Genomic DNA, 229668 nt, shown 5'->3' with positions numbered 1-229668 from the left:
GAAGGTGATGATCGATGCGATCAGCACCGCGACACCGGCACCGATCACCCCGAAATATTGCGGCAGGACCGCCAGAAGCGCCACGAGGATCAGCGTGGAGACGATGCGGACCCTGAGCGCGAGATCGGCGCGGCCCATCGCCGTCAGCGCCGGTTCGAAGCCGACGGCGGCGAAATCCACGGCGGCGGCCGATCCGAGCGCCAGCAGCACGGGATAGGCCGACAGGAATTCCTTGCCGGCGATCAGGCCGATCGCGGGCTTGCCGATGGTGAGCAGCAGCACGAAGACGATGCCGCCGCCGATCGCCGTCATGCGCAGGGTGCGGGCGAGCAGCGCATCGAACGCCTCGTTGCCGGCGGTGGTATGGCTGCGGACCAGTTCCGGGAAGATCGCCCGGCCCAGCAGCTGGGAAAGCTTGGCCAGCCCCTGCGCGAGCTGTTGGGCGAGGCGGAAGCTGCCGGCGGCGGCCGGCGTGATCACCAGGCCGATGATGAGGACGGCGAATTCCTTGCTGCCCAGCCCCAGCATCGAGGTGAGATTGGTGAACATGGCATAGCGGCCGATGCCCGGATTTTCCGCGACGATGTCCCGGATGCGTCCCTGGGGCCAGCGGAACGGCTGGACGCGGTGGGCGGCATACCAGTAAGCGAGCGCCGTCAGCGCCTCCGCCACCGCCCACACCGCCAGATAGGCGATCACGCTGGGCGTGGTGAGCCAGACGATGAGCGCCCCGATGCAGCGTGCCGATGGCGTCACCGCCTCGGCAAAGGTGGCAGCGGCGAAGCGATCGTGCAGGCGGAGCACGCCGATCGGCGTCCAATGCGTCGAAAGGACCAGCACGGCGCTGGTGCCGATCGCCTGCCAGGCGAAACTGTCCGTCCAGCCGAAGCGGCCGGCCAACAGCAGGGTTCCGCCGATGACCAGCGCCACGCCAGCGAAGGCGGCGATGATATCGATGGTGATGGCGAATCGCACCAGACGGGCGAGCGCATCGCTCTGCCCTTCATGGACGTAGCGCATGCCGTAGCGGACAATGATCTGCCAGCTCTGGAACGAAACGATCGTCGCCGATGCCTGGCCGGCGCCCAGCGCCAGCGAGAACTGGCCGAACCCGTCGAGGCCGAGCGAGCGCGTGACGATGGCCAGATAGATGAGGCTGAGCACGGCGCCGAAGCCTTTGCCGCCCAGCATCCAGCCGGTGTTGAGCAGGATGGCGCGGATCGATCCGCGGCGGAGGGGGGCAGGCGTCGACATGGATGGACGCGCAATAGAGCAAGTGGCCCGCGCTTGCGAGATATCCCTTGTCGCTTCTGCCGGTTGCGATACGGCGGCGAAAGGAAAAGGCATGAGCGCCGTTGAACCGCGGGCGCGTTGCGATATCTAGGGGCTTTCCTTTCCAGCACAGGATCCGCCCCTTGCCCGATACCCATCCGGCGATTCACCTCGTCGGCGAAAATGCCACCCGCATCTGGGGCATGACGATAGACGAACGCACTCGCCGGATGGCGAAGGCGGCGAAGCTGCCGCTCGGCGATGCGGCGGAAGGGGCACCGGCGGTGCTGGTGAACCGCGCCTTCGTGTTCGATCCGCCCTGGCTGCGCTATCATGCCGGGCAGCCGGGCGCGGTGCTGACGATCGGCGGCGTGCCGGTGATCGCGCATGTCCGTGACGCGGCGGAGCGCGCGGCGGTGGCGCGGGCGATGGCGGAAGGCCGGCCGCTGGCCGATGCGGGTGCGTTGCGCCTGACGGCCTATGAGGACGGGGCGGCGATCGTGAACGAGGAGCTGCGCAAGCGCGAAACCCCGTTCGCCATGCCGCTGACGCCGGCGACCGTGAAGGCGGCCGAGCGCGCCAGCTATTTCGGCGCCTATAAGGGCGTGACCGACCTGCTGACCAAATATCTCTGGCCGGAATGGGCGCTTGTGGCGACGCGGATTGCGGCGCGGATCGGCATGACGCCCAACATGGTGACGGCGCTGGGCGCCGCGCTGTGCGTGGCGGCGACGATCGCCTTCTGGCACGGCCACTACTGGTCGGGCATGGCGATGGGGCTGGTGTTCATGGTGCTGGACACGGTGGACGGCAAGCTCGCCCGCTGCACCATCACATCCTCATGGTGGGGCAATGTGTTCGATCATGGCATCGATCTCGTCCATCCACCCTTCTGGTGGTGGGCGTGGGGCGTGGGGCTGACGGCCTATGGCCGGCCGATCGGCGCGGATATGCTGTGGACGCTGCTGGCCGTGATCGTCGGCGTCTATGTGCTGCAGCGGCTGGTGGAGGGCGAGTTCATCCGCCGCTTCGGCATGCACATCCATGTATGGCGCAAGGTCGATTCCGATTTCCGCCTGATAACCGCGCGGCGCAACCCGAACATGGTGATCCTGTTCGTCTCCATGCTGTTCCAGCGCCCCGATATCGGCCTGATCGCGGTGGCGTGGTGGACGGTGATCTCGTTCGTCGTCCATCTCGTCCAGCTCGGCCAGGCGATGCTTGCCCAGGCGCGCGGGCGGGAGATACGGTCGTGGCTGGCATGAACGATACCATCCTGCGCTTCGGCTATCCGGCCACCCTGGTCGCCGATTATCGCCATTGGATGGTGTTGCTGCGGCCCGATCAGCCGACATTGGGCAGCCTGGTGCTGGCTGCGCGGGGCGAGGCCAAGGCGTTCGGATCGCTGCCGGCCGCCGCTTATGCCGAGCTTGGCACCGTGAGCGCCGATATCGAGGCGGCACTGAAACGCGCTGTTACCTATGAGAAGATCAATTATCTCATGCTGATGATGGTCGATCCTCATGTCCATTATCATGTCATCCCGCGCTATGCGGGGACACGCTCGGCCGAAGGGCTGACGATCGCCGATGCCGGCTGGCCCAAGGCGCCGGCGCTGGGCGAGGCGGTTTCGCTGGATGCGCGGCAGACGGCGAAGCTGGCGGCCTTCCTCAAGAGGAATTGGCGGCAGCAGCCGTGACGCGGGAACGCCCGCCGGGGATTTCTCCCGCGGCGGGCGCCTTCTCCTCCCCAGGAAAAGCCCGTTGGTGCCTCAGCTAAGCCGGCCGAGGCGATGATAGAGGTTGCTGTATTTCACGGATTCAGGCTTGTCCTGAACCGCCTTGATATAATGGGCCACCGCTTCCTTCAGCAGCTGGAAATCCTCCGTCGAGAAGACGGCACGGCTCCGGGTGGGTTCGGTCATCACGCTTCTCCTTTCATCCTGTGGTGCGATCATTCGGCCGCGACGGCGAACTGATCGGCTTCGGTCGATTCCTTCAGCGCCGTGGTCGATGCCCTGCCGCCCGAGACCGCCTCGGCCACCAGGTCGAAATAGCCGGTGCCCACTTCGCGCTGGTGGCGGGTCGCGGTGTAGCCCTGCGCCTCGCTGGCGAATTCCGCCTGCTGCAGCTCGGAATAGGCGGCCATGCCGCGGTCCTTGTAGCCGCGCGCCAGCTCGAACATGCCGTGGTTCAGGCTGTGGAAGCCCGCCAGCGTGACGAACTGGAACTTGTAGCCCATGGCCCCCAGCTCGCGCTGGAACCGAGCGATGGTGTCCTTGTCCAGCTTCGCCTCCCAGTTGAAGCTGGGCGAGCAGTTGTAGGCCATCATCTTGCCGGGGTGGGCCTTCTGCACGGCCTCGGCAAAGCGCTTGGCATCCTCCAGATTGGGATGGCTGGTTTCCCACCACAGCAGGTCGGCATGTTCGGCGAAGGCGATGCCGCGCTTGATGCAATGATCGACGCCGGTCCCGTCCTTCAGGCGGAAGAAGCCTTCCGGCGTGCGTTCGCCGGTCAGGAATTCATGGTCGCGCTCGTCCACGTCCGAGGTGATGAGCTTCGCGCTTTCCGCGTCGGTGCGCGCCACCAGCACGGTGGGCACGCCGCACACGTCCGCCGCCAGCCGGGCGGCCTGGAGATTGCGGATATGCGCCTGCGTGGGGATCAGCACCTTGCCGCCCAGATGGCCGCACTTCTTTTCCGATGCCAGCTGGTCCTCGAAATGGACGCCGGCGGCGCCCGCCTCGATATAGGCCTTCATGATCTCGAAGCAGTTGAGCGGGCCGCCGAAGCCGGCTTCCGCATCGGCGACGATCGGCACGAACCAGTCGCGCTTGGCGCCGCCCTCGCTATGTTCGATCTGGTCGGCGCGCTGGAGGGTGCGGTTGATCCGGCGGGCAAGTTCCGGCCCGGCATTGGCCGGATAGAGCGACTGATCAGGATACATGGCGCCGGCGGTGTTGGCATCCGCCGCGACCTGCCAGCCGGACAGGTAGATCGCCTTCAGCCCGGCGCGGACCATCTGCATCGCCTGGTTGCCGGTAAGCGCGCCCAGCGCATTGATATAGGGTTCGGACCGGAGCGAGGCCCAGAGCTTCTCCGCGCCGCGCCGCGCCAGCGTATGTTCGATCGCCACCGATCCCCGGAGCCGCGCGACATCGGCGGGCGAATAGGTGCGGCGGATACCGTCGAACCGGCCCTCCGGGGCGGCAACGAGATCGGTGAAATCGACCATTGGTAATTTCCTTTACAATCCGAACTCCGGGGATGACCCGGCGATATCCGTCAATTGGAAGGAATTCCCGTGATCCGCGAGGGTGGGCAGGCCGATTATCGCGTAAAGGGGTGGACGGATAGGTGTCGATAAAGGTAAATCGGTAATATATTTACAAAGCGGGACGGGTGGGGGCGGGCATGGCCGACGGCAAGATCTTCGCGGGGCATGCGGTGCGGCGGCTGCGGCGCACGACCGGCCTTACCCAGCAGGCCATGGCCGAGGCGCTCGACATATCGGCCAGCTACCTGAACCTGATCGAGCGCAACCAGCGGCCGCTGACGGCGGCGCTGATGCTGCGGCTGGGGGATCGGTTCGACCTCGATCCCCGGATGCTGACCGCCGACGAGCCGGGCGGCGGGGCGGATGCGATGCGGCGCAGGCTGGCCGACCCGCTGTTCGCGGACCTCGGCATCGATCGGGCGGAGCTGGCGGAATGGCTGGCGGCGGCCCCCGGCGGCGCGGAAGCCTTCGCCCGCGCCTTCGATCGGCTGCGTGACGCGGGCGCGGGGCTGGCGGAGGAGGAGAATGGCGCGCTTGCGGCGGTGCGCCGCGAGACGGAACGCTGGCGCAACCATTATCCCGATCTGGACGCGGCCGCCGAGGCGCTGGCCGACGAGCTGCGGCTGGGGGCGGGGGACCTTTACGGCGCGATCGTCGATCGGCTGCGCGTGAAGCACCAGCTGGCGATCCGTATATTGCCGGTCGATGCGATGCCCGATCGGTTGCGGCGGCTCGACCTTCATGCCCGGCAGGTGCAGCTGTCGGAGATGCTGGACCCGGCATCGCGCACCTTCCAGGCGGCGTTCCAGCTCGCCCAGCTGGAGGCGCGGGCGGAGATCGAGGCGCTGGTGGCCGGCGCGGCCTTTGGCGACCGGGTCGCCGAACGGCTGTTCCGCCGCACCGTCACCTCCTATTTCGCCGCCGGGCTGATGATGCCTTACGGACGCTTCCTCCGGGCGTGCGAGGCCACCGGTTACGATCTGGAGTTGTTGCAGCGCCGTTTTGGCGCGGGCTTCGAGATGGTGGCGCATCGGCTGACCACCCTGCAGCGCGTCGGCGCGCGCGGGCTGCCCTTCTTCATGATTCGGATCGATCGGGCGGGGCAGGCGTCGAAGCGCTATGCCGGGGCGTCGGCATCGCCGCTCGTGACCGCGCCGGGGCGCTGCCCGTTGTGGAACGTCCATCACGCCTTCGACCGGCCGGGGGAGATCGTGCGCCAGCTCGTCGCGCTGGAGGATGGCGGGCGCTGGTTCACGCTGGCGCGGACGGTGCGGTCGCAAGTGCGCTCGCCGCAGGGCATCCGGGCAGAGTTCGCCATCGGGATCGGCGTCGCCGCCGAACATGCGGCGGCGGTGGTCCATGCGCGCGGAGTGGATCTTGCCGGGGCGGCGGTGCCAGTCGGGATGGGGTGCCGCCGCTGCACCCGGCTGGATTGCCCGCAGCGGGCAGAACCGCCGATCGGCCGCGCCCTGCTGCTCAACGATCGGGAAAGGGGGCTGACACCCTTCGTGTTCGCGGGCGATTGAGGGGGGCTACGGCGGCGACTCAGTTCCAGTGCGGCTGCATCACCACCATCATCAGCACGAACGCGAGATAGGCCAGGCCCGGCAGCGCCGGCAGCAGGAGCAGTGCGGCGCCGATCCGGTCATGCGCCCGGCGCTTGAGCGCGAGGCCGCCCAGCAGAAAGGCCGCCGCCACGCCAAGAAGCAGCAGCCACAGGCCGATATTCGATGCCGAAACGGATCGATCTGCGATGCCGATGGTAAAGAAGAACAGCAATACCGCCGTCATCACCGCGTCGAAGGCAAAGAGCAGCCAGAAGATCATCGCGGAAATCTACCATTTCATCGACGCTTATCAAAGCGCCTAAGACTGACAATGGCTGGCTGGATTGAGCCGATGGCGTTCGAGGCAATGGAGTAGCCGCGCGAGTGTGCGGCTCCCGTCTTCGCGGGAAGGACGAGGGAGGGTGGCTAAGCGCTCGTTTTCCCCCGCCTGGCGCGGCACATCGAAATCCGGCAATCGTTCCGGCAGGAAAATTCTAGCGTTTGCGGTCCAGCGTTATGTGGCCGGTGCGCTTGAGCTCGTCGACGATGCGGCGGACGTCCTGGCTTGCGCCGCGCGGGAGGATGAGCACCGCATCGTCCGTCGCCACCACGATCAGGTCGCTGACGCCCACCGCGGCCACCAGCGGGCCATCGGTGCGGAACAGGCAATTATTGGTATCGAGCGCGATCACCTCGCCATGGTGGCAATTGCCGGCATCGTCGCGGCTGGTGATGGCATGGAGCGCATCCCAGCTTCCCACGTCGGACCAGCCCATGTTGACCGGTGCCACTGCGACGCGATCGGCCTTCTCCATCACGGCATAGTCGATCGAGTCGGAAGGCGAGGCGCGGAACGCCTCCACCGCCGGATGGATGCGCGGGCCGGCCCTGGTGGCGCCGGCCATGGCGGCTTTGGTGGCCTCTGCGATCGCGGGCGCGTGTTCGGCGAGGGCGGCCAGATAGGCGTCGGCCCGGAACAGGAAGATGCCGCCGTTCCAGGCATAGCTGCCTTCCGTGAGATAGGCCTCGGCGGTAGCCCGGTCCGGCTTTTCGACGAAGCTGTCCACCTTGCGGATGCCGGGGGCGAGCTCCGCGCCCGCCTTGATATAGCCGTAGCCGGTTTCCGGCCCATCGGGCGCGATGCCGAAGGTGGCGAGCCAGCCCTGCTCGACCAGCGGCAGGGCATCGGTGATCGCGGCGTGGAAGGCCTGAACATCGCCGATCACATGATCGCTGGGCATCACCAGCAGGACGGCATCGGGTGCCACCGAGAGCGCCGCCAGCGCGATCGCGGGGGCGGTATTGCGCGCAACCGGCTCCAGGATCAGCGATTGCGGGCGGATGCCGACATCCGCGAGCTGGCGTTCGATCTCGTCGGCATGGGCTTCGTTGGCGACGATGATCGGCGGATCGAACCGGCTGTCATCCTCGGCGCGGGCGGCCGTGAGCTGGAGCATCGAGCGATCCGCCGTCAGGTTCAGCAACTGCTTGGGCCGGATGGAGCGGGACAGGGGCCAGAGCCGCGTGCCGGACCCTCCGGAGAGGATGACCGGTGTGATCTTGTGCGGCGCGCTCATAAACCTCCTGCTGCTACACGACTTCACCGGCCTTCGCGGGCGATGTCCCTCCCAGGAACAACTGGGGCGACACTCCCGTTCCGATGAGCGATAGCATGGTTCAGGATTTATTTGTCAATTTCGGCGATAGCGGATCACCGAACTTTTCCGGCCGCTGATCTTGCGAATTGTGGCCGCGCATCGAAGGCCGGCGGCCATGGGATGATCGGGCTCCTTGCTATGGGCTTTTCCTTCGCGCGGCATTTCTTGCTATTCATCGGGCCTGAGGTTCGGGCACATATGCCCGGAGAGGAGCTGGGTGGGGATGATTGACGCTGTCGGCGTCTGGGGCCACGGCATTGCCGCGGCGTTGTTCATGGCGCTTGCGCTATGGCAGGTCTGGCGGCCGCGCGGCGGGATGCAGCGGCGGGCGCTGATGGCCGCTTTTGCGCTGACGTCGGTATGGGCGGCGGCCGTCGCGCTGATGGGGCCGGGTTCGCAGGCGGCAAGCATTGGCGAAACGGCGCGCAACCTGGCTTGGCTCGGCTTCATGTTCGGGCTGCTGCGCCTGGGCACCGGCCTGGCGATGCGGTCCGCGATCATCGGCCTCTATGGGGTGCTGGTGGGGGTCGGCTGCGCGCAGATCCTGGTCGATCTTCTGGTCGGGCACCTCGTTCCCTCGTCGCCGACGACGGCGGCCGCCCTGTTCTTCGCGGTCCTGCTGTTGCGGATGAGCTTCGCGGTGGGCGCGTTGGTGCTCGTCCACAACCTCTACACCGCCGCCACGCCAGACGCGCGCTGGGGCATCCGCCTGCCGATGATCGCGCTGGCGGCGATGTGGATCTACGATCTCAACCTCTACACCGTCGCCTATCTGGGCCAGAGCTGGCCGATTCCGCTCTACGAGGGGCGGGGCATCATCATGCCGCTGCTCACGCCGCTCTTCGCACTGGCCAGCCGACGGAACACGCGCTGGCGGATGCGGATATCGCGCGCTGTGACCTTCCAGTCGCTGTCGCTGATGGCGATCGGTTTCTACCTGATCGCGATGGTGATCGTCGCCCGCCTGATCGAGCTGATCGGCGGGGATTATGCGCAGCTCGCGCAGGTGACGGTCGTGTTCGGCATGTCGGTGGCGGCGATCGTGTTCCTGCCGATCGGGCGTATCCGGGCCTGGCTGAAGGTGAAGATCGCCAAGCACCTGTTCCAGCATCGCTACGATTATCGCGTGGAATGGATGCGCTTCACCGATACGATCGGCCGGCCCGAGGAAGGGGCCGATCCGCTGGACGTGCGGGTGATCCAGGCGATCGCGGACATCATGGAGGCGCCGGCGGGCATGCTGCTGGGGCCAGACGGCAGCGGCGGGCTGATGCTGGTCGCGCAATGGAACTGGCCGACCACGGACGTGCCCAGCGTCGCCGCCGATGCCGCCTTCGTCCGCCTGGTGGAAGCGAGCGGCCGCATCCTCGATTTCGAGGACGTCCGCGCCCACCCCGACGGCGAGGAAGCGGCGACGATGCCGGAATGGATATTGGCGGAACAGCGCGCCTGGGCAGGCGTGCCGCTGATCCATTACGACCAGCTCGTCGGGATCGTCCTGCTGGCCCGTCCGCGCGTGGAGCGGGGGCTGGACTGGGAGGATTTCGATCTGCTGCGCGTCGCCGGCCGGCAGGTCGCAAGCTATCTGGCGGAGGCGCGGGGGCAGGAGGCGCTGAACGAGGTGCGCCGGTTCGACGAGTTCAACCGCCGCTTCGCCTTCATCATGCACGATATCAAGAATTTGGTGAGCCAGCTCAGCCTGCTGACGCGCAATGCGGAGCGGCATGCCGACAATCCCGATTTCCGGGCGGACATGATCGCGACGCTGCGCAGCTCCACCGCGAAGATGAACGATCTGCTCGCCCGGCTTTCCCAGCACAATACCGGCCGGCCGGCGGAACCCCGCCCGGTGGCGCTGCGGGCGCTGGCCGAAGGCGTGGTGGCATCGCGCGCGCACCAGCATCCGGTGCGGGTGGAAGGTAGCGAGGAGATCGTGGCCGCGGCCGATCCGCCCCGGCTGGAACAGGCGCTGGGCCACATCGTGCAGAATGCGATCGACGTCAGCCAGCCGGGCGAGCCGGTCTGGCTCCATATCGAGCGGCGCGGCCTGGAGGCAGTGATCTCCGTGGTCGACAGGGGGCAGGGCATGTCGGCGGAATTCGTGCGGACGCGGCTCTACAAGCCCTTCGCCTCGACCAAGCCCGGCGGCTTCGGCATCGGGGCGTTCGAGGCGCGGAGCCTGATCGCCGCCATGGGCGGGCGGCTGGAGGTGGAAAGCCGGGAGGGCGCCGGCACCCGTTTTTCCATCGTGCTGCCAGTGATGCAGATCACCGCGCGGCCCGACCGATTCGTTAATGCCTTGGAACCATCATGAGCCAGATGACCGACAAACCACGCCTGCTGATCGTCGAGGACGACGAGGGGCTCCAGCGGCAGCTCCGTTGGGCCTATGAGGATTATGACGTCATCGTCGCGGGCGATCGCACCGCCGCGATCGATGCCCTGCGCGCGATGGAGCCGGCGGTGGTGACGCTGGACCTGGGCCTGCCGCCCGATCCCGACGGCGTGAGCGAAGGCTTCGCCACGCTGGAGGAAATCCTGCGGCTGAAGCCCGACACCAAGGTGATCGTCGCATCCGGCCACGGCGCGCGGGCGAGCGCGCTGCGGGCGATCGCATCGGGCGCCTATGATTTCTACCAGAAGCCGGTGGACATCGACACGCTGGGGCTGATCGTGGCCCGCGCCTTCCACCTGCACGCGATCGAGCAGGAGAATGCCCGGCTGGCCGCGTCCGGTGCCGGCGGGCAGACCGTGCTCGGCAGCATCGTGACCGCGGCGCCGGAGATGCTGAAGGTCGCCCGCACGATCGAGCGCGTCGCCAACGCCAATGTCTCGGTGATGCTGCTGGGGGCGAGCGGCACCGGCAAGGAATTGCTGGCGCGCGGCCTGCACAATGCCAGCGATCGCGCCAAGGGCACCTTCGTGGCGATCAACTGCGCGGCGATCCCGGAAAATCTGCTGGAAGCCGAGCTGTTCGGCTACGAGAAGGGCGCCTTCACCGGCGCGGTCAAGACCACCGAGGGCAAGATCGAGCTGGCCGAGGGCGGCACCCTGTTCCTCGACGAGGTGGGCGACATTCCGCTGCCGCTCCAGGTGAAGCTGCTGCGTTTCCTGCAGGAGCGGGTGATCGAGCGGATCGGCAGCCGGCGGACCATCCCGGTGGATACGCGAATCGTCTGCGCGACGCATCAGGACCTGGAAGCGATGATCGCCGCCGGCAGCTTCCGCGAGGATCTTTACTACCGGCTGGCCGAGATCGTGGTCCGCATCCCCACGCTGGCGGAGCGGCATGGCGATGCCACGCTGCTGGCCAAGCATTTCCTGACCCGCTTCGCCAAGGAGATGAACCCTGCGGTGCGCGGCTTCGCGCCGGACGCGCTGGCGGCGCTCAACGACTGGACCTGGCCCGGCAATGTCCGCGAGCTGGAGAACCGGATGAAGCGGGCCGTGATCATGGCCGAGGGCAAGCTGCTGACGGCCGCCGACCTCGATCTCGACATGGCCGACAATGCGGAGCTGATAAACCTGAAGGCCGCGCGCGAGATGGCCGATCGCCGGGCGATCCGGCAGGCGCTGGCGCGGACGGAGGGCAATGTTTCCAACGCCGCCAAGCTGCTCGGCATCAGCCGGCCGACGCTCTACGACCTGTTCAAGCAATATGATCTGCAAGCATGAAGGGGCGGCCGCTTGCGTGGCCGCCCCTTCATCTCTGATCGGATATCGATCCCTTTAGCGGACGCGCGGGCCGCCATAGGGCATGGGCGGCGGCGGACGGCGATCGCGGCGCGGAAGCTGCGCCTGATAGGCCACCGAGCAATGATCCAGGCAATAAGGGAAGCCCGGATTGATCGGCTCACCGCAGAAATGGAAATCCGGCTCGCCCGGATGGCCGATCGGCCATTTGCAGATCTTGTCGTTGAGGTCGAGCAGGCTCGTCTTGCCGGCAACCTCGGCCGAAGGCTTGGCAGGCACCAGCCGGCGGGGCGGGGCGGGCGTGGAGGGGGCCTGCTGCTCGCCGGGGGACTGGCGCTGGAAGCCGCCCGGACCGATCGAGCGGAACACCGTCTGCGGGGCGGCCGGAGCGGCAGGCGCGGCGGCTGCGGGCGCCGGCGTGGGTGCCGGAGCGGGCGGAGCGGCCTTGGTGACCGGCGGGGGAGCCGGCTGCGCCGCCGGTGGCGGAGGCGGGGGCGCGGCCGCCGCTGGCTCGGCCTTCGGCGCGGCGGCCTTGGGCGTGGCATCGGCCGCGCTGGAATCCCCGCCGCGCACCGGCGACGGGCGCGATTGCAGGCCGAGGCGATGGGCTTTGCCGATCACCGCATTGCGGCTGACCCCGCCCAGTTCCTCGGCGATCTGGCTCGCGGTGTTGCCCGCCTCCCAGAGGCGCTTCAGCTGATCGATCCGTTCGTCCGTCCAGGCCATTCGTCGTCCTTAACTCTCGCCCCGCTTGCGGTGGGGCTCGCCAGTCGATAGGCGCATGTCCCATGATCGACCAGCCCGAAAACTTGGTGCGCTCCGCCCCCGGCGTGCCGGTGATCCCGTTCGTCAACTGGGGAGGATTGCGCGCCCTCTATATCAAGGAGGTGCGGCGTTTCTTCAAGGTCCAGCTCCAGACGATCTGGGCGCCGGCCGTGACGACGCTTCTCTACCTGGTGATTTTCACGGTCGCGCTGGGCGGCGGCGGCCGTTCGGTGATGGGCGAACCCTTCGCCAATTTCATCGCGCCCGGCCTGATCGTGATGGGCATGATGAACAATGCCTTCGCCAATTCCAGCTTCTCGCTGCTGGTGGGCAAGATGCAGGGCACGATCATCGATTATCTGATGCCGCCGCTGTCGCCGGGCGAAGTGCTGTTCGGCCTGGTTTCCGCGGCGATGACGCGCGCGGTGCTAGTGGGCCTGGCGGTGTGGCTCGCCATGTGCTTCTGGCCGGGCGTCGAGGTGCTGCCCCAGCATTTCTGGGCGGTGGTGTGGTTCGGCCTGATGGGATCGGCGCTGCTTTCCTTCCTGGGCGTGCTGACGTCGATCTGGGCGGAGAAGTTCGATCATGCGGCCGCCGTCACCAATTTCGTGGTGCAGCCGCTGTCGCTGCTTTCGGGCACCTTCTATTCGGTCGAGGCGCTCGCCCCGGCTTTCCAGAAGATCAGCCATGCCAACCCCTTCTTCTACGTGATCTCGGGCTTCCGCTACGGCTTTATCGGCATCGCCGATTCGCCGATCCTGATCGGCGCGGCGGCGCTGCTGGCGGTGAACGCCGCGCTGGGCGCCATCTGCTATGTGCTGCTGGCCCGTGGCTGGAAGCTGAAGAACTAGCCCAAGCCGTTCCGCGAACGGCGAATCGACAAGGGGTTGTCGCGGCCGCGAGGCGGCGATAAAAGCCCGTTCCGAACAAGGCGGCCGGACAGGGCCGCCTTTTTGCGTTTCCGGAGTTTTCCCGACCTTTTTCTCGCGAAAGGAGCAGTTTCGATGGCCATCACCCCGCTCATGCCCGTTTACCCGCGGTGCGGCGTGCGGCCGGTGCGAGGCGAGGGCTGCTACCTGATCGGCGAGAAAGGCGAACGCTATCTGGATTTCGCGGCCGGCATCGCCGTCAATGCGCTCGGCCATGGCCATCCGCATCTGACCAGGGCGATTCAGGATCAGGCGGCGACGCTGATGCACGTCTCCAACCTCTATGGCAGCCCGCAAGGCGAGGCGCTGGCGCAGCGCATCGTCGACAACAGCTTTGCCGACACGGTGTTCTTCACCAATTCGGGCGTCGAGGCGATCGAATGCGCGATCAAGACGGCGCGCCGTTATCATTATGCCAACGGCAACCCCCAGCGGCACAAGCTGATAACCTTCAAGAACGCCTTTCACGGCCGCTCGCTGGGCGCGATCAGCGCGACCGACCAGCCCAAGATGCGCGACGGCTTCGAACCGCTGCTGCCCGGCTTCACCTATGTGAAGTTCAACGATCTCGAAGCGGCGCTTGCCGCGATCGACGAGGAGACGGCCGGCTTCCTCGTGGAGACGGTGCAGGGCGAAGGCGGCATGACGGCGGGCACGCCCGAATTCATCCGGGGGCTGCGCAAGGCGTGCGACGAGCATGGCCTGCTGCTGATCCTCGACGAAATCCAGTGCGGCTATGGCCGCACCGGCAAGATGTGGGCCTATGAGCATTACGGCATCACCCCCGATATCCTGACCGCGGCCAAGGGCATAGGCGGCGGCTTCCCGCTGGGCGCCTGCCTCGCCACGGAAGAGGCGGCCAAGGGCATGGTGATCGGCACCCATGGCTCCACCTATGGCGGCAATCCGCTGGCGATGGCGGCCGGGCAGGCGATCCTCGATGTGATGCTGGAACCCGGCTTCCTGGATCATGTCGCCAGGATGGGCGAACGGCTGCGCCAGGCGTTCGAGCAGCTGATGCCCAACCACGATCACCTGTTCGAGGAGATTCGCGGCAAGGGGCTGATGCTCGGCATCAAGATGAAGGAGCCGGCGGTATCGCGCGATTTCGTCGCCCATCTGCGCGATAATCATGGCCTGTTGACGGTGGCGGCGGGCGAAAACGTGTTCCGCGTGCTGCCGCCGCTGGTGATCGACGACAGCCATATCGAGGAATGCATCCAGAAGCTTTCGGAAGGCGCGCGGAGCTACACTCCGCCGGCCGCCGCGTGAGCCGGCATTTCCTGGACCTCGCCGATGCCGGCGGGGATGCGATCGCGGCGATGCTGAACGACGCGATCGACCGCAAGGCGGCGCGCGCCGGCTGGCCGAAGGGCAAGGCGGATGCGGATGCGCCGCTGGCCGGTCGCACGCTGGCGATGATCTTCGAGAAGAATTCGACGCGGACCCGCGTGTCCTTCGACATGGCGATGCGCCAGCTGGGCGGCACCACCATCGTGATGGACGCGGGATCGATGCAGCTGGGCCGGGGCGAGACGATCGCCGATACGGCGCGGGTGCTTTCGCGCTTCGTCGATGCGATCATGATCCGCACGGACGATCACGCCAAGATCATCGAGATGGCGGAACATGCCACCGTGCCGGTGATCAACGGCCTGACCGATCACAGCCATCCCTGCCAGATCATGGCGGACATGCTGACCGTGATCGAGCATCGCAAGGCGCTGGCCGGCACGCGCTGGGCGTGGCTGGGCGACGGCAACAATGTGCTCCATTCGATCATCGAGGCAGGAAGCCTGATGGGCTTCGAGGTGCGTGCCGGCTGCCCGACGGGCTATGAGCCGTCGATGGAGGTGCTGGACGCGGCGCTGAAGCGCGGGCTGACCGTGCCGATCCTCCGCGATCCGATGGCGGCGGTGGACGGCGCCGACGTGGTCGTCACCGATACCTGGATATCGATGGGCCAGGCGCATGCCGAGCAGAAGCTGGCGGCGATGGCGCCCTATCAGGTGAACGCCGCGCTGATGGCGGGCGCCAAGCCCGATGCGGTATTCCTCCACTGCCTGCCCGCGCATCGCGGCGAGGAAGCGACCGACGAGGTGCTCGACGGCCCCAATTCCGCCATCTGGGACGAGGCGGAAAACCGCCTGCACGCGCAGAAATCCGTGCTTCTGTGGTGCTTCGGCCTGCTGGGCTGAAGCCGGGCCTGTCCCAAACGTTCCGGCAGGGGCTGGAATCCAGGCGCCTCCATACCGACATGGGGGCCTGGAAATTCCGGCCCCTGCCGGAACCGCAAGGAATTGATCTTGAAGACCAACGGTAACGGCAAGAGCGAAATCAACGTTGGCGGCCATGTCGATCATGCGCTGGCCTTCACCATCCCTTCGCGCCACGCGCGCGGCCGCATCGTTCGCCTGGGGCCGGTGCTGGATGGCGTGCTTTCCGCCCATGGCTATCCGCCCGCGATCGGCCGCCTCCTGGCGGAAGCGCTGACGCTGACGGCGCTGCTGGGATCGACGCTGAAGGATGCCGGCGGCCAGCTCACCGTCCAGGCGCAGACGGAGGGCGGCGTCGTCGACCTGCTCGTCTGCGATTATCGCGGCGGCGAGATGCGCGGCTATGTGCGCCACGATGCCGACCGGCTGGCCGAGATGCCGGCTGATCCTTCGCTGTTCGCCCTGTTCGGGCGCGGTTATCTGGCGATCACCTTCGATCAGGCGGCCACGGGCGAGCGCTATCAGGGCATCGTGCCGCTGGAAGGCGGTTCGCTGGCGGCGGCGGCGGAGAGCTATTTCAACCAGTCGGATCAGTTGCCGAGCCTGGTTCGCCTGGCGACCGGCGGCAATGATCGCGACGGCCATGTCGCCGGCGGCATCCTGATCCAGCATCTGCCGGAAGGCGAGGAGGGGCGCGAGCGCCTGCACGTCCGCCAGAACCACGAGGAATGGGATCATGTGGTGGCGCTGGCCGGCACGATCACCGATGCCGAGCTGATCGACGGCGGGCTGCCGCTGGACGGGATCGCCTGGCGGCTGTTCCACGAGGAGGATGAGGTGCGGGTGCTGCCCCTCATCGCGCTCAGCCAGAATTGCCGCTGCAATGCCGACCATATCCGTTCGGTCATCGCCCGCTTCCCGGCGGACGAACGCGCCGAGATGGCCGATTCGGACGGCATGATCCATGTCGACTGCGAATTCTGTTCGCGCCGTTACAGCTTCGCACTCGCCGATTTCACGGACTGACGAAAGCGACCGATCAGCCGATGAAGTGACGAAGCTCACAGACCTTTCGACGAAAATGCCGGATGCGGGGCGGCGGCGCGGTCGCCCGACATCGGTGGCTGTTGTATAAGATTTAACGTGACCACGTCAGAAGACGACGCTGCCGGACCGGCTTGTTGATGGTCGAACGCAGCGGGAATTCGGGGTTGATGTCATGTTACGTCATTCGTTCTTGTTGCGTATGCTTACCATCGCTTCGCCATTCATCGCCGTTCCAGCGGCTTATGCCGCGCCGCAGCCGCTGGTCGCGGGCGGCATGCTGGAACCCGGCCTTTGGCGGCTGCAGCCGGAGGGCGAGGCGCCGCGCAACGTCTGCGTTGCCGATGCCGGCACCCTCGTCCAGCTTCGCCATCCGGGCGCGCCGTGCAGCCGGCTGGTGATCGACAACCGGCGGACCAGCGCCACCGTGCATTATAGCTGCCCCGGCAGCGGCTGGGGCCGGACCACGCTGAAGCTGCTGACCCCGCGTTCGGCGACGATCGATACGCAGGGCATCGCCGGCAACGCGCCCTTCTCCTTCACCGCCGACGCGCAGCGGATGGGCGATTGCCCGACCAAGAGCGCCAGCCTGGACCCTGGCCTTAACCGGCGCATAACCCGCCGTTAAGCGCGGGTTTAGGCGCGCCGGTGTAGAAGAAATCATGTGTCGGCGTTTGGCACATTCCCTCCCTAACCAGCCCTGATCGGGCTAACTGGGCCGTCCCCTTGGGCGGCCCTTCTTTTATCGCCGCCCATCCGTTCACGAGGCCTTTCCGCTCGGCGCCGGCCGCCTGCTTCCGCGGCCGCACAAAATCGGCTAGAGCGGCGGCGAGCCTGGCGGGAAGGCACCGAAGGATCGGGGCTGCACGCCGGCATTTGTCATCAGCCAAAGGGCAGGCGGCAATTCCGCGACGACGGATGCCCGTCTGGAGCGCCGCCTCCGCCGATGCCGGCGGACCCGAGGGAAAGCGAAGAGGTAACAGAGATGAGCCAGGACAGGCCCGGAGCCGTAGTGCTGTTGTCGGGCGGGCTCGATTCCATGGTGGCGGGCGGCATTGCGCGCGAGCAGGGCTTCGCCATCAACGCGCTGACCGTCAACTATAACCAGCGGCATAGCGTGGAGCTGGCCGCGGCCGCGCGGATCGCGGCGATGCTGGGCGCGGCGCGCCACATCACCATGCCGCTCGACCTCTCCCTGTTCGGCGGATCGGCGCTGACCGATGCGATCGACGTGCCGAAGACGGGCGTGGAGGAAGATGCCATCCCGGTCACCTACGTTCCGGCCCGCAACACCATCTTCCTTTCGCTCGCGCTCGGTTGGGCGGAGGCCTGTGGCGCGCGGGACATCTTCCTGGGCGTGAACGCGCTCGATTATTCCGGCTACCCGGATTGCCGCCCCGATTTCATCCAGGCGTTCCAGAATCTGGCGGACATCGCCACCAAGGCGGGCGTCGAGGGGCGCGGCTTCACGATCCACAGCCCGCTTCTCCACATGACCAAGGCCGATATCGCCACCGAGGCGGTGCGGCTGGGGCTGGATGCGGGGCAGAGCTGGTCCTGCTACGATCCGACGCCGGAGGGGCTGCATTGCGGCCTGTGCGACAGTTGCCGCCTGCGCCAGCGCGGATATGAGGATGCGGGCATCCCCGATCCGACGATCTACGCCGCCCGGCCATGAGCTACGCGGTCAAGGAGATATTCCTGACCCTGCAGGGGGAGGGCAGGCAGGCCGGGCGCCGCGCCGTCTTCCTCCGCTTTTCGGGCTGCAACCTCTGGTCCGGGCGGGAACAGGATCGCGCGACCGCCGACTGCCGCTTCTGCGACACGGATTTCGTGGGCATGGATGGCGACAATGGCGGGCGCTACGCGGATGCGCGGGCGCTGGCCGCCAGAGTCGGCGAGCTATGGGAGACCGGGCTCGATCGCGCGGAAGGGGGTATGCCCTTCGTGGTGATGACGGGCGNTGAGCCGCTGCTGCAGGTGGACGACGCGCTGATCGCGGCGCTCCATGATCGCGGTTTCGAGATCGCGGTGGAGACCAACGGCACCATCGCCGCGCCCGCGGGGATCGACTGGATCTGCGTGAGCCCCAAGGCCGGGACGGAGATCGTCCAGCGGCGCGGCAACGAGCTGAAGATCGTCTGGCCCCAGCCGGGCAACGATCATCGCGCGATGGAGGAATGGGATTTCGACCATTTCCTGGTTTCGCCGATGGACGGCGAGGATCGCGTTGAAACCACCGCCGCCGCGATCGCCTTCGTCCTCGCCAATCCCCGCTGGCGGCTGTCCGCGCAGGTGCACAAGCTGATCGGCGTGCGATAGGCGCCGGCGGCCGCGTCCCGACGCGGCCGGGGCGTCAGCTCAGCCGCACTTGCGCTCGACGTAGCGGCCCTTCTTGTCCCAGCATTGCGGGGCAAGAGACACGAGCTGGCGCGGCGCGAGGACCTGCCGGGTCGCGAAGATGCCGTCATTCTGCGGCACCAGGCTGTTGCGGAATTCGCGCATCCGGTTTTCCGCGGTCAGATGGAGCTTGCCCTTGGGCTGGCCGATCGCGTCGCGGCCGATGGCAGCCGCCGTTTCGCAGAAGCCGATCTGGGCGTGCATGGTGGAAAAGCCGTTATAGGTCTTCGTCGTATATTGATCGAAGGCCTTCTGCCACGTCTTGCTGGTGGTGCGTTTGAAATAGGCGTTCAGCGTATTGTATGCGTCGTTCAGCTCGCCAGCATGGTGGCGCAGCAGATCGTTATAATTGCGCACCGTCATCAACGAAGGCGAGAACTGGCATTGGAGCGCCGCCACGTTCAGGCCGGCGCGCATGTTCCAGAGCAGGTGGGCCTGCAATTCCTTGGGCGTCGCCTTGGGAAGCGCGATGCCGATGCCCGGTTCGTCGCCGCGCACGGGTTCGCCCGTGAAGCTGGGCTTCACCCAGAAAAGATAGGAGGCGCCCGCTGGGGCCGCCTGCGCCGTGACCACCGTTGCCAGCGCCGCCAAGGCAAACCGCCCTATACGTGAAACCATTGCACCCTCCACTGATGGCGGCTGTTAAGCATGAAGCGGGGGCGGAGATAAAGGGTGAACATCAAAATTGCGCCGGATTGTGGCCGTTGGGACTCACCCAGCCCCCGGCGGAGACGGCAAAAGGGCCGCCCGCTGCCGGACGGCCCCCGCCTCAAGTAGCTTTGGACGAGCGCTTATTGGGCGTTCGTCGCGGCCTCCGCCCCGTTGGTTTCGGCGGCGTTGTCGGCCGGAACCGCGCTGTCGTCCATCACCATGTTGTCGCTGGCACCGGCCGCGTCGACGGCCGTCACGTCGTTCACCGAACCTTCCATCGAGGATTCGGCGGTGTTGGTGTCGACGACCGTGCTGGTGGTTTCCTTGCTGCCGCCGCAGGCGGAAACGAGAAGCGCGCCGGCAACGGCCGCCCCGATGGTCAGCTTGGAAAGAATATCGCGCATCAATGGCTCCTGGATGGTCGGGCTGGTTGTGGGATGGTGGTGGAGTAACGGGTCGCGGCCGGTGCCTCAAGCGTCGCGGCAGGGCTGGCAGAGCGAATCCAGGAAGGGATCGAGCCGGGCGGCGAGCGCTGCGTCGAATTCGGCCATGGGCACGGCACGGCCGAGGGCGGCCATGCTGGTGACAGGGAATTCGGCGATCCCGCAGGGCACGATCCCGCCGAAATGGGAGAGATCGGGCGCGATGTTGACGGCGAAGCCATGATAGGTGACCCAGCGCGTCACCCGCACGCCGATGGCGCCGATCTTGGCCTCCCGGCCATCGGGATCGTCCACCCAGATGCCGATGCGGCCTTCGGCGCGGCGCGCGGCGACGCCGAAATCGCCCAGCGTATCGATCAGCCAGCCTTCGAGCTGGTGGACGAAGCGGCGCACGTCCCTGCCGCGCGCGGCGAGGTTTATCATCGCATAGCCGACCCGCTGGCCCGGCCCGTGATAGGTGTAGCGCCCGCCGCGACCGGCGCGGAACACCGGGAACTGATCGCCGGCCAGAAGCTCGGCCGGATCGGCGCTGGTGCCGGCCGTATAGAGCGGCGGATGTTCCACCAGCCAGATCTGCTCGCCCGCATCGCCGGCGGCGATCGCGGCGACGCGCGCCTCCATCGCCGCCAGCGCGACGGGATAGGGGGTGAGGCCGGCGGATACGTTCCATTCGATGGTGGCAGGCAATTCGACGGCGGGCGTGGCGTGGTTCATCCGCCCCAATTGGGATGCGTGCAATAAAGGATCAAGGCCCGATTGCATGGCCGTGCCCCCGCCCTGTAGAGGGTGCTGGCCGGCATAGTCGCTATCGCCATCGCCGGTCGTGGAGCATGCATGGCCTTATCGATTACCGCAGCCTGGGATGATGCCCGCCGCTTCGTTGCGCGGGAGGCTGGGCTGCTGGTGCCCGTGGCGCTGACGCTGCTGGTGGTGCCCGGCGCGCTGGTGGAACTGGCGATGCCCGCGCGGGTGGAAGGCGGGACGCCGGCCGGCCCCTGGGTGCTGGCGCTGCCGATCCTCTTCCTGTCGACGCTGCTCGCCTCGCTCACGATATCGCGGCTGGCGCTTGGCGGCGGCGTTTCGGTGGGGGAGGCGCTGGGCCATGCGGCGCGGCGGTTGCCGGTGGCGATCGGGGCCAGCCTGATCCTGGCGTTCGCGGCGATGCTGGCCTTCATGCCGGTCGCCCCGCTGCTGCCCGGCCAGGGCGGGCCGCCGCAGATGGGCGGCGGCGCCGCGCTGCTGCTGATGCTTTATATGCTGGCGCTGCTGGCGGCCGTGTTCTTCGTCGGCATCCGCCTGCTGCTGGTGAACGTGGTGATCGTGGCGGAGCCGGTGGGCGTGCTGCCGGCGCTGCGGCGCAGCTTCGCCTTGACCAAAGGGCATTTCCCCAAGCTGGCGGGCGTGATGCTGCTGTTCGCCATCGGCAGCCTGCTGATCGGTGGTGCGGCATCGCTGGCGGGCGGGGCGGTGCTGATCGGGCTGGGCAAGCTGCTGGGGCTGGAGGCGATCGGGCGCCTGCTGCTGGCGCTGCTTTCCGGCTGCGTCAGCGCGGTGCTTTCCGTCTATTTCGTCACGACGCTGACGATGATCTATCGCCGGCTGACGGGGCCGGACCTGGCGCGGCTGTTCGATTAAGCGGGATCGGGCGCGATCAGGGGCACATGCGGCGCCGCGTCGCGCGGCAGCAGCCCGGCGATGCGGGGATCGGCGAAGGTTTCGACCGCCAGCGCATAGGGCGTGAAGCCGGACCTGCGATAGAAAGCCAGCGCGCCGGGATGATCGAGCGTGCAGGTGTGCACCCACATCCGCTCCACCCCCGCGCGCCATCCCATCGCCAGCGCGTTGGCCATCAGCCAGCTGCCATGCCCCTGGCCGGCAAGATCGGGCACGAGGCCGAGAAAGGCGATCTCGCATTCGCCGGGCCTGCGGAAGTCCAGTTCCAGCATGCCCACCTCGATCCCGCGGGGATCGGCGACGGCGAACAGCTCCACGGCCGGATCGGCGAGGATCGTGGCCAGTTCCTCCTCGGCCATGGCCAGCCGCGAAAACCACAGCCATGGCGATCCCACCCGGCGGAACAGCGTCCGATAGGCGTCGTTGGTCGGGGCCGTCCAGCGGACGAGACGGAGAGGCGAGGCCGGCATCGGCGCGGGCCGGGGCCGGGCACGCATCTCCAGCGACGTGACGACGGCTGCGAGCTGACCCGCCGGCACCGGATCGAGCGGCATCGCGCTCAGGCCCAGGTGGCGACGGGCGGCAGGCTCATCAGGATCGCGTCAATATTGCCGCCGGTCTTGAGCCCGAACAGGGTGCCGCGATCATAGACCAGGTTGAATTCGGCATAGCGGCCCCGATAGGCGAGCAGCCGTTCGCGATCCTCGGCGCTGGCCGGATCGTGCATCCGGCGGCGGGCGATGCGGGGGAAGATATCGAGAAATGCCTCGCCCACGTCGCGGGTGAAGGCGAAGTTCGCTTCGAAATCGTCTTCGAGATGATCGTAGAAGATGCCGCCCACGCCGCGATGCACCTTGCGGTGGGGAATATAGAAATAATCGTCCGCCCACTGCTTGAAGCGGGGATAATAATCCGCGTCATGCGCATCGCAGGCGGCTTTCAGCCGGGCGTGGAAATCGGCGGTATCGGCATCGTTGGGGATGGGCGGATTGAGATCCGCGCCGCCGCCGAACCAGCGCCTGGTCGTCACCAGGAAGCGGGTGTTCATGTGGACGGCGGGCACATGCGGATTGGCCATGTGCGCGACGAGGCTGATGCCGGTCGCGAAAAAACCGGGATTTTCGGCGGCGCCGTGGATGGTCCTGGCGAATTCGGGCGCGAATTCGCCGCCGACGGTGGAGACGTTCACGCCCACCTTTTCGAAAACTCGCCCCTTCATCACGCCCTGGACGCCGCCGCCGCCTTTGGCCTCGGGATCGCCATCGCGATTCCAGGGGGTGTATTGGAAGGCGGCATCGCTGCCGGCCTCGCGCTCGATGGCTTCGAATTCGGCGCAGATGCGGTCACGCAGCGATTCGAACCAGGCGCGCGCGGCCGCCTGTTCGGCATCGAGTTCGATCATTCCGGAAAGCTCCCGTTCTGGCGAATGGCTTCGGCGAGCGCGATGCCAGCCGAGACCGCGACATTCAAGGACCGGAATCCCGGCCGCATCGGAATCCTGACGGCCAGGCCCGCCGCTTCGTGGACATGATCGGGAACGCCGACGCTTTCAGACCCCATCAGCAGGATATCGTCCGGCAGGAATCGCGCCTCGGGCAGGCGGACGGCGGCTTTGGTGGTCAGCAGCACGATGCGGCCCGCGGTGGCGGCCCGGAACGCATCCCAGTCCGCATGGCGGGCGATATCGGCGCTGGCGGCATAATCCATGCCCGCGCGCCTGAGGCCGCGTTCGGAAAAGGGAAAACCGCAGGGCTCGATGATGTCCACGGGCACGCCGAAACAAGCGCCCAGGCGCAGAATGGTGCCGACATTGCCCGCGATGTCGGGCTGGAACAGGGCGATCCGCATGCGCCCCGCTAGGCGAATATGTCCCGGCCGGGCAAGAGTGCGCAAAATGCTGTTGGCAAAGAGTGCTATGCGACGCTATCAGCGCCCGAACCGCTGGGGGATAATAACAGGCGGTCGCGTCTAAGGGGTGGTCGCCAACGGTGGTTGCCTTGCGGGCGCTTATTTCGTGGCAGCGCAAGGGTTCCGGAATGGCGACGCTCGAACAAGTACAACCAACAGACGTGCCTGAAGGCGAAGGCGTTCGGCGTCGCGACTTCATAAACGTCGCCGCCGTCAGCTTCGCTGGCGTGGGCGCGGTCGCGGTGGCTTTGCCGCTGATCAATCAGATGAATCCGTCGGCGGACGTGCTGGCGCTGGCCTCCATCGAGGTCGACGTGTCCAAGATCGCCGAAGGACAGGCGATCAAGACGATCTTCCGCAAGCAGCCGCTCTTCATCCGTCACCTGACGGCCAAGGAGATCGCGGAGGCCAATGCCGTTCCCGTCGACAGCCTGCGCGATCCGCAGACGCTGGCGGAACGAACCAAGGCGGGCAAGGAGCAGTGGCTCATCACCATGGGCGTCTGCACCCATCTCGGCTGCGTGCCGCTGGGCGCGGGCGAGGGTGAGAATCGCGGCGAGTTCGGCGGTTATTTCTGCCCCTGCCACGGTTCGCACTACGACACCGCCGCCCGTATTCGGAAAGGCCCCGCGCCCAAGAACCTCCAGGTTCCCGAATATGCGTTCAAGTCCGACACCGTCGTGCAGATCGGCTGAGGTGATTTGAAATGAGTTTTCCCTGGGCAAATCATTACGCGCCGAAGCATCCGGTGATGCAGTGGATCGACGATCGCCTGCCGCTGCCGCGCCTCGTCTATAACGCGGTGGGCGCCGGCTATCCGGTGCCGCGCAACCTCAATTATTTCTGGAACTTCGGCGTGCTCGCGGGTGCGGCGCTCGCCATCCAGATCATCACCGGCGTCGTGCTCGCCATGCACTATGCGGCGAACGGCGACATCGCCTTCGCGTCGGTCGAACATATCATGCGCGACGTGAATTCGGGCTGGATGCTGCGCTATGCGCACGCCAACGGCGCCAGCTTCTTCTTCATCGTCGTCTATCTCCACATCTTCCGCGGCCTTTTCTACGGGTCCTACAAGGCCCCGCGCGAGATGGTGTGGCTGCTCGGCCTCGTCATCTTCCTGCTGATGATGGCCACCGCCTTCATGGGCTATGTGCTCCCCTGGGGGCAGATGAGCTTCTGGGGTGCCAAGGTGATCACCGGCTTGTTCGGTGCGATCCCGCTGGTGGGCGAGCCGATCCAGACGTGGCTGCTCGGCGGCTTCGCGCCGGATAACGCCGCGCTCAACCGCTTCTTCTCGCTGCACTATCTGCTGCCGTTCGTGATCGCCGCCGTGGTGATCCTCCACATCTGGGCGCTGCACATTCCGGGTTCCTCGAACCCGACCGGCATCGATGTGAAGGGGCCGCAGGATACCGTGCCGTTCCACCCTTATTACACGGCCAAGGACGGCTTCGGGCTGGGCGTGTTCCTGATCATCTTCGCGATCATGCTGTTCTTCGCGCCGAATTATCTCGGCCACCCGGACAATTATATCGCGGCGAACCCGCTTTCGACGCCCGCGCACATCGTGCCCGAATGGTATTTCTGGCCGTTCTACGCGATCCTGCGCGCCTTCACGGTGGATTTCATCCTGCCGGCGAAGCTGTGGGGCGTGCTGGCGATGTTCAGCGCCATCCTGCTGCTGTTCTTCCTGCCGTGGCTGGATAAGTCGCCGGTCCGTTCGGGCAATTACCGCCCGACGTTCAAGATGTTCTTCTGGATCCTCGTGCTGGACGTCCTCGTCCTCGGCTATTGCGGCGGCGCGCCGGCGGAAGAACCCTATGTGATGATCTCGCAGCTCGCGGCGGCTTATTATTTCGCCCACTTCCTGATCATCCTGCCGATCATCTCGCGCATCGAGCGGCCGCTGCCGCTGCCGGGTTCGATCACCGAGGCGGTGCTCGCGAAGCATGGCGAAGTCGCCGGCGACGCGCAGGCCGTGGCCGCGGAATAAGGGGTAACGATAATGGTCCGTCCCATCGGTGCCCTCGTCGGGCTGGGTTTTGCATTCGTCCTGCTCTTCTCGCTGGTCGTCGGCGCGGTGAACTTCATCAAGGAGCCGCCCGCCGCCACCGCCGAGCATGAGTTCCACCTCCATCCCAAGCCGCTGGCGCTGGCGAGCAACGGTCCGCTGGGCCGGTTCGATCGCCAGCAGCTCCAGCGCGGCTTCCAAGTCTACAAGGAAGTCTGCGCTGCCTGCCACTCGCTGAAATATGTGTCGTTCCGCGACCTGCACGAAATCGGCTTCACCGAAGCCGAGGTGAAGGCGATCGCCAAGCAGTGGGCCATCGAAGTGCCTTCGGTGAACCCGGACACGGGTGAGCCCGCCACGCGCAAGGCCGAGGCGGCCGACAAGTTCCCCACGCCCTATCCCAACGAGGTTGCGGCGCGTGCGGCGAACAACAACGCGCTGCCGCCGGATCTGTCGCTGATGACCAAGGCCCGCCATGACGGCGCCGCCTATGTCCATTCGCTGCTGACCGGGTATCAGGACCAGCCGGCGGAACTGCTGAAGAAGTTCCCCGATTCCAAGACCGGCACGGGGCTGCACTACAACCCCTATTTCGCGAACCTGAACATCGCGATGCCGCCGCCGCTGGTGGCGGACGGCCAGGTCACCTATGCCGATGGCACTCCGGCGACCGTGGACCAGATGGCGCAGGACGTTTCGGCCTTCCTCGTCTGGACGGCGGAGCCGAAGCTGGAGAGCCGCCACCGCACAGGCGTTGCCGTGGTGATCTTCCTGCTGATCGCCACCGGGCTGGCCTTCATGGCCTACCGGAACGTCTGGTCGGGCATCAAGCACTGAGGATGAGCGGGCGGCCGGGTTCCGGTCGCCCGCCATTCGGGCCGGTTTCGGCCGGATCGAGATTGTCGGCGGGGGCGGCCTGGAGGCTGCTCCCGCCGATTTCGTTTGGGCAAAGATGACCGTAGCGGGGCTATGCCATAAGCGGTCGCTGCCTTATCAACCGTGATGCCAACCACGGGAACCGCTGCATGACCGATACCGCCAATGCCGATCTGGCCGCGCTGATCCGCACCATTCCCGATTTCCCGAAGCCCGGTATCCAGTTCCGCGACATCACCACGCTGCTGCTGAATGCCGAAGGGCTGGCCGCGACCATCGACCGGCTGGCGACGATGCATGACGGGCCGTTCGATCTGGTCGCGGGCATCGAGGCGCGCGGCTTCATCTTCGGCGCGGCGGTGGCGCAGAGATTGGGAACGGGGCTGCTGCTGATCCGCAAGAACGGCAAGCTGCCGGGGCGGACGGTGGGTGTCGACTATGCGCTGGAATATGGCGAGGATCGCATCGAGATGCATGCCGACGCGGTGGTGCCGGGATGCCGGGTGCTGCTGGTCGACGATCTGATCGCGACGGGCGGGACGGCGCTGGCGGCGATCCGGCTGCTCCGCAAGGCGGGCGCGATGGTGGGCGGCGCGGGCTTCGTGATCGACCTGCCCGATCTGGGCGGCGTGTCGAAGATCGAGGCCGAGGGCGTGCCGGTCGGAGCGCTGGTGGCGTTCGACGGCGATTGACGGGGTTTCCGCCGAGGGCGGGTTGCGCACGGCCGTCCGCAAAGGAAAGGCGCGCGCTCCTCTCGGAACGCGCGCCTAAGCCTTTCGGGAAAGATCAGAACTTTACGCTGGCGCCCAGCGAGAAGCTGCGGCCGATGTCGTAGCGGTTGAGGTAGATGCGCGCCGCATCCGACTGCTGATATTCCTGATATTTGGTGGCGGTGAGGTTGCGCGCCTCGGCCTTGATCTCCACGGTGGAGCCTAGGAAGTTCACTTCCTCGCGCGCGACCAGATCGAAGCGCAGGCCGGGCTTTTCCACGATATCGGGCTGGCGTGCCTCGCCCTGGATCGGGCCGCGATTGGTGACGCGCTTGCTGGCATAGGTGATCATCAGCGTCTGCTGCGAGATCTTGTCCGTGCTTTCGAAGCCGATCTGCAGGTTGGCGATGTGATCGGACTGGCCGGTAAGCGGGGCGCCATCCCGGAACAGCAGGTTGGCCGCGATCTGATCCTGCTGCGGGCCATAGACGATCTGGTCGCCGACCTTCAGCTTGGAATGGGTATAGGTGTAGTTGGCCGCGACCAGCAGGCGCCGCGAGGCCCAGAAATCCGCGCTGCCGAACACGGGCTCGAGCGGGAAATATTTTTGAAGCTCGATCTCGCCGCCATAGAGCTGCGCTTCGGGCGCGTTGGCGAAGCCGGTGCGGAGCGCGCCGCCGCCAGCGAAGAAGGCCACGGTTTCGATCGGATTGTCGATCTTCTTGTAGAAGCCGGCCACCGTCACCCGCTCGCCACGGCCGAAATAATATTCGTAGCGGGCCTCGGCATTGGTGAGCTTGCTGTCCACCAGGCGCGGGTTGCCGGTGAACTGGCGATCGGATTCATAATCCTGATAGAGTTGCTCGGCGAGCTCGCGGAACTGGGGCCGGGCGATCGTCTTCGATCCCGCGATGCGGAGCTGCATGTCCTCCGCGAAGTTCCAGGTGATCGTGGCCGCCGGCAGGAAATAATCCTTCTTGAGGTTGGTCTGCACCAGCCCTTCGCCGATCGGCCGCACGGTTTCCTTGGCATCTTCGTAGCGCACGCCGGCGGTTGCCGACAGGCCGGGGAGGAATTCCGCCTCCGCCTGCAGATAGCCGGCGTTGATCTCCAGCCCGGCATCATAAGCGGCCGCGCCCTGCGAGGAGGAGACGTCGCGCAGTTGGATGTTGTAGGTGTAGATATTATAGTCCGACACCAGATAGTCGGGCCGTTCCTGCGCCACCGCCAGGGGCAGAGCGCCATCCGGCCGGAAATATTGATATTGGTAGCGCGAGGAGCTGCGGTCCGTCTTGGTATAGGCGTAGCCGGCCGAGACCTTCGCCTTCAGCGCGGTCGGCAGCTGATAGGTGACGTCGCCCGCGGCGGCATAGACATTCTCGTTGAGGTCGCTGAAGGCGATGTCCGCGCTCTGCCCGCCCGAGGCGAGGTTGTTGATATAATCGTGCGCGGTATTGTTGTAGGTGTAGCTGAAGCCGCGCTCATAGGGCGACTTGCGCTTGGAGTTGGCATAGGTGCCGCGCAGGTCGACATCGAAATTGCCGAACTTGAATTCGCCGACGAGCTGGGTGTCGATGAGTTGGCGTTCGAACCAGTAGGTGTTCTGCTTGATCAGCGGATCGGGTTGGCCCGCGACCGGATCGGAGACGTTGCGGTCGAAGCCGGACGACAGGCGGCCCTGCTTCAGCACGTCGCGGATGTAGAGGTTGGTCCAGCGGATCGCCTGGCCGTCGCCGAATTCGTAGCCAAGGCCGAGCAGGCCGTTCAGCAGCACGCGGTTTTCGGTGATGACGGTGTTGAAATTGGTTTGCGGCGTGCCGGCAAGCTCCGGATCGAGCGAGCTCTGCTGCAGCACGTCGCGCGTGCGCCAGCTGTTGCTGTAGGAGGCCGCGGCGATCAGGCCGAGTTGCCCGCCGGCCGTATCCCAGGACTTGCCGCCCGACAGATCGAACGAGAAGTTGGAGGGAATATCGCCGTTGCGCTGCAGGAGCGTGGTGGGCGCATTGATGAGGCTGGAGGCGAAGCCCTGCAGCTCCGCCGTGGTGTAGTTGCCGCCGTTGATCGGCTTGCCGCTCTTGATCGCCTGCTTGATGCCGTCGGGCACGTCGCGATTGCCGCTGTCGAAGCCGATCCAGTCGGTGCTCGATCCGTAATAGGTGTAGCCGAGCTTGCCGGTGGTCTCGGTATTCGCGCCGACGCTGGCGCCGAATTCCAGGAAGGGCTTGGTGGGCACGGCCTTGGTGGTGAGGTTGATCACGCCGCCGCCGAATTCGCCCGGATAGTTCACCGAATAGCTTTTCTGGACGAGCGCCGAGGAAAGCACGTTGGTCGGGAAGATATCGAGCGGAACCACGCGCTTCAGCGGCTCGGGCGAGGGCAGGGGGGAGCCGTTGAGAAGGGCGGCCGAATAACGATCGCCGAGGCCGCGCACATAGACGTAACCGTTGCCGACGACGCTGAGGCCGGTCACGCGCTGGAGCGCGCCGGCGATGTCGCCTTCGCCGGTGCGGGCGATTTCAGCCGTCGAGAGGACGGAAACGACCTCGGGCGTGGCGCGGATCGGTTCCGGGATGTTGCGGCCGGTGACGACGATATCGCCCCCGCTGCCGCCGGGGATCGAGACTTCGACCTTCTCCTCCTGCGGATCGGCCGCGCCCGTTGTCTGCGCCAGCGCGGAGGGCGCCACCAGCGCGGTGGTGAGCAGGAGCAGGCTGCCCATGGTGAGAGGTTTCGTCATATGTCCCCCGGAATCCCTGATAACGAGTGCGGGGCGGCGCCCATGCGGCCGCCGCCCCCGGTTCAGAAGGCGCGCCGGATCAGAGCGCGGTGCAGTTGCGGCTGCTGCTGCCGAACGAGACGTAGCTCGCGTTGCAGGTCCAGCCGGCATACCAGGTGTCGTTCGCGTCGCGGACGGCGCCGATATAGTTGGTGCGCTGGAAGAAGCTGCCGAGCGTGCTCGCGTCGAACGCGGTCACCGCCGCTTCGTTGGCGCCGTTGATGAAGACGTTCGTCAACGTCGGCGTGTAATTGGCATTGTTGTTGGTGCCGCTGTTGAAGATCGTCTGGATTTCCGCCGCGGGCGTATCCGTCTCGTCACGGAACGGCGTGGGGCAGGACATCACGATCGAATGGAAGACCGGCGGGCCGGCTTCGTCCCTGGCCGGATCGGCGGGCTGGGTGGTCGATCCGCCCTGGCCGTCGATGTCGAGGCAGTTCCTGGTGCCGATGACGATGCCGTTCACCATCGTATAGTCGGTGCCGCCGCGCAGCAGGATGGTGTTTTCCCCCTGCACTTCGGAACGCTGGATGAAGGTGAAGTTGGCGAGGCGCGTATTCTGGCGCGGCGTGGCGTTTTCGTTGCCGTTCGAGTCCGCCTCGATCATCGAGTCGCCGTTATTGGCGTCGCGCTGCACGGCGATCACGAACTGGATGAAGCCCTTGTAGCCGAGGTCGGTATCGAGGCCGTCATCGTCCGCGCCGGTGATGACCAGATATTTCAGGTTCGGGCGGCCGCCGAAGATTTCGATGCCGTCGTCCGAGCTGTTGTGGATCTGGATGTGATCCAGCACCGTGCCCGAACCGACGCCGCCGAGGGTGAGGCCCTGAAGCTCGTTGCCCGGCGCGATCGCGAAGCCCGAATAGCGGATCTGAACATAGCGGAGCGTGCCGCTGTTGTCGTTCGCCGTGGCGCCGCCGTAGAGCGCATTGGTGGTGCCTTCGACCACGTTCTGGCAGTCGACCGCGCCGCCGGTGGTGTTGGTGTTGCAATCGCTGATCGGCGCGCGGCCGAGCAGGACGACGCCGCCCCACAGGCCCTGGCTGCTGTCGGTCGCCGTGCCCTCGACGTTGGACCGCGAGGTGAAGATGATCGGATCGGTGGCCGATCCTTCGGCAAAGAGCTGGGAGCCGCGGTTCACCACGAGGAAGTCGTTGCCCGACGATCCGAAGATGGTCACGCCCGGTTCGACCGTGAGCACGGCGCTCTGGCCGCCGGTGCCCGCGCCGCCGACATCGGTGCCGACGTCGACGCGGCCCGAAAGCGAATAGACGAGGCCGTCGATCTTCCGAAGCAGCAGGTTCGAAGAGATGCGGCCCTGGAGCACGCAGTTGCGGAAACCGCTGATGATGCCGCCGTTGGTGGTGCCGGTGGGGCAATCGGTGGGCGTCGGGGTCGGCGTCGGCGTGGGAGTCGGCGTCGGGGTGGGCGTGGGGGTCGGAGTCGGCGTGGGCGTGGGCGTGGGCGTCACGATGACGCCGTCGCCCGGCGAGGCGACGTCGTCAGCGCCGCACGCGACCAGCGAAAGCGCGCTCCCCATGAGGAGGATGTTACGAAGATAGCTCATATTTGCCCCTCTGTGTTTGGCAGGCCGCCGGCTTTCCCCGAATCCGCCCCGTGGGATTCGACAGTGCCGATGCGATGGCCGCCCTAGAGGGGTAAAATGATAGTAATATTACAGGGGGTGAATGAGACGACCGAGAATATACATGAAATATATTTGGAATATCATCGCAATACGACGGTCATATTGTTGTCATGAAACTGCAATGAACCGAATGTTCACGGGTTGGTCGTTTCCAGCCTTGCCTCCATGGTCCGGTTGTTGCGCCGATATTCGAACGTCACCATCGGCGAGATTGCGATTTCGTTGGCGAGCTTGTTCACCTCATCCTCGCTCGCGAAGGCGCGGCCGTTGACGCCGACGATGACGTCACCGGGCCGGAGGCCGGCCCTGGCGAAGGCGGGCATGTCTACCCCTTCGCGGATGGTGAAGCCGGTGACGCGGCCGTCTGCCTTTTTGACGGGGCTCAGGCCGGTGCGGAAGGCGTTGGCCTGGGATGCGAGATCGGGCGGGGCGGCGGGCCTGGCCGGGCCGCCGAGCGAGGCGATGTCCGCGCCGGGCAGGGCGAGGCGGCTTTCCGTGCCGTTGGCGGAAAGCAAGATGGATTGCGGTTCGATCGCCTTCACGACCACGCCGGGCAGGATTTCCCGTCCGACGACGAAGCGTCCCTGCCTACCGCCGGGAAATTCGATGATCGCGGCACCCGTGGCGCTCGGCCCCATGACGCCGCGCAGGATCAGCCCTGATATATTGGCCGATGGCGCGGCGGGCGCGGGCTGGGGCTCCGGCATTGCGGGCAGGGGCGGGGGCGGCGCCTGGGGCTCGGCGGTGATCGGCGATGGCGCGGAGACGGCGGCCTCGCCGGAGTCGCCTTCCGGCGGCGCGGGACGGAGCAGCGCCACCAGCCCGGCCGACAGCAGCAGGCCCGCGCCGATCGCGATCATCCATTCGCGCGCGGAACCCTGGGCTTTCGCGCCGGCCGTGGACGGTAGGAAACGTGTCGTCATGACGGGGCTTTATGGCGCCGATATTGCAGCGCCATGACATGGCGATGTCCGCGATCGCGGCTTATGATGGCGGCATGCGTGATATCGAAACCATCCTGGTCCTGACGGGGGCCGGCATTTCGGCGGAGAGCGGGCTGGCCACGTTCCGGGGACCGGACGGGCTTTGGGAGGGGCATCGCGTCGAGGAAATCTGCACGCCCCAGGCGCTGGCGCGCAACCCGGCGCTTGTCCAGAATTTCTACGACATGCGGCGCGCGGCGCTGGCGAGGGTCGTGCCAAATGCCGCGCATCATGCGCTGGCGCGGCTCGATGCCGAATGGCCGGGCGAACTGCTGATCGTGACCCAGAATGTCGACGACCTGCACGAGCGGGCAGGGGCACGGCGGATGCTGCACATGCATGGCGAGCTGAAATCCGCGCTCTGCCGGGAATGCGGCGGGCGTGTGCGGTGGGAGGGGACGCTGGCCGACGGCCCGGCCTGTCCGTTATGCGGAGGCAAGGGTGGGCTGCGGCCCGACATCGTGTTCTTCGGGGAGATGCCATACCAGATGGAGCGTATCGAGGAAGCGCTGGCGGGGGCCGACCTTTTCGTTTCGATCGGCACGTCGGGCGCGGTCTATCCGGCGGCCGGTTTCGTCCAGACCGCGCGCTATCACGGGGCGCAGACGCTGGAGCTCAATCTCGATCCCTCGGCGGGAAGCCATTTCTTCCATGAAAGCCGAGTCGGGCCGGCGGGGCTGCTGGTGCCGGAGTGGGTGGGGGACATGCTGGGGGACAGGGTGACGGACGCCGGCTGACCGGTGCCTTCGATCAGCGGAGGCAGCGATCGAAGCCGCTCCGCTGGACCACGCCGATACGGGTGGCGATGCGGTTGCCGTGGCGGCGGGTGAAGCCGGTGGGGGCGACGGCCTCGCGCTTCTTGGGCAGCGGCAGCACCGCGGCGATGCGGGCGGCCTCCGTCGCGGTCAGATGCGAGGCATCGTGCCGGAAATAGCGCTGGGCGCCGGCATTGGCGCCATAGGTGCCGATGCCCGTTTCGGCGATGTTGAGATAGACCTCCATGATCCGTTTCTTGCCCCAGATCGTTTCGATCAGGACGGTGAACCAGGCTTCCAGCCCTTTTCGGAAATAGCCGCCGCCCTGCCACAGGAAGGCGTTTTTCGCAGTCTGCTGGCTGATCGTCGATCCGCCGCGGATACGGCCGCCATCGGCATTCTCCTTCATCGCCTGCTGGATGGCCTTGAAGTCGAAACCGTTGTGCGAGCAGAAATTCCAGTCCTCCCCGCCGATGGCGGCGCGCGCCATGTTCGGGTCCATCCGCGAAAGGCTCATCCAGTCCTTGTGGATGCCGCGCCCGTCCACCGCATTGCCGATCATCGTGAAGGTGACGGGGGGCGGCACGAACTTGTAGATGAGCACCCAAATCAGCGATCCGGCGACGAAGGCGATCGCCCCGCGGATGCTCCAGCGCAGGATGCGCCGGGGCCACGATGTCGTCGCCGGTTTCCGCTTGCGGCCTGTTCGTTTCGCCTTCGCCATCGCCGCCGCTTAGCGCCTCCGCCCGGAACGGAAAAGGCCCGGACGATGCCGGGCCTTTCCTTCATGGTACCGCTTGGTCGCGCCGTGGATCAGCGCACGATGGCGGGGTGCGGAATGCGCGGCGCGCCGAGCATCTCGCGATAGGAGGGCGGCGTCTTGCCATTATCCTGGATGCCGTAGATTTCGGCCTGCTCGGCGCCGATCACCGTCTGGCCGGAAAGCTCCATCCGCTTCGGATCGCGATGGATCGCAGCGATCACCCGGCCGGTGAATTCCGGCGTCTCGCCGATCTTGAGGAATTCGGTATATTGATCCGGCCGCTCATCGGCGGCGCGGCGGGTGCGTTCGGTGACGAGCGGACCCATCCACACCGCGACCGCGGCGACATCATGATCCTTCAGGTCGACGCCCATGTCGGCCGCGAACTTGTCCACGCCCGCCTTCTGCGCGCCATAGGCCGGGCCGTGCATGTAGCAGACGCTGCCGAAGGAGGAGGTGAAGGCGATCAGCGCGCCGCCGGTGCGGATCATCAGCGGCGTGGCATAGAAGCTGGCGACATATTGCGAGCGCAGGCCGACGTTCAGGATATCCACCAGCCCGAGCGGGCGTTCCCAGAAGCCGCCGGGGGTGATGAGCTGATCGTGGATATGGGCGACGTTGTTGACCAGGACGTCCAGCCGGCCATCCTCGGCCTCGATCCGCTTGAACAGCGCTTCGACCTGATCGTCCTTCGCGTGATCGACGGCGACGGCCACGGCTTCGCCGCCGGCATCCTGGATTTCCTTGACGACGCTGTGGATGGTGCCGGGGAGATCGGCCGATCCCTCCTTGGTGGTGCGGCCGGTGACGTAGACCTTATATCCTTCCGCGCCCAGCGCCCGGGCGATGCCCGCGCCCGCGCCGCGACTCGCACCCGTGACGACCGCCACCTTGTCAGCCATATCCTGCCTCCTTCATTCGATGCCTTTTCGATCGGCCATCCAACATAGGAAATGCGTAACGTAAAGGCCAAATTGTTGCGCATATCTGTTTGTGGCTCGATTCGGCATGGGCGGCGCTCGCCCGCATTGCTCTTCGCGACCGCGCGAATCATATCATGTTGTGTTGACGACTTGCGTAGGCGGATGCTAGTTTCGCTACGAATAAGGTGAACCTGCCGGCGGGGGCAGTCGCCAGGCGGCGACACTGCCAAGGCGGGNTTCTTTTGGAGAGTTGGATGGCAACTGCATTGAATTCGAAAGGCTCCCAGGTGATTCCATCGGCTGAGGAGCTGATCGAGCGCGCCCGTGCGATGGTGCCGGCGCTGAAGGCCCGCGCGGCGCAGGCCACGGCCGAGTGCAAGGTGCCCGACGAGACCATCGCCGAGATGCAGGCGGCCGGCTTCTTCCGCATCCTCCAGCCCAAGCGCTGGGGCGGTTACGAGATGCATCCTAACGTCTTCTTCGAGGTGCAGAAGCTGCTGGCGCAGGGCTGCATGTCGACGGGCTGGGTCTATGGCGTCGTCGGCGGCCATCCTTATGAGCTGGCGCTGTTCCACAACCAGGCGCAGGTGGACGTGTGGGGCGAGGATGACAGCATCCTCGTATCCTCGTCCTACCAGCCGGTCGGTAAGGTGGAGCGGGCGGAAGGCGGCTTCTACCTGTCGGGTCGCTGGGGCTTTTCCTCGGGCAGCGAGCATTGCCAGTGGGTGCTGCTGGGCGCGATGATCCCGCCGCTCAACGCCGGCGATCCGCCGGACATGCGAACCTTCCTGGTCCCCCGTAGCGATTATGCGATCGATCGCACCTGGGACGTGTTCGGCCTGCAGGGCACTGGTAGCCACGACATCATTGTCGAGCGCGCCTTCGTGCCCGATTATCGCACGCACAAATCGTCCGACGGCTTCCTCTGCACCAATCCGGGACAGAAGGAAAATGACGCGCCGCTGTTCCGCCTGCCCTGGGCGCAGGTGTTCCTGCGGCTGGTCTCGTCCTCCGCGCTGGGCGGCACCCGCGCGGCGATCGATGCGGCGCTGCAGATCACCAAGGATCGCGTTTCGACCAACACGGGCAAGGCTTCCAAGAGCGATCCCGTGCTGCTGAACGCCATCGCCAAGGCCTATGCGCAGCTCGACGAGATGGAGCTGACCCTCCGCCGCAACTTCGACGATCTGATCGCGATCGCGGAGACGGGCGAGCCGATCCCGATGGACAAGCGCACGCTCTACCGCTTCCAGTCGGCCAGCGTGGTGCGGCGTTGCGCGGATCTGGTCGACGATCTGATGCCGCTGCTGGGCGGACGGGCGATCTACAATAGCAGCCCGATCGTGCAGCCCTGGCTGGACCTCAACGCCGCGCGCGCGCACGTCGCCAACGATCCGAACAATATGGGGCCGGACCTGACGAACGGCCTGATGGGCGAGGGGCCGTCCTTCTTCTTCCTGTAAGGATGGAGAAGGGCGTGGCCACGAGACCGATCGGGAGGATCAGGCTTTGAGCAAGGCGGAACTTTACGGGCAGGAACTCTATCAGGCCCTACGCGAGCGGCGGACGGTGCCCCCGCTCATCGCGCGCGATGCGGCGCTCACCATCGACGATGCCTATGCCATCTCGCTGGATGCGCTGGCGCGGCGGCAGGCCGATGGCGAGAAGGTGGTCGGCAAGAAGATCGGCGTCACCAGCAAGGCCGTGCAGGACATGCTGGGCGTGCACCAGCCCGATTTCGGCTTCCTCACCGATCGCATGTGGGTGGAAGGCAATATCGACATCGCCGCGACGGGGCTGATCCAGCCGCGCGCGGAGGCCGAGATCGCCTTCATCCTGAAATCGGACCTGAACGGCCCCGGCGTGACGGCCGAGGACGTGCTGGCCGCGACCGAAAGCATCGCGCCCTGCTTCGAAATCGTCGACAGCCGCATCCAGGACTGGAAGATCGGCATCGTCGATACCGTGGCGGACAACGCCTCCTGCGGGGTGTTCGTGCTGGGCGAGGCGCGCGTCGATCCGCGCGGGCTGGACCTGCCGGGCCTTCATGTGACCGTGACCAAGAATGGCGAGCCGCTTTCCGAAGGCTATGGATCGGCGGTGCAGGGTTCGCCGCTGCAGGCGGTGGCGTGGCTGGCCAATACGCTGGGCGCTTACGGCGTGACGCTGAATGCCGGCGACGTCATCCTTTCCGGCAGCCTGGTGCCGCTGGCGCCGGCGGTTGCGGGCGATGTTTTCGAGATGGAACTGCATGGGATCGGGCGCTGCGTCGCCCGGTTCGTCTGAGGAGCAGCGACGTGGGTAAGGTGAAGGCGGCGATCATCGGTTCGGGCAATATCGGCACCGACCTGATGATCAAGATGATCAAATATCCCCAGAATATGGAGCTGGTGGCTGTCGTCGGCATCGACGAGAAGTCCGAAGGGCTGGCGATGGCGCGCGAGCGCGGCGTCGCCACCACGCATGAGGGGCTCGACGGCCTGAAGGCGATGGACGTCTATCCCGAGATCGGGATCGTCTTCGACGCGACGTCCGCTTATGCCCACAAGGTGCACGATGCGGCGCTGCGCGCCGACGGCAAGCTGGTGGTGGACCTGACGCCGGCGGCGATCGGCCCTTTCACCATTCCGCCCGTGAACATGGAAGAGCATCTGGCCGAGGGCAACGTCAACATGGTGACGTGCGGCGGCCAGGCGACCATCCCGATGGTGGCGGCAGTGAGCCAGGTGGCTAAGGTCCATTATGCCGAGATCGTGGCTTCCGTCTCGTCGCGGTCGGCCGGCCCCGGCACCCGCGCCAATATCGACGAGTTCACCCGCACGACGGCCAGCGCGATCGAGAAGGTGGGCGGCGCCGAAAAGGGCAAGGCGATCATCATCCTCAACCCCGCCGAGCCGCCGATGATCATGCGCGACACGGTGTTCACGCTTTCCGAAGGGGCCGATGAGGAGACGATCCGCGCATCGGTGAAGGCGATGGTGGCCAAGGTTCAGGAATATGTGCCGGGATATCGGCTGAAGCAGGAAGTGCAGTTCGAGCGCTTCGGCGACAACAACAAGCTGAAGATCCCCGGCCGCGGCGAATTCACCGGCATCAAGACCTCGATCTTCCTCGAGGTGGAGGGCGCCGGCGATTACCTGCCGAGCTATTCGGGCAATCTCGACATCATGACCGCCGCCGCCAAGGCGACTGGCGAGCTGATGGCGCGCCGCCTGCTGGACCAGAAGGCCGCGGCTTGAGCGGCACTCCCCCCTCCCGTCGTCCCCGCGAAAGCGGGGATCCACGGAGGTGGAACGGCTGATTTGGAAACGTCCCGCGTCCATGGATTCCCGCTTTCGCGGGAATGACGGGAGGGGACGGGAGAAAGTGACGATGACCTTCGATCCCACCACCACCAAGCTCTACATCCAGGACGTGACGCTGCGTGATGGCATGCACGCGATCCGCCACATGTATGGCCTCGATCATGTCCGGGCGATTGCCAAGGCGCTGGACGAGGCCGGCGTCGACGCCATCGAGGTCGCGCATGGCGACGGGCTTTCGGGCGCGAGCTTCAACTACGGCTTCGGCGCCCATACCGACTGGGAATGGCTGGAGGCCGTGGCCGACGTGCTGACCCGTTCGGTGCTGACCACCCTGATCCTGCCGGGCGTCGGCACCGTCGAGGAGCTTCGCCGCGCTTATGACCTGGGCGTGCGTTCGGTGCGCGTGGCGACCCACTGCACCGAGGCGGACGTTTCCAGGCAGCATATCGGCATTGCCCGCGATCTGGGCATGGACGTGTCCGGTTTCCTGATGATGAGCCACATGATCGAGCCCGAGCAGCTCGCCCAGCAGGCCCTGCTGATGGAAAGCTATGGCGCGCAGTGCGTCTATGTGACGGACAGCGGCGGCGCGCTGGACATGGACGGCGTTCGTGCCCGCTTCCAGGCCTATGACCGGGTGCTGAAGCCCGAGACGCAGCGCGGCATGCACGCGCACCACAATCTCTCGCTCGGCGTCGCCAATTCGATCGTCGCGGTGCAGGAAGGCGGCATCCGCATCGACGCCAGCCTTGCCGGCATGGGCGCGGGCGCGGGCAATGCGCCGCTGGAGGTGTTCATCGCCGCCGTCGACCGCAAGGGCTGGAACCATGGCTGCGACGTGATGAAGCTGATGGACGCGGCCGAGGATCTCGTGCGGCCCTTGCAGGATCGGCCGGTCCGCGTCGATCGCGAGACGCTCGCGCTCGGCTATGCCGGCGTCTATTCGTCGTTCCTTCGCCATGCCGAGAAGGCGGCGGCGGATTACGGCCTCGACACCCGCGCGATCCTGGTCGAGCTCGGCCGGCGCAAGATGGTCGGCGGGCAGGAGGACATGATCGTCGACGTCGCGCTGGACATGATCAAGGCCCGCGACGCGGCCTGAAGGGCGAACGCCAGCCAAAAGGCGGAGCCGGAGAGGATAGGGCATGACCGATTTCACCACCGCGCGGCCTTTCGCGCACGAGGATGTGGCGCACTGGGACATCGAGACCGAGGTCGCGATCGTCGGCTTCGGCGCGAGCGGCGCGAGCGCCGCGATCGAGGCGGCACAGGCCGGCGCGCGGACCACCATCTTCGAGATGGGATCGGGCAGCGGCGGCGCCTCCGCGCTTTCGGGCGGCGAGATCTATGTCGGCGGCGGCACGGACGTGCAGCAGGCGGCCGGGTTCGACGATAGCGTCGAGGCGCTGGAAGCCTATCTGATGATGGCGGGCGGCCCCGATGCCGACGCCGCCAAGGTCACGCTCTATGCGCGGGAAAGCCTGGCGCACTTCCAGTGGCTCAAGGATCAGGGCGTGCCCTATAAGGGCACCTTCGTGCCGGGCAAGATCATCGAGCCCGAGACCGACGATACCCTGATCTGGTCGGGCAGCGAGGAAGCCTGGCCGTTCAGCGAAAAGTCCAGGCCCGCGCCGCGCGGCCATGTGATCCAGCATATGGGCTGGGGCGGCGGGCGCCGGCTGGTCGACGTGCTGGAAGCCAAGGCGCGCGAGCTGGGCGTGGAGGTGCGGTGCGACGCGCGCGTGCTCTCGCTGGTGGCCGATCGCGACGGCGCCGTCACCGGCCTGATCGTGAAGATCGACAACAAGCCACAGTTCGTGCGGGCCAGCCGCGGGGTCGTGCTCTGCACCGGCGGCTTCTGCATGAACCAGGATATGCTGCGTCGCTACGCGCCCGAGGCGCTGCGCCTGTCCGACCCGATCGGCGAGAATGACAATGGTTCCGGCATCCTGATGGGGATGGGCGCGGGCGGCGATGCCATCCACATGGACCAGTTCTTCACCACCTGCCCGTGGATCATGCCGCCGTCGCTGGTCTACGGCATCATCGTCAACGAACGCGGCCAGCGCTTTATCAACGAGGATTGCTATCACGGCCGCGTCAGCCGCACGATGATCGACCAGCCGGGCGGACGCGTGTTCCTGCTGGCGGACAATGCGATCTTCGAGCGTCCGTTCGAGCTTTCGCGGATCGAGATCGCCGCCGTGGGCGAGACCTGGGAAGAGGTGGAGCAGGAACTGGGCATGGCGGAAGGCACGCTGGCCGCCACCGTCCACACCTTCAACCGCTATGCCGCCGAAGGCCACGACCCGGTCTACCGCAAGCATCCGCAATGGCTGAAGGTGCTGAACGAGGGGCCGTTCGTGGCGCTGGAGCTGAACTTCAGCGAGAGCTTCTTCTCCTTCTTCACGCTGGGCGGGCTGAATACCCTGCCGACCGGCGAGGTGCTGGACAGCGCCGGCCGGGCGGTCCGTGGCCTCTACGCTGCCGGCCGCGCGACATCGGGCCTGCCGCGTTGGGGGCATGGCTACAGCTCGGGCATGAGCCTTGCCGATTGCACCTTCTTCGGCCGCCAGGCCGGGAAGCAGGCGGCGACGGCCGGCACCGCGACGCTGGTGGAGGCCGCGGAATGAGCGCATCGCCGCTGTTCCGGCCGTTCGATCACCCCAAGCTGAAGCTGCGCAACCGCATCGTGATGGCGCCAATGACGCGCAAGCGATCGCCGGGCGGCGTGCCCGGCGCGGACGTGGCGGCTTATTACCGGCGGCGCGGCGAAGGCGGGGTCGGGCTGATCCTGTCCGAAGGCGCCGGCATCCGGCGCAACGGATCGCGCTCCGACCCGGCGGTGCCCAACCTGTTCGGCGATGATGCGCTGGCGGGGTGGCAGGCCGTGGTGGATGGGGTGAAGGCCACCGGCGCGAAATTCGCCCCGCAGCTATGGCATGTCGGCGCCCGGCCGGACGAGGCCACCAAGGCCCTGCCCGAAGCGCCGATCGACAGCCCCTCCGGCCTGCCCTGGCCGGGCAAGACGGTGGCCGAGCCGATGAGCGACGAGGCGATCGCCGATACCATCGCGGCTTATGCCGAGGCCGCGGCCAATGCCGCGAAGCTGGGCTGCGACGCGGTGGAGATCCACGGGGCGCACGGTTATCTGATCGACCAGTTCCTCTGGGACGGGACCAACCTGCGCAGCGACGGCTGGAACGGGCCGACGCTGAAGGAACGGGCGCGGTTCGCGGCCGAGGTGGTGCGGGCGATGCGCCAGGCGGCGGGGCCGGATTTCCCGATCCTGATCCGCATATCGCAGGACAAATCGCCTGACGGGTCGGTGCGGCTGGCGAACGATCCGGGCGAGCTGGCGCTGCTGGTGGAGGTGCTGGCCGAGGCCGGCGTCGACATATTCCACTGTTCGGGGGCACGGTTCAGCCGGCGGGAATTTGCCGGGTCCGACCTGAGCTTCGCCGGATGGGTGAAGAAGATCAGCGGCCTGCCGACGATCGCGGTGGGCACGGTCGGGCTGGACGTGCCGCCGGCGACGCCGCTGTTCGCGACGATCGCGCCGGGACCGATTGACGAGGTGGAGAGGCGGCTGGACGCGGGCGAGTTCGATCTCGTCGCCGTGGGCCGCGCGCTGCTGGCCGATCCCGACTGGGCGGAGAAGGTGCGCGCGGGGCGGACCGACGAGCTAATCGGCTTTGAAGCCCGCTATGTCGCGGAGCTCCATTGACAGAAAAATGAATCGCATTCACCTGAAACCCGAAAGGTAGGAGGAATGCGATGCTGAATGTCGGGGGGCGGACGGCCTATACGGCGGACCACGAACAGTTCCGGGAGACGGTGCGCAAGCTCTTCGAGCGCGAGCTGGTCCCGAACCTGGACCGCTGGGAGCATGAGGGGATCGTCGATCGCGACTTCTGGCTGAAGTGCGGCGAGGCGGGGCTGCTCTGCCCGCAGGTTCCCGAGCAATATGGCGGCCTGGGCCTGGATTTCGGCTATGCCGCGATCGTGGACGAGGAGCTGTGGTATTCCGGCTCCACCGCCGGCCTGCCGCTCCATACCGATATCGCCGCCGATTATCTGGTGGACTATGCGTCCGAGGAGCTGAAGCAGGCCTGGCTGCCGAAGATGGTGTCGGGCGAGGCGATCGCGGCCATCGCGATGACCGAGCCGGGCGCCGGATCGGACCTGCAGGGCGTGCGCACCTCCGCCCGGCGCGACGGCAATCATTATGTGATCAACGGCAGCAAGACCTACATCACCAACGGCCAGAACGCCGATATCGTGATCGTCGTGGCCAAGACCGATCCGACGCTGGGCGCCAAGGGGATCAGCCTGATCCTGGTGGAGGCCGACCGCGAAGGCTTCAAGCGCGGGCGCAACCTGGACAAGATCGGCCAGCATTCGGCCGACACGTCGGAGCTGTTCTTCGAGGATGTCCGCGTGCCGATCACCAACTGCATCGGCGCCGAGGGGCAGGGCTTCGCCTATCTGATGAACCAGCTGCCGCAGGAGCGGCTTTCGGTGGCGATCGGCGCGCAGGCGGCGGCGCAGCGCGCCTTCGACGAGGCGGTGAAGTTCGTGAAGGAACGGCAGGCCTTCGGCAAGACCATCTTCGACCAGCAGAACACCAAGTTCGTGCTGGCGGATATCAAGACCAGGCTGCAGGTGGGCTGGGCGCATCTGGATTGGGCGCTGGCCCGCCATATCGCCGGCGAGCTGGACCAGTTCGAGGGCGCGGCCACCAAGCTGTGGCACACCGAGATGCAGTGGGAGGTGGTGGACGCCTGTCTGCAGCTGCATGGCGGCGCCGGCTACATGAACGAATATCCTATCGCCCGGCTGTGGCGCGACGCCCGCGTGCAGCGCATCTACGGCGGGACGAGCGAGATCATGAAGCTGGTGGTATCGAGGTCGATCTGATGGATTTCACGGGCAAGACGGCATTGGTGACGGGCGGTGCCAGCGGGATCGGCCTGGCCTGTCTGGAGCAGTTCGCCGCCGCCGGCGCCAATGTGGTGGTGGCGGATATCTCGGGCGAGGCCGCCGGGCGCGTTGCGGCGCGGCTGGGTGACAAGGGCTTGGCCTTCGGCGGCGACCTGGCCGATCCCGAAACGGTGGCCGAGCTGTTCGACATTGCCGTCGCCCGATTCGGTCGGATCGACTGCGCGGTGAACGCGGCCGGGATCAGCGGCAATTGGGGCGCGTTCGAGGATTTTCCGCTGGACGAATGGCACCGCGTGATCGCGGTGAACCTGACCGCCGTGTTCCTGTGCATGCAGCATGAGGCGCGGGTCATGCTGCGGCAGGGTGGCGGCGCGATCTGCAACATCTCCTCGGGCGCGGGCTTCATCGCGGCGCCGGGCATGCCGCATTATACGGCGGCCAAGCATGGCGTGCTGGGGCTGACCAAGGTGGCGGCCAAGGAATATGCGGCGCGCGGCATCCGGGTGAACGCCGTCTGCCCCGGCACCACCGACACGCCGATGATGGCGAAATCGATCGGTGGCGATTCCGAACGCCAGAAACTGATGGATTCGACCGTGCCGATGGGCCGCATGGGCCGCCCGGAGGAGATCGCCGCGGCGGCCGTGTGGTTATGTTCCGATGCCGCCAGCTTCGTGAGTGGCGAGAGCATGGCCGTGGATGGGGCGTCCGTCTGCCGATAGGCTGAGGGCATCGGTTCTATGCTCGGCTGCTATCGGACTTCGGTTGAACCTCCATGCGGCATGAAAAGCGGGGCGGGCCTTCCAGGCAGCGTCAGCGCGGGCTGCTGGCGATGGTGATAAGTCGTGATTAAGCAACTAAATTAATTCGGATTTATTCGGCGGGGTTGGCGGCTTCCCTTGCTGGGTGGTGTGCATGCGCCAGCCTCGGCCCGATGCCAGCCTGCGCTGGCATGACGTCGTAGAAAGCGGCGTGGTGCGCGCGGGCATGGCGTTGGATGGGGCGGCGCGATGCTGGGCCGGCTGGATGGCCTTAGCGGCAAGGTTGCGGCGGGCCGGCATGAACGGGATACATGAGGCGAAGTGGCCGATCCGATGGGTTCGGATCGGCCGCTCCTCGAAGATCGGGACGTATCGTTCAGGCGGCTGCGTCGAGCGGCTGGCCGGTGCCGATCGCGGTGAGATCGAACGGCGTCGTCTGGTAGATCTGGTTGATCCAGTTGGCGAACAGCAGATGGGCAAGACCGCGCCAGCGGTTTTCCGGCGGGCGGGCGGGATCGCCTTCGGGGAAATAATTGGCCGGCAGCGGCACCGGCGCGCCGCCGGCGGCATCGCGGAAATATTCGTTCGCCAGCGTCTGCGTGTCATATTCCAGATGGTTGAACATATGCAGCATTCGGTGCCGGGGATCGTTCAGCAGGCAGAGGCCGGTCTCATCGCTGTCGAGCAGGATCTCAAGGCCGCTTTCCGCCGGGATGTCATCATGCCGGACTTCCGACCAGCGCGAGACGGGGACGGGAATGTCGTCCGGGAAACCGCGCAGATAGGGCGAACCCGGCGCGCGATTGTCATGCCGGAACACGCCGAACGCCTTGGCGGGAAGATCATGCTTGGGCATGCCATGGAGATGGTGCAGCGCGGCCTGGGCCGCCCAGCAGATGGTGAGGCTGTGGTGGACGTGCGTCTGCGTCCAGTCCAATATGTCGCGCAGTTCATCCCAATAGCTGACCTCGGCGAAGGGCAGATGCTCCACCGGGGCGCCGGTGACGATGAAGCCGTCGAAGCGTTCGGAACGCACATCCTCCCACGCGCGGTAGAAGGTGGCCATGTGATCGGCGGCCGTGTTGCGCGGGGTATGGCCGGTGATGCGCACCAGCGTGAGCTCGACCTGAAGGGGTGTGGCGCCGATCAGCCGGGCGATCTGGGTTTCGGTGCGGATCTTGTCCGGCATCAGGTTGAGCAGCCCGATGCGAAGCGGCCGGATATCCTGCCGCACGGCATCCGCCTCGCGCATCACCACCACGCCTTCGGCCTCGAGCGTGCGGGCGGCGGGGAGCTGATCGGGAATCCTGATGGGCACTCTGACGTCCTTCTTCCTGAAGACGAACGCCCGTGGCTTGATCCGTTTCGTTGCCGGCTCGGCCACATCCTCCCCCGAAGGGGAGTGCCACCTTGCCCGGAACGGCAGGTTGGCGTTGGGCGTCGCCCCAACTCTTGATGTGGCGTCGCTTCTATGCGGATGGAGCGGCGCTGGCAAGGATTTCGACGAAGGCGGCCGCATCGGCGGCGCGGGAGGACCATGACCGATCATCTCCACATCATCACCGGCGGGCCGGGTTCGGGAAAGAGCAGCCTTGTCGCCGCGCTGGCGGCTGAAGGCTTCGCCCACATGCCGGAGGCGGGCAGGGCGATCATCCAAGATCAGCAGGCGATCGGCGGCCATGCCCTGCCATGGGATGACCGCGCCGCCTTTGCCGAATTGATGCTGGGCTGGGAATTGCGATCGCATCGCGAAGCGCGGGCCATGGCCGGGCCGGTGATCTTCGATCGCGGGGTGCCGGATGTGATCGGCTATCTGCGGCTCTGCGATCTGCCGGTGCCGGATCATGTGCGCCGGGCGGGCGAGCTGTTCCGTTACAATCCCACGGTGTTCATCGCGCCTTATTGGGCCGAAATCTTCACCCAGGATGCGGAACGCCGGCAGGAACCGGCCGAGGCGGAGGCGACCTGCCATGCGATGCGGCAAGTCTATGCGGAGCTGGGCTATGATCTGATCGAGCTACCGCGCGGCCCGCTGGCGATGCGGGTGGATTTCGTCCGCCGGCATGTCGGCTGAACGGCCGGGGGCTGCCAATCTCCGCCCGGCAGTCTATCCCCGGTGCGATGATCATGAGGATAAGACGATCCCGGCCGGCCGACGTGGCGCGGCTGCATGCCATCTGGCGCGAGGCGGTGCTCGCGACGCATGATTTCCTGAGCGCGGAGGACTTTGCCGCGATCGACGCGACGGTGCACGATGCCTATCTGCCCCGGGCCGCGCTATGGGTGGCGGTGGACGGGGAGGATCGGCCGGTCGCCTTCATGGGCCTTTCGGAGGCGCATGTGGATTCGCTGTTCGTCGATCCCGCGATGCACGGGCGCGGGATAGGGGCGGCGATGATCGATCATGCCCGGGGCGCGGCAGGCCTTGGCGGGACGGCCCTTTCCGTGGACGTGAACGAGCAGAATGACAAGGCGGTGGGCTTCTACGCGCATTTGGGCTTCCGGGTTGCCGGGCGATCGGAGCGGGACGACGAGGGGCGGCCCTATCCCTTGCTCCATATGACGATGGCCTGAGTGTGGATGTCGTCATTTTGCGGAACGATATGTTTCATGGGCTACGCATAGCGACGATGGATTTGACAAGAAGCGAGCCTTGCCGCATCGCCATGGCAAAATGACTGCGGCCTTTTGAGGGGATATGATGGCGGCTTCGCTGGCGGAATTCCGGGACGAGACGCGGACTTGGCTGGAAGAACGGCTGAACGGGCCGTTCAAGGCATTGCGCGGCCTCAACAACCATGTCGACATGATCGAGGAACGGCGCGCCTGGGAGCAGGAACTGGGCCAGGCGCGGCTTTCCTGCATCGGCTGGCCTTCCGAGCATGGCGGGCGCGACGCCAGCATCGCCGAGCAGGTGGTGTTCGCCGAGGAATATGCCCGCGCCCATGCCCCGTCGCGGATCGGCCATATCGGCATCGAACTCGCCGGGCCGACCATCATCGCCTACGGCACCGAGGAGCAGAAGGCGCGGCACCTGCCGGGGATCGCGCGGGGCGAGGCGATCTGGTGCCAGGGCTATTCGGAGCCGAACGCCGGGTCCGACCTCGCCAATGTCCGCACCCGCGCGCGGCTGGACGGCGACACATGGATCGTCGACGGGCAGAAGATCTGGACCTCGATGGGATCGATCGCCGACTGGATCTTCGTGGTCGCGCGCAGCGAGGAAGGGAGCAAGGGGCCCAAGGGCCTGTCCTTCCTGCTGATGCCGATGGACCAGCCGGGCATCACCGTGCGGCCGATTCGCCAGATGACCGGCGAGAGCGAGTTCGCCGAGGTGTTCTTCGACGGGGCGGTGGCGCAGGCGGCCGATCTCGTCGGCCGGCCGGGTGACGGCTGGGCGGTGGCGATGGGGTTGCTGGGCTTCGAGCGCGGCGTCTCCACACTGGTCCAGCAGATGCATTTCCAGACGGAGATGAACCAGCTTATCGCCGCCGCGAAGGCGAACGGCCGGGCGCGGGACCCGCTGATCCGCCAGCGTATCGCCGATGCCTGGACGGGGCTTTCTATCATGCGCTTCAACGCGCTGCGCATGCTGAACGACGCCGGCAGCCCGGAGCTGGACGAGGCGGCGCTGACCTCCAAGCTATACTGGTCGCGCTGGCACCGCGATCTCGGCGATCTGGCCATGGACGTGCTGGGCGTGGCGGGCGAGATAGGCGGCGGGGATTATCGCTATGACGGGCTGGTCCATGCCCATCTGATGAGCCGTTCGGACACGATCTATGCGGGATCGAGCCAGATCCAGCGCAACATCATCGCCGAACGCGGGCTGGGCCTGCCCAGGGAGCCGCGCGGCGACCTGTGAGGGCGGAGGGGATGATAAAAAGGCGCCATCAATCCCCTTGACCCGGCCGCTGCCGCGCCTAGACTGAATCACGTTCATTTTGTGGCGGAGAGGGCCGGAATGGCGGCGAGACAGTATAAGGCGGGAATGAAGCTGAAAAGCGCGGTCTGCGATACGCAGATCATGGTGCTGCGGGTGCCCGCCGAGCCGCTGGACCTGCGCATCGGCGGCGCGCCGGCGCTGGCGGGCGACGAGGCCGGCGACGGCGCCACGATCGATCCGGCGCTGGCCGGTGGATCGCTGACCGGCAAGCGTTATACCGACGCGGAGGAGTCGATGGAGTTCCTCTGCACCAAGGGCGGCGAGGGCACGATCACCGTGGCCGGCCGGGAAATCGGCATCAAGCAGGCCAAGGCGCTGCCTTCATCCGACTGAGGAGGCGGCGATGAACATCTTCATGCTGCTGGAAATGGCGGCGGACGCCATGCCGGACCGTGTGGCGCTGGTGTGCGACGGCGAGAGCCTGACCTATGGCGAGCTGCTGACGGCGGCGAAGGGTGCTGCCGCGCTGGCGATCGCGCGCGGGGCGGAGCGGCTGGCCTTCCTCGACATCAACGGGCCGGCGGCGCCGGTTGCGCTGTTCGGCGCGGCGCTGGCGGGCATACCCTATGTGCCGATCAACTACCGCCTGACCGAGCCCGAGATCGCGGCCCTGCTGGAACGGGTTTCGCCTGCTTTGCTGGTGAGCGGGCGGAGCGCGGTGCCGGCCGGCATCAGCGCGATCGCCGCTGGCGAGCTCCTGGCGCTGGCGAAGGCGGGCGGCGGCGAGGATCTGGTGGCGCCGGACGAGGAACGCGGCATCGCCGTGGAGCTGTTCACCAGCGGCACGACCGGCGTGCCCAAGGCCGCGATCCTGCGGCACGATAATCTGCTGGCCTATATCCTCGGCACGGTGGAGTTCATGGGCGCGGATGAGGGCGATGCCGCCATCGTGACGGTGCCGCCATACCACATCGCCGGCATTTCGGCGGTGCTGAGCTCGATCTATGCCGGGCGGCGGATGGTGCAGCTTCCTAATTTCGAGGCGGGCGGCTGGCTGGCGCTGGCGCGGGCGCACGGCATTTCTAACGCCTTCCTGGTGCCGACCATGCTGCAACGGATCGTCGAGCATCTCGACGCGACCGGCGCGCAGGCGGACCTGCCGGCGCTCAGGGCGCTGGCCTATGGCGGCGGCAAGATGCCACTGCCGGTGATCGAGCGGGCGATGGCGCTGTTCCCCGGCGTGGACTTCACCAACGCCTATGGCCTGACGGAAACGAGCAGCACCATCTGCCTGCTGGACCCAGAGGCGCACCGCGCGGCCGCGCAGTCCGACGATCCGGTGGTGCGACGCCGGCTGGGATCGGTGGGGCGGCCGCTGCCGACGGTGGAACTGGCCATCCGCGACGAGGACGGGCGGCTGCTCGGCCCCGGCGAGGCGGGGCTGGTGTTCGTGCGCGGCGATCAGGTGGCGGGCGAATATCATGGCCTTGGGCGCCAGACCGACGATGACGGCTGGTTCCCGACCCGAGATCGCGGCTGGGTGGATGAGGAGGGCTTCCTGTTCCTCGACGGGCGCGCGGACGACGTGATCGTGCGCGGCGGTGAGAATATCTCCCCCGGCGAGATCGAGGAGGTGCTCGTCTCGCATCCGGCGGTGGCTGAGTGCGCGGTGGTGGCGATGCCCGACCCGGAATGGGGCGAGGGCGTGGCCGCTGCGATCGTGCTGGCCAGCGGGGCGCAGGCGGCGGAGGAGGAATTGCAGGCGCTGGTGCGGGGCCGGCTGCGTTCCAGCCGCGTGCCGCAGGCGATCCGCTTCGTTGATGAGCTGCCCTATAACGAGACGGGCAAGCTGCTGCGGCGGGTGATCAGGGAGCAGTTCGCTGCCTGATATGGGCTGTCAGGAATGGCGCGTTTCTACCTGATATAAAATGACAATCAGGTTGGCGGCGTGCCATTTGCGGCCAGCACGCTGCCGGCGAGATAGAGCGAGCCCGCGATCAGGACCACGGGCGGGCGGGCGCGATCGGCGTGGCGGGCGATCCAGGCGATGGCGTCGATCGGGTCCGCCGCCGTCATGGCGCCGAGCCCCGTCGAACGGGCGGCGGCCGCCAATGCGGCGGGAAGATGATGGGCGTGGCCGGGGACGGGCACGGTGTGGACCGTGGCGGTGCGCCCGGCAAAGGGCTTGAGAAAGCCGAGCGGGTCCTTGTTCTCGAGTAGCCCGAGGATGATGTGGAAAGGCCGCCCCGCGGGCACCTTGCCGCGGAAGAAATCGGCGATCACGCGCGCGGCCGCGGGATTATGCCCGCCGTCGAGCCAGAGATCGGAACCGGGCGGCAGGCGATCCACGAGCGTGCCGGTGGCCAGATGCTGGAGCCGCGCGGGCCATTCGGCCCATCCCATTGCCGCGCGTAACGCCGATACGGGCACGGGAACGGCCTGCTGGTGGCGGAGCATCGCGATCGCCAGCGCCGCATTCTGCGTCTGATGCTGGCCGGGCAGGCGGGGAAGCGGCAGATCGAGCTTTCCCGCCTCGTCGCGATAATGGATGCGCCCCTGATAGGCGACCGAATCCCATTGCCCGCCCTTGGCGAGCCAGGGCGCGCCGGCCGCGCGGACGACCTCGCCGATCCGGTTGGCGACGGGGGCGGGATAATGCTGCGTCACGATCGGGACGCCCGGCTTGGCTATCCCGGCCTTTTCGGCGGCGATATCCTCGATCCGATCGCCCAGGAATGCCTGATGATCGATGCCGAGCTGGGCAATGCCGCAGATCGCCGGCCGGGCAATGATATTGGTGGCATCCAGCCGGCCGCCGAGGCCCACCTCGATGATGCAGGCATCGGCCGGCGCGCGGGCGAAGGCCAGGAAAGCGGCAGCCGTGGTGACTTCGAAGAAACTGGGCGAAATATCGCCTGCGATATCCAGCACCTCGGCCAGCAAGGCGGCAAGGGTTGCATCGTCAATGAGTTGCCCGGCAATCCTGATACGTTCATTGAAGCGAACGAGGTGCGGACTGGTATAGACATGGACGCTATGGCCGGCCGCTTCCAGTGCGGCGCGCAGATAGGCGCAGGTCGATCCCTTGCCGTTGGTTCCGGCGACGTGGAAGACGGGAGGGAGGCTGCGTTCGGGATTGCCGAGGCGATCGAGCAGCGCGCGGATGCGTTCGAGCCCCAGGATATCGCGGCCGGGAGAGAGTGCTGCCAGCCGATCGAGCTGGGCCTGGACGGCGGGGTCGCTGGAAACGGCGTGATCGGCCATGGACGGTTACTTTCGGTGCGGCGCGCGGACCGAAGCGCCGCGCCCGCCAGTTCCGCCGCCCGGACCTCTCCCGCCGGCCTCCATCGGAAATGGCGGGCCGGCATCGCATCCGCGCGGCGACATTGCCTTCAGGCCGGTTCCGGCACCAGATAATCGACGAGGGTGGCCAGCGTCTCGCGCAGCTTGTGGCGATGCGTGACCATATCGACCATGCCATGTTCCAGCAGATATTCGGCGCGCTGGAAGCCCGGCGGCAGCTTTTCGCGGATCGTCTGTTCGATCACCCGCTGACCGGCGAAGCCGATCAGGGCGCCCGGCTCGGCGATCTGGATGTCGCCCAGCATCGCATAGGATGCGGTGACGCCGCCGGTGGTGGGATCGGTGAGGACGACGATATAGGGCAGGCCGGCCTCGCGCAGCATCTCGATCGCCACGGTCGTCTTGGGCATCTGCATCAGCGAAAGGATGCCTTCCTGCATCCGCGCGCCGCCGGCCGCCGTGAAGATCACATAGGCGCAGCGTTCCGCGATCGCGGCTTCGGCCCCGGCCACGAAGGCGGCGCCCACGCCCATGCCCATCGATCCGCCCATGAAGGCGAAATCCTGCACGCCGACGACGGCCTTCTTGCCTTCGATCAGGCCCTTGGCATTGATCAGCGCATCCTGCTCGCCCGTCGCCGCGCGGGCGGCCTTGATGCGATCGGTATAACGCTTGGAATCGCGGAATTTGAGGGGGTCTTCGCGCACCGCCGGCATCGGCAGCAGCGTATAGACGCCGCCGTCGAAAAGCTGGTTGAAGCGCGCGTCGGGGCCGATGCGACCATGATGATCGCAGCGCGGGCAGACCGACTGGTTTTCCTCATATTCCTTGACGAACACCATCTGCCCGCAGCCGGGGCATTTATGCCAGAGATTGTCCGGCGTCTCCCGCTTGGCGATGAAGGGGATGGATTTGCGGACCCTGTCGATCCAGCTCATGCTGCCTGCTCCTGTCGGGCGGTGCGAACAGCGTCGCTCAACCCTTTGACGATATTGAATACATCCGACGAAGGATCGCGACCTTCGGTGGCTGCGGCGCCGATCGCCTCCACGATCGCGGAGCCGACGACGACGCCGTCGGCGACCCTGGCGATGGCAGCCGCCTGGGCCGGCGTGCGGACGCCGAAGCCAACCGCGACCGGCAGATCGGTGGTCGCCTTCAGCCCCGCCACCGCCGCCTCGATGCTGGCCTGCGCGGCCTGCTGAAGCCCGGTGATGCCGGCGACCGAGACATAGTAAAGAAAACCGGAGGCGCCAGCGAGCACGGCGGGCAGGCGGGCCTTGTCCGTCGTGGGGGTGGCGAGCCGGATGATGTCGATGCCGGCATCCCGGAGCGTCGGCCCCAGCGCGTCATCCTCCTCGACCGGGATATCGACGCAGATCACGCCGTCGACGCCCGCTTCGGCCGCGGCCCCGGCGAACCATTGCGGGCCACGGCGCACCATCGGGTTGGCATAGCCCATCAGCACCAGCGGCACATGCGGGTGGCGTTGCCGGAAATTCCTGGCGATATCCAATATGATGGCGGTGGTTGTTCCAGCGCCCAGCGAACGGAGATTCGCCCGCTGGATGGCAGGGCCATCGGCCATCGGATCGGTGAACGGCATGCCCAGTTCGATCACGTCGGCGCCGCCCGCGACCAGCGCATCGAGGATATCGGCCGTGGCCGCGGGCGTGGGATCGCCGCCGGTGACGAAGGTGACGAGCGCGGCGCGGCCCTCGGCGGCGCAGGCCGCGAAGGTGGCGGCAAGGCGGCTCACAGTTCCACCCCCAGTTCCTTTGCCACGGTGAAGATATCCTTATCCCCCCGGCCGCTGACATTGACGACGAGGATCTCGTCCTTGCCCATGGTGGGCGCGATCCGTTCGGCCACGGCGAGCGCGTGGGCGGATTCGAGCGCGGGGATGATGCCTTCCAGCCGGCACAGCGTCTGGAACGCGGCCAGCGCCTCGGCATCGGTGCAGGGTTCGTAGCGGACCCGGCCGATATCGTGCAGCCAGCTATGTTCCGGCCCGATGCCCGGATAATCGAGTCCGGCGGAAATCGAATGGGCCTCCGCGATCTGACCGTCCTCGTCCTGGAGCAGATAGGTGCGGTTGCCGTGGAGCACGCCGGGCGAGCCGCCGGCGATGCTGGCGGCATGGCGCGGCGTATCGAGCCCGTCGCCCGCCGCCTCCACGCCGATCAGCGCGACATCGGGATCGTCGAGGAAGGGGTGGAAGATGCCGATCGCGTTCGATCCGCCGCCGACGGGGGCGATGATCGTATCGGGAAGGCGGCCCTCCGCCTCCATGATCTGGGCGCGGGTTTCATCCCCGATCACCGACTGGAAATCGCGCACCAGCTCCGGATAGGGGTGCGGGCCGGCGGCGGTGCCGATGATGTAGAAGGTGTCGTGGACGTTGGCGACCCAGTGGCGCAGCGCCTCGTTCATCGCATCCTTCAGCGTCTGCGCGCCGGACTGGACGGCTTCGACCTCGGCGCCGAGCAGCTTCATGCGGAAGACGTTGGGCTGCTGGCGCGCCACGTCCACCGCGCCCATGAAGATGGTGCAGGGGAGGCCGAAGCGCGCGGCGACGGTGGCGGTGGCGACGCCGTGCTGGCCGGCGCCGGTTTCGGCGATGATCCGCGTCTTGCCCATGCGGCGGGCGAGCAGGATCTGGCCGATGCAGTTGTTGATCTTGTGCGCGCCGGTGTGGTTCAGTTCCTCGCGCTTCAGGTAGATCTTCGCGCCGCCCAGATGCTCCGTCAGCCGGGGCGCGAAATAAAGCGGGCTGGGGCGGCCGACATAATGCTTCATCAGATCGTCGAATTCGGCCTTGAAGGCGGGGTCCGCCTTGGCCGCGCGATATTCGCGCTCGAGATCGAGGATCAGCGGCATCAGCGTCTCGGCGACGTAGCGGCCGCCGAACTGGCCGAAATGGCCGCGCGCATCGGGCTGCGTGCGAAGCGAATTGGGTATGGCTGGAGCTGGGGTCATAGCTGTGACGCCGATTGGAGGAAGGCGGCGATCTTGTCCACATCCTTCACGCCGGGGCTGGTTTCCACCCCGGAGGACGTATCCACCAGATCCGCGCCGGTGACGCCGACGGCTTCGGCGAGGTTGCGGGCATCGAGCCCGCCCGAAAGCGCCCAGGGCAGCGGGTGCCGGAAGCCTTCGAGCAGATGCCAGTCGAAGCGCAGGCCCATGCCGCCGGGCAGATCGGCCTCGTCCGGCGTCTTGGCGTCATAAAGGATGTGATCGGCGGCGTCGCGATAGCGGGCGGCGGCGGCGAGATCGGCGCGGGCCTTGACCGGAATGGCCTTCCAGATGCCGATGCCGTGGCGGCGGGCGAGGACGGCGGCGCGCTCGGGCGGTTCGGCGCCGTGAAGTTGCAGGATATCGAGGCCGGCGGCCGCCACCGCCCGATCGACGAAGGCGTCATCGGGGTTCACGAGCACGCCCACCTTGCGGACATGGCCGGGAATGAGGGCCGCGAGCGCGGCGGCGCGATCGAAATCGAGGTTGCGCGGGCTTTTCGCGAAGAAGACGAAGCCGACATAAGCGGCGCCATGGGCGACGGCCGCACCCAGCGTTTCGGGCGTGGAAAGGCCGCAAATCTTGGTCTGAACAGGCAAGCGCTGGTCCTTCTCGGAAGGCCCGGAGCCCTAGTGCATGCGAGGCGCGAAGCCAAGCCGCGAGGGGGAAGCTATTGAGGGCCGGGGCCCAGCACCGCCATGTCGCCGACATGGGCGCGGTTGTGCTTGATCCGTTCGGCGATGCGCCAGCCGGCGGGGGTGCGGACCCAGCGATCCCGATAATCGCCCAGGGTGCGGAAGGTGAGGTGGGCGCGATCGCCAAGGCCGACATGCATGTCCGCCACATAGGCGCTGCTCGTCGCGGCATCGCCGTCCACATCGATCACGACATTGGCGAGAAGATGCTGGGTGGGGCCGCAACCATCGAGGAAGCTGCGCATTTCCGTGACGATCGCCGCCCGGCCGAAGCGACGGCCGATGCCGTAATCGGCCTCCGCATCCTCCAGCAGCACATCATCGAGGCGGTGCCATTCGCGCCGGTCCATCGCCTCCGCGAAGCGGCAGAGCTGGCGGTAGATGGCGCGTTCGTCGAGGAGAAGCTGGAGAATAATGGATTCGGACATGGGGTGAGCGTCCATCGCCATCGCCTGCGCGTCCAGCCCGGCGAGGACGGGAGCGCGGCCCTAAAGCGGCGGGAAGGCCACGATCTTCAGATCAGCTCGCTTAGACCGAGGAAGTCCAGCAGCGCCGCGCGCGCGGCCTCGGCCTGAACCCAGAGATCGGGCGAGGCGAGGTCCTGCGGGGCGATCGCCTCCGGCCAGTGGTGTTCGACCAGGGCGGCGATGGCATCGAGCCGCGCGGGATCGACCAGGAAGCGCGGGTCGATCGTCGCCGGGTCGGCCGCGACGCGCAGGCGCAGGCAGGCGGGGCCGCCGCCGTTGGACATGGATTCGCGCACGTCCACCAGCTCCAGCCGCCGGATCGGGCCGTTGCCGGCGACCATATCGTTGAGCCAGGCCCAGACGGCGGGCGTATCCCGCGCCTCGGTGGGCAGGATCAGCGCGCTTTCGCCGGTTGGCAGGGTGACGAGCTGGGCGTTGAACAGGTAGGAGCGGATCGCATCGGCAAGGCTGACGCGGGCGGCGGGGACCTCGACGATCTCGACATCGGGCATCAGCCGGCGAAGGTCCGCGTAGAAGCGGTCCTTGTCCGCGAATGCCTGTTCGTGGGCGAAGAGGACGCGGCCGTCGGCGACCGCGACGACATCGTTGTGGAAGGCCCCGGCGGCGATCGCTTCTTCCGACTGGGCGGCGAAGAGGGTGCGGGACGGATCGAGGCCGTGGAGGCGGGCCACCGCCCGGCTGGCTTCGATATGCTGGCGGGCGGGGAAGGGGCCGCCTTTCTCGCCATAGACGAAAATCTCGACGCCGGGCGATCCGTGGCTGGGGGCGATCCGCATGTGATTGGCGGCGCCTTCATCGCCGAAGGGCGGCGGCACGGGGCCGTGGACGGCGAAATGCGCGGCATCGGCGAAGGCCAGCCGCAACTGGGCGAGCGTCCCCTGCCATTCATGGCTGCGATGCGGCATGGTGACGAGATTGGCGACGGTCAGGTGGCAGCGGCTGTCCGCCGTGTCGGGCGCGGGCGATACCGTGGCGGCATTCGCGGCCCACATCGGCGAGGCGGAAAGGGCGTTGGCGAGGAGGCCGGGATCGGCATCCTCCGCCGTGGTGCCCAGCGAAGCCAGCCAGGCGCGATCGGGCCGGCGATGGGGCGGCAATATCCCCTGCGGCAGCCCCAAGGCGAGGTTGGCGCGCATCTTGGCGATGCCCTGGAGCGCGGCCGCGCGGGGATGCGAGGTGCGGCCGGCATTGGCGGTGGCGGCGAGATTGCCGAGGCTGAGCCCGGCATAATTGTGGGTGGGGCCGACGATGCCGTCGAAATTGATCTCGGTGATCGCCNTGGTTCAGCGCGCCACGAAGGCGATGGCATCGCCGGCCGCGACGCCGAGCAGATCGGCGGCCCGGCGATCGATGGTGGCGCGGCCGTCCGCCTCCACATCAACCTGGGCGTAGCAGGCGCGGAAATCGGCGAGGTGGCCGGTTGCGGCGAGCACGTTTATCCCCTCCTCGGCATCGATGCTGCGCAGATTGGCGTCGGCCGCGTCGCGGATCGAGCGGATATCGTCGATCGAGGCGGCCATGGTGGGGCCGCCATCGAAGATGTCGACATAGCCTTCGTAGCGGAAGCCTTCATTCTCCAGCATCCGCATGGCGGCGCGGCCGCTGGGATGCGGCAGGCCGATCACCGATCGCGCGCTTTCCGGCAGCATGGCGGTGTAGATCGGGTGCTTGGGCATCAGATCGGCGATGAACTGGTTGCCGTGGACGGCGTTGAAGGCATCCGCCTCCTGGAAGTTCATGCCGAAGAATTTGCCGGCCAGCCCGTCCCAGAAGGGCGAGCCGCCGGCCTCGTCGATCACGCCGCGCAGCTCCGCCAGCACCCGCTTGCCGAAGCGTGCGCGATGCTGGCGGATGAAGAGGTAGCGGCTGCGGGCCAGCAGCAGGCCCAGCCCGCCGGCGCGTTCGCGCGGGTGGAGGAAGAGGCCGCCCACTTCCGAATAGCCTTCATAATCGGTGGTGAGCGTGAGCATTTCCGCGCGAAAGGTGCGGTTCAGCTCCTGCGAGGTCTGGGTGAGCGTGCCGAGCCGGTAGCTGTAGAAGGGCCAGTGCTGGCCGACCTTGGCGAAGATCTGCGCGGTGCCGGCGACCTTGCCGGTCAGCGTATCTTCCAGGATCAGCACATAGAGATCGTCCCCCTCGACATCCTCCGCCTTGGCGAAGGCGGCGGCCGAACGTTCGAGCTTGGCGGCAAGCGACGGGCGATCCGCGGGCAGGTTGGTGAAGCCGCCGCCGGTGAGCTTGGCCATGTCGTAGAGCGAATCGAGATCCGACGGGCGGGACGGGCGGATGACGAAGCTCATGCGTGGCGCCCCGCGGCAAGGCGAAGCAGGACGAGGGCGGACAGGCGGGCGCGTTCGCCCAGCGAATCGACGATCAGATATTCCTCCCCGGAATGTATCGCGCCGCCGCGGACGCCCATGGTATCGACCACGGGCACGCCGCAGGCGGCGATGTTGTTGCCGTCACATACCCCGCCGGTGGGCTTCCAGCCAAGCTTCAGGCCCAGATCGGCGCCGCAATCGCGGACCAGCGCGTAAAGCCGCTCGGCAGCGGCATCCATCGGCTTGGGCGGACGGCCGAAGCCGCCGTGGAGATGGATGGAGACGCCATGCTCGGCCGCGACCTCGGCGATGACGGCATCGATGATCGCCCTCGCCTGGGCTTCGTCCTGTGGCGTGGCGGGGCGCAGGTTGAAGCGCAGGATTGCGTGATCCGGCACGACATTGTTGGGGCCGCCGCCATCGATCCTGGCCGGATTGACGGAAAGGCCGGCACGCGCGGCGCGGGCGAGGCGGAGCGCGCAATCGGCGGCGGCGACGATGGCGTTGCGCCCGTCTTCCGGGTTGCGGCCGGCATGGGCGGCCCGGCCGGTGATCACGGCCGAGAAGTTGCCGCTGCCGGGCCGCGCGCCGGCCAGCGTGCCATCGGGCAGGGCGGAAGGTTCATAGGTGAGTGCCGCCGCCTTGCCCCGCGCGGCGCGGGCGATCAGCGGGGCGGAGCCGGCCGATCCCACTTCCTCGTCGCTGTTGATGACCACCTCATAGCCGATACGCGGCGCAAGCGGGCTGGCTTCGATGGCGGACAGGGCCGCGAGCATTACGGCGATGCCGCCCTTCATGTCGGCCACGCCGGGGCCGTTCAGCGTGCCATCCGGCAGCCAGCGCAGCGCCTGGAAGGGATGATCGGCGGCGAATACCGTATCCATATGGCCGGTGAGCAGGATCTGGACGGGCGCATCGGGGCGGACGGCAAGGTGGAGGTTGCGGCCGTGGGCGATGGCGACGCGGGCGCCGTCGGCCGCCACGGCATCCGCCGGCGCCGCTTCGAGGAGCCCGACATCGCCCGGCAGGGCGGCGAAGGCCGAGGCCAGTTCCTCCGCCATCAGGGCAAGGCCCGCAAGGTTGCGCGATCCGCTGTTGATGGCGGCCCAGCGTTCCACCTGGGCCAGCATGGGCGCGGCCGCCGCGCGTTCGAGGATATGGGCTTCCTCGCGATCGAAGGGGGCGGGGTGGTTCATGCCCGCGATCCTAGCGATCAGGGGAGACTTGCGTCACCCCCGACTTCCGTGCAGGATTTGATCCGCCGATGAGAGCGCAAACGCCAGCGGCTGCCGGGAGAGGATGACGAAATGCGCATTTATGCCGTGGCGGGGCTGTTGCTCTGCTCTGTTTCCATGATGATCTCGGGGCCGGCCATGGCCCAGAATAGCGGCTATCAGCTGCTGGTGGAAAACGGCGTCGATGCGATAGCGGTGCGGCACGTGATCGCCGACCGCCTGGGCGAGCCGGCGGCAACCGGTTCGATCTCAAGGCAAATCCTGAACGACCCGCAGAGCATGGCGCGGCTGCGCGCCGATGCGGCGGGCCGGCAGACGATCGTCGTCGGCGCGCCGGACCTGATCCGGGCAATGGGCGGAGGCGCCGGCGGCGTTCGCCGGATCAGCACCGATCTGGCCCGCGTGCTGCCGGCCGAAACGCTGGCCGTCGCGCGAATCGACTGATTCGCGGCGGCGCGGGGTTGCATGCCCCGCGTGGATTGCCGATATAGGCGGAGCCTGCTCCTCCCCAGAAAAGGCGTTCGATGGCGTGCCGCTTGAGGCGGCATGATCGCGCGTGGTTTTCATTGGGAGTCGAGATCGCATGCCAGCCTATGTCCAGCGCGCCGGACTGCGCATAGCCGAGCCGTTGAGCCATTTCATCGAGACCAGGGCCTTGCCCGGCACGGGAATGGAGGCCGCCGCCTTCTGGGCGGAGGTGGCCGGGCTGTTCGCGCGATTCGCCCCGGAAAACCGCGCCCTGCTGGCGAAGCGGGACAGGATGCAGGCCGAGATCGATCGCTGGCACGAATTGCGGGCGGGCAAGCCGATCGATGCCGGGGAATATCGCGCCTTCCTGCGATCGATCGGCTATCTGGCCGACGAGCCCGCTCCGTTCGAGATCGGCACCCGGCAGGTCGACGAGGAGGTGGCCCGGATGGCGGGGCCGCAGCTCGTCGTCCCGGTGCTCAACGCGCGCTTCCTGCTGAATGCGGCCAATGCCCGCTGGGGAAGCCTGTATGACGCGCTCTACGGCACCGATGCGCTGCCCGGCGCGGCGAAGCCCGGTGGCTATGATGCCGAACGCGGCGCCGCCGTGATTGCGCGGGCCAAGGCGTTCCTGGACGAGGCCGTGCCGCTGGCTTCCGGGCAATGGGCCGATTTCGCGGGCGGCGAGCCCGTCCTCGCCGATCCGGCGCAATTGGTGGGCCGCAAGCCGGGCGGGCTGCTGTTCCGGCATAACGGCCTGCACATCGAGCTTCGCATCGATCCCGAAAGCCCGATCGGCGCGACCGATCCGGCCGGCATTGCCGATGTCGTCCTGGAAGCGGCGCTGACCACGATCGTGGATCTGGAGGATTCGGTCGCCGCCGTGGATGCCGAGGACAAGGTGGCGGCCTATGCCAACTGGCTGGGGCTGATGCAGGGCGATCTTGCCGCCAGCTTCGACAAGGGCGGCCGGACGATGACCCGCGCGCTGGAGGAGGACCGAGCCTGGACCGCGCCCGGCGGCACCGATTTCACCCTGCCGGGCCGCAGCCTGCTGTTCGTGCGCAATGTCGGCCATCTGATGACGACATCGGCGGTGCTGCTGCCGGACGGCACGGAGGCGCCGGAGGGCATATTGGACGGCATCGTCACCAGCCTGATCGCGATGCACGACCTGGCCGGGCACGGCCGTTTCCGCAACAGCCGGGCGGGATCGGTCTATATCGTCAAGCCCAAGATGCACGGGCCGGAGGAGGCGGGCTTCACCGATCGGCTGTTCGACGCGATCGAGGATATGCTGGGCCTCGCCCGCCACACGCTGAAAGTGGGGGTGATGGACGAGGAGCGGCGGACCTCCGCCAACCTCGCGGCCTGCATCCACGCGGTGCGCGATCGGATCGCCTTCATCAACACTGGCTTCCTCGATCGCACGGGCGACGAGATCCATACGTCGATGCAGGCGGGGCCGATGATCCGCAAGAGCGAGATGAAGGGCGCGGCCTGGATATCCGCCTATGAGGATCGCAATGTCCGCATCGGCCTGGCCTGCGGCCTTTCGGGCCGGGCGCAGATCGGCAAGGGCATGTGGGCCGCGCCGGACCGGATGGCTGACATGCTGGCCCAGAAGATCGCCCATCCGCGCGCCGGGGCCAGCACGGCCTGGGTGCCGAGCCCGACGGCCGCGACGCTGCATGCGATGCATTACCATATGGTCGACGTGTTCGCCCGGCAGGCGGAGATCGCCCGCGAGGCAGTGCCGCCGCTGGACGGGCTGCTCACCATCCCGCTGGCGGAAGGGCGCAACTGGACGGCGGAGGAGATCGCCGAGGAGCTGGACAATAACGCCCAGGGCATATTGGGATATGTCGTCCGCTGGATCGACCAGGGGGTCGGTTGCTCCAAGGTGCCCGATATCCACGACATCGGCCTGATGGAGGATCGGGCGACGTTGCGCATATCCTCCCAGCATATCGCCAACTGGCTGCTGCATGGGGTGTGCACCGCCGAGGAGGTGGAGGCTGCGCTTCGGCGGATGGCGGCGAAGGTGGATGCCCAGAATGCCGGCGATCCGCTCTACCGCCCGATGGCGACCGAACCGGAGGAGAGCATCGCCTTCCAGGCGGCGCGCGCGCTGGTGTTCGAAGGGACGGGGCAGCCCAACGGCTATACCGAGCCGCTGCTCCATCGTTTTCGCATCGCCCGCAAGCTGGCGGACGCGGCCGAGCAGGCGGAGGCGGCCTGATCCTCCATCCGGCCGGGGCCGGCGGGCCAGTTCGCGTCTTCATCGGGGATTTTGGCCGATCCGCCGGCCCGACCATGCTTGGCAAGCCTGCCTCCGATGGCTAGGCGCTTTCATCAAGGGCATGTTCAATGATGAAGGACGGCCGGATGAGGATGGGAGCCGCCATGGGCGAGATGATGGAAACCCCCGCGAAGATCGCGGTGCCGGAAGACGTCGAGGAGGCGATCCGCACCCTGCTGCGCTGGGCGGGGGACGATCCCACGCGCGAAGGCCTGCTGGATACGCCCAAGCGCGTCGCGCGCGCGTGGAAGGAATATTGCAAGGGCTATGGCGACGATCCGGCCCGCCATCTGAGCCGCACCTTCGAGGAAGTGGGCGGTTATGACGAGATCGTGCTGCTGAAGGACATCCCCTTCCAGTCGCATTGCGAGCATCATATGGCGCCGATCATCGGCAAGGCGGCGATCGCCTATCTGCCGCGCGAGCGGGTGGTGGGCATTTCCAAGCTCGCCCGCGTGCTGCACGGCTTCGCCCGCCGGCTGCAGGTGCAGGAACGGCTGACGGCCGAGGTGGCGGACTGCATCTGGGACAATCTCGCCCCCCATGGCGTGGCGGTGGTGATCGAGGCGACGCATGCCTGCATGACCGCGCGCGGCGTGCAGACGCCGGGCGTGGTGATGACGACCAGCCGGATGATGGGCGTGTTCCGCGACGACGAACGATCGCGCGCGGAAGTGCTGAAGCTGATGGGTTATTGAGCGCGGGCGCGGCCCCCGGCCGCGCTCACGCCACCAGCGCCGGCGCGCCGCAGCGCACGCCGTTCACCCGGACGTCGGCCTGGCCGAGGTGCAGGCCAAGCAGGTCGGTAAGCGCGTTGAGCAACCCGTCGAGCGCCGGCGCGACCGGCGCCAGCGTGTTGCCGATCAACTGGCCCACCGGCCCGGTGCCGATCCCCAGGCCGATGATGTTCACGTTCAGGTTCAACCCGGAAATCAGCGAGAGCACGAGCCCCTGGACGAGGCTGTCCGACGAGACCGACTTCACGGTGCGGGCCGAAATCTCGGCGGGCGAGAAGGAGACCGTCTTCCACACCGGCGCGGTGAGATCGACCCGGGCCTGGCCGGTGACGGTGACGAGCGGCACGCTGACCAGCGGGGCTGGCCCTTCCACCAGCGGCTGCTTGTGGTTCGAGATATCCGCCGGATAGAGGTTGGCGATCGCGGCGTGGCCGATCGACGGGCGAACCAGCAGGGTGGCGCCGCCGGCGCGGCGGTTGGAACAATCGATCGCGGACAATTTGGCCTCGGCGGCGGCAAGCTCGATGAACAAGGGCAGGCGGACATTGGCGATGCCGAGCAGCGATCCGGCGGGCAGCACCTCCACCTCGATATAGACGCGGGTCTGGGCGGTGCGGATCACCGGCTCCCCCTTGGCGGTGACGGCGAGCCAGGGGGAATCGGCCGGGCGATCGCCGATGGCGAGCTTCACCGTCGTCTTGGTGATCCCGGGGATCGAGGCGCCGAGATCGAGCGCCACCTGGCGGTTGCCGTTGGCGAGCTCCAGCAGCGCGCGGGTCATATCGAAGGTGTTGACCTTCACATATTGGCCGGGGACGGCATGGTCCTGCGCGCCGATCGGACCGAGATCGATCAGCTTGTCGAGCGCGGCGGGCTTGGCGGCGGCGACGGTGGAGAGCAGCTTGCGGACGGCGGCGGCGGCATCGGTCGATCCCTGATCCTGAAGCGCATGCGCGATCGCTTCCAGCGCCTGCCCGGTGGTGAGATCGGCCGACAGCGTCTGATCGTAGGATGCGGCCGTGAGGTCGAGACTGGCGCGCAGCGCATCGGAGAAAGCGAGCAGATCGACATCGGCCTGGGCCAGCGCATTATAATCCATCACCGACAGGTTCACCTGCGATCCGGCCAGCGCGGAGAGCAGCGCATTGGCGATGCCGCCCTGCAGGCCGGCAAGGCGTGACCCGATCGAGAAGCTGGCGAGGTTGGAGCGGGCCGCGATCGCCTTGCGCTGGATCGGCGTGTGGCGCCGGCCGAGCGAGACGATGCCGAAATAGAGCCGGGCATCGGTGCCGAGCGTGACGCGCGCCGCCGAGCGATCGGAGGGGGACGGCGTGAAGCGCTGGGCCAGCGGCACCGCCGGATCGGCGCGCCAGGAGCCAAGCTCCACCTTCTGGGTGACCGGCTCCGGCAGCCGGTTCGCCTGCACCGTGGCGCGGACGGCGGCGTCCGCGTGGACGACATCGGCGACGGCGGCGATCGCCGCGGCATCCGCCACGCCCTGAAGCCTGCGGCTTTCGAAATAGATCGAGCCGAGATCGACGGCCAGCGCGAGGCAGCCGAGACAGGCCATCATCGATGCGGCGGCAAGGATGGTGACGCCGCCGCCGGCATCCCGGCGCAGCGCGGCCAGAGGGGAGGGGAAGGGGCGCATCGTCAAAGCCCCGTCAGGCGGATGGCGGCGGTGCGGCGGATGCGGCGATCGGGCAGGGGCACCAGGCCGAAGCGCAGGAAGGGATCGTCCGACGCATCATAATCCAGCGTTACCGTCATGGCGTCGCCCACCTCGTGGATCGACACCGAGGCGCGGCCGGGATCGAGGCCGGCGAGCGGGCCGATCTCCTCCGCTACGCTGGCGTGGACGAGGCTGGCGCGTTCGGCCGCGTCGAGGCCGCCGATCGCCACGCGCGCGGCGTCGTTGGCGACCTGCTGAAGCGAATGCGCCCGCCAGAAATAGCCGCCATAGGCGACGACGCCGAGCAGGATCAGCAGGAAGAGCGGTGCCACCAGCGCGAATTCCACCGCCGCCGCGCCGCGATCGCCGCGAATCGCTCCCCCGATCTTCACCTTTTTCGCCGTTGCGCCGATCATCCGATCCCTCCCGTTGCCGGTTGCGGACCAAGATAAGGCAGCGTGCTTAGAAGGCGGTTGGCGGCATTCCGCCGGGCCATGCACAATATACCGATCCATTATGGAGCAAAAGATCGGCGGATATCCGTCGCCCAGGTCCGGAATGGATATGACCGGGGCATGGCCGGAAAGTTTTCGTAAACCAAATTTTCCCAGTCATTGCGTGTTCTTTTGGTTAACTGGGGTATGGCCAATGACACATGCGATAGATCGTCTCAGCGTTACTTCGGCGGAACTGGTCCGAAAGTTCGGCCGCTGGCAGGATAGGGTGGCGACAGGGCCGTTGTTCATCACGCATCACGGCCGCGAACGGCTGGTGATGCTTTCCACCGCCAATTATCGGGCGCTGGTGGAAGGCGCGGGCGCCAGCAACGACAGCGGCCCGGACGGGGTGGATGCGGACCAGCGGCTGGAGGCGGTGGTCGATCTGATCGCGCAGGGCTTCATCGCCTTCGACGCCGATCTGGCCGTGACCCGGATGAACCCGGTGGCCGCCTGCTATCTGCGCGGGCATCGCCATCTGCTGATGGGGCGGAAGCTGGGCGAGATATACCCCGGCGTGTCCCATTCGCTGCTGGAAACCTATCTGGCGCGCGCGGTGCGATCGGGCGAGACGGGGGCGTTCGACGCGCCCTCCTTCGCTTCGCCCGATGACTGGCTGCACCTGCAGACCTTCCCGTTCGGGCGCGGTGCCGCCGTGCTTTTCCGCAATGCCGGGGACGAGGTGGAGATGCGGCGGCAGAATGTCGCGATATCGGCCGCGACGGCCGCCGCCGCCGCCCATGGCGGCATCGGCCATGGCTGGCTGAGCCCGCGCGGCACCTTCACCCGCGTGGACGATCAGCTTGCGGCGATGGCGGGCTTCACGCCGCAGACGCTGGCGGGCGTGCGCCTGACCGACATCCTGCCGCTCAAGCGCCGCGTGGAGGCGGGCGAGCGGGTGGAGGCGGTGCTGAGCGGCGCCGGCCCCGCGGCGTTCGATACCGAACTGCTCGTCAATCGCGGCGGGGAACTGCCGGTGCGCATCGGCCTGGCCGACCTGAAGGGCGAATATTCGAGCAGCGGTGCCGTGCTGGTGGTGACGCCGCTGGCGTGAGCGCGCGACGGCAGGCAGGAAAAAGGCCGCCCGGATCGCTCCGGACGGCCTTTTTCTTTCCCGCATGTGGGAGAAACGGGGGATCAGCCCTCCGCTTCTTCCTCGGCCGGGGCTTCCTCGGCGGCGATCTCGCCGGGTTCGGCGTTGGGATCGTAATCCTCGGTGAAGCCGGCGGCGTCGCGTTCGAACATCGAGGCCATGACGTCGACGCCCTGTTCCTGCAGCTCGGCTTCTTCCGGGCTGCGGGCGACGTTCACCTTGATCGTCACCGACACTTCCGGGTGAAGCGCGATCTTCACTTCGTGCAGGCCGATCGTCTTGATCGGGCGATCGAGCACGATCTGGCTCTTGGCGATCTTGATCGCTTCGGCTTCGAGCGCTTCCGAAAGGTCGCGGGCCGAGACCGAGCCGTAAAGGTGGCCGACGTTCGACGCCTGACGGATGAGCGTGACGGTCTTGCCGTCGATGCCCTGCGAATCGGCGACGGCGGCTTCACGACGCTGCGCGTTTTCGGCGATCAGGCGCTCGCGGTTCGCCTCGAACACCTTCTTGTTGGCTTCGTTGGCGCGGAGCGCCTTCTTGCGCGGAAGCAGGAAATTGCGGGCGTAGCCGTTCTTCACGGTCACGACATCGCCGATGGCGCCCAGCTTCTCGACGCGTTCGAGCAGGATGACTTCCATTGCGGTAAGCTCCTTACTTCACGATGTAGGGGAGAAGCCCGATGTGACGGGCGCGCTTGATCGCCTTGGCGAGTTCGCGCTGCTTCTTGGCGGAAACCGCGGTGATGCGGCTGGGAACGATCTTGCCGCGCTCGGACACGAAGCCCTGGAGCAGACGGACATCCTTATAGTCGATCCGGGGAGCGTCCTTCGCGGAGAAGGGGCAGCTCTTGCGGCGACGGAAAAACGGGCGTGCCATGTTTATGTTCTCCCTCAGGCCGCGTCACGCTCGTCGCGGTCGCGACGGGGACGATCGCCACCGCGGTCGCCGCGGCGGCTGTCACGCTCATTGCGCTCGTTACGGCGCATCATGGCGGACGGACCCTGCTCATGCGCATCGACCTTGATGGTCATGTAGCGGATGACGTCTTCGTTGATCGCGGTCTGGCGCTCCAGCTCGGCGACGACGCCCGCGGGGGCCTCGAACTCGAGCATGACATAGTGCGCCTTGCGATTCTTCGCGATGCGATAGGCGAGGCCGCGCAGGCCCCAGGTCTCGGTCTTCACGACCTTGCCCTGGCCTTCTTCGATGATCTTGGTGGCGGTTTCCGCCAGCGCGTCGACCTGGGCCTGAGCCAGATCCTGACGCGCGAGAAACACATGCTCGTACAGAGGCATGTCGCGTGTCCTTCATGTTCCGCCGATCGCTGACGACCGCGCCCATCGCGATCGCCCCTCCGGCCTTCTTCAAGACGACAAGGGCGGAAGGCGCGTGGCCTCCGCCCATGACGTGGGTGCGCCTATGCCGGAAGGCGCGGCAAAAGACAAGCGGTGAGCGGCGATCCGTCGCCATCGCCGTCCCGCCGCTCCAGTTCCGCGATCGGGGCGGCCGTGCGCTGGGCCAGCATATGTTCGCCCATATCCTCCAGCAGGCGCCGGGCGGCGATGAGGTGGCGGCGCGCGCGGGCGATCTTGCTGGGGCGCGGCGGGCAGGCGGACGGATCGCCCTCCCTCCTCATGCCGCCGAGCATGGAACGGCCGATATGGTCGAACGCTTCCAGCAGGCCCGCGCCGTCGGCCCCCGCCGTGGCGATATGTTTCTGCTGAAGGCGATTTTCCTCCCGCGACCAAAGAAATAGGCGGTAGCTGGTCATACGCTTGAACTCCACTTCCCCACTCCGCGCAGGCATATTAGTGCGGACGAGTGGCATTTGCATGTCAGCGCTGAAAAATGATGAGCGGGATGCGACGAACGGCGCGGATATGTCGTCCGATCTTGCCATCGGGCGGGCCAGTTTCTAACGCGGCGCCTTCTCAGGGACATTCAGGACGGATTCTCCAGCCATGCGCGCATTCATCTTTCCGGGGCAGGGCAGCCAGGCGGTCGGCATGGGCAAGGCGCTGGCCGACGCGAGCGCGGCTGCGCGCGAGGTGTTCCAGGAGGTGGACGAGGCGCTGGGCCAGCATCTCTTCCGCCTGATGACCGAAGGCCCCGAGGCGGACCTGACGCTGACCGAGAACGCCCAGCCGGCGATCATGGCCAATGCCATCGCCACGCTGCGCGTGCTGGAAAAGGAAGGCGGCATCCGCCTGGCCGACAAGGCCGATTATGTCGCCGGCCATTCGCTGGGCGAATATAGCGCGCTGTGCGCGGCTGGCGCGCTCGATCTCGCGACCACCGCCCGGCTGCTGAAGCGGCGGGGGCAGGCGATGCAGGCGGCCGTGCCGGTGGGCGAGGGCGCGATGGCGGCGCTGCTGGGCGCGGACCTCGACAAGGCGCGCGCGCTGGCCGAGGCGGCGGCCGAGGGCGAGGTGTGCACCGTGGCCAACGACAATGATCCCGGCCAGGTCGTGATTTCCGGCCAGCGCGGCGCGATCGAGCGGGCCGTGGCAATGGTGAAGGATCACGGCATCAAGCGCGGCGTGCTGCTGCCGGTCTCCGCCCCCTTCCATTGCCCGCTGATGCAGCCGGCGGCCGATGCCATGGCCGAGGCGCTGGCCGATGTCGATCTCCGCGCGCCGCTGGTGCCGCTCTACGCCAATGTGACGGCGGCGCCCGTCGCCGATCCGGATACGATCCGCCGGCTGCTGGTGGAGCAGGTGACGGGCACGGTGCGCTGGCGCGAGAGCATCGCGGCGATGTTCGCGGCCGGCGTGCACGATTTCGTCGAGTTCGGTGGCAAGGTGGTGGGGCCGATGGTGAAGCGCACCGCCGCCGACGCGAACGCGACCAGCGTGATCGCGATGGACGACATCGAGGCGCTGCTGAAGACTCTTTGACCGGTCCGGGCGGATGCCCGGATGCGAAGCTCGTCGGGATGACGGAAAGGAAAGCAGAATGTTCGACCTGACAGGCATGACCGCGCTGGTGACCGGCGCATCGGGCGGAATCGGATCGGCGATCGCCAAGGCGCTGGCCGGGCAGGGCGCGCGGCTGGCGGTGTCCGGCTCCAATGTCGAGAAGCTGGAGGCGTTCCGCGCCGAGCTTGGCGGCGATCATGTTGCGCTGCCGTGCAACCTGGGCGATGCGGCCGCCGTCGACGGGCTGGTGCCTGCGGCGGTGGAGGCGCTGGGCGGCAAGATCGACATCCTCGTCAACAATGCCGGCGTGACCCGCGACAACCTTGCCATGCGGATGAAGGACGAGGAATGGGATCAGGTGATCCGCATCAACCTCGAAGCCGCCTTCCGCCTGATCCGCGCGGCGGCCAAGCCGATGATGAAGGCGCGGTTCGGCCGCGTCGTCTCCATCACCTCGGTGGTGGGGCAGACGGGCAATCCGGGGCAGGCCAATTATGCCGCGTCCAAGGCAGGCCTCGTCGGCATGTCCAAGGCGCTGGCGCAGGAACTGGCCAGCCGCAACATCACCGTGAACTGCGTCGCGCCGGGTTTCATCGCATCCGCCATGACGGACGTGCTGCCGGACGCGCAGAAGGAAGCGCTGCTGGGCAAGATCCCCGCCGGCAAGCTGGGCGAAGGGGCGGATGTGGCCGCCGCCGTCGTCTATCTCGCCAGCCGCGAGGCCGGTTATGTCACCGGCCAGACGCTGCATGTGAACGGCGGCATGGCGATGATCTGAACGTGATGCGGCGCCGTTGTGCGTCGCATTGCCGCAGTGCGGGGAAGACTCCCCGCAAACCGGGCTTGTAAGTTCGAAGGAACAAACCAAGCTTGCACAGTTGAGGCCGCCCCGTTAGGCAGCGGCAAACAGACCCTAAGGAAGGTTGGGAATATGAGCGAGACCGCCGAGCGCGTGAAGAAGATCGTTGTCGAGCACCTCGGCGTCGAGGCCGACAAGGTGAACGAGGATGCGAGCTTCATCGACGATCTGGGCGCCGACAGCCTCGACATCGTCGAACTGGTGATGGCCTTCGAGGAAGAGTTCGGCGTGGAGATCCCCGACGACGCGGCCGAGAAGATCGCCACCGTGAAGGACGCGATCAGCTATATCGACGCGAACAAGGGCTGAAGGCCCGGCTGGGCTGAGCCAGCGGACCCGGCCGGATCATCCGGTCGGGCCGGGAAAAACAGCGGCNCCCCGACCCCGGCATATATTGGGGGCGCGGAGCCGCTTCGTTTTTGCCACATTGTTTTTTGAACGCATTTTTCTGATCGATTCTTGGAGGATGCCATGCGCCGCGTGGTCGTGACCGGACTGGGGCTCGTGACGCCGCTTGGGGCGGACGTCGAGACCGCCTGGGCGAATATCATCGCGTCCAAATCGGGCGCGGGCCAGATCACCCGCTTCGATGCGAGCGATTATGCCTGCACCATCGCCTGCGAAGTGAAGCGCGGCGACGGCACCAATGGAACCTTCGACGCCAACAGGCGCGTCGATCACAAGGTGCAGCGGCAGGTCGATCCGTTCATCGTCTACGGCATCGACGCCGCGAGCCAGGCGCTCGAGGATGCGGGCCTGACGGAGATGAGCGAGGCCGAGCGCCTGCGCGCCGGCTGCTCGATCGGTTCGGGCATCGGCGGCCTGCCGGGCATAGAGAGCGAATCGCTGGTGCTGGAGCATAAAGGCCCGCGCCGGGTTTCCCCGCACTTCGTGCACGGCCGGCTCATCAACCTGATTTCCGGCCAGGTTTCGATCAAATATGGCCTGATGGGGCCGAACCATGCGGTCGTCACCGCCTGCTCCACCGGCGCCCATTCCATCGGCGACGCCGCGCGGATGATCGCGATGGACGATGCCGACGTGATGCTGGCCGGCGGCGCGGAAGGTGCGATCTGCCCGATCGGTATCGCCGGCTTCGCGCAGGCGCGGGCGCTGTCCACCGCCTTCAACGCCACGCCCGAAAAGGCATCGCGCCCCTATGACCGGGATCGCGACGGCTTCGTCATGGGCGAAGGCGCGGGCGTGGTGGTGCTCGAGGAATATGAGCGCGCCAAGGCGCGCGGCGCCAAGATCTACGCGGAAGTGATCGGCTATGGCCTTTCGGGCGACGCCTATCACGTCACCGCGCCGCACCCGGAAGGATCGGGCGCCTATCGTTCGATGGAGATGGCGATCCGCAAGTCGGGGCTGTCGCTGGACGACATCGATTATATCAACGCCCACGGCACATCGACCCCGCTGGGCGACGAGCTGGAGCTGGGCGCGGTGCGCCGCCTGTTCGGCGATGCGATCGGCGGGCTTTCCATGTCCTCCACCAAATCGGCGATCGGCCACCTGCTGGGCGGCGCCGGCGCGGTCGAATCGATCTTCTGCATCCTGGCGATGCGCGACCAGATCGTGCCCCCGACCTTGAACCTCGACAATCCGAGCGAGGGCTGCGCGGGCGTCGACCTGGTGCCGCATGTCGCCAAGAAGCGGAAGGTGAAGGCCGTGCTGAACAATTCGTTCGGCTTCGGCGGCACCAACGCCTCGCTGGTGATGCGCGCGATCTGATCGGCTCCTATCGGAGGAACGGGATATGGCCCGCAAGCGCAGGCGCAAGCGTTCCTCCGGTGGCCGCATCGGCTGCCTCCTGCTGATCGTGATCGCCGTCGCGATCGGGACGGCGGGCTATTTCTGGTATGACTGGGGGATCAGCGGACCGGCGGAAAAGCCGATATCCGTTACGATCTCCGAAGGTTCCAGCCTGACGTCCGCCGCCAGGGTGCTGGAGGAGGAAGGCGCGATCCGATCGGCGCAGACCTTCTTGCGCTTCGCCCGATTCTTCGGATCGGACGCCCCGATCCGCACCGGCGAATATGAAGTGCCGGCCCATGCCAGCGGCGCGCAGATCCTGGAGATGCTGCAAAGCGGCAAGGTGAAGCAGCGTTTCGTCACCGTGCCGGAAGGCATGCCATCGATATTGGTGCGCGAGCGGCTGATGAAGGAACCGCTGCTGACCGGCGAGGTGGCGGTGCCGGCCGAGGGATCGGTGCTGCCCGACAGCTACAGCTTCGAACGCGGCGAGGCGCGTTCGGCCGTGCTGAAGCGGATGCAGGCGGCGATGGACAGGGCGCTGGCCCAGGCGTGGAAGGCGCGCAAGCCGACGACGGTGGTGAAAAGCCCGCGCGAGGCGCTGATCCTCGCTTCGATCGTCGAGAAGGAGACCGCCGTGCCGTCCGAGCGGCGCACGGTCGCCGCCGTCTATTCCAACCGGCTGCGCATCGGCATGCGCCTGCAGGCGGACCCGACCACCATCTATCCGATCACCCAGGGCAAGCCGCTGGGCCGCCGCATCCGCCAATCCGAGCTGCGGGCGGTGAACGGATATAATACCTATGCGATCGAGGGCCTGCCCGAAGGGCCGATCGCCAATCCCGGCCTGGCCTCGATCGAGGCGGTGCTCGATCCGGCGCCCAGCAAGGCGCTCTATTTCGTGGCCGACGGCAAGGGCGGCCATGTGTTCGCGGACACGCTGGAACAGCACAATGCGAATGTGCAGAAATGGTACAAGATCCGCCGCGAACGCGGTGAGATGTAGGGCGGCACCCGGCCTTCGCTACCGGTGGCCGAACCGCCACCGCATCACCGCCGATGAAGGATGATGATGCGGCGGCGTCCGGGCCGGAGCTGTTGGCGGCCCGCGCCTACGGATAGCGGACCTTGGCCTCAGGCTCCGGCGGCAGGGGGATGAATTCGGTCTCGCCCGGCACGTCGGGGAAGCGGCGTTCGCGCCAGTCCGTCTTGGCCTGTTCCAGCCGATCGGGACTGGAGGAGACGAAGTTCCAGTAGATGTAGCGCTTTTCGGGGAAAGGCTCGCCACCGACGATCATCAGGCGGGTGGGGCCGTGGGCGGTGACGACGATCTCCGCGCCGGGGCGGAAGATCACCAGTTCCGCCTCGCCGAAGCGGCCTTCCTGCCCGGCGATCGAGACGCTGCCGGAGACGACGTAGATGGCGCGTTCGACATGTTCGCGCGGGAAGGAATAGCGCGCGCCGTCAAGAAGCTGGAGATCGCCATAGACCATGTCGGACACGGTGGGGACGGGCGAGCGGGCGCCCGCGGTCGCGCCCGCGATCAGCTTCAGGGTAAGGCCCTCGCCCTCGATCTGGGGAATGGTGGCGTCGGGATGGTGGGAGAAAGCGGGCGCGGTCTCCTCCAGCGCGGTCGGCAGCGCCACCCAGGTCTGGATGCCGTAGAGCGGGCCGCCGGACGCGCGCACCTCGTCGCCGGTCCGTTCGGAATGGACGATGCCGCTGCCGGCCGTCATCCAGTTCACCGCGCCCGGACGGATCGGCTGGACCGAGCCCAGGCTGTCGCGGTGCAGGATCTCGCCTTCGAACAGATAAGTGACGGTGGCGAGGCCGATATGGGGGTGAGGACGCACGTCCAGCCCCTCGCCCGAATGGAAGGTCGCCGGCCCCATCTGGTCGAAGAAGATCATCGGGCCGACCATCCGCTTCTTGGCCGAAGGCAGCGCGCGGCGGACCTTGAAGCCATCGCCCAGATCGCGCACCGGCGGCAGGATGACATGTTCGATATCGGGAAGTTCGGACATGGGCGCTCTCTCCGTTCGGTTCAGGGGCGATCGAGGGCGGCGATCGCGCTCACCTGATTGCGGCTATAGCCGAGCGCAATCAACTCCTGACCCAGCTTTTCCACATCCTCGCCGCTACGGCGGAGCCGGCAGACGAAGCGGCGCAACGCTTCCAGCCGGGGATCGGCCAGGGGGCGGACGGCTTCCGCGCCGGTCAATGTCGTCCACAGGCGGCGGAAGCGGGAGGGCGGCTCGATGCTGCCGCAGCCGCAGCCATCCACTTCGCGCAGGCCGATCGCGACGGCCTGCCATTCGAGCTTGCTGAGCGTGGGGGCATCGGCGGGAAGGGTGGCCATGGCATCCTCCATGATCGGGTATCGGAGAAAAAGGGGGCGGGCCTTCGTGGGNGGGGGAGGGAGTGAAGGCCCGCCGGGGTGCCGGCTTTCTCAGCCGAACAGCTTGTTGGCGATTTCCGCGACGTGGCGGCCCTGGAAGCGGGCGCCGGCCAGCTCGTTCTCGCTCGGCTGGCGGGAGCCGTCGCCATTGGCGATGGTGGTGGCGCCGTAGGGCGCGCCGCCGGTTACCTCGTCATTCTTCATCTGGCCCTGGAAGCTGTAGGGCAGTCCGACGATCACCAGCCCGAAATGGAGGAGATTGGTGATGATCGAGAAGAGCGTGGTTTCCTGGCCGCCATGCTGGCTGCCGGTGGAGGTGAAGGCCGCGCCGACCTTGCCGTTGAGCTTGCCCGAGGCCCAGAGCCCGCCGGCCTGATCGAGGAAGGCGGCCATCTGGGATGAGATGCGGCCGAAGCGCGTGCCGGTGCCGACGATGATCGCGTCATAATCGGCCAGGTCGGAAACCTGCGCGATCGGGGCATCCTGATCATATTTGAAATGGTTGGCGCGGGCGAATTCCTCCGGCACGGTTTCCGGCACCCGCTTCACATCGACATGGGCGCCGGTTTCGCGCGCGCCTTCGGCGATGGCGTGCGCCATGGTTTCGACGTGCCCGTAGGTGGAATAATAGAGAACCAGAACCTTGGCCATGAATGCCTCCCTCGCTGGGAACCGCGGGTCCGCCCGGTGCGGCCCTGTTGGCGATGAGAATAGGGCTTTTCATCGTTGCGAAAATGGCCATGATCGAAACGCATCGTTTCGGATTCTTGGCATGGCATATCTCCCCGATTTCGAAGCCTGGGCGATCTTCGCCAAGGTGGCGGATCTTGGTTCCTTCTCGGCCGCGGCGGCGGACCTCAACCTTTCCAAGGCGACCATATCCAAGGCGGTGCAGCGGCTGGAGCAGCGGCTGGGCACGCCGCTTTTCCATCGCACCTCCCGCCGGCTTTCGCTGACGGAGAGCGGGCGCGCGTCGCTGGAGCGGGCGACCCGCATCCTGGCGGAAGGCGAAGCGATCGAGGAGGAGATTTCCGAACGGTCGGCCGCGCCGCGCGGGCAGGTGAAGCTGGCGGCGCCGATGTCGTTCGGGATCAAGCATCTTGGATCGATCCTGCCGGAATTCCTTGAGAAATATCCCGAGGTTTCCGTGGATGTGCGGCTGAGCGACGATTATATCGACCTGGTGGCCCAGGGGATCGACGTGGCGCTCCGCATCGGCGTGCTGGCCGATTCCTCGCTGCGCGCGCGGCGGCTTTGCGCGGTGCGGCGGCCGCTGGTGGCATCGCCCGCTTATATCCAGCGCTATGGCGCGCCGGAGCATCCCCGCGATATCGAGAGGCATCATGCCATCCTCTATTCCCACCTTGCCAATCCGACGCTGTGGCATTTCGAACATCCGCTGGAAGGCGAGGTGACGGTGCGCGCGCACGGCCAGCTTACCGTCAATAACGGCGATATCGTCGTGCCGGCGCTGCTGGAGGGGCTGGGCCTTGCGATCCAGCCGGAATTCCTGATCTGGAACGAGCTTCGATCCGGCAGGCTGATCGAACTGCTGCCGGGCTGGTCCAGCAAGCCGGCCGCGCTTCATGTGGTGACGCCGCCGGGCACGGTGCGGCCGGCGCGGGTTACGGCGCTGATCGATTTCCTGGCGCGCCGCTTCGTGCGGGCGCCATGGGCGCACGGCGTTGACGAAGAGGGAAAATGACGATGGCGTCGACGATGCGTGGGTCGGACGGGCCCACTTCCGTTTCAAGGCTGAAACATCCGGGCAAGAATCGGTTATCAATGGCTGATCTATGACAATCGCACCCACCCTGCGGCCGATCGGCGCGACGGCGTTGCTGGCCTTGCTTTCGGCCTGCGCCGTGGGGCCGGACTATCGGGCGCCGGCGCCATCGGACCTGAAGGTGCCCGAGCGTTTCCTGGCCGAGCGCCCCGGCGCCGAGATCGATCTGGCGCGCTGGTGGACCAGCTTCGACGATCCGGTGCTGACCCAGCTTGTTGATAAGTCGCTGGCCGCGAACCTTGACGTTGCGGTGGCCGGCGCGCGGCTGCGGCAGGCGCGGGCATCGCTGCGGCAGGCACAGGGCGGGGCGCTGCCCAGCCTCAGCGCCAGCGGATCGGTTTCCCGCAGCATCGGCAATGACGGGAACACCTATGTGGACCCGAGCACCGGGCAGACCATATCGCGCGGCGGCGACACCACCATCTTCCGGGCGGGCTTCGACGCATCGTGGGAGGCCGACATATTCGGCGGCATCCGCCGGTCGATCGAGGCGGCGCGGGCGAATGCGCAAAGCTCCGAGGCGAACCTGCATTTCACGCAGGTCAGCGTGGCATCCGAAGTCGGGCTCAATTACCTCGCCGCCCGGCTGGCGCAGGTGCGGCTGGATATCGCCCGCCGCAACCTCGCGACGCAGGACGAGACGGTGGAGATCGTCGGCTGGCGGGTGCAGGCGGGGCTGGTGAGCTCGCTGGACCTGGAGCAGGCCCGCCAGCTTCGCGCGAACACGGCCGCGACGATCCCCAATCTGGAGACCAGCTACAATAATGCGGTGAACCGGATCGCGGTGCTGCTGGGCGAGGCGCCGGGGGCGGTGAACGGGCTGCTGCGCGAGCCGCAGGCGGTGCCGCTGCCGCCGGAGGCGATAGGGGCGGCCATCCCGGCCGAGATCGTCCAGCGCCGGCCGGATATCGCGGCGGCCGAACGCACGCTCGCCGCCGAGACCGCGCGCATCGGCGTCGCCACCGCGCAGCTCTACCCCGCACTGCGCCTCAGCGGATCGTTCAGCGGTTCGGATACCTCGCTGGGCGACCTGCCGAGCGCGATGATCGGCAATCTGGTGGCCGGGATCACGGCGCCGATCTTCAACGGCGGCCAGATCCGCGCCCAGATCGAAGGGCAGCGGGCCAGCGCCGATGCCGCGCTGGCGACCTACCGCCAGACGGTGCTGACCGCGCTGGAGGAGGTGGAGAATGCGTTGACCGCGCTCACCAATGCCGAGCGGCGCGAGCGCGAGGTGATCGCGGCGGCGGAAGCGGCGGAGAATGCCGTGATCTATGCGCGCAGCCAGTATCGCGCCGGCCTCATCGACTTCCAGGCGCTGCTGGAATCCGAACGCAGCCTGCTTTCCGCGCAGGACAGCCGGGCATCGGCCCGCGCCGACCGCGCCAATGCGACCGTGCAGCTATACAAGGCGTTGGGGGGCGGCTGGGAGGCCGCGCCGATACCCGCGACCGCCCTTTCGACGAGGCCATGATGGACCAGCCGACCGCCAACAACAAATCCGATATCGACGCCTTTCTGGGCGTCGAGGCCGCGTCCAAGCCGCTCACCTACCTGAAATGGGCGGCGGTGGGCGTGGCCGTGCTGCTGATCGCCTGGATCCTCTGGCGCATGATCGTGGGGAGCGCGCCGCAGGTGGCCTATGCCACCCAGACGGTTCGGCGCGGCGACCTGACGGTGACGGTCTCGGCCACGGGCAACCTCCTGCCGACCAACCAGGTGGACGTGGGCTCGGAGCTTTCGGGCATGGTGACCGAGGTGTTCGTCGACAATAATGATCGGGTGACCAAGGGCCAGGTGCTGGCCAAGCTCGATACCTCCCGGCTGCAGGATTCGATCAACCAGAGCAAGGCGGCGCTCGCTTCCGCGCAGGCCAATGTGATGCAGGCCCAGGCGACGGCGGACCAGAGCCGCGCGAACCTGAACCGCCTGTTGGAGGTCTATCGCCTGTCCAAGGGCAAGGTGCCTTCCGCCACCGAGCTGGATACGGCACGGGCGGACAATGCCCGCGCGCTTGCCGGGGTGAAGACGGCCGAAGCGCAGGTGGAGCAGGCGCGCGCGCAGCTTTCGTCCGACCAGACGCAATATTCGAAGGCGCTGATCGTATCGCCGGTCAACGGCGTCGTCCTTTCCCGCCAGATCGAGCCGGGGCAGACGGTGGCGGCATCGTTCAATGCGCCGGTGCTGTTCCAGATTGCCGAGGATCTGCGCCGGATGCGGCTGGAGGTGAAGGTGGACGAGGCGGATGTGGGCCAGGTCCGCAAGGGCCAGCGCGCGACCTTCCAGGTGGATGCCTTCCCCGGCCGGACCTTCCCGGCGGTGATCGAGCGGGTCGACCTGGGCGCCAATGCCAGCAGCACATCTTCCTCCTCGACCACCACGGCAACGTCATCCAGCGTGGTCGCCTATGTCGCGCGGCTGACGGTGGCCAATGACGACGAGCTGCTCCGCCCCGGCATGACGGCGACCGCCGACATCGTGACGACGGAGAAGACCGGCGTTCTGCTGGTTCCGAACGCGGCGCTGCGCTTCACGCCCGATCGGGCCGGCGCGGGATCGCAGGGCGGCGGACTGACCAGCGTGCTGAGCCCGCGTCCGCCCCGGCGCGGCAACCGCGCAACGCGCGAGGTGAGCATCGGCCGGGGCAGCCAGCAGACCATCTACATATTGGGCCAGGACGGGAAGCCCAGGCCGATCAAGGTGACGGTGGGCGATTCCAACGGCAGCGAAACCGAGGTGACCGGCCCCGACATCAAACAGGGCATGGACGTGATCACCGGGCAGCTCGCCGCCGGGCAGGTCAGCGAGAAGCGGGGCGGATCACGCGGAAGCGGCGGCGAGGGCGGCAATGGCCAGGCCCCTGCCGTCCCCGCCTCTGCGGGCGGCGCCGACGACCAGAATGGCGGCAGGCCGGCATCCGGCGGCGCAAACCGCCCGGCAGGGCGGCAGGCGGGCGGGGCCGATGGCGAGTGAGCCGCTGATCCGTCTGCGCAGCGTCGTCAAGACGTTCGGCAGCGGCGCCACCGCCTTCCAGGCGCTGCGGGGGATCGACCTGGATATAGAGGAGGGCGATTTCGTCGCGATCATGGGGCCGTCCGGTTCCGGCAAGTCGACGATGATGAACATCCTCGGCTGCCTCGACGTGCCGACCGAAGGCGAGTTCCTGTTCCGCGGCCACCATGTCGAATCTCTGGATCGCGACCAGCGGGCGCTGCTGCGGCGGCGCTATCTGGGTTTCGTGTTCCAGGGCTTCAACCTGCTGGCCCGCACCAGCGCGCTCGAGAATGTGGAGCTGCCGCTGCTCTATCGCGGGGAGGACGGGAAGACGCGGCGGGAAATGGGCATGGCGGCGCTGGACAAGGTGGGCCTAGCCGACTGGTGGGATCACACCCCGGCCGAGCTTTCCGGCGGGCAGCAGCAGCGCGTGGCCATCGCCCGCGCGATCGTCACCCATCCGCAGGTTCTGCTGGCCGACGAGCCGACCGGCAATCTGGACAGCGCGCGATCGGTGGAGATCATGGAGTTGCTGACGGGCCTGAACCGTTCCAGCGGCATCACCGTGCTGATGGTGACGCATGAGCCCGACATGGCGGCCTATGCCCACACCATCGTCCATTTCAAGGACGGGCTGATCGAGCGGATCGACCACGGGGCGCTGACATCATGAACCTCCACACCCCCGAGCTTGCGAATGCCGCGGCCGAGATCCGCGCGCGATCCAGCGGGCCGCTGCGGCTGCTGGGCACCACCGTCGCGCTGGCGATCCGCGAGATCCGGCGGCATCTGCTGCGATCCTTCCTGACGATCCTCGGCATCGTGATCGGCGTCATGTCCGTCGTGACGATGGTGACGCTGGGCAATGGCGCGACCGCCGCCGTGCAGGAAAGCATTTCCAGCCTGGGCGCCAACATCCTGCAGATCCGGCCCGGCCAGGGTTTCGGCCGGGGCGGCGGCGGGCCGCAGCCGCCCGATTTCAAGGAACGCGACGTGGAGGCGATCCGTACCCAGATAGCGGGGGTGCGGGCGGTGGCGCCGCAGGCGCAATCCACCGGCGTGGCGATCCGCAACGCGGCCAACTGGTCCACGACGATCAACGGCACGACCGACGATTATTTCACCGCGCAGCAGTGGAACCTGAGCGAGGGGCGCATCTTCACGCCCGCCGAGGAGCAGGCCGGCAAGGCGGTGTGCATCCTGGGCAGCACCGTGGTGCAGAACCTGTTTCGCCGCGAGGACCCGATCGGCCAGCGCTTCCGCGTGAAGGACGTATCCTGCGAGGTGATCGGCACGCTGACGACGCGCGGGCAGGGCGGCTTCGGCAACGATCAGGACGACGTGATCATCATGCCGATCAAGACGGTGCAGCGCCGCTTCACCGGCAATCGCGATATCCGCAACATCATGGTTTCGGTGGACGAGGCCTATGATTCCACCACCGTGCAGGAAAGCATTTCCAAGCTGCTGCGCGAGCGGCGGAACATCACCGGCGCCAAGGAAGACGATTTCAACATCTTCGACACCAAGCAGATATCGGAGACGCTTTCCGGCACCACCCAGATATTGACCGCGCTGCTGGGCGCGGTGGCGGCGGTGAGCCTGCTGGTGGGCGGCATCGGCATCATGAACATCATGCTGGTTTCGGTGACGGAACGGACCCGCGAGATCGGCATCCGGCTGGCGATCGGCGCGGTGGGGCGCGAGGTGCTGCTGCAATTCCTGGTGGAATCGGTGGCGCTGGCCTGCCTTGGCGGCATCATCGGGCTGATATTGGCGCTGATCGCATCGATGGCGCTGGCGCCGGTGCTGAAGGTGCCCTTCATCTTCGATCCGCAGATCAACCTTTTGGCCTTTGCCTTTTCGGCGGGGATCGGCGTGATCTTCGGCTATTTCCCGGCGCGGCGGGCGGCCTCGCTCAATCCGATCGAGGCTTTGAGGCACGAATGATGCGCTGGTCCCCGCTGGTCCTGCTGGCGATGGCGGCCGCCATGCCGGCCGCCGCCAAGCCGAAGCTGCCGCCATGCCCGCCCAAGGGGCCGCAGCTCTTCATCGCGCCCATGGGCGAGCCGTTCCGCGCCGGGCCGGTCGATCCCTATCCGGTGGGGCTCTGGTTCGCCAAGGCGGACGGGGACGGCGACGGGCGGCTGACGCGGGCCGAGTTCCTGGCCGATGCCGATCGCTTCTTCGCGGTGCTGGATGCCGACAGGGATGGCGAGATCATCCCGGACGAGGTGATCCGTTACGAACGCGATATCGCCCCCGAAATCCGGCTTTACGCGCGGGGCCCAGGAACGGGGATGGGCAACCGCAAGATCAAGAAGAAGGACATCCCGGCCTATGGCGCGCCGCTGGGAGCGGGGCGCTGGTCGCTCATCAACATCCCCCAGCCGGTGATATCGGCGGATGAGGATTTCAACCGGGCGATCACGCTGGCCGAGTTCCGATCGGCGGCGCAGCAGCGCTTCACGGGCCTCGATACCGCCAATGCCGGCGCGCTGACACTGGCGGGATTGCCGATGACGCCGGCGCAGGCGGCGGCCACCAACTGCATGCCGGCCGATCCGGCGCCGGAGGCCCCGGCACGGGGGAAAGGGCGATGACCGAAGCGGCACCGCGCATCATCGTCGTCGATGACGATGCCGAGCTGAGATCGCTGGTGGCGGATTTCCTGACCGCCAACGGCATGGAGGTGGCGAGCGCCGCCAACGGGCAGGAGATGGACGCGCTGATGGCGGAGCGGCGCTTCGACCTCGTCGTGCTCGACCTGATGATGCCGGGCGAGGACGGGCTTTCGATCCTGCGCCGGCTGCACAAGCCCGGCGGCCCCGGCGTTATCATGCTTTCCGCCATGGGCGAGGATACCGACCGGATCATCGGGCTGGAGGTGGGCGCGGACGATTATCTGCCCAAGCCCTGCAATCCCCGTGNGCTGCTGGCCCGCGTCCGTGCCGTGCTGCGGCGACGGGCGGAGCAATCGGGGGCGTCGACGGGGCCGGTGCGCCGGTTCGGCGACTGGACGCTCGATATCGTCGACCGCAGCGTATCCCGGCGCGGGCAGCCGCCGGCGCCGCTGACCGACGCCGAATTCCGCACGCTCAACGCCTTTCTGGATCGGCCGCAGCGCGTGCTGACCCGAGACATGCTGATCGAGCATGGCAAGGGGCTGGACAGCGACGTGTTCGATCGCGCCATCGACGTGACGATCAGCCGCCTGCGCAAGAAGCTGGGCCATGACGATCCGATCCGCACCATCCGCAACGAAGGCTATATGTTCACGCTGAAGGTGGTGGACGAGTGAGGCTGCCGCGCCCTCGCGGGCTGCCGATATTCTGGCAGACCCTGCTGCTGGTGCTGGCAAGCCTGGCGGCATCGCAGATCGTGACGCTGGCGATGTTCGTCGTGCTCGATCCGCCCCGGCCCGATTTCAACCGGCTGGGCGACGTCGCCGATGCGCTGGCGGGCGGACGGCGGGAGCGCGGCGACCGCGAAAGGGTGCTGATCGTGCAGGATCGCCGCCCCATGCCCGTGCAGGCGCCAGGGATGACGAGCGATCCGGCCTTCACCCGCAGGCTGGCCGATCGGCTCGGCCGGCCGGAAGCGCAAGTGCGGCTGTTCTTCGAGCCGGATCAGCGCGCTTCCTTCGGTAACGATCGCCACCGGCATGGCGACCGGCTGGTGCCGATGCGGCGCGGCGAGCCGTTGTTCTTCGGGACGGTGACGGCGGCAGTGGAGCGCGCGGACGGCTGGCGGGTCGTCAACACGCCGCCGCGCCCGCTGATCGCGGCATGGCAGCGGCGCATCCTGCTATGGTTCGCGCTTTCGGCGATCGCCCTGCTGCCGCTGGCTTGGTGGTTCGCGCGGCGGTTGACCCGGCCGATCCGCCGCTTCGCCGATGCCGCCGAACGGATGGGGCACGATCCCCTGGCGCCGCGCGTGGCGGAGGAGGGGCCGGCCGAACTGCGCCAGACCGCCCACGCGCTCAACCTGATGCAGGAACGGATCGCCGCCTATGTGGCGGAGCGGACGGCGATGATCGGCGCGATCGCGCACGACCTGCGCACCCCGCTCGCCCGCATCGCCTTCCGCATCGAGGCGGCGCCGGACGACGTGCGCGACAAGGTGCAGGCGGATATCGAGCAGATGCGCGCCATGATCGCGGCCACCATCGGCTTCGTCCGCGGATCGACCAGCAGCAACGAGATCGCCGATGTCGAGCTGGGATCGCTGCTGGAAGGGCTGGCGCATGACGAGGCGGACATGGGTCGCCCGGTTTCGGTGGGGCGGATCGATCCGGTGCAGGTGCGCGGCGACCGGCTGGCGCTGGCCCGCCTGTTCCAGAACCTGATCGACAATGGCGTGACCTATGGCGAACGGGTGGAGCTTTCCCTGGTCCGCGAGGGGCAGGAGGCGGTGGCTATCGTCGCCGATCGCGGGGCCGGCATCGACGAATCCCAGATCGACCGGCTGTTCCAGCCCTTCGAGCGCGGCGATCCATCGCGCAACCGCCAGACGGGCGGCATCGGCCTGGGGCTGACCATCGCCCGATCGATCGCGCGCGAGCATGGCGGCACGCTGATCCTCCGCAATCGCGCGGGCGGGGGGCTGGAGGCGGTGTGCCGGCTGCCGGTCCGCAACGCGGGCGCCTGACCGGCGGACGGAAAAAGGGGCCGCGGATATTTCCACGGCCCCTCCCGAATGAATTGCCCCTGAGCGTCGGGCGGTCCGGTCCGCCCTTCCGCGCCTAGCTGAAGGAAAGGACCTGGCGGCGCCGGCGCATGCTGGTGCCGACCACCCCGAAGCCGACCAGCAGCATCGCCCAGGTCGTGGGTTCCGGCACGGCGTTGGCGGCGGTTTCCACCGTCACATTGTCCAGCAACCAGTCCGACGGGTTGTTGAGGAACGAGAAGGCCAGGTTGAGTGTGTCAGACGTGGCGAGCGCCTCGATCGTGAACGTGCCGTAATCGAACGCGACGAAATTGTCCGGCAGGCTGAAGGTTTCATCCCCCAGCGTCACGCTGAAGGCGTTGTTGCCGCTGGCATTCGTATTGCCGGGGGCATTGGCCAGAACGAAGGTCAGGGTATAGGTCTGGCCGGCGACCACGTTCAGGACCTGGCTGAGCGTGCTGCCCGTCAGGGTGCCGAGCGCGGCCGAATAGGTGCCGTCATAGACATGGCCCGGTGCCGTGAACACATTGTCGGTGGCGAAATCCCCACCCTGGGTCCAGCCGGAGAAGTCGCCGGTTTCGAAATCCCCGTTGGTGACGAGGGCTGCCTGCGCCGGCGCCGTGCCGATCCCTAAAGCCAGCAGAGCCGGAAGCGCGAGTTTTCTTAAAGTCCCCATATTCCTGATCCTTTTTTCACAGGCGGGCCCCCTCGCTCGAAGGGAGTGCTACTCTTGTGATCTATTGCGACGCAACATCCGGCGGGGCGATTTCGGGGATTTTGCGCCGTCCGGTGGGAAAGGGCGGATGGGTGGATGTAATCTGCCTGTCATTTATCCCATAAATTCAGTCGGATAAATGACACGCTTTGCCGCTTTCGAACGATGGAGGCGTCCGGCGTCCGTTCGGTAAATCGTTGCAGGGCAACAAAAGTCGGTTCCCGGGCGTCTTCCTCTTTTGGAGGGAAGATCGGCCTCCGAAGGCCGATTATCGCCGTTGAAACAATGTTGCGTCACTGTATAATATTCGACAAAGCGACACCTCCCGACTTTCGGGAGTGGCAGGCGCTGTGCGGCCGGAATGGCCGGTAAGTGACGGGAGAGATTGGACGGTGCCAAACGACTCGGACAGGCGCAACCTGCGCCCCTTGAGCCTGCATGTGCCGGAGCCGCGATTCCGGCCCGGCGATGTCGTGGATTTCAACGATTTCGAGATTCCGGCGGCGGGATCGGTGGACCGCCCGGCCATCGATGCCGATCCGTCGGCGATGACGGGCCATGCCTATACGCTGGTCCGCGTGCTGGACGATGAGGGCCGCGCGATCGGCCCATGGGACCCGAAGCTTTCGCCAGAGCGGCTGATCCGCATGCTCCGCCACATGGCGCTGACGCGGGCCTATGACGATCGCATGTATCGCGCCCAGCGCCAGGGCAAGACCAGCTTCTACATGAAGTGCACCGGCGAGGAGGCGACCGCGATCGGCGCCGCTTATGCGCTGGCTGGCGACGACATGGTTTTCCCCAGCTACCGCCAGCAGGGCATATTGATCGCGCGCGATTGGCCGCTGATCGACATGATGTATCAGGTCTATTCGAACAAGGGCGATCGGCTGAAGGGCCGGCAGATGCCGATCATGTATTCGGCGCGCGATGCCAGCTTCTTTTCGATATCGGGCAATCTCGCCACCCAATATCCGCAGGCGGTGGGCTTCGCGATGGCCAGCGCGGCGAAGGGCGATACCCGCATCGCCGCCGCCTGGTGCGGCGAGGGATCGACGGCGGAGGGCGACTTCCATTCGGCGATGACCTTCGCCTCCGTCTATCGCGCGCCGGTGATCCTGAACGTGATCAACAACCAGTGGGCGATCTCCTCCTTCTCCGGCTTCGCGGGCGCCGAGGCGACCACCTTCGCGGCGCGCGCGGTGGGCTATGGCATTGCCGGCCTGCGCGTGGACGGGAATGACGCGCTGGCCGTCTATGCCGCCACCGAATGGGCGGCGGAGCGGGCGCGCAACAATTACGGCCCCACCCTGATCGAACATTTCACCTATCGCTCGGAAGGGCATTCCACCTCGGACGATCCGACCAAATACCGGTCGGCCGAGGAAAAGGTGAAATGGCCGCTGGGCGATCCCATCGCCCGCCTGAAGCAGCATCTGATCCTGATCGGCGCCTGGGACGAGGATCGCCAGGCGGCGATGGATGTCGAGGTGGCCGAGGAAGTGCGCGCCGCCCAGAAGGAGGCCGAGAAGCTCGGCATCCTCGCCGATGGGCTGAAGCAGCCGTTCGACAGCATGTTCGAGGATGTGTTCGAGGAAATGCCCTGGCACCTGAAGGAGCAGCGCGACCAGATGACCGCGGAACGCGAGGCGGCCGGCATATGAGCGATACGTCCACCAAGACCATGAACATGATTCAGGCGATCAATTCCGCGCTGGACGTGATGATGGCCCGCGATTCCGATATCGTGGTGATGGGCGAGGATGTCGGCTATTTCGGCGGCGTCTTCAAGGCGACCGAAGGCTTGCAGGCGAAGCACGGCAAGACCCGCGTGTTCGATACGCCGATCACCGAATGCGGCATCATCGGCGTCGCCGTCGGCATGTGCACCTACGGCCTGCGGCCGGTGCCGGAGATCCAGTTCGCCGATTATATCTATCCGGCGCTGGATCAGATCGTCTCCGAAGCGGCGCGGCTGCGCTATCGTTCGGCGGGCGAGTTCACCGCGCCGATCACGGTGCGATCGCCCTTCGGCGGCGGCATCTTCGGCGGGCAGACCCATTCGCAGTCGCCCGAGGGCATCTTCACCCACGTCGCCGGGCTGAAGACGGTGATCCCGTCCAACCCCTATGACGCCAAGGGCCTGCTGATCGCCGCGATCGAGGATAATGATCCGGTGATCTTCTTCGAGCCGAAGCGCATCTATAACGGTCCGTTCGACGGCAATTATGATCGCCCCGTCACGCCCTGGTCGAAGCATCCGACCAGCGCGGTGCCGGAAGGCTATTACAAGGTGCCGCTGGGCAAGGCGGCGGTGGTGCGGCCGGGCAATGACGTGACCGTGTTGGCTTATGGCACGATGGTGCATGTCGCCGCCGCGGTGATCGAGGAAAAGGGCATCGATGCCGAACTGATCGACCTGCGCACGCTGGTGCCGCTGGATATCGAGACGATCACGGAATCGGTGAAGAAGACCGGGCGCTGCGTGGTGGTGCATGAAGCGACCAAGACCTCCGGCTTTGGCGCGGAGCTTTCGGCCCTCGTGCAGGAGCATTGCTTCCACCATCTGGAAGCGCCGGTGCAGCGCGTGACCGGATGGGACACGCCTTACCCCCATTCGCTGGAATGGGCCTATTTCCCGGGGCCGGTGCGGCTCGGCGAAGCGCTGAAGCGCGTGATGCAGGATTGAGGATGATGGCAAGGTTCACGTTCAAGCTGCCGGATATCGGCGAAGGCATCGCCGAGGCGGAGATCGTCGCCTGGCACGTCGCGGTGGGCGATGTGGTGGAGGAAGACCAGCCTCTGGCCGACATGATGACCGACAAGGCGACGGTGGAAATGACCGCGCCCGTCGCCGGTAAGGTGGTGGAGATTGGTGGCGGGGTGGGCGACATGCTCGCCATCGGTTCCGCGCTCGCCATATTCGAGGTGGAAGGCGAGGTGGCCGAAACCGCCGAGGCAGTGGCCAGCGCGCCGCAGCCCGCCTTCGAGGCCGCGCCCAACGAGGCGGCGCAGGTGGTGAAGCCCGATCCCGTGCCGGAACCCCAGCCCGCGCCGGTTGCGGCGGTGCCCGCCACGCCGGAGGCGGCAGTGGCACCGGCGCCCACCAGCGAGGCGGAGCATGGCCGCAAGCCGCTGGCGTCGCCGGCGGTGCGGCAGCGCGCCAGCGATCTGGGCATCGACCTTGCGCTGGTGAAGCCGGCGCAGGGCGATCGGGTGCGGCATGCCGATCTCGACGCCTTCCTCACCTACAGCCAGGGCTATCGCCCTGCCGGGCACGCGCGGGCCGACGAGGCGATCCGGGTGATCGGCATGCGGCGGCGGATCGCGGAGAATATGGCGGCATCCAAGCGCCACATCCCGCACTTCACCTATGTCGAGGAAATCGACGTCACCAAGCTGGAGGAGCTGCGCGCGGACCTGAACGCCACGCGCGGCAACCGGCCGAAGCTGACGATGCTGCCGCTGCTGATCGTCGCGATCTGCAAGGCGCTGCCCGATTTCCCGATGATCAACGCGCGCTATGATGACGAGGCGGGCGTGGTGACGCGCCACGGCGCCGTCCACCTCGGCATGGCGACGCAGACCGATGCCGGGCTGATGGTGCCGGTGATCCGCGACGCGCAGGATCGCAACGTCTGGCAGCTTGCCGACGAGATCCGCCGGCTGGCCGATGCCGCGCGCAACGGCAAGGCGAAGTCGGAGGAGCTTTCCGGCTCGACGCTGACGCTCACATCGCTCGGTCCGCTGGGCGGCATCGCCACCACGCCCGTCATCAACCGGCCGGAAGTGGCGATCATCGGCCCCAACAAGGTGGTGGAACGGCCCGTGATCCGCGACGGCGAGATCGCGGTCGCCAAGCTGATGAACCTTTCCATCTCCTGCGACCATCGCGTCGTCGATGGCTGGGATGCGGCGAGCTTCGTGCAGGCGCTGAAGCGGCTGCTGGAGACGCCGGCGCTGCTGTTCGTGGATTGAGATTTCCGCCATCCCGGCTTTCGTCGGGATGACGGTCATCGGCTGGTGAACGCCGGCCGTTGCATCCCCCGATAGGCCCAGTTATGTTCCCGATCTGTTCGGGATCGGGAGCATCATGGCCAAGCCCCAGAAGCGTTATGTCTGCCAGGCATGCGGCAGCGCCACGAGCAAGTGGCAGGGCCAGTGCGTGGATTGCGGCGAATGGAATTCGCTGGCGGAGGAAGCATCCAACGTCACCGTCTTTTCCGCCCGGCATGACCTGCGGACCGGCGGCCGCGTGTTCGAGCTGGCGGGGCTGGACGCGGACGTGGCCTTGCCGCCGCGCATGGCGACGGGCATCGCCGAGTTCGACCGCGCGCTGGGCGGGGGGCTGGTGGCCGGCTCCGCCACGCTGATCGGCGGCGATCCGGGCATCGGCAAATCGACCCTGCTGCTGCAGGCGGCCGCGCGGATCGCCATGGCCGGCGGCGATGTCGCTTATATTTCGGGCGAGGAAGCGGCCGATCAGGTGCGGCTGCGCGCCCGCCGGCTGGGGCTGGGCGACGCGCCGGTGAAGCTGGCCTCCGCCACGTCCGTCCGCGATATCCTGGCGACGGTGGGGCAGGGGCAGGCGCCCGCGCTGCTGGTGATCGATTCGATCCAGACGATGCATTCCGACGTGATCGAAGGCGCGCCGGGCACGGTGAGCCAGGTCCGCGCCTCCGCGCAGGAACTGATCCGCTTCGCCAAGGAACGGGGCACGGCCCTGATCCTCGTCGGCCACGTCACCAAGGACGGCACGATCGCCGGCCCGCGCGTGCTGGAGCATATGGTGGATACGGTGCTGGCCTTCGAAGGCGAGCGCAGCCACCAATATCGCATCCTGCGTGCGATCAAGAACCGCTTCGGCGGCACCGACGAGATCGGCGTGTTCGCCATGGCCGAGGGCGGGCTGGACGAGGTGACGAACCCCAGCGCCCTGTTCCTGACCCATCGGGGCGAGGAGATTGCCGGCGCCACGGTGTTCCCCGCGATGGAAGGGACGCGGCCCGTGCTGGTCGAGATCCAGGCGCTCGTCGTCCGCCTGCAGAGCGGGGCGACGCCGCGGCGCGCCGTGGTGGGCTGGGATTCAGGCCGGCTTGCGATGATCCTGGCGGTGCTGGAAGCGCGCTACGGGCTGAGCTTCTCCACGGCGGAAGTCTATCTGAACGTGTCGGGCGGCTATCGCCTGTCCGATCCGGCGGCCGACCTTGCCGTGGCGGCGGCGTTGATTTCGGCGCTGGCGGAACGGCCGGTGCCGCCGGACGCGGTGGCGTTCGGCGAAGTCGCCCTTTCCGGGGAGGTCCGGCCGGTGGCCCATGGCGGCCTCCGCCTGCGCGAGGCGGCGAAGCTGGGCTTTACCGGCGCGCTGGTGCCCAAGGGCAGCGAGAATGGCGCGCTGCGCCTCGCCGAATTCGCCACGCTGGGCGGGCTGGTCGATCACCTGCTGGGGCGGGGATAGGAAGATTTTATCGGCGGGATGGCGTTATGGGATCGCCAGTCGAACGGGAAATGCCGTAGCAGGCGTGCATGAATCTTACGGCACTCGATATCGTCGTCCTCCTGCTGATGGGCGGGGGCGCCATCATGGGCGGCCTGCGCGGCTTTTCGGCCGAGATGCTGTCGCTGTTCGCCTGGGTGGCGGCGATCCTGGCGGTGAAGGCTGGGCATGGCCCGGTCACGGCGATGCTGGCCGGCCCCGTCGGCACGCAAATGGGGGCGGCGGTTCTGGCCTTCGCCATCATCTTCCTGGCGGTGTTCGTCGCGGGCAAGCTGATCGCGGGGCGCATGGGCCGGCAGGTGCGGCAATCGGTGCTGGGGCCGGTGGATCGCGTGCTGGGCTTCGGCTTCGGCGGTATCAAGGGCCTGATCGTGGCGACATTGCTGTTCCTCGCCGTCGGGCTGGTGAACAGCGTGATCTACGGCGCGGCAGCCGAACGGCCGGATTGGGTGCGCGAATCGCGCACCTTCCCGCTGCTCAACGCCAGCAGCCGCGCCATCGTCGATTTCGTGGAGATGCGCACGCGTGGGCAGGATGACGGCAAGGCCGCGCAGGATAATGCCAGCGGCGGATAAATTCGCGCTGCGGGGGTGACGCTGGCGGGCTGCGGCGCCTAAATGGCGCTCATGTCGAGCGCGCTATACAATAAGGATATCCTGCGGCTGGCGACGGCCATTCCCCATCTCGGCCGGCTCGACCATGCCGATGCCAGCGTGGAGCGGCGATCGCCGGTGTGCGGCAGCCGGGTGACGGTGGATGTCGCCGTGGATGGCGAGGGCCGGATCGTCGCCCTGGGGCAGGATGTGCGGGCCTGCGCGCTGGGCCAGGCTTCGGCCGCGATCATGGGCGGCCACGCCATCGGCCGCGACGCCGCCGAGCTTGCGGCCGCGCGCGATGCGCTGGCGGCGTTCCTGGCCGGCGAGCGCGACGATCCCGGCGCGTGGCCGGGCCTGGATATCTTCGCGCCCGCCCGCCCGCACAAGGCGCGGCACGCATCCATCCGGCTCGCCTTCGAAGCCGTGGCCGAGGCCGCGGCCCGCGCTACGGAGACGGTGGCGTGAACGAGGAACATGTGACCACCCTGCTGCTGCGCGATGGCGTCGTGCTGCTCGGCACGGCGCTGGTGCTCGTCATCCTTTTCCGCAGGCTGGGGCTGGGCGCGGTGCTCGGCTATCTCGTCGCGGGCGCGCTGATCGGGCCGCAGGGGCTGGGGCTGGTGGGCGACGCCGAAGGCAAGCTTGGCATTGCCGAGCTTGGCATCGTGCTGCTGCTGTTCCTCGTCGGCCTCGACCTCCATCCCAGCCGGCTGTTCCGGTTGCGGCGGGACATTTTCGGATTCGGGCTGGCGCAGGTGGTGCTGTGCGGCGTGGCGCTTTCCGCCTTCCTGTTCGCCAGCACAGGATTTTCGATGGCGGCGGCGATCGCGCTGGGCCTGCCGCTGGCGCTCTCCTCCACGGCGCAGGTGCTGCCGATGCTGCGATCGGCGGGGCGGCTGAGCACGCCCTTCGGCGAAAAGGCTTTCTCGATCCTGCTGTTCCAGGATCTTTCGATCGTGCCGCTGATAACGATCATCGCGGCCCTTTCCCGCGCGCCGGCCGATCCTTCGGCGCCGCCGGGCTGGCTGCTGGCCGTCTATACCGTGGGGGCGATCATCGGCCTGGTGCTGTTCGGCCGGCTGATCCTGAACCCTTTGTTCCGCCTGATCGGCGGGCTGGGCGAGCGCGAGCTGTTCATCGCCGCCGGCCTGTTCACGGTGATGACGGCGGCCGCCGTGATGGAGGCGCTCCACCTTTCGACCGCGCTGGGCGCGTTCATCGCCGGCATGATGCTGGCCGATTCACCCTACAGGCATGAGCTGGAAGCCGATATCGAGCCGTTCCGCACGATATTGCTGGGCCTCTTCTTCCTCGCCGTCGGCATGCTGCTGGATCTTAACGCGGTGGCGATGCGCCCCGTCTTCGTGCTGTCGCTGGCGGCGGCCGTGGTGGCGATCAAGACGGGGGTGATCTTCGTGCTTGCCCGTCTGTTCGGCCTGGCGAGCCGGCAGGCCTTCGCGCTTGGCCTGCTGCTGAGCCAGGGCGGCGAATTCGGCTTCGTGCTGTTCGCCCAGGCGAAGGCGGCGCAGCTCATCGCGCCGGAGGCGGCCAGCCTGTTCGGCGCGGTCGTCACGCTTTCGATGGCTACCACGCCGTTCCTGATGATGTTGTCCCGTCGTTTCGTGAACAAGAAGGCGGCCGATCGGGGCGATCTGGAAGGGCCGCACGCGGGCGCGGAAGGATCGGCGATCGTCGTCGGCTATGGCCGCTTCGGGCAGACGGTGGCGCAGATGCTGATGGCCAAGGCGGTGGACGTCACGCTGATCGACAATGCGGCCGCGACGATCGATCGCGGCCAGGATTTCGGCATGAAGGTCTATTATGGCGACGGACGCCGGCTCGATCTGCTGCGGCTCGCGGGCGCCGAGACGGCCCGTGCGATCATCTTCTGCATCGACGATCGCACCCTGAGCCGGGACGAGCTGAAGACGGTGATGTCCGCCTTCCCGCATGCGGCGATCCTGGTGCGCGCTTATGATCGGCGGTCCCTGATGTCGCTGAGCGGCCTCGATCTGGCGGCATCGGTGCGCGAGATGTTCGAATCCGCGGTGCTGATGGGGCGGCATGCGCTGGAGGCCGTCGGCATTCCGGCCGAGGAGATCGATCGCGTCGAGGATGAGTATCGCGAGCGCGATGCCATCCGGCTGGAACTGCAAAGCCAGTCCGGCGATCTGCGCACCGCTAAGAACATGATGTTCCGGCCGGGCAATCCGATGGAGGAGATCAAGGAAGGATGAAACGCGGGGGATGGCTGGTGGCGCTGGCCGGGCTTTCGGGCGCGCTGGCGGTGGCGGCGGGCGCGTTCGGCGCGCATGGCGCATCGGGCAAGGCGGTGGAATGGCTGCGCACGGGCGCGACCTACCAGCTCGTCCACGCCGCCGCCGCGCTGGCGGCGCTGGGCCTGCCACGGGGCAGGGGCGCGGCTTTGCTGATGCTGGCGGGCGCGCTGGTCTTCAGCGGCACGCTCTACGCCATGGCTTTTGGCGCGCCGCGCTGGTTCGGCGCGATCACCCCGCTGGGTGGCGTCGCCATGATCGGCGGATGGCTGCTGCTGGCGCTGGCGGCGTTCCGGCGCTGAGATAGGGGGCCGCATCGGGGCGGCCCCGCCTTTTCAGAGGATGCCGGGCAGGTCGAGGCCCTTCTCGCGCGCGCAATCGATCGCGATGTCGTAGCCGGCATCGGCATGGCGCATCACGCCGCTGGCAGGATCGTTCCAGAGCACCCGTTCCAGCCGGCGCGCGGCGGCCTCGGTGCCGTCCGCCACGATCACCATGCCGGCATGTTGGGAAAAGCCCATGCCCACGCCGCCGCCATGGTGGAGCGACACCCAGGTCGCGCCGCTGGCGGTGTTGAGGAGGGCGTTGAGCAGCGGCCAGTCCGACACCGCATCCGATCCGTCCGCCATCGCTTCCGTCTCGCGGTTGGGGCTGGCGACGGAGCCGCTGTCGAGATGATCGCGGCCGATGACGATCGGCGCCTTCAGCTCGCCCGATGCCACCATCTCGTTGAAGGCGAGGCCCAGCCGGTGCCGGTCGCCGAGGCCGACCCAGCAGATGCGCGCGGGCAGGCCCTGGAAGTGGATGCGCTTGGCCGCCATGTCCAGCCAGTTGTGGAGGTGGGGATTGTCCGGGATCAGCTCCTTCACCTTGGCGTCGGTGCGGGCGATATCCTCCGGGTCGCCGGACAGCGCCGCCCAGCGGAAGGGGCCGATGCCCCGGCAGAAGAGCGGGCGGATATAGGCCGGCACGAAACCGGGGAAGTCGAAGGCGTTGGCGACGCCCGCTTCCAGCGCCATCTGGCGGATATTGTTGCCGTAATCGACGGTGGGCACGCCGGCGGCCTGGAAATCGAGCATGGCGCGGACGTGGACGGCCATGGACTGCTTCGCGGCCGCCGCGACCGAGGCGGGATCACGCTCGCGCGCTTCCGCCCATTGTTCCAGCGTCCAGCCGACCGGCAGGTAGCCGTTCACCGGATCATGGGCGGAGGTCTGGTCCGTCAGCAGATCGGGGCGCACGCCGCGCCGATAGAGTTCGGGCAATATCTCCGCCGCATTGCCGAGCAGGCCGACGGAGACGGCTTTCCTTTCGGCACAGGCCTTCTCGATGATCGCCAGCGCTTCCTCGATGGTCGAGGCGGCGTGATCGAGATAGCCGGTGCGCAGCCGCATCTCGATGCGCGAGGGCTGGCATTCGATGGCGAGGCAGGATGCGCCCGCCATCACCGCCGCCAGCGGCTGCGCGCCGCCCATGCCGCCCAGCCCGGCGGTCAGCAGCCATTTGCCCGAAAGATCGCCGCCATGGTGCTGGCGGCCCATCTCCACGAAGGTTTCGTAGGTGCCCTGGACGATGCCCTGGCTGCCGATATAGATCCACGACCCGGCCGTCATCTGGCCATACATGGCCAGCCCCTTGCGATCGAGCTCGTGGAAATGCTCCCACGTCGCCCAGTGCGGCACCAGGTTCGAATTGGCGAGCAGCACGCGCGGGGCATCGGCATGGGTGCGGAACACGCCCACCGGCTTGCCCGACTGGATCAGCAGTGTCTGATCGTCCTCCAGCCGCTTCAGCGTCTCGACGATCCGGTCATAGCTTTCCCAGTCGCGCGCGGCGCGGCCGATGCCGCCATAGACGACCAGTTCCTCCGGCCGTTCGGCGACGTCCGGATGGAGATTGTTCATCAGCATGCGGAGCGGGGCTTCGGTGAGCCAGCTTTTCGCGGAAAGCCCGGTGCCGGTGGCGGGGCGGATGACGCGGCTGTTGTCGGTGCGGGTCATGCTTGGTCCTTGGCGAAGGCGATGCAGGCGGTGAGCGCGGCGCGCAGCACGGCGGCGAGCGGCGCGGCGTGCGCGGGATCGAAGGGCGTGGGCCAGTTTTCGGGGGAGAAGGGGCTGGCGGGCTCGCCCATATAGCCCCGGCAGGCGAGCTCCATCTGGATGGCGTGGATGCCCTTGCCCGGCGCGCCATAATGGCGGGTGATCCAGCCGCCCTTGAAGCGCCCGTTGGTGACGCGCGAAAAGGCCGATGCGTCGCACGCCGCTTCCACGGCGGCGGCCAGCCCCGGCGCGCAGCTCAGGCCGTCATTGGTGCCGATGTTGAACTGGGGCAGCGCGCCATCGAACAGGCGCGGCACATGGCTGCGGATCGAATGCGCGTCGTAGAGGACGATCGCTGGATGGATGACGCGCAGCCGATCGATCTCGGCGCCGAGCGCGGCATGATAGGGATCGAAATAGCGGGTGCGGCGATCGGCGATCGCGGCTTCATCGGGTTCGGCGCCGGCCCGGTAGAGCGGCTCTCCGTCGAAGGTCTCGACAGGGCAGAGGCCGGTGGTCGCCTGCCCCGGATAGAGCGAGGCGCCGGAAGGATCGCGGTTGACGTCGATCACCGTGCGCGACAGGCGGGTGCGGACGGTGGTGGCGCCCAGATCGCGCGCGAAGGCATAGAGCCGGTCCACCCACCAATCGGCATCCTTGCGCGCGATCCAGGGCGATGCCAGCCCCGCCTCGATATCGGCCGGGATGTCCGCCCCCGTATGGGGGAAGCTGACGATCAGCGGCGCCGTGCCGCGATGGATTTCCAGCCAGTCCGTCATGCCACACCGGGCAGGGCGGCAAGCGCGGCGATCCGCCCGCCGGCCACCAGCGCGGCAGCGGCTGCGATATCGGGGTGGAAATGGCGATCCTCGCCCAGCGTGGGCACCTGTTCGCGCAGCAGCGCGCGGGCGGCCTCCAGCACGTCGCTGGACTTGAGCGGCGCGTGGAAATCGCATCCTTGCGCGGCGGCGAGATATTCGATCGCGATCACGCCGCGCGCATTTTTCGCCATCGCCAGCAGGCGGCGCGCGCCATGGGCGGCCATCGACACATGATCCTCCTGGTTGGCGGAGGTGGGGATGGAATCCACGCTGGCGGGGTAAGCGCGCTGCTTATTCTCCGAAACCAGCGCGGCCGCCGTCACCTGCGGGATCATGAAGCCCGAATTCAGCCCCGGATGGGGGGTGAGGAAGGCCGGCAGGCCCGAAAGCGCGGGATCGACCAGCATGGCGATGCGGCGTTCGGCGATCGATCCGATCTCGCAGATCGCCATGGCGATCATGTCCGCGGCGAAGGCCACGGGTTCGGCATGGAAGTTGCCGCCGGAAAGCGCCTCGTCCGTATCGGCGAAGATCAGGGGATTGTCCGAAACGCCGTTCGCTTCGGTGGCAAGGGTGTGGCCGGCCTGGCGAAGCAGATCGAGCGCCGCGCCCATCACCTGCGGCTGGCAGCGCAGGCAATAGGGGTCCTGCACGCGGGCATCGCCTTCGAGGTGCGAGGCACGGATGGCGGAGCCTGCCATCAGCCCGCGCAACGCCTCGCCCACCGCGATCTGGCCGGCATGGCGGCGGAGCGCGTGGATGCGGGGATCGAACGGCGCGTCCGATCCCTTGGCCGCTTCGGTGGAAAGCGCGCCGGTGACAAGGGCGGTTCGGAACAGGTTCTCCGCCTCGAACAGGCCGGCCAGCGCGTTGGCGCAGGAGAATTGCGTGCCGTTGAGCAGCGCCAGCCCTTCCTTCGGACCGAGCGTCAGCGGTTCGAGGCCGGCGGCGGCGAGCGCGGCGGCGGCGGGCATGGCGGTGCCGTCGCTGATGATCTCGCCCACGCCGATCATCGCGGCCGCCATGTGGGACAGGGGGGCGAGATCGCCGCTGGCGCCGACCGACCCTTGCGCGGGGATGACGGGGGTGAGCCCGCGCGCCAGCATGGTTTCCAGCATCGCCACCGTTTCCGGCCGGACGCCCGACGCGCCGTGGGCGAAGCTGGCGAGCTTCAGCGCCATCATCAGCCGGGCGATCGGCACGGGCATGGCGTCGCCAACCCCGGCGGCATGGCTCAGCACGATATTGCGCTGGAGCGTGGCGAGATCCTCGTCGCCGATGCGGACGCTGGCGAGCTTACCGAAGCCGGTATTGATGCCGTAGACCGGGGCGCCGCGGGCGAGGATGCGTTCGATCGCGGCCGCGCTGGCGGCGATGGCCGGCGCGGTAGCGGCATCCAGCCGCGCATTGGCGCCGCGATAGATGGCGCGCCAGTCCGCCAGCGTTGCTTCGTCGGCCTTGAGGATGATTTCGGTCATCGACCACTCCGGATACGGGCATGGAGCGGGTTGAACCCCATGCGATAGACAAGTTCGGCCGGCCGCTCGACCGACCAGATGGCGAGATCGCAGGCCTTGCCGGCCTCCAGCGTGCCGGTGCGATCCTGCAGGCCCAGCGCCCGCGCGGCCTCGCGCGTCATGCCGGCCAGGCATTCGGGCACGGTCAGGCGGAACAGGGTGGCGGCCATGTTCATCGCCAGCAGCGGCGAGGTGAGGGGCGAGGTGCCGGGGTTGCAATCGGTGGCGATGGCGATGGGAACGCCGGCGGCGCGCAGGGCATCGATCGGGGGGCGGTGCGTATCCCGCACGAAATAGAAGGCGCCCGGCAGCAGCACGGCGACCGTGCCGGCGGCAGCCATCGCCGCGATGCCGGCATCGTCGAGATGCTCGAGATGGTCGGCCGAAAGCGCGCCGTGGCGGGCGGCCAGCGCCGCGCCGTGGAGGTTGGAAAGCTGTTCGGCGTGGAGCTTCACGGGCAGCCCGCGGGCCTGTGCGGCCTCGAACAGCCGATCGACCTGCGCGGGCGTGAAACCGATGCCTTCGCAGAACGCATCGACCGCATCGGCCAGCCCTTCGGCGGCGACGGCCGGCAGCATCTCGTTCGCGACCGCGGATATATAGCCATCGGCATCGCCCGCATATTCGGGCGGCAGGGCATGGGCGCCGAGGAAGGTGGTGCGGACGGTGACGTCGCGTTCGCGGCCGAGCGCGCGGGCGGCGCGCAGCTGCTTCATCTCATGATCGAGGGCGAGGCCGTAGCCGGACTTGATCTCCACCGTCGTCACGCCCTCGGCGATCAGGGCGTCGAGGCGGGGGAGGGCGGAGGCGACAAGCTCCGCCTCGCTCGCCGCGCGGGTGGCGGCCATGGTGGAAAGGATGCCGCCGCCGGCCCGAGCGATCTCCTCATAGGAAGCGCCGGCCAGCCTCAGTTCGAATTCATGGGCGCGATCACCGCCATGGACGAGGTGGGTGTGGCAATCGATCAGGCCGGGGGTGATCCAGCGGCCCTCGCAGTCGATCGTCTCGATGGCGTTGAAGGCAGGGGCGTCGGCGGCGGGGCCGGCATAGAGGATCAGCCCGTCGCGGCAGGCGACGAGGCCGTCTTCCACCTCGCCCAGGCCCGGCAGGCCGGGCGCCAGCGTCGCGAGGCGGGCGTTGCGCCACAGGCGATCGCAACCTTCCGTCATCCGCCTCCCTTTCGCTCGACAGCAATAATGTCTATACATATTCGCGAACGAGGGAGCCTGTCCAGTGGAGCGAGAAAGCGATCTGAATTTCACGCATTTCGCGAGCCTGCTGCTGCCGGACGGCTGGGCGCGGGACGTGCGCGTCGGCGTTTCCGGCGGCCGGATCGCGCGACTCGAACGGGGCGGGGCGTCGGAAGCGGGCGACGCGCGGATCGCGATCGGCCTGCCGGGCATGGCCAACCTGCACAGCCATGCCTTCCAGCGCGCGATGGCGGGGCTTACCGGCCTGCGGGGGCCGGGATCGGACAGCTTCTGGACATGGCGGGAATGGATGTATCGCTTCGTCGGCCGGCTGACGCCGGACGAGGTGGAGGCGATCGCGGCGCTCGCTTATGTCGAGATGATCGAGGCGGGATATACCCGCGTGGGCGAGTTCCATTACCTCCACCACGACATCGGCGGGCGGACGTTCGCCGACCCGGCCGNGATGGCGGCGCGCATCGCGGCGGCATCCGAAACGGCGGGCATCGGGCTGACCCTGCTGCCGGTATTCTACGCGCAGGGCGGCTTTGGCGGCGCGCCGGCCGGGCCGGGGCAGGCGCGGNTCCTTTCCACTGTCGACAGCTATGCCGGCCTGATCGAGGCGAGCCGCCGGGCGCTGGCGCCGATCGCGGATGCCGTGACCGGCATCGCCCCCCACAGCCTGCGCGCGGTGACGCCCGACGCGCTGACGGCGATCCTGCCGCTGGCGGAAGGCGGGCCGATCCACATCCACATCGCCGAGCAGGTGCGCGAGGTGGAGGACTGCCTGGCGTGGAGCGGCCGGCGGCCGGTGGAATGGCTGTTCGATCACGCCCCGGTCGACGATCGCTGGTGCCTCGTCCACGCCACCCACATGACGGCGGCGGAGACCGGCAGGCTGGCGGCATCCGGCGCGGTGGCGGGGCTCTGCCCGGTGACGGAGGCGGACCTTGGCGATGGCCTTTTCCCGGCGATCGATTATCGGGAAGCGGGTGGCTGCTGGGGCGTGGGGACGGATTCCAACGTGCGGATCGATCTGGCCGACGAGTTGCGGCTGCTGGAATATGGCCAGCGCCTCCACCATCGCGCGCGCAACGTGCTGGCGGGGGAAAACCGTTCGGTCGGGCGTTGCCTGTTCGAGGAGGCGCTGCTGGGCGGCGCGCGGGCGACGGGCGCCGTGGCGGGATTGCGCGAAGGCGGCCCGGCGGACTGGCTGGCAATCGATCCGGCGCATCCGGCGATGATCGGCCGCGCGGACGATGCCGTTCTGGACAGCTTCATCTTCGCGGGCGGGCGCGATGCGATCGCGGGCGTGTGGCGCGGCGGCCGGCAGGTCGTGGCCGAAGGCGTGCACCATGCCCGCGCGGCCGTGACGGCACGCTATGCGGCGGCGCTGGGCAGGCTGCTTGCCGCATGACCACGCTCAACCGCCGCATCCGCGATTATCTGGAGGAGAAGATCCTCTCCGGGGCCTGGCCGCCGGGGCATCGCATCCCCTTCGAGCATGAGCTGATGGCCCGGTTCGATTGTTCGCGGATGACGGTGAACAAGGCGATCGCCGCGCTGGTCGAGGCGGGGCTGGTGGTGCGGCGCCGGCGCGGCGGCTCCTTCGTGGCGGAGCCGCGCGTGCATGCGCCGGTTCTGGCGGTGCCGGACATACGCGCCGAAGTGGAGGCACGGGGCCGCCGATACGGGCTGAAGCTGCTCGCGCGGCAGCGGCGCGCGGCCGATCCGCGATCCGAAGGCGAGGCGCAGCTCGCCCGCGGCGGAGACCTGATTGCGATCGATTGCCTCCACCTTGCGGATGATCGCCCCTTCGCGCTGGAGGAGCGCCTGATCGGCCTTGTCGCGGTGCCCGACGCGGCCGATGCCGATTTCGCGAAAGTGCCGCCCGGCACCTGGCTGCTGGATGCCGTGGCCTGGACGGAGGCGGAGCACCGCATCGCCGCCGTGAACGCCGATTCCCGGCAGGCGGCGCTGCTGGACATACCGCTGCATACCGCCTGCCTTTCGATCGAGCGGCGCACCTGGCGGGGCGAGATGGACGTCACCCATGTCCGCCAGATATATCCGGGATCGGACTATGATCTGGTCGCCCGGTTCACGCCGAAATCCTGATTTTCCGATCGGCTGCTGAGGCGGATTGGCAACGGTTTATCCGCAAAGCGTCAATTCGAACGTTTTGTAATGTCGGTTTGCGTATTGGGCCATTGACGCGCCCCCCCGATAGCTGCCAGAGGAAAGCCCACGGCCCGCCGCCCAGCGGACAAGAAGGCCGACTCTTTAGGAGAAGGCAATGGCCCTGACCGACGGCATGGACCTGGACCCGGCGAACGTAGTGCGTTCGGAGCGCGTGGAGATCGATGCGCCCGCCGCGATCGTGTGGGAGATCCTGACGGATTTCGCCAATTACAAGGCGTGGAATCCGTTTTGCATCGATTGCGACAGCCGCCTGGAGATCGGCGCGGCCGTGAACATGAAGCTGGCGAGCTACACCGTGCCCGGCCAGGTCGTCGACAATGTGGAATATATCTGCGCGATCGAGCCCGAGCGCCTGATTTCCTGGGAGCTGCCCTTCATGGAAATCTGGCCTTATCCGGCCCGGCGCGACCAGATCATCGAGCCGCTCGGCCCGGATCGCTGCGCCTATAACAGCACCGACGCCTTCTTCGGCGACAACGGCATCCATGTGATGCGTTTCTGCGGCGACTGGGTGAAGCGCGCCTTCGACGATACCGCCCGGGCGCTGAAGGCGCGGGCGGAAGCCATCCATTCCGAACGGAAGGCCGCCTGATGTTCGAAGTGCTGGGCATGAGCAGCCCCAACGTCCTCAAGCTCGTGCTGATGCTGGAGGAATGCGGGTTCGATTATCGGCTGCGCCACGTCGACGTGTTCGCCGGCCAGCAGTTCGATCCGGCCTTCCTCGCCATCAGCCCGAACAACAAGGTGCCGGTGCTGATCGACCAGCGCGGGGCGGAGCCCTTCGCGGTGTTCGAAAGCGCATCCGCGCTGCTCTATCTTTCCGAGGCATCCGGCCTGATGATGCCGGCCGACGCGCATCTGCGGTCGCGGGCGATGTCCTGGCTGATGCTGCAGACGGCGTCCGTCGGCCCGATGTTCGGCCAATATGTCCATTTCTTCCGCTACGCGCCGGAGGATGAGCGCGGCTATGGCCTGCGCCGCTACGAAAGCGAGGCCGTGCGCATCCTGGGCGTGCTGGAAAGGCGGCTGGCCGAAAGCCCCAATCTCGCGGGCGAGGAATATGGCCTGGCCGATGTCGCGACGCTGCCGTGGATCCGCACCGCCGACAGCATCTTCCCGCTGTTCAAGCGGGAAGGGGCCTGGAACGAATTTCCGGCGCTGCGCCGCTGGTTCGAGGCCGGGCTGGCGCGGCCGGCGACGGGCCGGGCGGTGGCCGCGCTCGATGCCCTGCTTTCCGATGATGTCGCCGCTTTCGGCCGTGCCGACAGCGATGCGATCGACCGCTTTTGCGGACGTGGCCGCCACGACCATTCCGCCAAACTGAGTGCCGCAACGACGGCCTGACCGACGACTGGGAGGAGTATCTAGTGTATATGACCCGTTTCAACCGCGGCGCGAGCCTGCTCGCGCTGGCGATGGCGTTCGGCATCGTGCCGGCGCTGGCGCAGGAGACGGCGGCCGATGCCCCGGCCGGCAATGGCGGCCTTGAGGATATCGTCGTCACTGCCCAGAAGCGCAGCGAGAACGTGCAGCAGGTTCCGATCGCCATCTCGGCGGTCAATTCCGAATATCTGCAGTCGCGCGACATCAGCTCGATCGACCAGCTCGGCTCGGTCGCGCCGAACATGAAGATCGATCGCGCGCCTTCGAACAAGACGATCTCCCAGATCGCGATCCGCGGCTCGGTGACGATCAACCCCGCGATCACCTGGGAACCGGCGGTCGGCATGTATGTCGACGGCGTCTACATCGCCAAGGCGCAGGGTTCGATCTTCGACATCGCCGATCTGGAGCGGATCGAGGTGCTGCGCGGGCCGCAGGGCACGCTTTATGGCCGCAACACGCTGGCCGGCGCCGTCAACCTCGTCACCAAGAAGCCGAGCGGCGAGCTGGGCGGATCGGCCGAGCTGACCTACGGCAATTTCGATGCCTGGAAGCTGAAGGGCGTGCTCGATCTGCCGCAGATGGGCATCTTCTCCGCCAAGGTCTCCGGCCAGATCCAGAAGCGCGACGGCGTGATCAAGGTGGAAGACAATGCCTTCGGCATCACCGACACCAACGATCTCGACAATCAGAGCTTCATGGTCCAGCTCCGCGCGCAGCCGACCGACAATCTGACGCTCGATTACGCCTATGACTATTCGAACTTCAACCAGCGGCCGGACTATGCCCAGCTCTACAAGGTGAACCAGAACGGTCAGCCGGGCGACATTTTCGATCCGAACAGCGTGGGTTATTCCGGCATTCCGCTCGGCATGTTCGCCAACAAGGATCGTCAGAAGACCGCGCATATCGATGCCGACGTCTATGAAAAGACGCGGACGCAGGGCCATGCACTGACGGCGAGCCTCGACCTGGGCGACGCGACGATCAAGTCTATCACCGCCTATCGCAAGCTGCGCTTCCACGACAATCTCGATCTGGACGGATCGCCGCTGGATATCGCCAACACCGCCCGGAACGTGAAATATCACCAGTTCAGCCAGGAACTGCAGGTTTCCGGCAAGGCGCTCGACGATCGCATCGATTATGTGGCGGGCCTTTTCTACTTCAAGGATCATTCGGAAACGGACAATCCGCAGGCGTTCTTCTTCCACTCCACCAACTATGATTCGACCTATGGATCGCATACGGAAGCCTATGCCGCCTATGCCCAGGTCGATTTCCACGCGACCGACAAGCTCGTGCTGACCGGCGGCCTGCGTTACAACCACGAAACCAAGGACATCAGCCGTTATCTGGCCTTCAACGGCATGCCGCTGATCGACGTAGCCTATGGCGACGTTCCCAAGGCCAAATATAACAATCTGAGCCCGGCCGCGACGGTGCGTTACGAGATCACCGATCGCGTCAACGTCTATGCCCGCTATGCCCGCGGCTACAAGTCCGGCGGCTTCAACGGCGAAACCAACGAAGTCGTCATGCCGACCACGGATTGCCCGTCGGGCGCGCCGGAACTGTGCAATCCCTACAAGCCGGAGAAGGTCGACAGCTACGAAATCGGCTTCAAGAGCCGCATGCTGGACAACAAGCTGCAGCTCAACGTCGCCGGTTTCTGGGACGAGCATAAGGATATCCAGCTTGCCGTGTTCAGCGGTTCCGGCGCGGCTGCCTCGGTGGTGCGCAACGCGGGTGCCGCGCGCATCCGTGGCATCGAGATCGAGGCCATCGCCCGGCCGGCGGATTTCCTGACGTTCAACACCTCCTTCTCGATCCTCGACGCCAAGTATAAGTCGTTCATCGAGGATGACGCGAACGGCGTTCCCCAGCAGGTGGCCGACAACCGTGCCTTCCCGCACACGCCGAAATACACCGCCTCGATCGGTGCGGACTGGCGTGTGGTGGAAGGCGACTGGGGCAAGTTCAACCTGATCGGCGACCTGAACTACGTCTCGAAATATTACACCTATCCCTATGCGATCGACGTGACGGGTCCGTCGGACCAGACGGCGATGACCACGCAGTCGCAGGGCCGCACGATCGTCAATCTGCGCGGTGTGGTGTCGGATGTGCCGCTGGGCGGTGTCGAGGCGCAGTTCTCCTTCTGGGTGCGCAACCTGTTCAAGGAGAACAATCCGCAGAACTTCATCGATTTCGGGCCGAGCTTCGGTGGCATGACCGTGGCTTACTTCCCCGATCCGCGGACCTACGGCATCACCGCCGGCATCCGCTTCTGATGAAAATATCCGCGCCGGGCGGCCTGCCCGGCGCGGAAACGGATGTGCGGATCGTCCCGGTCGGGGCCATCCGCATGCCAAGCCCCTTTCCGGCCAGCCGGGGAGGGGCTTTGCTTTTGGGAGAGGATATGGACGCGCGCATTCAGGACCTGCTGGACCGGGAGGAGATCCGCCAGCTCATCACCACTTATTGCCAGGCGGCGGACCGCCACGACCATGAGAAGATGCGCACGCTCTATCATGCGGATGCGATCGACGATCATGGCGCGATGTTCTGCGGGCCGGCGATGGAGTTCATCGACAAGCTGCCCGAAATCCAGGCGCCGATGGAAATCCTCCATCACAATGTGACGACCATCAACCTCGCGATCGACGGCGATTATGCGGAGGGCGAGGTCTATCTGCTGGCGCTGCATCGCGCGAAGACGCCCGACGGGCCGATGGATGTGCTGGTGGGCGGCCGCTATTTCGACAAATATGCCCGGCGCGAGGGGCGGTGGAAGTTCCTGCACCGGGTGATCGTGGCCGACTGGGCGAACATCCATTCGCCGTCGATCATCGATCTGGAGCATCCCTTCCTGGAGGGCGCGAAGATCGGCAGGCCCGGCCCGGCCGATCCTTCCTACGGCTTCTTCCGGCTGATCCGGCGCGGGGTCTGACTAAAAAAAGAGGCCCCGGCGGACGTATCCGCCGGGGCCCGATATCCGATCAGCGGCGGATCGAGAGCGTCACCGAATAACGCCGGGGATCGCTGAAGAAGCCTTCGCGGAAGCCGAAGGTGGCCGATCCGTCGAAGCCCGCCGTCAGCACCTGCTTGTTGGTGACGTTATCCACCGCGAAGCGCAGCGACGTGCCGTCCCACGGCAGGTCGAAATCGGCGCTGAGGTTCAGGATCGCATGATCCGGCGCCCGCAGCGGCGAGTTCTCGACGTCGATATAGGTGAGGCTGCGATAGCTGGCGTCCGCGCGGAAGGTGGCGTCCAGGCTGTCGGTGATCGGCTGGGTGTAGACCAGGCTCAGGCTGCCGGTGATGTCCGGTGCCTGCTTCAGCTTGCGATCGGTGAGGTCGGTCAGCACGCCGTTGATGTAGGATTCGAACTCCAGATATTTGGCGTCGAGCAGGCCCAGCGAGCCGTTGACGCGGAGGCGGGAGGTGACGCGCGCGTCCAGCTCCAGCTCCAGCCCCTGGATGCGGGACTTGCCGGCATTCTCGTAGGTGACGTTGAGGTTCGTCTTGTTCACCAGCAGCTGCTGGTCCTTATATTCGTTGCGGAATGCCGCGAGGTTGATCGTCACCGGGCCGAAGCTGCTCTTCACGCCCACTTCATAGGCGGTCAGGTGCTCCGGATCGTAGGAGCCGATCTCGGCCTCCGCCGTGGGACGGCCGTTGAAGCCGCCGCTGCGGAAACCCCGCGACCAGGAGGCATAGCCCAGCACGCCCGGCTGGAACTTGTAGCTGAGCGAGGCGCGCGGGCTGAAATTGTCCCAATGCTTCGACAGCGTATAGGGGTAGAAACCGGGGATCAGCGGCTGCTGGCTGTAGATGCGCAGCGATTTCTGCGTGAAGGTCTTCTTCTCATAAGTGTATCGGCCGCCAAGCTCCATGACGAGCGCGTCGGTGAGATCGTAGGTGAAGTTGCCGAAGGCGGCGTAGTTGGTCGTCTTCTGGCGGTTGTGGAAATCGATGTTGAGATCGAGCGCCTCGGCCAGGGCCGGATCGAAGCCGGCCTCGATCATCGCCGGATAGAGGCCGTCCGCCACGATCAGCCGGGTATCGTCCCGCGTCTTTTCCCGGAAGAAATAACCGCCGACCAGCAGGTTGCCGCGATCACCGAACAGGGGCGTGGTATATTGCAGCTCCTGGCTGAACTGCCGCGCGGTCTCATCATGGATGTCGCCGGCATAATTGACGGCGGACGAGGCATCGCCGTCGCGGCCGAAGACGGCGTTCACCCAGCGATAGGCGGTGATCGACTTGATCGTGCCGGCGCCAAGCTCATGCGAGAGGGTGAGGCCGACATTGGCGGAATCGGCGTCGTCGCGGTTCAGCTCGGGCGTGGAATCCGTCCGGTCGATCCGGTCGGGCACCGTGCAGCAGGGCGCGATCAGCGCGCTCTGCAGATCGGAGATGAAGGTCGGCGTGAAGGCCAGCATCGAGTGCGCGGCCGAATTCTGGCGGCGGTGCAGGCCATCGGCCGTCAGCACCGCATCGAAGGGGCCGCCATCATAATGCAGGGTGATGCGGCCGGCGACGATATTCTTGTTGCCCAGATTCTTGCCGGACGGGATCTTCTGCCAGCCTTCGCCGAACTCGCCGAGGCCGGAGATGCCGATCGAGAGCTTGTCCGTCAGTGCGGTTTCCACGTTCGCGCGGGCGCGGACCGTGTTGTAGGAGCCGTAGCGGACATCCGCCTGGAGACGGGTGGTGCCATCGGGAATGTGGCTGACGACGTTGATCGCGCCGCCGATGGTGTTCTTGCCGAACAGCGAACCCTGCGGCCCGCGCAGCACCTCGATCCGGTCGATGCCGAGCAGCTCGGTGGTCGCGCCGAAGGTGCGCGCGACATAGACGCCGTCGATATAGAGGCCCACGGCCGGATCGGCGGTGATGATGAAGTCGTTTTCGCCGACGCCGCGGACGAAGGCGGCGATACCGCCGCTATTGCCGCCCTGGCCGGGGGTGAAGTTCAGGTTCGGGGCGATCTGCTGGACGTCGGTGACGGCATCGAAGCCGCGGGAATCGAGATTGGCCTGGCTGACGGCGGTGACGGCGATCGGCACGTCCTGCAGCTTTTCCTCGCGCCGGCGGGCGGTGACGACGATGTCGCTGCCATTATCGGCCGCGGATGCCGCGACGGCATCATCCTGGGCGTGGGCCGCCGGCGCATAGCCGATGGCGGCGGAACATGCCGACAGCATGAGGAGCGCGCGGAGCGCACGCGGGTTGCGAACAGACATTTTTGTTTCTCCCTGAACGGCGCCAGGCGCCTATGGTGGCGCCTAGGCAGTCCGGGGAGCGCAAAGCAACAACAGACAGCGCATATCCGGTGGATATGCGTTGTATGCGGCCCGAAATGATACGTTCTGGTCGCAAGCGCCGAAGCCCTCCGCCGTAGCGGAAGGCTTCGGTATCGCTTTACTCGGCGGCGATCGCCTCGCGCTGCGCGGCCTTGGCGCGGAAGTGCGGGATCACCTTCTCGCCGATGTTGCGGATCGTCTCCATGATCGCCTCGTGCGGGATGGTGCCCATCTGGAAGAGGAACAGCACTTCGTCCGCGCCGGCTTCCTGAAGCCGCGTGCAGTAGCGGATGCAGTCGTCGGCATCGCCATAGGCATCCTGCGCGACGGTGTAGTTGCTCGTCATCGCATCGCCGCCGTCGACGATCTTTTCCTCGGAGATATAGGCCACGACATGCTCGCGGGTCTGGGCGAGCGCGGCTTCATTCTCCTCGGCCGAATCCACGTCCACGGTCGGCTTCGGGCCGCCCTGATACCAGTGGGCGATCGCCTCGGCGAAGAAGCGCTGGCCGCGCAGGCCGATGCGGCGGGCCTTCTCGCGATCGTCGAGCACGCAGGCCGCGCAGAAGGCGGCGAGATGCTCGTTCGGGCGGAAGCCGACCTGATCCTCGGGCTTGCGGTTCTTGAAATTCTCGCGATAGATCGCGTTCTTGCGGGCGATCTCCTCGGGGCCGGAAAAACCGAGCACGAGGGCGCCGATGCCGCGACGGCCGGCCAGCTCCAGCGTCGATTCACGGGTGCAGGCATAATAGATCGGCGGGTGCGGATCCTGTACCGGGCTCGGATGGATCGGGCGCGACGGGATCTTGATATATTTGCCGTCATGCTCGACGTGCCCGTCCTTCAGGATCTTCGGGATCAGATACATCGATTCATCGATCATCGGCTGCAGTTCGGCGAGGTCGTAGCCGAAGGTGCCGGCTTCCTGCTGGGTGCCGCCCTTGCCCATGCCGAAGTGGACGCGCCCGCCGGACAGGATGTCGAGCGTGGCGATGCGTTCCGCCACCTTCACCGGGTGGTTCATGGCCGGCGGCAGGCAGACGACGCCATGGCCGATGCCGATCCGCGTGGTGCGGCCGGCGATATAGGCGAGGAAGGTTTCCGGCGCCGACATGTGGGCATATTGGGTGAGCGCGGTGTGCTCCACGGCCCAGACATTGTCGAAGCCCAGTTCCTCGGCCAGCAATACCTGCTCGACGATCTCCTCGAAGCAGCGGCGCTCGGACTCGCGCGAGGGGTCCGCCATCTGCGCTTCGTAGATGATGGAGAATTTCATCGATTCGTTCCTCTTCCCATGGAATTTGAAACGATCATGGCGTGAGTCCCCAGGTGCAGCATCGTCCATTTGGACCAGCCGCGTAGGGGCGAAGGAAGCGATTGTTTTACAAAGGGTTCAGGCCGGGTTGACGAAGCTGTCCAGCACGCGCTTGCGGCCCGAAAGCTCGAAATCGATCTCCAGCTTGTTGCCTTCTATCTCGGCGACCGATCCGTAGCCGAACTTGGTGTGGAATACGCGCTGGCCGATGGCGATATCCGATCGCGGCTTGGCGGCGTAGGAGGTGGCGGAGGCCCGCACCTCGACCACGCGCCTGGGCGACGGATCGTAGCCGGCGGCGGCCGCGCGCTGCCAGCCCGGCCCGCGCCCGGTGCCGCGCCCGATATCGTGGAACGGATCGGCCTGTTCGGACCATTGCGCCCGCCACAGGCTTTCGCCGCCGCTCATCGTCGTTTCGCTTTCGACATGCTCGGCCGGCAACTCCGCCACGAAGCGCGATGGGATGGAGGAGGTCCATTGCCCGTAGATGCGCCGGTTGGCGGCGTGGAGGATGGTCGCCTGCCGCCGCGCGCGGGTGATCGCGACATAAGCGAGGCGGCGCTCCTCCTCGAGGCTGGCGATGCCGCCTTCGTCGAGCGCGCGCTGCGACGGGAAGACGCCTTCTTCCCAGCCGGGCAGGAATACGGTGTCGAATTCCAGCCCCTTGGCGGCGTGGATCGTCATCACCGTCACCTTCGCGCTCTCGCGATCGGCGTCATTGTCCATGACGAGGCTGACATGTTCCAGGAAGGCGGGGAGGGTTTCATATTCCTCCATCGCCCGCGTCAGCTCGGTAAGGTTTTCCAGCCGCCCGGCGGCCTCGGCGGTGCGTTCGGCCTGGAGCATCGCGGTATAGCCGGATTCGTCGAGCATCTGACGCGCCAGCTCGGCATGGGGCAGATCATTCAGCCGATCCCGCCAGCGAGCGATATCGCCGACGAGATTGCCCAGTGATCGCCGCGCCTGCGCGGTCAGCTCATCCGTGTCGAGGATGCGCGCGGCCGCCAGCGTCAGCGGAATCCCTTCCGCGCGGGCGAGCTGGTGAACCTTGGCGACGGCCTTGTCGCCCAGCCCGCGCTTGGGCGTGTTGACGATGCGTTCGAAGGCGAGGTCGTCCGCCGGCTGGTGGATCACCCGCAGATAAGCGAGCGCGTCGCGTATCTCGGCGCGCTCGTAGAAGCGAAAGCCGCCGACGATGCGATAGGGCAGGCCGATCGCGATGAAGCGATCCTCGAACTCGCGCGTCTGGAACTGGGCGCGGACGAGGATGGCGACATCGTCCAGCCTGCCGCCCCGGCGCTGATATGCCTCGATCTCGTCGCCCACGCGGCGGGCTTCCTCCGGCCCGTCCCACACGCCGATGACGCGGACCTTCTCGCCCACGTCGGCCTCGGTCCACAATTCCTTGCCCAGCCGCCCGCCATTATGGGCGATCACGCCGCCTGCGGCCGCGAGGATGTGGGGCGTGGAGCGATAATTCTGTTCCAGCCGGATGATCTTCGCGCCGGGAAAATCCTTCTCGAAGCGCAGGATATTGGCCACCTCCGCCCCGCGCCAGGAATAGATTGACTGGTCGTCGTCGCCCACGCAGCAGATATTCTTGCGCTGCTGAGCGAGCAGCCGGAGCCACAGATACTGCGCGCTGTTGGTGTCCTGATACTCGTCCACCATGATGTAGCGGAAGCGCTGCTGATATTGCTCCAGCACGTCGCGGTGCGTCTTCAGGATGACGAGCATGTGGAGCAGCAGATCGCCGAAATCACAGGCGTTCACGGCGCGCAACCGATCCTGGTAGAGGCGGTAGAGCTGCTGGCCGCGGCCGTTGGCGAACAGCTCGCTCTCGCCGGCATCGACATCGTCGGGCGTCCAGCCGCGATTCTTCCAGCGATCGATCAGCCCGCCCAGCGCGCGGGCTGTCCAGCGCTTCTCGTCCAGATTTTCGGCGAGGATGATCTGCTTCATCAGCCGTAGCTGATCGTCGGTGTCGAGAATGGTGAAGTTGGATTGCAGGCCGACCAGCTCGGCATGGCGGCGCAGCATCTTGGCGCAGATCGCGTGGAAGGTGCCGAGCCACGGCATGCCTTCCACCGCATCGCCCAGCATCCGGCCCACGCGCTCCTTCATCTCGCGCGCGGCCTTGTTGGTGAAGGTGACGGCCAGGATCTCCGACGGCCAGGCCAGCCGCGTCGCCACCAGATGGGCGAGCCGGGCGGTGAGCGCCGCCGTCTTGCCCGTGCCGGCGCCGGCCAGCACGAGCACCGGCCCCTCCGTTGCCAGCACGGCTTCGCGCTGGGGCGGATTGAGGCCGCGCAGATAAGGGGGGGCCGAAGCGGGATCGGCCAGCGCGCCGGGCAGGGAAGGGGGCGAGTGATTCACATGTGAACAGTTAGGGAACGGAGCCCGCCGGGGCAACCTCCCGCGATCCGCGCATTCTATGTTCGTGCTGCGTAACAATACGTGATAGTTTCGCTTTCTCCGTAAGTCGAAATGGGGGTTGTGATGCCTTTGATGCAACGACTCGTGGCTGAACTCTTCGGAACATTCTGGCTTGTCTTGGGTGGATGCGGCGCCGCTGTGCTTGCGGCCAAGTTTCCCGAAACCGGGATCGGCTTTGCCGGTGTTGCGCTGGCCTTCGGTTTGACCGTGGTGACGATGGGCTATGCCATCGGCCATATTTCCGGTTTCCACCTCAACCCCGCGATCACCGTGGGCCTGTGGGCCGGCGGCCGCTTTCCGGCGAAGGACGTGGTGCCCTATATCGTCGCCCAGGTGGTGGGCGCGATCATCGCCGCCTTCATCCTCCTCCAGATCGCCAGCGGATCGCCCGATTTCGTGCTCGGCCCCAACGGCCTGGCCGTGAACGGATATGGGCCGCAATCGCCCGGCGGCTATACGCTGGGCGCGGGCCTGACGATCGAAACGGTGCTGACCTTCGGCTTCCTGATCGTCGTGCTCGGCGCGACGGATAGCCGGTCGCCGATCGGCTTCGCGCCGATCGCCATCGGCCTGGCGCTCACGCTGATCCACCTCATCTCCATCCCGGTGACGAACACGTCGGTCAATCCGGCGCGCAGCACGGGGCCGGCGCTGATCGTGGGCGGGCTGGCGCTGCAGCAGCTCTGGGCCTTCTGGGTCGCCCCCATCATCGGCGGCGCGCTGGGCGGCTTCGCCTATCGCGCGCTTGCGGGGGATCCGCCCGCGGCCCGCTAACCTGCCTCGGCCGGTATCGGTCGGCTCGTCGAACGGAAGGCCCGTCCGCATGCGCAGGCGGGCCTTCGTCATTTCGGTATTTTCCATGTCGCGGCCGCTGACAGCGCGCTGTGCGCCTGCGCCCCTATATGGCGCATTCCCGTGACTGGCATGGTTCCTGCCTATTCCCTGTCGCCAAAACAGGAGGCTAGGATCATGAAATCCCTTGGAAAACTTTCTGCATTTTGCGTGCTGGCTCTGCCTTTCGTCACAGCGCCGGCACATGCTGTGNTGACGGTCGACAGCTCGGCCTATGCGCTGAGCGCCTCGCTGAGCGCGGTCAACGCCGTGCTGGTCGATATCGGGCCGCTCGCCGCCGCGGGCGGCACCGCCGCGCCGGCCTATAACGACAGCGCCGCGCTGGCGACGATCGACCAGCAATTGCAGTTCGCCGGCCTCGGCCTCGTATCGATCAACCAGCGGCTCAACACCGGGGTCGTCACCAGCTCCGCCTCGTCGCCTTATCCGGTGACGCCGACGGGCACGGCCACCTCCGCGATCGCCGGCGTCGATATCGGGCTGGAGACGCAGGTGCTGTTCCTGCCGCCCCTGACCATCCTCGGCCTTACGGCGGATGCGATCACCTCCACCACATCGGTGAGCGCGGTGGGCGGGTTGAGCGCCACCGGGGCGACCACGATCGCCGGGCTCGACCTCACCGGCCTCGGCCTGGGCGGGCTGTTCATCGACGCGGCGCTGTTCGTGAACCCCGATCCCAACACCGTGCTGCTCGACCTCCTGGGCCTGCGCATCGTCCTCAACGAACAGACGAGCTGGGGCGACGGCGTGAACAGCATCGGCCTTGCCACCAATGCGCTGCGCATCACCTTCGACGATTTCCTGCTGGGCGGGCGGCTCGTCTCCGGTGACGTCATCCTTGGCCATTCGCAGGCCTCGATCACCGATTTCGTGCAGCAGAACGCGGTGCCCGAACCGGCGAGCTGGGCGCTGATGATCATGGGTTTCGGCCTGGTGGGCAGCGCGATGCGGATCAGGAAGGCGCGTCCGGCCATGGCTTGACGCGTGGCGCCCGAGGCTCCAATCCCCGCCCGCATTTCAGGGATGGAGCCGGATGACGGGAAGCAAAGCGAGCGCGCCCTCGACAAGGCGGGTGTTGGGGGCGAGCCTGATCGGCACGGCGGTCGAATTCTACGACTTCTATATCTACGCGACCGCCGCCTCGCTGGTCTTCGGGCCGTTATTCTTTCCCGCGGCCGATCCCGGCATCCAGCTGCTCGCCGCTTATGCCAGCCTTGCCGTGGCCTTCATCGCCCGGCCGGTCGGCGCCGTGGCCTTCGGCCATTTCGGTGACCGGATCGGGCGCAAATCCACGTTGGTTGCGTCGCTTCTCATCATGGGCGGGTCGACGATGGCGATCGCCTTCCTGCCCACCTACCAGTCGATCGGCTGGGTCGCGCCGGCGCTGCTCTGCCTCCTCCGCTTCGGCCAGGGTTTCGGGTTGGGCGGGGAGTGGGGCGGCGCCGCGCTGCTGGCGGTGGAAAACGCCCCGCCCGGCTGGAAGGCGCGTTTCGGCATGGCGCCGCAGCTTGGCGCGCCCGTGGGCTTCATCGCCGCCAACGGCCTGTTCCTGCTGCTGGGCCTGATCCTCTCGCCCGATCAGTTCCGTGCCTGGGGCTGGCGCATCCCGTNCCTGGCGAGCGCCGTGCTCGTGATGCTGGGCCTGTGGGTGCGGCTGAAGCTGACCGAGACGCCGGCCTTCGCCGCCGCGCTGGAGGAAGCGCCGCCGGCCCGGGTGCCGATCGCCGAACTGGTCCGCAATCATGCGGTGGAGACGATCGGTGGCACCTTCGCCGTCGTCGCCTGCTTCGCGCTCTTCTACATCGCGACCGCCTTCGCGCTGGGTTACGGCACCACCACGCTCGGCTACCCGCGCGAGACGTTCCTCGCGGTGCAACTCGTCGCGATCCTGTTCATGGCGGCCGGCATCGTCGCGGCGGCCTGGCTGGCCGACCTGCATGATCCCCGCCGCGTGCTGATGGGCGGCTGCATCGCCACCATCGTCACCGGGATGCTGATGGCGCCGATGCTGGGCGGCGGCAGCCTGCTGATGGTCGGCGCCTATCTGGCCTTGTCGCTATGGGTGATGGGCTTCGTCTACGGCCCGCTGGGCGGCTGGCTGCCGGAGCTGTTCCCGGCCCGGGTGCGCTATACCGGCGCGTCCATGGCCTTCAACCTGGGCGGCATCATCGGCGGCGGGCTGACGCCGGCCGTGGCGCAGGTGCTGGCGCGGGATCATGGCCTGGTGCCCGTCGGCCTCTACCTCGCCGCGGCCGCGCTGCTCAGCCTGATCGCGCTTATTCCGCTGCGTCGCGCCGCAGCAGCGTGAGCTTGGCCTTGCCGTGGGTGCGTTCCGCATCCACGGACCAGCCGGTGGCGGAAACGGGTTCGTCCCGGCTCGTCTCGATGCTCGCCCATGCGCCGGGGCTCGCCCAGCCGAGCCGGGTGAGGCGCTCCAGCAGCGCGCCCGCGCCGCCGCTGCCATAAGGCGGGTCGAACAGCAGCAGATCGTGGGGCTGCGACACGGGGCCGAGCGTGGCGACAGGCTGCGCCCGGATATCGGCAACCGCGCCCAGCTTCGTGGCATTGGCGCGCAATATCTCCACCGCCTTGCGATCCTGCTCGACAAAAATGGCGTGCGCCGCGCCGCGCGACAGCGCTTCGAAGCCCAGCGCCCCCGATCCCGCGAACAGATCGGCTATGCGAAGCCCTTCGAAATCGCCGAGCCGGCTGGCCAGCATGGAGAAGAGCGCCTCGCGCGTGCGGTCGCTCGTGGGGCGGGTGGCGTCTCCCGGAGGGGCGGCGATCGTGCGGCCGCGCCATTTGCCTGCGATTATGCGCATGATCTCACTTCAGCGTCTTGCGGAAGGCGACCAGTTCGTGCTGCAGCACCTCGTCCACCGCGCCGACGGGAAGATCGCCGAGGCGGAAGGGGCCGTAGCTGGTCCGGATCAGCCGGCTGACCTGGAGGCCGAGATATTCCAGCACGCGGCGGACCTCGCGATTCTTGCCTTCCTTCAGCTTCATCTCCACCCAGGCGTTGCGACCGGTGCGCCGTTCGAGATTGGCATCGATCGATCCGTAGCGGACGCCTTCGATCTCCACGCCCTCGATCAGGTCCTCCAGCATCGCCTGGCTGACCTCGCCGAACACGCGGGCGCGGTAGCTGCGTTCGACGCCGGTGGCCGGCAGCTCGAGCTGGCGCTTCAGGCCGCCGTCGGTGGTGAGCAGCAGCAGCCCTTCGGTATTGAGGTCGAGCCGGCCGACCGGCACCAGCCGGGGCAGGCCGCGCGGCAGGCGATCATAGATGGTGGCGCGTCCCCTGGGATCGCGCTCGGTGGTCAGCACGCCGTTGGGCTTGTGGAAGCGGAAGAGGCGGGTCGGTTCGGGCGCGGCGACGGGCTTGCCGTCCACGGTGACGCCGGCGAGCGATTTCAGGATCGTGGCGGGCGTTTCCACCACTTCCTCGCCGATGGCGATGCGCCCTTCGGCGATCATCCGTTCGATTTCGCGGCGGGATGCGATGCCGGCGCGGGCCAGCAGCTTGGCGATCCGATCGCCTTCGCCGGGGGCCACGGGCGTGGCCGGCCGGGCGGGGACAGCGGCCCGTTCCAGCCGCGCCGCGCCGCGCCGGGGGCGGGCGTCGCGGGCCGGGGTTCCGGTGGTGCCTGCCTTGGCCACGCCATCCTTCGGGCGCGGAGTGGCCCTGGGCTTGCCGGTGCGCAGCGCGTGGTCGGCGGCGCGGCGCGCATCGCGGGCGGACGCCGAGGGGCTCTTGGCGCGGAGCGGCTTGTCGGCGGACGCGCCTTCTCCCTCGGCCGCCGCCTTGCGGGGTCGGCCTTTGGGGGGATGGCTTTTCACGGGCCGGTCGGTGCCGGGGCGCTGCCGGTTGGGCCGTTTATCGTCGCGCGGGGGGCGGGGAGGTCGCATCGCGATCCCCTAGCCCCGATCGCGCTTTCAGGCCAGCGCCAGCTTCAGCGATTGGCATCCGGATCGAGATCGAGGCCGCGCCGGCCACTCTCCGGCGTATGGCTGGGCGCGCGGGCCGGTTCGATGACCGGCGATTCCACCACCTCCAGCGCCTTTTCCCACTTCGCCACGACGACGCTGGCCACGGCGTTGCCGACCACATTGGTCGCCGACCGGCCCATGTCGAGGAAATGATCGACCGCGAGGATCAGCAGCAGGCCCGCTTCCGGTATCTTGAAGAAGGCCAGCGTGGAGGCGATCACCACCAGGCTGGCGCGCGGCACGCCCGCCACGCCCTTGGACGTCACCATCAGCAGCAGCAGCATCGTCACCTGCTCGCCCACTGACATATGGATGCCATAAGCCTGCGCGATGAACATGGTCGCGAAGGTGCAGTACATCATCGTGCCGTCGAGGTTGAACGAATAGCCCAGCGGCAGCACGAAGCTGGCGATCCTGCGCGGCACGCCGAAGCGGTCCAGCGCCTCCAGCGTGCGCGGGAAGGCGGCTTCGGACGATGCGGTCGAGAAAGCGAGGAGGATGGGATCGCGGATATAGCGGAACAGGATGCGCGCCCGCCCGCCTGCGATCAGGAAGGCGGCGAACAGCAGCAGCGACCAGAGCAGCACGAGCGAGATATAGAACCCGCCCATGAAATAGCCGAAGGTGATGAGGATCGACGCGCCTTCCTTGGCCAGCGCGCTGGTGACGGCCGCGAACACGGCGAAGGGCGCGAAACGCATCACATAATCGGTGATCTGCAGCATCACCTGCACGAGCGCCTCGACGCCGCGCACCAGCGGCGCGGCCTTTTCGCCCACGGCGGTGATGGCGACGCCGGTGAAGATCGAGAAGACCACGATCTGCAGGATTTCGTTGGTCGCCATCGCCTCGAAGATCGATTTCGGCACCAGATGCGTCACGAAATCCTTGAGCGTGAAGGTAGCCTTGTCGACGCCGCTCGCCGCCGTCACCTCCGGCAGCGGCAAGGCGAGCCCGGCGCCCGGCTGGAGGATGTTGACGAGGATCAGGCCGAGCGTGAGCGACACGAGGCTGGCGCACAGGAACCAGGCGATTGTCCGCGCGCCCACCCGGCCCAGCGCCGCCGTATCGCCCATATGCGCGATACCCGCGACCAGCGTGGAGAAGACCAGCGGCGCGATGATCATCTTGATCAGCCGCAGGAACAGATCCGTGACGATCGAGAAATAATCCGTGATGGCGGCAACCTGCGCCTTGTCCGGCACCATCGCGTTGATCGCGAGGCCCACGACGATGCCGGCGACCATGGCGACAAGAATGAAGAGTGTGAGGCGCTTCGCCACCGACGTCTCCGAGAGTTGGAAAGCGGGCACTCGTTGACGGAAAGTGCGTCCGGGTCAAGCCGCCAGCCTCGAGCAGGGGTGGAACATTTGGCGACCATGCGCCATTATCCCCGGCGACAGGGAGGTTCGACGCGATGATCTTCGGTGGTCGGGCTCGAGCGATAAGGCGGCTTCTGATCGTCGAGGACGAGCCGCTGGTCGCGTTCGATAGCGAGCATTTCCTGTCGGACGTCGGCTATCATGTGGTCGCCACCGTCGATCGCGCGACATTGGCGGTAAAGGTGCTGAAGCGCGAGCCGGTCGATCTGGTGCTGGCGGACGTGAAGCTTTCGGCGGGAAGCGGGCTGGATGTCGCCCGCGTCGCGCTGGAACAGGGCGTGCCTGTGCTGTTCGTCACCGGCACATGCCCGCCCGGCGCCAGCGATTTCGCGGTCGGCTGCCTTGCCAAGCCCTATTCCCATCGCGGCCTGAAGGCGGCCATCGAGGCGGTGGAAAATCGCCTTTCCGGCGGCAGGGCCAGGCGGCTCCCGGCCGGCCTCGTCCTCTACGACCGCGAAGGCGGCGCCGTGGCGTAGCGAACGCCGCGACAATTCCCTTTGCGCCGGCGCGCGCGACGCTATTGTTGCGGCGATGACCGACACGACCAGCGCCGCCCGCCCGGGCTTTCTCGCCGCGATTACGCCCTATTTTCGGCCGCGCCCCGTGGCGGCGCTGCTGCTGGGAATTTCAAGCGGGTTTCCGCTCACGCTGCTGCTGGCGACGATGGCCTATTGGTTGTCCAAGGTTGGCGTGGACAAGACCACGATCGGGTTCGCCGTCGGCTTGACGACGCCCTACACGCTCAAATTCCTTTGGGCTCCGCTGATCGACCGCATCCGCATTCCCGGGCTGAGCAATCTGCTGGGGCAGCGGCGAGCATGGCTGCTGACCATCCAGATATTGCTGTTCGGCGCGATCTGGATGCTCGGCGCGAGCGATCCCGCGCACGGGCTTGGCCTGTTTGCCTTCTGGGCGGTGGTGACGGCCTTCCTGTCGGCAACGCAGGATATCGTCATCGATGCCTATCGTATCGAGATCCTTCCGGAGGCCGAACTCCCGCACGGCACGGCAATGAACCAGTTCGGATATCGCCTCGGCAATCTTCTGGCTGGTGCCGGGACGGTCTGGCTCGCTTCGACCGAAGGGGCGGGCGTCGGCTGGGCGCTGGCTTATGGCATCACAGCATTTTTGGTCATTCCGGGGGCGATCGCATCGCTCTGGGCCGGCCCCGGTCTGCATGAGCGCGCAGTGGATGCAAGAGGATCGGCGCGTACGGTGGGAGCATGGCTGCGCGAGACGGTGGTCGATCCGTTCCGTGAATTCCTCGGGCGGCGCGGCGCGATCCTGATCCTGCTGTTCGTGCTGATCTACAAGCTCGGCGATGCCATGGGGCAGAATATGCTGAACCCCATGATCGTCGATTTGGGGTTCAGCGATACCGAATATATCGCCGTCAACAAGCTCGTCGGATTCTGGGCTCTGATCGTTGGATCGGCCTTGGGCGCACCTTTCATCGCGTGGCTTGGGATGGGGCGTGCCCTGTTCGTTTCCGGCCTGCTGATGATGTTCAGCAATCTGGCTTTCGCCTGGCTGGCGATGATCGGCCATTCACCGGCGGGATTGGCGTGGGCGGTGGGCATCGAAAGCCTTACCAGCGGGATAGGCCTGACCGTGTTTGTCACCTATCTCTCCGGGCTGTCCAACCTCGCTTATACGGCTACCCAGTTCGCGCTGCTGTCCTCATTCGCCGCCGTGGGCCGGACCTGGCTCTCCACGCCGTCGGGCTATGCCGCAAAGGCCCTTGGCTGGCCCGGTTTCTATATCCTGACGACGATCGTGGCGATCCCCGGCCTGCTTCTGCTCTGGACGCTGTGGAAGCGGGGCTTCGTTGTCGAGCATGTCCGGCAGCCGGGAACCGAGTAAGGCCGTTGCTCGAAGCCTAGTTTCCGCTGTCGCCGAGGAGCGGCTTGCCCAGATCCTCGAACGCCTGTGCCAGCGCCTGGGCGCTGCTGAGCGCGCCGAGGCAGTTGGCGACGCCCAGCATGCCGGCCAGCAACCGGTGGGCGGCGGGCGCGTCGTTCCGGGCCACGCCGATCGCGGCCAGCATGGTCGCCTCGGCGTCCGTCATGCGAGGGCAGCAGCAGGGGGCGACCAGGATGCGGCGGCTCGATACGCGCGAGGCTTCCGCCATCAGCGCGCGCAGCAGCACCAGCGGCCGGCGGAAGCTGAGGCCGAAGCCGCAGAGCATGGCGTGGGCGGCATGCGCATCGTCCAGCCCATGGGCGGCGACGCGGCGGATGCCGAAGAGCAGCAGCCGGTGGTTTTCGTCCATCGGCGTGGGGTGGGGCAGGAGTTCGATCGGATGGACGGTCTCGCCGGGCATGCTTTCCTCTCCCGAGATTGGAGGAGGATGAAAGCAGTCCGGCTATTGCGAGTCAATCGCAATTAAGAGGGCTTGCGATGATCCGTGGCTGCTCAATCGACATGGCTTTTGGCAAGTGCATGGGCGAGCATGCGAAATTCCTTTTCCCGCGGGCTGCCCTTGCGCCACACGATGGCGATGCGGCGGGCGGGGTGATCCGCATCCAGCGGCCGCGCGATGATATCGGTATTGTCGAGGATGCCGGCCTTGATCGCCATTTCCGGCAGCAAGGTCACGCCCAGGCCGTTGTCCACCATCTGCACGAGCGTATGAAGCGAGGTGCCCAGCATCGCGGCTTCCGCCCGCAATTCCGGGCGGTTGCAGGCGGCGAGGGCATGATCCTTCAGGCAATGGCCGTCCTCCAGTAGCAGCAGGCGCCGCTCGTCGATGGCATCGGCCTCGATCGCATTGCTGCCGGTCGGCGCCTCGCCGGCGGGGAAGGCCACGAACAGCCGGTCGTCGAACAGATCCTCATGCTCGATGTCGCCGCAATGATAGGGCAGCGCCAGCAGCACGCAGTCGACATGGCCGCGGTGCAGCGAATCGCAGGCGGCGCTTGTCGTCTCCTCGCGCAGATAGAGCTTCAGGTCCGGCCATTCGGCGCGGATGCGGGGCAGGATGCGCGGCAGGAGGAAGGGGGCGATCGTGGGGATCACGCCCATGCGCAGTTCGCCCGAAAGCGGCTTTCCGGCCGCCCGCGCCAGATCGGACAGTTCTTCCGCCTCGCGCAGCACGCGCTGGGCCTTGTCCGCGATGCGCAGGCCCAGCGGCGTGAAGCGGACGACGCGGCGCGTGCGTTCCACCAGCGTGATGCCGATCAGCGATTCCAGCTCGCGCAAACCCGCCGAAAGCGTGGATTGCGTGACGAAGCAAGCCTCCGCCGCCCGGCCGAAATGCCCGTGGTCGCGCAGCGCCACCAGATATTGCAGTTGTTTCAGCGTCGGGAGGTAGGTGCTCATTCATCGCCTCTATCGATCAATGAGCCACAAATAATCAATTTGCTCTTTCGATGCTATCCCCCCATATCGCTCCTCGTCAGTTTCAACCCACCCACTCGAAGGAGCATCCTTATGGCCCTCACCGTTGGCGATCAGTTTCCCGGCGTAACCGTTCCCGTCCAGCAGGGCGTGTCCGCGCTTCCGGCCGGCGAGACGATCGACCTGTCGAAGACCGACGGCAAGTGGAAGGTCGTGTTCTTCTGGCCGAAGGACTTCACCTTCATCTGCCCGACCGAGATCATCGGCTATGGCGAGCTGGTGAAGGATTTCGCCGATCGCGACGCGGTGCTGATCGGCGCCTCGACCGATACCGATTTCGTCCACTTCGCGTGGCGCAAGTCGGATGAACGCCTTGCCAACTGCGATTTCCCGTGGATCGCGGACAATAAGAAGGAACTGGCGAACGCGCTGGGCATCGTCGACAAGGATGCGGGCGTCGCGCTGCGCGCCACCTTCATCGTCGATCCGCACAACGTGATCCAGCACGTCACGGTCAACGGCCTCAACCAGGGCCGCAACCCGGCCGAGGCGATCCGCGTCCTCGACGCGCTGCAGACCGACGAGCTTTGCCCGTGCAACTGGCACCAGGGCGAAGAGGTTCTGAAGCCGGCGGCCTAACCCTTCGGGGCCGCACAGCCGTGGCGCGTCAGCGCTCGGCGACGGGGCGCGGGGGGATGCCTCCCGCGCCCTTTTCTTTGATCATCAGGAGCTTTCCATGTCGCTCAAGGCTTTCGCCGATACGCTGCCCGATTATGCCAAGGATATCCGGCTGAACGTCGGTTCGCTGCTCAACGACCAGACGCTGGGCGACCAGCGCAAATATGGCCTGCTGCTCGCCTGCGCCCACGGCTCCGGCTACCGCCCGCTCGTCGAGGCGGTCGAGGCCGAGGCGGAGGGCAAGCTTTCGCCGGATGCCGCCAATGCGGCCCGCGCCTCGGCGGCGGTGATGGCGATGAACAACGTCTATTATCGCTTCGTCCACCTCGCCTCGAACAAGGAATATGGCACGCTGCCGGCCAAGCTGCGCATGAACGTGATCGGATCGCCGGGCATCGAGAAGGACGATTTCGAGCTGTTCAGCCTCGCCGTCAGCGCGATGAACGGTTGCGGCATGTGCATCGACAGCCATGAAAAGGTCCTGCGCGGCCATGGCGTGGCGACGGACGTGATCCAGACGGCCGCCCGCGTCGGCGCGATCCTAAAGGCGGTGGCCACGGTTCACGCCACCGCCGTCTGAACGGCAAGGCTGGAAATCCCCGGGCCGGCGGCCTACATTCGGCCAATATATAGAAGACCGACCTGGGGATGTTCCATGCTCGACGCGTTTGTCGATTATCTCGACTCGATCAAGGCGCGTGATCCGGCGCCGCGTTCGCGCTGGGAAATCCTGCTTTATCCGGGCGTCTGGGCGGTCGGCTTCCACCGCATCGCCCATTGGCTGTTCAAGGGCGAGCTTTATTTCCTGGCCCGCGCGGTCAACCATTTCTCCCGCCTGCTCACCGCGATCGACATCCATCCCGGCGCCAAGATCGGCCGCAATTTCTTCATCGATCACGGCTTCAGCGTGATCGGCGAGACGGCGGTGATTGGCGACAACGTCACCATGTATCAGTGCGTCACGCTGGGCGGGACGAACCCGGCCAACGGCGTTCCTGGCAAGCGGCACCCCACGATCGAGGATGACGCGATCATCGGATCGGGGGCGCAGGTGCTGGGGCCGATCATCGTTGGCCGCCGGGCGCGCATCGGCGCCAATGCGGTGGTGACCAAGGATGTGCCGGAAGGCGCCTCGATGGTCGGCATCCCGGCGCGACCGACCTTGGTGGAAGCCACCTATTACCAGAAGAGCTTCGTGCCCTATGGCACGCCCTGTTCCGAACGGTTCGACCCCGCGACCCAGCAGCTCGAAATGCTGAAGTGCGAGGTGGAATCGCTGCGCGCCAAGCTGGCCGAGCTGATCGAAAAGCGCGACGGCGCCGACAAGGAGCGTGACTGCGCCTGATGAGCGCCATCGTCACGCCGTTCCCGACGCCGCATTTCCGGCCGTTGCAGGTCGGCTTCGATCGGCAGGAACTGGCCCGCATCCTCGATCTCTACGGCCGCATGGTGGCCGCCGGGCATTGGCGGGACTATGCGATCGATCTGGGGCGTGAAGCCGCTTCCTTCTCCGCCTTCCGGCGGGCGGCCGAGCGGCCCGAATATCGTATCGAGAAACGCCCCGCATTGCGCCAGCGACAGGGCATGTGGGCGCTGATCGGCGAGAGCGGATCGGTCCTGAAGCGCGGGCATGAGCTGGTACCATTGCTGGCACCGATCGAACGGCGGCTGCTGAAGCTGGTCGGCGAATAAAAGGAGGCGGGCGCCGCGCCCGCCCAGTAAGCCTTGCTATCGGTGAAATTCGGCGTCAGGCGCTGGCCGGCGCGGTTGCTGCCTGCGTGTCGGGCAGCCGCGCGCGCCACGCGGCTGGAAGCATCGCGACGACATGGATGCGCACCGCGTGCCAGAAGGCGGAGAGCAGCAGCAGGGCCGAGCCGATCACCAGCGAGGTGAGCGCCAGATTGAGGCTGACGGCGCCGAACTCGCGGAAAAGGGTGCTCAAGGCGTAGAGCACGTAAGCGAGGGCGGAGACCAGCAGGGCGCGCCGGTCGACGGCGATGGCGATCAGCCCCATGGCGCAATAGACCAGCAGGACGACCGCGGCCTCGCCGATGCTCGCGCCGCCGTCCAGCAGGCCGAGCAGCGCGAAGATGGGGTGGACGATCAGCGGGGCGGCCAGCAGGTGCAGCCAGAAGGCGACGTCCGCCCGGCGGGTGAGGCGGGCGGGATCGCTCATGTCCCAGCGCATGGCGAAGGCGAAGACCGCGACGCCGATAGCCAGCAGCACGGCATAGAGCCAGCCGCCCATAACCGGCACGGCCGCCAGCAGCAGGCCGACGGCAAGGCCCGCGATCGCCAGCGTGCCGGCGGCCACGGTGATCGGCACGTGGAAGCGCCGCCAGTGGAGCCATGTCGCCAGCGCGGTGACGGCGGTGACGGCGACGGTCGTCAGCGCCATGGCGCGATCGGACGGGTTGGGCTGGCCGCTGGCGAGGAAGGCCAGCATCGCCATGAATATGCCGCCGGCAAAGGCCAGCAGCAGGACGATGCTGGGCAGGGCCATGCGACGCTTGCGGGTGAAGAATTCGGCGAGGCCCCAGGCGGTGGCGGCGACGAGCAGGCCGCTCGGCGCATTGGGGCCGCCGGGCAGGCGAAAGAAGGGAACGGCGTTGCCGATCCACGCCACCGCGACCAGCAACAGCACCGCCGCGATCGTCACGAAGATATCGTTGAAGCCGGTGATGAGGCGGAAATGCTCCTCATCCACCAGCGAGGTGCGCTGCCGCCCGGCGACGAAGGCGCGGAAGGCCGCGGCGCTAGTGGGGGTAAGGATGCCGGCACCGACGGCGTCGTCTATATCGCTGCTGCTATACATGGCCCATCTCCTGCCCCGGAGATAGCATCACTGTATTGGTGTTGCAATACAGTGATGCGGTGGCCCTGTATAAGCGCCGGATCAGCCCTGCTGGAGCAGGGAAGCGATCAGCATGGATTGTTCGAGGCCGTTCTGGGGGACGATCTCCCCGCTGCGGTCGACGATCCTGTCCCACGCGGCGGCGACGCCTTCGGGCGTCTGCTGGTCCGCCGGCAGCACCGCACCCTGGGTGAGGGTGATGTAGGCGGCCTGGACCACGCCGCCGCCCGCGCTCAGGATCACATTGGTCGGCGCGTCCTCCGACACCAGATAGAGCGCGGCGGGCGCCACCTTTTCCGGCGCGAAGACGTTCAGCATCTCCGGCGGCAGGACATCCTCCGTCATCCGTGTGGCGGCGACGGGGGCGATGGTGTTGACGCGGATATTATATTTCGCGCCCTCCAGATAGAGCGTCTTGGTAAGCCCGGCGAGGCCCAGCTTCGCCGCGCCATAATTGGCCTGGCCGAAATTGCCGTAGAGCCCGGTGGACGATGCGGTCATCAGGATGCGGCCGTAATTCTGCTCCCGCATCAATTCCCACACGGCCTTGGTGACGTTGGCCGATCCGTTGAGATGGACTTCGACGACGAGGCGGAATTCCTCCATCGTCATCTTGGCGAAGCTCTTGTCGCGCAGGATGCCGGCATTGTTGATGAGGATATGGACGCCGCCCCAGGCTTCCTTCGCGCGGGCGACCATTTCCTGCATCTGTTCGGCGTCGGTGACGTTGCCGCCATTGGCCATGGCGGTGCCGCCGGCGGCCAGAATCTCCTCGACCACCTTCTGCGCCGCGTCGGAAGCGCCGGTGCCGTCCCGCGCGCCGCCGAGATCGTTGACGACAACCCTGGCGCCGCGCCGCGCCAGTTCGAGCGCGTAGCCGCGGCCAAGCCCGCCGCCCGCGCCCGTGACGATCGCAACCCGCCCTTCGAAACCGATGGTCATTCCTCTCTCCCGCGCTTTACGTTCGCGTCAGGTAAACCAACGGACCGGCGAAGGGAAGACGGCAAGATGAATGCGGTTCAGCTTTGATAGGCTTCGTCGATATTGGGGGCGAACAGGTCCATGCCGTCGGGCTTCTTCACCGAATTCTCGTCCCAGAAGGCGCGGAGATGGCAGAGTTTGCCGTCCGCATTGAACTGGGCATGCTCGATGATCGAAAGGTCGAGCCCGGCATTCTCGCTCGGCAGGCGGACCTGCATGGTGAAGCGCAATATGCCCTGGTCGCCGCAGGCGCGGATTTCCTCCAGCACCGGCGTCACCTGGCGGCGGCTGTCCGACCAGGCGAAATCCCAGAAGCGGCCGATATTCTCGTGGCCGGCGAAGGGCGGAGTTCCCACCGGGTCCTCCAGCACGCCATCTTCCGCGAACACGGACAGCAGCAGATCCTTGTCCCGCGTCTGCCAGGCCCGGATATAGTTTTCGAGGCCCGCGCGAACCTGTTCCGGTGTTGCCTTCATTGCCATTCTCCCCTGATGCTTTGGCGCCGGGCTAGCATGCGGGGCAGGGGCTGTCGATCAAGATGCGTGGCGGGCGCGCCATATCGCTACGCGAAGCGATCGCGGCCGGGGCTGCCATGTTCGTGACGCGCAGCCTATAGCGCGCCCTCGACGTCCAGGGCATAGCCGGCCGAGCGGACGGTGCGGATGATATCGGGCCGGCCGCCATCGTTGATCGCCTTGCGCAGCCGCCGGATATGCACGTCCACCGTGCGCGGCTCGATATCGCTGTCGCGGCCCCAGACCGAATCCAGCAGCCGCTCGCGCGAGAAGACGCGGCCCGGATGCTCGAGGAAATGCTTGAGCAGGCGGAATTCGGTGGGGCCGAGCGGCACCGTTGCCCCGTCGCGGCGAACCTTGTGGCTCACCGTATCCATCTCGATATCCGAATAGGACAGCCGTTCCCCGGCCAGCGCCGGGCGCACGCGGCGCAGCACCGCGCCGACCCGGGCGACCAGCTCGCGCGGGGAGAAGGGCTTGGTGACATAATCGTCGGCGCCGGTTTCCAGCCCGCGCACGCGATCCTCCTCCTCGCCGCGCGCGGTGAGCATGATGATCGGCACGTTGGCCGTATCGTTGAGCCGGCGCAGGCGGCGGCAGACCTCGATGCCGGAAAGCCCCTCGATCATCCAGTCCAGCAGGACGAGATCGGGCGGGCTTTCCTGGGCAAGGAGCAGCGCCTCCTCGCCGTCCGGCGTATGTTCGACCTCGAATTCCTCGCGCTCGAAATGCCAGATCAGCAGTTCGGCGAGCGCGGCATCATCCTCGACAAGCAGCAGGCGGGCACGGGCCATCGGCTCATTCCTCCTCGGCGGCAAGCGGATCGCCGCCTCTCGCGCGTTCGGCCATCTGGTGGCCGGTGGCGGCGTAATAGACCATCTCCGCGACGTTGGTGGCGTGATCGCCGATCCGTTCCAGATTCTTGGCGATGAACAGCAGATGTGTCGATGCGGTGATGGTGTGGGGATTTTCCATCATGTGGGTCAGCAGCGCGCGGAAGATGCTGTTGTAGAAATCGTCCACGGTGCGATCGCTTTCGGCGACGCGCACCGCGCCGGCCGCATCGCGGCGGGCATAGGCATCCAGCACGGCATGCACCATGTCCGACACCGATCGCGCCATCGCCGGCAGGATGGAGATCGGCTCTATCCCCTTGATATCGCTGAGCACGGGAATGCGCTTGGCGATGTTCTTGGCATAATCGCCCATGCGTTCGATCACGCCGGCGATCTTCATCGCCGCCAGCACGTCGCGCAGATCGTCCGCCATCGGCGCGCGCAGCGCGATGAGGCGGATGGCGTGGCGTTCGACCTCGACCTCCAGCTCGTCGATCCTCTTGTCGTCCTCGACGATGCGGACGGCGGCATCGAGATCGCGCCGGACGAGCGCCTGGACGGCATCGGCCAGCGCCTGTTCGGCACGGCCGCCCATTTCGGCGACCAATGCGCGGAGCTGGCCGAGATCGTCGTCAAATGCCTTAACGGTGTGCCCGGTGGCCATGTGCCTGTTCTCCTCAGCCGTAACGGCCGGTGATGTAATCCTTGGTCCGCGTTTCGCGGGGATTGGTGAAGATTTCGGACGTATCGCCATATTCGACCAGCGTGCCGAGGTGGAAGAAGGCCGTGCGCTGCGATACGCGGGCGGCCTGCTGCATGTTGTGGGTGACGATGACGATGGCGTAACGGCCGCGCAGCTCGTGGATCAGTTCCTCGATCTTGGCGGTGGCGATGGGATCGAGCGCCGAGCACGGCTCGTCCATCAGGATCACTTCCGGGTCGACGGCGATGGCGCGGGCGATGCACAGCCGCTGCTGCTGGCCGCCCGAAAGCGCGGTGCCGCTGTCGTTCAGGCGATCCTTCACCTCATCCCACAGGCCGGCGCGGCGCAGCGATTTCTCGACGATCTGGTCCATGTCCGCCCGCGCGGAGGCGAGACCGTGGATGCGCGGGCCATAAGCCACATTCTCGTAGATCGACTTGGGGAAGGGGTTGGGCTTCTGGAACACCATGCCCACGCGGGCGCGGAGCTGCACCACGTCCATGTCCGGCGCGTAGATATCCTCGCCGTCCAGCGTGATCCGGCCTTCGACGCGCGCGGAGGATACGGTGTCGTTCATCCGGTTCAGCGTGCGCAGGAAGGTGGACTTGCCGCAGCCCGACGGGCCGATGAAGGCGGTGACATTTTCCTGCGTCACGTCGATCGAGACGTCGCGTATCGCCTGCTTCGCCCCGTAGAAGACGTTGACGTTGCGCGCCGTCATCTTGAGCGTGCCGCCGTCGCTGGCTGGCGATGGCGCGGACGGGTGCAGCAGCGGGGCGCTCATGGTCTGATCGTTCATTACCAGCGTCTTTCGAAGCGATTGCGGAGATAGATGGCGACGCCGTTCATCGCCAGCAGGAAGACCAGCAGCACGATGATCGCGGCGGAGGTCTTCTCGACGAAGCCGCGGCTAACCTCATCCGACCAGAGGAAGATCTGGACGGGGAGCACGGTGGCCGGGTCCATGATGCCGCCGGGGGGCGAGGCGAGGAAGGCGCGCATGCCGATCATCAGCAGCGGCGCCGTTTCGCCCAGCGCGCGGGCCATGCCGATGATCGTGCCGGTGAGGATGCCGGGCAGGGCCAGCGGCAGGACATGGTGGAACACCACCTGCACCCGGCTGGCGCCGATGCCCAGCGCGGCATCGCGGATCGACGGCGGAACCGCCTTGATAGCGTTGCGCCCGGCGATCACGATCACCGGCATCGTCATCAGCGCCAACGTGAGGCCGCCGACCAGCGGGGCCGAGCGCGGCAGGTGCATGAAGTTCAGGAACACCGCCAGCCCGAGCAGGCCGAAGATGATCGACGGCACCGCCGCGAGGTTGTTGATCGAAACCTCGATCAGGTCCGTCCAGCGGTTGCGCGGCGCATATTCCTCCAGATAGAGCGCGGCGAACACGCCCACCGGGAAAGCGAGCACCAGCGTGACGAACATCGTCACCAGCGATCCCTTGAGCGCGCCCCATATGCCGACCAGCGTGGGATCGGTGGAGTCCGCGCGGGTCAGGAAGGTCCAGTTGAAACCGGTCCGCACCACATCCGCCTTTTGCAGCTTGCCATATGCGGCCTCGGCGGCCGGCGCGGCATTGCCCTTGGCGGCGAGATCGATGGCGGTGGCGGCGGGCACCCAGATTTCGGCCTTGCCGCGCAGGATCGCCGGATCGCGCTTGATGGCATCGCGCACGCTGAGCCACGCGCCGTCCGAAAGCAGGCGTGCGCCGCCTGCGCCGAAGGCGGCATCGGCGGCGGCGGCCGTCGTGCCTTCGATATCGGCGCCGGCCAGCGCGGCGTCCGCGCCGAAGCCGGCGAGCGCCGCCGGATCGAGCATCAGCGAGGATCGCGGGAAATCCACGGGCAGGCGGATTTCCGTCTGGGTGAAGCCGCGCGCGCCGTTGCCGATCATCGTGACCAGCAGGAAAGCGAGAAAGGCGGCCGAGACCAGGATGGAAAGCAGGCCCAGCAGCTTGAACCGCCGTTCCGCCGCATAGCGCCGGCGGATGCGGTTCTGCATCGCGCTGCCTTTCCAGTCGGTCGGGCGGCGGAGTTCCGCCGTGGCGGTGGCGCTATTCATAAACTTCCCGATATTTCTTCACCACGCGCAGCGCGACGATGTTGAGCAGCAGGGTGACGATGAACAGGACGAGGCCCAGCGCGAAGGCGGCGAGCGTCTTCGGGCTGTCGAATTCCTGGTCGCCGGTCAGCAACTGCACGATCTGGGTGGTCACCGTCGTCACGCTGGCGAAGGGGTTGGCGGTGAGATTCGCGGCAAGGCCGGCGGCCATCACCACGATCATGGTTTCGCCGATCGCGCGGCTGACGGCCAGCAGCACGCCGCCGACCACGCCGGGCAGCGCCGCCGGCACCAGCACCTTGCGGATCGTCTCGGATGTGGTCGCCCCCATGGCGAGGCTGCCATCGCGCATCGCCTGCGGCACGGCGGCGATGGAATCATCCGCCATCGACGAGACGAAGGGGATGATCATGATGCCCATGACGAGGCCGGCGGCGAGCGCGGATTCCGACGAGGCGCCCGGGATGCCGGCCATCACCGCGAAGCTGCGGACGGCGGGCGCCACCGTCAGCGCCGCGAAATAGCCGTAGACGACGGTAGGAACGCCGGCCAGCACCTCCAGGATCGGCTTCAGCCACTTGCGGACGGCGGGCGCGGCATATTGGGTGAGGTAGATCGCGCTCATCAGGCCGAGCGGGATCGCCACCACCATCGCGATGATCGCGCCGATGAAGATCGTGCCCCAGAAGAGCGGGATCGCCCCGAAGGCCCCGGACGAGCCGACCTGATCGGCGCGCATCGCCGTCTGCGGGCTCCAGCTCGTCCCGAACAGGAATTCGACCGGCGAGACCTTCGAGAAGAAACGCATGGTTTCGACGAGCAGCGAGGCGACGATGCCGAGCGTCGTCAGGATCGCGATCAGCGATGCGACCAGCAGGCCGATCATCACCACCCGTTCCACGCGGGTGCGGGCGCGGAAATCGGGGCGCAGGCGGGTGAAGGCATAGGTTCCGCCCGCCAGCGCCAGGATGAGGGCAAGGCCCGCGCCGGCGATGCCGTAGCGCATCCGCGCCGCCTTGTAGGCGGGCAGCATCTCCTGCGCTTTGGGATAGAAGCCGCCCTGGATGCGGCCGTCGGCAAGGCCCCGCACTTCCGAAAGGATGGCGGAACGCTCCATGCCGGGGGACGGCAGACCGGCGCCGGCCGGGCTTTCGATCGCGGCCGCCATGGTGAGGCCGGGGGCGATATTGGCCCAGACGGCGAGGAAGATCAGCGCCGGCACGATCGCCCACAGGGCGACATACCAGCCATGATGGCCGGGGCGGCTGTGCGGGCGGATGCCGTTTTCCGGCTGGAAGCCGGCGGCCTTCGCCCGCGCGGCGAACCACGCGACGAAGCCGAGGCCCAGGACCAGGAAAAGGATGGCAAGGATGGACAAGGCTGGGCCTTCCCTGACGTTGAGGATGCGGCCCCGCTTGAGGGCAGGGCCGCTATCGGTTCAGTTGACCGTGGCCGGATCCATCGGCGTGAGCTTGGTGGCGATGTCCAGGTTCTTCGCCCGCACATCGGCCGGCGCCGCGATCAGCCCGCGCCGCTTCAGGTAGCCGCTGTCGGGATCCCACGCGCCCGCATATTCGGCGACGAATTCCTTGAGGCCCGGAATGGCCTTCAGATGCGCGCTCTTGACGTAGATGAAGAGCGGGCGGGCGCCGGGATATTCGTAGCTGGCGATCGTATCGTAGGTGGGGGCGACGCCCTGCAGCTTCACGCCGCGCACCTTATCGAGATTCTCCTCGAGGAAGCTGTAGCCGAACACGCCGAGCGCATCGGGATTGGCGACCAGCTTCTGCACGATCAGATTGTCGTTCTCGCCCGATTCAACATAGGCGCCGTCCTCGCGGATCTTGGTGCAGACGGCCTGATGCCGCTCCTTGTCGGTGGTCTTCAGCGCCTTCATCTCGGCATTGGCGTCGCAGCCCTTTTCCAGGATCAGCTCGGCGAAGGCGTCGCGCGTGCCACTGGTGGGCGGCGGGCCGAACACCTTGATCGCGATGGCGGGCAAGGCGGGGTTCACATCCTTCCAGGTCTTGGCCGTGTTGGGCTTGCCATAAGGATTGGCCGCGAGCGCCTTGTAGATATCCTCTTCGGTCAGCGCCATTTCTGCCCCGGCCTTGCTTTCGCCAAGCGCGATGCCGTCGATGCCGATCTGGATTTCGACCAGCTCGCTCACGCCGTTCTTGACGCAATCGTCCAGCTCGGACTTCTTGATTCGGCGCGAAGCGTTGGCGATATCCGGGAATTGCGCGCCGACGCCGGCGCAGAACTGCTTCAGGCCCGCACCCGTGCCGGTCGATTCGACGATCGGCGCCTTGAAGGACGGGAACTTGCGCGGGAACTGCTCGGCCACCGCGGTGGTGAAGGGATAGACGGTGGACGATCCGACCGCGCGGATCTGATCGCGGGCCGCCCCGCCGGCGTCGCCGCCGTCCTGGCCCTGGCAGCCGGCCAGCGCCAATGCGGCCATCCCGATCAGATAATGCAACTTCGCCAAATCGTCCTCCCTTCGGTGCCGGCGTCACGCCGGGTCGATATGCGCGCTAGAGCGGTTCGGCGTGCCCTCTGTGACATTCGTGTGACTCTTTGATGACAGGGCCGGCGGAAGGGGCGCCGTGGCGGCGGGGAGGAGGACGCAGACAAGGGTGCCGCGCCCCACTTCGCTGCGGATTTCAAGCCTGCCGCGATGCCGCTCGACAATATGTTTGACGATGGCGAGGCCGAGGCCGGTTCCCCCCAGCGAGCGGCTGCGGCCCGGATCGACGCGGTAGAAGCGCTCAGTGAGTCGCGGGATATGCTCGGCCGGTATGCCCTCGCCCTCGTCGCGCACGGCGAGCTTCACCATATTGTCGCGCGCCAGCTTCACCGAAACCTGCACCGGCGATCCGGGGCGGCCATATTTCAGCGCATTGCCGATGATGTTGTGGAGAAGCTGGGAAAGCTGGGCACGATCCCCGGCGACGGGCGGCACATCGGGGGCGATCTCCACGATCACCCGGTCCTTGTCCGCCACGATGCCGCTGTGAAGCGCGCCGCGCACTTCCTCGATCAGCGGGGCCAGGGGGATCGGGGTCTGCGGCAGGCTGTATTTCTCCGCCTCGATGCGCGAAAGCGACATCAGGTCGTCGACCAGGCGTTGCATCCGCTTGGCTTCGCCGAACATGATCTTGAGGAAGCGGCCGCGTGTTGCCGGGTCCTCGGCGGCCTTGCCGTCTTCCAGCGTCTCGACGAAGCCGATCAGGGTTGCGAGCGGCGTGCGCAGCTCATGGCTGGCATTGGCCACGAAATCGACGCGCATCTGTTCCGCCGCATGGGTGCCGGTGCGATCGGCAAGGCGGACGAGCAGGCCGCGCCCCTGTATCGGATGGACGTTCAGCTCCCACCGCCGGTCGCGCTGGCCGATGCCGATCAGCTCGATCGGCCCGCCCGGCACCGCATCGCCGCTTTCGGCCTGCAGGGTCAGCCGATCGGTGGCGGCGGGGTGGCGGATGGCAAGGCGGATATCCTCGCCGACGATATGGTCCCCCAGCGTCGCGCGGGCCGCGCTGTTGGCGATGGTGACGAGCTGGCCGCTGACCAGCAGCATCGGATCGTCGATCGCCTCCATCACCTCCTCAAGGCTCGGCTGGGGCGTATCGTCGGACGATGCCGCCTGGGCCGGGCTGACGGAGGGCGGCCGCGAGGCGAACCAGGCGCCCGCCGCGGCGATGGCCGCCGTGAGCGCCGCCGGCTCCCCGCCCGCGCCGAGCAGCCACGATAAGAGAAATCCCAGGCAGGCGGCGATGATGGAAAGGAGGATGCGGGACGATGGCGGCGCAGTCATGCCCGCCATTCTATGGCCGGATTGTTACATCTGCCATGCACCGTGGAAAGTATTTCGCTTAACCCAAGGCAAGCAGCGCCGGGACAAGTTCATCGAAATGATCGATGAGCCTGTCGGCGCCAAGTTGATCGACCGGGCGGTCCGAAAAGCCGAAGGTCACGGCCACGCACGGGATGCCGGCGGCGCGCGCCGTATCGGTGTCGGTGATCGAATCGCCCACGAAGGCCGCCCGCCCGCCGCCGGCCCGCGCGATCGCCTCCAGCAGCGGGGCGGGATCGGGCTTGCGCACGGGCAGGGTATCCCCGCCGACCAGCGCCACGAAGCGATCCTGCCAGCCGAGCGCATCCACCAGCTCGCGGCTCAGCCCCTCCAGCTTGTTGGTGCAGATGGCGAGCTTCACGCCGCGCGCGGCCAATGTATCGAGCGCGGCCTCCAGCCCGTCGAAGGGGCGGGTGTGATCGGCGATGTGGGCGTAATAATAATCGAGCAGGATTGGGAAACCCTCCTCAATCAGCGCCTCGCTCACCTCGCCCGTGGCGGAAAGGCCCTTCTGCAGCAGCGCGCGGGCGCCGTGGCCCACCATGTGCCGCACATCCTCCGCCGGGATCGGCGGCCGGCCCATCCGCCCCAGCGCGTGATTCAGCGCGGCGGTGAGATCGGGGGCGGTATCGGCGAGGGTGCCATCGAGATCGAAGGCGACGACAGCGAAGGGGAAGTCAATCATGACATTCCTTTCACCCGCCGGTTATGGCGTTGGCAAGCGCGCTGTGGCAGGGAGCGCGCATGGCCGACCCTCGTTTCCAGCCGTCCCGCCCCTTCGCTGCCGTGATCCTTGCCGCCGGCAAGGGAACACGGATGAAATCCGATCTCCACAAGGTGCTGCACCCGATCGCCGGGCGGCCGATGCTGGGCCATGCGCTGGCAGCGGTGGACGCGCTGGCGCCGGCGGCCAAGGTGGTTGTGGTCGGTGCCGGGCGCGAGCAGGTGGAGCGGGCGGTTGACGCCGGCATCAAGCTTGCGACGCAGGAACCGCAGCTCGGCACCGCCCATGCCGTGGCGCAGGCGGAACCGGCGCTGGCGGATTTCGACGGCGACGTGCTGATCCTTTATGGCGACGTGCCGCTGGTGCGGCCGGAGACGATGGCGCGGATGCTGGACCGGCTGGACCAGCCCGACGCGCCGGCCGCCGTGGTGCTGGGCTTCCGTCCCGCAGACCCGGCCGCCTACGGCCGCATCCTCGCGCAGGACGGCCTGATCGCTAAGATGGTGGAATATAAGGATGCGACGCCGGAGGAGCGCGCCGTAACCCTCTGCAATTCCGGCCTGATGGCGGTGCGGGCCAGCGACCTGTGGCCGCTGATCGCGCGCGTGGGCAACGCCAATGCGGCGGGCGAATATTATCTGCCCGATATCGTGATGCTGGCCGCCGCCGAGGGCCGCCGATCGGCGGTGATCGAGGCGGAGGCGTGGGAAGTGGCGGGCGTGAACAGCCGGGCGGAGCTGGCTGCCGTCGAAGCCGAATGGCAGCAGCGCCGCCGCGCCGAAGCGATGGCGGCGGGCGCGACCCTGATCGCGCCCGAGACGGTATGGTTCAGCCATGACACGAAGATTGGTCACGATGTCATTGTAGAACCGAATGTTTTCTTCGGTCCTGGCGTGAGTGTGGGCGATGGCGTGGCGATCCACGCTTTCTCCCATATCGAAGGCGCCACGATCGCATCGGGCGCGGATATCGGCCCCTATGCCCGGCTGCGGCCCGGCGCCGAGGTGGGCGAGGGCGCGCGCGTCGGCAATTTCGTGGAGATGAAGAAGGCGCGGCTGGGCAGGGGCGCCAAGGCCAACCACCTCACCTATCTGGGCGATGCCGAGGTGGGCGAGGGCGCCAATATCGGCGCGGGCACGATCACCTGCAATTATGACGGCTATTTCAAGAACCGCACCGCCATCGGCGCGGGCGCCTTCATCGGATCGAACAGCGCGCTGGTGGCGCCGGTCTCGATCGGCGACGGCGCGATCGTTGCGGCGGGATCGGTGGTGACGCGCGACGTGCCCGCCGATGCGCTGGGCGTGGCGCGGGGCACGCAGGAGGTGAAGCCCGGCTGGGCCGCGCGGTTCCGCAAGGCGATGCTGGCGAAGAAGAAAGCGGGCTGAACGCTTCTGAAGATTGCAGCATAATCCGCTGGAAAATTTGTGATTGATGGATCGGCCGGGCGGAATTTCGCCCTGGCCCCAAGAGGACGGATCGACCCATATGTGCGGCATCATCGGTATCATCGGGCGCGAGGATGTGGCGGACCGGCTGCTGGCCGGACTGCGGCGGCTGGAATATCGCGGCTATGATTCCGCCGGCATCGCAACCGTGCAGGATGGCGCCTTCGATCGCCGCCGGGCCGAAGGCAAGCTGGACAACCTGGCCCGCAAGCTGGCGGCCGATCCGCTGGCCGGCCATGTCGGCATCGCCCATACCCGCTGGGCCACGCACGGCGCGCCGACCGAGGACAATGCCCACCCCCATATCGTGGGCGACGTGACGCTGGTGCACAACGGCATCATCGAAAATTTCAAGGCGCTGCGGGATGAGCTGCTGGCCGAGGGCCGCCATTTCGCCAGTCAGACCGATACGGAGGTGGTAGGCCATCTCGTCGCCCGCGAGCTGGAGCGCGGCGCGAGCCCGGAGGAAGCGGTCCGCACCGTCCTCCCCCGGCTGCACGGCGCCTTCGCGCTTGCCTTCCTGTTCCGCACGCATCCCGATCTGCTGATCGGCGCGCGGCTGGGCGCGCCCTTGGTGGTGGGTTATGGCGAGGGCGAGACCTATCTGGGATCGGACGCGCTGGCGCTGGCGCCGCTGACCCAGAAGATCGCCTATCTGGAAGAAGGCGATTGGGCGGTGCTGACCCGCGACGGCGTGACCATCCATGATGCGGCGAACCGCGTGGTGGACCGGCCCGCCACACTTTCCGGCCTTACCGGCGCGCTGATCGACAAGGGCAATCACCGCCATTTCATGCAGAAGGAAATCTTCGAGCAGCCGGTGGTGGTGGCGCAGACGCTGGGTTCCTACCTGCGGCCGCTGGCCGGCGAGGTGGCGCTGCCGATCCCCGAATTCGACTTCGCCGATATCCGCCGGGTGACGATCGTCGCCTGCGGCACCAGCTTTTATGCCGGGATGGTCGCCAAATATTGGTTCGAACGCTTCGCCCGCGTGCCGGTGGACATCGATGTCGCATCCGAGTTCCGCTATCGCGAGCCGGTGCTGGAGGAAGGCGGGCTGGCCCTGTTCATCAGCCAGTCGGGCGAGACGGCCGATACGCTGGCGGCGTTGCGCCATGCCCGCGCCGCCGGCCAGAAGATCGCGGTGGTGGTGAACGTGCCGACCAGCTCGATGGCGCGCGAGGCGGATCTTCTGCTGCCCACCCATGCGGGGCCGGAGATCGGCGTGGCATCCACCAAGGCCTTCACCTGCCAGCTTGCCGTGTTGGCGGCGCTGGCGGCCAATTTCGCGCGGGTGAAGGGGCGCCTGACGCCGGATGAGGAACAGGCGATCGTGCGCCATCTGGCCGAGGCGCCGGCGGCGATGAACGCGGCGCTGGCGCATGACGAGGAGATCGAGGCGCTGGCCCCGCTCGTCGCCAGGGCGCGCGACGTGCTCTATCTCGGTCGCGGGCCCGATTATCCGATGGCGCTGGAAGGCGCGCTGAAGCTGAAGGAAATCAGCTACATCCACGCCGAAGGTTATGCGGCGGGCGAAATGAAGCACGGGCCGATCGCGCTGATCGACGAGGACGTGCCCGTGATCGTGATCGCGCCGTCGGGCCCGCTGTTCGACAAGACGGTTTCCAACATGCAGGAAGTGCAGGCGCGGGGCGGCAAGGTGGTGCTAATTTCCGATGCCGCCGGCATCATGGCGGCGGGCGATGGCACGATCGCGACGATCGAGATGCCCGAGGTCCACCCCCTGATCGCGCCGCTCGTCTATGCCATTCCGGTGCAGCTGCTGGCCTATCATGTCGCCGTCGCCAAGGGCACGGACGTGGACCAGCCGCGCAATCTCGCCAAGTCGGTGACGGTGGAGTGACGGCGGGCGCATGACCGCCGATCGCCTCCTTCGCGCCCGCGATCGAGTGGCGGTGCCGTGGAAGAATGGCGGCGGCGTGACTCGCGAGATCCGCGCCCACCCGCCCGGTGCCGGCATGGGCGATTTCCAATGGCGGCTCAGCATGGCGGAAGTCGCGGCCGCCGGGCCATTCTCGATCTTTCCCGGCGTCGACCGGATATTGGCGGTGCTGGCGGGCGAACTGCGGCTGGCGGGCGAAGCAACCGGCGAACGGACGATCACGCCGGAAAGCCCGCCCTTCGCCTTTGCCGGCGATGTCGCCATGGACGGCACGCCGATCGGCGGGGCGGTGATCGACCTCAACGCCATGGTGCGCCGCGATCGTTATCGTGCGGAGATGACGCGGCTGGGTGCCGGCCTGCATGCCGTGGCGGCTCCCTTCGCCATCCTGATCGCGCTGGGGCCGGTCGAGGCGACGGCAGGAGGCCGCGCCTTCAGGCTGGATCGCCACGACGGGCTCGATCTGGATGGCGAGGCCGAGGTGCGGATCGAAGATGCCGAGGCCGGCGCGCTGCTCGTCCGCTTCCGGCCCCTCTGAGGGCACGGTTCCCCGCGCTCGGTGCGAGGGGCCGGCAGGATCAGGTCAATAGCCCACGGTGAAGCGGCGGCGGCTATGGGCCGGGCGCTCGATCTCGTCCGCCATGGCGATGGCGTAATCGGCAAAGGAGATGCTGCTGTTGCCGCCATCCGTCAGCAGCGCGTCGTCGCCCAGCCGGAACTTGCCGGTGCGCGGGCCTTCGAAGAACAGGGCCGATGGCGACAGGAACGTCCAGTCAATATCGCTGACGCCGCGCAGATAATCGAGGAAGGCGGCGCCCTTCGATGCCTCGGCCTTGTAGGCGTCGGGGAAATCGGGCGTGTCGATAAGGCGCAGGCCGGGCGCAACCTCGAGGCTGCCGGCCCCGCCGACCACGAGATAACGCGGCACGCCCGCCCGGCGCACGGCATCCACCAGGATCGCCGGATCGCTGTTCAGAAACATGACCGCGCTCACCACGGCGTCATGGCCGGCGATAAGCGGCGCCAGCCCGGCGGCGTCATTGGCATCGCCGGCGACGGCGGTGACGAGCGGATCGGCCTGCGCCTTTTCCGGATGGCGGGCGATCGCGGTCACCTGATGGCCACGCCGGACCAGCTCCGCCACGATTTCCCGGCCCGCGCGCCCGGTGGCGCCGATGACGGCGATCTTCATCGATGATCTCCCATGTGGTTTCGAATGGAAACCAGCTATGCATTCCGCTAGCCGATGGGAAGAACGCACTTCCGCCTCACCTGGTTACACGGACGAAACCGCCATGACCGGCAATGCCTTCGACCCCGATTGCCCCACCCGCCAGATCCTCGACCGCATCGGCGACAAATGGGCGATGCTGATCCTGCTGACGCTGGCCGACGGCCCGATGCGCTGCGGCGCGCGGTGAACGGCATTTCGCAGAAGATGCTGTCGCAGGTGCTGAAGGGGCTGGAGCGCGACGGGCTGGTGATCCGCACCGCCTATCCGACCGTGCCGGTGACGGTGGAATATCGGCTGGCGGCGCTGGCCGGAGGGCTGATCGAGATCATGGGCAGCATCACCCGCTGGGCCGAGCATAATGTAAGCGAGATCGAGGCGGCCCGCGCCCGGCACGACGCGCGGATGATCGCCGAGGCGGCGTGATGCCGCTTCAGCGGCGGGCGGCCCGCGCCGGCAGCCAGTCCGCGAAGGAAGGCGTGTCCATCACCTTGTAGGGGATGCCGCGTCGGCTGAGGAACAGGCGCTCCATCTCCGGCCGGGTGAAGGGCCGCGAGCCGAGGCGGCCGAAGACGGCGATCTGGCCGCCGCTTTCATCCACCGCGCGATCGCGATCGAGGCCCTTGGAAAGGGCGAGCGCGGGTGCGGGCGTCCTGGCCCAGGCGATCAGTTCCGGCACGGGCGCGGGCGAGAAGCCGTAGAAATTCGGCTGGCTCGCCGGGGAGGTGAGTTGCAGCACCTTCAGCCCGTTCCGCCCATCCGCCACATAAGCGAAGAGTGAGGCGTTGGTGGTGCCGACGATCACGTCCTCGGCATCGTCGATGGGATGCGCGGTGCCTTCGAGGCGGACCTTGCGGTAGATCGACGGACGCTCCGGATTCTTGACGTCGAGGATGACGAGCCCGTCCTGCTTTGCCGCGACATAGGCGTAGGTCCGCGCGACATAAAGGCGGCGCGCATCGGCCAGCGGGACGGTCGCTTCCGGGACCGGGCGAGGACGGGCGAGATCGGTGACGTCGAACAGCTGCACGCCCTCCGCGCTCGTAACCCAGAGGTAACGGAGCTGGAGGGCGGAAGCGCGGGCGTCGCGCACCGGCAGAACGGCCGAAAGGCGGGGGTGGAGCGGATCGTCCACATCGACCACCACCAGCCCGGCATCGGCGGCGATATAGGCATAATGGCCGCCCAGCGTGATGTGGCGCGCGCCCTTCAGCACATTATCGGCATTCCACGTCGCGTCCCGGCGCAGGAAGTTGTTGCGTGGCTCGCCATCGGCCAGCGTATCGACATTGACGACGATCAGCCCTTCCTCCGCATCGGTGACGAAGGCGTAGTGATAGATGGGATGGAAGGGCTGTTCCTGGTTCAGGGCGCGCAGATCCGCCGTGTTCCGCGTGGGGGCGATCGCCTGCATCGTCGGCAGCGCCATGCAGGTGGCATTGGCGGACTTGACCCGCATATCCTGGCCGAGCGGGGAGACCGGTGCCGTCAGGATGCGTTCGGAGAAGCCCTTGTTGGCGATCGAGGCGACGTCATAGGCCTGGAAGCCGCCCTTGCCCTGGGCGACGAACATATATTCGCCGCGCAGCTGGAGGCAGCGGACGGCATCGGGCGCGCCCTGGCGGGGATTGGCGAATTCCTCCACCGCGCGGGTTTCGCCCGAGAGCTTCCTGTCGAAGGCGCGGCCGCGCCGCCATTCCAGCAGTTCCCGCCCATGGTCCTGATGCGCCTTCCAGTAATCGGGATAGGCATATTTGTGGAGGTAGGAGCCGATTACCGCCTGCGGCTCCTCCCATTCGGTGACACGGATCGCCTGGAAGCCGTCCTGCTCACCCGTCCAGGCGTTCATGCCGACGAAGTTCACGAAGTTGGTGCCCAGCAGCAGCGTCTGCGCCATGATCGCATTATTGTCGTTCGCGGCGGAAAGGTGGCAGTCCGAGCAGGTCTTCGTCTCCGTCTTGCGGACGGTGTGCGGGAAATGGGGCGCGAAGGCCTGGCTGGAAAAGCCGATCGCCGAAATGGGCGGCTGCTGGATGTAGATGCGCTCGCGGTTGATGTTGGTGGAGGAAAGCACCAGCGCCGAGGTGGAGCGCACCGGCGCGATCTGGTTGCCCTTCGTCGTCTGGTGGCGGCCGAGCTGGAACATCTCGTCCCGCGCGACCTGGGGATTGTAGGTCGCGAAATTGCGGGTTTCGATGCCGTCATATTTATGGCTGCTGGTCTTCCAGTTCGCCTCGATCGGCAGGTGGCAGCCGCCGCACGAGGTCGTCCAGGACAGGTGGCAGGTGAAGCAGGCCATGTCCGGGTCCTTGTGCGCGCGATCCTCCATCGCGACGCCGGGGCCGAAGACGTAGCGGCCGGTTTCCGCGCCCTCGCGCGACATCAGCTTGGCGCGGGCGGCCTTCAGGTTGAAATGGGGATTGCCCTCCGTCACGGCATCCTTGACGAGGCTGACCTCCCATTCGAGCTTCGGATCGACGATCGATCGCTGGACGAGCACGCGCTGGCCGGCTTTCTCCACCCATTCGAAGCGGCGGCGGCCATCGGCGTTTCGGAGCAGCGACAGATCGGTGCCGCCGGGCCGCGCCGCCGGACCGGAGGTGCGGAGCGTGGGATAGGCATCGGCGGTGCCGTGACAATCCTTGCAGCCTATCTCCACCGCATTGGCGACCTCGCCATAGATCAGGCCGTTGCCGTGGCTGTCCTGCGCGAAATGGCAATCGGCGCATTGCAGGCCTTTCTCGGCATGGATGTCCATCATGTGGACGGCCTTGCCCGGCTGCTGGCCGACATCGGCGAACATCGGCTTGGCTTTCCTGTCGAGATCGGGATCGGCGGGATCGACCACGGTGCCATGTTCGTCGACGAACTGGCCGGCGGCGTTGCGGCGGTAGAGGCGGAACTTCTCGGGATCGTCCGGCTTCACGATGTTGCCGGCGGCGTCGAGCAGATTGCCCTCGCGATCGCGCCTGAAGATGGCGCGGAAATTCCAGCCATGGCCGTGATAATCGGCGAACTGGGTATCCTTCGCCCGTGCGTTCACATCGTCATAGACGTTGCGGAGGAAATCAACGTCCGCCCACAGGCCGCGCGGCGATGCGCCTTCCGGGTTGCGATCCAGCACGGCATGGACTTCGGCCGCGGTGGGGTATTTCTGCTTCTTGTAGGCGTCCGCCGCCTTGCCCGCGGGCGGGGCGAGCGGATTTTCCGGATTGGGCCACATCAGCGGCGCATCCGATTCATAATCCCACATCGTGTAGCCGAGGTAGGAATTCAGGAAGATATTGGGCTGGTGCATGTGGCAGTTCATGCACTGCGCCGTCGGGATCGCGCGGGTGAAGGCGTGGCGGATCGGGTGGCCCTTTTCCTTGATGCCGGGCGCCACCGGATGATCGGCGGGGACGGGGCCTTTCGCCTTGCCGTGGCCATGGCCGTCATCGGCCGGCTCCATCTTGGCGGCGATGGTGGGATCGGCCGTGGCGGTCTGCCCGTCGCGGCCATATCGGGCGTAGATCAGGCTGTGGCGCGGTTCGCGATCGTTCGCGTAGATGACGTGGCAGCCGGCGCAGCCGGAATTGCGATAGTCGCCGGGCTGGTCGTTGGTGCCCATGAACCACATGAACGGATCGTTGAGCCGGGTCTTGTGGACGTTGAGCACGGGGATGGCGACGCGCAGGCCCGTGCCGGGGCCGCGATTGGATTGGCGCAGATCGGGACGGCCGGGCTCCTCCAGCCGCTGGATGGTGCCACCGATATTGGGCAGGCCGATTTCCGGGAACTGGGTGCCGATATTGCGGCCGCCGCGCTCGAACACGCGGAACACGTCGCCCGGCGGCACGACATGCCAGGTCGGCAGCGGATAGAGGGTGGCGAGCGCGCCGCGGTTCGCCTGGGCATCGGTGACGGTGCCGGGCGGGGAGCCGGGGGACTTCACCTGCGCGGGCTCGCCCTTCTGCGTATAGGCTTCGCCGAACATGTAATTCTTGTAGGGCAGGATGCCGTTATTATAGGCGGCGCCCCCCCAGAGCATCGCACCGGTGGACATCAGCGACCGTTCGGCGGCCTCGATGATCTCGATATGGCAGGCGCCGCAGGCGGCGCGCGCGACGCGGTAATCGGATGGATTGACGAAGCGGATATATTCCGGCGCCTCGCGGTTCAGCAGCGTGTAGCTGCGCTTGGGGTTGGCCGAGGACGGCCAGTGCCAGCTTTCGGGATATCGGGGCAGGACGTGCGCCTTGTCCCGCGCGGCGACATAGGCCGGGGCATCGTGCGGCAGGCGCGCATCGCCCCGGACGGTGGCATCCCCGCCATGGCAATCGACGCAGCCCAGCACCACGGCGGGGGAGGCGTGCATCGTCTTCTGATCGCTGGCGGTGTGGCAGGAGACGCAACCCGCGCTCTTTTCATCCGCCTCCGCCCAGGACTGGCCGGCGGGCGCCGGGGCGGTGAAGGCATAGGTGATGGCACGCGGCTTTTCCCCTTCGGACGCAAGCCCCGACGATCCGCCCGCCATGCCGGCCAGCAGCGCGGCGGCCAGCAGCGCCCGTTTCAGGAAAGTCGCCCCCATGCCCATCAGAATGTGAGTATCGCGTTGAACAGGACGGAATAATAGCGATCGTCGCCCTGATTGTTGGTGAAGAGATCGGAAAAGCCCTTGCCCGGATCGAGCGTGGCGGCGGACAGGCGGAACACCGCGTTCTGCACCGCCCTGGGCCGCCAGATCGCCGCCAGCGAATAATCCCAGCCGATCGCCTTCGGAATGCTGCCTTCCATGCGCAGCGCCTTCAGCGTCGCCGTATTTTCGAACCAGAGATGGTTGACGTTGGTGGAAAGCCGGACGGTGGGCGTCAGATCGAAATCGCCACCTATGCCGAGCAGCATCGTGCCGGGATTGTTGAAGTTGGACTGGCCCTGTTCCTTGGAGGAGCGCAGCGAATTCAGGATGCCGTTGCGGCCGTTGATGCCGATCGCGCGGCCGCCGCCGGCGAACGGCACGGACTGGCGGATCCAGTAGCTGGTGTCCGCGCCGGCGAAGAGCGGGTTTTCGAAGATGGCGTCGAAGCCGGTCTCCCGATCGTCATAGGGATCGCCGTCGCCGGACGCATAGAGGCCGGACAGGCGGAAGCGCATCCAGTTGTGATCGTAGCTGAGTTCCGTCGCGGCGAGGAAGGCGCGGACCTTGGCCGGCTTGTCGGTGAAGAAGCTGTTCCGATCCTCGCCCAGCGCGCCGTAGAGCGATCCGGTGATGTTGAGCCGGCCGACATGGCCGTCCACCGCATAGCCCAGATAGGTGACGTCGTAATTGCGCGGACGGAGCGAGCCGAGCAGGGCGGGGCGCACCGGAAAGCCGTTATCGTCCACCTCGATCCCGTCTTCCCGGTTGAGGTTCACGGTGATGCTGGCCTGGCTGGTAAGGCCGGGCACGGGGAAATCCTGGCGGAACAGGTTGGCGAACAGGATGAAATCGTCGCGCGGGCGCTGGACGACGCTGTTCAGGCCGGAATTGGTGTCCTTTTCCAGCCGCCAGATCGCGCCGAAATTATACTGAACGCGGTTATTGTCGCGATTGCCGAAGAAACGGATGCCGAGCTGGTTGTCCTGGAACAGGAAGCCCCGGAAATCCATGTTGAACGGCTGGATGCCGACGCGGATCGAATCGAAATCGAAACGATCGGATACGTTGCGGAAGTGATAGTCGACGAACAGTTCCTGCACGCCCAGGAAATCATCCGTGCGATGGCTTTTCTTCGACGGTTCGACATGGAGGATGCGGCGCTGGCCGACGTCCACATAATTGACGTTATAGGCCAGGATCACCCGATATTCGATGTTCGGCGGTTTATAGGCCGTCGATCCCTTGATGAGCGAGCCGCCGAAGATGAAGGTCTGGGAGGCGACGATGCTTTCATCCCGCCCGAACACGTCGAGGCTGTCCGGATTCTCCGTGGTCTGGACGCCGACGGGCTGGGGGAAGGAGCGCGGCTCCACCACCGTATCCGAAACGCCGTTCAGCACCAGGAACCAGTCGTCGCCCTTGATCGGCAGCCATGAAGGCTTGGACTTCAGGTCGATCGGGCGATCGCCCTTCAGGAAATTCTGGTGATAGGGATCGAAGGGGGACCGGCAGGTGAGGGCCGCCGCCGGATAGTTGCGATCGGGGCAGAGCGCCTGGATCAGCCGCCAGCGATCGGGAATCGGGAACTGATCGACCGGGAAGGCTTCCGGCGGGGGCGGGCGGACCGCGCCTTCATTGGCCTGCACCACGGGTTCGGGCAGGTCGCGATGGGTGCCGGGGCGGCGGCGGCCGTCGATCAGCGCCGCATCCGCATCCACCGACGGCGGGGCGTCCGCGATCTGCTCCGCAACCGCGCCATCCGCAACGGGCGGCATCGCGGCCGCGATCGCAAGCTGAAGGGCATAAGCGGAAGCGAGCGCCACGGCCTATTTCCCCGAACAGACGTTCTGGTCGGAAGTGTCGAGGAAGGGCGCGAACGGGCAGGCGATGTAGCGCAGCCGGACCGATCGGCCGTTGGCGAGGCTGATCTGCACCTGATCCGATCGGCGGGCGGGATCGGCATTGCCGAAGCCGCCGAGCTGGAGCCCGGCCTGATGCGCGCCGAGGAAGGCGATCATGTCGTCCTGGTCGATGCCGTCACCCGATACGCCGATGGCGCCCACCAGCACGCCGCCGCGAAAGATCGGCACGCTGCCGGGGAAGATCTGGATGCCGTTCTGCAGCCGGTTGCGCCCCGGCGCGGCATCGGGGGTGAGGGTGCAGCGGCGTGGCGTATCGGTCGCGCTCGCGCCCAGCACGAAATTCACATGTTCCAGGATGTTGCCGATGATGAGCGCCGACTGGAGGCCGGTGTTGAACGGGCTCCAGCCCGTGATCGGGAGCGAGAATGGGCCGGGCGAAGTGCCGACTTCCCCGTCCGGGAAATAGGGGCGCGAAAGATTGCCGACGGTGCGGTCGCCCATGGCCAGCTTGCCGGTAAGCGCCGTCGAATCGCCGAAGAAGGCGCGCGCGCGGGCGACATTGCCCTGCACGTCCGCCGATGGGTTGCCGAGCAGGTCATCGGCCGCATGCGGGCCGGAGAAGAAGGCGGCGGTGCGCGCCTTCTGGAGCGCCACATCGGTGCCGAACACGGGCGCGTCGGGCGATCGGACGATGCCGAGCGGTGCGCCATCGGTATCGACCACGCTGATCGTCACCTGCGCGCGGCTTTCCAGCGGGCGGCGGATCTGGGCGCGGGCGCGCGTCATCACCGCGAAGGCCTGGGTCAGCAGCGCCCGGACCTCGGCGGCGGTGAGCGGCTGGGAAACGCCATCGGTGCCGGCGCGGATCGGAAAGCGGTTGGCGCCCGATCCATCGGTGAGGATGAAGGCGGCCTTGTCGTCGATGGTGCTGCCGGAGGAACGTTCCGCTGCCGTCGCCGCGCGGATGCCCGAGGCTTCCGTGCCATAAGCCTGGCCGGCGCGGATCGTGCCGTCGAAATAGCCGTTGATCGCGATCAGCCCGCCAAGGCCTGCGGCGTTTAGCTGGGCGAGCGGGCGGGCGGCGGACGGCTGTTTGAGCAGGCCGGCGGCGGTGGCATCGGCATAGCGCAGCGAGGTGCCGTCCACGGCGATGCGATCGGCGCGGATCGCATCGGCCGGCGCGAAGCCGGACTGGCCGGCCAGTGCGATGAATTCGTCCGCATCGGCGTCCACGTCCAGCGTGTTGGCGTCATAGCTGTAGAGCGGATCGGACATCACGCCGATGCCGCCCACCACCACGCCATTCTTGTAGAGCGGCATGCCGCCCGGATCGGCGGCGAGGCCGAGCGGCGAGCGCTTGGGGCCGATAAAGCTGTCCGCCGATGCGGTGCCGTTGAAGCGGGCGGCGAGATCGGAACAAGGAAGCTGGCTGAACTGCACGCCGAACAGCGGCCCGCTTTCCAGCCCCACCGTGCTCGGCGCGGGCGGGAAATGCTGCTGCACGATCTGGCTGGCGGTGCGCGTGGTGAAGGCGTTGCCGCTGGACGACAGATAGGCGCCGGTGATCGCCTTGGCGATGGCACCGGCGGCGATCGCGCCGTCGACGGGCACGTCCAGGCCCTCGGCATCGCCGGGTGTCACCGGGCCGCGATCGGCGGGCGACCGGATGGAGAGGGTGAGGGGCGCGCCGGCCATCGCATAGACGGCAAGCACGTTGCCAACCCGATCGGTGACGGCGATCACCGCCGGCCTGTTGCGGGCGGTGGCTTCCTCCACCGCGCGGGCGAGCACGCCTTCCACATCGGCGGCGCTGAGCGCTTCCTGCGCAGGCGCCGTATAGGGATCGTTGGGGGGCGGTGTAGTCGTGCCGCCGCCATTGCCCGAGCCGCTGCCTCCGCCTCCGCCTCCGCCTCCGCCACAGGCGGAGACGAGCAGCGAGGCGCCGCAGAGGAAGGCCGTGATCCGCATGCCCCGCATCAGCGCAGCCTGCCGATTGCCGAGGATGCGCTGGACAATGCGGCCCGGAATTCCAGCGGGCGGAAGGCGTTGGGATCGCGCACCGCCGCATAAGCGCGGTTGATGTCCCCACGGATCGCGGCGGCCGAGGCGGGCGCGACCTGCCCGGCATTGACGAGGCCGTTCAGCAGCGTGTCCGTCGCCATCACCGCCTGCACGGCGCCTTCATAATCGGTGTAGCGCTGGGCGCTCGCGGTGGACGCGACTGCATCGATGATCGCGAAGGTCTGGGCGCGGCCGAATTCATTGGCGGCGAAGCTGTCCGCCAGCGCGTTCGCCGTCGTGCGCAGGCGCTGGGCGGCGCGGATCGCGGTGGGGCGATCGGTGGCGAGGGCCGCGTGGAAGGCGCGGCTGTCCGCCTCCAGCCTGTCGGCCAGCGCGGGCGCGGCGGCGCGCGCGGCGGCCGATAGCATGATCATGTTCTCGTCGTTGAACGGTGGCATCCCGGATGGGATCGGGCGCCCCGGATTGGCGAGCGCCGTCGTGCGATAATCCGCCTCGTCCGAGATGCGGCGATGGCAGCTATGGCAATCGAAGAAATAGAATTCGGGGAACAGACCATCCTGTCCCAAGCGGGCATCGGCATAGAGCGAGAGCGCGCGTTCGAGCGCCGCCGCCTGGCCCACCGCCCACATGCGGACATTGCCGATCCGCCCCTTGCGGCGGACATAATCGGCATCCTCGTCATGATGCTGCTGGAGGGTCGAGAAGAGATCGAGCTCGAACGAGACGCGCGGATGGCCGGCGGCCATGATGCGGTGGCTGACGAACTGGCCGGGGCGATCGCTGCCGAAATGGCAATCGAGGCATTTTTCCGCCCGAGCGCGCGGGTTGGTGAGCGGATAGAGGCCGGCGGCGATATTGCCCTGATGCGTGGCGCCGACCGCATAATGGCTCGATATCCAGTTTTTGGCGCCGCCATGGCAGGATTCGCAGCCGACGCCGTCACCGATCTGGAAGCGCGGGCCGCGCAGCGAGGGCGCGACCGGATCGGCATGGCAGCCAAGGCACATCGGCGCGCTGGCGGCGGATTTCAGCCCGAGCCGCTGGGCGATGGCGCGGCCGCGCGGTTCGCTGAGCACGCGGAAGGCGCGGCTGTGCGCGCCGGACGGGGAGGATGGCTCCTGCCAGCGCATCAGCTCGTCCTGCCGGACGATGCGGCCGTCCGCCTCGCTGCGGCCGTGGCAGGTGGAGCCGGAGCAGGAGGCGACGCCGAGATGGATGGTGGCGGTATCGCGCGAGGGCGCGCTGCGGCCGGGCGAAAGCGGGGCAAGCAGCAGCAGGGCGAAAAACCCCGCCACGGCCGTTGCGAGACCAAGCATGCCGATCAGCCGGGCGGACGCCCCGGCCGACAATCCCCCTGACATTGCGCCCCCCGCCGGCCTCCACGGCCGGATCGCTGCCTATCCCTGTGACCCGATCTGCTTATCGGCGGGCATCTATGTTCGCTCCCTTCCGCCTAGGCAAGACAGGAAAGTGGATAATGGCCGGAAATCCGCCGTTTTTCAGGGCGAACGGCGGCGGATGACGAGATTGCGTATCTCCGTCATGTCCTCCATCGCAAAACGGACGCCCTCGCGGCCGAGCCCGGAATCCTTGACGCCGCCATAAGGCATGTTGTCGACCCGGTAGCTCGGCACGTCGTTGACGATGACGCCGCCCACATCGATCCGGTCCCACGCATCCAGCACCTTGAAGATATCGCGGGTGAAGATGCCGGCCTGGAGGCCGAAGCGGCTGTCGTTGACGATGCGGACGGCCTCGTCCCATTCGGCAAACGGGATGAGGAAGGCGACGGGGCCGAAGGCTTCCTCCCGGTTCAGGCGGGTATCGGCCGCCACGCCTTCCAGCAGCGTCGCTTCCAGCATCGCGCCGTCGCGCGTGCCGCCGCAGAGCAGGGTGGCGCCGCGGTCCAGCGCTTCGGCGATCCAGCCTTCGAGGCGCGCGGCCTCCTTCTCGTCGATCATCGGGCCGATGAAGGTGGCTTCATCATGCGGATTGCCGGCGACGAGCGCCTTCGCTTTGGCGACCAGCCTGTCGCGGAAGGCATCATAGACCTTCTCGTGCACGATGATGCGCTGGACGCCGATGCAGGACTGGCCGGACTGGTAGAAGGCGCCGAAGATGGTGCGATCGACGGCATCGTCCAGATCGGCATCGGCATCGATCACGACGGCCGCGTTGCCGCCCAGTTCCAGCACCACCTTCTTCTTGCCGGCCCGCGCCTTCAGATCCCAGCCGACGGCGGGCGATCCGGTGAAGGAAAGGAGCTTCAGCCGATCGTCGGTGGTGAACAGGTCCGCGCCGTCGCGATGGGCGGGCAGGATGGAGAAGGCGCCCTTCGGCAGGTCGGTCTCCGCAAGCACCTCGCCGATGATAAGCGCGCCAAGGGGCGTGCGGCTGGCGGGCTTCATGACGAAGGGGCAGCCCACGGCGATGGCGGGCGCCACCTTGTGAGCGGCAAGGTTGAGCGGGAAGTTGAAGGGCGAGATGAAGGAGCAGGGGCCGATCGGCACCCGTTTCCACATGCCCTGATAGCCGCGCGCGCGGGGCGAGATATCGAGCGGCTGCACCTCGCCCGTCAGGCGCACGCTTTCTTCCGCCGCGATGCGGAACGTATCGATCAGGCGGCCGACCTCGCCCCGGCTGTCGCGGATCGGCTTGCCGGCCTCGACGCACAGCGCGAAGGCCAGTTCCTCCGCCCGTTCGGTGAAGCGGGCCACGCAATGCTGGAGGACGGCCTGCCGCTCATAGGCGGCGAGCCGCGCCATCGGCCCGGCCGCCTCCACGGCAGCGGCGATGCCTTCCTCGATCACCGCCTGATCGGCGAGCGCCACGCGGGTCGCGACCTCGCCGGTGAACTTGTCCGTCACGGCAAGATCGGCATTGGGCTGGCGCGCCGCGTTAGCGACGTAGAGCGGGTAGGTGGGTTTCAACGCCATGAGCTTCCGGCTCCCCTTGGATTGAAACTTCAAACGCCGCCGGCGGCGGATCGCCTCAATCGAGGGCGAGCCGCCATTCCCAACGCAGCGGATCGCCGTCCATCAACTCGATCCCCTGCGCGGCGAGCGCGTCGCGGATCGCATCCGATCGGGCGAAATCCTTCTCCGCGCGCGCAGCCTGGCGATCGGTGAGCTGGACCTCGATATCCGCCTCCTCCAGCGTGGCGCCGGCCGGGCGCATCCGCAGATCGGCTCGGTCGAGCGTGAGGAGGCCGAGGCCCAGCACCAGATCGAAGCTGGCGGCGAGGCGGAGGCGCAGATCGGGCGACCATGCCTTCTTCGCCACCGCTTCCTCCAGGATGGGGAGGGCCTGCGGGATCATCAGATCGGCGGAAACGGCTTCGTCGAAGCGGGCGACGAGCGCCGCCGCGTCGGCCGGAAGATCGCTTTCCAGCACGCTGCGCTGATAGGCGAAGGAGGCGCCCTTGGTGGCCGCGGCTTCCGCAACGAGGCGCAGCCAGGGCAGGTCGCCGGCCTTATCGCGCAACTGGACGACCGAGATCAGCAGCCGCTTCAGCCGGGTGAGCGCCGCGCCCAGATTTTCGGGCGAGAATTCCAGTTCCGACCGGTAGTGCGCCGACAGGCAGAGCAGGCGATAGGCGAGCGGGTGGACGCCGCGATCGACCAGCGATTGCAGCGTGGCGAAGCCGCCCTTCGATTTGGACATCTTGCCGCCGCGATCGACCAGGAAATTGTTGTGCATCCAGATGTTGGCGCCGGTGGCGGCAGTGCCGGTGAAGGCCTGGTTCTGTGCGATTTCGTTGCAGTGATGGATTTCGCGATGGTCGATGCCGCCGGTGTGGATATCGAACTGCTCGCCCAGATACTTCATGCTCATCACCGAGCATTCGAGATGCCAGCCCGGCGCGCCGACGCCCCAGGGCGAGGCCCATTCCATCTGGCGGGTGCTGCCTTCGGGCGACTTGCGCCAGATGGCGAAATCGGCCGGATGGCGCTTGCCCTCCACCGCCTCGATCCGGCCGACGACCTCATCGGGCCGGGTGCCGGCAAGGCGGCCATAATCGGGCACGGTCGTGACATCGAAATAGAGGCCCGAGTCCAGCTCATAGACCGAGCCATGCTGTTCGATCCGGCGGCCGAAGGCGATCATATCCTGGATATGATCGGTCGCGACGCTCCAGATCGTGGGCGGAAGGATGCCGAGCCGGGCGATGTCGTTCTTGAACGCATCGGTATAGAAAGCGGCGATTTCCCAGATGGTGCGCGATGCGGTGCGGGCCGCGACCTCCATCTTGTCGTCACCTTCGTCCGCGTCGGAGGTAAGGTGGCCGACATCGGTGATGTTGATGACGTGGGTGGCGTTCCAGCCCTTCCAGTTGATCGTCCGGCGCAGCGTATCGGTGAAGACATAGGCGCGCAGGTTGCCGAGATGGGCGAAATTATAGACCGTCGGCCCGCACGAATAGATCTTCGCCATTTCCGGATCGATCGGCGCGAAGGGCTGGGTGGCGCGCGTCACGCTGTTGAACAGGACCAGCGGCTGGCCGGCGGGGGCGGAATGCGGCATCGATCACTTCATCCGGTCGAAGGGAAAACGGGCTCCTAACCCATGGCCGCGGGATACGCCAATCCCGCGATCAGGGGCAGCCCGGGATCAGGGCTGGTGCTGGCCGCGATCCTTGCCCGATCCGGGCTTTTCCTGATCCTCGTCATCCTTGCGGGTGCCGGTGACCTGCTGGCCGACCGTATCCAGGCCGCCATCGGGCGTGTCGAGCCACAGGTCCTCGTTGCCGGCGCCGGTGACCGGCTGTTCGATCACCGGATCGGCCGTGATGCCGGCGGCATCGGCGAACTGGATGACGGGCGTGTTGAGCGAGCGGACAAGGCCGGTGGATTCGCCTTCGCCGTCCTCTTCGTCCGGGTCCAGCGCGGCGATCACATCCTGCTGGGGAATGCCGATCGGGGTCGAGCTTCCGATGCTGCAGGCAAGCCCGATCAGCAGGCAGCCGTTGATCGTCGAGCGGGGATGGAAGCCCGCCATCGAGCCCGAACCCTCGCCCCGGAGAGTCACGGTGCGGACCAGCGCCTCGCCGGTGAGGAAAGTGCCGTCCGCCAGCGCCTGGCGACCGTTGATGACGACTTCCGGGGTCTGGCCGGCGGCGATGAGGGCAAGCCCGCCTTCGCCGACGGTGAAGCCGCCGCGCACGCCGCCCGCCGTGGCATCGACGGTGCTGTTCTGGATATAGAGGCCCCGGCCGGCACGGAATTCCATGCCGCGCGCCAGCAGGAAGCCTTCGGCATTGTCGATGCCGTCGCTGTTGGCCAGGCGATCGTTGCGGGCGTTGATATCGGCCATGCCGGAGATATCCGTCCACGCCTGGGCGGTGCCGACGAAGATGGTCGGGGCATCGAGCGCGAGGGTGCCGCCAAGCCCGCCGGACGCGTTGGCGATACGGATCGATCCGGTGGCGGTATCGACGAGGATGCGATCGTTCGCCGCAAGGACCAGCCGATCGCTGTCGGCAGCGCCGGTGAGCGAGATCGTATCGACGACGCGGAGCGTGCCGCCGGCGCCCAGCCGCAATTCGCTGCCCAGCAGGTTGCGGCGGCGGCCGGCCTCGCCATCCTCGCCGGCCGATCCGATCACGTCGAGGCGGCCGACATCCATGTCGCCATTGGCCACGATATTGATGTCGTGCGCGGCCAGGCGGCCGAACTCGTCATTGGAAAGCGACCAGCCTTCCGCGTTCCCGCCGCCGACATGGCTGATCTCTTCGCCGATATTGGTGAGGGTGATGCTATCCGTATCGAGGCCGATCAGGGCGGTGCCGCCCTGTCCCGTTCCGATCGCGATATCGTAGGAACCGACGCTGATCGTGCGGGCATCGATCGTGCCATCCAGCGTGGCGAGACCGCGCGCGGTGACGTCGATCGCGCTGCCGGCGCGGGCATCGACAAGGCGGACATCGCGGCTGTCGAGGCGGATCGATCCGCCGGCATCGGCCCCGGCAAGGTCGATCGCGCCGAGGGCGGATATGTCGATATCGCCGGTGGCGGCTATCCCCGTGGCCGTGGCGAAGCCGCTTGCGGTGAGGGCGATCCTGTCGCCCGCACGGGCATCGACGAGGCTGATGTCGGTGCCGTCGAGGCGGATCGATCCGCTGGCTTCGATATTGGCGAGATCCAGCGTGCCGGTGCTGCCGATATCGATATCGCCGGATGTGGCGCGCAGGCCCGCGAGGCTGAGGTCGCGTTGCGAACGGAGGTAGATGCCGGCGCCGGCAAGGTCGATAGGGCCGCCCGCCGCGATATCGCTGGTGATGCGGATATCGCCGCTTTCCGCCGCGAGACTGATGCCGCCGCCGGCCGACAGCGTGTCGATGGCGATCGTGGCCGCGGCGATGGCGATATCGCCCTGCGCGCGCAGGGTGGAGGCAGAAGCCGCGCCGTTGGCCGTAATGTCGATCGCCCCGGCATTGACGATGGTGCCATTGCCGAGATCGATGTCGCCGCCGGCCTGGAAGCTGGCGCGTGCCGCGCGGATCGTGTCCACCGGATCAGCGGGCTGGGCGTGGCTGGACCTGATGTCGTTCCCGGCGACGACGGCAAGATCGCCGCCGACGTCGAACAGCCCGGTGCCGCTGGCGGCGAAGACGACATCGCCGCCCGAGGTGATCGCGGTGCTGTCCGCAACGCGGATCGTGCCGTTGTCGACATTGACGGCGACGGTGCCGCCCGATGCGGCGTCCCCGCCGATCGCGCTGAGCGTCGCGCCGCCGCCCACGGTGAGCAGGCCGCCGTTGCGCACGGCGAGCGCGACCGATCCACCCTGGGCGGCGGCTCCTTCGGTGGCCGCGCCGCTGCCGCCGTCGAGGACGAGATCGCCGGTGAGATTCAGCGTGACGCCGTCGAGGGTGAGGGAACTGCTGCCGCCCACGACATTGCCGGCTGCGGCAGCGGCCGCGAAGGCGAAGCTTTCGCCGCTTTCGCCGCCTTCGCCTTCTCCGCTGCCTTCGCCGGGGAGGATCGCGGCCGAGGCATCGAGCGTGAGGGAGCCGGGGCCGTAATCGATCGCGGTGCCGTTGGATGCGCTGAAGCTGACGGTGCCGCCGATCACGTCGAGATCGGCCCCGCCTTCGCCCCGGATCGAGGCGCCGGCGCTGAGCGACAGGCCCGATCCGATGGCAAGCGAACCGCCCGAGGTGGCGATCCGCGCGGTGCCGCCCCGGGCATCGCCGACCAGCGAATATGGCGAGCCATAGCCGGTGGCCCCGGCCGAGATTTCCAACGTGTCGGCGGTGACGGCGCCTGCGGGCTGGAGCGTCAGCTCGGCAAGGCCGCCCTGGGCCGCGCCGCCCGTCGCCAGCGGGCCATCGAACATCCCGTAGCCGGCATAGCCGCCCCGAGCATCGGCGATCGCCGAGAGATAGCCGGCGGCGAGATTGCCGGATTCGACCCGCAGGCTGGCCGTGCCGCCGGTGCCGGCGCCGCCGTTCGCGCCGCCCGTGCCCGTTCCGCTGGCATAGCCGCCGAAGCCGCCATTGCCCGATGCGCTGACGGTGGCACCCGAGACTTCCACGGTGCCGCCGGCGAGGCGGAAGGTGGCGGAGCCGCCGGCGCCGGCGCCGCCGATGCCGGCCGGGGCATCGCCCAACGCGCCGCCGCCGGAACCGCCATCGGCATCGGCGGAGACGGTTATGCCCATGCCGCTGAAGGCGCCGCCTTCGATCAGGAGCGACGCCGTGCCGCCCCGACCCGCGCCGCCCGTGCCGGCGGCCGCGAGATCGCCCACCGATCCATCGCCGCCGGTGCCACTGGCGATGATGTCGAGATAATCGGCCTGCAGCACGCCGCCCGGCCCGATCCGCAGCGCGGCGATGCCGCCGGTGCCGGCGCCGCCATCGCCGCCGTCGCCATAGCCGGACTCGCCGGCATTGCCGCCGATGCCCGCCGTGTCGAGGCTAAGACCGGCGAAGGCGAAGGTGCCGCCGGCAAGGCTCACCTCGATACTGCCGCCCATGCCCGTGCCGGCATTGCCGTTGTTGCTGGCGGTATTGCCGCCCCTGCCGATGGCGGAAAAGGTGCTGGAGAAGGCGGAGCCGATGCCGCCGCTGGCGAGGTTGACGCGGATGTCGCCGCCCGTGCCGCTGCCGCCGGTGCCCCCGAAGCCTTCGCTGGAGAAGGTCTGGCCCGTCGAACCGCCGCCATAGGCATCGGCATAAGCCACGATGCCGTAGCCGATATCGATAAGGCTTTCCGCCGATGCGGCGGCGATATCGAGCAGGATCGATCCGCCCCGCGCGTCGCCACCATTGCCGGCATAGCCGCCGATGCCGCCATAGGCGGTGGCATCCAGATCGATGGCCATCGCGGCCGACAGGCGGGCGCCGCCGGACAGCGCGAGGCTGATATCGCCGCCCTCCGCCGCGCCGCCGGCGGTGCCGTCTCCGCCACGGGCGGATGCATCGAAGACGAGGCCGTTGCCGATATCGAGGAACGCGCCATTTTCTAGCGCGAGGCTGATGTCGCCGCCCGATCCGCTGCCGCCGGCACCGCCGCTGGAGCCGCCTTCGGCAGATGCGCTGAGCGTCACGCCGCGGGCGACGGACTGGGTGGTGTTCGATAAGCGGAGGCTGACGGTGCCGCCCGTGGCGCTGCCGCCAATGTCGTCGGACGTGAAGTCCGTGGAACTGCCGATGCCCCGGCCGGTGCCGTCGGCGGTGAGCAGGATGCGGCCATTGCTGCCGAGGGTGAGCGTGGCGGTATCGATATCGACCGCAACCCGCCCACCATGGCCGCTGCCGCCGAACCGGCCGGAGCCGCCGCCGGCGTCGGCCTGGATATCGAGCCCGCCGCCGAGCGAAAGATCGCCATCCGCGAGGCGGAATTCCATGGAGCCGCCCGTGGCGTCGCCACCGTGGCCGACGTCGAAGGCGTCGCCGCCGCGCGCAATGATCGCGAACGAGAATGCTTGCGACGAGATGGAGCTGCCGCTGGCGGTGAAGGCGCCGCTGCCGGCCGTGGCCGATCCCGCCGTGCCGCCGGTGGCCGATGCATCGCCGCCGCGCGCGCTGACGTCGATCGTTGCCGAGGGGAGGTTGACCAGGCCGCTATCCCGGAAGGAGAGGGCGGCCCGGCCGGCGGACGCATCGCCGCCGCGCATCGCGCCGGCGCCGCCCGCCGCATCGGCGAGGACCGCGACCGAGCCGAGCGACGAAAGCGTGGCATCAGCGAAGCTGAGCGAGCCGCCGCCCGTGCCGTTCCACCCGCCACCTAAGGCGCTGCCGCCATTGCCGGCCATGCCGGCATCGGATTGGCCGCCTTCGCCGCCGGTGGCGCTGACATCGAGGATTATCGACCCGGCGGCGAAAAGCGCACCGATCGCCACCGTGGCGTTGCCGCCTGCGCCGTTACCGCCATCGCCGCCGTCGATGACGTCGCCATAGCCGAAATCGAAACCCCGGCCGCCAAAGCCGCCGATGCCGTTGGCGAGGACATCGAGCCCGCCGAGGAACAGCGAGCCGCCGGTCTGGGTGGCGGCCGCCGAACCGCCGGTGCCGTTGCCGCCGGAGCCGCCGGTAAAGCCCGTTTCGGCGGAATCCGTGCCGTTGCCGCCCAGGCCGGCGACATCGAGCAGGAGGCCGCCGGCGCTGAGCGCGCCCGCCGACTGATCGAAGATCGCGGTGCCGCCGGTGCCGTTGCCGCCGGTAATCCCGTTGCCGAAGCTATCGCTGCCATTGCCGCCGCCTTCGCCGCGCGCGGCGAGGCTGATCTGGCCGTCGACCTGGATATCACTGGCCGCGCCGGTGACGGAGAGGCGGACATTGCCGCCCGTGCCGGAACCGCCCGTGCCGCCGCTCTGCTGCGCATTGCCACCGAAGCCGCTGGCATCGACATAGAGTTGACCGGAAACGGAAAGCGAGGCGTTGGCGAGCGTGACGGTCGCGTTGCCGCCGAACGCATCCGCGGCGATATCTTCGGTGCCGCCGCTGGCACCGGCCGATATGAAGATATCGCCGGCATCGAGCGTGGCGCCGGTGAGCGAGAGGAGGGCATCGCCGCCGCGCGCGCTGCCATCGAAGCTGTCGGCGCCGGCGCGGATGAACAGCGACTGGGTATCGATCGATGCGCCGTTTGCCCCCGTCAGGCGCGCGGTGCCGCCCTGGACGTTGCCGAAATCGAAAATGGAGGCATCGATGGTGGTGACGCCGGTGACCGAAAGCGAGGCGCCTGCCCCGACATCGACGGCGGCCGTGCCGCGCAGGGCGCCGCCGGCATCGTCGCGATTGAGCGAGGAGACGAAGAGGTTGCCGCCGACGGTAAGGGAATCGCCGGCGCCCGCCTGCAGCACGGCATTGCGGCCGGCGGTGACGGACAAGCCCTGATCGAAGGCAAGCGGGCCGCCGGCGGTGGAGACCAGCGCATCGGTGCGGGCATATAGCGCGGTTTGCGACGTGAAGGTTCCGCCTTCGACGCGGATGCCGGCGCCGACGCCGCTGGCGGGGCCGGTGGAGGGATTGCCGCTGCTATCGAGGTTCGATCCGGCGGAAAGCACGACGGTGCCGTTCTGGACGTCGGCAAAGGCCGCATCATAGCCGACGGTGCCGCCCACCAGCATGGTGACGGCGACATTCTTGGGAATGGCCACCATGTAGATCGACTGGGGATCGCCGGCCCCGCTGGAGGCCGGTCCGGTGGTGGAGCCCGTGTGGGAGAGCGTCACATCGTCGCCTGCCGTGCCGGCGTTGACCGCGCTGCCGCTCTGCACCTCGATATTGAAGAGGCCGTTATTGATGGTGATGCGCGCCTGTTCGCCGGCGACATAGGCGGCCGATCCGTCGACCCGCACGCTGCCGCCCTGGGCGATGCGCGGCGCGACGACGGCGACATAGGCGCCGCCGAGGCCGGAATCGTAGCGCGCGTCGATCTGCGCGCCCGGCTGGATGGTGACGGTGGAGCGGCTGTTATCGGCCGCGCCGAAATTGTAGATGCCGTTCCCGTCCAGGAAATCGGCATCGGCCAGATCGCGCGTGGTGAGGAGCAGGCTGCCGACGTCGATCGTGGCCTGGGAGCCGATGATGAGGCCGTTGGGGCTGTAGAACCAGACCGCGCCACCCCGCGCGCCATCCACGCTGCTGCCGATATTGCCGTTGAGCAGCACGGAACGGCCGGCGGCGGCACCATCGGGAAGGATGCGGTTGAGGACGGTGAAGTCGCTCGCGCCCTGGAAGGTGGCCGAGGTGCCGGCCGGCTGGAATTCGATGGGCGCGCCGCCGGCCGCATTGTCGTCCGGCCGCCAGTTGATGATCGCGCTGGGGGCGTTGACCGTGACCGTCGTCTGGCCGGGTATGCCGTTGTTGACGGTCACGCCCGGGGTGGAGGAGATCACGCCGCCCTGGAAGGATTGCGCCGCCGCCGGCCCGTGCGCCACCGCCGCCGCGATCGCCGCGATCGCGCTGGAGGAGAGGAGCGGGCGGCGCGGCCGCGATGCTTTCGGCTGAAGGACCATGGCGGACATGTTCAACCTCTTTCCTTCTGAATGGCGCTTCATCCCCATGGCTCCCATCATCGCGACCAGGGAAAGAGGCGCGTCGTCAGCGATATCAGCAGGCGGGCGTCGGGCCGCCGTTCGGAAAGCCCGCTGGGTATCTTCTCCAAAGCCTTGGCGAGCGTGACATCCAGCCGCGCGCGATCGCCATAGACGAAGCGCACGCCGCCGCCGGCCGAGGACAATTGCTGGGGATCGGCATGGAGCGGGGCCACCGGCTGGTGCCGGTTCCAGATCCACGCCTTGTCGAAGAAGGCGAAGGGCTGGAAGGCGAGATCGTCCCGCGAGCGAGGGGCCATGTGGCCGATCCGCACCTCCGCCTGGAAGCCGGCGCCGCTGTCCCCGATCAGGGCGCCCGGATCGTAGCCGCGCCCGATCGTATAGTTGCCGGCCGAATATTCCTCGTAGCTCAGGAGCGCGCTGCCCGAATATTGCAGGCGCGGCGAAAGCGTGAAGGCGAGGGCGGGCATGGGGCGGAATTCCCCGAAGCCGCTGAAGCGGACGAGCGAGGCGGTGGGATCGGCCTCCACCCGGCTCGGCGGCACGGCGCCGTTCAGATAGCAGGCGAGATAGGGCTTCGCCCCGCAGCCGTCGCTGGCGCCGAAGATGTCGAGGCCGATGCGATATTCCAGCGATCCGCCGAAGCGCCAGCGCGGCTCCGCGACGCTATAGCCGGCGACGCTGGCGAGGCTGGTGCGATCGATCATGTCGAAATCGACGCGGCCATAAGCCACGCGCAGCCGATCGCGGGTGAGGGGGAGCAGCCCGCCGCTTCCGCCGCCGAAGCGCACATCCTGATCGATATATTCGAAGCCGCCCGCCGCCCGCAGGTTCACATTCTGCCGGCGCAGCACGGGATAGGCCATTTCCAGGCCGGCGACGAGCGTTTCGGATTTGATCCGCCCGTTCACCGAGGCGCCGAGATCGGGTTCCGACCAGGCATAGGTAAAGCGCCCGCCCAGCGTGAGCCCTTCGCTGCCGATCCGCATGTCGTAGCCGAGCTGGAGGACGCGCTGCTCGTCCCATTCGGGCGCGGCGTAGAAGCCGATGATCGCGCGATCGCCCAGGCCCAGCAGATCATAGAATTCGCCGCGAAGCTGGCCGCCCCAGCGGCCGACCTCGTGCGAGCCGAAATTCTGGACGCTGGCATCGATCACGAAGGGCGTCTTCTGGACGCTGACCTCGCCGATCACCTCGCCCGGAACCGTGCCGGCCGGGCGCAGCGTGAGGCGGACATCGAAGCCGGGAAGATCGCGGGCGAGGAGGAGATAGCGTTCGGCCTCCTTCTCGTTGAACGCTTCCTGCCCCTTGATCCGTTCGAGGTAGGAAGCGACCAGCTTTTCCGACCGCCCGGCATCGCCGCGCACCTGGACGGCCACCAGCTTCGCCATCAGCACGTCGAAATGGACGACGCCGTTCTCGATCCGCTGCGGCGGCACCTGCACGGCGGCGAGATAGCCGGCGCGGCGCAGGATGGTGGCGGCGGCATCGCGTATCTCGCACACGGCGGCGATCGGCACGGTGCGGCCGATATAGGCTTCATAGGCGGGCCGCAGCATTTCCGCCGGCACGACGCGGAGATTATCGAACTGGACCGCCGACAGGGTGACGCTGATATCCTTGAAGCGATCGCCGGCCAGCGGGCAGGGCGCGCGCTCGATCCCGCCTTCCACGGTGAGGCGGGCGGGGGAGCGGGCCACGGGGGCCGTGGGCGCGCGTTCGATCTCCTCCCGCGTCGGCGCGCCGGGGATGGCGCCCGGCGGAAGCGGTGGCGCGACCTGGGCGGCCGCCGGTGCCCCGGAAACCAGCAGGCCCGCGAGGACAAAACAGGATGCGTTGGACCTACCCAAGGACTTCATGCGCGCTCCCCTTGCGCTTTGTCGTGCGGCGCCCGCCTTTCCGGCGTGTCCGGCCGCGTGCCGGGCGACGGCGACGAGGCCGCCCGGAAATGCCTGCGATGACGAAGATCGCCCCCTTCGGAACCGGTTGGCCCGGATCGACGGCGCTGCGGCTATCAGCCCACCCCCCGCTTTTCAAGCGACAAGCGGGCGATAACCATCATCCTTTCGGCCTGGCGGCAGCCTCCGGCATCGCCACCGTTTCGATCAGCAGATCGAGCTGGGCCTCGCAGCCCTTGGTGATGAGGCGGGAGGCCATGTCCTCCAGCCCGGCGGGAACCGGATCGAGCAGCGCGAAGCGCAGCTCGCCCTGCAGGTTCATCCCGTCCCAGGCGATCCTGTAGCTGGCGCCATCCCTGACCGGGAGCGAGGCGGGCCATGCCTTGCGCGACTGGCCGGCGGCCCACTCGATCTTCTCGCTGCTGCCATCGGCGACGTTGGTGAGCGTGGCGGCGGCGGCGGTGCCGGCCGGGCGCCAGAGCGTGACGGCATCGGTATCGGCGATGCACACCGTGCCCGACCGTTCGACATCGACGAACCAGATGTTGGGGCTGCGATCAGGCTCCGCCGCCGCCTCCGTGGGCTTGGGCACGGCGCGGGTCGCCCCCGGCCGGGCGCGGCGGCTGGAAACCTCGGCAAAGGTCTCGCGGGAGTCGCTGGGCCGGTTGGTGGCGAGGTTGGGGCTGAAGGTGCCGGGGCCTTTCAGTGTGCGGGTGCCGCGGCTGTCGAGGATGACGACCTGGTCGCCCGCCTGGAGCGAGATCCGGCTGTTGTCCGCGAGCTGGCGGCCGGCCGGATAGGCCTTGGCCGATGGGCCGCTGGACCGGACGACGAGCGTGGCGGCCGAAGCCGGGACGGCGAGCATGGCCGCGATCAGCACGGCCATTGCCGTGGGCGGCTTAACTGTATCAATCCAGAACAAAATTTCCTCCCGGTCCCACCTTGCGCAGACGATATATCAGATTGGCGACGGCCACATCCTCGGGATGGTCCGCAGCATAGCGCTCCAGTTCGGCGAGCGCCGCCGTCTCTCCCTGGTCGAAGCGCGCGACCGATGCTGTGAGGGATGTCACAACCGCGCCGTCGAGATGCGGCACGGGCTCGAAGATCGCGAACGGCGTCGATCGGCCGCGCACCGTGACCCGGCCCATCGGGCGAAAGGGAACGGCCGACGTGCGGCGGACGACGGCCTCGCTCACCAGCGCGGCGGTGCCGAGTTGCTTGTTCGCGCTTTCCAGCCGCGCGGCGGCGTTCATGCTGTCGCCGAGCGCGGTATATTGGATGCGCCCCTCGCCGCCGAAATTGCCCACGATCGCCTCGCCGAAATGCAGGCCCACGCGGGTGCGCCCGATCGGCGGCACGCCTTCCGGCACCGATCGGCGGAATTCTTCCCCCGCCTCATACATCGCGATTGCCGCCATGACGGCGCGATCGGCATCGTCGGGGCGGGCGATCGGCGCGCCCCAGAAGGCCACCACCGCATCGCCGACGAACTTGTCGATCGTGCCGCCGTGGCGCAGCACGATATCGCTCAGCATGTCGAGATAACGGTTGAGGAGGGTAGCCACCATTTCCGGTGCGATGGCGTGGCTGAGCTTGGTGAAGCCTTCGAGATCGGTGAAGAGGGCGTAGATCTCCCGCTTCTCGCCGTGGAGCGCGAGCTGGTCGGGATCGCGCAGGATGAGGCTGGCGACATCGCGCGGCAGATAGCGGCCGAGCGCCGACTGGGCGAAGCGGCGCTGCTCCGATCCCACCGCGCGCGCCGCGGTGCCGACGGCGGCGAAGGCGAGGAACCAGCCGGCGATCCAGCCGAAGACCGGCAGGTGCTGGGTATCGATGCCGCTCGCCTGCGCCCAATAGGGGATGAGCAGGATCAACGCGATCTGGGCGAGGAGGATCAGGCCGAGCAGCCAGGGCCGCACGTCGAGCATGCTGGTGAGCCCGCCCATCACCACGACCAGGATCGCCGCCGCCCACAATATCCAGCCCGGCACGCCGCGATAGAGCGCGCCGTCCAGCAACTGGGCGAGCATGTTCGCGTGGATTTCCAGCCCGATGGTGGTGCCGCCCCGGATGCGGGTGGCCGGCGTTTCGAACTGATCGACATCGAAGATGTCGCCGCCGATCAGCACGTAGCGGCCGGCGATCTGCTGGCGCAGCACGTCTTCCGGGAAATCGCCGGTGAAGAGCTGGATCGGCAGCTTGGCGAAGACCGGCCGTTCGGGATCGAGCGGCGCGCGGAAGCGGACGGCGCCGGTATAGTTGCGAAACTCGGGATGGACGGGCGTGAGCGCGTTGGCGAGGAGCGGCGGCAGGCTGGCCGGCTGGTTGGGCCAGCTGCGGATCACATTGTCGGTAAGATCGGATTCGAGGAGGACGCTCGCCGGCTCCACCGCGCCGCCGGCGATGGATTTCTGGAAGGCGCGGAGAAATTCCTCCTGCCCATATTCGACATAATCGGGATTGGTGGCGGCCGAGACGAAGGCGAGCCGGGTGGGCGTGCGCATCGCCTTGAACGCGGCGACAAGGCCGGCATCCTCCGGCGTCGCCTGATCGATCAGGATATCGATGCCGATCGCCCTGGCGCCCATCCGGTCCAGCTTCGCCAGCGCCTTGGCCAGCGTGACGCGATCCAGCGGCGAGCGGCGGCCGGTCTCGATCAGGGTCTGATCGTTGAACACGACCATGACGATGCGATCGTCCTGCTCGGCAAGCGGGGCCGTGGAGGTCGCGCGGATATCGTAGAGCATGCGCTCGATATCGGCGGCTATCGGCACCTTTTCCCAGCTATAGCGGGCGATGAAGATGGCGAGCGCGAGGAAGGCGAGCGTGATCGCCATCCGCCACGGGCCGATGCGGCGGAAAACGCGCCGCAGCCTGCGGGCGATCCCGCCCGTCGCCGCGGGGGCGGGCTGATCGGGCGCCGCCATGGCGATCAGCGCGATTTCAGGACCGGCTGGGCGCCGTCGCCGATGATGACGAAATCGGCCCAATAATAAGGGTGCGAGGTGGTGGCATCCGCCATCAGATCGAGCTGGCCGGACCGGAGCGCCGAGGCGACCGAGGTGCCGGGCGGAGCCTGGTAGAGGCCCGCGATCAGCCGTTCGGTGGCGCGATAATCGTCGGGCGCCGGCCAGTGGCTGGCGAGGACCGAGCGGCCGCCGGCGCCGATGAAGGCGCGGACCAGCCCGTCCAGCGCATTGCCGCCGCCGCTGGTGACGCCGGCCTCGCGCGTGGCCGCGACCGTCGCCTTGCCCGCCGTGTCGCAGGCGGAAAGGATGACGAGATCGGCATCGAGGCGGAGATCGTAAATCTCCTTGAAGGTCAGCAGGCCATCCGATTTCGCCCCGCCGAAGGAGGTGAGGAGCGCGGGGCGAGCCGGACATTCGGGCCGGGGCGCGGTGACGAGGCCGTGGGTGGCGAAGTGGAGGATGCGATACTGGTTCAGATCCTGCCGGCCCATGACGGCGGTATCGGTGAACGCCTCGCCGGTGATGACCGCCGATCCGCTGTCGCCGATGATCGTCTGGGCGGTGCGAAGCTCGGTCGCCTGGATCGGGCTGTCCCACGCGGCCAGCGGCCAATCGCAATCCACAGCGCCGTCGGTGGAGACGCCCCGCACGGTGGTGAGCTTCAGGAAAGGCGTGATCGGCGCATTCTGGCCGAGGCCGAGAAATTCATGCTTCGCGGCCGATGGCGCGGCGCCCCGCACGTCGCGGAAGGCGCGGGCGGAAACGGCGGTGCTGATATCCACCTTGCGCGCCAGCCATGCGACGCCGCGGAAATCGAAATCGTCCGCCCTGGGCGCCTTGATCCGCGCATAATAGGCATCGACGCCGGCCTGATCGGTGACGAGCAGGGCGGGCGGCAGGCGGAGCATGGCGCCGGCGGGCTCGAAGATCAGGTGCTGCGCACCGGCCAGCCGGGCATCGACCGGGCCGAGGAGATCGAGATAGAGCTGGCGGGCGAGCCTGAGATCGAACGGGTAGGTCAGCCGCTCGCCATTCTCCTCGATCGAGATGGTATCCCGCAGCGCATCGACCTTGCGATCGAGATCGGTGGCGGTGATGCCGGCGCGGTAGGCGGTGGCGCCATCCGGCGTGGCCCAGATGCCATAGATAGCGTTGCCGACGACGGCCAGCTTCAGATAGGCCTCGCCGGGGCGGAGGGCTTTCTGCAGATCGGCCAGCGGCATCGCCTGGGTCGAGACCGCGCGATAGCGGGGATATTCGCCCAGCCTGGCCTGGGTGGCCACCTGATCGGCCTCCAGCCCGCGCAACTGGGCGGTCAAGGCGGCCATGCGGGCGCGATCATCCTCCGTCGGCTCGGGGATCGCGGCCAGGCGTGCATATTCGATACGCGCGCGCTCGATATCGCGGGTGAGCGTGACAGCCTGGCGGAAAAGGCGGGCGGCTTCGTCGCTGCCGCCGCTGAGTTCGCGGGCGAGCACGGCCTGGGTGTCGGCGACTCCGGGCCGGACGAGGGTTTCGCTGGCGAGGAAGAAATCCTCCACCAGCGCCGGCCGTTCCGGGATCAGCCGGGCCAGCAGGCCGAAATAGGGGGCAAGGAGATTTTCGAAGCCGGTGGCGCTCGCCCCGCTCGACGTGACCGAGCGGACGACGCCGCGATAGAGATCGAGCGCGGCGTCGTCGCGCCCGCGCCGGACATAATAAGCGGCAAGCCGCGCTTCCGCCGCCGATACGGCGATCGAGCCCGGATATTCGGCGCGGAGCAGGCCGAGGCCGTCGCGCAGCAGGGCTTCCGCCTCCCCCTGATTGCCCTCGGCCTCGGCGACGGCGGAAAGCTCCGCCATCGTCTGCGTGCGCAGGCGGGTGATCGAGCTGACGCGGCCACCGCGAATGGCCGTCAGCCGCGCCAGGGTTTCGGTGAAGGCGCCGCGCGCGGGATCGGGCTTGCCATCGAGCCGGAGGATCGTGCCGTGGAGCTGGAGGGCCTGCGCATCGAGGATCGCGGCCTTTTCCGCGGGCGTGAGCGCCGCTGCCTGGCCGCCGCCGATCTGGCGCACCAGCGGCGCGCCGCCGTTCAGCTCGGCCGCGGCCTCGGCGTCGATCTGGCCGGCGACGGTGGCGGCGGTGTTGGTCGCGCCGACCGGGGCGAGCGGGCGATCGAGCACGGCCGACGCCTCGGCCAGCTTGCGCTGGTTGATAAGGTGCATCGCCTGGAAATTGCGGCGCAGGCGAAGCTGGACCGGATCGGACGTGGGGATCATCCCGGCCTGGACGAAGAGAGCGTCGGCCTCCGCGAATTCGCCCAGGTTCGATTTCTGGAGCGCGCGGTTGACAACATATTCGCCCAGCGCGGCCTGGCTGATGCGGCCGCCTTCGGCGCGCTGGAACAGGGCATCGAAGAATTCGGCCGCCTCGGCATAGGAGCCGCTGTTGTTGCGGCGATACCCCTCCGCCAGTGCGCTATCGAGATCGAGCGCGCCAGCCTGGACGCGGGCGAAGGCGGCGGGATCGGACACGGCCGTGGTGGCGACGTCGACCGTTCCCTCGATCATGCGATCGGCGACGATGGTGCGCAGGCCGAGTGCGAGCGCGCTGTCATAGCCCGCCAGCCCTTCGGCGACATAGAGCGTGCGGCCGCGCGGCGCCGCGTAGATGCGGTAGCCGACATCGCTGCCGGCAAGGCTGCAATCGGTGACGTCGACCGCGCCGACATCGGCAAGGTCGGCCCTGCGCACGGTGGCCGGGGCGGGGCAGGCGACGCGATCCTGGCGGATGGCCTGCAGGCGGGCGGCGGGATCATCGCCCTGGGTGCGCAGCGCGTAGAGGCGGCCGACCGGCGTGGCGGCATCGCGGCAGACGATGGCGTAAGCGCGGTCGAACATGCCCTTGACCGCCGGGTCGAGCGTGGCGGACTGGACCTGGCAGAGCACGCCTTGCCCGCTGCCGAGCCGGAAGCTGTCCTGAAGGCTGGGCCGATCGGCCGGCGCGGCCATGGCGGGCGACAGGAGGGCCGGCGATATCAGGGAGGCGAGCGCCACACCCACGGCAAAGGCCGAGCGGACCCGGTAAAAATCGCGCAACTTCGTCTCCCACCCCGTCGTGGCGGGCGATGGCGCTGGCCATGCCCCGTCCCCGACGCCCCTTGTTGATGCGGATTCGCCGGCCCGGATATGGAGGCAAATCCTTTCGATGCGGTTGCGACCCCGTCACCCGGCCGGCTTTCGTTCCGGCGAATCGCGATACGATACCGAAACGGCCGGTGGCTGTCGAAGGCCGTGATATGGCGTGGCGCGCCGATTGCCAGCAATATCGTTTCGTTTGAAACATGATTTCGGATCGGGCATGATAAGGGCCATGACCGATCGCGCGCTCCATCTCGATAGTTTCATCCCCTATCGACTGTCCGTCGCCACCAATGCGGTAAGCGCGGTGATCGCCACGCTCTACCAGCGGCGCTTCGCCATCAGCATCGCCGAATGGCGGGTGATCGCCATCCTGGGGGAAAGCGAGCCTCTGGCCCCGCGCGGCATCGTGGAGCGGACGAAGCTGGATAAGGTTACGGTGAGCCGGGCGGCAAAGGCGCTGGAAACGCGCGGTTTCGTGGCGCGGGCCGCCGATGCGGCCGACCAGCGATCGCACCGGCTGGCGCTGACGGCGGAGGGCCGCGCGCTCTACGAGACCGTGGCGCCCGAGGCGCTGGCGATGGAGGCCCGCTTGCTGGCCGATCTGGCCGAATGGGAACGCGGTGCGTTGGACAGCTTGTTGCGGCGGGTGCAGGCCGCCGCCGAGGCTTGCGACATATAGTTTCCATTGATACGATATCGGTCTGTTTCAGGAGTGAGAGTGATGACCGAGGCGCATGACAATCCGCTCGGGCTCGACGGGTTCGAGTTCGTGGAATTCACCGGGCCGGACCCGCAGGCGCTGGCCGGGCTGTTCGAGGCGATGGGCTTCACCCATCTGGCCGACCACCGATCCAAGAATGTCCGCCGCTACGCCCAGGGCGACATCAATTTCCTGCTCAACATGGAGCCTTCGGGCCAGGTCGCCGATTTCCGCGCGGCGCACGGCCCCTCCGCCAACGCCATGGCCTTCCGCGTCAAGGATGCCGCCAGGGCGTTCGAGGAAGCGGTGAAGCGGGGCGCCAAGCCGGTGGAAGGGCCGGTGGGGCCGATGGAACTGAACATTCCGGCGATCGAGGGGATCGGCGGATCGAACCTCTATCTGGTCGATCGCTACGGCGCGCAGGAAATCTACGACGTGGATTTCAAGCCGGTACCAGGTGCCGTGCGCGATGCGCGATCGGTGGGGCTGCACACGCTCGACCACCTGACCCACAACGTCAATCGCGGGCGGATGGCCCATTGGGCGGAATTCTACGAACGGATCTTCAACTTCCGCGAGATCCGCTATTTCGACATCGAGGGCAAGGCGACCGGCCTGTTTTCCAAGGCGATGACGGCACCGGACGACAAGATCCGCATCCCGCTGAACGAAAGCCAGGACGAGCACAGCCAGATCGAGGAATTCCTGAAGGAATATAAGGGCGAGGGCATCCAGCACCTGGCGCTGGCCACCGACGACATCTTCGCCACGGTGGACAGGCTGCGCGCCAACGGCGTGCGCTTCCAGGACAGCCCGGACACCTATTTCGACATGATCGACAAGCGGCTGCCCGGCCATGGCCATGACGTGGAGGAGATGCGCAAGCGGCGCATCCTGATCGATGGCGCGCCGGAAACGGGCGGGGGCATCCTCCTCCAGATCTTCACCGAGAATATGGTGGGGCCGATCTTCTTCGAGATCATCCAGCGCAAGGGCAACGAAGGCTTCGGCGAGGGCAATTTCAAGGCGCTGTTCGAAAGCCTGGAGCTGGACCAGATCCGCCGCGGCGTGATCCCGGTGAAGGCGGAGGCCTGAGCGTTCAGGCCGGGGAGGCGGCGATGCCCGATTATCTGAGCGGCTTCGGCAACCATTTCGCGACGGAGGCGGTGCCGGGCGCGCTGCCCGAGGGGCGGAATTCCCCGCAGCGGCCGGCCTTCGGCCTTTATGCCGAGCAGCTTTCCGGCACCGCCTTCACCGCGCCGCGCGGGGAGAACAGGCGGAGCTGGCTCTATCGGCTGCGGCCAAGCGGGATTCACGGCGCCTACCGGCCCTATGCCGGCGCGCCGGCCTTCGCACCGACCGGGTGGGATCGGCCGCTGCCGCCCAATCGGATGCGCTGGTCTCCGCTTAATTCCGTCAAGGAAGGCGTGGACCTGATCGACGGCATGACGACTATGGCGTCGAACCGCGACCCCGCCGGCATGGACGGGGTGACGGTGCACATCTATCGCGCCGATCGCGACATGAAGGCGCGCGCCTTCTTCAATGCCGATGCCGAAATGCTGTTCGTGCCCCAGCAGGGGCGATTGCGGTTGCTGACCGAACTGGGCTTGCTGGAGCTTGCGCCCGGCGAGATCGGGCTGGTGCCGCGCGGCGTGCGCTTTCGCGCCGAACTGCCCGATGGCGCGGGCCGGGGCTATGTCGGCGAAAATCATGGCCATGCCTTCCGCCTGCCGGAACTGGGGCCTATCGGGTCCAACGGCCTTGCCAATCCCCGCGATTTCCTGACCCCCGTCGCCCGGTTCGAGGATCGGGACGAGCCGTTCGAGCTGATCCAGAAGTTCCGGGGCGGATTGTGGACGGTCGCGCTGGACCACAGCCCGATCGACGTGGTGGCCTGGCACGGCAATCTCGCGCCTTGGAAATATGATCTGGCACGGTTCAACACGATCGGCACGGTGAGCTTCGACCATCCCGATCCTTCCATCTTCACGGTCGTGACCGCGCCTTCGGACACGCCGGGCACCGCCAATTGCGATTTCGTGATCTTCCCGCCGCGCTGGATGGTGGCGGAGGATACGTTCCGGCCGCCCTGGTTCCATCGCAATGTGATGAGCGAGTGCATGGGGCTGATCCACGGCGCTTACGACGCCAAGGCGGACGGCTTCGCGCCCGGCGCGCTCAGCATCCACAATCTGATGGCGAGCCACGGGCCGGACCTTGCGACATGGGTGAAGGCGAGCGAGGCGGTGCTCCAACCCCATCATATCGAAGGCACGATGGCCTTCATGTTCGAGAGCCGATGGCCGTTCGCGCCGACGACGCAGGCGCTGGAGCTGGCCGAGCTGCAGCCCGATTATGACGATTGCTGGCAGGGCTTCCCCAAGGCGCGACTACCCTGACCGCCGCCCCAGCAGGCGGGCGGGGAACGATCGATCGGCGAGGATGGCGTGGGCGGCATTGTGGCCGGGGGCGCCGGTGACGCCGCCGCCCGGATGCGTGCCCGCGCCGCACATGTAGAGCCCCCGTATCGGCCCCCGATAGTCGCCATGGCCCAGCATCGGCCGCGCGGCCCATAGCTGGTCCAGCGACATGTGGCCGTGCATGATATCGCCGCCGACCAGCCCGAACTTCCGTTCGAGATCGAGCGGGGAATGGATCTGCCGGGCGATCACTGAAGCCTTGAAATTGGGGGCATGCGCATCGACGGTGGCGATGATGCGATCGGCCGCCGCCTCCCGCTCGCCGTCCCAATCGCGCCCATCGGGCAGGGTGGGGGCGAATTGCTGGCAGAACAGGCTGGCGACATGGCAGCCGGGCGGGGCGAGGCTGTCGTCCACGGTAGAGGGGATGGTGATCTCCACGATCGGCTGGCGGGACCAGCCGTGCGCCCGCGCGTCGGCGTAGGCGCGGTCCATATAATCGAGCGTGGGCGCGATGATGATCCCGGAGCGGTGGTGATCGGCGGCCTCCCGGCCCGGCAGAACGGTGAAATCGGGCAGATCCGACAGCGCCACGTTCATGCGGAAGGTGCCCGATCCCGTCTTGTAGCGATCGATCCGGCGGGCGAAATCGGCCGGGAGGTCGGACCGGTCGACGAGGCGGCGGTAGAGAAGAGCCGGGCCGACATTGGCGGCGACGATCGGGGCTGTGATTTCCTCCCCGCTTTCCAGCCGGACGCCGGCGACGCGCCCGCCATCGACGAGCAGGCGGGCGACGGGGGCGTCGAGGCTGATCTCCACGCCGTGCCGGGCGCAGGCGGCGGCCATCGCCTGCGTGATCGCGCCCATGCCCCCGACCGGATGACCCCAGGCGCCCTTCCTGCCGTTCACCTCGCCGAAGACGTGGTGGAGCAGGACATAGGCGGAGCCCGGCGTATCTGGGCTGGCATAGTTGCCGACCACGGCATCGAAGCCGAAGGCGGCCTGCACATAGGGGTTCTCGAACCAGCCATCGAGGAAGTCGCGCGCGCTCTTCACGAACAGGTCGAGCATGTCGCGCTGGCGGTCGAGCGGCAGGGCGGCGGCGAGGCGGCCCTGTGCCGCCGCGGCAAGCAGCGCGCGCAAGCCCCCGCCGGCATTGGGCGGGGCGCGGAGGGCGAGCTTGCGCAATAGCGTGGCGACGTCTTCCAGCGCGGCTTCATAGGCCGGAAGCGCATCCGCATCATGGGTGGAGAAACGGGCGAATTCCGCGCGGGTGCGATCGGCGCCGCCACCCAGCTTCAGATAGCCGCCGTCATGCGGCAGGAAATTGCTGATCGGCCGTTCGATCACGCGATAGCCGTGATCGGCGAGCCGCATGTCCGCGATCACCTGCGGCTGGAGCAGGCTGACCGTGTAGCTGGCGGTGGAATTGCGGAAGCCGGGATGAAATTCCTCGGTGACGGCGGCCCCGCCGACGATGCCGCGCCGTTCCAGCACCCGCACCTTCAATCCCGCGCGGGCGAGGTAGAAGGCGCAGACCAGCCCGTTATGGCCGCCGCCGATGACGAGCGCATCGTGGCGGCGGCTCATCGCGCGATGGCCCTGTCAGGAAGAATGCGGCTTATTTCGCCAGTTCCTTGAGCAGGACATACCATTGCTTGAGGCCGCCGTTGATCGATTCCACCGTGACCCGTTCGTTGAGGCCGTGGGCGAAATCATCGCTGGCCTTCATGTAGGTGACGCCGACACCATAGCTCGGGATGCCGAGCGCGCGGAAATATACGCTGTCGGTGGCGCCCGACGACATTTGCGGCACAATCGGCAGGCCGGGCGAGCGGGCGTCTATCGCCTTGCGGACGGCGGCCATCACATCCGGCCGCAGCGGCGAGGCATCGCTGGCGACAGGGTCGCCGAGCACGGTGATCTTCGCCTTGGGGCCCGCAAGCTCGGCAAGCTTCGCCTTGACCGTATCGATCGAGACGCCGGGGAAGATCCGGCAATTGACCATCACCGCCGCCGATTGCGGCAGCGCGTTCAGGGCGTGGCCGCCTTCCAGCATGGTCGGCACGCAGGTGGTGCGGATGGTGCCGATCCATTCGGGATCGGCGGACAGGGTGGCGACGGCATCGGCATCGGCCTGGTTGGCGAGGAAACGCTTCATCGCATCGGCCGTGCGGGCGGGGGCATCGACGGCGGCCGCCTTCAGGGTGGCGCGGGTCAGTTCGTTGATCTGCGCGGGGAACTGATAGCCGGCAACGGCATCGATCGCGCGGGCGACATCGTAGATCGCATTGTCGCTGGACGGACGGCTGGAATGGCCGCCGGGATTGGTGAAGGCGATGCGGAAATCGGCATAGCTCTTCTCGCCGGCCTGGAGGCCGTAGACGGTGGGTCTGCCGGTTTCCTCATCCAGCAGCGCACCGCCGGCATCGCTGTTGAGCAGCAGCTCCGCGCCCTTCAGTTCCTGGGCGAGGGCGGCGGTGGTGGCCATATCGGTTTCCTCGTCACCCGAAAGCGCGAGGATGAGATCGCGGCCGGGGCGGAAGCCTTCGCGCTTCAACCGGGCCAGCGTTTCCACCATGACGGTGACGCCGGCCTTGTTGTCCGCCGATCCACGGCCATAGATATAGCCCTTCTCGACGACGGCGACGAAGGGATCGCGTTCCCAATCCTCGCGCTTGGCCTCCACCACGTCCATATGGCCGGAAAGGAGGATCGGCTTGCCCTTGCCGGTGCCGCGATAGCGGGCGACGAGGGTGGCGGTTTCGCCGCGCGGCGTGACGACGACGTCCTCGGCCGGGAAGCCGGCGGCCTTCAGCACGCCGGCCAGATATTCGGCATAGGCCGGAACCTGCCCCTGGCCCTGGACGGTGCGGAAGCCGATCGACTTCACCAGCAGATCGAGCGCGGCCTTTTCCTGCGCCGGATCACCCTTTGCCGGCGCGGCCGCATGAGCGGGCAGCGCCACGGAGGCGAGCAGGAGGGCGGTGGCGAAAAATCCGAAGCGCATCGATCATCCCTTTTCATCGACCCGTGGGCGGGCCTTGTGGCGGCGGACAATGGCCCGATTTCCGGCTGCCTCACAAGGGGCTGCGGGCGGAAATTCCGCCAGCGCTGCCAACATGTTCAGCGCTTCGCGTCGCGGAACGCCTGGCGGAAGCCGGCCTCGTTCAGGCCGCCGCGCACGAGCAGCGGGCCGATGAGGTAGGCGGGGGTGCCCGACAGGCCGAGCGCGAAGGCTTCGGTGGCGTTGCGGGCAAGCGCGCGATCGATGGCGGGTGCGTTTGCGGCGAGATCGGATTCGATCCTGGCCCAGTCCCCGCCCGCGCCTTGCACCGCCATGCGGAGCAGATCGTCGTCGATCCGGCCCTGGCGGCGCATCAGCCGTTCGTGGAAGGCGGCATAGATGCCCTGGCGATCGGCGGCGAGCGCGACGCGGGCCGCGCGTTCGGAATTGGGGCCGAGCACCGGCCATTCCTTGAACATGATCCTGACGTCGCGCCGCCCGGCCAGCGCCTCGCGCATCGCATCGTAGGACTGGCGGCAGACGGGGCAGTCATAATCGCTAAAGACGACGATGGTGAGCGCGGGGGCGGCCGGGCCGATGCGGGGGGCATCCGGATCGGCCAATATGCCTTCGATCGTGGGCGATCCGCCCACCCGCTCGCCGATCGGCCGGAAATATTGGAAGGCGAATGCCGCGCCGGAACCGATGAGCAGGGATGCGCCGAACTGGAGAACGTCGCGCTTGCGAAACCTCATTTGCCCCCGCTCATCCTCCCCGCCGCGATGGCGGCATCGCTGGCGAGCTTGTCGGCCCGTTCATTGTCCGGGTGGCCGGCATGCCCTTTCACCCAAACCCATTCCACCCGATGCGGTTCCGCGGCCGCCAGCAGGCGCTGCCAGAGATCGGCATTCTTCACGTCCTTGCGGTCGGATGTCTTCCAGCCGTTCCGAAGCCAGCCCTTGATCCACTTGGTGAGGCCATCCATCACATAGCGGCTGTCGGTGCTGAGGGTGACGCGGCAGGGGCGCTTCAGGGTTTCCAGGGCCTGGATCGCCGCCATCAATTCCATGCGGTTGTTGGTGGTGAGCGGTTCCCCGCCGGAAAGATCGCGTTCGCGATCGCCGAAGCGCAGCACGGCGCCCCAGCCGCCGGGGCCGGGATTGCCCTTGCAGGCGCCGTCGGTGGCGATTTCCACATGCGGCAGATCGTTCACAGGCCCAGCGCTCCCGGCACGGCATCGCGATAGAAATCGAGGCGGCGGAGGAAGGCGAGGGGGTCCTTCCGCGTCACCAGCGCATCGGCGGGCGTGTTGAGCCAATCCCAGGCGCGGGTGAGGAGGAAGCGCAGCGAAGCGCCGCGCGCGAGCGCGGGAAAGGCGGCCCGCTCCGCCGAGGAGAGGCCGAACGCCGCGTCATAGCCGGCGATGAGGGCGGCGGCGCGATTCTGATCGAAGCCGGTGCCGTCGTTTTCGAAGCACCAGGCGGCATGGGTGACGGCAACGTCCCAGGCGCGGACTTCCCGCGCGGCGAAGTAGAAATCGATGACGCCCGAAACCTCATCCCCCAGCATCAGCACGTTATCGGGGAAGAGATCGGCATGGACCACGCTGTGCGGCAGTTCCCCCGGCCAGTTATCGGCGAGGTAGGCCAGCTCTTCGGACACCCGCGCCTTGAGGCCGGGGGCGATGGCATCGAGATCGTCGCCGCAGCGCGCCGCGAGCGCAACCCAGCCGTCCGGCCCCAGCGCATTGGCGCGCTGTCCGCCGAAATCGGCGAGCGCGGCGTGCATCCGGCCGAGCGCCACGCCGGTGGCATGCGCCTGCGCGGGCGTGGGATGGGTGACGGAGACGCCGTTCAGGAATTCGATCAGGCAGGCGGGCCGGCCGGATACAGTCTGCAACTGCACGCCCTGCCGATCGCGCAACGCGCGGGGCACGGGCAGGCCCTTGTCGGCGAGATGATCGAGCAGCGACAGGAAGAAGGGCAGATCGGCCACGTCCACCCGCTTTTCATACAGGGTCAGGATGAAGCGGTGGCTGCTGGTATCGATCAGATAATTGCTGTTTTCCACACCTTCGGCGATGCCCTTCGCCGAAACCAGCGTGCCGGCATCGTAACGCGCGAGAAAGGCTTCCATCTCCTCGGCGGGCACATGCGTATAGACGGCCAAATCCATTCCCCCGGATCATGATTGGCGATGTTATCCCGCGCCGAACCGGCCCGGGCAACGGATGGCAGGCGGTATCAGGCCGCTTCGAGCGCGCGGGGCAGCTTGAAGACCATGCTTTCGCTGGCGGTGGCGACCTCCTCCTCGGTGATCGCGAAACGGGCGGCGAGATGATCGACCACCTCGCGCACCAATATCTCCGGCGCGGAGGCCCCGGCGGTGAGGCCGAGCACCGATACGCCTTCCAGCCAGCCGAAATCGATATCCGCCGCGCGCTGGATCAGCCGGGCGCGGATGCCGCCCCGCTCCGCGACCTCGACGAGGCGTAGCGAGTTGGAGGAATTGGGCGCGCCGATCACCAGCATCGCATCGCACTGCTCCGCGATGGCCTTCACCGCCGCCTGCCGGTTGGAGGTGGCATAGCAGATATCCTCGCCGCGCGGCGCCAGGATCGCCGGGAAGCGGCGCTTGAGCACGGCGATGGTGGCGGCGGTATCGTCCACCGAAAGCGTCGTCTGGGTGAGGAAGGCGAGGTTCGCGGCATCGGCGGGCTCGACCGCCTCGGCATCGGCCACCGTTTCGACCAGCGTCATCCGCCCTTCCGGCACCTGGCCGAAGGTGCCGATCACCTCCGGGTGGCCGCGATGGCCGATGAACAGGATATGCCGGCCATCCGCCACCAGCCGTTCGGCCTGGCGATGGACCTTGGAGACGAGCGGGCAGGTGGCATCGACATATTCGAGGCCGCGTTCCTCCGCCTTGTGCGGCACCGCCTTGGGCACGCCATGGGCGGAAAAGACGACGGGCACGCCATCGGGCACCTCGTCCAGATCCTCGACGAAGATCGCGCCGCGCGCCTTCAACCCATCCACCACATAGCGGTTATGGACGATCTCGTGCCGCACGTAGACGGGCGCGCCGTAGCGCTGGATCGCCAGCTCCACGATGCGGATCGCGCGGTCGACGCCGGCACAGAAGCCGCGGGGCGCCGCGATCAGCAGGTGGAGCGAAGGTCTGGCAACGGAAACGTCTGGCATGGCTGGGGGCTCTACGCGATTGCTTGCCTGTGCGGAAGGCGCTTCCTATGATCCGCGCCGGCCCGCTCGCGGCCATCCGCCGCCGGCCCACAGATTTTAGAGGATTGCCCCTTTGTTCCACCCCAAGACGATCGCCATCAGCCTTGTCGCGCTGGGCCTGGCCGGCTGCGCCAGCGGCACCGAATTCGACCAGACGGGGGGCATCAAGTCCGTCCGCTCGTCCTGCCCGGCGGTGGCGATTCCGGTCGACACCGGCGACGTGACCCTGTTCAACCCGCCCGCCAGCCGCGATGCGCGCGCGATCGACGTGGTCGCCACCATCACCAAGCTCCGCAACAATTGCGTGCAGCAGGGCGAACGCATCGTCACCGATGCGACGTTCGAGGTGCAGGCCCGGCGCAGCGACACCAAGGGCGATCGCGAGGTGGTTCTGCCCTATTTCGCGACGGTTACGCGCGGCGGCACCCAGGTCGTATCGAAGCAGGTGAGCCGCGTGGCGCTGCGTTTCGCCGACGGGCAGGCCACCGCGACGGCGACCGGCGGCGGCCGTGCCGACATCGCCGCCTCGGCCGCGACGCTGCCGCCCGAGATCGAGGCGCAGGTGACGCGCCGGCGCAAGCCGGGGGACGCGGATGCGGCCGTCGATCCCTTCACCGATCCGGCGGTGCGCGCGGCGGTGCGCAAGGCGAGCTTCGAGCTGCTGATCGGCTTCCAGCTCACGCAGGAACAGCTTTCCTACAACGCCACGCGCTGAGCCGCGGCGGAAAAGACGGGCCGGGTGAAGCGGGCGGCGTTGACTCGGGCCGCCGCCCGCGCCAAGGCTGGCTTTGCCGCCGGGGAGAGATTCCCGGACGATCGCGCGGGAGAGCGCGCCGGCCCATCGCGAATCGCCATCGGGTGATTTGCCGGGCAGGCGCCGCCGAAGGAGCAACCGCCCCGGAATCTCTCAGGCCAAAGGACCGCGGCCGATCGACCGGCACTCTGGAAAGCGGGCGGGACACCGCCCCACCGAAGGGGTAAGCATGGGCGCCGGCTGGCGTTCCTGCGAAAGCTCTCAGGTTCCGTGACAGAGGGGGCGGCGGAACGGCGGGACGATCATGTCCGGCCGATCTCCGCCGACCACGAGCACGGAGAGCCCGATGATCGACGAAACCCCGCAGACCCTGCCGCTGGATGCCTGGCACCGCGCGCGGGATGGGCGGATGGTGCCCTTTGCCGGCTATTGGATGCCCGTGCAGTATGAAGGCATCATGGCCGAGCATCTGTGGACGCGATCGTCCGCCGGACTGTTCGACGTCAGCCATATGGGCCAGTTGCTGGTTTCCGGCGACGGCGTGGACGATGCGCTGGAAGCGCTGCTGCCCGGCGACATCAAGGGCCTGACCGAAGGCCGGATGCGTTATTCGCTGCTGCTGAACGACAGCGGGGGCATCCTGGACGATCTGATGGCCACCCGCACGCGCGGCGATCTCTATATCGTCGTCAACGGCGCCACCAAATATGACGACATCGCCCATATGCACGAGCATCTGCCCGAGCATGTGACGCTGAACCACATGGACGAGCAGGCGCTGCTGGCGCTGCAGGGGCCGAAGGCGGTGGACGCGCTGTCGCGGCTGGCGCCGGGCGTCGAGAAGCTGGTGTTCATGACCGCCGGGGCCTTTCGCCTGGGCGGCGTCTCCTGCTGGATCAGCCGATCGGGCTATACCGGCGAGGACGGTTTCGAAATCTCGCTGCCGGCATCCGCCGCCGAGACGATCGCCACGCTGATCTGCGAACAGCCCGAAGTGAAGCCGGTGGGCCTCGGCGCGCGTGATTCGCTGCGGCTGGAGGCCGGGCTGCCGCTCTATGGCCACGATCTCGATCCCGATACTACGCCGATTTCGGCGGACCTCGGCTTCGCCATCCCCAAGCGGCGGCGCGAGGAAGGCGGCTATCCCGGTGCCGACCGCATCGCCATCGAGCGCGCCGAAGGGCCGGCGGCGAAGCGGGTGGGCCTGATCGTCGAGGGCCGCCAGCCGGTGCGCGAGGGCGCGGTGGTGCTGGATGCCGAAGGCAGCGAAGTCGGCCGCGTCACCTCCGGCGGCTTTTCGCCCAGCCTGCAGCAGCCGATCGCCATGGCCTATGTGCCGGCGCCGCTGGCGGCCGCGGGCAATGCGGTGACGCTGCAGCAGCGCGGCAAGCTTTTCCAGGCGAAGGTCACGGCCATGCCCTTCGTCCCCCACAATTATGTGCGCAAGGGAGCCTGAGCCATGACGCTCTATTTCACCAAGGATCATGAGTGGATTTCCGTCGACGGCGATACGGCGACCGTCGGCATCACCGATTATGCCCAGTCGCAGCTCGGCGACGTGGTGTTCGTGGAGGTCCCGGCCGCCGGCACTGCCGTGACGAAGGGCGGGGAAGCCGCCGTCGTCGAATCGGTGAAGGCCGCGTCCGACGTCTATGCCCCGGTTTCGGGCGAGGTGATCGAAGGCAATGCGGCGCTGGAGGCCGATCCTTCGCTGGTGAACAGCGCGCCCGAGGGCGAGGGCTGGTTCTTCAAGCTGAAGCTGGCCAATGCCGCGGAGCTGGACGGCCTGCTCGACGAAGCCGGATACAAGGCGTTCGTGGACACGCTGTGAGCGTAAACCCCACCAGCCGCTGGGAAGCGCGGGACTATGCGGCCAATGCCGCCTTCGTCCCCGCCCTTGGCGCACCGGTGCTGGCCCTGCTCGATCCGCAGCCCGGGGAGCATATCCTGGACCTTGGCTGCGGCGACGGCGTGCTGACCGAGAAGATCGCGGACGCCGGCGCCGAGGTGATCGGCGTGGACGCATCCGAGGCGATGGTCACGGCCGCGCGGGCGCGCGGCTTGGATGCGCGCGTGGCGGACGGACAGGCGCTGGATTTCGGGCCGGAATTCGATGCGGCCTTTTCCAACGCCGCGCTGCACTGGATGCTGGATGGCGATGCCGTTGCGGCGGGCGTGTTCCGGGCGTTGAAGCCCGGCGGGCGGTTCGTGGGGGAAATGGGCGGGGACGGCAATGTCGCCCGGCTGCGCGAGGCGCTCTATGCCGAGCTTGCGGCACGCGGCTACGCACTGCCGGCTGACGACCCGCAATGGTATCCGACGCCGGATGCCTTCGCGGCGGTCTATGCCAAGGCCGGCTTTGTCGCCATCGAGGCCGATCTGATCCCGCGCCCCACTCCGCTTCCGGCCGGTGCCGCCGGATGGATCAGGACTTTTCGCGGCGGTTTCATGACCACCGTCGGCGTGCCCGAGGCCGAGCAGGCCGAGGTGGCGATCGCCACGCAGGAGAGGCTGAAACCGCAGCTGCTGCAACCCGACGGCACGTGGATCGCCGATTATGTCCGCTTGAGATTCAGCATGAGGAAACCCTCTTAACATGCGCTATCTACCCCTTTCCGATGCCGATCGGAGCGCGATGCTCCAGACCATCGGCGCGCAATCGATCGACGACCTGTTCGTCGACGTGCCGGAGGCCGCCCGGCTTTCCGGCCCCATCGCCGGCCTGCCGCTGCATGCGCCTGAAATGGCGGTGGAACGCCAGCTCAAGGCGCTGGCCGATCGCAACCTTGCCGCCGGCGACAGCCCCTTCTTCCTGGGCTGCGGCGCCTACCGGCACCATGTGCCGGCAAGCGTGGACCATCTGATCCAGCGCGGCGAGTTCCTGACCGCCTACACGCCCTATCAGCCGGAAATCGCGCAGGGCACGCTGCAGGTGCTGTTCGAATTCCAGACGCAGGTCGCGCGCCTGCTGGGCTGCGACGTCGCCAATGCCTCCATGTATGACGGGTCGACCGCGTGCTGGGAGGCGATCGTGATGGCGCGGCGGATCACCAAGCGGGCCAAGGCGCTGATCTCGGCCGGGGTGCATCCGCATTATGTGTCCGTCTGCACGACGATGGCGAAGTTCACCGGCGACGTGCTGGAAACCGCCATTCCCGAGCTGGCCGATGGCGCGCCGGGCGACGATCTGGCCCGCCTGATCGCGGCGGTGGATCGCGATACGAGCTGCGTGGTCGTGCAGAATCCCAACATCCTGGGCCATGTCGCCGATCTTTCCGAGCTGGCGGCGCGTTGCCAGGAAATGGGCGCGCTGCTGATCGCGGTCGTGACCGAGCCGGTGGCGCTGGGCGCGATCCGCTCGCCGGCCGAGATGGGCGCGGACATCGTGGTGGGCGAGGGGCAGGCGCTGGGCGTCGGCCTGCAGTTCGGCGGGCCTTATGTCGGCCTGTTCGCCACGCGCGAGAAATATGTGCGCCAGATGCCGGGCCGGCTGTGCGGGGAGACGGTGGATGCCGAGGGCAAGCGCGGCTTCGTGCTGACCCTTTCGACGCGCGAGCAGCATATCCGCCGCGAAAAGGCGACGTCGAACATCTGCACCAATTCCGGCCTGTGCGCGCTGGCCTTCTCCATTCACCTGACGCTGCTGGGCGAGCGCGGCCTGCGTGACCTGGCGGTGCTGAACCACGCCAAGGCCGTGGCGGCCGCCGAAAGGCTGGCGAAGGTGCCGGGCGTGGACCTGGTGAACGGTGCCTTCTTCAACGAATTCACCCTGCGGCTTTCGCGCGAGGCCCGGCCCGTGGTCCGCGCGCTGGCGGATGACGGCATTCTCGGCGGCGTTTCGCTGGGGCGGCTCTATCCGGGCGTGGAAGCGCTGGAGAAGGGGCTGGTGGTGGCCGTGACCGAAACCACCACCGAGGACGATGTCGACGAATTGGCCGATGCGCTGGAGGAGGCGCTGCGATGAGCATCAACCAGAGCGGATGGCGCCCGGAAATGGCCGGGGGCGAGGCGGCACCGGTCAAGACCTTCACCGGCAACAAGGGCTTGATGCTGGAAGAGGCGCTGATCTTCGAGATCGGCGACAGCGGGCGGACGGGCGTGGACCTGCTGGAAGCCCCCAAGGTCGCGAGCCGGCTCGGCGGGCTGGAGCGGGCGGCCACGATCGGCCTGCCCGGCCTTTCGGAACCGGAGGCGGTGCGCCATTATACCCGCCTCAGCCGCCAGAATTATGCGATCGACCTCGGCCTCTTCCCGCTGGGAAGCTGCACGATGAAGCATAATCCGCGCCTGAACGAGCGGATGGCGCGGCTGCCCGGCTTTGCCGACATCCACCCGCTCCAGCCCGTGGATTCGGTGCAGGGTGCGCTGGCGCTGATCCACCTCGTCGGCGAATGGCTGGTGAAGCTGACCGGCATGGCCGCCGTGGCAATGAGCCCCAAGGCCGGTGCCCATGGCGAGCTTTGCGGCCTGCTGGCGATCCGTTCGGCGCTGGAAGCGCGGGGCGACGCGCGCAAGGTGATCCTGGTGCCGGAAAGCGCCCATGGCACCAATCCGGCGACGGCCGCCTTCTGCGGCTATGCCGTGGAGAATATCTCGGCTACGGCGGCGGGGCGCGTGGACCTGGAGGCGCTGAAGGCGCGGCTGGGGCCGGACGTGGCGGCGGTGATGATAACCAACCCCAATACGTGCGGCCTGTTCGAGCCGGACATGAAGGCGATTTCCGACGCGGTGCATGCGGCGGGCGCGCTCGTCTATTGCGACGGCGCCAATTTCAACGCCATCGTCGGCCGGGTGCGGCCCGGCGACCTGGGCGTGGACGCCATGCACATCAACCTGCACAAGACCTTCTCCACCCCCCATGGCGGCGGCGGCCCCGGTTCCGGGCCGGTGGTGTTCTCCGAATCGCTGGCGCCCTATGCGCCGCTGCCTTTCGTGGAGAAGCAGGGCGATCATTATGCCCTGGTCGAGGAGGAGACGGCGGGCGAGCATCATGCCGGATCGTTCGGTCGCATGGTCGCCTTCCACGGCCAGATGGGCATGTTCGTTCGCGCGGCGGCCTATATGCTGAGCCACGGCGCGGACGGGCTGAAGCAGGTTTCGGAAGATGCCGTGCTGAACGCCAACTATATCCTGCGCTCGCTGGAAAGCGTGCTGGACGCGCCATTCGCGGCGTCGGGCCCGTGCATGCACGAGGCGTTGTTCTCCGACGACAATCTGCCGGAGGGCTTTTCGACGCTGGATATCGCCAAGGGGCTGATCGACGAGGGTTTCCACCCGATGACGGTCTATTTCCCGCTGGTGATCCACGGAGCGATGCTGGTCGAGCCCACGGAGACCGAGAGCAAGGCCGCGCTGGACCAGTTCATCGGCGCGCTGCGCAGCGTCGGCGAACGGGCCAAGGCGGGCGATCCGGCGCTGAAATCCGCGCCGCATCTGGCCCCGCGCCGGCGGCTGGACGAGACGCTGGCCGCGCGCAAGCCGATACTTGTCTGGAAGGAACCGGCCGCCGCCCAGGCCGCCGAATAAGGGCCACACTGCCGCCGCCGTTGGGCAGGTTAAGGGAACGGCGGCGGCAGGCCTGGAGCAATCCGGCCGATTGTTCGGGGGGATCGGCCGGAATGGCGGCCTGATGGCCGGCGGGGATTCCAGGGCATCCCCCGCAAGCCGATATTATGCCCGTGGGCGCTATTGCGCGGTGAAGCGGGCCGCCAAGCTGAAATTCGCAATTTAACGCGGGTTCTTTGGTCAATCACGTCAAATAGCGCGATGATTAGCCGGGCGTTGCTTATAATATGCGAATCGTTTCTGGTGCATGTCTGTGCTTCGCAACGGCGTGAACTTATATTATGCTGGGTCGATGACCAGCCTTCGTCCTTTTCATATCGCCTTTCCCGTTCATGATCTTGAGGCCGCCCGCGCCTTTTACGGCGGGGTGCTGGGATGCCCGGAAGGGCGCAGCGCGCCGGAATGGGTGGATTTCGATCTTTTCGGCCATCAGATCGTCGCCCACCTCGATCCCGATATGCGGCCGGGCAACAGCCATGCCGGGGCAAGCAACGCGGTTGACGGGCATGATGTGCCCGTGCCGCATTTCGGGGTGGTGCTGACTATGGAGGACTGGAAGGCGCTGGCGGCGCGGGTGGAAGCGGCCGGCATTCCGTTCGGGATCGCGCCCCATATCCGCTTTGCCGGCCAGCCGGGAGAGCAGGCGACGATGTTCTTCCGCGATCCTTCCGGTAATGCGCTGGAGTTCAAGGCCTTCGCCGATCTCGGCCAGCTTTTCGCCAGGGCCTGATCCGTTGGAAACGCTGCACCCGCGCCTGCGGCCGTGGCGGGAGGGGGACCTGCCCGCCTTTCGCCTGATCCAAACCGATCCCGATATCGTGCATTGGCTGGCCGGCCCCTGGACCGACGAGCAGGTGGAGGCCGCCTTCGCCCGCATGCTCGGCGGCCTGCGGGAGCGCGGCTGGGGCATGTGGGCGATCGTGGACGATGAGGGCGTGCCCGTGGGCGCGGCGGGGCTGCAGCCCGTGCGCGAGGACCTCGCCTGCGCGCCCGCCATCGAGGTCGCCTGGCGGCTCCGTCGCGCGCATTGGGGGCGCGGCTATGTGACCGGGCCGATGCGGGCCGTGCTGGCGGATGCGGCGGAGCGCCTCCAGGGCGAGGAGGTCATCGCCATCACGTCCGTGCCGAACATCCGATCGCAGGCGGTGATGGATCGGCTGGGGTTCCGCCGCGATCCCGCCGCCGATTTCGACCATCCGGCACTGGACGCGGCGCATCCGCTGCGCCGGCACGTGCTCTATCGGTTGAAGCGTTTTTAGTTTGCCGGTTCCGGCGCGGGCCCGGATGCAGCGACGTCCGTGGCGCTGACCCGCCAGACGGCATTGCCGGCATCGTCGGCGACGAGCAGCGCGCCCGTGCGATCCGCGATAACGCCGACGGGGCGGCCGCGTGCGCGATCCTTGTCGTCAAGGAAGCCGGTGAGCACATCGATCGGCTTGCCCGCAGGCTTGCCGTTGGCGAAGGGGACGAAGATCACCTTATAGCCCGAGAAAGGCCGCCGGTTCCATGAACCGTGCTGGCCGATGAAGGCGCCGTTGGCGAAGCGCGAACCGAGCTTCACGTCCTTGGCGAAGCTGAGGCCCAGCGAGGCCGTATGCGGCCCGAGCGCGTAATCCGGCCGGACCAGATATTGGCGCTGATCCTCGTCCGGCTGCTCGACCCGATTGTCGATGTAGCCGTGCCAGTAATAATAGGGCCAGCCGTAGAAGCCGCCCAACTCGACATGCGTGAGATAGTCGGGCGCGAGATCGGAGCCCAGCATGTCGCGTTCGTTGACGACCGTCCACAACGCGCCCGTCGTCGGCTCCCACGCCATGCCGGTGGGATTGCGCAGGCCATAGGCATAGATGCGGTGCGCCTTGGTCTTGGGATCGACTTCCCAGATGGCGGCGCGGTCCTTTTCCACGTCCATGCCGTTATCGGCGATGTTGGTGGCCGATCCGACCGCCACATAGAGCTTCGAGCCGTCGGCATTGGCGACGACGTTGCGCGCCCAATGCCCCGGCGGATTGGCGGGAAGATCGACGATCTTCTCGGCGGGCGCATCGATCTTCGTCTGGCCCGGCTTGAAGGGGAAGCGGACCAGGGCATCGGCGTTGCCGACGTAGAGGTGATCGCCGACTAGCGCCATGCCGAAGGGCGAGTTCAGCCCGGAAAGAAGCACGCTGCGCTGTTCGGCCACGCCGTCGCCATCGGCATCGCGCAGCAGGGTGATGCGGTTGGGGGAGGGGACGCCCGCCCCGGCCCGGCCCATGATGTAGCGCATGGCCCAGCCGCGCACGCCGCCGCCGTCGCGCGGCGGGCTGTTGCTTTCCGCCACCAGCACGTCGCCATTTGAAAGCGGCAGCAGCCAGCGCGGATGTTCGAGCCCGGTGGCGAAGGCGTTGACGCGCAGCCCTTGTGCCGCGACCGGCGTTTCCCCCGCTTTCCATCCGACAACGTCCGCCACCTTCACGGTCGGCAGCAGCCGCTTCTTCGGTTCGGCGATGGTGGGGTTCGCCCCCGTCACCGCATCGACGCTGAGATCGGCATGTTCGTTGTTGAGCATGCGCCAGCCGCCATAGGCGGCGCCGGCGAGGAGGACAGGGATCAGGATCGTGCGGATTTTCATGGGCCTAGTCTATGGCATTCGCCGTCGCCGCGCTACTCCTCCTCGGCCGGCAGGTCGCGCGGCGGATGCAGGCGGAGCCGGGAGACGCGCTTGGCATCGCCATCGGTGATCTCGAGCTGCCAGCCGCTCTTGTGCGTCACGACCTCGCCGATCTGCGGCACATGGCCGGACAGGACCGAGGCCAGGCCGCCGATCGTGTCGATATCCTCGTCCACCTCGGCAAGGCGCGGATCGATGATCTCGGCCACGTCCTCCAGCTCCGCACGGGCATCGGCTTCCCAGATGCCGTCTTCCAGCGGAACGAGCAGCGCCTGCGTCTCCTCGTCATGCTCGTCATCGATCTCGCCGACGATCTCCTCGACGAGATCCTCGATCGTCACCAGCCCCTCGGTGCCGGAATATTCATCGAGCACGATGGCGAGGTGGGTGCGCGTGGCCCGCATCTCGGCAAGCAGATCGAGCACGCCCATCGATTCCGGCACATAGCGCGGCTGGCGGATCAAGCCTTCCAGCGTGGCCGGATGCGGCCCGCCCGAGGCAAGGATGGTGAAGACATCCTTCACATGGACCATGCCGATCACCTCATCGAGGCTTTCGCGATAGACGGGCAGCCGGCTGTGGCCGGCATCGACGAGGGTGGCGACGAGATCGGCGAAGCTGATCGTTTCCGGCACGGCGATGATGTCCGCCCGCGGCACGCCGATATCGCCGGCGGTGCGCTCCCCGAAATGGAGGAGGTTGCGCAGCATCTGCCGTTCGATCGGGGAGAGATCGCCCTTGGTGGGGGCCTCCCCTTCATGCTCCTCTATCGCTTCCTCTATCTGGTCGCGAAGGGTCGGCTCGTTTTCCTCACCGAAGAGAAGGGCGCGCAGGCCCCGCCACAATCGGCCGCTACTGTCGCCGCTACTGGAATCGTCGGGCATGATATTGGTGTTTCAGTCCCCTTTGTCAGGAAGGACAGAATAGCCGTCCTATCCCGCCTGAGTCGAGACGCTATATCCCACCCGTCGATCGCGCCGGCCGGGCCGCTCAATCATCCTCGATCGCATAGGGATCGCCGATGCCGAGCGAGGCGAGGGCGGCGCGCTCGATCGCTTCCATCGCCTCCGCCTCGCCTTCGTCGATATGGTCGAAGCCAAGCAGGTGGAGCGTGCCGTGGACGACGAGATGGGTGGCGTGGGTGGCCGGCGCCACGCCCTTTTCCTCGGCTTCGCGCACGCAGACGCCATGGGCGAGGATGATGTCGCCCAGTAGCACCTCGCCATCGTCGCTGTTCGACAGCCCTTCCAGAAGATCGGGCTGGACCATGGGGAAGGACAGGACGTTGGTGGGCTTGTCCTTGCCGCGATAGGTGGCGTTCAGCTCGCGCACCTCGTCATCCTCGGCATAGCGGACCGAGACCTCGATCGCGACGGAATCGTCCACCAGGGGGCCGTGCGGGCTGTGGCGGAAGGCGGCCAGCACCGCGCGCTCGGCCAGCGCCTCCCAATCCACGGCATCATCCCATGCCGGCTCGACCTGAACGGCGGTTTCGATCACGCTTCGTCATCCTTGCCCTCATAGGCTTCGACGATGCGGCCGACGATCGGATGGCGCACGACATCGCCGGCGCCGAAGCGCACCGTGGCGATGCCCTGCACGCCTTCGAGCCGCGCCACCGCATCGGCGAGACCCGAATTGCCGGGCACCGGAAGATCGACCTGGCGGGGATCGCCGCAGATCACCATCCGGCTGTTCATGCCGAAGCGGGTGAGGAACATCTTCATCTGCGCCGGCGTGGTGTTCTGCGCCTCGTCGAGGATGATGAAGGCATCCGAAAGCGTGCGGCCGCGCATGAAGGCCAGCGGCGCGATCTCGATCTCCCCGCTGGCGATGCGGCGTTCCACCTGCTCGGCGGGGAGCATGTCGTAGAGCGCGTCATAGAGCGGGCGGAGATAGGGATCGACCTTCTCCTTCATGTCGCCGGGCAGGAAGCCGAGGCGTTCGCCGGCCTCCACCGCCGGGCGCGAAAGGATCAGCCGATCCACCGAGCCGGCGATGAGCTGCTGCACGGCCTGCGCGACGGCGAGATAGGTCTTGCCCGTGCCGGCGGGGCCAAGGGCGAAGATGATGTCCGACGTGCCCAGCGCCTCCATGTAGCGGATCTGGGTGGTGGAGCGCGGGACGATGGTTTTCTTGCGCGTGCGGATCAGCACGGCGGGCGGCTGGCTGACGTCGGTGCGGATGATGCCATCCAGCGTCGGTTCGGCCGACATGGCGATCACCGCATCGACGGCGCCGGCATCGATGTCCTGCCCCTGGACGATGCGGTTGTAGAGGCCGGTCAGCACCTCGCGAGCGCGGGCGGCGGCCTGGGCCTCGCCCTCGATCTGCAGCCGATTGCCCCGGGCGGCGATATAGACGCCGAGCCGGTTTTCTATCGCCACGAGATTCTGGTCATATTCGCCGAACAGGCGGCCCAGCAGCTGGGGTTTGTCGAACAGGATTTCCAGGCGGGCGCGATCGCCGGCCTGCGCTTGTACGGGCTTACGCGACATAAATCTCCCTGTGCAGCCGCGCCGGCCAGGCGGGACTCGCGAATGCCAAGGTGGCGCTTTCCGGGCGGATCGGCAATGGGCCTGTTAAGACGATGCGCCGCTGCATCCCGACCGATGCAGCGGCGCATCACCTTTGCGACCCGCGAAACCCTCCGGGGGTTCAGAGGGTGTAAAGATAGGCGACCAGATCCTTCTTTTCTTCCGTCGTCAGCCTGGTCCCCAGCACGATGTTGAAGAATTCCACCGTATCGTCGAGCGTCATCAGCCGATCATCGTGGAGATAGGGCGGCGAATCCTTGATGCCGCGCAGGGTGAAGGTCTTGATCGGCCCGTCGGCCGAAGCGAGGCGGCCGTTGATCATCTTCGGCTTGAAGAAGCGTTCGACCTGGAGATTGTGCATCAGATTATCGGTGAAATAGGGGCCGCTATGGCAAACGGCGCATTTGCCCTTGCCATTGAACACAGCCTCGCCGCGCAGCTCGCTCTCCGTCGCCTTGGCGGGGATGAGCTTGCCGAACACGTCGAGCTTGGGCGCCGGCGGGAAATCCAGGATCGACTGGAATTCGCTCATGAAGTGGACCTGGCTGCCGCGTTCCAGCGGGTTCACGCCCTTCATGGCCGCCGTAACCTGATCGCCGTCGAAATAAGCGGCGCGCTGCTCGAACTCGGTGAAGTCCTCGACCGTCTTGAGCGCGCGCTGCGAGCCGAAGAGGCGCTGGACGTTGACGCCGCGCAGCGACGGGGTGTCGATGCGATGGCGATGCTCGTTCGGGCGGATGTCGCCCACGGTGTGGGTGGCGGCGTTGGTGTGGCCGTTGGTGTGGCAATCGAAGCAGGCGACGCCCTGATTGGCGGTCAGCGCGCGGCGATCTTCCGTCTGGTTGAACTGCTGTTGCGGGAAGGGCGTGACCAGCAGGCGCAGGCCCTCCAGCTGCTTCGGGTTGAGCACGTCCTTGAAGATGCCGTAATAATTGGCCAACGTTACCAGCTGGCCCTTCGATACGTCGCCAAGATCGGGCCGTGTGGTGAGGTAAATGGGTGCCGGAAATTCCGGCAGCATGTGCTGCGGCAGATCATAATCCAGATCGAAACGGGTCAGATCGCGCTGCGTCTGCCGCTTGGTCTCGTCGATCGTGGGCTGCGGGAAGATCATGCCGCCCGCTTCGTGGTGCGGGTGGGGCAGGGGATAGAAGCCCGCCGGCCACAGATCGCGGTCGCGTATCTCCTCCGGCGAAAGGCTCGCCAGCTGATCCCAGCTCACGCCCGCAGGCAGGCGGACGCGCACGCCGGCCTGGATCGCCTTGCCTTTCGACATGGTGACGCCGGGCGCCGGGCGATTGGAAAGATCGTAACGCGCGGCCAGCAGGTCCGACTGTCGCTTGGCGAAGGTCGGCTTTTCGCGCTGGAGCCTGTTGACGAGATCGGCGAAGCTTTCGTTGGTGGCAGCAATCATCAGCCCCGCCCCGGCAAGGAGCGCGGCCACCGAAAGAAGGCGCTTGGATTTCCGGCCCATGCGTGTCTCTCCCTGTTATAGACACGAGGTACTGGTACAGAAGAAATACTTAGTTCGATCGCTTGTCAATGCGGACTCATCGATATCTCTAAATCACGAGATCGATCAATCCATGCCGAGACCGATGCTGCAGAGCGGAAGTTTTATCCGTTCGATTGCAATTAGGATGCAATAGCACCCGTGAGGCTGTTCGGCCCCGCGGCTATTATGTCGACATCGACGAGCGAGCCGATCGCGGGACCATCTTCGACGATCACCGATTGCAGCCAGGGCGACTTGCCGATCCGCTGGCCGGATTTCTTGCCGTCACGCTCGATCAGCACCTGGGTCCGAATACCCAGCTTGGCCTGGTTGAAATCATGCTGCTGCTTGTTGAGCAGGGCCTGGAGCCGCTGCAGCCGATCGTCCATCACCTCCGCCGCGACCTGATCTCCCATCGTCGCGGCGGGCGTGCCGGGGCGGGGGGAATATTTGAAGGAGAAGGCCTGGGCATGCTCGACCCGCGCGACAAGCGCGAGCGTGGCCGCGAAATCCTCCTCCGTCTCACCGGGAAAGCCGACGATGAAATCACCCGAGATGGCGATGTCGGGCCGCGCCGCGCGCACGCGATCGATCTGGCGCAGATAGCTTTCCACCGTATGGCTGCGGTTCATCGCCTTCAGGATGCGATCGCTGCCGGCCTGCACGGGCAGGTGAAGGAAGGGCATCAGCGACGCCACATCCTTATGCGCGTTCACAAGATCGTCCCGCATGTCGTTGGGATGACTGGTGGTATAACGGATGCGGTCGAGGCCGGGCAGGCGATCCAGCGCGCGGATCAGCCCACCGAGGCCCTGGACACGACCGGCCTCATCCTCGCCTTCCCAGGCGTTCACATTCTGGCCGAGCAGGGTGATCTCCCGCGCGCCGGCATCGACCAGAGCCTTCGCCTCGTCGACCACGGCCTGCCACGGGCGGGATACCTCGCCGCCGCGCGTATAAGGGACCACGCAATAGGTGCAGAACTTGTCGCACCCCTCCTGCACGGTGAGGAAGGCCGTCGGCCCCTGCCTGCGCCGCGCGGGCAGGGCATCGAACTTGGATTCGGCGGGCATGTCCGTATCGACGGCGCGCGCGCCGCGGCCGCCCTTCTGCGCCTCGCGCACGAGATCGGGCAGGCGGTGATAGGCCTGGGGGCCGACGACGATATCGACGCTGGGCGCGCGGCGGGGAATTTCCGCGCCCTCGGCCTGGGCGACACAGCCGGCGACCGCGATCATCGGGCTGCTGCCGTCGTCACGACGCAGGCGGCCGATATCGGAATAGACCTTTTCCGCCGCCTTTTCACGGATATGGCAGGTGTTGAGGACGACGAGATCGGCCTCGTCCGCGCCGGTGGCCGCGCTCAGCCCCTCGGCCTCGAGCAGTTCGGCCATGCGCGCGCCGTCATAGACGTTCATCTGACATCCGAACGACTTGACGTGGAAGGTCTTGGGGGCGGGCTTGTTCATGGCGCGGCGCTATAGACCAAGGCGCCGCTTTCCAAAAGCGCCGCCTGGATCGCGGCCTGCGCGGCCTGCGCCACGGCCTTCCGGCCCAGCCGGGGATCGATCGGATCGAGGAAGCGCAAGGTGACGCCACGCGAACCCGCCGTGCCGAGGACGCGCCGGGCATTGGCGCCTGCGGCCTCTCCATCCGTCCAGGCGAGGCGGGCGGCCGCCGGGCCGTAATCGATCGCCACGGGCTGCACCACGACATGGGGCGGCGCGCGATCGAGCGAGGCGAGCAAGGAAGCGCGGAAAGGCAGAAGCTCGCGGCCGTTCCCGGTCGTCCCTTCCGGAAACAACGCCGCCGGCCTGCCGGTGGCAAGCGCAGCGCCGAGCGCATCGGCCTGTCCCTTCACCCCGGCGCGATCGGCGCGGCTGATGAAGATGGTGCCGCCTTCGCGCGCCAGCCAGCCGACGACCGGCCAGCCGGCGACATCATCCTTCGAAACGAAGGCGGCGCCGGTCGCCCCGCCCAGCGCCAGAATATCCAGCCAGGAGACGTGATTGGCGACGTAGAGCACATGATCGCGGACGGGCGTGCCGGCGATCCGGGTCCTTAGCCCGAAGGATCGACCCGCTAGCCACAGGAAGCGCCGGACCCAGGGCGAAGGATGGCCAACGATGCGATGCACCGCATGGCCGGGCAGGCTGAGGATAAGGCTCCCAGCCGCAAGGGCGAGGCGGCGCTGCAGCCGGAACGTCATGCGCGGCGGGCGGATGCCGTCAGTGCGGACGATCCAGCGATACGCCGTAAAGTTCCATCCGGTGATCGACCAGCCGGAAGCCGAGCTTGGTCGCGATCTTGCGCTGAAGCTCCTCCAGTTCCGGATCGACGAATTCGATCACCTTGCCGGTTTCGACATCGATCAAGTGATCGTGATGGGTTTCGGCCGCGGCCTCATAGCGCGCGCGCCCGTCGCCGAAATCGTGCCGTTCGAGAATGCCGGCTTCCTCGAACAGGCGCACCGTCCGATAAACAGTGGCGATCGAAATGCCGGGATCGATCGCCGAAGCGCGCGCGTGCAGCGCCTCGACATCGGGATGATCCTCCGCCTCGGAAAGAACGCGCGCGATCACGCGGCGCTGCTCGGTGATGCGAAGCCCTTTTTCGGCGCAGAGCGCTTCAACATCGATCTTCCGCGTCATGATTCCTCTTGGACACTGCATATCGCCGCGCGGGCGATGATGGGCAGGCCGGGCATATCGCCGCGCACCGAATGTCCGGCGCGGGACGAAACCGATCGGCCCTCGTAAAGCATATCCGCTCTAGACATTTTTGGCGCGAGGGGGAAGGGCGGGCAACACCCTTCGGCACCAACAAAAAGGCCGGAGGAGGCTTGTCGCCCGCTCCGGCCCCTTGCCATGCGGATCGCCGGGATCAGCGCTTGCGGCGCTTGGTGCCCAGACCGATCTTCTTCGCCAGGGTGCGGCGCTGTTCGGCATAATTGGGGGCGACCATCGGATAGTCGGCCGGGAGGTTCCACTTGGCGCGATACTGTTCCGGCGTCATCTGATAGTGGGTCATCAGGTGGCGCTTCAGCATCTTCAGCTTCTTGCCGTCCTCGAGGCAGACGATGTAGTCGGGCTTCACCGATGCGCGCACCGAAACCGCCGGTTCCTGCTTCACTTCGGGTTCGGCTGCTTCACCGCCAAGATTGGCCAGCGCATTGTGGACGTTCTGGATGAGCGCCGGAAGATCCGACACCGCAACGCTGTTGTTGCTCACATGTGCGGACACGATATCGGCGGTGAGCGTGATGAGGGTCTCGGTGAGACCGGCGTCTTCGTTCATTTCGCGAACCCTTGGCAATGATTATTCGGCCGATCCGTTCGTGCCGGCCATGGGATCGCATTGAATTGCCTGAAACGGAAATGCAACTCGTTTTCGACGAAATTCCTTTGTAATCAATCTCGCCGTAATGATCGCGTCAGGCTGAACGCGTCGAATAGGCTGCCGTCTGCGCCGCGATAATAATCAGCACGCCTTCCTACCTCTGAAAATCCGTTGCGTTCGTAGAGAGAAATTGCGGGATTGCCCTGGCGGACTTCAAGGTGAAGATGGTTCACTCCGCGATGGCGCGCATTTTCCATCGTGGCGTCAAGCAGTGCCTGGCCGATACCTCGACGGCGGAAGCGGGGCGAGACGCCGAGCAGCAGCAGTTCCGCCTCGTCCAATATGACGCGGGACAGCGCAAAGCCGACGGCATCCTCGCCGATCGAAGCGATCGTCAGCCAGACGCCGGGAAGCCCGAGGATGCCCAGGCATTGCTGGGCGTTCCATGCCTCGCCGAACTGCTTGTCGAAGGCCGCGTCCATGACGGTCATGACCGCGGCGATGTCCTGCGCGCCGCCCTCGCGGAGCAGCACGCCCCCGGCCCTGGTGGACAGGCCCGTCAATCCGGCGGCCGCGCATCGGGGGCGCGGACATAGATGGGGTGGGGCGGCAAGGCGACCAGCTCGTCCTGCAGGCGGGCGATGTTCGCGGCATTCGCCTCGACGTCGCGCGCCTCGCCCGATCCCCGGGCTGAAACGAGCGCATCCGCGCCACCCCCGACCACCAGCGCCTCGCCGATCCGGGCCGCAGCCTCCGGCCGGGCCGAAAAGACGGGCTCGATCGGTTGCAGGGGGGCGGTGCGGAAACGCTGGACGAATAATTCGCCATGCCCGCCGCCGATGGCGACGGCCAGCGTTGCGGGCGGATCGGCAACGGCCGCGGCGATGAGGGAAAGCGAGGAGAAGCCCGACACCGGCACGCCCCAGCCGAGGCCGAGCGCGCGGGCGGCGGCCAGGCCCACCCGGATGCCGGTGAAGCTGCCGGGACCGCAATCGACGCGAATCACATCCGCACGGCCCGCTCCGGGAAGCTCGGCGATCATCGGGATCAGCCGTTCGGCATGGCCGCGCCCCACCGTTTCGTGAAGCGCGGCGATGACGACGCCATCCTCGACCAGCGCGACCGAGCAGGCGGCCGTCGCGGTCTCGATCACCAATTCCCTGCCGGGCCGTGCCATCGAATCAGACGATCTTGTTGAAATCCTTGAAATCAGGGCGCGGCGATCGATCGAAGATCGTCGCGGGATCGCCATAGCCCAGCGTGGAGATGAAGTTGGACTTCACCTTGGTGCCGGCGAAGAACGCGGCGTCCACGGCGGCATTGTCGAAACCGGACATCGGGCCGGTATCCAGCCCCAGCGCGCGCGCCGCCATGATGAAATAGCCGCCCTGGAGCGAGGAGTTGCGGAAGGCGGAAGCCTCGATCAGGGCGTCATTGCCGGCGAACCAGCTACGCGCATCGGCGTGCGGGAAAAGCCGGGGGAGATGTTCGTAAAATTCCATGTCCATGCCGATGATCGCGGTGACGGGCGCGCTCTGGATTTTCGGGCCGTTGGTGCCGCTGGCCAGCGCGGCAAGCTTGTCCTTCGATTCCTGGCTGACGCACCAGACGATGCGGGCGGGAAGCATGTTGGCCGAGGTCGGCCCCCATTTCACCAGATCCCAGATGGCGTGAAGCTGATCTTCGCTGACGGGACGATCCAGATAGCCATTGTAGGAACGCGCCTTGCGAAAGAGGAGGTCGAGGCCCTCCTCCGAAAGCTTCTCAGCCATATGAACCCCTTTGAATGTTGAACATGGACGCGGAAAATCAGGCGGCGCGGACTTCGGTCACTTCCGGCACATAATGCTTCAGCAGCGTTTCGATGCCCTGTTTGAGCGTGGCCGTCGAGGACGGGCAGCCGGAACAGGCGCCGTGCATGGCGAGATAGACCACGCCGCGATCGAAGCCGCGATAGGCGATGTCGCCGCCGTCGCGCGCAACGGCGGGGCGGACGCGCGTATCGATCAGATCCTTGATCTGGGCGACGATATCGGCGTCCTCCGGGTTTTCGGCGAAGCTTTCGTCCGCCGGCACGAGGATTTCGGCGGCGGAGCCGGGCGCGAACAGCGGCGATCCGCTGGAGAAGTGATCGAGCAGGACGGAAAGCACCTGCGGCTTGAGATCGCGCCAGTCGACGCCTGGCGCCGCCGTGACGGACACGAAATCGCGCCCCAAGAAGACGCCGGTGACATCGCCGAGGCTGAACAGCGCGGACGCCAGCGGCGAGGCCGCGGCTTCATCCGCATCGGCGAAATCGCGGGTGCCCGCCGTCATCACCGCCTGTCCGGGCAGGAACTTGAGCGTGGCGGGATTCGGCGTCGTTTCGGTTTCGATCAGCATGGTTCGCATTTGGGGCGGATGGCGCCGCCGATCAAGGGCGAAAGGCGGCTTTACTTGCGCGGTTCGCGGCTGAGCCGGGACATCAATATCGCCGCGCGCTGCGCCTGGGTGGAAATGCTGGGCAGATCGACGGCTTCGCCCGGTGCATGATCGCCAGTGCTGTAGGGACCGAGGCCCGCCAGCCCATCGACATCGCCGGCGACGAAGGAGATGTCCCCCGCGCCGCGCTTGAGGGGATCGAGCTCCGGCATTTCCGGCAGGCCGAGATCGCGGTTGACGCCGTTGAGGCTCGCCAGCACGGCGCGGTTGCCGGCGGTGGGGGCCATCGAGGGGTAACCTTCCTCGAACTCGATCTTCGCATCCGTGCCCGGGGCATGCCGCGCGACGATCGCCTCCATCTTCTGGCGGACACGGAGCGTCTGGTCGTTGGTCAGGGTGCGGAAATCGCCCCTGGCGATGGCGATGGCCGGGATGATGTTGGTCTTGCCCGATGCGCTGGCCCGCGCGCCATCCGCTTCGATCGAGGCATTGGCCCCGGCCGCGATCAGGCCCACATTGAAGGTTAGGTTGGGTTCGGGCAGCTCCTGGCGGAAGGCGGTGACGATCCGGGCCAGCTCATTGGCGGCGCCATCGCCATATTGGGGCGTGAAGATCAGGCTGGAATGGCCGGTCCTGCCGGTGGCGGTGATCGTCCAGCTATAGGAGGAGCGGCGCGCGATCGAGCCCATGTCGCGCCCGCCGTCGCGCACCAGCCCTTCGAAATCGAGCGCCACGTCGGCGCGCTTTCCCGCTTCGACGAGGGCGGCGCGCGCCGTTTCCACGGGGCTGCCGGCATCTTCCTCGTCGCCGGTAAGGACGATCTCGATATCGGCGGCCTTGAGCGTGCCGGCCGCCTGCATCGCCCGGAGCGCGGCGAGCATCACCACCATGCCGCCCTTGTCGTCCCCCGCGCCGGGGCCTTCGGCCTTGTCGCCCTTGCGGACGAACGTCTGGAATGGGGAATGCTGTTCGAAAACCGTATCGAGATGGCCGATGAGGAGGAGACGCTTGCCCTTGCCGTCTCCCTTGTGGATGGCGACGATATGGCCCGCGCGACCGACAGCCGCCATCGGCACCCACCGGACATCGAAGCCCAGCGGCTCAAGCTCGGCCCGCATCATCTGCCCGACCTTTTCGACGCCGGCGAGGTTCATGGTGCCGGAGTTGACGTTCACCAGCCGTTCCAGAAGCGCGATCGACCGGTCCTGTTCCGAACGGACCGTCTCCACCATCCTCGATTCCGCCGGCGAGAGCCGCGCCTGCGCCGCGTGCGGCAGCATGGCGGACACCAGAAGCGACACGTAAATCAAGGAATTGGAAGGCATCTGCGATTCCCCCGGATAGGATCGTCCAGACATACAGCGACAGGCGCGGCGAGCAAATGGAGAGGCAGGACGGGCTGGCGAAGGGCGGCGATCGCGGCTAACCAGGCGATGGGCGAGGGGCAATATTTCACAACCGTCGAGGGCATTTGTGAATTCGATCAGCAACGGGAAAGAGCAAGCGGCAACCGGCCGGACCGACATTCCCGACGATATCAATGCGCGCCTGGCGCCCAGTTCGGCGCTGGTTCCCAAGAAACCCCTTATCATGCGCTTCGGCAAGCGCATGCAGCCGATCACCAACCGCTGGATCGCGCGATCCTCGAAGATCGGCGACAGGCCGGTTTTCGATCGCAGCGAGTTCGCCTGGGTCGAGATGCTGGAGGCGCATTGGGAGGAGATCCGGGCGGAGGCCGCAGCCGCGCTTCAGGACCTTGAGGAGGTGCCGCCGCTGGCTTCGGTTTCACCCGATCACCGCCGCATCGCCCCCGCCGGGCGCTGGCGATCCTTCTTCCTGATCGGCTACGGCTATCGCGAGGAGAATAATTGCCGGGCCTGCCCGCGCACGACCGAGCTGGTGTCGAAGGTGCCGGGGCTGAATTCGGCCTTCTTCTCGATCCTCGTGCCCAACACCCGCATTCCCACCCATACCGGGGTGACCAAGGCTTTCCTTACCTGCCACCTCGGCATCCAGGTGCCGCGCGAGAAGGACAAGTGCCGGATGCGCGTGGTGGACCAGTGGCTGAGCTGGGAGGAAGGCAAGGCTTTGGTGTTCGACGACGTGTTCGAACATGAGGTGCAGAACGATACGGATGAGACGCGCATCGTCCTGCTGGTGCAGTTCCGCCGGCCGGTGGGGGTGATCGGCAAGATCGTGGGCGGGCTGTTCCTGGAAGGGGTGCGGCGATCGCGCTTCGTGCAGGAGGCCCGGCGCGGCATCACCCAATGGTCCGAACAAAGGCGCGCCGGGGCGAAGCAGGCGGCGGCGGAGTAGGGGGCGCCTGCGCCCGGCGCTTGCTTTAAGCCGCCGGCTGCCTTATGTGGCACGCAGCGTCGGCAGGCGGCAAGCCCGCATGCCCGGATCGGAGCAGCGTGATCTCCTGCCGCTTCCAAATGGCAGGCCGGTTCCTTNCCTCGAGACGCCCTAGCCTGAGGCTTCCCTTTTCACGCGGGTCGTCATCCGAACCCGCTTGCCGTCCGCACGCCATGAAGCGTCGTGGGCGCTGGCCGCATTCGAAAGTTATATACTTGACCCAGTTCACCGATCTTGGCCTTCCCGAGCCGATCCTGAAGGCGCTTGCCGCCAAGAATTATTCCAATCCCACGCCGATCCAGCTGAAGGCGATCCCGCCGCTGCTGGACGGGCGCGACCTGTGCGGCATCGCCCAGACCGGCACCGGCAAGACCGCCGCGTTCGCCCTGCCGTCGCTCGCCATCCTTGCCAGCAACCCCAAGCACCGCCCGCCGCAGGGCTGCCGGATGCTGGTGCTTTCGCCGACCCGCGAGCTGGCGAGCCAGATCGCCGACAGCTTCGTCGCCTATGGCAAGTTCCTGCGCCTTTCGGTGGCGACCGTGTTCGGCGGCGTGCCGATCAACCGGCAGATCCGCCAGCTTCAGGCGGGCGTCGACATCCTCGTCGCCACGCCAGGCCGGCTGCTCGACCTGATCGACCAGCGCGCGCTGAGCCTGAAGAATGTCGAGATCTTCGTGCTCGACGAGGCCGATCAGATGCTGGACCTGGGCTTCATCCACGCGCTGAAGCGCATCGACCAGCTCCTGCCCAAGAAGCGCCAGAGCCTGTTCTTCTCCGCCACCATGCCCAAGGCGATCGCCGAGCTGGGCGATCGTTTCCTGAGCGATCCGGTGAAGGTTTCGGTAGCGCCGCAATCGACCACCGCCGAGCGGGTCGAGCAGTTCGCCACCTTCGTCAACCAGGCGGAGAAGCAGGCGCTGCTTACCCTGCGCATCCGCAGCGAGCCGATCGATCGCGCGCTGGTCTTCACCCGCACCAAGCATGGCGCGGACCGGGTGGTGAAGCATCTGAAGGCCGCCGGCATCGGCTGCGAGGCGATCCACGGCAATAAGAGCCAGCCCCAGCGCGAACGTGCGCTGGGCGCCTTCCGCAAGGGCGAGATCAAGATCCTGGTGGCGACGGATATCGCCGCGCGCGGCATCGACGTCGGCGGCGTGAGCCACGTCTTCAACTTCGAGCTGCCGAACGTGCCGGAACAATATGTCCACCGCATCGGCCGCACCGCGCGCGCCGGCGCGGCGGGCATCGCCATCGCCTTCATCGCCGACGACGAGCGGCCCTATCAGCGGGCCATCGAGAAGCTGACGCGGGTGAAGATGGAAATCCAGCCGCTGCCGGAAAACTTCATCGCCGAGAAGGCGAAGCTGCCCAAGCCGGCGGCGTCGCAGCCTTCCGACGGGCGGGGCGATCGCCAGCCGCGCCGTCATGACGGCGAGCGCCCGGCCACCGGCGAGCGGCAGCGCCGCTTCCCGCCGCGCCGTTCGGGCAGCGTCGGCCGCCATGCCGGCGCCGTCCGCAAGACGGGCGGGCGCTGAGGGCCGCTGCACGCGGCATTGGGCTGCTAACCGACGGAAGGGGCTTGCGATCCTGTAGCGCAGGCCCCACTTTCCGCGATGGGCGGCTGATTGGGCGAAGGAGGGTTTCGTGGCAATCAGTGACGAAGTTCTGCACGCAGCCGCCGCCGCCCTGAGCGATGCCGCCCGCGGCGAAAATATCTACCTGCCGGCGGCCAAGGCGCGCCGCATCGTGGAACCCGCGCTGGAGGCCGCGATCGAGATCGTCCGGCGGCGCAGCGCCAATCCCCGGATAGAACGCACCCGCGCGATGATCCGCGAGGCGATCGAAAGCCAGCGCCCCGGGGCTTTGAGCCCGCGTCAGTGCGGTCTTGCGGACGGGATTTCCAGAAGCGGATCGAGGACGACATAGTTGCGGCCCATCCGCTTCGCTTCGTAGAGCGCCTTGTCCGCCCGGCCGATGGCCTTTTCCAGATCGCTTTCGCCTTGGGCGACGATCGTCACGCCGATGCTGGCGGACAGGCGCGGCCCGTCGCTGATCAGCGGATCGACGATGATCCCGGCGATCGCCTGCCGCAGGCGCCCGGCGGCGGCGAGGGCGGCCTCCGCATCGCAGCCGGGCAGCAATATGCCGAATTCCTCGCCGCCGAGGCGGCCGATGATGTCGTCGTCCCGCAGATGCTCCAGGCACAATGTTGCGAAGGCCCGGAGGGCGCAGTCGCCCATCTGATGCCCCCAGCCATCGTTGATCCGCTTGAAATGGTCGAGATCGACCATCAGCAGCGCAAGGGGAACGCCCGTCTGTTCGGCGGCGGCGATCGCCGCGCGCGCGGTGGCGAGGAAGCTGTGGCGGTTGGGCAGACCGGTCAGCGTATCGGTGGAGGCCAGCCATTCCAGGCTTAGCTCCACGGCCTTGCGATCGGAAATGTCGATGATGCCCGCCATGATCCGGCGGCCGTGCGGGGTGGATACCGCATTGGCCTTCACGATCACCGTGCGCAGCGATCCATCCGCCGTCCTGATCTGCATTTCGGTATCGCCGAACTTGTCGTCCCGGTCGATCATCGCCAGCAGGCGCTGGCGATCCCCGGGCGTGACGTAGAAGGGCTCGAGCGTTCCGGGGCCGGCCATGGGATCGGTGCCCAGAAGCTCGCGATAGCTGTCGTTGGCATCCACCACCTTGCCGGTTTCCCGATCGGTGATGACCATCGGGATGGGGCTGGCCGCGAACATGCGGGCAAGCGTCTCGCGGCTGAGATCGAGCTCGGCCGCGATGCGCCGTTCCGAACGCATGGCGATCCATTGCAGCCGCTCCAGCCGGTTGGATCGCGATATGACGATGATGAGCGCGCTGTTGAGCATCAACAGGGCCAGCGCGAGGCCGCCCGCCGTGGTGGGCGAGGCGCGATATTCGCCATAGCCCAGATACATCAGCAGGCTGCAGGCGATGCCGCAGGCCGCGACGGCCCAGAAGCGGCCGGGCACGACGAGATAGTAGATGAGCGGCAGCATGATGACGACGAACAGCGCGATCCGGCTGTGCGAAGTGACCAGCAGCATCACCGCCAGCGCGTTCGCCACCATCCAGGCGACCATGACCAGCGTGGCCCCGCGCGGCGTGGAAACCCGGCGCAGCGCGAGGAAGCAGGCGAGGGCGAGCAGGATGGTGACGAGCCTCGCCGGCACCGCCACCCAGAAATGCGCGGTGCCGTGGAAGCGCCAGTCGCTGGCCAGGAACAGGGTGTTGAGCACCATGGAGCCCAGCATCAGCAGCCGGGCATAGCGCAGCGTTTCGGGCAGCCGTTCCTGCGCGAAATCCGTTTCGAGCGCCGTATCCGCAAACTCGCCGCTGACGCGCCGAAGGGCATCGGCATGGCCGATCATGCCCGTCTTGGCTGCGCCGGTTTCGTCCACTTCCCTTTGTTCCTCGCCAGCCATGGCGACGGAATACTCCCTTTGGATTCCGCCTACGTTAACCCGGCGAGGTTAGCGCCTGCTTAACCGCAAGGGCAGGGCCGCCATCCTTTCAGAAGCCTCCGCCGAGGCGGGACCAGCGCACGGCGCCCGGCCATGTCCACGGCTTCAGCCATTCGGCGCTGCCATCCGTGGAAAAGAACATCACCAGCGCCCGGCCGACGATATTTTCGCTGGGAACCATGCCGATCGCGCCATCCACCTGCGCGGGATAGCGGCTGTCCGCCGAACGATCGCGATTGTCGCCCATCAGGAAATAATGGCCCTGGGGCACGACGTAGGTGGGCGTATCGTCCGCAAAGGGCACGTTGCCGAGATCGAGCACGTCATAGCTGCGGCCGTTGGGCAGCGTTTCGCGATAGCGCTGGTAGCGGCAGATGCGACTGCCGTCGGTCGCCGTTTCCTCGACGATGTTGAGGCCCGGTTCGGGGCGGCAGGGGCTGTTGGGCGTGACCGGATCGATGAAGTCGGCGACGCGGACCCGCGGCACCGGCGTGCCGTTCAGGATGATCTGCCCGCCCCTGATCTGGATGATGTCGCCCGGCAGGCCGATCACGCGCTTGATATAATCGGTGCTGTTGTCCGACGGCGTCTTGAAGACGACCACGTCGCCGCGATCGGGCGCGCCGGACGGGATACGCCCGTCGATCGGCGCCAGGCCGAACGGGAAGCTGTAGCGCGAATAGCCGTAGGGCCATTTGGCGACGAACAGATAGTCGCCCACCAGCAACCTGGGCAGCATCGATTCCGATGGAATGTTGAACGGCGCCACCACCAGGCTTCGCAACAGTACAGCCAGGATCAGCAGGGTGAGGAGAAAACGGATATTCTCCATGATCCCGCCCGGCGACTTTTGCTTGGATGCTCGGGGGCTGGAGTCGGAAGCGCTGTCTGGCATGTCGCGGGTGTGCTGCGCGGCAGGCTTCCGGTCAAGCGGTCAATCTCGCCGTCGATCGGCGGCCCTGGGCGCCGAAAGCGGTGGCGGCGCGGTGCCGCAGCCTGTATCGATCCGGCGCTCGCAAGGAGATGATCCCTATGGTCGATACGGTAAAGGCGTGGCAGGCAATTCAGGAAGCGGCGCGGCCCGGCCTGACGGAGCTGTTCCAGGCCGAGCCCGATCGCCTTTCGCGGCTGACGATCGATGAAGGCGGCCTGCATTTCGATTTTTCCAAGACGCATCTCGATGCCGGGCTGATCGATCGCTTCATCGCGCTGGCGGATGCCGCCGGCTTCGCCAAGGCCCGCGAGGCGCTGTTCAGCGGCGCTGCCGTCAACGTCACCGAGGGACGGGCGGCGGAGCATCCGGCCGAACGGGGGCAGGGCGCCCCCGAAAGCGTGGCCCGCGCCCGGCATTTCCACGCCCGGATGCGGGCGCTGATCGATGCGATCGAGGCGGACGCGCTGGGACCGATCCGGCACGTGCTGCACATCGGCATCGGCGGATCGGCGCTGGGGCCGGACCTGCTGGTCGATGCGCTGGGCCGGGATTCGGGGCGCTATGACGTCGCCATCGTATCCAATGTCGACGGCGCGGCGCTGGAAGCCGTGTTCCGCCGCTTCGATCCGGCGGCGACGCTGGTGGTGATCGCCTCCAAGGCCTCGGCGACCACCGAGACGATGCTGAACGCGGCCAGCGCGCTGGCCTGGCTGGCGGAAGCGGGCGTGGAGGACCCCTATGGCCAGGTTGTGGCGCTGACCGCCGCGCCCGAGCGCGCGGTGGAATGGGGCGTGGACGAGACGCGCGTGCTGCCCTTCGCCGAAAGCGTCGGCGGGCGCTATTCGCTCTGGTCCTCGATCGGTTTTCCGGCGGCGCTGGCCCTCGGCTGGGATGCGTTCGAGACGCTGCTGGAAGGCGCCGCCGCCATGGACCGGCACTTCCGCCTGGCCCCGCCGGAGCGCAATGCGCCGCTGCTGGCCGCGTTCGTGGACCTTTATTACGCCGCCATCCGGCAGGCGGAGACGCGGGCCGTGTTCGCTTATGACGAGCGGCTGCGGCTGCTGCCGTCCTACCTCCAGCAGCTGGAAATGGAATCGAACGGCAAGCGGGTCCGCGCCGACGGCAAGCCGGTGGACCATCCCACCGCACCGATCACCTGGGGCGGCGTGGGCACCGACGCCCAGCACGCGGTGTTCCAGCTTCTCCATCAGGGCACGCATTTGGTGCCGGTGGAATTCATCGCCTCGATCGAGCCGGGGGATGCGCTGGACGAGGCCCATCACCGCGCGCTGCTGACCAACGCCTTCGCGCAAGGGGCCGCGCTGATGGCGGGCAAGGCGAGCGAGGATCCCGCCCGCGCCTATCCGGGCGACCGGCCGTCCACCACCATATTGCTCGACAGCGTCGATCCCGCCCGGCTTGGCGCGCTGATCGCCTTCTACGAGCATCGTGTGTTCGCCAACGCGGCGCTGCTGGGCATCAACCCCTTCGACCAGTTCGGCGTGGAGCTGGGCAAGGAGATCGCCAAATCGATCGAAACCGAAGGGACCGACCGTTTCGATCCTTCGACCCGGGCGCTGATCGCCCGCGCATTCGGCTAAGGCGATCAGAGCGATAGGGACAAGCCGTTGGCCTTCGGGCCGGCGGCTGCCTATCTCCTGTCGGAAAGCGATCCTGCGGAGCATATATGGCCAGTTACGATTATGACCTTTTCGTCATCGGCGCCGGTTCGGGCGGCGTGCGGGCTTCGCGCGTGGCGGCGGCGCACGGCGCCAGGGTGGCGGTGGCGGAGGAATATCGGGTCGGCGGCACCTGCGTGATCCGCGGATGCGTGCCCAAGAAGCTGCTCGTCTACGGCGCGCATTTCGCCGAGGACCTCCAGGACGCCCGGCGTTTCGGCTGGGAGGTGCCCGATTGCCGGTTCGACTGGCCGACCTTGCGCGATAACGTGCTTTCCGAAGTCGACCGGCTGAACGGCCTCTACGAAAACACGCTGAACAACAATAATGTCGAGATCGTCCGCGAACGAGCGACCGTGGCCGGCCCCCACGAGGTGCTGCTGGCATCCGGCCGCACGGTGACGGCGGACAAGATACTGATCGCCACGGGCGCATGGCCCACCATTCCCGATTGTCCCGGCGCGGAACTGGGCATCACTTCCAACGAGGTCTTCCACCTGGAAGCGCTGCCCCGCCGCATCGTGATCGCGGGCGCGGGCTATATCGCCAACGAATTCGCCGGCATCTTCCACGAATTCGGATCGCAGGTGACGCTGATCAACCGTTCGGACCAGATCCTGCGTGGCTATGACGAGCAGATCCGCGATCGCCTGCTGCAGATATCGATGGCGAAGGGGATCGAGTTCCGGTTCAACGCCGCGTTCCAAAAGGTGGAGAAGGCGGCGGATGGATCATTGCTGGTGCATGTCACCGGTTGCGATCCCATCCCGTGCGACGTGCTGCTCTATGCCATAGGCCGGACGCCCCATACCAGCGGGCTCGGCCTGGAGAATGCCGGCGTCGAATTGAACGAGCGCGGCGCGGTGAAGGTGGACGAGCATAGCCGCTCCTCCTGCGACAGCATCTTCGCCGTCGGCGACGTCACCGATCGGGTGCAGCTCACCCCCGTGGCGATCCGCGAAGGGCAGGCCTTCGCCGACACCCAGTTCGGCGGCAAGCCGACCACGGTGGACTATGGGTGCATTCCATCAGCCGTGTTCAGCCACCCGCCGCTGGCCGGCGTCGGCCTCACCGAGGCGCAGGCGCGCAACAAGTTCGGCAATGCCAAGATCTACACGTCGGATTTCCGGCCGATGAAGAATGTGCTGGCCAACCGCAACGAACGCGCGCTCTACAAGATGATCGTGCACCCCGAAAACGGGAAGGTGCTGGGCCTCCACATGATCGGGCCGGATGCGCCGGAGATATTGCAGGCGGCCGCCGTGGCGGTGAAGGCGGGGCTGACCAAGCAGGCGTTCGACGAAACTGTGGCCCTTCATCCTTCTATGTCCGAAGAACTGGTGCTTATGAAATAGGCGTTCCCCGGACGGGCATCTACCCCGGTGGGACGATCTGGAACGGGACATGGCGTTGCTGGGCGAAGGCGGAATCTGGGCGGTGGTGCCCGTCAAGCGACTGGCGGAGGCCAAGAGCCGGCTGGCGGAGGTGCTGGGTGGCGACAGGGCGGATTTCGTCCTCGCCATGGCGAGCCATGTGATCGCGACGCTTGCGAGCAGCCGGCATTTCGCTGGGGTGATCGCCGTCACCGGCGATGCGCGGATGGCCGGGGCGGCGCAGGCAGCCGGTGCGGTGGCGGTGGCCGATGCGGGCGAAGGCCTGAATGCGGCGATGGCGGCCGGCATCGATCGGGCGCTTGCGCTGGGTGCGCGGCATATCGCGCTGGTTCCCGCCGATCTTGCCCTGATCGACGATGCCGCCATCGATCGCATCGTCGGCCGTTATCGCACGGGGCAGGGGCCGCTGATCGCGCCGTGCGCGGCGGGTGACGGGACCAACCTGCTGCTGATGCCCGCGGATCGGATCGTTCCTCCCGCCTTCGGGCCGGACAGCTTCGCCCGCCATCGCGATGCCGCGCCCGATGCGGCGGCATTTGTCGATGATGCGATCGGGCTCGATGTCGATCGCGCCATCGACCTTGCTGTCGCGGCGGGCGCGCTGGCGGGGCGCGATCATCCGCTGGCGCCCCTGCTGGCCCAGTATGAGGCGGCGGCGTTGCTGGCGGCCGACCCCGGCGAGTTGGCGGCGGCGGCGGGCAAGCTCCGCGACCAGGGCCATGGCGATATCGTCACCTATTCGCCCAAGGTGTTCCTGCCGCTGACGATGCTGTGCCGCGACGTGTGCCATTACTGCACCTTCGCCAAGACGCCGCGCCGGCTGGAAAGCCCCTATATGGCGGTGACGGAAGCGGTGGAGATCGCGAAGCGCGGCGCCGCCATGGGCTGCCGGGAGGCGCTGTTCACGCTGGGCGAGAAGCCGGAGCTTCGCTACGCCGCCGCGCACGAGTGGCTGGACGCCAACGGATTTTCCAGCACGCTCGATTATGTCGCCCATGTCGCGGCGGCGGTGCGCGACCAGACCGGGCTGTTGCCGCACATCAATGCCGGCTGCATGACCGACGAGGAGATTGCCGCGCTGCGCCCGGTCTCCGCCTCCATGGGGCTGATGCTGGAGACGATCGCCGATCGTCTGGGCGAACCGGGCGGGCCGCACCATGGATCGCCGGACAAGGTGCCGGCCCTGCGGCTGGCGACGATCGAGGCGGCCGGGCGGCAGGCCGTGCCCTTCACCTCGGGCATATTGATCGGCATCGGCGAGACGCGCGCCGAAAGGATCGAGGCGATTGCGGCGTTGCGTGCGCTGCACGTGCGCCACGGGCATCTTCAGGAAGTGATCGTCCAGAACTTCCTGCCCAAGCCGGGCACGAAGATGGCGAATGCGCCCGCCGCCGAGGCGGACGAGCTGCTCTGGACCATCGCCGTCGCCCGGCTGATGCTGGGGCCGGACATGAGCATCCAGGCGCCGCCCAATCTTGCGCCCACCGATCTGCCCCGGCTGATCGAGGCGGGGATCAACGACTGGGGCGGGGTTTCGCCGCTGACCCCGGACCATGTGAACCCCGAGGCGCCCTGGCCCGAGATCGAGCGGCTGCGCGCGGCGACGGCCGCCGGCGGCAAGGTGCTGGCCGAACGGCTCACCATCTATCCGGCCTATGCCCGCGATGCCGCACGCTGGCTCGATCCCGCGATGCGGCGTCCCGTTCTGGAGCATAGCGACGCCGTCGGGCTGGGCCGCGAAAGCGGCTGGCGGGCCGGCCGGTCGGAGACGATGGCGTCCGTCCCGCGCGTGGGAAGCGGCCGCACCCGGATCGCGAAAATGGTGGATGCGGCGCTGGGCGGCGAGTGGGCGTCGTTCGCAGCCGACGATATCGCCGCCTTGTTCGCGGCGCGGGGAAATGACTATCACCGCGTTTGCGAGGCCGCGGATCATCTGCGGGCGAGGGCGGTGGGCGATGCCGCCACCTATGTGGTCAACCGCAACATCAACTATACGAACATCTGCAGCTATCGCTGTAATTTCTGTGCCTTTTCAAAGGGCAATCGCAAGGCTGCGGGCAATGAGGCGGCCTATCTGCTGGACATGGCGGAGATTGCCGCACGCGTGACCGAGGCGCGCGATCGCGGCGGCACCGAGGTGTGCCTGCAGGGCGGCATCCACCCGAGCTTCACGGGCGAGACCTATCTGGAGATCGTCCGCACGGTGAAGCGCGCCGATCCAGCCATGCACGTCCACGCCTTCTCCCCGCTGGAGATCAGCCATGGCGCATCGACGCTGGGCATGAAGCTGCCGGACTATCTGGCCATGCTGCGCGACGAGGGGCTGGGCAGCCTGCCGGGAACGGCGGCGGAAATCCTGCACGATCCCGTCCGCGCCATCCTGTGCCCGGACAAGCTTTCCACCGGGGAATGGCTGGAAGTGATCGAGACCGCCCATCTCCAGGGCATCCGGACGACCGCGACCATCATGTTCGGCCATGTCGACGATTATCGCGACTGGGCGATCCATCTCGCCGCGATCCGCGACCTTCAGCTGCGCACGGGGGGCTTCACCGAATTCGTGCCGCTGGCCTTCGTGGCGCACGAGGCGCCGATCTACCGCAGGGGCGCCGCGCGGCCGGGACCGACCGCGCGCGAGGCGGTGCTGATGCATGCGGTTTCGCGGCTGGTGCTGGGATTCGACAATATCCAGGCTTCCTGGGTGAAGATGGGCCGCGAAGGCATGCGCGCGGCGCTGCGGGCCGGCGCCAACGATCTGGGCGGGACTCTGATGAACGAAAGCATCACCCGCGCCGCCGGCGCCACCCACGGCCAGGAGATGACGGCGGCGGACATGCGGGCGATGGCGGCGTCGCTGGGGCGGACGCCGATACGGCGGACGACGCTTTACGGGCGCGCCGAACCGGAAGAAGCCTGCATCGCCGCCGAATGAGCGGCGGGGTGCTTTCTAGCTGCGGGATGGACGGGTCCATATCCAGGCGCCGCTGCATAAGGCGGCGACCGCCGGGAATAAGGACCATGGCCATTTGAGGAAGGTGAGCCCGATCACGGCGCTGACGGTGAGCATGGTCAGCGCCCACGCCTTGGCCCTGATGCTGATCGCCCCATGTTCCCGCCAGGCGCGGATATGCGGGCCGAAGCGGGGATGATCGAGCAGCCGCGCCTCCCAGGCCGGATTGCTGCGGCCGAAGCAGAAGGCGGCGAGGATGTAAAAGGGCACGGTGGGCAGCAGCGGCAGGAAGATGCCGGCCGTTCCCGCGCCCAAGGCAAGCAGGCCCGCCGCCAGATATATCCTCCGTCGGAACATGATCTTCAGGCGCGGCGCAGCATCGCCGCCACCCGATCGGCCAGCAGCGGCCCGCCGAACGGCTTGGTGATGAGGGCGGTGCCTTCCTCCGCGATATCGTCCGCATCGGTTGCGGTGTCGGCGTAACCGGTCATGTAGAGGATGGGCAGGCCGGGGCGCATTTCGCGCGCGATGCGGCCGAGATCGCGGCCGTCCATCCCCGGCAGGCCGATATCGGTGATCATCAGGTCGATCGGGGCGCCGGAACGGAGCAGTTCCAGCCCCGGCTCGGCATCGTCGGCCGCGAGCGTGCAATAGCCGAGATCGTCGAGCAGCTCGACGATGAGCGCCCGGACGACGGGCTCATCCTCGATCACCAGGATCGTCTCACCCTGCCCGGTGATCGCCATATCGCCGGATGCGGTGTCCGAAGCGGCGTCGTCCGCACCCATGTGACGAGGCAAATAGAGGGCCACCGTCGTGCCCCTGCCAAGTTCGCTCTCGATCGCGACCTCGCCTTTGGACTGGCGCGCGAAACCATAGATACTGGCGAGGCCCAGCCCCGTTCCCTGGCCGATCGGCTTGGTGGTGAAGAAGGGTTCGAACGCCCGCGCGATCACATCCGGCGCCATGCCGGTGCCGGTATCGCTTACGGCGATGCGCACATAATCGCCTGGGGCGAGATCCGGCGGCAGCGATTGCGCGGCCGTGCCGGCGGCAAGGTTGGCCGTGGCGATGGTCAGCGTGCCGCCATCGGGCATCGCATCCCGCCCGTTGATGGCGAGGTTCAGCAAGGCGCCTTCAAGCTGGTTGGGATCGCACCGCNCCCGCCACAATCCGGGCGCAAGATCATATTCCAGGCTGATCCTTTCCCCCAGCGTCCGCCCCAGCAGGTCGCGCATGGATTCGATCAGCCCGTTGGCGCGGGTGGGGCGGGGATCGAGCGGCTGGCGCCGGGCGAAGGCCAGCAGCCGGTGGGTGAGGGCGCCGGCACGCTCGGCGGATTCCACGGCGCCGACGAGGAAGCGTTCGATATCGTCGAGGCGGCCCTCGGCCAGCCTGCGCCGGACGATATCGAGCGACCCGCTGATCCCCTGGATCAGATTGTTGAAATCATGGGCGATGCCGCCGGTAAGCTGGCCGATCATCTCCATCTTCTGGGCCTGGCGCAGCGCTGCCTCCGCCTCCGCCAATGCCTGCGCGGCCTCGCGCTCCGCCGTGATGTCCCGCGCCACGCAATATAGAAGATCGTCGACGGCCGCCGCCGTCCAGGAGATCACCCGATAGCTGCCGTCCCGGGCGCGCAGGCGGTTCTCGAAACGGCCGGTCGCCTCGCCCCGCGCCAGGCGCTTGAGCTCGTCCCGCGTGGCCGGCCTGTCGTCGGGATGCACGAGATCGATCGCCTCGCGGCCCAGCAACTGGGCTTCGTCCCAGCCCAGCGTCGCCGTCCAAGCCGGGTTGATCGCAAGCCACAGCCCGTCCTGATCGGCCACCAGCAGCAGATCGCGCGAGACGTTCCAGATCCTGTCCCGTTCCTGGGTGCGCAGCGCGACTCGATGCTCCAGCGCGGCATTGCGGGCGAGCAGGGCATCGGCCTCGCCGCGCTGGTCGTGAATATCGGTGTTGGTGCCGATCCAGCGCACCTCGCCATCCGCTTCCCGCGTCGGTACGGCGCGGGCCAGGTGCCAGCGATAGCCGCTGTTAGGAGAGCGCAGGCGATAGGAATGTTCGAACCGGGTTTCCGTGGTCAGCGATTTTTGCCAGGCTGCGGTCAGATCCCCGATATCGTCGGGATGGACGAAATCCATCCATTGATCGTTGAGTTCGACATCGGGTTCCTCGCCGACGAAGTCGTAGACCCGCGTGTTGAACCAGCGGAAATGGCCATCCGCGTCGGTGACCCATATCTGGTGGGGAACGGCGGCGGCGACGGTGCGCAGCTGATGTTCGCTGGCTTTCAGGGCGCCCTCGGCCCGCTTGCGCCCGGTGCATTCGATCGCGATGCACAGCGTGCCGCCTTCGCCGCCGTCCGGGCCGCGCAAGGGGGAATAGAAGGCATCGAACCAACGTTCCTCCGTCGCCGGATCCTTGCCCAGCAGCATCCGCTGGTCCCGCGCGGCGATGGATTCGCCGGCGCGGACGCGGGCGAGGACGGGCCGGTTCCACTCCTCCCAGACTTCGGGCCATACCTCCCGCGCAGGCTTGCCCATGGCGGCGGGATGGCGGGGGCCGGCGATCTGGGCATAGGCCTGATTGTAGACCATGCGGAAATCCGAGCCCCAGGTGATCGCCATCGCTATCGGGGAAGCCAGCGCCATATCGACGGCGATGCGCAGTTCCGCCGGCCATTCATCCATCGGGCCAAGCGGCGTGGCGCCCCAGTCGAAAGCGCGCACCAGCCGCGCGGTCTCGCTTTCGTCGAGCCGATGTCCCCCCAGGCCGCTCATGGCACCCGCCCAGGCCAGTTTCGGCCAAGTTGCGCATATGCACACATCTGGCCGCACCTTAAATGCAGAGAGCCAGTTTCCGCAATTGGATTGAACAGAGCGCGTCGATGATTATCTCCGTCCGCACAAAGTCGAAAGGAATTACAGGTGGCTGAAGAGGTTGCGACACTGGCCGGAGGTTGCTTCTGGTGCGTGGAAGCGGTGTTTGACGACGTGCTGGGCGTAAGCTCGGTGGAAAGCGGCTATACGGGCGGCACCGTCGCGAACCCGACCTACAAGCAGGTATGCGGCGGCGATACCGGCCATGCGGAAGCGGTGCGGATACATTTCGATCCCGCGGTGATCGGTTATGCCGACCTGCTGGACATCTTCTTTCACATCCACGATCCGACGCAGCTCAACCGCCAGGGCAATGATATCGGCACCCAGTATCGCTCGGCGATCTTCCCGCATTCGCCGGGGCAGGAGGCCGAGGCCCGCGCCGCCATCGCGCGCGCGCAGGCGGATCATGAGCAGCCGGTGGTGACGACCATCGAGCCGCTGGCGCCCTGGTATGTGGCCGAGGACTATCATCAGGAATATTTCGAGCGGGAAGGGAACAGCAATCCCTATTGCATGGCCGTGGTCGCGCCGAAGCTGCAGAAATTCCGTAAAAGCTATGCCGCGCGGCTGAAGCGGCAGGAGGCCTGACCGGCCCGTGTCACGATTTCGGCGCGGCGGCGCGGCGCAGGCGATCGTTGATCGCCAGCCCCAACCCGTCGGCCGGGATCGGGGCGACCGCGATCCCCGCGCGGCCCGAAAGGTCCGCCTCGTGCAGCGCCGCGAACAGCCGCGCTGCCGCCTCGACGAGATCGCCCCTATCCGAAAGGGTGGCATCGCCGGCGACCGGTCCGAAGCCGATCAGCCATTCGCCATCGCGGCGATCGACGGCATCGAGGCGGATGGGCCGCGACGGCGCATAATGGCTGGCAAGCTGGCCCGGCGCCTCGATTTTTCCCGATCCCGCGGCACAAACCGCATTACCCGTCACGGCGGCGATCTGGTCCGGCGTGATCGGGCCGGGGCGTAGCAGGCGGGCGCCGCCATCGGTATCGATCGCGACGATGGTGGATTCGATCCCCTGCCGGGTCGGGCCGGAATCGATCACCATCGGGATGCGGCCGTCCAGCGACGCCAGCACATGCTGTGCCGTGGTGGGGCTGATCGATCCGCTGGCATTGGCGGAGGGCGCGGCAAGCGGCCGGCCGACTTCCGCGAGCAAAGCCTGCATGGCGGGATGGGCGGGCACGCGGATCGCCACGGTCGGCAGCCCCGCCGTCACGATGGGCGCGATCTTCGCGCCGGGGAGGAGCGGGAGCACCATCGTCAACGGGCCGGGCCAGAAGGCTTTGGCGAGCAGCCGCGCCGCCGGCGGGAAATCGGCGATTTCGGCCGCGGCTTCGGCCGAGGGCAGATGCACGATGAGCGGGTTGAAGCTGGGACGCCCCTTGGCCGCATAGATGCGCGCCACCGCCGAATCGGATGTGGCGTCGCCGGCAAGGCCGTAAACCGTCTCCGTGGCGATCGCGACGGGCTGGCCCCTGCCTATCCATTCGGCCGCCTCGGCGATGGCGGCCGTGCCGTAGGGGCGGATTTCCGTCTGCCAGGTTGGGTTTTGCGCGTTCACGCCCCGGCGCTATAGCCGCACGGCTTCATATACAAGACCAGGCGAGACCGATGACCTTCATACCTGTTGTCAGCGAACAGCGCTTCCTCATGCGCCATATCGTCGGGATCGAGGAATTGCAGGCGAAGGATCGCTTCGCGGCCGCGACGCCCGATGTCGTCGATGCGATCCTGGAAGGCGCGGGCGCCTTCGCGGCCGGCGAATTCGCGCCGCTCAACCGGCCCGGCGACGTGACCGGCGCCAAATGGACGCCAGAGGGCGTGAAGATGCCGGCCGGCTTCCACGAAGCCTATCGCGCTTATGTGGAAGGCGGCTGGGGAACGCTGGCCGCCGATCCCGAACATGGCGGGCAGGGGCTGCCCTTTGCGCTGGCCACCGCCGTGCTCGAGGATCTGGGAACGGCCAATATGGGTTTTTCGCTCATCATGATGCTGACCCCCGGCGCGGTCGAGGCGCTGACCTCCCATGGATCGCCGGAGCAGCAGGCCGCCTGGCTGCCCAGGCTCGTGACCGGCGAATGGAACGGCACGATGAACCTCACCGAGCCGCAGGCGGGGTCCGACGTGGGGGCGCTGCGCAGCATGGCGACGCCGGCCGGGGATGGAAGCTGGCGGATCAAAGGCACGAAGATCTTCATCACCTTCGGCGACCATGACCTGACCGACAATATCGTCCATCTCGTCCTGGCCCGCACGCCGGGTGCGCCTGCCGGCACGCGCGGCATATCGTTGTTTCTCGTCCCCAAATTCCGGCTGGACGGCACGCCCAACGACGTCCGCTGCGTTTCGATCGAGCACAAGATGGGTATCCATGCCTCGCCCACCTGCGTGCTTTCCTTTGGCGACGGCGACGATTGCCATGGCTGGCTGATCGGCCCGGAAAATGGCGGGATGCGGGCGATGTTCACGATGATGAACAATGCCCGCCTCAATGTCGGCCTGCAGGGCGTGTCGATCGCGGAGCGGGCGACCCAGCAGGCGGTGGCTTATGCGCGCGAGCGGATACAGTCCGCACGGGCAGGGGCCGCATCGCGCGATTCCGTGGCGATCATCGAGCATCCGGACGTCCGCCGCATGCTGCTGCGCATGAAGGCGCAGACGATGGCGGCCCGCGCCCTGATCTATTACGCGGCCGGCCAGGTCGACCGCGCCCATGCCGGCGACGAGGCCGCGCAGGCGCGCGTCGATCTGCTGACGCCGCTCGCCAAGGCATATGGCACCGACGTCGGCTGCGAGGTTTCCAGCCTCGGCGTGCAGGTGCATGGCGGCATGGGCTTCATCGAGGAGACCGGCGCTGCCCAGCATTATCGCGACGCCCGGATCGCGCCGATCTACGAAGGCACGAACGGCATCCAGGCGGCCGATCTGGTAGGCCGCAAGCTGTCGATGGAAAATGGCGCGGTTTTCTCAGCACTTCTCGCCGATATTCGCGCGGAAGCAGCGGACGAAGGCGCGCTGATGGCACTGGTCGATGCCTGCGAACTGGTCGGCGCGCGGCTCCTGGCCGCCGGTGCGGATGATCGGCTGGCCGGAAGCTATCCCTTCCTGACGATGCTGTCGGTCGCCGTATCGGGCTGGCTGATGGCCCGGCAGGAGCGGGCGGCGCGGACGGAGCAGGGGATGGACGCCGATTTCCTCGCGCTCAAGCAGGCGGCCGCGCGCTTCTATCTGGATCGGATCGTGCCCGAGGCCGCGGGGCTTGCCGCTGCGGCGACCGCCGGCGCTGAGGGGCTTTACGGGATCAGCGCCGAAGCCTTTTCGGCCTGATCCGGGGAAGGAAGGGCCGCCATCCCGATGGAGATGGCGGCCCTTTTCCTCATTCGCCGAAGACGCGGGCGAAGATCGTGTCGACGTGCTTCAGATGATAGGCGAGGTCGAACTTCTCTTCCAGTTCCTCGGCCGATAGCTTGGCGCTGACGTCCGGATCGGCCTTCAGCAGTTCGAGCAGCGAAAGCTGGCCGTCCGATTCCCACACCTTCATCGCGTTCTTCTGGACGAGGCGATAGGCGTCCTCGCGGCTGATGCCGGCCTGGGTAAGCGCCAGCAGCACGCGCTGGGAGTGAACAAGCCCGCCCATCTTGTTGAGATTCTTCTCCATCCGCTCCGGATAGACGAGCAGCTTGTCGATCACGCCGGTCAGGCGGTTGAGCGCGAAATCGAGCGTGATGGTGGCATCCGGGCCGATATAGCGCTCGACCGAGGAGTGGCTGATGTCGCGTTCATGCCATAGCGCGACATTCTCCAGGGCCGGGGTGACGTAGCCGCGCACCATGCGGGCGAGGCCGGTCAGGTTTTCGGTCAGCACCGGATTGCGCTTGTGCGGCATGGCCGACGAGCCCTTCTGGCCCGGCGAGAAATATTCCTCCGCTTCCAGCACTTCGGTGCGCTGGAGGTGGCGGATTTCGGTGGCCACGCGCTCGATCGACGATGCGATCACGCCCAGCGTGGCGAAATACATGGCGTGGCGATCGCGCGGGATCACCTGCGTGGAGGTGGGCTCCACGGAAAGGCCCATCTTCTCCGCGACATGGGCTTCGACGCGCGGATCGATATTGGCGAAGGTGCCGACCGCGCCGGAAATCGCGCAAGTGGCGATATCGGCCCGCGCCGCGCGCAGGCGGGTGCGGTTGCGATCGAATTCGGCATAGGCCTGAGCCAGCTTCAGGCCGAAGGTGACGGGCTCGGCATGGATGCCGTGGCTGCGGCCGATCGTGGGCGTGAGCTTATATTCATAGGCGCGGCGCTTCAGCACATCGAGCAGCCGGTCGAGATCGGCGAGCAGGATATCGGTCGCCCGCGCGAGCTGGACGGCGAGGCAGGTATCGAGCACGTCCGACGAGGTCATGCCCTGGTGCATGAAGCGAGCGGGCTCGCCGACATGCTCGGCGACATTGGTGAGGAAGGCGATGACGTCGTGCTTCACCTCGGCCTCGATCGCGTCGATGCGATCGACCTCGAACGCGCCTTTTTCCCAGATCGCCTTGGCCGCTTCCTTCGGCACCACGCCCAGTTCGGCGAGCGCGTCGGTGGCGTGCGCCTCGATCTCGAACCAGATGCGGAACTTGGATTCGGGGGTCCAGATGGCGACCATTTCGGGCCGCGAATAGCGGGGGATCATGCCGGGCGTCCTGCGTTGAGAGAAATCGCGCGCGACCTAGCAGAGCGGGCCGGCCGCATCAAATCCCCGGCCGGCCCCGCTTGCGTGCGCCATCCTCAGCCCTTGAGCGAGGCCATGTCGATGACGAAGCGATATTTGACGTCGCTGCCGACCATCCGGTCATAGGCCTTGTCGATATATTGGATCGGAATCAGCTCTATATCGGCGGTGAGGTTATGTTCGTGGCAGAAATCCAGCATTTCCTGGGTTTCGGCGATCCCGCCGATCAGCGATCCCGCGATGGCGCGCCGCCGGAAGATGAGGTTGGCGACGGAGGGGGAGGGGTGCGGCGTGCCGGGCACCCCCACCAGCGTCATCGTGCCGTCGCGTTTCAGCAGTCGGGTGAAGGCATCGAGATCATGCGGTGCCGCGACGGTGTTGAGGATGAAATCGAAGCTGTTGACATGGGCGTTCATCTCGGCCGCATCGCGCGACACGACGACTTCGTGGGCGCCCAGGCGAAGCGCGTCCTCCCGCTTTGCCGGCGACGTGGTGAAGGCCACCACATGCGCGCCCATCGCCGCCGCGATCTTCACGCCCATATGGCCAAGCCCGCCGAGGCCGACCACGCCCACTTTCTTGCCGGGGCCGGTGTTCCAGTGGTGGAGCGGCGAATAAGTGGTGATCCCGGCGCAGAGCAGCGGCGCGACGGCCGCCAGATCGGCCATGTCGTGCCTGATCTTCAGCACGAAATCCTCCGTCACCACGATATGGTCGGAATAGCCTCCGAAGCTTGGGCCGCCCAATATCGGATCGACCCCGCCATAGGTGCCGACGAAGCCGGTCGTCTCGCAATATTGCTCCTCGCCGGCCTCGCAGGACGGGCAGTGCCGGCAACTGTCGACCATGCAGCCGACGCCGGCGATATCGCCGACCGCGAAGCGGGTGACCTCGGCGCCGACGGCCGTAACACGCCCGACGATCTCGTGGCCGGGAACGCAGGGGTAGAGCGTGCCGCCCCATTCGCTGCGCGCTGTGTGGAGGTCCGAATGGCACACGCCGCAAAAGAGGATCTCGATCGAAACGTCCTTCGGGCCGACATCGCGGCGATCAAAGCTGAAGGGCGCGAACGGCGTCTCACTCGACTGCGTGGCATAGGCTCGGGCTTGGCTGGTCATGGTTCCTCGCTGGACAGGACAACGGGCGTATCACGCCGGCACGGGCATATGGCCACAGGAACCGCGATTTGGCACGATCTCTTTTGCGTTGGCCGCCAACGGGGGCATAGAAACCATCGGCGCCAAGGCATCAATATTTTACATAATATATATTATCAGACATAGGCTGATCCCAACCTCACGGGCCCCCGTCGCTTCCAACCCCTCTCTCAACGCTCTCCAAGGTGAATTTTCATGCTCGATCGTCTGGTTCTCATCATGGAGCGGTTGCGCGACCCGGAAAATGGCTGTCCGTGGGATCGCGAGCAGACGTTTGCGAGCATTGCTCCCTACACGATCGAGGAAGCCTATGAGGTCGCCGACGCCTGCGAGCGCGATGATATGGCGGCGCTGAAGGACGAGCTTGGCGACCTGCTGCTCCAGGTCGTTTACCATTCCCGCATGGCCGAGGAACGCGGCGCCTTTGCGATCGGCGACGTCGTCACCGCGATCTGCGACAAGATGATCCGGCGCCATCCCCATGTCTTCGGCGACGGCCGGTCTCCCGGCTGGGAGGCGCTGAAGGCGGAGGAACGCCGCGGGCATGCCGATGCATCCGCCCTAGCCGGCGTCGCGCTGGGCCTGCCGGCGCTGCTGCGCGCGGAAAAGCTCCAGAAGCGGGCGGCGCGGGTCGGGTTCGACTGGCCCGATGCGGACGGTCCGCGCGCCAAGATCATCGAGGAACTCGCCGAGGTGGAAAGTGCCCCCGATGCGGAGGCGCGGGCCGAGGAGATCGGTGACCTGCTGTTCGCGGTCGTCAACTGGGCACGGCATCACCATGTCGACGCGGAAGCCGCGTTGCGGAGCGCCAATGCGAAGTTCGAACGGCGTTTCCGTTCCATGGAGGCTCTGGCGGACGGCGGCTTCGCGACGCTCGACCTCGCCGCCCAGGACAGGTTGTGGGATCGGGCGAAGGCCGCGGAGAAATCGCCGGTCAGCGCGCCTGATAGCGCGCCCAGTCCGCCTCGCTGAGCTTTACTTCGATCGCCAGCCTGTCGCCATCCATCTCCTGGCTCAGCACCTCGCCATGGGCGTGCAGCCAGGCGATGGCGCCCCCGTCGGCGGGATCGACGCGCAGGCTGTAGCGCCGGCTGCCATGGGTGAGCCGTTCGGCCACGGCGCGCTGCAATGTATCGACGCCCTCTCCCGTGAACGCGCTGATGGCGACCACATCGTCCCGCCGGGCGGCCTCGGCCAGCACGCGATCGGCCTCCTCGGGCGGCAGGGCATCGATCTTGTTCCACGCCTCGAATATCGGCGTGCCCCCTTCCCCGCCGACGATGCCGATTTCGGCGAGCACGGCTTCCACATCCCGCGCCTGCGGCTCGCTATCGGGGTGGGAAATATCGCGAACATGGATGATGAGGTCCGCAGCCGTCACCTCCTCCAGCGTCGCGCGGAAGGCCGCCACGAGCTGTGTGGGCAGATCGGATACGAAGCCTACCGTATCGGACAGGATCGCCTTGTCGATGCCGGGCAATGATATCTGCCGCATCGTCGGATCGAGCGTGGCGAAGAGCAAATTCTCCGCCATCACAGTGGCGCCGGTCATCCGATTGAATAAGGTGGATTTCCCGGCATTGGTATAGCCGACCAGCGCGATCACCGGCCAGGGTGCCCGCTGGCGGCGTGCCCGATGGAGGCCGCGGGTGCGGGTGACATTCTCCAGCTCGCGCCGCAGCTTGGCCATGCGATCGCGGATCAGCCGCCGGTCGGCCTCAATCTGGGTTTCGCCGGGACCGCCCAGGAAGCCGAAGCCGCCCCGCTGGCGTTCGAGGTGGGTCCAGCTCCGCACCAGCCGGCCCGCCTGATAATCGAGATGGGCCAGTTCCACCTGGAGCCGCCCCTCGGCCGTCGCCGCCCGCTCGCCGAAAATCTCCAGGATCAGGCCGGTGCGATCGATTACCTTGGTATCGAGCGCCTTTTCCAGATTGCGCTGCTGGATGGGGGAAAGCGCGCCGTCGACGATGACAAGTTCCGCCTCCGCCATGCGGGCGGCCGTGGCGATCGCATCCACCTGCCCCGATCCGAACAGGGTGGCCGGTTTGGGATCGCGCAGACGGAAGGCGAGCTTTTCGACCACATCCACACCGATCGCCGCGGCAAGCCCGGCCGCCTCGGCCAGACGCGCGTCGGTATCCCTGCCCGATCCGCTGCCACGATCAGGCAAAGCCACGATCGCTTTCGCGCCGCGGCTCAGCCCGTCGTCATCCGCACGGTTGAAAACGCTCAATCGTCGTCCGCGTCGTTGTCCACGCCGCTCAGATTGAGCGGATTGGCGGGCTGGACCGTCGATATGGCATGCTTGTAGACCAGCTGGCTCATGCCGTCGCGGCGCAGCAGCATGCAGAACAGGTCATAGGCCGCGATTTCGCCCTGGAGCATGACGCCGTTCACCAGGAACATGGTGACAGGCTCCCGCGCCTTGCGGACCGCGCTCAGGAAGATTTCCTGCAGCAGGGTCGCCTTGCGCTCTTCCGCGAAATTCTTGTCGATCTCCGAAAGGTCGAGCGGATGCGCCGGCATCACCGTGGAGATCGCATGCTTGTAGATGAGCTGCGACTGGCCATCGCGGCGCAGCAGCACCGAGAAATTGTCGAACCAGGTGATGATTCCCTGCAACTTCACGCCCTTCACGAGGAACATCGTGACGGGGGTCTTGGATTTGCGGAGCGTGTTGAGGAAAATATCCTGAAGGTTGTTGACCTTGTCGGCCATAAGTCCGGTCTCCGGATTCGTGGCGGGACATTGCCCGCATGAGCGCCTTGGCCGGCGTCGTGCTCGTCCCGCCGAGTGCGGGACATTCTTGGCTTACCGCAGCCGCGAAGAGAGGTCCATGCCTATCATTCCTCGCCATCCTTGGGATCGGCAAGGCCGAGCGTCTTGAGCTTGCGGTGGAGGGCGGAGCGCTCCATGCCGATGAAGGTCGCGGTGCGGGAGATGTTGCCGGAAAAGCGGCGGATCTGGACCCGCAGATATTCCCGCTCGAAGGTTTCCCGCGCCTCGCGCAGCGGCGTTCCCATGATGGAGCGGGCGGCGTTGCCCGGCACGATCCTTTCCTGGTCGCTCAGCACCTCGGGGGGCAGCATGTCGACATCGATCACCTGCAACCGGTCGCCCGGCGCAAGGATGATGGTGCGCTCGACGACGTTGCGGAGCTGGCGGACATTGCCGGGCCATTCATAGGTCTGGAGCGCCGCCACGGCTTCCGGCGACACGGCCGGCGTGCTCACCCGCCGTTCGGAGGCGAAGCGCGCGACGAAATGATCCACCAGCGCCGGAATATCCTCCCGCCGCTCCGAAAGAGCCGGCAGATGCACCGGCACGACGTTCAGCCGGTAATAGAGATCCTCGCGGAAGCGCCCCTCGGCAATCTCGACGGCCAGATCGCGCGCGGAGGCCGAGACGACCCGCACGTCCACCTTGACGGTGCGCGTGCCGCCGATCCTGGTGAAGCTCTGGTCCGTGAGGACGCGGAGGATGCGGCCCTGGGTGGTCGTGGGCATGTCCGCTATCTCGTCGAGGAACAGCGTGCCGCCATGGGCCTGTTCGAGCAGGCCGGGGCGGACGAGCTCCCCCCCCTCCTCCACCCCGAAAAGCTCCTCCTCCACCCGCTCCGGCGTCATCCGCGCGGCGGATACGACGATGAACGGGGCGGAAACCCGCGGGCTCCACAGGTGCAGCAGCCGCGCCGCCACTTCCTTGCCGACCCCGGCGGGGCCGCTGATGAGCACGCGGCTGCCGGTGGCGGCGACTCGCTTCAGCGTCGCGCGAACGGCGTTGATCGCGGCGGAATTGCCGGTGAGCTCGTCCTCCTGGCCGATCTGGGCCTTAAGCGAGGCGACCTCGCGGCGCAGCCGTTCCGTCTCGGTCGCGCGGCCGACCAGCAGCAGCAGGCGTTCGGCCTCGAACGGCTTTTCGATGAAGTCGGTGGCGCCGCGGCGGACGGCGGCAACGGCGGTGTCGATATTGCCGTGGCCGGAAATGACCAGCACCGGGATCGAGGAGTCGCGCCGCTTGATCTCCTCCAGCAGGTCCAGCCCGTCGAGCCGCGATCCCTGCAGCCAGACATCGAGCAGCACCAGGGACGGCCGGCGCTCCGCCAGCGCGGCAAGGGCGCTGTCGCTGTCACCCGCCGTCCGGGCCTCATAGCCCTCATCCTCCAGAACCCCGGCGACAAGCTCGCGAATATCCTGCTCATCGTCGACGATCAAAACGTCCAGGCTCATCTATCCATCACTCTTCTGGCGGGTAAGGACGGGAAGCGGTGCGGCATCGTCCGTGGCATCGGCCTCCTGTTCGAGGTCGAGCGAGGCGAGCGTCGCGACATCGAAACCGAGCGTCACGATGGTGCCGCCGCCAGGACGATCGGAAAATACAATAGTTCCAAAATGTTCCTCGACGATCTTGCGGACGATCGCGAGGCCGAGGCCGGTGCCGCGAGCGCGGGTGGTCATATAGGGTTCAGTGATGCGTTCGCGCTCCGGCGGAAGGCCGATGCCGTCGTCCGCCACCATGATGAGCAGCCGTTCCCCCTCCATCGCGACCGTCATGTCGATCGAACCGGGGCTGCCCTCACCCTTTGCATCAATGGCTTCCACCGCATTCTTGACAATATTGGTCAGCGCTTGGCCGAGTTGGCGCCTGTCGCAGACCATGATTGGCGACGGATCGGGCGCCACCAGCCTGAACGCGATGGCAGGATGGGCGACCTCGTGCAGGAACAGCGCCTGGCGGGCGATATCAACCAGCGACTCCGCCCGGAAAATCGGCTTGGGCATGCGTGCGAAGGACGAGAATTCGTCGACCATGCGGCGAAGATCGCCGACCTGGCGCACGATCGTGCCGGTCAGCCGCTCGAACACGCCCTTATCGGACTGAACCTCCTGGCCGTAGCGACGCTGCAGCCGTTCGGCGGCAAGCTGGATCGGCGTCAGCGGATTCTTGATCTCGTGGGCGATGCGGCGCGCGACGTCCGACCAGGCGGCACGCCGCTGATCGAGCAGTTGTTGGGTGATGTCATCGAAGGTCAGCACCTCGCCATTGCCGGTCCGCACCAGCGTGACCGCCAATGTGCGCGGCTCGCCCGCGCTCGAAAACTGGATGACGGCTTCCCTGTCCGTCGCATCCAGAAGCGCGCCCAGCTCCGGCGCCACCTCCGTTATCGAACGGCCCACGGGGCTTTCATTCGTCTTGAGAAGTTCGGCCGCTGACGGATTGATAAGACGGATAATTCCATCAGAATCGACCGAAATGACGCCGGCGCTCACGCCCGACAGAACAGCCTCGATCAGGGCGCGTCGGCTGTCGAGCTGCTGGTTCGCCGTCAGCAGCGCGCCGGTCTGCTCCTCCAGCTTCCGCGTCATGCGATTGAAGGCGGCCGCGAGCGTGCCGATCTCGTCATGCGAACGGGGCAATGCCACCCGCGCGGAAAGATTGCCCGAGGCGACCTGCCGTGCCGCGCCGACCAGATCGGCCACGGGGCGGACGATGCGGTCGGCCATCTTGAGCGCGATCAGGATCGCCGTGGCGACGATCAGCAGCGAGACGACCAGTAGCGCGGCATTGAACTGGAGCTGGAGCGAGCGCGAACGCGCCAGCAGCTGGGCGTAATCGCCGCGCGCGCTTTTCGCCCTTGCGACGGATTGCAGCACCATCGGATCGACGCCGCGCGAGGCGTAGAGATAGACTTCCGCTTCGGGATCGAGGCGGACGACGGTTTCCACGCGGTCGCCGGCATCGGTGACGACACGGGCGCGACCCTGCCGAAGCTCGGCGATCGAGGCGGCGGGCAGGCGAAGCTCCAGCGGGCGATCGTCGAGATTGGCGCCGGCGATCAGGCGGCGCGTGCCGTCCCCGCCGATGGTGATGACGGCCGCTTCCGATAGATTGCGGGCGGAGACCTGCCAGGCCAGCCCCTCGGCGAAACGCGGCGAATTGACGCCGAATTCGGCGGCATAGCCGTTAACGTCGCCGCCCATCGCGACGATATCGGCGACGATGCGCTGCTTGTTCTCCTCGACATAGGCCTGGGCGACGCTGTCGGCATTTTCGAGCACCGTGCGCGCGCGATCGGAGAACCAGAATTCCACGCCATATTGGAACAGCAGCGATGCGAAGATCACGACCAGCAGCGTCGGCACGCTGGCGATGACCGAGAAAAGCGCGACGAGCCGGACGTGCAGCCGGCCGTTGCCGCCCACCGGCGATCGCGCCGCCCTGCCCCGCGCCACCCGGCGGGCCAGCAGCACCAGCAGCACCATGATCGGGACGAGGTTGGCGACCAGCAGCAGGGCGACCAGCGGCGGCGTCAGCAGGCGCGCCGGGGTTCCTCCGCCGGTGATGATGAAATAGGTCGCCGCCGCGATCGCAATGGTGGCAGCGAACGCGCCGATCTCGAACGCCGGCATCAGCCGCCGGCGCGACAATAATGTCAGCCGGCGAAGCCAGGCGGAACCTTCGCTGCGAGACGGGGCCACGGACATCGTGGCATCCCTACCACGATCCCGTTGCATGCAAAACACAGTTGCGACAGGCAGCGCGGAATATCGTGGATATTCAGCCCATGCGCCGCACGTCGGAAGGATCGATGCCGCGCTCCGTAAGCTTCTTGCGCAGCGTGTTGCGGTTTATTCCCAGCAGTTTGGCGGCCTTGAGCTGGTTGCCCTTCACCGCCGCCAGAGTGAGCTTCAGCAAGGGACGCTCCACCTCGGCAAGGATCCGCTCGAACAGGCCGTCGGGCGGAAGATCGCGTCCGAACGTGGCGAAATAGCGTGCGACATGGTGCTCGACCGCATCCGCCAGCCCGCCGCCCGAAGCGATGGCGGGTGCGCCGCCTTCGGATGCCACCATATCGCCGCTCAATTGCTGGTCGACGATCGAGACGGTGATCCATTCCTCGCGGCTCAGGGCCGCAAGGCGCCGCATCAGGTTTTCAAGCTCGCGCACATTGCCCGGCCAGCTGTGGCGGGAAAGCCGCTCGATCGCCGCGCGCTCCAGCCGCTTGCGGGGCAGGCCGTCGGCAGCCGCCTTTTCCAGGAAGTGCAGGGCCAGTTCCCCGATATCCTCGGTGCGCTGGCGCAGCGATGGCAGGCGGACGGGAACGACATTGAGGCGATAATAAAGATCCTCTCGGAACGCATTGTCCGCAATCAGTTTTTGTAGATCCTTGTGCGTGGCCGCGATGATGCGGACATCCGTGCGGATCGATCGCGCGCTGCCGACGGGATTGAACTCCCCGGTCTGCAGCACGCGCAGCAGCCTGGTCTGGGCCTCGAACGGCATGTCGCCGATTTCGTCCAGGAACAGCGTGCCGCCCTGCGCCTGCTCGAACCTGCCCGCAGTGCGCATCGCCGCGCCCGTAAAGGCCCCCCGTTCATGGCCGAACAACTCGCTTTCGATCAATTCGCGGGGGATCGCGGCCATGTTGATCGCGACGAAGGGCTTGTTCGCCCGCGATCCCATGTCGTGGATGGCGCGCGCGACCAGTTCCTTGCCGGTCCCGGATTCCCCAAGCACCAGCACGGTGAGGTCGTTGGCCACGACCCGCGCGATGGTGCGATAGACCTCCTGCATGGGAGGGGAACGGCCGATCAGCGGCAGATCCTCGCCCGATCCCGCATCCGCCAGATCATCCAGCCCGGCCCCCCGCGCGGTAAGGGCATCGGCCACCGCGCGGGACAATTCGCCCAGATCGAACGGCTTGGGCAGATATTCGAACGCCCCCTGCTCGGTCGCGCGGACGGCAGTAGCCAGCGTGTTCTGCGCCGAAAGCACGATCACCGGCATGCGGGGGTGATCCGCCAGCATCTCGGGCACGAGATCGAGGCCGTTGCCGTCGGGCAGGATGACGTCCGTCACCAGCACCTGCGGCTGAAATTCCGTCATCTTGCGGCGCTGCTCGGCAACGCTGGCGGCCGTTTCCACGACATGCCCGTCCCGGCGGAGCGCCTCGCGCACGACGGTGCGGATGGCGGCATCGTCATCGACGACGAGAATGCGCCCCACGCTCATGCCTGCCCCGCGCGCGGCAGCAGAAGGCGGAAGACGGTGCGCGGCGGGGTGCCTTCGCGCGCATATTCGATGATGCCGCCCTGGTCGGCCACGAGCTTGGCGACGAGCGCCAAGCCCAGCCCGCTTCCCGTGGGCTTGCCGGTGACGAACGGTTCGAACAGATGATCCTCGATCTCCACCGGCGCGCCGGGGCCTTCGTCGATCACGCAGACTTCGATCGGGAGCGAGCGCTTGACGTCCCCTCCCCGCAGCCGAACCGATACACCGTGGCGATAAGCCGTATGAAGCGTCACGATATTCCCATTGTTCTGCATTGCCTCAACGGCATTCTTGATAAGATTTATGAGGATCTGGATCAGCGAATCCCGATGGCCCAGCACGGGTGGCAGCGACGGATCGTAGATTTCCCGGATCGTGAAGCCGCTGGCGAAACCCTGCAACGCCACCTCGCGGGCATGGCCGAGGAGGAGGTGGATATTCTGGGGACCGAGCTCCAGCCGCCTGGTATCGGTGAAGCCTTCCATCCGATCGATCAGCGCGGCCACCCGGTCCACCTCGTCGCGGATCAGCCGGGTGAGATCGCGGGCCTGATCGTCGACCGAGGCCTCGAGCAGCTGCGCGGCGCCGCGGATCCCCGACAGCGGATTCTTGATCTCATGCGCCAGCACCGCCGCCGCGCCGACGGCGGAAAGCGCACCGCCATCCCGATCGCCGCGCCGGCCGAGCAGGTGAGCCGGCGGCAGGCCGTGGAGGGTGACGACGCGCCATCCCGCGCGATCGGCCATCGGGCCGATCATCAGGTCGACCCGCTGGTGCCGGCCGCCGGGAAGGACGATCTCCAGATCATAGGCCGCGAACGGCGCGTCGGATGCCATGGAGGTGAGCGGATGGCCGATCATTCCCGCGATATCGCGGCCGACGATGGCGCCGCGGCCGAGGTTGAGCATCGCCTCCCCGGCATTGTTGACGTCGCGGACGATGCCGTCCCCGTCGATCACCAGCATCGGCGTGGGGAGCGCTGCGATCTGTTCGGCCAGGCCCGGACAATCGGGATCGGGCAAACGGGGCATCCCCGCGGCCGATCGCCCGATCCGGATCAGGCCGCTGCCCGGCAGAGCCATGGCGAATAGAATTGCTCGAGCATGGAAAGCACCGTGGCGGCGCTGGCTTCCTGGTTCACGCGGTTGCGGAATTCGGCCGAGCCGGGAAGGCCCTTGGTATACCAGCCGATATGCTTGCGTGCCATGTTCACGCCGGTGAACTCGCCATAATGTTCCAGCATCAGCCCGTAATGCCTTGTTATAAGGCGATATTGCTCGTCGATCGAGGGATCGGGCACGCGCTCGCCCGTTTCCAGCCAGCGCATTACCTGATGGAGCAGCCAGGGCCGGCCATAGGCCCCGCGCCCGATCATGACGCCGTCCGCGCCGGACTGGGCGAGCGCCTGATCGGCATCCTCGATCGAGCAGATGTCGCCATTGGCGATCACCGGGATGGAAACGGCATCCTTCACCTTGCGGATGAAGGCCCAGTCGGCGGAGCCCCGATACATCTGGCAGCGGGTGCGGCCATGGATCGTGACCATCTTGATCCCGACATCCTCGGCGATGCGGGCCAGTTCCGGCGCGTTCAGGCTGTCATGATCCCAGCCCATCCGCATCTTGAGCGTGACGGGCACCGATACGGCACCGGCCACCGCCTTGATGATTGCGACGGCAAGGTCCGGCACGCGCATCAGCGCCGACCCGGCATCGCCGTTCACCACCTTGCGGACCGGGCAGCCCATGTTGATGTCGATGATCGCGGCGCCGCGATCCTCCGAAAGCTTGGCGGCTTCCGCCATCTCCGCCGGCGTGCAGCCGACGAGCTGCATCGAAACCGGCTCCTCGATCGGGTCCCACGCCGCCTTCTGGATCGACTGCCGCGTTTCCCGGATCGCGGCCTGGCTGGCGATCATCTCGGTAACGTTCAGGCCCGACCCATATTCCCGCACCATCTTGCGGAACGGCAGGTCGCTGACGCCGGTCATCGGCGCCAGGATGACGGGCGTGGCGATGGTGACGCCACCAATCTGGATAGGTGCGAGCCGGGACATTCTGTCGATCTGCCTGAAAAACCGGCAATCGCCCTACTCGGAAAGGCGCTGGCGGGCAAGGCCGCTGTCGGCTAACGGACCGCGATGGCCGGAGGCTTCGACATTGTGGCGCTGATCGTCGCCGCCGGAAAAGGCGAGCGCGCGGGCGGCGGCCTGCCCAAGCAATATCGGCCGATCGGGGGCAAGCCGATGCTGGCCCACGCCATCCAGGCTTTCAGCCGGCATCCGGCGATCGACCGCATCCAGCTGGTGATCGGGGCGGGACAGGAAGCGCTTTGCGCGGAGGCGATGGCGGCGAGCGGAGCGCCGCCGGCCCTCTTCCTTCCGTTGGTGACGGGCGGAGCCACCCGCCGCGAATCGGTGATGCGCGGACTGGAGGCGATCGGGAAAGCCCGGCTGGTGATGATCCATGATGCGGCGCGCCCTTTCCTGCCCGCCGTGGTGATCGACCGGCTGGTCGCGGCCCTCGGCGGGGCGGAGGGCGCGGTGCCCGCCATTCCCGTCGCCGACACGCTGGCGCGCGGCGGCACGGAATTGGGCGAGGTCGTCCCGCGTGACGGGCTTGTGCGTGTCCAGACGCCGCAGAGCTTCGCCTTCGACACCATATTGGCGGCCCACCGCGCCTGGCCGGAGGAGCTGGAGGCGACCGACGATGCCCAGATCCTGCGCGCTGCCGGCCATGCCGTGGCGATCGTGGCGGGCGATCCGGCGCTGGAGAAGATCACCTTCCAGGAGGACGTCATGACGGCGGAGCAAAGGCTGGGCGCGCGCATGGTGACGCGCGTGGGCATGGGCTTCGACGTCCATGCCTTTGCGGACGATACCGACCTGTGGCTTGCGGGGATCTCCATTCCCCACAGCCGGGGGCTGGCCGGCCACAGCGATGCGGACGTGGCCCTGCATGCGATCACCGATGCGATGCTGGGCGCGATCGGCGACGGCGATATCGGCAGCCATTTCCCGCCGTCCGATCCGCAATGGCGCGGGGCCTCATCGGACCGCTTCGTCGAGCATGCGCGGGGGCTGATCGAGGCCGCGGGCGGCGTGATCGACCATGTCGACCTGACGATCATCTGCGAGGCGCCGAAGATCGGCCCGCATCGGGATGCCATGCGCGCCCGTGTCGCCGCGCTGTTGCGGCTGCCCGAACGCGGGGTTAGCATCAAGGCCACCACCACCGAACGGCTGGGCTTCACCGGCCGGGGCGAAGGCATAGCCGCGCAGGCGATCGTGACGGTGCGCGTGCCGGAAGATCGATGAATCCGAACCGGAAGGCTATCGACGTGCGCACCATCCCATCCCTGCTATGCCTGCTGGCGACGCTTGCCTCTCCGGCGGCAGCCGCGACCATGGCGAAGCAGAACGATCCGGCATCCTGCATCACGCGCCCGCAGCTGGAGGCGCTGATGACCTACGCCCTGCCTTCCGTACTGGAGGGCATGGGCAACAGATGCTCGGGCACGCTGGCGCCGAATGCCTTTCTGCGCCAGTCCGGCCCGGCGCTCGCAGAGCGTTATCGCGCGGAAAGCGAGCGGCATTGGCCGGTCGCGCGCACCGCGATGACCTCACTGATGGGGCAGGATATGGCCGGGCTGGGCGATACGACGGAAAAGGCGATGGTGACGAGCATCGTGGGCGTCGCCATAGCCGAGACGATCAAACCCAAGGATTGTGGCGACGTGAACGAAGCGGTCGAATTGCTGAGCCCCCTGCCCGCCGAGAATCTCGGCCGGCTGACGGCGATGCTGATGATATTGGGATCGAAGGACAGCGCGCCGGGGGAAAGCCCCTTCGCCATCTGCCCGGCCGCCAAGGGAGACCGCTGACATGGTGGACACCACCCTGCCCCGCGAGCTGGTGGACGCCGCGCGCCGCGTGATCGATGCCAACCGCGCGGCCGGCAAGACGATCGCGGTGGCCGAAAGCTGCACGGGCGGCCTCGTTTCCGCCGCGCTGACCGAGATACCCGGATCGTCCGACGTGTTCCTGGCCGGCTACGTGACCTATTCGAACGAGGCGAAGATCCGGATGCTGGGCGTGAGCCTGGACGTGCTGGAGACGTTCGGCGCGGTTTCGATCGCGGTGGCCTGGGGCATGGCGCGCGGCGCGCTGGAACGGGCGGAAGCCGACGTCGCCGTCGCCATCACCGGCATTGCCGGCCCCGATGGCGGCAGCGAGAAGAAACCGGTGGGGACCGTGGTTTTCGCCCGCGCCGAAAAGGGCGGCGACGCCAATGACGTGACCGCCGATGCGCATGAGTTCGGCGATCTGGGCCGGGGCGGCATCCGCCTTCAGGCGGCGCTGGTCGCGCTCGACCTGCTGATGCCGGATGCGTCGGTGCCGTAAAGCTCTGCGGCGCGCTGTTCGAACGCGCCGATCATCTTGCGCAGCGCGCGATCGAAGACCTGGCCGGCCAGCATCTCGAAGATCGCCGAGCGGAAGGCGAAATCCACCGAGAAATCCAGCATCGTGCCGCCCTGCCCGTCCGGCCGGAACGTCCAGTCGTTGTGCAGATATTTCAGCGGGCCATCGACATATTCGACGCGGATCGATTCGGGCCGCTTCTTGTGGACCAGCGAGGTGAAATTCTCCCGCAGGCCCTTGAAGCCGACCACGAGGTCCGCGACCATTTCCGCTTCGCTGTCCGAACGGACGCGGACGGCGGCCACCCAGGGCAGGAATTCCTGATAGCGCGGCACATCGGCCACCAGCTCGAAAAGCTGCTCGGGCGAATAAGGCAGGTGCCGGGTTTCGCTATGCTTTGGCAAGCTGGGCCTCGCGGGCGGCGCGGAGCTTCGCGAAATCGTCCCCGGCATGGTAGCTCGACCGGGTGAGCGGGCTGGAGGCGACCAGCAGGAAGCCCTTGGCCCGCGCGATCGCCGCATAGGCCGAGAAAGTCTGCGGCGTCACGAATTCGGCCACCTTGGCGTGGCGTGGCGTGGGCTGCAGATACTGGCCGATGGTGAGGAAATCGATGTTGGCGGAACGCATGTCGTCCATCACCTGATGGATTTCCATCCGCTCCTCCCCCAGGCCGACCATCACGCCGGACTTGGTGAAGATCGACGGGTCGAGCCGCTTTACCGTCTCCAGCAGGCGCAGCGACGCATAATAACGCGCGCCGGGGCGGATCGTCGGATAGAGCCTGGGGACGGTTTCGAGATTGTGGTTATAGACGTCCGGCCGCGCGGCGATGATCGATTCGAGCGCGGCATCCGCCTTGTTGCGGAAATCCGGCGTCAGGATTTCGATCGTCGTGGACGGCGTGGTGCGGCGAAGCGCCTCGATCACCTTCACGAACTGCGATGCGCCGCCGTCCGGCAGGTCGTCGCGGTCCACCGAGGTGATGACGATATGTTCGAGCCCAAGCTCGGCCGCCGCGTCCGCCACGTGCTGCGGCTCCAGCGGGTCGACCGCGCGGGGCATGCCCGTCTTCACGTTGCAGAAGGCGCAGGCCCGGGTGCAGGTATCGCCCAGGATCATCACCGTCGCATGCTTCTTCGTCCAGCATTCGCCGATATTGGGGCAGGCCGCCTCCTCGCACACGGTGGCGAGGTTCAGCCGCCGCATGAGCTGGCGGGTCTGGGAGAAAGCCTCGCCGATCGGCGCGCGGACGCGGATCCAGTCCGGCTTGCGGGTGCGGGGCGAGGCGGGGGAAGCGAGCGGCTCGGTCATGATTGGCCAGATAGCGATGCGAAGCGCGACTTGCCAGCCCCGACATCCTGCCGCTACGGCACGGGCATGAGCGACTTCCAGAACATGATCGAAGGCTATCGCCGCTTCAAGGCCGGCGAATGGTCCCGCGAGCGCGCCCGCTGGGCGGAACTGGCCGAAGGGCAGAGCCCCAAGGTGCTGGTGATCGCCTGCTCCGACAGCCGCGTCGATCCGACTCGAATCTTCGATACCTCGCCGGGCGAGATGTTCGTCGTCCGCAATGTCGCCAATCTGGTGCCGCCCATGGAAACGGGCGGCGGCCATCATGGCGTGTCGGCGGCGCTGGAATTCGCCGTCACCCAGCTCGAGGTGTCGGAGATCGTGGTGATGGGCCACGGCGCCTGCGGCGGCTGCTCGGCATCGCTGAGCCAGAAATTCAAGGATATGCGCCCCGGCGAGGGCGGCTTCATCGCCGACTGGATCGATATGCTGCGCCCGGCGCGGGATGCGGTAGT

At 67.2% G+C, this 229668-nt stretch carries 207 protein-coding genes, 1 pseudogene and 3 riboswitches (2 of these 211 cut by a window edge); of the genes and pseudogenes, 100 read left to right on the top strand and 108 right to left on the bottom strand.

Features of this window, described 5'->3' with window-relative positions:
• Nucleotides 1–1254, bottom strand: partial view of a lipopolysaccharide biosynthesis protein gene (locus tag BHE75_RS12520; protein WP_070934062.1) — the 5' portion only. Its footprint begins 87 nt before the window's first position; only the first 1254 of its 1341 coding nucleotides appear in the window; its start codon is at nt 1252–1254; the stop codon falls past the left edge of the window.
• Nucleotides 1255–1415: 161 nt separating this feature from the next.
• On the opposite strand from BHE75_RS12520, the gene BHE75_RS12515 reads away from it, so the two are divergent.
• Together BHE75_RS12515 and BHE75_RS12510 are read left to right on the top strand one after the other, a co-directional pair.
• The gene (locus BHE75_RS12515; RefSeq protein ID WP_191225188.1) at nt 1416–2537 is read left to right on the top strand and encodes a CDP-alcohol phosphatidyltransferase family protein; all 1122 of its coding nucleotides are present in this window, start codon (nt 1416–1418) and stop codon (nt 2535–2537) included.
• Nucleotides 2534–2971: an HIT family protein gene (locus BHE75_RS12510; RefSeq protein WP_070934061.1), complete on the top strand. Its 438-nt coding sequence runs from the start codon at nt 2534–2536 to the stop codon at nt 2969–2971. The genes BHE75_RS12515 and BHE75_RS12510 overlap by 4 nt, the downstream gene beginning before the upstream one ends.
• 72 nt (nt 2972–3043) lie before the next feature.
• Here the strand turns inward: BHE75_RS12510 and BHE75_RS24500 are convergent, their stop codons facing one another.
• Both BHE75_RS24500 and aceA read right to left on the bottom strand, forming a co-directional pair.
• Nucleotides 3044–3196, bottom strand: coding sequence for a hypothetical protein (locus BHE75_RS24500; protein ID WP_015457174.1), 153 nt, complete (start codon nt 3194–3196; stop codon nt 3044–3046).
• A gap of 29 nt (nt 3197–3225) precedes the next feature.
• Nucleotides 3226–4506, bottom strand: a complete 1281-nt coding sequence (aceA, locus tag BHE75_RS12505; RefSeq protein ID WP_070934060.1) for an isocitrate lyase — start codon at nt 4504–4506, stop codon at nt 3226–3228.
• A 179-nt stretch (nt 4507–4685) separates the two neighbouring features.
• Between aceA and BHE75_RS12500 the strand changes: the two genes are divergently transcribed.
• Nucleotides 4686–6074, top strand: coding sequence for a helix-turn-helix domain-containing protein (locus BHE75_RS12500; RefSeq protein ID WP_015457172.1), 1389 nt, complete (start codon nt 4686–4688; stop codon nt 6072–6074).
• A 19-nt stretch (nt 6075–6093) separates the two neighbouring features.
• Here BHE75_RS12500 and BHE75_RS12495 read toward each other — a convergent pair whose 3' ends face one another.
• Both BHE75_RS12495 and BHE75_RS12490 read right to left on the bottom strand, forming a co-directional pair.
• Nucleotides 6094–6375, bottom strand: a complete 282-nt coding sequence (locus BHE75_RS12495) for an osmoprotectant transporter permease (RefSeq protein WP_070934059.1) — start codon at nt 6373–6375, stop codon at nt 6094–6096.
• 214 nt (nt 6376–6589) lie between these two features.
• Complete coding sequence (locus tag BHE75_RS12490) at nt 6590–7672, bottom strand: mannose-1-phosphate guanylyltransferase/mannose-6-phosphate isomerase (protein WP_070934058.1); 1083 nt, start codon at nt 7670–7672, stop codon at nt 6590–6592.
• Between the two features lie 304 nt (nt 7673–7976).
• On the opposite strand from BHE75_RS12490, the gene prsK reads away from it, so the two are divergent.
• A complete protein-coding gene (gene prsK / locus BHE75_RS12485) occupies nt 7977–10067 on the top strand; it encodes an XrtA/PEP-CTERM system histidine kinase PrsK (RefSeq protein ID WP_070934057.1) in 2091 nt (696 codons plus the stop codon).
• A complete protein-coding gene (gene prsR, locus BHE75_RS12480) occupies nt 10064–11428 on the top strand; it encodes a PEP-CTERM-box response regulator transcription factor (protein ID WP_015457168.1) in 1365 nt (454 codons plus the stop codon). The genes prsK and prsR overlap by 4 nt, the downstream gene beginning before the upstream one ends.
• A gap of 54 nt (nt 11429–11482) precedes the next feature.
• Here the strand turns inward: prsR and BHE75_RS12475 are convergent, their stop codons facing one another.
• Entirely contained in the window at nt 11483–12172 is a 690-nt protein-coding gene (locus BHE75_RS12475) for a GcrA family cell cycle regulator (protein ID WP_070934056.1), read from the bottom strand.
• Nucleotides 12173–12234: 62 nt separating this feature from the next.
• Between BHE75_RS12475 and BHE75_RS12470 the strand changes: the two genes are divergently transcribed.
• The 7 genes from BHE75_RS12470 (at nt 12235) to queE (ending at nt 18722) form a co-directional block, all read left to right on the top strand.
• Entirely contained in the window at nt 12235–13062 is an 828-nt protein-coding gene (locus BHE75_RS12470) for an ABC transporter permease (RefSeq protein WP_015457166.1), read from the top strand.
• A gap of 153 nt (nt 13063–13215) precedes the next feature.
• Nucleotides 13216–14412, top strand: coding sequence for an aspartate aminotransferase family protein (locus BHE75_RS12465; protein WP_070934055.1), 1197 nt, complete (start codon nt 13216–13218; stop codon nt 14410–14412).
• Nucleotides 14409–15338 carry an ornithine carbamoyltransferase gene (gene argF, locus BHE75_RS12460; RefSeq protein WP_070935822.1) on the top strand — a complete coding sequence of 310 codons (930 nt, stop codon included), beginning with the start codon at nt 14409–14411 and terminating at the stop codon, nt 15336–15338. The genes BHE75_RS12465 and argF overlap by 4 nt, the downstream gene beginning before the upstream one ends.
• A gap of 108 nt (nt 15339–15446) precedes the next feature.
• Nucleotides 15447–16382, top strand: a complete 936-nt coding sequence (locus BHE75_RS12455; RefSeq protein WP_084653497.1) for an Hsp33 family molecular chaperone HslO — start codon at nt 15447–15449, stop codon at nt 16380–16382.
• Nucleotides 16383–16602: 220 nt separating this feature from the next.
• Nucleotides 16603–17028, top strand: a complete 426-nt coding sequence (locus tag BHE75_RS12450; RefSeq protein ID WP_236626885.1) for a DUF3617 domain-containing protein — start codon at nt 16603–16605, stop codon at nt 17026–17028.
• Nucleotides 17029–17385: 357 nt separating this feature from the next.
• Nucleotides 17386–18078: a 7-cyano-7-deazaguanine synthase QueC gene (queC, locus tag BHE75_RS12445; RefSeq protein WP_015457161.1), complete on the top strand. Its 693-nt coding sequence runs from the start codon at nt 17386–17388 to the stop codon at nt 18076–18078.
• The gene (gene queE, locus BHE75_RS12440; protein WP_070934054.1) at nt 18075–18722 is read left to right on the top strand and encodes a 7-carboxy-7-deazaguanine synthase; all 648 of its coding nucleotides are present in this window, start codon (nt 18075–18077) and stop codon (nt 18720–18722) included. Before queC ends, queE begins: the two co-directional genes overlap by 4 nt.
• Nucleotides 18723–18761: 39 nt before the next feature.
• Here queE and BHE75_RS12435 read toward each other — a convergent pair whose 3' ends face one another.
• The 3 genes from BHE75_RS12435 to lipB form a co-directional block, all read right to left on the bottom strand.
• A complete protein-coding gene (locus tag BHE75_RS12435; protein ID WP_015457159.1) occupies nt 18762–19391 on the bottom strand; it encodes a hypothetical protein in 630 nt (209 codons plus the stop codon).
• A gap of 200 nt (nt 19392–19591) precedes the next feature.
• Nucleotides 19592–19855: a hypothetical protein gene (locus tag BHE75_RS12430; protein ID WP_015457158.1), complete on the bottom strand. Its 264-nt coding sequence runs from the start codon at nt 19853–19855 to the stop codon at nt 19592–19594.
• Between the two features lie 66 nt (nt 19856–19921).
• Nucleotides 19922–20608 (bottom strand): lipoyl(octanoyl) transferase LipB, encoded by a 687-nt coding sequence (gene lipB, locus BHE75_RS12425; RefSeq protein ID WP_070934053.1) that lies wholly within the window; start codon nt 20606–20608, stop codon nt 19922–19924.
• Nucleotides 20609–20728: 120 nt separating this feature from the next.
• Here lipB and BHE75_RS12420 point away from each other — a divergent pair, with 120 nt between their 5' ends.
• Nucleotides 20729–21529 (top strand): hypothetical protein, encoded by an 801-nt coding sequence (locus tag BHE75_RS12420; RefSeq protein WP_070934052.1) that lies wholly within the window; start codon nt 20729–20731, stop codon nt 21527–21529.
• Here the strand turns inward: BHE75_RS12420 and BHE75_RS12415 are convergent.
• Genes BHE75_RS12415 through BHE75_RS12405 form a run of 3 tightly spaced genes read right to left on the bottom strand, consistent with a single transcriptional unit; the run spans nt 21526 to nt 23416 of the window.
• A complete protein-coding gene (locus BHE75_RS12415; RefSeq protein WP_070934051.1) occupies nt 21526–22122 on the bottom strand; it encodes a GNAT family N-acetyltransferase in 597 nt (198 codons plus the stop codon). The genes BHE75_RS12420 and BHE75_RS12415 overlap by 4 nt on opposite strands.
• 5 nt (nt 22123–22127) lie before the next feature.
• Nucleotides 22128–22970, bottom strand: coding sequence for an oxygen-dependent coproporphyrinogen oxidase (gene hemF, locus BHE75_RS12410; protein WP_070934050.1), 843 nt, complete (start codon nt 22968–22970; stop codon nt 22128–22130).
• Nucleotides 22967–23416, bottom strand: coding sequence for a tRNA (cytidine(34)-2'-O)-methyltransferase (locus BHE75_RS12405; RefSeq protein ID WP_070934049.1), 450 nt, complete (start codon nt 23414–23416; stop codon nt 22967–22969). The genes hemF and BHE75_RS12405 overlap by 4 nt, the downstream gene beginning before the upstream one ends.
• Nucleotides 23417–23604: 188 nt before the next feature.
• On the opposite strand from BHE75_RS12405, the gene petA reads away from it, so the two are divergent.
• The 4 genes from petA to BHE75_RS12385 all read left to right on the top strand — a co-directional run bounded on the left by petA (nt 23605) and on the right by BHE75_RS12385 (nt 27058).
• A complete protein-coding gene (gene petA / locus BHE75_RS12400) occupies nt 23605–24171 on the top strand; it encodes a ubiquinol-cytochrome c reductase iron-sulfur subunit (protein WP_041864759.1) in 567 nt (188 codons plus the stop codon).
• A gap of 11 nt (nt 24172–24182) precedes the next feature.
• Nucleotides 24183–25472: a cytochrome b gene (locus BHE75_RS12395; RefSeq protein WP_015457151.1), complete on the top strand. Its 1290-nt coding sequence runs from the start codon at nt 24183–24185 to the stop codon at nt 25470–25472.
• A gap of 12 nt (nt 25473–25484) precedes the next feature.
• Nucleotides 25485–26327 carry a cytochrome c1 gene (locus tag BHE75_RS12390; protein WP_015457150.1) on the top strand — a complete coding sequence of 281 codons (843 nt, stop codon included), beginning with the start codon at nt 25485–25487 and terminating at the stop codon, nt 26325–26327.
• A gap of 188 nt (nt 26328–26515) precedes the next feature.
• On the top strand, nt 26516–27058 hold the full coding sequence (locus tag BHE75_RS12385) for an adenine phosphoribosyltransferase (protein ID WP_070934048.1): 543 nt from the start codon (nt 26516–26518) through the stop codon (nt 27056–27058).
• Nucleotides 27059–27152: 94 nt separating this feature from the next.
• On the opposite strand, the gene BHE75_RS12380 is transcribed toward BHE75_RS12385, so the two are convergent.
• The 3 genes from BHE75_RS12380 to BHE75_RS12370 form a co-directional block, all read right to left on the bottom strand.
• On the bottom strand, nt 27153–29813 hold the full coding sequence (locus tag BHE75_RS12380) for a TonB-dependent receptor domain-containing protein (RefSeq protein ID WP_070934047.1): 2661 nt from the start codon (nt 29811–29813) through the stop codon (nt 27153–27155).
• A 79-nt stretch (nt 29814–29892) separates the two neighbouring features.
• Nucleotides 29893–31419, bottom strand: a complete 1527-nt coding sequence (locus tag BHE75_RS12375) for a hypothetical protein (RefSeq protein ID WP_070934046.1) — start codon at nt 31417–31419, stop codon at nt 29893–29895.
• Nucleotides 31420–31634: 215 nt separating this feature from the next.
• Entirely contained in the window at nt 31635–32423 is a 789-nt protein-coding gene (locus tag BHE75_RS12370) for a type II secretion system protein N (RefSeq protein ID WP_070934045.1), read from the bottom strand.
• A gap of 74 nt (nt 32424–32497) precedes the next feature.
• Here BHE75_RS12370 and BHE75_RS12365 point away from each other — a divergent pair, with 74 nt between their 5' ends.
• Nucleotides 32498–33220 (top strand): NAD-dependent deacylase, encoded by a 723-nt coding sequence (locus BHE75_RS12365; protein ID WP_070935818.1) that lies wholly within the window; start codon nt 32498–32500, stop codon nt 33218–33220.
• Between the two features lie 13 nt (nt 33221–33233).
• Here the strand turns inward: BHE75_RS12365 and mtgA are convergent, their stop codons facing one another.
• Both mtgA and BHE75_RS12355 read right to left on the bottom strand, forming a co-directional pair.
• Nucleotides 33234–33962 carry a monofunctional biosynthetic peptidoglycan transglycosylase gene (gene mtgA / locus BHE75_RS12360; RefSeq protein WP_070934044.1) on the bottom strand — a complete coding sequence of 243 codons (729 nt, stop codon included), beginning with the start codon at nt 33960–33962 and terminating at the stop codon, nt 33234–33236.
• An 89-nt stretch (nt 33963–34051) separates the two neighbouring features.
• On the bottom strand, nt 34052–34903 hold the full coding sequence (locus tag BHE75_RS12355) for an SDR family NAD(P)-dependent oxidoreductase (RefSeq protein ID WP_015457143.1): 852 nt from the start codon (nt 34901–34903) through the stop codon (nt 34052–34054).
• Between the two features lie 275 nt (nt 34904–35178).
• Between BHE75_RS12355 and BHE75_RS12350 the strand changes: the two genes are divergently transcribed.
• The 8 genes from BHE75_RS12350 to BHE75_RS12315 all read left to right on the top strand — a co-directional run bounded on the left by BHE75_RS12350 (nt 35179) and on the right by BHE75_RS12315 (nt 43895).
• Nucleotides 35179–36387 (top strand): acyl-CoA dehydrogenase family protein, encoded by a 1209-nt coding sequence (locus tag BHE75_RS12350; RefSeq protein ID WP_070934043.1) that lies wholly within the window; start codon nt 35179–35181, stop codon nt 36385–36387.
• 46 nt (nt 36388–36433) lie between these two features.
• Nucleotides 36434–37210, top strand: a complete 777-nt coding sequence (locus tag BHE75_RS12345) for a fumarylacetoacetate hydrolase family protein (protein ID WP_070934042.1) — start codon at nt 36434–36436, stop codon at nt 37208–37210.
• 11 nt (nt 37211–37221) lie between these two features.
• Complete coding sequence (locus BHE75_RS12340; protein ID WP_015457140.1) at nt 37222–38163, top strand: acetaldehyde dehydrogenase (acetylating); 942 nt, start codon at nt 37222–37224, stop codon at nt 38161–38163.
• Nucleotides 38164–38296: 133 nt separating this feature from the next.
• Entirely contained in the window at nt 38297–39331 is a 1035-nt protein-coding gene (dmpG, locus tag BHE75_RS12335) for a 4-hydroxy-2-oxovalerate aldolase (RefSeq protein ID WP_015457139.1), read from the top strand.
• Between the two features lie 43 nt (nt 39332–39374).
• Entirely contained in the window at nt 39375–40862 is a 1488-nt protein-coding gene (locus BHE75_RS12330) for an FAD-dependent oxidoreductase (RefSeq protein ID WP_070934041.1), read from the top strand.
• Complete coding sequence (locus BHE75_RS12325) at nt 40859–41956, top strand: 12-oxophytodienoate reductase (protein ID WP_070934040.1); 1098 nt, start codon at nt 40859–40861, stop codon at nt 41954–41956. Before BHE75_RS12330 ends, BHE75_RS12325 begins: the two co-directional genes overlap by 4 nt.
• A gap of 50 nt (nt 41957–42006) precedes the next feature.
• The gene (locus BHE75_RS12320) at nt 42007–43149 is read left to right on the top strand and encodes an acyl-CoA dehydrogenase family protein (protein ID WP_070934039.1); all 1143 of its coding nucleotides are present in this window, start codon (nt 42007–42009) and stop codon (nt 43147–43149) included.
• Nucleotides 43149–43895 carry an SDR family NAD(P)-dependent oxidoreductase gene (locus BHE75_RS12315; RefSeq protein WP_070934038.1) on the top strand — a complete coding sequence of 249 codons (747 nt, stop codon included), beginning with the start codon at nt 43149–43151 and terminating at the stop codon, nt 43893–43895. The genes BHE75_RS12320 and BHE75_RS12315 overlap by 1 nt, the downstream gene beginning before the upstream one ends.
• Nucleotides 43896–44310: 415 nt before the next feature.
• Here BHE75_RS12315 and BHE75_RS12310 read toward each other — a convergent pair whose 3' ends face one another.
• Entirely contained in the window at nt 44311–45252 is a 942-nt protein-coding gene (locus BHE75_RS12310) for a homoserine O-succinyltransferase (protein WP_015457131.1), read from the bottom strand.
• A 36-nt stretch (nt 45253–45288) separates the two neighbouring features.
• Nucleotides 45289–45398: riboswitch (SAM-I-IV-variant riboswitch) on the bottom strand.
• Nucleotides 45399–45471: 73 nt separating this feature from the next.
• Between BHE75_RS12310 and BHE75_RS12305 the strand changes: the two genes are divergently transcribed.
• The 5 genes from BHE75_RS12305 (at nt 45472) to BHE75_RS12285 (ending at nt 49708) form a co-directional block, all read left to right on the top strand.
• Complete coding sequence (locus BHE75_RS12305) at nt 45472–46008, top strand: AAA family ATPase (protein WP_070934037.1); 537 nt, start codon at nt 45472–45474, stop codon at nt 46006–46008.
• Nucleotides 46009–46061: 53 nt separating this feature from the next.
• Nucleotides 46062–46508: an acetyltransferase gene (locus tag BHE75_RS12300; protein WP_254684438.1), complete on the top strand. Its 447-nt coding sequence runs from the start codon at nt 46062–46064 to the stop codon at nt 46506–46508.
• Between the two features lie 127 nt (nt 46509–46635).
• Nucleotides 46636–47799, top strand: a complete 1164-nt coding sequence (locus BHE75_RS12295) for an acyl-CoA dehydrogenase family protein (protein WP_070935814.1) — start codon at nt 46636–46638, stop codon at nt 47797–47799.
• A 126-nt stretch (nt 47800–47925) separates the two neighbouring features.
• Nucleotides 47926–48213, top strand: coding sequence for a hypothetical protein (locus BHE75_RS12290; RefSeq protein WP_254684437.1), 288 nt, complete (start codon nt 47926–47928; stop codon nt 48211–48213).
• 10 nt (nt 48214–48223) lie between these two features.
• The gene (locus BHE75_RS12285; protein ID WP_070934035.1) at nt 48224–49708 is read left to right on the top strand and encodes a class I adenylate-forming enzyme family protein; all 1485 of its coding nucleotides are present in this window, start codon (nt 48224–48226) and stop codon (nt 49706–49708) included.
• A 47-nt stretch (nt 49709–49755) separates the two neighbouring features.
• On the opposite strand, the gene BHE75_RS12280 is transcribed toward BHE75_RS12285, so the two are convergent.
• The 9 genes from BHE75_RS12280 to BHE75_RS12240 form a co-directional block, all read right to left on the bottom strand.
• Nucleotides 49756–51084: a bifunctional folylpolyglutamate synthase/dihydrofolate synthase gene (locus BHE75_RS12280; RefSeq protein WP_070934034.1), complete on the bottom strand. Its 1329-nt coding sequence runs from the start codon at nt 51082–51084 to the stop codon at nt 49756–49758.
• 128 nt (nt 51085–51212) lie between these two features.
• Nucleotides 51213–52061 (bottom strand): acetyl-CoA carboxylase, carboxyltransferase subunit beta, encoded by an 849-nt coding sequence (gene accD / locus BHE75_RS12275; RefSeq protein ID WP_015457124.1) that lies wholly within the window; start codon nt 52059–52061, stop codon nt 51213–51215.
• Nucleotides 52058–52882, bottom strand: a complete 825-nt coding sequence (trpA, locus tag BHE75_RS12270) for a tryptophan synthase subunit alpha (RefSeq protein ID WP_070934033.1) — start codon at nt 52880–52882, stop codon at nt 52058–52060. Before trpA ends, accD begins: the two co-directional genes overlap by 4 nt.
• Nucleotides 52879–54102 (bottom strand): tryptophan synthase subunit beta, encoded by a 1224-nt coding sequence (gene trpB / locus BHE75_RS12265; RefSeq protein ID WP_070934032.1) that lies wholly within the window; start codon nt 54100–54102, stop codon nt 52879–52881. The genes trpA and trpB overlap by 4 nt, the downstream gene beginning before the upstream one ends.
• Nucleotides 54099–54740: a phosphoribosylanthranilate isomerase gene (locus BHE75_RS12260; RefSeq protein ID WP_070934031.1), complete on the bottom strand. Its 642-nt coding sequence runs from the start codon at nt 54738–54740 to the stop codon at nt 54099–54101. Before BHE75_RS12260 ends, trpB begins: the two co-directional genes overlap by 4 nt.
• A gap of 71 nt (nt 54741–54811) precedes the next feature.
• Nucleotides 54812–55264 (bottom strand): nuclear transport factor 2 family protein, encoded by a 453-nt coding sequence (locus tag BHE75_RS12255; protein WP_015457120.1) that lies wholly within the window; start codon nt 55262–55264, stop codon nt 54812–54814.
• Nucleotides 55265–55350: 86 nt separating this feature from the next.
• Nucleotides 55351–56598, bottom strand: a complete 1248-nt coding sequence (locus BHE75_RS12250) for an N-succinylarginine dihydrolase (RefSeq protein ID WP_070934030.1) — start codon at nt 56596–56598, stop codon at nt 55351–55353.
• A gap of 9 nt (nt 56599–56607) precedes the next feature.
• Nucleotides 56608–57624 (bottom strand): arginine N-succinyltransferase, encoded by a 1017-nt coding sequence (locus BHE75_RS12245; protein WP_070934029.1) that lies wholly within the window; start codon nt 57622–57624, stop codon nt 56608–56610.
• Nucleotides 57621–58841 (bottom strand): hydrolase, encoded by a 1221-nt coding sequence (locus BHE75_RS12240; RefSeq protein ID WP_070934028.1) that lies wholly within the window; start codon nt 58839–58841, stop codon nt 57621–57623. The genes BHE75_RS12245 and BHE75_RS12240 overlap by 4 nt, the downstream gene beginning before the upstream one ends.
• A gap of 111 nt (nt 58842–58952) precedes the next feature.
• Here BHE75_RS12240 and BHE75_RS12235 point away from each other — a divergent pair, with 111 nt between their 5' ends.
• From BHE75_RS12235 to folE, 3 genes are all read left to right on the top strand, one after another.
• Nucleotides 58953–59324, top strand: a complete 372-nt coding sequence (locus tag BHE75_RS12235) for a hypothetical protein (RefSeq protein ID WP_070934027.1) — start codon at nt 58953–58955, stop codon at nt 59322–59324.
• A gap of 139 nt (nt 59325–59463) precedes the next feature.
• A complete protein-coding gene (locus tag BHE75_RS12230; RefSeq protein ID WP_070934026.1) occupies nt 59464–61590 on the top strand; it encodes a malate synthase G in 2127 nt (708 codons plus the stop codon).
• Between the two features lie 152 nt (nt 61591–61742).
• A complete protein-coding gene (gene folE, locus BHE75_RS12225; protein WP_041865068.1) occupies nt 61743–62348 on the top strand; it encodes a GTP cyclohydrolase I FolE in 606 nt (201 codons plus the stop codon).
• Between the two features lie 25 nt (nt 62349–62373).
• Here folE and BHE75_RS12220 read toward each other — a convergent pair whose 3' ends face one another.
• Complete coding sequence (locus BHE75_RS12220; RefSeq protein ID WP_070934025.1) at nt 62374–64038, bottom strand: pilus assembly protein TadG-related protein; 1665 nt, start codon at nt 64036–64038, stop codon at nt 62374–62376.
• Nucleotides 64039–64040: 2 nt separating this feature from the next.
• A complete protein-coding gene (locus BHE75_RS12215) occupies nt 64041–64475 on the bottom strand; it encodes a TadE/TadG family type IV pilus assembly protein (protein WP_070934024.1) in 435 nt (144 codons plus the stop codon).
• A 232-nt stretch (nt 64476–64707) separates the two neighbouring features.
• Between BHE75_RS12215 and BHE75_RS12210 the strand changes: the two genes are divergently transcribed.
• A complete protein-coding gene (locus tag BHE75_RS12210) occupies nt 64708–65610 on the top strand; it encodes a PAS domain-containing protein (protein ID WP_015457111.1) in 903 nt (300 codons plus the stop codon).
• An 83-nt stretch (nt 65611–65693) separates the two neighbouring features.
• On the opposite strand, the gene rplI is transcribed toward BHE75_RS12210, so the two are convergent.
• From rplI to BHE75_RS12190, 4 genes are all read right to left on the bottom strand, one after another.
• The gene (gene rplI, locus BHE75_RS12205; protein WP_015457110.1) at nt 65694–66290 is read right to left on the bottom strand and encodes a 50S ribosomal protein L9; all 597 of its coding nucleotides are present in this window, start codon (nt 66288–66290) and stop codon (nt 65694–65696) included.
• A 13-nt stretch (nt 66291–66303) separates the two neighbouring features.
• On the bottom strand, nt 66304–66528 hold the full coding sequence (rpsR, locus tag BHE75_RS12200; RefSeq protein WP_010125005.1) for a 30S ribosomal protein S18: 225 nt from the start codon (nt 66526–66528) through the stop codon (nt 66304–66306).
• A 14-nt stretch (nt 66529–66542) separates the two neighbouring features.
• A complete protein-coding gene (gene rpsF, locus BHE75_RS12195) occupies nt 66543–66947 on the bottom strand; it encodes a 30S ribosomal protein S6 (protein WP_015457109.1) in 405 nt (134 codons plus the stop codon).
• A gap of 122 nt (nt 66948–67069) precedes the next feature.
• Nucleotides 67070–67423, bottom strand: a complete 354-nt coding sequence (locus BHE75_RS12190; protein ID WP_015457108.1) for a hypothetical protein — start codon at nt 67421–67423, stop codon at nt 67070–67072.
• Between the two features lie 190 nt (nt 67424–67613).
• Here BHE75_RS12190 and fabD point away from each other — a divergent pair, with 190 nt between their 5' ends.
• The 5 genes from fabD (at nt 67614) to mltG (ending at nt 72190) form a co-directional block, all read left to right on the top strand.
• Entirely contained in the window at nt 67614–68549 is a 936-nt protein-coding gene (gene fabD / locus BHE75_RS12185) for an ACP S-malonyltransferase (RefSeq protein WP_015457107.1), read from the top strand.
• Between the two features lie 58 nt (nt 68550–68607).
• On the top strand, nt 68608–69348 hold the full coding sequence (fabG, locus tag BHE75_RS12180; RefSeq protein WP_015457106.1) for a 3-oxoacyl-[acyl-carrier-protein] reductase: 741 nt from the start codon (nt 68608–68610) through the stop codon (nt 69346–69348).
• A 153-nt stretch (nt 69349–69501) separates the two neighbouring features.
• Nucleotides 69502–69738, top strand: coding sequence for an acyl carrier protein (locus BHE75_RS12175; RefSeq protein WP_015457105.1), 237 nt, complete (start codon nt 69502–69504; stop codon nt 69736–69738).
• 162 nt (nt 69739–69900) lie between these two features.
• Nucleotides 69901–71163: a beta-ketoacyl-ACP synthase II gene (gene fabF / locus BHE75_RS12170; RefSeq protein WP_070935812.1), complete on the top strand. Its 1263-nt coding sequence runs from the start codon at nt 69901–69903 to the stop codon at nt 71161–71163.
• A 25-nt stretch (nt 71164–71188) separates the two neighbouring features.
• Nucleotides 71189–72190 (top strand): endolytic transglycosylase MltG, encoded by a 1002-nt coding sequence (gene mltG / locus BHE75_RS12165; protein WP_015457103.1) that lies wholly within the window; start codon nt 71189–71191, stop codon nt 72188–72190.
• A gap of 106 nt (nt 72191–72296) precedes the next feature.
• Here the strand turns inward: mltG and BHE75_RS12160 are convergent, their stop codons facing one another.
• The 3 genes from BHE75_RS12160 to wrbA all read right to left on the bottom strand — a co-directional run bounded on the left by BHE75_RS12160 (nt 72297) and on the right by wrbA (nt 74233).
• A complete protein-coding gene (locus BHE75_RS12160) occupies nt 72297–73208 on the bottom strand; it encodes a pirin family protein (RefSeq protein ID WP_070934023.1) in 912 nt (303 codons plus the stop codon).
• 20 nt (nt 73209–73228) lie between these two features.
• Nucleotides 73229–73543 (bottom strand): hypothetical protein, encoded by a 315-nt coding sequence (locus BHE75_RS12155; RefSeq protein ID WP_139181714.1) that lies wholly within the window; start codon nt 73541–73543, stop codon nt 73229–73231.
• A 90-nt stretch (nt 73544–73633) separates the two neighbouring features.
• The gene (wrbA, locus tag BHE75_RS12150) at nt 73634–74233 is read right to left on the bottom strand and encodes an NAD(P)H:quinone oxidoreductase (RefSeq protein WP_070934021.1); all 600 of its coding nucleotides are present in this window, start codon (nt 74231–74233) and stop codon (nt 73634–73636) included.
• A 121-nt stretch (nt 74234–74354) separates the two neighbouring features.
• On the opposite strand from wrbA, the gene BHE75_RS12145 reads away from it, so the two are divergent.
• The 8 genes from BHE75_RS12145 to BHE75_RS12110 all read left to right on the top strand — a co-directional run bounded on the left by BHE75_RS12145 (nt 74355) and on the right by BHE75_RS12110 (nt 83012).
• The gene (locus BHE75_RS12145; RefSeq protein ID WP_070934020.1) at nt 74355–75287 is read left to right on the top strand and encodes a LysR family transcriptional regulator; all 933 of its coding nucleotides are present in this window, start codon (nt 74355–74357) and stop codon (nt 75285–75287) included.
• A 91-nt stretch (nt 75288–75378) separates the two neighbouring features.
• A complete protein-coding gene (locus BHE75_RS12140; protein ID WP_070934019.1) occupies nt 75379–76842 on the top strand; it encodes an efflux transporter outer membrane subunit in 1464 nt (487 codons plus the stop codon).
• A complete protein-coding gene (locus tag BHE75_RS12135; RefSeq protein ID WP_084653155.1) occupies nt 76842–78341 on the top strand; it encodes an efflux RND transporter periplasmic adaptor subunit in 1500 nt (499 codons plus the stop codon). Before BHE75_RS12140 ends, BHE75_RS12135 begins: the two co-directional genes overlap by 1 nt.
• Complete coding sequence (locus BHE75_RS12130; protein WP_070935810.1) at nt 78331–79035, top strand: ABC transporter ATP-binding protein; 705 nt, start codon at nt 78331–78333, stop codon at nt 79033–79035. The genes BHE75_RS12135 and BHE75_RS12130 overlap by 11 nt, the downstream gene beginning before the upstream one ends.
• A gap of 68 nt (nt 79036–79103) precedes the next feature.
• Nucleotides 79104–80312, top strand: coding sequence for an ABC transporter permease (locus BHE75_RS12125; protein WP_041865064.1), 1209 nt, complete (start codon nt 79104–79106; stop codon nt 80310–80312).
• Entirely contained in the window at nt 80309–80965 is a 657-nt protein-coding gene (locus BHE75_RS12120; RefSeq protein WP_254684436.1) for a hypothetical protein, read from the top strand. The genes BHE75_RS12125 and BHE75_RS12120 overlap by 4 nt, the downstream gene beginning before the upstream one ends.
• Nucleotides 80962–81663, top strand: coding sequence for a response regulator (locus tag BHE75_RS12115; protein WP_070934017.1), 702 nt, complete (start codon nt 80962–80964; stop codon nt 81661–81663). Before BHE75_RS12120 ends, BHE75_RS12115 begins: the two co-directional genes overlap by 4 nt.
• Nucleotides 81660–83012 carry an ATP-binding protein gene (locus tag BHE75_RS12110; protein WP_070934016.1) on the top strand — a complete coding sequence of 451 codons (1353 nt, stop codon included), beginning with the start codon at nt 81660–81662 and terminating at the stop codon, nt 83010–83012. Before BHE75_RS12115 ends, BHE75_RS12110 begins: the two co-directional genes overlap by 4 nt.
• 94 nt (nt 83013–83106) lie before the next feature.
• Here BHE75_RS12110 and BHE75_RS24990 read toward each other — a convergent pair whose 3' ends face one another.
• Nucleotides 83107–83706, bottom strand: a complete 600-nt coding sequence (locus BHE75_RS24990) for a PEPxxWA-CTERM sorting domain-containing protein (protein WP_015457091.1) — start codon at nt 83704–83706, stop codon at nt 83107–83109.
• A gap of 431 nt (nt 83707–84137) precedes the next feature.
• Between BHE75_RS24990 and BHE75_RS12100 the strand changes: the two genes are divergently transcribed.
• From BHE75_RS12100 to BHE75_RS12065, 8 genes are all read left to right on the top strand, one after another.
• Complete coding sequence (locus tag BHE75_RS12100) at nt 84138–85409, top strand: 3-methyl-2-oxobutanoate dehydrogenase (2-methylpropanoyl-transferring) subunit alpha (RefSeq protein ID WP_070934015.1); 1272 nt, start codon at nt 84138–84140, stop codon at nt 85407–85409.
• A gap of 20 nt (nt 85410–85429) precedes the next feature.
• On the top strand, nt 85430–86434 hold the full coding sequence (locus tag BHE75_RS12095; RefSeq protein WP_015457089.1) for an alpha-ketoacid dehydrogenase subunit beta: 1005 nt from the start codon (nt 85430–85432) through the stop codon (nt 86432–86434).
• Nucleotides 86435–86439: 5 nt separating this feature from the next.
• Nucleotides 86440–87723 (top strand): dihydrolipoamide acetyltransferase family protein, encoded by a 1284-nt coding sequence (locus BHE75_RS12090; protein WP_070935806.1) that lies wholly within the window; start codon nt 86440–86442, stop codon nt 87721–87723.
• 115 nt (nt 87724–87838) lie between these two features.
• Nucleotides 87839–89203 carry a DNA repair protein RadA gene (radA, locus tag BHE75_RS12085; protein WP_070934014.1) on the top strand — a complete coding sequence of 455 codons (1365 nt, stop codon included), beginning with the start codon at nt 87839–87841 and terminating at the stop codon, nt 89201–89203.
• Nucleotides 89204–89271: 68 nt separating this feature from the next.
• Nucleotides 89272–89817 (top strand): CvpA family protein, encoded by a 546-nt coding sequence (locus BHE75_RS12080; RefSeq protein ID WP_015457086.1) that lies wholly within the window; start codon nt 89272–89274, stop codon nt 89815–89817.
• A 42-nt stretch (nt 89818–89859) separates the two neighbouring features.
• On the top strand, nt 89860–90303 hold the full coding sequence (locus tag BHE75_RS12075) for an iron-sulfur cluster assembly scaffold protein (RefSeq protein ID WP_191225187.1): 444 nt from the start codon (nt 89860–89862) through the stop codon (nt 90301–90303).
• Nucleotides 90300–92075, top strand: a complete 1776-nt coding sequence (locus BHE75_RS12070; RefSeq protein WP_070934012.1) for a cation:proton antiporter domain-containing protein — start codon at nt 90300–90302, stop codon at nt 92073–92075. The genes BHE75_RS12075 and BHE75_RS12070 overlap by 4 nt, the downstream gene beginning before the upstream one ends.
• Nucleotides 92072–92416, top strand: coding sequence for a DUF423 domain-containing protein (locus tag BHE75_RS12065; protein WP_015457083.1), 345 nt, complete (start codon nt 92072–92074; stop codon nt 92414–92416). The genes BHE75_RS12070 and BHE75_RS12065 overlap by 4 nt, the downstream gene beginning before the upstream one ends.
• Nucleotides 92417–92449: 33 nt before the next feature.
• On the opposite strand, the gene hutU is transcribed toward BHE75_RS12065, so the two are convergent.
• Genes hutU through hutI form a run of 4 tightly spaced genes read right to left on the bottom strand, consistent with a single transcriptional unit; the run spans nt 92450 to nt 97660 of the window.
• Nucleotides 92450–94114 (bottom strand): urocanate hydratase, encoded by a 1665-nt coding sequence (hutU, locus tag BHE75_RS12060; protein WP_070934011.1) that lies wholly within the window; start codon nt 94112–94114, stop codon nt 92450–92452.
• A complete protein-coding gene (hutG, locus tag BHE75_RS12055) occupies nt 94111–94932 on the bottom strand; it encodes an N-formylglutamate deformylase (protein ID WP_070934010.1) in 822 nt (273 codons plus the stop codon). The genes hutU and hutG overlap by 4 nt, the downstream gene beginning before the upstream one ends.
• Entirely contained in the window at nt 94929–96452 is a 1524-nt protein-coding gene (hutH, locus tag BHE75_RS12050) for a histidine ammonia-lyase (protein ID WP_070934009.1), read from the bottom strand. The genes hutG and hutH overlap by 4 nt, the downstream gene beginning before the upstream one ends.
• Nucleotides 96449–97660, bottom strand: coding sequence for an imidazolonepropionase (gene hutI / locus BHE75_RS12045; RefSeq protein WP_070934008.1), 1212 nt, complete (start codon nt 97658–97660; stop codon nt 96449–96451). The genes hutH and hutI overlap by 4 nt, the downstream gene beginning before the upstream one ends.
• 82 nt (nt 97661–97742) lie before the next feature.
• Here hutI and BHE75_RS12040 point away from each other — a divergent pair, with 82 nt between their 5' ends.
• The 6 genes from BHE75_RS12040 (at nt 97743) to BHE75_RS12015 (ending at nt 104219) form a co-directional block, all read left to right on the top strand.
• Nucleotides 97743–99098 carry a formimidoylglutamate deiminase gene (locus tag BHE75_RS12040; protein ID WP_438830623.1) on the top strand — a complete coding sequence of 452 codons (1356 nt, stop codon included), beginning with the start codon at nt 97743–97745 and terminating at the stop codon, nt 99096–99098.
• Nucleotides 99095–99799: a histidine utilization repressor gene (gene hutC, locus BHE75_RS12035; protein WP_070934006.1), complete on the top strand. Its 705-nt coding sequence runs from the start codon at nt 99095–99097 to the stop codon at nt 99797–99799. Before BHE75_RS12040 ends, hutC begins: the two co-directional genes overlap by 4 nt.
• A 178-nt stretch (nt 99800–99977) precedes the next feature.
• Nucleotides 99978–100475 (top strand): SRPBCC domain-containing protein, encoded by a 498-nt coding sequence (locus tag BHE75_RS12030; protein WP_015457076.1) that lies wholly within the window; start codon nt 99978–99980, stop codon nt 100473–100475.
• The gene (locus BHE75_RS12025) at nt 100475–101227 is read left to right on the top strand and encodes a glutathione S-transferase C-terminal domain-containing protein (RefSeq protein WP_070934005.1); all 753 of its coding nucleotides are present in this window, start codon (nt 100475–100477) and stop codon (nt 101225–101227) included. Before BHE75_RS12030 ends, BHE75_RS12025 begins: the two co-directional genes overlap by 1 nt.
• Nucleotides 101228–101256: 29 nt before the next feature.
• On the top strand, nt 101257–103560 hold the full coding sequence (locus BHE75_RS12020; protein WP_070934004.1) for a TonB-dependent receptor: 2304 nt from the start codon (nt 101257–101259) through the stop codon (nt 103558–103560).
• A gap of 128 nt (nt 103561–103688) precedes the next feature.
• The gene (locus BHE75_RS12015) at nt 103689–104219 is read left to right on the top strand and encodes a nuclear transport factor 2 family protein (RefSeq protein WP_070935804.1); all 531 of its coding nucleotides are present in this window, start codon (nt 103689–103691) and stop codon (nt 104217–104219) included.
• Nucleotides 104220–104268: 49 nt separating this feature from the next.
• Here BHE75_RS12015 and BHE75_RS12010 read toward each other — a convergent pair whose 3' ends face one another.
• The 3 genes from BHE75_RS12010 to BHE75_RS12000 form a co-directional block, all read right to left on the bottom strand.
• Nucleotides 104269–106518, bottom strand: a complete 2250-nt coding sequence (locus BHE75_RS12010) for a TonB-dependent receptor (protein ID WP_070934003.1) — start codon at nt 106516–106518, stop codon at nt 104269–104271.
• Nucleotides 106519–106696: 178 nt separating this feature from the next.
• Complete coding sequence (locus tag BHE75_RS12005) at nt 106697–107854, bottom strand: LLM class flavin-dependent oxidoreductase (RefSeq protein ID WP_015457071.1); 1158 nt, start codon at nt 107852–107854, stop codon at nt 106697–106699.
• A 117-nt stretch (nt 107855–107971) separates the two neighbouring features.
• Nucleotides 107972–110269: an ATP-dependent helicase gene (locus tag BHE75_RS12000; RefSeq protein WP_070934002.1), complete on the bottom strand. Its 2298-nt coding sequence runs from the start codon at nt 110267–110269 to the stop codon at nt 107972–107974.
• A gap of 123 nt (nt 110270–110392) precedes the next feature.
• Between BHE75_RS12000 and aqpZ the strand changes: the two genes are divergently transcribed.
• The 3 genes from aqpZ (at nt 110393) to BHE75_RS11985 (ending at nt 113489) form a co-directional block, all read left to right on the top strand.
• Nucleotides 110393–111103, top strand: coding sequence for an aquaporin Z (gene aqpZ / locus BHE75_RS11995; RefSeq protein WP_070934001.1), 711 nt, complete (start codon nt 110393–110395; stop codon nt 111101–111103).
• A gap of 150 nt (nt 111104–111253) precedes the next feature.
• The gene (locus BHE75_RS11990; protein ID WP_438830622.1) at nt 111254–112162 is read left to right on the top strand and encodes a PEPxxWA-CTERM sorting domain-containing protein; all 909 of its coding nucleotides are present in this window, start codon (nt 111254–111256) and stop codon (nt 112160–112162) included.
• Nucleotides 112163–112214: 52 nt separating this feature from the next.
• Complete coding sequence (locus BHE75_RS11985; protein ID WP_070933999.1) at nt 112215–113489, top strand: MFS transporter; 1275 nt, start codon at nt 112215–112217, stop codon at nt 113487–113489.
• Here BHE75_RS11985 and rsmD read toward each other — a convergent pair.
• The 3 genes from rsmD to BHE75_RS11970 all read right to left on the bottom strand — a co-directional run bounded on the left by rsmD (nt 113458) and on the right by BHE75_RS11970 (nt 116454).
• Nucleotides 113458–114003 (bottom strand): 16S rRNA (guanine(966)-N(2))-methyltransferase RsmD, encoded by a 546-nt coding sequence (gene rsmD / locus BHE75_RS11980; protein ID WP_070933998.1) that lies wholly within the window; start codon nt 114001–114003, stop codon nt 113458–113460. The two genes, BHE75_RS11985 and rsmD, sit on opposite strands and share 32 nt — an antisense overlap.
• Nucleotides 114004–114007: 4 nt before the next feature.
• A complete protein-coding gene (locus tag BHE75_RS11975) occupies nt 114008–115021 on the bottom strand; it encodes a pseudouridine synthase (protein ID WP_438830590.1) in 1014 nt (337 codons plus the stop codon).
• 113 nt (nt 115022–115134) lie between these two features.
• Complete coding sequence (locus BHE75_RS11970) at nt 115135–116454, bottom strand: dicarboxylate/amino acid:cation symporter (protein ID WP_015457064.1); 1320 nt, start codon at nt 116452–116454, stop codon at nt 115135–115137.
• 134 nt (nt 116455–116588) lie between these two features.
• Here BHE75_RS11970 and BHE75_RS11965 point away from each other — a divergent pair, with 134 nt between their 5' ends.
• Both BHE75_RS11965 and BHE75_RS11960 read left to right on the top strand, forming a co-directional pair.
• Nucleotides 116589–117029 (top strand): response regulator, encoded by a 441-nt coding sequence (locus tag BHE75_RS11965; RefSeq protein WP_015457063.1) that lies wholly within the window; start codon nt 116589–116591, stop codon nt 117027–117029.
• Nucleotides 117030–117084: 55 nt separating this feature from the next.
• A complete protein-coding gene (locus BHE75_RS11960) occupies nt 117085–118416 on the top strand; it encodes an AmpG family muropeptide MFS transporter (protein ID WP_070933997.1) in 1332 nt (443 codons plus the stop codon).
• Nucleotides 118417–118432: 16 nt separating this feature from the next.
• On the opposite strand, the gene BHE75_RS11955 is transcribed toward BHE75_RS11960, so the two are convergent.
• On the bottom strand, nt 118433–118876 hold the full coding sequence (locus BHE75_RS11955; protein ID WP_070933996.1) for a DUF6628 family protein: 444 nt from the start codon (nt 118874–118876) through the stop codon (nt 118433–118435).
• A gap of 92 nt (nt 118877–118968) precedes the next feature.
• Nucleotides 118969–119874 carry a hydrogen peroxide-inducible genes activator gene (locus BHE75_RS11950; RefSeq protein ID WP_015457060.1) on the bottom strand — a complete coding sequence of 302 codons (906 nt, stop codon included), beginning with the start codon at nt 119872–119874 and terminating at the stop codon, nt 118969–118971.
• A gap of 111 nt (nt 119875–119985) precedes the next feature.
• Here BHE75_RS11950 and BHE75_RS11945 point away from each other — a divergent pair, with 111 nt between their 5' ends.
• From BHE75_RS11945 to BHE75_RS11930, 4 genes are all read left to right on the top strand, one after another.
• Nucleotides 119986–120531: a peroxiredoxin gene (locus tag BHE75_RS11945; RefSeq protein ID WP_015457059.1), complete on the top strand. Its 546-nt coding sequence runs from the start codon at nt 119986–119988 to the stop codon at nt 120529–120531.
• 97 nt (nt 120532–120628) lie between these two features.
• Nucleotides 120629–121150, top strand: coding sequence for a carboxymuconolactone decarboxylase family protein (locus BHE75_RS11940; RefSeq protein ID WP_070933995.1), 522 nt, complete (start codon nt 120629–120631; stop codon nt 121148–121150).
• Between the two features lie 75 nt (nt 121151–121225).
• Nucleotides 121226–121915, top strand: coding sequence for a serine O-acetyltransferase EpsC (gene epsC, locus BHE75_RS11935; protein WP_070933994.1), 690 nt, complete (start codon nt 121226–121228; stop codon nt 121913–121915).
• Nucleotides 121915–122262 (top strand): DUF2794 domain-containing protein, encoded by a 348-nt coding sequence (locus BHE75_RS11930; protein WP_015457056.1) that lies wholly within the window; start codon nt 121915–121917, stop codon nt 122260–122262. The genes epsC and BHE75_RS11930 overlap by 1 nt, the downstream gene beginning before the upstream one ends.
• Nucleotides 122263–122317: 55 nt before the next feature.
• Here BHE75_RS11930 and BHE75_RS11925 read toward each other — a convergent pair whose 3' ends face one another.
• The 11 genes from BHE75_RS11925 to gph all read right to left on the bottom strand — a co-directional run bounded on the left by BHE75_RS11925 (nt 122318) and on the right by gph (nt 133073).
• Nucleotides 122318–123385, bottom strand: a complete 1068-nt coding sequence (locus tag BHE75_RS11925) for a hypothetical protein (protein WP_070933993.1) — start codon at nt 123383–123385, stop codon at nt 122318–122320.
• An 81-nt stretch (nt 123386–123466) separates the two neighbouring features.
• Nucleotides 123467–124366 carry an SDR family NAD(P)-dependent oxidoreductase gene (locus tag BHE75_RS11920; protein ID WP_015457054.1) on the bottom strand — a complete coding sequence of 300 codons (900 nt, stop codon included), beginning with the start codon at nt 124364–124366 and terminating at the stop codon, nt 123467–123469.
• A 77-nt stretch (nt 124367–124443) separates the two neighbouring features.
• Nucleotides 124444–124881, bottom strand: coding sequence for a nuclear transport factor 2 family protein (locus tag BHE75_RS11915; protein ID WP_015457053.1), 438 nt, complete (start codon nt 124879–124881; stop codon nt 124444–124446).
• Nucleotides 124882–125015: 134 nt separating this feature from the next.
• Complete coding sequence (gene phoB / locus BHE75_RS11910; protein ID WP_015457052.1) at nt 125016–125714, bottom strand: phosphate regulon transcriptional regulator PhoB; 699 nt, start codon at nt 125712–125714, stop codon at nt 125016–125018.
• 4 nt (nt 125715–125718) lie between these two features.
• A complete protein-coding gene (phoU, locus tag BHE75_RS11905; protein ID WP_015457051.1) occupies nt 125719–126420 on the bottom strand; it encodes a phosphate signaling complex protein PhoU in 702 nt (233 codons plus the stop codon).
• Between the two features lie 13 nt (nt 126421–126433).
• The gene (gene pstB, locus BHE75_RS11900) at nt 126434–127243 is read right to left on the bottom strand and encodes a phosphate ABC transporter ATP-binding protein PstB (RefSeq protein WP_051128778.1); all 810 of its coding nucleotides are present in this window, start codon (nt 127241–127243) and stop codon (nt 126434–126436) included.
• Nucleotides 127244–127257: 14 nt separating this feature from the next.
• Nucleotides 127258–128532 carry a phosphate ABC transporter permease PstA gene (pstA, locus tag BHE75_RS11895; RefSeq protein WP_015457049.1) on the bottom strand — a complete coding sequence of 425 codons (1275 nt, stop codon included), beginning with the start codon at nt 128530–128532 and terminating at the stop codon, nt 127258–127260.
• A complete protein-coding gene (pstC, locus tag BHE75_RS11890) occupies nt 128525–129910 on the bottom strand; it encodes a phosphate ABC transporter permease subunit PstC (protein ID WP_070933992.1) in 1386 nt (461 codons plus the stop codon). The genes pstA and pstC overlap by 8 nt, the downstream gene beginning before the upstream one ends.
• A 60-nt stretch (nt 129911–129970) precedes the next feature.
• Nucleotides 129971–131023 carry a substrate-binding domain-containing protein gene (locus BHE75_RS11885; protein WP_254684433.1) on the bottom strand — a complete coding sequence of 351 codons (1053 nt, stop codon included), beginning with the start codon at nt 131021–131023 and terminating at the stop codon, nt 129971–129973.
• 24 nt (nt 131024–131047) lie between these two features.
• A complete protein-coding gene (locus BHE75_RS11880) occupies nt 131048–132349 on the bottom strand; it encodes an ATP-binding protein (RefSeq protein WP_070935798.1) in 1302 nt (433 codons plus the stop codon).
• Between the two features lie 58 nt (nt 132350–132407).
• The gene (gph, locus tag BHE75_RS11875) at nt 132408–133073 is read right to left on the bottom strand and encodes a phosphoglycolate phosphatase (protein ID WP_070933991.1); all 666 of its coding nucleotides are present in this window, start codon (nt 133071–133073) and stop codon (nt 132408–132410) included.
• Between the two features lie 59 nt (nt 133074–133132).
• Here gph and glmU point away from each other — a divergent pair, with 59 nt between their 5' ends.
• The 3 genes from glmU (at nt 133133) to BHE75_RS11860 (ending at nt 137001) form a co-directional block, all read left to right on the top strand.
• A complete protein-coding gene (gene glmU / locus BHE75_RS11870; protein WP_070935796.1) occupies nt 133133–134500 on the top strand; it encodes a bifunctional UDP-N-acetylglucosamine diphosphorylase/glucosamine-1-phosphate N-acetyltransferase GlmU in 1368 nt (455 codons plus the stop codon).
• Between the two features lie 100 nt (nt 134501–134600).
• Nucleotides 134601–136424 (top strand): glutamine--fructose-6-phosphate transaminase (isomerizing), encoded by a 1824-nt coding sequence (glmS, locus tag BHE75_RS11865; RefSeq protein WP_070935794.1) that lies wholly within the window; start codon nt 134601–134603, stop codon nt 136422–136424.
• A gap of 10 nt (nt 136425–136434) precedes the next feature.
• Nucleotides 136435–137001 (top strand): HutD/Ves family protein, encoded by a 567-nt coding sequence (locus BHE75_RS11860; protein ID WP_070933990.1) that lies wholly within the window; start codon nt 136435–136437, stop codon nt 136999–137001.
• A gap of 45 nt (nt 137002–137046) precedes the next feature.
• On the opposite strand, the gene BHE75_RS11855 is transcribed toward BHE75_RS11860, so the two are convergent.
• Complete coding sequence (locus BHE75_RS11855; RefSeq protein WP_070933989.1) at nt 137047–137655, bottom strand: NAD(P)-dependent oxidoreductase; 609 nt, start codon at nt 137653–137655, stop codon at nt 137047–137049.
• 103 nt (nt 137656–137758) lie between these two features.
• Between BHE75_RS11855 and BHE75_RS25355 the strand changes: the two genes are divergently transcribed.
• Together BHE75_RS25355 and BHE75_RS11850 are read left to right on the top strand one after the other, a co-directional pair.
• Nucleotides 137759–137884: a winged helix-turn-helix transcriptional regulator gene (locus tag BHE75_RS25355; protein ID WP_438830589.1), complete on the top strand. Its 126-nt coding sequence runs from the start codon at nt 137759–137761 to the stop codon at nt 137882–137884.
• Nucleotides 137881–138120 carry a winged helix-turn-helix transcriptional regulator gene (locus tag BHE75_RS11850; protein WP_438830588.1) on the top strand — a complete coding sequence of 80 codons (240 nt, stop codon included), beginning with the start codon at nt 137881–137883 and terminating at the stop codon, nt 138118–138120. Before BHE75_RS25355 ends, BHE75_RS11850 begins: the two co-directional genes overlap by 4 nt.
• A 7-nt stretch (nt 138121–138127) precedes the next feature.
• On the opposite strand, the gene BHE75_RS11845 is transcribed toward BHE75_RS11850, so the two are convergent.
• From BHE75_RS11845 to BHE75_RS11795, 11 genes are all read right to left on the bottom strand, one after another.
• Complete coding sequence (locus BHE75_RS11845) at nt 138128–142270, bottom strand: hypothetical protein (RefSeq protein WP_070933988.1); 4143 nt, start codon at nt 142268–142270, stop codon at nt 138128–138130.
• Nucleotides 142270–144087, bottom strand: coding sequence for a hypothetical protein (locus BHE75_RS11840; protein WP_070935792.1), 1818 nt, complete (start codon nt 144085–144087; stop codon nt 142270–142272). Before BHE75_RS11840 ends, BHE75_RS11845 begins: the two co-directional genes overlap by 1 nt.
• Nucleotides 144088–144138: 51 nt before the next feature.
• Nucleotides 144139–146151: a heme-binding protein gene (locus BHE75_RS11835; protein ID WP_070933987.1), complete on the bottom strand. Its 2013-nt coding sequence runs from the start codon at nt 146149–146151 to the stop codon at nt 144139–144141.
• The gene (locus BHE75_RS11830) at nt 146151–147557 is read right to left on the bottom strand and encodes a cytochrome c family protein (protein WP_254684432.1); all 1407 of its coding nucleotides are present in this window, start codon (nt 147555–147557) and stop codon (nt 146151–146153) included. Before BHE75_RS11830 ends, BHE75_RS11835 begins: the two co-directional genes overlap by 1 nt.
• 138 nt (nt 147558–147695) lie before the next feature.
• The gene (locus BHE75_RS11825; RefSeq protein WP_070933986.1) at nt 147696–149132 is read right to left on the bottom strand and encodes an aldehyde dehydrogenase family protein; all 1437 of its coding nucleotides are present in this window, start codon (nt 149130–149132) and stop codon (nt 147696–147698) included.
• Nucleotides 149133–149187: 55 nt separating this feature from the next.
• Entirely contained in the window at nt 149188–150720 is a 1533-nt protein-coding gene (gene cysS, locus BHE75_RS11820; protein ID WP_070933985.1) for a cysteine--tRNA ligase, read from the bottom strand.
• A gap of 87 nt (nt 150721–150807) precedes the next feature.
• The gene (locus BHE75_RS25215; RefSeq protein ID WP_070933984.1) at nt 150808–157671 is read right to left on the bottom strand and encodes a hypothetical protein; all 6864 of its coding nucleotides are present in this window, start codon (nt 157669–157671) and stop codon (nt 150808–150810) included.
• 47 nt (nt 157672–157718) lie between these two features.
• Nucleotides 157719–159560: a ShlB/FhaC/HecB family hemolysin secretion/activation protein gene (locus tag BHE75_RS11810; RefSeq protein WP_070933983.1), complete on the bottom strand. Its 1842-nt coding sequence runs from the start codon at nt 159558–159560 to the stop codon at nt 157719–157721.
• Between the two features lie 199 nt (nt 159561–159759).
• Nucleotides 159760–160521, bottom strand: coding sequence for a hypothetical protein (locus BHE75_RS11805; protein WP_070933982.1), 762 nt, complete (start codon nt 160519–160521; stop codon nt 159760–159762).
• Nucleotides 160508–162529 (bottom strand): adenylate/guanylate cyclase domain-containing protein, encoded by a 2022-nt coding sequence (locus BHE75_RS11800; RefSeq protein ID WP_070933981.1) that lies wholly within the window; start codon nt 162527–162529, stop codon nt 160508–160510. Before BHE75_RS11800 ends, BHE75_RS11805 begins: the two co-directional genes overlap by 14 nt.
• Before the next feature lie 5 nt (nt 162530–162534).
• A complete protein-coding gene (locus BHE75_RS11795) occupies nt 162535–165648 on the bottom strand; it encodes a CHAT domain-containing protein (protein ID WP_084653151.1) in 3114 nt (1037 codons plus the stop codon).
• 274 nt (nt 165649–165922) lie between these two features.
• Between BHE75_RS11795 and BHE75_RS11790 the strand changes: the two genes are divergently transcribed.
• Genes BHE75_RS11790 through hmgA form a run of 3 tightly spaced genes read left to right on the top strand, consistent with a single transcriptional unit; the run spans nt 165923 to nt 168795 of the window.
• Nucleotides 165923–166372: a MarR family winged helix-turn-helix transcriptional regulator gene (locus tag BHE75_RS11790; protein WP_015457028.1), complete on the top strand. Its 450-nt coding sequence runs from the start codon at nt 165923–165925 to the stop codon at nt 166370–166372.
• A gap of 42 nt (nt 166373–166414) precedes the next feature.
• Complete coding sequence (gene hppD, locus BHE75_RS11785) at nt 166415–167488, top strand: 4-hydroxyphenylpyruvate dioxygenase (protein WP_015457027.1); 1074 nt, start codon at nt 166415–166417, stop codon at nt 167486–167488.
• Between the two features lie 23 nt (nt 167489–167511).
• Nucleotides 167512–168795: a homogentisate 1,2-dioxygenase gene (hmgA, locus tag BHE75_RS11780; RefSeq protein ID WP_070933980.1), complete on the top strand. Its 1284-nt coding sequence runs from the start codon at nt 167512–167514 to the stop codon at nt 168793–168795.
• Here the strand turns inward: hmgA and BHE75_RS11775 are convergent.
• The 6 genes from BHE75_RS11775 to ispH all read right to left on the bottom strand — a co-directional run bounded on the left by BHE75_RS11775 (nt 168787) and on the right by ispH (nt 175026).
• Nucleotides 168787–170406, bottom strand: coding sequence for a phytoene desaturase family protein (locus BHE75_RS11775; RefSeq protein WP_070933979.1), 1620 nt, complete (start codon nt 170404–170406; stop codon nt 168787–168789). The genes hmgA and BHE75_RS11775 overlap by 9 nt on opposite strands.
• Before the next feature lie 31 nt (nt 170407–170437).
• On the bottom strand, nt 170438–171826 hold the full coding sequence (locus BHE75_RS11770) for a M20/M25/M40 family metallo-hydrolase (RefSeq protein WP_070933978.1): 1389 nt from the start codon (nt 171824–171826) through the stop codon (nt 170438–170440).
• A gap of 116 nt (nt 171827–171942) precedes the next feature.
• A complete protein-coding gene (locus BHE75_RS11765; protein WP_070933977.1) occupies nt 171943–172578 on the bottom strand; it encodes a DsbA family protein in 636 nt (211 codons plus the stop codon).
• Nucleotides 172575–173036 (bottom strand): ribonuclease HI, encoded by a 462-nt coding sequence (rnhA, locus tag BHE75_RS11760; RefSeq protein WP_015457022.1) that lies wholly within the window; start codon nt 173034–173036, stop codon nt 172575–172577. The genes BHE75_RS11765 and rnhA overlap by 4 nt, the downstream gene beginning before the upstream one ends.
• A complete protein-coding gene (gene thrB, locus BHE75_RS11755) occupies nt 173033–173992 on the bottom strand; it encodes a homoserine kinase (RefSeq protein WP_070935785.1) in 960 nt (319 codons plus the stop codon). Before thrB ends, rnhA begins: the two co-directional genes overlap by 4 nt.
• Nucleotides 173993–174066: 74 nt before the next feature.
• On the bottom strand, nt 174067–175026 hold the full coding sequence (gene ispH / locus BHE75_RS11750; protein ID WP_015457020.1) for a 4-hydroxy-3-methylbut-2-enyl diphosphate reductase: 960 nt from the start codon (nt 175024–175026) through the stop codon (nt 174067–174069).
• A 112-nt stretch (nt 175027–175138) separates the two neighbouring features.
• Between ispH and BHE75_RS11745 the strand changes: the two genes are divergently transcribed.
• The 8 genes from BHE75_RS11745 (at nt 175139) to BHE75_RS11710 (ending at nt 182643) form a co-directional block, all read left to right on the top strand.
• A complete protein-coding gene (locus tag BHE75_RS11745; RefSeq protein WP_015457019.1) occupies nt 175139–175780 on the top strand; it encodes a hypothetical protein in 642 nt (213 codons plus the stop codon).
• A 96-nt stretch (nt 175781–175876) separates the two neighbouring features.
• Nucleotides 175877–175998: riboswitch (glycine riboswitch) on the top strand.
• A gap of 2 nt (nt 175999–176000) precedes the next feature.
• Nucleotides 176001–176106, top strand: a riboswitch (glycine riboswitch).
• Between the two features lie 59 nt (nt 176107–176165).
• Complete coding sequence (gcvT, locus tag BHE75_RS11740; RefSeq protein ID WP_070933976.1) at nt 176166–177275, top strand: glycine cleavage system aminomethyltransferase GcvT; 1110 nt, start codon at nt 176166–176168, stop codon at nt 177273–177275.
• A gap of 3 nt (nt 177276–177278) precedes the next feature.
• Complete coding sequence (gene gcvH, locus BHE75_RS11735; protein WP_015457017.1) at nt 177279–177650, top strand: glycine cleavage system protein GcvH; 372 nt, start codon at nt 177279–177281, stop codon at nt 177648–177650.
• Entirely contained in the window at nt 177647–178414 is a 768-nt protein-coding gene (locus BHE75_RS11730) for a class I SAM-dependent methyltransferase (RefSeq protein ID WP_070933975.1), read from the top strand. Before gcvH ends, BHE75_RS11730 begins: the two co-directional genes overlap by 4 nt.
• 1 nt (nt 178415) lies before the next feature.
• Nucleotides 178416–179783: an aminomethyl-transferring glycine dehydrogenase subunit GcvPA gene (gene gcvPA, locus BHE75_RS11725; RefSeq protein WP_070933974.1), complete on the top strand. Its 1368-nt coding sequence runs from the start codon at nt 178416–178418 to the stop codon at nt 179781–179783.
• Entirely contained in the window at nt 179780–181345 is a 1566-nt protein-coding gene (gene gcvPB, locus BHE75_RS11720) for an aminomethyl-transferring glycine dehydrogenase subunit GcvPB (protein ID WP_070933973.1), read from the top strand. Before gcvPA ends, gcvPB begins: the two co-directional genes overlap by 4 nt.
• Nucleotides 181346–181676: 331 nt before the next feature.
• Nucleotides 181677–182114 carry a VOC family protein gene (locus BHE75_RS11715; RefSeq protein ID WP_015457013.1) on the top strand — a complete coding sequence of 146 codons (438 nt, stop codon included), beginning with the start codon at nt 181677–181679 and terminating at the stop codon, nt 182112–182114.
• A gap of 4 nt (nt 182115–182118) precedes the next feature.
• Nucleotides 182119–182643: a GNAT family N-acetyltransferase gene (locus BHE75_RS11710; protein WP_084653147.1), complete on the top strand. Its 525-nt coding sequence runs from the start codon at nt 182119–182121 to the stop codon at nt 182641–182643.
• Here the strand turns inward: BHE75_RS11710 and BHE75_RS11705 are convergent.
• The 14 genes from BHE75_RS11705 to BHE75_RS11640 form a co-directional block, all read right to left on the bottom strand.
• Complete coding sequence (locus tag BHE75_RS11705) at nt 182640–183995, bottom strand: PQQ-dependent sugar dehydrogenase (RefSeq protein WP_070933971.1); 1356 nt, start codon at nt 183993–183995, stop codon at nt 182640–182642. The two genes, BHE75_RS11710 and BHE75_RS11705, sit on opposite strands and share 4 nt — an antisense overlap.
• Before the next feature lie 32 nt (nt 183996–184027).
• Nucleotides 184028–184918: a hemolysin family protein gene (locus tag BHE75_RS11700; RefSeq protein ID WP_041864750.1), complete on the bottom strand. Its 891-nt coding sequence runs from the start codon at nt 184916–184918 to the stop codon at nt 184028–184030.
• Nucleotides 184919–185024: 106 nt separating this feature from the next.
• Complete coding sequence (gene ybeY, locus BHE75_RS11695; protein ID WP_070933970.1) at nt 185025–185534, bottom strand: rRNA maturation RNase YbeY; 510 nt, start codon at nt 185532–185534, stop codon at nt 185025–185027.
• Nucleotides 185531–186532 (bottom strand): PhoH family protein, encoded by a 1002-nt coding sequence (locus tag BHE75_RS11690; protein ID WP_015457008.1) that lies wholly within the window; start codon nt 186530–186532, stop codon nt 185531–185533. The genes ybeY and BHE75_RS11690 overlap by 4 nt, the downstream gene beginning before the upstream one ends.
• A gap of 160 nt (nt 186533–186692) precedes the next feature.
• Nucleotides 186693–188045, bottom strand: a complete 1353-nt coding sequence (locus BHE75_RS11685; protein WP_070933969.1) for a cytochrome B6 — start codon at nt 188043–188045, stop codon at nt 186693–186695.
• Nucleotides 188046–188206: 161 nt separating this feature from the next.
• A complete protein-coding gene (gene miaB / locus BHE75_RS11680) occupies nt 188207–189535 on the bottom strand; it encodes a tRNA (N6-isopentenyl adenosine(37)-C2)-methylthiotransferase MiaB (protein ID WP_070933968.1) in 1329 nt (442 codons plus the stop codon).
• Nucleotides 189532–190275 (bottom strand): lysophospholipid acyltransferase family protein, encoded by a 744-nt coding sequence (locus tag BHE75_RS11675; RefSeq protein ID WP_070933967.1) that lies wholly within the window; start codon nt 190273–190275, stop codon nt 189532–189534. Before BHE75_RS11675 ends, miaB begins: the two co-directional genes overlap by 4 nt.
• Before the next feature lie 19 nt (nt 190276–190294).
• The gene (locus BHE75_RS11670) at nt 190295–190717 is read right to left on the bottom strand and encodes a Fur family transcriptional regulator (protein WP_015457004.1); all 423 of its coding nucleotides are present in this window, start codon (nt 190715–190717) and stop codon (nt 190295–190297) included.
• A gap of 232 nt (nt 190718–190949) precedes the next feature.
• Nucleotides 190950–191363 carry a MucR family transcriptional regulator gene (locus BHE75_RS11665; protein WP_015457003.1) on the bottom strand — a complete coding sequence of 138 codons (414 nt, stop codon included), beginning with the start codon at nt 191361–191363 and terminating at the stop codon, nt 190950–190952.
• Nucleotides 191364–191476: 113 nt separating this feature from the next.
• On the bottom strand, nt 191477–191968 hold the full coding sequence (gene rimI, locus BHE75_RS11660; RefSeq protein ID WP_015457002.1) for a ribosomal protein S18-alanine N-acetyltransferase: 492 nt from the start codon (nt 191966–191968) through the stop codon (nt 191477–191479).
• Complete coding sequence (gene tsaB / locus BHE75_RS11655; RefSeq protein ID WP_070933966.1) at nt 191965–192582, bottom strand: tRNA (adenosine(37)-N6)-threonylcarbamoyltransferase complex dimerization subunit type 1 TsaB; 618 nt, start codon at nt 192580–192582, stop codon at nt 191965–191967. Before tsaB ends, rimI begins: the two co-directional genes overlap by 4 nt.
• Nucleotides 192583–192586: 4 nt before the next feature.
• A complete protein-coding gene (locus BHE75_RS11650; RefSeq protein ID WP_015457000.1) occupies nt 192587–193177 on the bottom strand; it encodes a malonic semialdehyde reductase in 591 nt (196 codons plus the stop codon).
• A gap of 37 nt (nt 193178–193214) precedes the next feature.
• Nucleotides 193215–193787, bottom strand: a complete 573-nt coding sequence (locus BHE75_RS11645) for a NifU family protein (protein WP_070933965.1) — start codon at nt 193785–193787, stop codon at nt 193215–193217.
• A 50-nt stretch (nt 193788–193837) separates the two neighbouring features.
• Nucleotides 193838–195151, bottom strand: a complete 1314-nt coding sequence (locus tag BHE75_RS11640; protein ID WP_070933964.1) for a M20/M25/M40 family metallo-hydrolase — start codon at nt 195149–195151, stop codon at nt 193838–193840.
• 265 nt (nt 195152–195416) lie between these two features.
• Between BHE75_RS11640 and BHE75_RS11635 the strand changes: the two genes are divergently transcribed.
• The 3 genes from BHE75_RS11635 (at nt 195417) to BHE75_RS24080 (ending at nt 198107) form a co-directional block, all read left to right on the top strand.
• Complete coding sequence (locus tag BHE75_RS11635) at nt 195417–196142, top strand: aspartyl/asparaginyl beta-hydroxylase domain-containing protein (RefSeq protein WP_070935783.1); 726 nt, start codon at nt 195417–195419, stop codon at nt 196140–196142.
• A 212-nt stretch (nt 196143–196354) separates the two neighbouring features.
• The gene (locus BHE75_RS11630; protein ID WP_051128687.1) at nt 196355–197716 is read left to right on the top strand and encodes a DEAD/DEAH box helicase; all 1362 of its coding nucleotides are present in this window, start codon (nt 196355–196357) and stop codon (nt 197714–197716) included.
• Nucleotides 197717–197825: 109 nt separating this feature from the next.
• Nucleotides 197826–198107, top strand: coding sequence for a hypothetical protein (locus BHE75_RS24080; RefSeq protein WP_139181712.1), 282 nt, complete (start codon nt 197826–197828; stop codon nt 198105–198107).
• Here BHE75_RS24080 and BHE75_RS11625 read toward each other — a convergent pair.
• Both BHE75_RS11625 and lepB read right to left on the bottom strand, forming a co-directional pair.
• On the bottom strand, nt 198056–199633 hold the full coding sequence (locus BHE75_RS11625) for a sensor domain-containing diguanylate cyclase (RefSeq protein ID WP_070933963.1): 1578 nt from the start codon (nt 199631–199633) through the stop codon (nt 198056–198058). The two genes, BHE75_RS24080 and BHE75_RS11625, sit on opposite strands and share 52 nt — an antisense overlap.
• An 88-nt stretch (nt 199634–199721) precedes the next feature.
• The gene (gene lepB / locus BHE75_RS11620) at nt 199722–200504 is read right to left on the bottom strand and encodes a signal peptidase I (protein ID WP_070933962.1); all 783 of its coding nucleotides are present in this window, start codon (nt 200502–200504) and stop codon (nt 199722–199724) included.
• Between the two features lie 200 nt (nt 200505–200704).
• On the opposite strand from lepB, the gene pgi reads away from it, so the two are divergent.
• The 3 genes from pgi to cofH all read left to right on the top strand — a co-directional run bounded on the left by pgi (nt 200705) and on the right by cofH (nt 206611).
• On the top strand, nt 200705–202207 hold the full coding sequence (gene pgi / locus BHE75_RS11615; protein WP_084653143.1) for a glucose-6-phosphate isomerase: 1503 nt from the start codon (nt 200705–200707) through the stop codon (nt 202205–202207).
• Between the two features lie 86 nt (nt 202208–202293).
• Nucleotides 202294–203640 carry a glutathione-disulfide reductase gene (gor, locus tag BHE75_RS11610; protein WP_015456991.1) on the top strand — a complete coding sequence of 449 codons (1347 nt, stop codon included), beginning with the start codon at nt 202294–202296 and terminating at the stop codon, nt 203638–203640.
• Between the two features lie 49 nt (nt 203641–203689).
• On the top strand, nt 203690–206611 hold the full coding sequence (cofH, locus tag BHE75_RS11605; RefSeq protein WP_070933961.1) for a 5-amino-6-(D-ribitylamino)uracil--L-tyrosine 4-hydroxyphenyl transferase CofH: 2922 nt from the start codon (nt 203690–203692) through the stop codon (nt 206609–206611).
• Between the two features lie 15 nt (nt 206612–206626).
• Here the strand turns inward: cofH and BHE75_RS11600 are convergent, their stop codons facing one another.
• Nucleotides 206627–206986, bottom strand: a complete 360-nt coding sequence (locus tag BHE75_RS11600) for a YbaN family protein (RefSeq protein WP_070933960.1) — start codon at nt 206984–206986, stop codon at nt 206627–206629.
• A gap of 5 nt (nt 206987–206991) precedes the next feature.
• Nucleotides 206992–209259, bottom strand: coding sequence for a PAS domain-containing protein (locus BHE75_RS11595; protein WP_438830621.1), 2268 nt, complete (start codon nt 209257–209259; stop codon nt 206992–206994).
• Nucleotides 209260–209559: 300 nt separating this feature from the next.
• On the opposite strand from BHE75_RS11595, the gene msrA reads away from it, so the two are divergent.
• Nucleotides 209560–210102, top strand: a complete 543-nt coding sequence (gene msrA / locus BHE75_RS11590) for a peptide-methionine (S)-S-oxide reductase MsrA (protein ID WP_070933958.1) — start codon at nt 209560–209562, stop codon at nt 210100–210102.
• 10 nt (nt 210103–210112) lie between these two features.
• On the opposite strand, the gene BHE75_RS11585 is transcribed toward msrA, so the two are convergent.
• Nucleotides 210113–211078: an L-threonylcarbamoyladenylate synthase gene (locus BHE75_RS11585; RefSeq protein ID WP_070933957.1), complete on the bottom strand. Its 966-nt coding sequence runs from the start codon at nt 211076–211078 to the stop codon at nt 210113–210115.
• A 50-nt stretch (nt 211079–211128) separates the two neighbouring features.
• Here BHE75_RS11585 and BHE75_RS11580 point away from each other — a divergent pair, with 50 nt between their 5' ends.
• Nucleotides 211129–212844 carry an acyl-CoA dehydrogenase gene (locus tag BHE75_RS11580; protein ID WP_070933956.1) on the top strand — a complete coding sequence of 572 codons (1716 nt, stop codon included), beginning with the start codon at nt 211129–211131 and terminating at the stop codon, nt 212842–212844.
• A gap of 49 nt (nt 212845–212893) precedes the next feature.
• Here BHE75_RS11580 and purB read toward each other — a convergent pair whose 3' ends face one another.
• Both purB and BHE75_RS11570 read right to left on the bottom strand, forming a co-directional pair.
• Entirely contained in the window at nt 212894–214195 is a 1302-nt protein-coding gene (purB, locus tag BHE75_RS11575) for an adenylosuccinate lyase (RefSeq protein WP_015456984.1), read from the bottom strand.
• Between the two features lie 95 nt (nt 214196–214290).
• Nucleotides 214291–215352: an NAD(P)-dependent alcohol dehydrogenase gene (locus BHE75_RS11570; protein WP_070933955.1), complete on the bottom strand. Its 1062-nt coding sequence runs from the start codon at nt 215350–215352 to the stop codon at nt 214291–214293.
• A 234-nt stretch (nt 215353–215586) separates the two neighbouring features.
• Between BHE75_RS11570 and mazG the strand changes: the two genes are divergently transcribed.
• Nucleotides 215587–216363: a nucleoside triphosphate pyrophosphohydrolase gene (gene mazG, locus BHE75_RS11565; RefSeq protein ID WP_070933954.1), complete on the top strand. Its 777-nt coding sequence runs from the start codon at nt 215587–215589 to the stop codon at nt 216361–216363.
• On the opposite strand, the gene hflX is transcribed toward mazG, so the two are convergent.
• From hflX to dusB, 7 genes and pseudogenes are all read right to left on the bottom strand, one after another.
• The gene (hflX, locus tag BHE75_RS11560; protein WP_070933953.1) at nt 216326–217624 is read right to left on the bottom strand and encodes a GTPase HflX; all 1299 of its coding nucleotides are present in this window, start codon (nt 217622–217624) and stop codon (nt 216326–216328) included. The two genes, mazG and hflX, sit on opposite strands and share 38 nt — an antisense overlap.
• A pseudogene (hfq, locus tag BHE75_RS11555) lies at nt 217621–218172 on the bottom strand (RNA chaperone Hfq); the annotation flags it as partial. The gene hflX and the pseudogene hfq, both read right to left, overlap by 4 nt.
• Before the next feature lie 62 nt (nt 218173–218234).
• Nucleotides 218235–219620: a nitrogen assimilation response regulator NtrX gene (gene ntrX / locus BHE75_RS11550; protein WP_070933952.1), complete on the bottom strand. Its 1386-nt coding sequence runs from the start codon at nt 219618–219620 to the stop codon at nt 218235–218237.
• Nucleotides 219621–221876, bottom strand: a complete 2256-nt coding sequence (locus BHE75_RS11545) for a sensor histidine kinase (RefSeq protein ID WP_084653140.1) — start codon at nt 221874–221876, stop codon at nt 219621–219623. It abuts the gene before it with no gap.
• Between the two features lie 73 nt (nt 221877–221949).
• Nucleotides 221950–223404 carry a nitrogen regulation protein NR(I) gene (gene ntrC / locus BHE75_RS11540; protein ID WP_015456977.1) on the bottom strand — a complete coding sequence of 485 codons (1455 nt, stop codon included), beginning with the start codon at nt 223402–223404 and terminating at the stop codon, nt 221950–221952.
• Nucleotides 223401–224525, bottom strand: coding sequence for a two-component system sensor histidine kinase NtrB (locus BHE75_RS11535; protein ID WP_015456976.1), 1125 nt, complete (start codon nt 224523–224525; stop codon nt 223401–223403). The genes ntrC and BHE75_RS11535 overlap by 4 nt, the downstream gene beginning before the upstream one ends.
• On the bottom strand, nt 224501–225499 hold the full coding sequence (gene dusB / locus BHE75_RS11530) for a tRNA dihydrouridine synthase DusB (RefSeq protein WP_070933950.1): 999 nt from the start codon (nt 225497–225499) through the stop codon (nt 224501–224503). Before dusB ends, BHE75_RS11535 begins: the two co-directional genes overlap by 25 nt.
• An 84-nt stretch (nt 225500–225583) precedes the next feature.
• Here dusB and BHE75_RS11525 point away from each other — a divergent pair, with 84 nt between their 5' ends.
• The 3 genes from BHE75_RS11525 to BHE75_RS11515 are packed head-to-tail and all read left to right on the top strand — an operon-like array spanning nt 225584 to nt 227845.
• On the top strand, nt 225584–226759 hold the full coding sequence (locus tag BHE75_RS11525; RefSeq protein WP_070933949.1) for a bifunctional 2-C-methyl-D-erythritol 4-phosphate cytidylyltransferase/2-C-methyl-D-erythritol 2,4-cyclodiphosphate synthase: 1176 nt from the start codon (nt 225584–225586) through the stop codon (nt 226757–226759).
• Nucleotides 226756–227325: a hypothetical protein gene (locus BHE75_RS11520; RefSeq protein ID WP_070933948.1), complete on the top strand. Its 570-nt coding sequence runs from the start codon at nt 226756–226758 to the stop codon at nt 227323–227325. The genes BHE75_RS11525 and BHE75_RS11520 overlap by 4 nt, the downstream gene beginning before the upstream one ends.
• A gap of 1 nt (nt 227326) precedes the next feature.
• Nucleotides 227327–227845, top strand: a complete 519-nt coding sequence (locus BHE75_RS11515) for a CinA family protein (protein WP_015456972.1) — start codon at nt 227327–227329, stop codon at nt 227843–227845.
• Here BHE75_RS11515 and BHE75_RS11510 read toward each other — a convergent pair.
• Together BHE75_RS11510 and lipA are read right to left on the bottom strand one after the other, a co-directional pair.
• Nucleotides 227791–228267 (bottom strand): type II toxin-antitoxin system RatA family toxin, encoded by a 477-nt coding sequence (locus BHE75_RS11510; protein WP_015456971.1) that lies wholly within the window; start codon nt 228265–228267, stop codon nt 227791–227793. The two genes, BHE75_RS11515 and BHE75_RS11510, sit on opposite strands and share 55 nt — an antisense overlap.
• A complete protein-coding gene (gene lipA, locus BHE75_RS11505) occupies nt 228254–229174 on the bottom strand; it encodes a lipoyl synthase (RefSeq protein ID WP_015456970.1) in 921 nt (306 codons plus the stop codon). The genes BHE75_RS11510 and lipA overlap by 14 nt, the downstream gene beginning before the upstream one ends.
• Before the next feature lie 66 nt (nt 229175–229240).
• Here lipA and BHE75_RS11500 point away from each other — a divergent pair, with 66 nt between their 5' ends.
• A protein-coding gene (locus BHE75_RS11500) for a carbonic anhydrase (RefSeq protein ID WP_070933947.1) crosses the window boundary here: on the top strand, nt 229241–229668 show its 5' portion. The gene runs 208 nt beyond the window's last position; only the first 428 of its 636 coding nucleotides appear in the window; the start codon lies at nt 229241–229243; the stop codon falls past the right edge of the window.

This window comes from Edaphosphingomonas haloaromaticamans (genome assembly GCF_001853345.1).
GTDB classification, from domain to species: domain Bacteria; phylum Pseudomonadota; class Alphaproteobacteria; order Sphingomonadales; family Sphingomonadaceae; genus Sphingomonas_E; species Sphingomonas_E fennica.
The sequence above is the reverse complement of the archived record's forward strand: the minus strand, read 5'-3'. Positions and strand labels throughout refer to the sequence as shown.

Bases quoted from the DNA above. Each gene is read 5' to 3' on its own strand.
- BHE75_RS11535 (WP_015456976.1), bottom strand. From the start codon at position 224,525: ATGGCTCTGCCGGGCAGCGGCCTGATCCGGATCGGGCGATCGGCCGCG.
- BHE75_RS11715 (WP_015457013.1), top strand. From the start codon at position 181,677: ATGACCAGCCTTCGTCCTTTTCATATCGCCTTTCCCGTTCATGATCTT.
- BHE75_RS12325 (WP_070934040.1), top strand. From the start codon at position 40,859: ATGAGCGCATCGCCGCTGTTCCGGCCGTTCGATCACCCCAAGCTGAAG.
- BHE75_RS12475 (WP_070934056.1), bottom strand. From the start codon at position 12,172: ATGGCCTGGACGGACGAACGGATCGATCAGCTGAAGCGCCTCTGGGAG.
- hutU (WP_070934011.1), bottom strand. From the start codon at position 94,114: ATGACCCGCACCGACAACAGCCGCGTCATCCGCCCCGCCACCGGCACC.
- BHE75_RS12025 (WP_070934005.1), top strand. From the start codon at position 100,475: ATGTTCGAAGTGCTGGGCATGAGCAGCCCCAACGTCCTCAAGCTCGTG.
- BHE75_RS12080 (WP_015457086.1), top strand. From the start codon at position 89,272: ATGAATCTTACGGCACTCGATATCGTCGTCCTCCTGCTGATGGGCGGG.
- BHE75_RS12420 (WP_070934052.1), top strand. From the start codon at position 20,729: ATGGCCTTATCGATTACCGCAGCCTGGGATGATGCCCGCCGCTTCGTT.
- lipA (WP_015456970.1), bottom strand. From the start codon at position 229,174: ATGACCGAGCCGCTCGCTTCCCCCGCCTCGCCCCGCACCCGCAAGCCG.
- phoU (WP_015457051.1), bottom strand. From the start codon at position 126,420: ATGGCCACCGGGCACACCGTTAAGGCATTTGACGACGATCTCGGCCAG.
- BHE75_RS12490 (WP_070934058.1), bottom strand. From the start codon at position 7,672: ATGAGCGCGCCGCACAAGATCACACCGGTCATCCTCTCCGGAGGGTCC.
- BHE75_RS12175 (WP_015457105.1), top strand. From the start codon at position 69,502: ATGAGCGAGACCGCCGAGCGCGTGAAGAAGATCGTTGTCGAGCACCTC.
- BHE75_RS12220 (WP_070934025.1), bottom strand. From the start codon at position 64,038: ATGCGCCCCTTCCCCTCCCCTCTGGCCGCGCTGCGCCGGGATGCCGGC.
- radA (WP_070934014.1), top strand. From the start codon at position 87,839: ATGGCCAAGCCCCAGAAGCGTTATGTCTGCCAGGCATGCGGCAGCGCC.
- ntrX (WP_070933952.1), bottom strand. From the start codon at position 219,620: ATGAGCCTGGACGTTTTGATCGTCGACGATGAGCAGGATATTCGCGAG.
- BHE75_RS12300 (WP_254684438.1), top strand. From the start codon at position 46,062: ATGAGGATAAGACGATCCCGGCCGGCCGACGTGGCGCGGCTGCATGCC.
- BHE75_RS12135 (WP_084653155.1), top strand. From the start codon at position 76,842: ATGGACCAGCCGACCGCCAACAACAAATCCGATATCGACGCCTTTCTG.
- BHE75_RS11950 (WP_015457060.1), bottom strand. From the start codon at position 119,874: ATGAGCACCTACCTCCCGACGCTGAAACAACTGCAATATCTGGTGGCG.
- BHE75_RS12430 (WP_015457158.1), bottom strand. From the start codon at position 19,855: ATGCGCGATATTCTTTCCAAGCTGACCATCGGGGCGGCCGTTGCCGGC.
- BHE75_RS11525 (WP_070933949.1), top strand. From the start codon at position 225,584: ATGGCCGGAGGCTTCGACATTGTGGCGCTGATCGTCGCCGCCGGAAAA.
- BHE75_RS12510 (WP_070934061.1), top strand. From the start codon at position 2,534: ATGAACGATACCATCCTGCGCTTCGGCTATCCGGCCACCCTGGTCGCC.
- BHE75_RS11775 (WP_070933979.1), bottom strand. From the start codon at position 170,406: ATGAGCCGCCGCCACGATGCGCTCGTCATCGGCGGCGGCCATAACGGG.
- BHE75_RS24990 (WP_015457091.1), bottom strand. From the start codon at position 83,706: ATGGGGACTTTAAGAAAACTCGCGCTTCCGGCTCTGCTGGCTTTAGGG.
- fabD (WP_015457107.1), top strand. From the start codon at position 67,614: ATGCGCGCATTCATCTTTCCGGGGCAGGGCAGCCAGGCGGTCGGCATG.
- rpsR (WP_010125005.1), bottom strand. From the start codon at position 66,528: ATGGCACGCCCGTTTTTCCGTCGCCGCAAGAGCTGCCCCTTCTCCGCG.
- wrbA (WP_070934021.1), bottom strand. From the start codon at position 74,233: ATGGCCAAGGTTCTGGTTCTCTATTATTCCACCTACGGGCACGTCGAA.
- hmgA (WP_070933980.1), top strand. From the start codon at position 167,512: ATGCCCGATTATCTGAGCGGCTTCGGCAACCATTTCGCGACGGAGGCG.
- BHE75_RS11915 (WP_015457053.1), bottom strand. From the start codon at position 124,881: ATGAAGGCAACACCGGAACAGGTTCGCGCGGGCCTCGAAAACTATATC.
- pstB (WP_051128778.1), bottom strand. From the start codon at position 127,243: ATGAGCGCCCCGCTGCTGCACCCGTCCGCGCCATCGCCAGCCAGCGAC.
- ntrC (WP_015456977.1), bottom strand. From the start codon at position 223,404: ATGAGCGTGGGGCGCATTCTCGTCGTCGATGACGATGCCGCCATCCGC.
- BHE75_RS11940 (WP_070933995.1), top strand. From the start codon at position 120,629: ATGTCGCTCAAGGCTTTCGCCGATACGCTGCCCGATTATGCCAAGGAT.
- BHE75_RS11830 (WP_254684432.1), bottom strand. From the start codon at position 147,557: ATGTCAGGGGGATTGTCGGCCGGGGCGTCCGCCCGGCTGATCGGCATG.
- BHE75_RS11705 (WP_070933971.1), bottom strand. From the start codon at position 183,995: ATGAAAATCCGCACGATCCTGATCCCTGTCCTCCTCGCCGGCGCCGCC.
- BHE75_RS12120 (WP_254684436.1), top strand. From the start codon at position 80,309: ATGATGCGCTGGTCCCCGCTGGTCCTGCTGGCGATGGCGGCCGCCATG.
- prsR (WP_015457168.1), top strand. From the start codon at position 10,064: ATGAGCCAGATGACCGACAAACCACGCCTGCTGATCGTCGAGGACGAC.
- BHE75_RS12075 (WP_191225187.1), top strand. From the start codon at position 89,860: ATGGCGCTCATGTCGAGCGCGCTATACAATAAGGATATCCTGCGGCTG.
- hutI (WP_070934008.1), bottom strand. From the start codon at position 97,660: ATGACGGAAGGTTGCGATCGCCTGTGGCGCAACGCCCGCCTCGCGACG.
- BHE75_RS11515 (WP_015456972.1), top strand. From the start codon at position 227,327: ATGGTGGACACCACCCTGCCCCGCGAGCTGGTGGACGCCGCGCGCCGC.
- BHE75_RS11825 (WP_070933986.1), bottom strand. From the start codon at position 149,132: ATGGCGTTGAAACCCACCTACCCGCTCTACGTCGCTAACGCGGCGCGC.
- rpsF (WP_015457109.1), bottom strand. From the start codon at position 66,947: ATGCCTCTGTACGAGCATGTGTTTCTCGCGCGTCAGGATCTGGCTCAG.
- hutG (WP_070934010.1), bottom strand. From the start codon at position 94,932: ATGACGGACTGGCTGGAAATCCATCGCGGCACGGCGCCGCTGATCGTC.
- BHE75_RS12210 (WP_015457111.1), top strand. From the start codon at position 64,708: ATGACACATGCGATAGATCGTCTCAGCGTTACTTCGGCGGAACTGGTC.
- BHE75_RS12010 (WP_070934003.1), bottom strand. From the start codon at position 106,518: ATGTCTGTTCGCAACCCGCGTGCGCTCCGCGCGCTCCTCATGCTGTCG.
- rsmD (WP_070933998.1), bottom strand. From the start codon at position 114,003: ATGCGCATAATCGCAGGCAAATGGCGCGGCCGCACGATCGCCGCCCCT.
- BHE75_RS11520 (WP_070933948.1), top strand. From the start codon at position 226,756: ATGAATCCGAACCGGAAGGCTATCGACGTGCGCACCATCCCATCCCTG.
- BHE75_RS12015 (WP_070935804.1), top strand. From the start codon at position 103,689: ATGGACGCGCGCATTCAGGACCTGCTGGACCGGGAGGAGATCCGCCAG.
- BHE75_RS12385 (WP_070934048.1), top strand. From the start codon at position 26,516: ATGACCGATACCGCCAATGCCGATCTGGCCGCGCTGATCCGCACCATT.
- aceA (WP_070934060.1), bottom strand. From the start codon at position 4,506: ATGGTCGATTTCACCGATCTCGTTGCCGCCCCGGAGGGCCGGTTCGAC.
- BHE75_RS12380 (WP_070934047.1), bottom strand. From the start codon at position 29,813: ATGACGAAACCTCTCACCATGGGCAGCCTGCTCCTGCTCACCACCGCG.
- mazG (WP_070933954.1), top strand. From the start codon at position 215,587: ATGCTCGATCGTCTGGTTCTCATCATGGAGCGGTTGCGCGACCCGGAA.
- BHE75_RS12285 (WP_070934035.1), top strand. From the start codon at position 48,224: ATGAACATCTTCATGCTGCTGGAAATGGCGGCGGACGCCATGCCGGAC.
- ispH (WP_015457020.1), bottom strand. From the start codon at position 175,026: ATGCCAGACGTTTCCGTTGCCAGACCTTCGCTCCACCTGCTGATCGCG.
- hemF (WP_070934050.1), bottom strand. From the start codon at position 22,970: ATGATCGAACTCGATGCCGAACAGGCGGCCGCGCGCGCCTGGTTCGAA.
- mltG (WP_015457103.1), top strand. From the start codon at position 71,189: ATGGCCCGCAAGCGCAGGCGCAAGCGTTCCTCCGGTGGCCGCATCGGC.
- BHE75_RS11650 (WP_015457000.1), bottom strand. From the start codon at position 193,177: ATGGCTGAGAAGCTTTCGGAGGAGGGCCTCGACCTCCTCTTTCGCAAG.
- gor (WP_015456991.1), top strand. From the start codon at position 202,294: ATGGCCAGTTACGATTATGACCTTTTCGTCATCGGCGCCGGTTCGGGC.
- BHE75_RS11840 (WP_070935792.1), bottom strand. From the start codon at position 144,087: ATGCCGCCCGTTGCGGATGGCGCGGTTGCGGAGCAGATCGCGGACGCC.
- BHE75_RS11770 (WP_070933978.1), bottom strand. From the start codon at position 171,826: ATGCGCTTCGGATTTTTCGCCACCGCCCTCCTGCTCGCCTCCGTGGCG.
- folE (WP_041865068.1), top strand. From the start codon at position 61,743: ATGGGAGCCGCCATGGGCGAGATGATGGAAACCCCCGCGAAGATCGCG.
- BHE75_RS12255 (WP_015457120.1), bottom strand. From the start codon at position 55,264: ATGTCCGAATCCATTATTCTCCAGCTTCTCCTCGACGAACGCGCCATC.
- BHE75_RS12005 (WP_015457071.1), bottom strand. From the start codon at position 107,854: ATGAAATTCTCCATCATCTACGAAGCGCAGATGGCGGACCCCTCGCGC.
- phoB (WP_015457052.1), bottom strand. From the start codon at position 125,714: ATGGCCCGTGCCCGCCTGCTGCTTGTCGAGGATGATGCCGCGCTCGCC.
- BHE75_RS12470 (WP_015457166.1), top strand. From the start codon at position 12,235: ATGATCGACCAGCCCGAAAACTTGGTGCGCTCCGCCCCCGGCGTGCCG.
- BHE75_RS11630 (WP_051128687.1), top strand. From the start codon at position 196,355: ATGAAGCGTCGTGGGCGCTGGCCGCATTCGAAAGTTATATACTTGACC.
- BHE75_RS12240 (WP_070934028.1), bottom strand. From the start codon at position 58,841: ATGAACCACCCCGCCCCCTTCGATCGCGAGGAAGCCCATATCCTCGAA.
- petA (WP_041864759.1), top strand. From the start codon at position 23,605: ATGGCGACGCTCGAACAAGTACAACCAACAGACGTGCCTGAAGGCGAA.
- BHE75_RS12450 (WP_236626885.1), top strand. From the start codon at position 16,603: ATGCTTACCATCGCTTCGCCATTCATCGCCGTTCCAGCGGCTTATGCC.
- tsaB (WP_070933966.1), bottom strand. From the start codon at position 192,582: ATGGCACGGCCCGGCAGGGAATTGGTGATCGAGACCGCGACGGCCGCC.
- fabG (WP_015457106.1), top strand. From the start codon at position 68,608: ATGTTCGACCTGACAGGCATGACCGCGCTGGTGACCGGCGCATCGGGC.
- BHE75_RS11880 (WP_070935798.1), bottom strand. From the start codon at position 132,349: ATGACTGCGCCGCCATCGTCCCGCATCCTCCTTTCCATCATCGCCGCC.
- gcvPA (WP_070933974.1), top strand. From the start codon at position 178,416: ATGCGCTATCTACCCCTTTCCGATGCCGATCGGAGCGCGATGCTCCAG.
- BHE75_RS12090 (WP_070935806.1), top strand. From the start codon at position 86,440: ATGGCAAGGTTCACGTTCAAGCTGCCGGATATCGGCGAAGGCATCGCC.
- hutH (WP_070934009.1), bottom strand. From the start codon at position 96,452: ATGACCGAAATCATCCTCAAGGCCGACGAAGCAACGCTGGCGGACTGG.
- cysS (WP_070933985.1), bottom strand. From the start codon at position 150,720: ATGCCGCATTCCGCCCCCGCCGGCCAGCCGCTGGTCCTGTTCAACAGC.
- miaB (WP_070933968.1), bottom strand. From the start codon at position 189,535: ATGAACAAGCCCGCCCCCAAGACCTTCCACGTCAAGTCGTTCGGATGT.
- BHE75_RS11925 (WP_070933993.1), bottom strand. From the start codon at position 123,385: ATGTATAGCAGCAGCGATATAGACGACGCCGTCGGTGCCGGCATCCTT.
- BHE75_RS12230 (WP_070934026.1), top strand. From the start codon at position 59,464: ATGCCAGCCTATGTCCAGCGCGCCGGACTGCGCATAGCCGAGCCGTTG.
- BHE75_RS12065 (WP_015457083.1), top strand. From the start codon at position 92,072: ATGAAACGCGGGGGATGGCTGGTGGCGCTGGCCGGGCTTTCGGGCGCG.
- BHE75_RS25215 (WP_070933984.1), bottom strand. From the start codon at position 157,671: ATGTCCGCCATGGTCCTTCAGCCGAAAGCATCGCGGCCGCGCCGCCCG.
- purB (WP_015456984.1), bottom strand. From the start codon at position 214,195: ATGATCCCCCGCTATTCGCGGCCCGAAATGGTCGCCATCTGGACCCCC.
- mtgA (WP_070934044.1), bottom strand. From the start codon at position 33,962: ATGGCGAAGGCGAAACGAACAGGCCGCAAGCGGAAACCGGCGACGACA.
- BHE75_RS12465 (WP_070934055.1), top strand. From the start codon at position 13,216: ATGGCCATCACCCCGCTCATGCCCGTTTACCCGCGGTGCGGCGTGCGG.
- BHE75_RS12145 (WP_070934020.1), top strand. From the start codon at position 74,355: ATGGCATATCTCCCCGATTTCGAAGCCTGGGCGATCTTCGCCAAGGTG.
- BHE75_RS12095 (WP_015457089.1), top strand. From the start codon at position 85,430: ATGAACATGATTCAGGCGATCAATTCCGCGCTGGACGTGATGATGGCC.
- BHE75_RS11665 (WP_015457003.1), bottom strand. From the start codon at position 191,363: ATGAACGAAGACGCCGGTCTCACCGAGACCCTCATCACGCTCACCGCC.
- BHE75_RS12245 (WP_070934029.1), bottom strand. From the start codon at position 57,624: ATGAGCTTCGTCATCCGCCCGTCCCGCCCGTCGGATCTCGATTCGCTC.
- BHE75_RS11845 (WP_070933988.1), bottom strand. From the start codon at position 142,270: ATGGGCATGGGGGCGACTTTCCTGAAACGGGCGCTGCTGGCCGCCGCG.
- BHE75_RS11685 (WP_070933969.1), bottom strand. From the start codon at position 188,045: ATGGGCCGGAAATCCAAGCGCCTTCTTTCGGTGGCCGCGCTCCTTGCC.
- queC (WP_015457161.1), top strand. From the start codon at position 17,386: ATGAGCCAGGACAGGCCCGGAGCCGTAGTGCTGTTGTCGGGCGGGCTC.
- BHE75_RS11855 (WP_070933989.1), bottom strand. From the start codon at position 137,655: ATGAAGATCGCCGTCATCGGCGCCACCGGGCGCGCGGGCCGGGAAATC.
- BHE75_RS24500 (WP_015457174.1), bottom strand. From the start codon at position 3,196: ATGACCGAACCCACCCGGAGCCGTGCCGTCTTCTCGACGGAGGATTTC.
- pstA (WP_015457049.1), bottom strand. From the start codon at position 128,532: ATGAATAGCGCCACCGCCACGGCGGAACTCCGCCGCCCGACCGACTGG.
- BHE75_RS11640 (WP_070933964.1), bottom strand. From the start codon at position 195,151: ATGCCTTCCAATTCCTTGATTTACGTGTCGCTTCTGGTGTCCGCCATG.
- BHE75_RS12330 (WP_070934041.1), top strand. From the start codon at position 39,375: ATGACCGATTTCACCACCGCGCGGCCTTTCGCGCACGAGGATGTGGCG.
- gcvT (WP_070933976.1), top strand. From the start codon at position 176,166: ATGATCGACGAAACCCCGCAGACCCTGCCGCTGGATGCCTGGCACCGC.
- aqpZ (WP_070934001.1), top strand. From the start codon at position 110,393: ATGCCTTTGATGCAACGACTCGTGGCTGAACTCTTCGGAACATTCTGG.
- BHE75_RS11810 (WP_070933983.1), bottom strand. From the start codon at position 159,560: ATGAAGTCCTTGGGTAGGTCCAACGCATCCTGTTTTGTCCTCGCGGGC.
- BHE75_RS11800 (WP_070933981.1), bottom strand. From the start codon at position 162,529: ATGGCGGCGCCCGATCAGCCCGCCCCCGCGGCGACGGGCGGGATCGCC.
- BHE75_RS12390 (WP_015457150.1), top strand. From the start codon at position 25,485: ATGGTCCGTCCCATCGGTGCCCTCGTCGGGCTGGGTTTTGCATTCGTC.
- fabF (WP_070935812.1), top strand. From the start codon at position 69,901: ATGCGCCGCGTGGTCGTGACCGGACTGGGGCTCGTGACGCCGCTTGGG.
- BHE75_RS11835 (WP_070933987.1), bottom strand. From the start codon at position 146,151: ATGCGGGGCATGCGGATCACGGCCTTCCTCTGCGGCGCCTCGCTGCTC.
- BHE75_RS25355 (WP_438830589.1), top strand. From the start codon at position 137,759: ATGACCGGCAATGCCTTCGACCCCGATTGCCCCACCCGCCAGATCCTC.
- lipB (WP_070934053.1), bottom strand. From the start codon at position 20,608: ATGAACCACGCCACGCCCGCCGTCGAATTGCCTGCCACCATCGAATGG.
- BHE75_RS12320 (WP_070934039.1), top strand. From the start codon at position 42,007: ATGCTGAATGTCGGGGGGCGGACGGCCTATACGGCGGACCACGAACAG.
- BHE75_RS12190 (WP_015457108.1), bottom strand. From the start codon at position 67,423: ATGACCAGCTACCGCCTATTTCTTTGGTCGCGGGAGGAAAATCGCCTT.
- BHE75_RS12235 (WP_070934027.1), top strand. From the start codon at position 58,953: ATGCGCATTTATGCCGTGGCGGGGCTGTTGCTCTGCTCTGTTTCCATG.
- BHE75_RS12280 (WP_070934034.1), bottom strand. From the start codon at position 51,084: ATGGCCGATCACGCCGTTTCCAGCGACCCCGCCGTCCAGGCCCAGCTC.
- prsK (WP_070934057.1), top strand. From the start codon at position 7,977: ATGATTGACGCTGTCGGCGTCTGGGGCCACGGCATTGCCGCGGCGTTG.
- BHE75_RS11690 (WP_015457008.1), bottom strand. From the start codon at position 186,532: ATGTCGCGTAAGCCCGTACAAGCGCAGGCCGGCGATCGCGCCCGCCTG.
- BHE75_RS11790 (WP_015457028.1), top strand. From the start codon at position 165,923: ATGACCGATCGCGCGCTCCATCTCGATAGTTTCATCCCCTATCGACTG.
- BHE75_RS12500 (WP_015457172.1), top strand. From the start codon at position 4,686: ATGGCCGACGGCAAGATCTTCGCGGGGCATGCGGTGCGGCGGCTGCGG.
- BHE75_RS11670 (WP_015457004.1), bottom strand. From the start codon at position 190,717: ATGACGCGGAAGATCGATGTTGAAGCGCTCTGCGCCGAAAAAGGGCTT.
- BHE75_RS12290 (WP_254684437.1), top strand. From the start codon at position 47,926: ATGAAGCTGAAAAGCGCGGTCTGCGATACGCAGATCATGGTGCTGCGG.
- BHE75_RS12215 (WP_070934024.1), bottom strand. From the start codon at position 64,475: ATGATCGGCGCAACGGCGAAAAAGGTGAAGATCGGGGGAGCGATTCGC.
- BHE75_RS12405 (WP_070934049.1), bottom strand. From the start codon at position 23,416: ATGCGGATCGCCCTGTTCCAGCCCGACATCGCGGGCAATGTCGGCACC.
- BHE75_RS12160 (WP_070934023.1), bottom strand. From the start codon at position 73,208: ATGTCCGAACTTCCCGATATCGAACATGTCATCCTGCCGCCGGTGCGC.
- dmpG (WP_015457139.1), top strand. From the start codon at position 38,297: ATGACCTTCGATCCCACCACCACCAAGCTCTACATCCAGGACGTGACG.
- BHE75_RS11860 (WP_070933990.1), top strand. From the start codon at position 136,435: ATGACCGCCGATCGCCTCCTTCGCGCCCGCGATCGAGTGGCGGTGCCG.
- BHE75_RS12355 (WP_015457143.1), bottom strand. From the start codon at position 34,903: ATGGCTGACAAGGTGGCGGTCGTCACGGGTGCGAGTCGCGGCGCGGGC.
- BHE75_RS11960 (WP_070933997.1), top strand. From the start codon at position 117,085: ATGACCGACACGACCAGCGCCGCCCGCCCGGGCTTTCTCGCCGCGATT.
- BHE75_RS11700 (WP_041864750.1), bottom strand. From the start codon at position 184,918: ATGCCCGACGATTCCAGTAGCGGCGACAGTAGCGGCCGATTGTGGCGG.
- accD (WP_015457124.1), bottom strand. From the start codon at position 52,061: ATGAGCTGGATCGACAGGGTCCGCAAATCCATCCCCTTCATCGCCAAG.
- BHE75_RS12305 (WP_070934037.1), top strand. From the start codon at position 45,472: ATGACCGATCATCTCCACATCATCACCGGCGGGCCGGGTTCGGGAAAG.
- hutC (WP_070934006.1), top strand. From the start codon at position 99,095: ATGACCACGCTCAACCGCCGCATCCGCGATTATCTGGAGGAGAAGATC.
- BHE75_RS12375 (WP_070934046.1), bottom strand. From the start codon at position 31,419: ATGAGCTATCTTCGTAACATCCTCCTCATGGGGAGCGCGCTTTCGCTG.
- BHE75_RS12350 (WP_070934043.1), top strand. From the start codon at position 35,179: ATGGCAACTGCATTGAATTCGAAAGGCTCCCAGGTGATTCCATCGGCT.
- BHE75_RS11600 (WP_070933960.1), bottom strand. From the start codon at position 206,986: ATGTTCCGACGGAGGATATATCTGGCGGCGGGCCTGCTTGCCTTGGGC.
- BHE75_RS12140 (WP_070934019.1), top strand. From the start codon at position 75,379: ATGACAATCGCACCCACCCTGCGGCCGATCGGCGCGACGGCGTTGCTG.
- gph (WP_070933991.1), bottom strand. From the start codon at position 133,073: ATGATTGACTTCCCCTTCGCTGTCGTCGCCTTCGATCTCGATGGCACC.
- BHE75_RS11570 (WP_070933955.1), bottom strand. From the start codon at position 215,352: ATGACCAGCCAAGCCCGAGCCTATGCCACGCAGTCGAGTGAGACGCCG.
- BHE75_RS12365 (WP_070935818.1), top strand. From the start codon at position 32,498: ATGCGTGATATCGAAACCATCCTGGTCCTGACGGGGGCCGGCATTTCG.
- cofH (WP_070933961.1), top strand. From the start codon at position 203,690: ATGGCGTTGCTGGGCGAAGGCGGAATCTGGGCGGTGGTGCCCGTCAAG.
- gcvPB (WP_070933973.1), top strand. From the start codon at position 179,780: ATGAGCATCAACCAGAGCGGATGGCGCCCGGAAATGGCCGGGGGCGAG.
- trpB (WP_070934032.1), bottom strand. From the start codon at position 54,102: ATGACCCCAGCTCCAGCCATACCCAATTCGCTTCGCACGCAGCCCGAT.
- pgi (WP_084653143.1), top strand. From the start codon at position 200,705: ATGGTCGATACGGTAAAGGCGTGGCAGGCAATTCAGGAAGCGGCGCGG.
- glmU (WP_070935796.1), top strand. From the start codon at position 133,133: ATGGCCGACCCTCGTTTCCAGCCGTCCCGCCCCTTCGCTGCCGTGATC.
- BHE75_RS11955 (WP_070933996.1), bottom strand. From the start codon at position 118,876: ATGCCCGGCGAGACCGTCCATCCGATCGAACTCCTGCCCCACCCCACG.
- BHE75_RS12130 (WP_070935810.1), top strand. From the start codon at position 78,331: ATGGCGAGTGAGCCGCTGATCCGTCTGCGCAGCGTCGTCAAGACGTTC.
- BHE75_RS12395 (WP_015457151.1), top strand. From the start codon at position 24,183: ATGAGTTTTCCCTGGGCAAATCATTACGCGCCGAAGCATCCGGTGATG.
- BHE75_RS12415 (WP_070934051.1), bottom strand. From the start codon at position 22,122: ATGCCGCTCGATCCGGTGCCGGCGGGTCAGCTCGCAGCCGTCGTCACG.
- BHE75_RS11645 (WP_070933965.1), bottom strand. From the start codon at position 193,787: ATGCTGATCGAAACCGAAACGACGCCGAATCCCGCCACGCTCAAGTTC.
- BHE75_RS11580 (WP_070933956.1), top strand. From the start codon at position 211,129: ATGACCTTCATACCTGTTGTCAGCGAACAGCGCTTCCTCATGCGCCAT.
- BHE75_RS11625 (WP_070933963.1), bottom strand. From the start codon at position 199,633: ATGGCTGGCGAGGAACAAAGGGAAGTGGACGAAACCGGCGCAGCCAAG.
- BHE75_RS11920 (WP_015457054.1), bottom strand. From the start codon at position 124,366: ATGACCATCGGTTTCGAAGGGCGGGTTGCGATCGTCACGGGCGCGGGC.
- BHE75_RS11675 (WP_070933967.1), bottom strand. From the start codon at position 190,275: ATGACGTTCCGGCTGCAGCGCCGCCTCGCCCTTGCGGCTGGGAGCCTT.
- BHE75_RS11930 (WP_015457056.1), top strand. From the start codon at position 121,915: ATGAGCGCCATCGTCACGCCGTTCCCGACGCCGCATTTCCGGCCGTTG.
- rplI (WP_015457110.1), bottom strand. From the start codon at position 66,290: ATGGAAGTCATCCTGCTCGAACGCGTCGAGAAGCTGGGCGCCATCGGC.
- gcvH (WP_015457017.1), top strand. From the start codon at position 177,279: ATGACGCTCTATTTCACCAAGGATCATGAGTGGATTTCCGTCGACGGC.
- BHE75_RS12155 (WP_139181714.1), bottom strand. From the start codon at position 73,543: ATGGCCACCCTTCCCGCCGATGCCCCCACGCTCAGCAAGCTCGAATGG.
- BHE75_RS11945 (WP_015457059.1), top strand. From the start codon at position 119,986: ATGGCCCTCACCGTTGGCGATCAGTTTCCCGGCGTAACCGTTCCCGTC.
- dusB (WP_070933950.1), bottom strand. From the start codon at position 225,499: ATGTCCCGGCTCGCACCTATCCAGATTGGTGGCGTCACCATCGCCACG.
- BHE75_RS11965 (WP_015457063.1), top strand. From the start codon at position 116,589: ATGATCTTCGGTGGTCGGGCTCGAGCGATAAGGCGGCTTCTGATCGTC.
- hppD (WP_015457027.1), top strand. From the start codon at position 166,415: ATGACCGAGGCGCATGACAATCCGCTCGGGCTCGACGGGTTCGAGTTC.
- BHE75_RS11635 (WP_070935783.1), top strand. From the start codon at position 195,417: ATGCGCTTCGGCAAGCGCATGCAGCCGATCACCAACCGCTGGATCGCG.
- BHE75_RS12030 (WP_015457076.1), top strand. From the start codon at position 99,978: ATGGCCCTGACCGACGGCATGGACCTGGACCCGGCGAACGTAGTGCGT.
- lepB (WP_070933962.1), bottom strand. From the start codon at position 200,504: ATGGAGAATATCCGTTTTCTCCTCACCCTGCTGATCCTGGCTGTACTG.
- BHE75_RS12295 (WP_070935814.1), top strand. From the start codon at position 46,636: ATGGCGGCTTCGCTGGCGGAATTCCGGGACGAGACGCGGACTTGGCTG.
- BHE75_RS12370 (WP_070934045.1), bottom strand. From the start codon at position 32,423: ATGACGACACGTTTCCTACCGTCCACGGCCGGCGCGAAAGCCCAGGGT.
- BHE75_RS11765 (WP_070933977.1), bottom strand. From the start codon at position 172,578: ATGAGGTTTCGCAAGCGCGACGTTCTCCAGTTCGGCGCATCCCTGCTC.
- BHE75_RS12020 (WP_070934004.1), top strand. From the start codon at position 101,257: ATGACCCGTTTCAACCGCGGCGCGAGCCTGCTCGCGCTGGCGATGGCG.
- epsC (WP_070933994.1), top strand. From the start codon at position 121,226: ATGCTCGACGCGTTTGTCGATTATCTCGACTCGATCAAGGCGCGTGAT.
- BHE75_RS12495 (WP_070934059.1), bottom strand. From the start codon at position 6,375: ATGATCTTCTGGCTGCTCTTTGCCTTCGACGCGGTGATGACGGCGGTA.
- BHE75_RS11545 (WP_084653140.1), bottom strand. From the start codon at position 221,876: ATGTCCGTGGCCCCGTCTCGCAGCGAAGGTTCCGCCTGGCTTCGCCGG.
- glmS (WP_070935794.1), top strand. From the start codon at position 134,601: ATGTGCGGCATCATCGGTATCATCGGGCGCGAGGATGTGGCGGACCGG.
- BHE75_RS12315 (WP_070934038.1), top strand. From the start codon at position 43,149: ATGGATTTCACGGGCAAGACGGCATTGGTGACGGGCGGTGCCAGCGGG.